General features: G+C 56.6%; 224 protein-coding genes, 4 tRNA genes and 1 other RNA gene (2 of these 229 running past the window's edge). 89 read left to right on the top strand and 140 right to left on the bottom strand.

Annotated elements, in window-relative coordinates; translation table 11 throughout:
• The 7 genes from argE (ACR0B0_RS04745) to ACR0B0_RS04715 form a co-directional block, all read right to left on the bottom strand.
• On the bottom strand, positions 1-266 hold the start of the coding sequence (gene argE, locus ACR0B0_RS04745; RefSeq protein ID WP_480646645.1) for an acetylornithine deacetylase. 883 nt of this gene lie to the left of the window's left edge; 266 of the gene's 1,149 nt are visible here — the first part of the coding sequence; it begins with the start codon at positions 264-266; the stop codon falls past the left edge of the window.
• A gap of 141 nt (positions 267-407) precedes the next feature.
• A complete protein-coding gene (locus tag ACR0B0_RS04740) occupies positions 408-1,346 on the bottom strand; it encodes a LysR family transcriptional regulator (protein WP_480646643.1) in 939 nt (312 codons plus the stop codon).
• A 25-nt stretch (positions 1,347-1,371) separates the two neighbouring features.
• Positions 1,372-2,868 carry an aldehyde dehydrogenase gene (locus ACR0B0_RS04735; protein WP_480646641.1) on the bottom strand — a complete coding sequence of 499 codons (1,497 nt, stop codon included), beginning with the start codon at positions 2,866-2,868 and terminating at the stop codon, positions 1,372-1,374.
• Positions 2,869-2,883: 15 nt separating this feature from the next.
• Positions 2,884-3,558, bottom strand: a complete 675-nt coding sequence (locus tag ACR0B0_RS04730; protein WP_480646639.1) for a DUF1028 domain-containing protein — start codon at positions 3,556-3,558, stop codon at positions 2,884-2,886.
• Between the two features lie 89 nt (positions 3,559-3,647).
• Positions 3,648-4,064 carry a RidA family protein gene (locus ACR0B0_RS04725; RefSeq protein ID WP_170330089.1) on the bottom strand — a complete coding sequence of 139 codons (417 nt, stop codon included), beginning with the start codon at positions 4,062-4,064 and terminating at the stop codon, positions 3,648-3,650.
• A 17-nt stretch (positions 4,065-4,081) separates the two neighbouring features.
• Positions 4,082-5,362: a flavin-containing monooxygenase gene (locus tag ACR0B0_RS04720; RefSeq protein WP_480646637.1), complete on the bottom strand. Its 1,281-nt coding sequence runs from the start codon at positions 5,360-5,362 to the stop codon at positions 4,082-4,084.
• A gap of 287 nt (positions 5,363-5,649) precedes the next feature.
• Entirely contained in the window at positions 5,650-6,435 is a 786-nt protein-coding gene (locus ACR0B0_RS04715) for a helix-turn-helix transcriptional regulator (protein ID WP_480646635.1), read from the bottom strand.
• 195 nt (positions 6,436-6,630) lie between these two features.
• Between ACR0B0_RS04715 and ACR0B0_RS04710 the strand changes: the two genes are divergently transcribed.
• Complete coding sequence (locus ACR0B0_RS04710; RefSeq protein WP_480646633.1) at positions 6,631-7,983, top strand: aminotransferase class III-fold pyridoxal phosphate-dependent enzyme; 1,353 nt, start codon at positions 6,631-6,633, stop codon at positions 7,981-7,983.
• A 59-nt stretch (positions 7,984-8,042) separates the two neighbouring features.
• Entirely contained in the window at positions 8,043-10,112 is a 2,070-nt protein-coding gene (locus ACR0B0_RS04705; protein WP_170348679.1) for an oxidoreductase, read from the top strand.
• A 31-nt stretch (positions 10,113-10,143) separates the two neighbouring features.
• On the opposite strand, the gene ACR0B0_RS04700 is transcribed toward ACR0B0_RS04705, so the two are convergent.
• The 4 genes from ACR0B0_RS04700 to ACR0B0_RS04685 form a co-directional block, all read right to left on the bottom strand.
• A complete protein-coding gene (locus ACR0B0_RS04700) occupies positions 10,144-10,401 on the bottom strand; it encodes a hypothetical protein (protein ID WP_170348678.1) in 258 nt (85 codons plus the stop codon).
• A gap of 159 nt (positions 10,402-10,560) precedes the next feature.
• Positions 10,561-11,640 (bottom strand): tricarballylate utilization 4Fe-4S protein TcuB, encoded by a 1,080-nt coding sequence (gene tcuB / locus ACR0B0_RS04695; protein WP_480646631.1) that lies wholly within the window; start codon positions 11,638-11,640, stop codon positions 10,561-10,563.
• Positions 11,630-13,024, bottom strand: a complete 1,395-nt coding sequence (gene tcuA / locus ACR0B0_RS04690; protein ID WP_480646629.1) for an FAD-dependent tricarballylate dehydrogenase TcuA — start codon at positions 13,022-13,024, stop codon at positions 11,630-11,632. The genes tcuB and tcuA overlap by 11 nt, the downstream gene beginning before the upstream one ends.
• Positions 13,025-13,035: 11 nt before the next feature.
• Positions 13,036-13,716, bottom strand: coding sequence for a GntR family transcriptional regulator (locus tag ACR0B0_RS04685; RefSeq protein ID WP_480646628.1), 681 nt, complete (start codon positions 13,714-13,716; stop codon positions 13,036-13,038).
• A gap of 168 nt (positions 13,717-13,884) precedes the next feature.
• Between ACR0B0_RS04685 and ACR0B0_RS04680 the strand changes: the two genes are divergently transcribed.
• Complete coding sequence (locus ACR0B0_RS04680) at positions 13,885-14,859, top strand: AbrB family transcriptional regulator (protein ID WP_480646626.1); 975 nt, start codon at positions 13,885-13,887, stop codon at positions 14,857-14,859.
• Here the strand turns inward: ACR0B0_RS04680 and ACR0B0_RS04675 are convergent.
• From ACR0B0_RS04675 to ACR0B0_RS04655, 5 genes are all read right to left on the bottom strand, one after another.
• Positions 14,828-15,808 carry a D-2-hydroxyacid dehydrogenase family protein gene (locus ACR0B0_RS04675; RefSeq protein WP_480646624.1) on the bottom strand — a complete coding sequence of 327 codons (981 nt, stop codon included), beginning with the start codon at positions 15,806-15,808 and terminating at the stop codon, positions 14,828-14,830. The two genes, ACR0B0_RS04680 and ACR0B0_RS04675, sit on opposite strands and share 32 nt — an antisense overlap.
• The gene (locus ACR0B0_RS04670) at positions 15,805-16,041 is read right to left on the bottom strand and encodes a hypothetical protein (RefSeq protein WP_480646622.1); all 237 of its coding nucleotides are present in this window, start codon (positions 16,039-16,041) and stop codon (positions 15,805-15,807) included. The genes ACR0B0_RS04675 and ACR0B0_RS04670 overlap by 4 nt, the downstream gene beginning before the upstream one ends.
• A gap of 51 nt (positions 16,042-16,092) precedes the next feature.
• Positions 16,093-17,181 carry a 4-oxalomesaconate tautomerase gene (locus ACR0B0_RS04665; protein ID WP_480646620.1) on the bottom strand — a complete coding sequence of 363 codons (1,089 nt, stop codon included), beginning with the start codon at positions 17,179-17,181 and terminating at the stop codon, positions 16,093-16,095.
• Positions 17,182-17,272: 91 nt separating this feature from the next.
• A complete protein-coding gene (locus ACR0B0_RS04660; protein WP_480646618.1) occupies positions 17,273-19,303 on the bottom strand; it encodes a tripartite tricarboxylate transporter permease in 2,031 nt (676 codons plus the stop codon).
• Between the two features lie 80 nt (positions 19,304-19,383).
• Entirely contained in the window at positions 19,384-20,472 is a 1,089-nt protein-coding gene (locus ACR0B0_RS04655) for a type 2 periplasmic-binding domain-containing protein (protein WP_170409817.1), read from the bottom strand.
• Positions 20,473-20,610: 138 nt separating this feature from the next.
• Here ACR0B0_RS04655 and ACR0B0_RS04650 point away from each other — a divergent pair, with 138 nt between their 5' ends.
• From ACR0B0_RS04650 to ACR0B0_RS04630, 5 genes are all read left to right on the top strand, one after another.
• Positions 20,611-21,279, top strand: a complete 669-nt coding sequence (locus ACR0B0_RS04650; RefSeq protein ID WP_170409815.1) for a response regulator transcription factor — start codon at positions 20,611-20,613, stop codon at positions 21,277-21,279.
• Positions 21,276-22,643: a sensor histidine kinase gene (locus tag ACR0B0_RS04645; RefSeq protein WP_368040130.1), complete on the top strand. Its 1,368-nt coding sequence runs from the start codon at positions 21,276-21,278 to the stop codon at positions 22,641-22,643. The genes ACR0B0_RS04650 and ACR0B0_RS04645 overlap by 4 nt, the downstream gene beginning before the upstream one ends.
• Before the next feature lie 193 nt (positions 22,644-22,836).
• Complete coding sequence (locus ACR0B0_RS04640; RefSeq protein WP_480646615.1) at positions 22,837-23,328, top strand: hypothetical protein; 492 nt, start codon at positions 22,837-22,839, stop codon at positions 23,326-23,328.
• 172 nt (positions 23,329-23,500) lie between these two features.
• Positions 23,501-24,529 carry an alcohol dehydrogenase catalytic domain-containing protein gene (locus ACR0B0_RS04635; RefSeq protein WP_480646613.1) on the top strand — a complete coding sequence of 343 codons (1,029 nt, stop codon included), beginning with the start codon at positions 23,501-23,503 and terminating at the stop codon, positions 24,527-24,529.
• A 285-nt stretch (positions 24,530-24,814) separates the two neighbouring features.
• Entirely contained in the window at positions 24,815-25,483 is a 669-nt protein-coding gene (locus tag ACR0B0_RS04630; protein ID WP_480646611.1) for a YrbL family protein, read from the top strand.
• Positions 25,484-25,601: 118 nt separating this feature from the next.
• On the opposite strand, the gene rpsI is transcribed toward ACR0B0_RS04630, so the two are convergent.
• The gene (gene rpsI, locus ACR0B0_RS04625) at positions 25,602-26,087 is read right to left on the bottom strand and encodes a 30S ribosomal protein S9 (protein ID WP_039535473.1); all 486 of its coding nucleotides are present in this window, start codon (positions 26,085-26,087) and stop codon (positions 25,602-25,604) included.
• Positions 26,088-26,093: 6 nt separating this feature from the next.
• Positions 26,094-26,552, bottom strand: a complete 459-nt coding sequence (gene rplM, locus ACR0B0_RS04620; protein WP_170348665.1) for a 50S ribosomal protein L13 — start codon at positions 26,550-26,552, stop codon at positions 26,094-26,096.
• Between the two features lie 237 nt (positions 26,553-26,789).
• Here rplM and ACR0B0_RS04615 point away from each other — a divergent pair, with 237 nt between their 5' ends.
• Entirely contained in the window at positions 26,790-27,152 is a 363-nt protein-coding gene (locus ACR0B0_RS04615) for a nuclear transport factor 2 family protein (RefSeq protein ID WP_480646609.1), read from the top strand.
• 4 nt (positions 27,153-27,156) lie between these two features.
• On the opposite strand, the gene ACR0B0_RS04610 is transcribed toward ACR0B0_RS04615, so the two are convergent.
• Positions 27,157-28,560 (bottom strand): aminotransferase-like domain-containing protein, encoded by a 1,404-nt coding sequence (locus ACR0B0_RS04610; RefSeq protein ID WP_170394003.1) that lies wholly within the window; start codon positions 28,558-28,560, stop codon positions 27,157-27,159.
• A gap of 98 nt (positions 28,561-28,658) precedes the next feature.
• Here ACR0B0_RS04610 and ACR0B0_RS04605 point away from each other — a divergent pair, with 98 nt between their 5' ends.
• On the top strand, positions 28,659-28,886 hold the full coding sequence (locus tag ACR0B0_RS04605; protein ID WP_170348662.1) for a DUF1127 domain-containing protein: 228 nt from the start codon (positions 28,659-28,661) through the stop codon (positions 28,884-28,886).
• Positions 28,887-28,942: 56 nt separating this feature from the next.
• Here the strand turns inward: ACR0B0_RS04605 and ACR0B0_RS04600 are convergent, their stop codons facing one another.
• Complete coding sequence (locus ACR0B0_RS04600) at positions 28,943-29,386, bottom strand: PaaI family thioesterase (RefSeq protein WP_480646607.1); 444 nt, start codon at positions 29,384-29,386, stop codon at positions 28,943-28,945.
• A 58-nt stretch (positions 29,387-29,444) separates the two neighbouring features.
• Between ACR0B0_RS04600 and ACR0B0_RS04595 the strand changes: the two genes are divergently transcribed.
• The 4 genes from ACR0B0_RS04595 to gluQRS all read left to right on the top strand — a co-directional run bounded on the left by ACR0B0_RS04595 (position 29,445) and on the right by gluQRS (position 33,354).
• Complete coding sequence (locus ACR0B0_RS04595) at positions 29,445-30,230, top strand: enoyl-CoA hydratase (RefSeq protein ID WP_170348660.1); 786 nt, start codon at positions 29,445-29,447, stop codon at positions 30,228-30,230.
• Between the two features lie 253 nt (positions 30,231-30,483).
• On the top strand, positions 30,484-31,824 hold the full coding sequence (trmFO, locus tag ACR0B0_RS04590) for a methylenetetrahydrofolate--tRNA-(uracil(54)-C(5))-methyltransferase (FADH(2)-oxidizing) TrmFO (protein ID WP_170348659.1): 1,341 nt from the start codon (positions 30,484-30,486) through the stop codon (positions 31,822-31,824).
• 37 nt (positions 31,825-31,861) lie between these two features.
• The gene (locus tag ACR0B0_RS04585) at positions 31,862-32,476 is read left to right on the top strand and encodes a class I SAM-dependent DNA methyltransferase (protein ID WP_170409786.1); all 615 of its coding nucleotides are present in this window, start codon (positions 31,862-31,864) and stop codon (positions 32,474-32,476) included.
• The gene (gene gluQRS, locus ACR0B0_RS04580; protein ID WP_480646605.1) at positions 32,473-33,354 is read left to right on the top strand and encodes a tRNA glutamyl-Q(34) synthetase GluQRS; all 882 of its coding nucleotides are present in this window, start codon (positions 32,473-32,475) and stop codon (positions 33,352-33,354) included. Before ACR0B0_RS04585 ends, gluQRS begins: the two co-directional genes overlap by 4 nt.
• Positions 33,355-33,359: 5 nt before the next feature.
• Here the strand turns inward: gluQRS and hisI are convergent, their stop codons facing one another.
• Positions 33,360-33,749 carry a phosphoribosyl-AMP cyclohydrolase gene (gene hisI, locus ACR0B0_RS04575; protein WP_480646603.1) on the bottom strand — a complete coding sequence of 130 codons (390 nt, stop codon included), beginning with the start codon at positions 33,747-33,749 and terminating at the stop codon, positions 33,360-33,362.
• Between the two features lie 48 nt (positions 33,750-33,797).
• Here hisI and ACR0B0_RS04570 point away from each other — a divergent pair, with 48 nt between their 5' ends.
• Both ACR0B0_RS04570 and ACR0B0_RS04565 read left to right on the top strand, forming a co-directional pair.
• Entirely contained in the window at positions 33,798-34,250 is a 453-nt protein-coding gene (locus ACR0B0_RS04570) for an iron-sulfur cluster assembly scaffold protein (RefSeq protein ID WP_480646601.1), read from the top strand.
• Positions 34,251-34,309: 59 nt separating this feature from the next.
• A complete protein-coding gene (locus ACR0B0_RS04565) occupies positions 34,310-34,948 on the top strand; it encodes a MarC family protein (RefSeq protein WP_170348654.1) in 639 nt (212 codons plus the stop codon).
• Positions 34,949-35,133: 185 nt separating this feature from the next.
• Here the strand turns inward: ACR0B0_RS04565 and ACR0B0_RS04560 are convergent, their stop codons facing one another.
• The 5 genes from ACR0B0_RS04560 to sciP all read right to left on the bottom strand — a co-directional run bounded on the left by ACR0B0_RS04560 (position 35,134) and on the right by sciP (position 40,793).
• On the bottom strand, positions 35,134-35,256 hold the full coding sequence (locus ACR0B0_RS04560) for a hypothetical protein (protein ID WP_264187059.1): 123 nt from the start codon (positions 35,254-35,256) through the stop codon (positions 35,134-35,136).
• Between the two features lie 111 nt (positions 35,257-35,367).
• A complete protein-coding gene (gene recG, locus ACR0B0_RS04555; RefSeq protein ID WP_480646599.1) occupies positions 35,368-37,458 on the bottom strand; it encodes an ATP-dependent DNA helicase RecG in 2,091 nt (696 codons plus the stop codon).
• On the bottom strand, positions 37,455-39,581 hold the full coding sequence (ligA, locus tag ACR0B0_RS04550; RefSeq protein WP_170348652.1) for an NAD-dependent DNA ligase LigA: 2,127 nt from the start codon (positions 39,579-39,581) through the stop codon (positions 37,455-37,457). Before ligA ends, recG begins: the two co-directional genes overlap by 4 nt.
• 119 nt (positions 39,582-39,700) lie before the next feature.
• The gene (gene ctrA / locus ACR0B0_RS04545) at positions 39,701-40,417 is read right to left on the bottom strand and encodes a response regulator transcription factor CtrA (protein ID WP_170348651.1); all 717 of its coding nucleotides are present in this window, start codon (positions 40,415-40,417) and stop codon (positions 39,701-39,703) included.
• A gap of 82 nt (positions 40,418-40,499) precedes the next feature.
• Positions 40,500-40,793: a CtrA inhibitor SciP gene (gene sciP / locus ACR0B0_RS04540; RefSeq protein ID WP_170348650.1), complete on the bottom strand. Its 294-nt coding sequence runs from the start codon at positions 40,791-40,793 to the stop codon at positions 40,500-40,502.
• A gap of 129 nt (positions 40,794-40,922) precedes the next feature.
• On the opposite strand from sciP, the gene mnmA reads away from it, so the two are divergent.
• Positions 40,923-42,068 (top strand): tRNA 2-thiouridine(34) synthase MnmA, encoded by a 1,146-nt coding sequence (gene mnmA, locus ACR0B0_RS04535; RefSeq protein ID WP_170348649.1) that lies wholly within the window; start codon positions 40,923-40,925, stop codon positions 42,066-42,068.
• Here mnmA and ACR0B0_RS04530 read toward each other — a convergent pair.
• The 18 genes from ACR0B0_RS04530 to ACR0B0_RS04445 form a co-directional block, all read right to left on the bottom strand.
• Positions 42,065-42,646 (bottom strand): cadmium resistance transporter, encoded by a 582-nt coding sequence (locus ACR0B0_RS04530; protein ID WP_480646596.1) that lies wholly within the window; start codon positions 42,644-42,646, stop codon positions 42,065-42,067. The genes mnmA and ACR0B0_RS04530 overlap by 4 nt on opposite strands.
• Positions 42,646-43,803 (bottom strand): lipid-A-disaccharide synthase, encoded by a 1,158-nt coding sequence (lpxB, locus tag ACR0B0_RS04525; RefSeq protein ID WP_480646594.1) that lies wholly within the window; start codon positions 43,801-43,803, stop codon positions 42,646-42,648. The genes ACR0B0_RS04530 and lpxB overlap by 1 nt, the downstream gene beginning before the upstream one ends.
• Positions 43,803-44,597: an LpxI family protein gene (locus ACR0B0_RS04520; RefSeq protein ID WP_480646592.1), complete on the bottom strand. Its 795-nt coding sequence runs from the start codon at positions 44,595-44,597 to the stop codon at positions 43,803-43,805. Before ACR0B0_RS04520 ends, lpxB begins: the two co-directional genes overlap by 1 nt.
• A gap of 4 nt (positions 44,598-44,601) precedes the next feature.
• The gene (gene lpxA, locus ACR0B0_RS04515; protein ID WP_480646590.1) at positions 44,602-45,387 is read right to left on the bottom strand and encodes an acyl-ACP--UDP-N-acetylglucosamine O-acyltransferase; all 786 of its coding nucleotides are present in this window, start codon (positions 45,385-45,387) and stop codon (positions 44,602-44,604) included.
• The gene (gene fabZ / locus ACR0B0_RS04510) at positions 45,384-45,857 is read right to left on the bottom strand and encodes a 3-hydroxyacyl-ACP dehydratase FabZ (RefSeq protein WP_170358383.1); all 474 of its coding nucleotides are present in this window, start codon (positions 45,855-45,857) and stop codon (positions 45,384-45,386) included. Before fabZ ends, lpxA begins: the two co-directional genes overlap by 4 nt.
• Positions 45,858-45,929: 72 nt before the next feature.
• Entirely contained in the window at positions 45,930-46,496 is a 567-nt protein-coding gene (locus ACR0B0_RS04505; protein WP_170349401.1) for an OmpH/Skp family outer membrane protein, read from the bottom strand.
• Between the two features lie 24 nt (positions 46,497-46,520).
• Positions 46,521-48,881 carry an outer membrane protein assembly factor BamA gene (bamA, locus tag ACR0B0_RS04500; RefSeq protein WP_170348643.1) on the bottom strand — a complete coding sequence of 787 codons (2,361 nt, stop codon included), beginning with the start codon at positions 48,879-48,881 and terminating at the stop codon, positions 46,521-46,523.
• Between the two features lie 127 nt (positions 48,882-49,008).
• Positions 49,009-49,137, bottom strand: a complete 129-nt coding sequence (locus tag ACR0B0_RS04495) for a hypothetical protein (RefSeq protein ID WP_264187062.1) — start codon at positions 49,135-49,137, stop codon at positions 49,009-49,011.
• Positions 49,138-49,227: 90 nt separating this feature from the next.
• Positions 49,228-50,580, bottom strand: coding sequence for an RIP metalloprotease RseP (gene rseP, locus ACR0B0_RS04490; protein WP_170358376.1), 1,353 nt, complete (start codon positions 50,578-50,580; stop codon positions 49,228-49,230).
• Between the two features lie 4 nt (positions 50,581-50,584).
• Positions 50,585-51,757, bottom strand: coding sequence for a 1-deoxy-D-xylulose-5-phosphate reductoisomerase (gene dxr, locus ACR0B0_RS04485; RefSeq protein ID WP_480646587.1), 1,173 nt, complete (start codon positions 51,755-51,757; stop codon positions 50,585-50,587).
• Positions 51,757-52,539 carry a phosphatidate cytidylyltransferase gene (locus ACR0B0_RS04480; RefSeq protein WP_170348640.1) on the bottom strand — a complete coding sequence of 261 codons (783 nt, stop codon included), beginning with the start codon at positions 52,537-52,539 and terminating at the stop codon, positions 51,757-51,759. Before ACR0B0_RS04480 ends, dxr begins: the two co-directional genes overlap by 1 nt.
• Positions 52,536-53,267, bottom strand: a complete 732-nt coding sequence (locus ACR0B0_RS04475; RefSeq protein ID WP_170348639.1) for an isoprenyl transferase — start codon at positions 53,265-53,267, stop codon at positions 52,536-52,538. The genes ACR0B0_RS04480 and ACR0B0_RS04475 overlap by 4 nt, the downstream gene beginning before the upstream one ends.
• Before the next feature lie 8 nt (positions 53,268-53,275).
• Positions 53,276-53,839: a ribosome recycling factor gene (gene frr / locus ACR0B0_RS04470; protein ID WP_170348638.1), complete on the bottom strand. Its 564-nt coding sequence runs from the start codon at positions 53,837-53,839 to the stop codon at positions 53,276-53,278.
• A gap of 186 nt (positions 53,840-54,025) precedes the next feature.
• Positions 54,026-55,021, bottom strand: a complete 996-nt coding sequence (acuI, locus tag ACR0B0_RS04465; protein ID WP_170348637.1) for an acryloyl-CoA reductase — start codon at positions 55,019-55,021, stop codon at positions 54,026-54,028.
• A gap of 99 nt (positions 55,022-55,120) precedes the next feature.
• Positions 55,121-56,224, bottom strand: a complete 1,104-nt coding sequence (locus ACR0B0_RS04460) for a dimethylsulfoniopropionate demethylase (protein ID WP_170348636.1) — start codon at positions 56,222-56,224, stop codon at positions 55,121-55,123.
• On the bottom strand, positions 56,225-56,731 hold the full coding sequence (locus ACR0B0_RS04455) for a DinB family protein (RefSeq protein WP_170348635.1): 507 nt from the start codon (positions 56,729-56,731) through the stop codon (positions 56,225-56,227).
• Positions 56,731-57,435, bottom strand: a complete 705-nt coding sequence (locus tag ACR0B0_RS04450) for a DUF1326 domain-containing protein (protein WP_170348634.1) — start codon at positions 57,433-57,435, stop codon at positions 56,731-56,733. Before ACR0B0_RS04450 ends, ACR0B0_RS04455 begins: the two co-directional genes overlap by 1 nt.
• Positions 57,436-57,439: 4 nt before the next feature.
• Positions 57,440-58,231: a DUF2182 domain-containing protein gene (locus ACR0B0_RS04445; protein ID WP_480646585.1), complete on the bottom strand. Its 792-nt coding sequence runs from the start codon at positions 58,229-58,231 to the stop codon at positions 57,440-57,442.
• An 86-nt stretch (positions 58,232-58,317) separates the two neighbouring features.
• Between ACR0B0_RS04445 and ACR0B0_RS04440 the strand changes: the two genes are divergently transcribed.
• The 7 genes from ACR0B0_RS04440 to ACR0B0_RS04410 all read left to right on the top strand — a co-directional run bounded on the left by ACR0B0_RS04440 (position 58,318) and on the right by ACR0B0_RS04410 (position 63,067).
• Positions 58,318-59,049, top strand: coding sequence for a FadR/GntR family transcriptional regulator (locus tag ACR0B0_RS04440; protein WP_170348632.1), 732 nt, complete (start codon positions 58,318-58,320; stop codon positions 59,047-59,049).
• A gap of 10 nt (positions 59,050-59,059) precedes the next feature.
• Positions 59,060-59,422: a DUF4345 family protein gene (locus ACR0B0_RS04435; RefSeq protein ID WP_170348631.1), complete on the top strand. Its 363-nt coding sequence runs from the start codon at positions 59,060-59,062 to the stop codon at positions 59,420-59,422.
• A gap of 36 nt (positions 59,423-59,458) precedes the next feature.
• Positions 59,459-59,806: a transfer-messenger RNA gene (gene ssrA, locus ACR0B0_RS04430) on the top strand.
• 100 nt (positions 59,807-59,906) lie between these two features.
• Positions 59,907-60,338: an ester cyclase gene (locus ACR0B0_RS04425; RefSeq protein WP_170348630.1), complete on the top strand. Its 432-nt coding sequence runs from the start codon at positions 59,907-59,909 to the stop codon at positions 60,336-60,338.
• A 128-nt stretch (positions 60,339-60,466) separates the two neighbouring features.
• Entirely contained in the window at positions 60,467-61,282 is an 816-nt protein-coding gene (locus ACR0B0_RS04420; RefSeq protein WP_480646583.1) for a chromate resistance protein ChrB domain-containing protein, read from the top strand.
• Positions 61,279-62,532 carry a chromate efflux transporter gene (chrA, locus tag ACR0B0_RS04415; protein WP_480646581.1) on the top strand — a complete coding sequence of 418 codons (1,254 nt, stop codon included), beginning with the start codon at positions 61,279-61,281 and terminating at the stop codon, positions 62,530-62,532. The genes ACR0B0_RS04420 and chrA overlap by 4 nt, the downstream gene beginning before the upstream one ends.
• A 76-nt stretch (positions 62,533-62,608) precedes the next feature.
• Positions 62,609-63,067, top strand: coding sequence for an SspB family protein (locus tag ACR0B0_RS04410; RefSeq protein WP_170348627.1), 459 nt, complete (start codon positions 62,609-62,611; stop codon positions 63,065-63,067).
• Between the two features lie 12 nt (positions 63,068-63,079).
• On the opposite strand, the gene ACR0B0_RS04405 is transcribed toward ACR0B0_RS04410, so the two are convergent.
• Complete coding sequence (locus tag ACR0B0_RS04405) at positions 63,080-63,607, bottom strand: PH domain-containing protein (protein ID WP_226688805.1); 528 nt, start codon at positions 63,605-63,607, stop codon at positions 63,080-63,082.
• Between the two features lie 231 nt (positions 63,608-63,838).
• On the opposite strand from ACR0B0_RS04405, the gene fumC reads away from it, so the two are divergent.
• The 4 genes from fumC to ACR0B0_RS04385 are packed head-to-tail and all read left to right on the top strand — an operon-like array spanning position 63,839 to position 66,289.
• Entirely contained in the window at positions 63,839-65,233 is a 1,395-nt protein-coding gene (gene fumC, locus ACR0B0_RS04400) for a class II fumarate hydratase (protein ID WP_170348625.1), read from the top strand.
• Entirely contained in the window at positions 65,233-65,409 is a 177-nt protein-coding gene (locus ACR0B0_RS04395) for a DUF4169 family protein (RefSeq protein WP_170348624.1), read from the top strand. Before fumC ends, ACR0B0_RS04395 begins: the two co-directional genes overlap by 1 nt.
• Positions 65,406-65,627: a ribbon-helix-helix domain-containing protein gene (locus tag ACR0B0_RS04390; protein ID WP_480646579.1), complete on the top strand. Its 222-nt coding sequence runs from the start codon at positions 65,406-65,408 to the stop codon at positions 65,625-65,627. The genes ACR0B0_RS04395 and ACR0B0_RS04390 overlap by 4 nt, the downstream gene beginning before the upstream one ends.
• A gap of 59 nt (positions 65,628-65,686) precedes the next feature.
• Complete coding sequence (locus tag ACR0B0_RS04385) at positions 65,687-66,289, top strand: DNA-3-methyladenine glycosylase I (RefSeq protein ID WP_170348622.1); 603 nt, start codon at positions 65,687-65,689, stop codon at positions 66,287-66,289.
• 6 nt (positions 66,290-66,295) lie between these two features.
• Here ACR0B0_RS04385 and ACR0B0_RS04380 read toward each other — a convergent pair whose 3' ends face one another.
• The 4 genes from ACR0B0_RS04380 to ACR0B0_RS04365 form a co-directional block, all read right to left on the bottom strand.
• Positions 66,296-67,177: a fructose bisphosphate aldolase gene (locus tag ACR0B0_RS04380; protein WP_170348621.1), complete on the bottom strand. Its 882-nt coding sequence runs from the start codon at positions 67,175-67,177 to the stop codon at positions 66,296-66,298.
• A 73-nt stretch (positions 67,178-67,250) separates the two neighbouring features.
• Positions 67,251-68,600, bottom strand: a complete 1,350-nt coding sequence (locus ACR0B0_RS04375; protein ID WP_480646577.1) for a cytochrome P450 — start codon at positions 68,598-68,600, stop codon at positions 67,251-67,253.
• Entirely contained in the window at positions 68,597-69,811 is a 1,215-nt protein-coding gene (locus ACR0B0_RS04370) for a hypothetical protein (protein WP_480646576.1), read from the bottom strand. Before ACR0B0_RS04370 ends, ACR0B0_RS04375 begins: the two co-directional genes overlap by 4 nt.
• 55 nt (positions 69,812-69,866) lie before the next feature.
• Complete coding sequence (locus ACR0B0_RS04365; protein WP_425080690.1) at positions 69,867-70,619, bottom strand: cytochrome c biogenesis CcdA family protein; 753 nt, start codon at positions 70,617-70,619, stop codon at positions 69,867-69,869.
• Between the two features lie 105 nt (positions 70,620-70,724).
• Here ACR0B0_RS04365 and ACR0B0_RS04360 point away from each other — a divergent pair, with 105 nt between their 5' ends.
• The gene (locus tag ACR0B0_RS04360) at positions 70,725-70,958 is read left to right on the top strand and encodes a sulfurtransferase TusA family protein (RefSeq protein WP_170348617.1); all 234 of its coding nucleotides are present in this window, start codon (positions 70,725-70,727) and stop codon (positions 70,956-70,958) included.
• Between the two features lie 55 nt (positions 70,959-71,013).
• Here ACR0B0_RS04360 and ACR0B0_RS04355 read toward each other — a convergent pair whose 3' ends face one another.
• From ACR0B0_RS04355 to purC, 7 genes are all read right to left on the bottom strand, one after another.
• Positions 71,014-73,866, bottom strand: a complete 2,853-nt coding sequence (locus ACR0B0_RS04355) for an Rne/Rng family ribonuclease (protein WP_480646573.1) — start codon at positions 73,864-73,866, stop codon at positions 71,014-71,016.
• A gap of 512 nt (positions 73,867-74,378) precedes the next feature.
• Positions 74,379-75,713, bottom strand: coding sequence for a sigma-54-dependent transcriptional regulator (locus ACR0B0_RS04350; protein ID WP_170348615.1), 1,335 nt, complete (start codon positions 75,711-75,713; stop codon positions 74,379-74,381).
• A gap of 13 nt (positions 75,714-75,726) precedes the next feature.
• Entirely contained in the window at positions 75,727-77,505 is a 1,779-nt protein-coding gene (locus tag ACR0B0_RS04345; RefSeq protein WP_170348614.1) for a sensor histidine kinase, read from the bottom strand.
• A 36-nt stretch (positions 77,506-77,541) separates the two neighbouring features.
• On the bottom strand, positions 77,542-78,210 hold the full coding sequence (gene purQ / locus ACR0B0_RS04340) for a phosphoribosylformylglycinamidine synthase subunit PurQ (protein ID WP_480646571.1): 669 nt from the start codon (positions 78,208-78,210) through the stop codon (positions 77,542-77,544).
• Positions 78,211-78,233: 23 nt separating this feature from the next.
• Positions 78,234-78,464 (bottom strand): phosphoribosylformylglycinamidine synthase subunit PurS, encoded by a 231-nt coding sequence (gene purS / locus ACR0B0_RS04335; RefSeq protein WP_170348612.1) that lies wholly within the window; start codon positions 78,462-78,464, stop codon positions 78,234-78,236.
• 116 nt (positions 78,465-78,580) lie between these two features.
• Positions 78,581-79,243, bottom strand: a complete 663-nt coding sequence (locus tag ACR0B0_RS04330; protein ID WP_170348611.1) for a MarC family protein — start codon at positions 79,241-79,243, stop codon at positions 78,581-78,583.
• Positions 79,244-79,376: 133 nt separating this feature from the next.
• Complete coding sequence (gene purC, locus ACR0B0_RS04325; RefSeq protein WP_170358332.1) at positions 79,377-80,132, bottom strand: phosphoribosylaminoimidazolesuccinocarboxamide synthase; 756 nt, start codon at positions 80,130-80,132, stop codon at positions 79,377-79,379.
• Between the two features lie 187 nt (positions 80,133-80,319).
• Between purC and ACR0B0_RS04320 the strand changes: the two genes are divergently transcribed.
• Together ACR0B0_RS04320 and bmt are read left to right on the top strand one after the other, a co-directional pair.
• Entirely contained in the window at positions 80,320-80,637 is a 318-nt protein-coding gene (locus ACR0B0_RS04320; protein WP_425080692.1) for a DUF1476 domain-containing protein, read from the top strand.
• Between the two features lie 122 nt (positions 80,638-80,759).
• Positions 80,760-81,776, top strand: coding sequence for a betaine--homocysteine S-methyltransferase (gene bmt, locus ACR0B0_RS04315; protein WP_170348608.1), 1,017 nt, complete (start codon positions 80,760-80,762; stop codon positions 81,774-81,776).
• Positions 81,777-81,781: 5 nt separating this feature from the next.
• On the opposite strand, the gene ACR0B0_RS04310 is transcribed toward bmt, so the two are convergent.
• The 10 genes from ACR0B0_RS04310 to ACR0B0_RS04265 form a co-directional block, all read right to left on the bottom strand.
• Complete coding sequence (locus ACR0B0_RS04310; RefSeq protein ID WP_170348607.1) at positions 81,782-82,558, bottom strand: enoyl-CoA hydratase-related protein; 777 nt, start codon at positions 82,556-82,558, stop codon at positions 81,782-81,784.
• A gap of 72 nt (positions 82,559-82,630) precedes the next feature.
• Positions 82,631-83,086 (bottom strand): cytochrome c-type biogenesis protein, encoded by a 456-nt coding sequence (locus ACR0B0_RS04305; RefSeq protein ID WP_170348606.1) that lies wholly within the window; start codon positions 83,084-83,086, stop codon positions 82,631-82,633.
• Positions 83,083-85,047 (bottom strand): heme lyase CcmF/NrfE family subunit, encoded by a 1,965-nt coding sequence (locus ACR0B0_RS04300; RefSeq protein WP_480646568.1) that lies wholly within the window; start codon positions 85,045-85,047, stop codon positions 83,083-83,085. The genes ACR0B0_RS04305 and ACR0B0_RS04300 overlap by 4 nt, the downstream gene beginning before the upstream one ends.
• 74 nt (positions 85,048-85,121) lie before the next feature.
• Complete coding sequence (locus tag ACR0B0_RS04295) at positions 85,122-85,700, bottom strand: holin family protein (RefSeq protein ID WP_480646566.1); 579 nt, start codon at positions 85,698-85,700, stop codon at positions 85,122-85,124.
• Complete coding sequence (locus tag ACR0B0_RS04290) at positions 85,691-86,302, bottom strand: holin-associated N-acetylmuramidase (RefSeq protein ID WP_480646564.1); 612 nt, start codon at positions 86,300-86,302, stop codon at positions 85,691-85,693. The genes ACR0B0_RS04295 and ACR0B0_RS04290 overlap by 10 nt, the downstream gene beginning before the upstream one ends.
• A 115-nt stretch (positions 86,303-86,417) precedes the next feature.
• Positions 86,418-86,864 carry a cytochrome c maturation protein CcmE gene (gene ccmE / locus ACR0B0_RS04285; RefSeq protein WP_170348602.1) on the bottom strand — a complete coding sequence of 149 codons (447 nt, stop codon included), beginning with the start codon at positions 86,862-86,864 and terminating at the stop codon, positions 86,418-86,420.
• Between the two features lie 7 nt (positions 86,865-86,871).
• Positions 86,872-87,900 (bottom strand): N-acetyl-gamma-glutamyl-phosphate reductase, encoded by a 1,029-nt coding sequence (gene argC, locus ACR0B0_RS04280; RefSeq protein WP_226688491.1) that lies wholly within the window; start codon positions 87,898-87,900, stop codon positions 86,872-86,874.
• A gap of 94 nt (positions 87,901-87,994) precedes the next feature.
• Positions 87,995-88,804, bottom strand: coding sequence for a glutamate racemase (locus tag ACR0B0_RS04275; protein WP_170375186.1), 810 nt, complete (start codon positions 88,802-88,804; stop codon positions 87,995-87,997).
• Between the two features lie 8 nt (positions 88,805-88,812).
• A complete protein-coding gene (locus tag ACR0B0_RS04270) occupies positions 88,813-89,691 on the bottom strand; it encodes a lysophospholipid acyltransferase family protein (RefSeq protein ID WP_480646561.1) in 879 nt (292 codons plus the stop codon).
• Positions 89,692-89,772: 81 nt separating this feature from the next.
• Complete coding sequence (locus tag ACR0B0_RS04265) at positions 89,773-93,192, bottom strand: indolepyruvate ferredoxin oxidoreductase family protein (protein ID WP_480646559.1); 3,420 nt, start codon at positions 93,190-93,192, stop codon at positions 89,773-89,775.
• Positions 93,193-93,361: 169 nt separating this feature from the next.
• On the opposite strand from ACR0B0_RS04265, the gene ACR0B0_RS04260 reads away from it, so the two are divergent.
• The 6 genes from ACR0B0_RS04260 to grxD all read left to right on the top strand — a co-directional run bounded on the left by ACR0B0_RS04260 (position 93,362) and on the right by grxD (position 100,397).
• Positions 93,362-94,270 carry a LysR family transcriptional regulator gene (locus ACR0B0_RS04260; RefSeq protein ID WP_170348597.1) on the top strand — a complete coding sequence of 303 codons (909 nt, stop codon included), beginning with the start codon at positions 93,362-93,364 and terminating at the stop codon, positions 94,268-94,270.
• A gap of 280 nt (positions 94,271-94,550) precedes the next feature.
• Positions 94,551-96,833: a mechanosensitive ion channel family protein gene (locus tag ACR0B0_RS04255; RefSeq protein ID WP_425080700.1), complete on the top strand. Its 2,283-nt coding sequence runs from the start codon at positions 94,551-94,553 to the stop codon at positions 96,831-96,833.
• Between the two features lie 160 nt (positions 96,834-96,993).
• Complete coding sequence (gene purL, locus ACR0B0_RS04250; RefSeq protein WP_170348595.1) at positions 96,994-99,153, top strand: phosphoribosylformylglycinamidine synthase subunit PurL; 2,160 nt, start codon at positions 96,994-96,996, stop codon at positions 99,151-99,153.
• A 135-nt stretch (positions 99,154-99,288) separates the two neighbouring features.
• On the top strand, positions 99,289-99,525 hold the full coding sequence (locus tag ACR0B0_RS04245) for a BolA/IbaG family iron-sulfur metabolism protein (protein ID WP_170348594.1): 237 nt from the start codon (positions 99,289-99,291) through the stop codon (positions 99,523-99,525).
• 232 nt (positions 99,526-99,757) lie between these two features.
• Positions 99,758-100,048, top strand: coding sequence for a hypothetical protein (locus ACR0B0_RS04240; protein WP_170409705.1), 291 nt, complete (start codon positions 99,758-99,760; stop codon positions 100,046-100,048).
• The gene (gene grxD, locus ACR0B0_RS04235; RefSeq protein WP_170409703.1) at positions 100,035-100,397 is read left to right on the top strand and encodes a Grx4 family monothiol glutaredoxin; all 363 of its coding nucleotides are present in this window, start codon (positions 100,035-100,037) and stop codon (positions 100,395-100,397) included. Before ACR0B0_RS04240 ends, grxD begins: the two co-directional genes overlap by 14 nt.
• On the opposite strand, the gene ACR0B0_RS04230 is transcribed toward grxD, so the two are convergent.
• From ACR0B0_RS04230 to ACR0B0_RS04220, 3 genes are read right to left on the bottom strand one after another with little or no spacing between them, the layout of a single operon-like run.
• Complete coding sequence (locus ACR0B0_RS04230) at positions 100,398-100,751, bottom strand: MliC family protein (RefSeq protein ID WP_170409702.1); 354 nt, start codon at positions 100,749-100,751, stop codon at positions 100,398-100,400.
• Entirely contained in the window at positions 100,748-101,143 is a 396-nt protein-coding gene (locus ACR0B0_RS04225; protein ID WP_170409699.1) for a cell division protein ZapA, read from the bottom strand. Before ACR0B0_RS04225 ends, ACR0B0_RS04230 begins: the two co-directional genes overlap by 4 nt.
• Complete coding sequence (locus tag ACR0B0_RS04220; protein WP_425080703.1) at positions 101,143-101,940, bottom strand: hypothetical protein; 798 nt, start codon at positions 101,938-101,940, stop codon at positions 101,143-101,145. Before ACR0B0_RS04220 ends, ACR0B0_RS04225 begins: the two co-directional genes overlap by 1 nt.
• Before the next feature lie 234 nt (positions 101,941-102,174).
• Between ACR0B0_RS04220 and tkt the strand changes: the two genes are divergently transcribed.
• Positions 102,175-104,199, top strand: a complete 2,025-nt coding sequence (gene tkt, locus ACR0B0_RS04215; RefSeq protein ID WP_480646555.1) for a transketolase — start codon at positions 102,175-102,177, stop codon at positions 104,197-104,199.
• A gap of 57 nt (positions 104,200-104,256) precedes the next feature.
• Here the strand turns inward: tkt and ACR0B0_RS04210 are convergent, their stop codons facing one another.
• Positions 104,257-105,219, bottom strand: coding sequence for a DUF808 domain-containing protein (locus ACR0B0_RS04210; protein WP_480646553.1), 963 nt, complete (start codon positions 105,217-105,219; stop codon positions 104,257-104,259).
• Between the two features lie 181 nt (positions 105,220-105,400).
• Here ACR0B0_RS04210 and gap (ACR0B0_RS04205) point away from each other — a divergent pair, with 181 nt between their 5' ends.
• From gap (ACR0B0_RS04205) to gap (ACR0B0_RS04195), 3 genes are all read left to right on the top strand, one after another.
• Entirely contained in the window at positions 105,401-106,402 is a 1,002-nt protein-coding gene (gene gap, locus ACR0B0_RS04205; protein WP_170348586.1) for a type I glyceraldehyde-3-phosphate dehydrogenase, read from the top strand.
• A gap of 71 nt (positions 106,403-106,473) precedes the next feature.
• Complete coding sequence (locus tag ACR0B0_RS04200; RefSeq protein WP_170348585.1) at positions 106,474-106,617, top strand: hypothetical protein; 144 nt, start codon at positions 106,474-106,476, stop codon at positions 106,615-106,617.
• A gap of 82 nt (positions 106,618-106,699) precedes the next feature.
• Entirely contained in the window at positions 106,700-107,704 is a 1,005-nt protein-coding gene (gene gap, locus ACR0B0_RS04195; RefSeq protein WP_170348584.1) for a type I glyceraldehyde-3-phosphate dehydrogenase, read from the top strand.
• Here the strand turns inward: gap (ACR0B0_RS04195) and coaD are convergent.
• From coaD to ACR0B0_RS04180, 3 genes are all read right to left on the bottom strand, one after another.
• Entirely contained in the window at positions 107,696-108,187 is a 492-nt protein-coding gene (gene coaD / locus ACR0B0_RS04190) for a pantetheine-phosphate adenylyltransferase (RefSeq protein WP_170348583.1), read from the bottom strand. The two genes, gap (ACR0B0_RS04195) and coaD, sit on opposite strands and share 9 nt — an antisense overlap.
• Positions 108,188-108,272: 85 nt before the next feature.
• Positions 108,273-108,710: a CBS domain-containing protein gene (locus ACR0B0_RS04185; RefSeq protein WP_170358288.1), complete on the bottom strand. Its 438-nt coding sequence runs from the start codon at positions 108,708-108,710 to the stop codon at positions 108,273-108,275.
• 57 nt (positions 108,711-108,767) lie between these two features.
• Positions 108,768-109,670, bottom strand: a complete 903-nt coding sequence (locus tag ACR0B0_RS04180) for a LysR family transcriptional regulator (protein WP_170348581.1) — start codon at positions 109,668-109,670, stop codon at positions 108,768-108,770.
• Positions 109,671-109,775: 105 nt separating this feature from the next.
• Between ACR0B0_RS04180 and ACR0B0_RS04175 the strand changes: the two genes are divergently transcribed.
• Positions 109,776-111,275, top strand: coding sequence for a CoA-acylating methylmalonate-semialdehyde dehydrogenase (locus ACR0B0_RS04175; RefSeq protein WP_226688500.1), 1,500 nt, complete (start codon positions 109,776-109,778; stop codon positions 111,273-111,275).
• Positions 111,276-111,487: 212 nt separating this feature from the next.
• A complete protein-coding gene (locus ACR0B0_RS04170) occupies positions 111,488-112,072 on the top strand; it encodes a L,D-transpeptidase (RefSeq protein ID WP_170349399.1) in 585 nt (194 codons plus the stop codon).
• Positions 112,073-112,122: 50 nt separating this feature from the next.
• On the opposite strand, the gene ACR0B0_RS04165 is transcribed toward ACR0B0_RS04170, so the two are convergent.
• Positions 112,123-112,599 (bottom strand): fasciclin domain-containing protein, encoded by a 477-nt coding sequence (locus ACR0B0_RS04165; RefSeq protein WP_170348579.1) that lies wholly within the window; start codon positions 112,597-112,599, stop codon positions 112,123-112,125.
• Between the two features lie 60 nt (positions 112,600-112,659).
• Positions 112,660-113,511 carry a class I SAM-dependent methyltransferase gene (locus ACR0B0_RS04160; protein WP_170375158.1) on the bottom strand — a complete coding sequence of 284 codons (852 nt, stop codon included), beginning with the start codon at positions 113,509-113,511 and terminating at the stop codon, positions 112,660-112,662.
• Between the two features lie 133 nt (positions 113,512-113,644).
• Between ACR0B0_RS04160 and ACR0B0_RS04155 the strand changes: the two genes are divergently transcribed.
• From ACR0B0_RS04155 to ACR0B0_RS04135, 5 genes are all read left to right on the top strand, one after another.
• Positions 113,645-114,760 carry a carboxylate-amine ligase gene (locus tag ACR0B0_RS04155; protein ID WP_170409689.1) on the top strand — a complete coding sequence of 372 codons (1,116 nt, stop codon included), beginning with the start codon at positions 113,645-113,647 and terminating at the stop codon, positions 114,758-114,760.
• A 91-nt stretch (positions 114,761-114,851) separates the two neighbouring features.
• Complete coding sequence (locus tag ACR0B0_RS04150; RefSeq protein ID WP_170358277.1) at positions 114,852-115,994, top strand: acyl-CoA dehydrogenase family protein; 1,143 nt, start codon at positions 114,852-114,854, stop codon at positions 115,992-115,994.
• 7 nt (positions 115,995-116,001) lie between these two features.
• Positions 116,002-117,042 carry an enoyl-CoA hydratase/isomerase family protein gene (locus ACR0B0_RS04145; RefSeq protein WP_170348575.1) on the top strand — a complete coding sequence of 347 codons (1,041 nt, stop codon included), beginning with the start codon at positions 116,002-116,004 and terminating at the stop codon, positions 117,040-117,042.
• Positions 117,043-117,045: 3 nt separating this feature from the next.
• The gene (gene mmsB / locus ACR0B0_RS04140) at positions 117,046-117,918 is read left to right on the top strand and encodes a 3-hydroxyisobutyrate dehydrogenase (RefSeq protein ID WP_170348574.1); all 873 of its coding nucleotides are present in this window, start codon (positions 117,046-117,048) and stop codon (positions 117,916-117,918) included.
• A 97-nt stretch (positions 117,919-118,015) separates the two neighbouring features.
• Positions 118,016-118,345: a hypothetical protein gene (locus tag ACR0B0_RS04135; RefSeq protein ID WP_170375148.1), complete on the top strand. Its 330-nt coding sequence runs from the start codon at positions 118,016-118,018 to the stop codon at positions 118,343-118,345.
• An 11-nt stretch (positions 118,346-118,356) separates the two neighbouring features.
• On the opposite strand, the gene uvrA is transcribed toward ACR0B0_RS04135, so the two are convergent.
• The 3 genes from uvrA to ACR0B0_RS04120 all read right to left on the bottom strand — a co-directional run bounded on the left by uvrA (position 118,357) and on the right by ACR0B0_RS04120 (position 121,596).
• Entirely contained in the window at positions 118,357-121,215 is a 2,859-nt protein-coding gene (gene uvrA / locus ACR0B0_RS04130) for an excinuclease ABC subunit UvrA (protein WP_480646550.1), read from the bottom strand.
• A gap of 175 nt (positions 121,216-121,390) precedes the next feature.
• Positions 121,391-121,467 (bottom strand) — tRNA-Asp (locus ACR0B0_RS04125).
• 52 nt (positions 121,468-121,519) lie between these two features.
• Positions 121,520-121,596, bottom strand: a tRNA-Asp gene (locus ACR0B0_RS04120).
• Positions 121,597-122,151: 555 nt separating this feature from the next.
• On the opposite strand from ACR0B0_RS04120, the gene ACR0B0_RS04115 reads away from it, so the two are divergent.
• The 3 genes from ACR0B0_RS04115 (at position 122,152) to ACR0B0_RS04105 (ending at position 125,998) form a co-directional block, all read left to right on the top strand.
• Entirely contained in the window at positions 122,152-124,083 is a 1,932-nt protein-coding gene (locus ACR0B0_RS04115; protein ID WP_170348571.1) for a M10 family metallopeptidase, read from the top strand.
• 125 nt (positions 124,084-124,208) lie between these two features.
• Positions 124,209-124,283: transfer RNA gene (locus ACR0B0_RS04110), tRNA-Val, on the top strand.
• Between the two features lie 128 nt (positions 124,284-124,411).
• Positions 124,412-125,998: an APC family permease gene (locus tag ACR0B0_RS04105; RefSeq protein WP_480646548.1), complete on the top strand. Its 1,587-nt coding sequence runs from the start codon at positions 124,412-124,414 to the stop codon at positions 125,996-125,998.
• A 31-nt stretch (positions 125,999-126,029) separates the two neighbouring features.
• On the opposite strand, the gene lon is transcribed toward ACR0B0_RS04105, so the two are convergent.
• The 4 genes from lon to ACR0B0_RS04085 form a co-directional block, all read right to left on the bottom strand.
• A complete protein-coding gene (gene lon / locus ACR0B0_RS04100) occupies positions 126,030-128,438 on the bottom strand; it encodes an endopeptidase La (RefSeq protein ID WP_170348569.1) in 2,409 nt (802 codons plus the stop codon).
• Between the two features lie 222 nt (positions 128,439-128,660).
• On the bottom strand, positions 128,661-129,074 hold the full coding sequence (locus ACR0B0_RS04095; protein WP_170348568.1) for a DUF6636 domain-containing protein: 414 nt from the start codon (positions 129,072-129,074) through the stop codon (positions 128,661-128,663).
• An 89-nt stretch (positions 129,075-129,163) separates the two neighbouring features.
• Complete coding sequence (gene tgt, locus ACR0B0_RS04090) at positions 129,164-130,294, bottom strand: tRNA guanosine(34) transglycosylase Tgt (protein ID WP_480646546.1); 1,131 nt, start codon at positions 130,292-130,294, stop codon at positions 129,164-129,166.
• A 65-nt stretch (positions 130,295-130,359) separates the two neighbouring features.
• Complete coding sequence (locus ACR0B0_RS04085; RefSeq protein WP_170349397.1) at positions 130,360-131,271, bottom strand: nucleoside hydrolase; 912 nt, start codon at positions 131,269-131,271, stop codon at positions 130,360-130,362.
• Between the two features lie 174 nt (positions 131,272-131,445).
• Here ACR0B0_RS04085 and ACR0B0_RS04080 point away from each other — a divergent pair, with 174 nt between their 5' ends.
• The 3 genes from ACR0B0_RS04080 to ACR0B0_RS04070 all read left to right on the top strand — a co-directional run bounded on the left by ACR0B0_RS04080 (position 131,446) and on the right by ACR0B0_RS04070 (position 133,073).
• The gene (locus ACR0B0_RS04080) at positions 131,446-132,336 is read left to right on the top strand and encodes an SPFH domain-containing protein (protein ID WP_170348566.1); all 891 of its coding nucleotides are present in this window, start codon (positions 131,446-131,448) and stop codon (positions 132,334-132,336) included.
• A complete protein-coding gene (locus tag ACR0B0_RS04075; RefSeq protein ID WP_170348565.1) occupies positions 132,336-132,614 on the top strand; it encodes an NfeD family protein in 279 nt (92 codons plus the stop codon). The genes ACR0B0_RS04080 and ACR0B0_RS04075 overlap by 1 nt, the downstream gene beginning before the upstream one ends.
• 96 nt (positions 132,615-132,710) lie before the next feature.
• Positions 132,711-133,073: an SUF system Fe-S cluster assembly protein gene (locus ACR0B0_RS04070; protein WP_170348564.1), complete on the top strand. Its 363-nt coding sequence runs from the start codon at positions 132,711-132,713 to the stop codon at positions 133,071-133,073.
• Between the two features lie 221 nt (positions 133,074-133,294).
• On the opposite strand, the gene ACR0B0_RS04065 is transcribed toward ACR0B0_RS04070, so the two are convergent.
• The gene (locus tag ACR0B0_RS04065) at positions 133,295-133,630 is read right to left on the bottom strand and encodes a hypothetical protein (RefSeq protein ID WP_480646544.1); all 336 of its coding nucleotides are present in this window, start codon (positions 133,628-133,630) and stop codon (positions 133,295-133,297) included.
• Between the two features lie 179 nt (positions 133,631-133,809).
• Here ACR0B0_RS04065 and ACR0B0_RS04060 point away from each other — a divergent pair, with 179 nt between their 5' ends.
• Together ACR0B0_RS04060 and tpiA are read left to right on the top strand one after the other, a co-directional pair.
• On the top strand, positions 133,810-134,175 hold the full coding sequence (locus ACR0B0_RS04060; RefSeq protein ID WP_170358258.1) for a HesB/IscA family protein: 366 nt from the start codon (positions 133,810-133,812) through the stop codon (positions 134,173-134,175).
• Between the two features lie 140 nt (positions 134,176-134,315).
• Positions 134,316-135,065 (top strand): triose-phosphate isomerase, encoded by a 750-nt coding sequence (tpiA, locus tag ACR0B0_RS04055; protein ID WP_480646542.1) that lies wholly within the window; start codon positions 134,316-134,318, stop codon positions 135,063-135,065.
• Positions 135,066-135,073: 8 nt separating this feature from the next.
• Here the strand turns inward: tpiA and ACR0B0_RS04050 are convergent, their stop codons facing one another.
• From ACR0B0_RS04050 to ACR0B0_RS04025, 6 genes are all read right to left on the bottom strand, one after another.
• Positions 135,074-135,385, bottom strand: a complete 312-nt coding sequence (locus ACR0B0_RS04050; protein WP_170358254.1) for a DMT family transporter — start codon at positions 135,383-135,385, stop codon at positions 135,074-135,076.
• A gap of 161 nt (positions 135,386-135,546) precedes the next feature.
• A complete protein-coding gene (locus ACR0B0_RS04045) occupies positions 135,547-136,923 on the bottom strand; it encodes a TRAP transporter large permease (RefSeq protein ID WP_170348559.1) in 1,377 nt (458 codons plus the stop codon).
• Complete coding sequence (locus ACR0B0_RS04040) at positions 136,923-137,600, bottom strand: TRAP transporter small permease (RefSeq protein ID WP_170348558.1); 678 nt, start codon at positions 137,598-137,600, stop codon at positions 136,923-136,925. Before ACR0B0_RS04040 ends, ACR0B0_RS04045 begins: the two co-directional genes overlap by 1 nt.
• Positions 137,601-137,720: 120 nt before the next feature.
• On the bottom strand, positions 137,721-138,722 hold the full coding sequence (locus ACR0B0_RS04035) for a DctP family TRAP transporter solute-binding subunit (RefSeq protein WP_302476798.1): 1,002 nt from the start codon (positions 138,720-138,722) through the stop codon (positions 137,721-137,723).
• A 372-nt stretch (positions 138,723-139,094) separates the two neighbouring features.
• Positions 139,095-140,324 carry a sigma-54-dependent transcriptional regulator gene (locus tag ACR0B0_RS04030; protein ID WP_480646539.1) on the bottom strand — a complete coding sequence of 410 codons (1,230 nt, stop codon included), beginning with the start codon at positions 140,322-140,324 and terminating at the stop codon, positions 139,095-139,097.
• On the bottom strand, positions 140,321-142,054 hold the full coding sequence (locus tag ACR0B0_RS04025; protein WP_480646537.1) for a sensor histidine kinase: 1,734 nt from the start codon (positions 142,052-142,054) through the stop codon (positions 140,321-140,323). The genes ACR0B0_RS04030 and ACR0B0_RS04025 overlap by 4 nt, the downstream gene beginning before the upstream one ends.
• Positions 142,055-142,101: 47 nt before the next feature.
• On the opposite strand from ACR0B0_RS04025, the gene ACR0B0_RS04020 reads away from it, so the two are divergent.
• Positions 142,102-143,274 (top strand): cytochrome P450, encoded by a 1,173-nt coding sequence (locus ACR0B0_RS04020; RefSeq protein ID WP_480646761.1) that lies wholly within the window; start codon positions 142,102-142,104, stop codon positions 143,272-143,274.
• 6 nt (positions 143,275-143,280) lie between these two features.
• On the opposite strand, the gene ACR0B0_RS04015 is transcribed toward ACR0B0_RS04020, so the two are convergent.
• On the bottom strand, positions 143,281-143,760 hold the full coding sequence (locus ACR0B0_RS04015; RefSeq protein WP_170348555.1) for an Lrp/AsnC family transcriptional regulator: 480 nt from the start codon (positions 143,758-143,760) through the stop codon (positions 143,281-143,283).
• Positions 143,761-143,901: 141 nt separating this feature from the next.
• Here ACR0B0_RS04015 and cobA point away from each other — a divergent pair, with 141 nt between their 5' ends.
• From cobA to infC, 7 genes are all read left to right on the top strand, one after another.
• Positions 143,902-144,678 (top strand): uroporphyrinogen-III C-methyltransferase, encoded by a 777-nt coding sequence (gene cobA / locus ACR0B0_RS04010; protein WP_480646535.1) that lies wholly within the window; start codon positions 143,902-143,904, stop codon positions 144,676-144,678.
• The gene (locus ACR0B0_RS04005) at positions 144,678-144,992 is read left to right on the top strand and encodes a DUF2849 domain-containing protein (protein ID WP_170348553.1); all 315 of its coding nucleotides are present in this window, start codon (positions 144,678-144,680) and stop codon (positions 144,990-144,992) included. Before cobA ends, ACR0B0_RS04005 begins: the two co-directional genes overlap by 1 nt.
• Before the next feature lie 66 nt (positions 144,993-145,058).
• Entirely contained in the window at positions 145,059-146,723 is a 1,665-nt protein-coding gene (locus tag ACR0B0_RS04000) for a nitrite/sulfite reductase (protein ID WP_480646533.1), read from the top strand.
• Positions 146,713-147,474: a phosphoadenylyl-sulfate reductase gene (locus ACR0B0_RS03995; protein ID WP_480646531.1), complete on the top strand. Its 762-nt coding sequence runs from the start codon at positions 146,713-146,715 to the stop codon at positions 147,472-147,474. The genes ACR0B0_RS04000 and ACR0B0_RS03995 overlap by 11 nt, the downstream gene beginning before the upstream one ends.
• Entirely contained in the window at positions 147,471-147,878 is a 408-nt protein-coding gene (locus ACR0B0_RS03990) for a DUF934 domain-containing protein (RefSeq protein WP_170348550.1), read from the top strand. The genes ACR0B0_RS03995 and ACR0B0_RS03990 overlap by 4 nt, the downstream gene beginning before the upstream one ends.
• A 106-nt stretch (positions 147,879-147,984) precedes the next feature.
• Positions 147,985-148,818 (top strand): ferredoxin--NADP reductase, encoded by an 834-nt coding sequence (locus ACR0B0_RS03985; RefSeq protein WP_170349391.1) that lies wholly within the window; start codon positions 147,985-147,987, stop codon positions 148,816-148,818.
• Between the two features lie 116 nt (positions 148,819-148,934).
• Positions 148,935-149,525: a translation initiation factor IF-3 gene (gene infC, locus ACR0B0_RS03980; protein WP_437436676.1), complete on the top strand. Its 591-nt coding sequence runs from the start codon at positions 148,935-148,937 to the stop codon at positions 149,523-149,525.
• Between the two features lie 78 nt (positions 149,526-149,603).
• On the opposite strand, the gene ACR0B0_RS03975 is transcribed toward infC, so the two are convergent.
• A complete protein-coding gene (locus tag ACR0B0_RS03975) occupies positions 149,604-150,920 on the bottom strand; it encodes an aspartate aminotransferase family protein (protein WP_480646529.1) in 1,317 nt (438 codons plus the stop codon).
• Positions 150,917-151,696 (bottom strand): beta-keto acid cleavage family enzyme, encoded by a 780-nt coding sequence (locus ACR0B0_RS03970; protein WP_170409662.1) that lies wholly within the window; start codon positions 151,694-151,696, stop codon positions 150,917-150,919. Before ACR0B0_RS03970 ends, ACR0B0_RS03975 begins: the two co-directional genes overlap by 4 nt.
• Positions 151,697-151,839: 143 nt before the next feature.
• Here ACR0B0_RS03970 and ACR0B0_RS03965 point away from each other — a divergent pair, with 143 nt between their 5' ends.
• Positions 151,840-152,685 carry a MurR/RpiR family transcriptional regulator gene (locus tag ACR0B0_RS03965; protein WP_368040128.1) on the top strand — a complete coding sequence of 282 codons (846 nt, stop codon included), beginning with the start codon at positions 151,840-151,842 and terminating at the stop codon, positions 152,683-152,685.
• A gap of 43 nt (positions 152,686-152,728) precedes the next feature.
• Here ACR0B0_RS03965 and ACR0B0_RS03960 read toward each other — a convergent pair whose 3' ends face one another.
• The 5 genes from ACR0B0_RS03960 to ACR0B0_RS03940 all read right to left on the bottom strand — a co-directional run bounded on the left by ACR0B0_RS03960 (position 152,729) and on the right by ACR0B0_RS03940 (position 158,641).
• A complete protein-coding gene (locus ACR0B0_RS03960) occupies positions 152,729-153,520 on the bottom strand; it encodes an FAD binding domain-containing protein (RefSeq protein WP_170348546.1) in 792 nt (263 codons plus the stop codon).
• A 94-nt stretch (positions 153,521-153,614) separates the two neighbouring features.
• Positions 153,615-155,975 (bottom strand): xanthine dehydrogenase family protein molybdopterin-binding subunit, encoded by a 2,361-nt coding sequence (locus ACR0B0_RS03955; RefSeq protein WP_170348545.1) that lies wholly within the window; start codon positions 155,973-155,975, stop codon positions 153,615-153,617.
• Positions 155,976-156,054: 79 nt separating this feature from the next.
• On the bottom strand, positions 156,055-156,540 hold the full coding sequence (locus ACR0B0_RS03950; RefSeq protein WP_170358232.1) for a (2Fe-2S)-binding protein: 486 nt from the start codon (positions 156,538-156,540) through the stop codon (positions 156,055-156,057).
• Between the two features lie 137 nt (positions 156,541-156,677).
• Positions 156,678-157,676, bottom strand: coding sequence for a molybdopterin-binding protein (locus ACR0B0_RS03945; protein WP_170409656.1), 999 nt, complete (start codon positions 157,674-157,676; stop codon positions 156,678-156,680).
• Entirely contained in the window at positions 157,673-158,641 is a 969-nt protein-coding gene (locus ACR0B0_RS03940) for an XdhC family protein (protein ID WP_480646526.1), read from the bottom strand. Before ACR0B0_RS03940 ends, ACR0B0_RS03945 begins: the two co-directional genes overlap by 4 nt.
• A 234-nt stretch (positions 158,642-158,875) precedes the next feature.
• On the opposite strand from ACR0B0_RS03940, the gene ACR0B0_RS03935 reads away from it, so the two are divergent.
• Positions 158,876-159,376: a hypothetical protein gene (locus ACR0B0_RS03935; RefSeq protein ID WP_480646524.1), complete on the top strand. Its 501-nt coding sequence runs from the start codon at positions 158,876-158,878 to the stop codon at positions 159,374-159,376.
• A gap of 3 nt (positions 159,377-159,379) precedes the next feature.
• On the opposite strand, the gene ACR0B0_RS03930 is transcribed toward ACR0B0_RS03935, so the two are convergent.
• Together ACR0B0_RS03930 and ACR0B0_RS03925 are read right to left on the bottom strand one after the other, a co-directional pair.
• On the bottom strand, positions 159,380-160,636 hold the full coding sequence (locus tag ACR0B0_RS03930; RefSeq protein ID WP_170348540.1) for a vWA domain-containing protein: 1,257 nt from the start codon (positions 160,634-160,636) through the stop codon (positions 159,380-159,382).
• Positions 160,636-161,544, bottom strand: a complete 909-nt coding sequence (locus ACR0B0_RS03925) for an AAA family ATPase (RefSeq protein WP_480646522.1) — start codon at positions 161,542-161,544, stop codon at positions 160,636-160,638. Before ACR0B0_RS03925 ends, ACR0B0_RS03930 begins: the two co-directional genes overlap by 1 nt.
• 134 nt (positions 161,545-161,678) lie before the next feature.
• Between ACR0B0_RS03925 and pyrC the strand changes: the two genes are divergently transcribed.
• A complete protein-coding gene (gene pyrC / locus ACR0B0_RS03920; protein WP_480646520.1) occupies positions 161,679-162,716 on the top strand; it encodes a dihydroorotase in 1,038 nt (345 codons plus the stop codon).
• Here the strand turns inward: pyrC and ACR0B0_RS03915 are convergent.
• On the bottom strand, positions 162,713-164,008 hold the full coding sequence (locus tag ACR0B0_RS03915) for an MmgE/PrpD family protein (protein ID WP_480646518.1): 1,296 nt from the start codon (positions 164,006-164,008) through the stop codon (positions 162,713-162,715). The genes pyrC and ACR0B0_RS03915 overlap by 4 nt on opposite strands.
• Before the next feature lie 37 nt (positions 164,009-164,045).
• Entirely contained in the window at positions 164,046-164,492 is a 447-nt protein-coding gene (locus ACR0B0_RS03910) for a type II toxin-antitoxin system RatA family toxin (protein ID WP_170348536.1), read from the bottom strand.
• 72 nt (positions 164,493-164,564) lie between these two features.
• On the opposite strand from ACR0B0_RS03910, the gene hpt reads away from it, so the two are divergent.
• Positions 164,565-165,107 carry a hypoxanthine phosphoribosyltransferase gene (hpt, locus tag ACR0B0_RS03905; RefSeq protein WP_170348535.1) on the top strand — a complete coding sequence of 181 codons (543 nt, stop codon included), beginning with the start codon at positions 164,565-164,567 and terminating at the stop codon, positions 165,105-165,107.
• On the opposite strand, the gene ACR0B0_RS03900 is transcribed toward hpt, so the two are convergent.
• Both ACR0B0_RS03900 and lipA read right to left on the bottom strand, forming a co-directional pair.
• A complete protein-coding gene (locus tag ACR0B0_RS03900) occupies positions 165,094-166,251 on the bottom strand; it encodes an amidohydrolase (RefSeq protein WP_480646515.1) in 1,158 nt (385 codons plus the stop codon). The two genes, hpt and ACR0B0_RS03900, sit on opposite strands and share 14 nt — an antisense overlap.
• Positions 166,248-167,198, bottom strand: a complete 951-nt coding sequence (gene lipA / locus ACR0B0_RS03895) for a lipoyl synthase (RefSeq protein ID WP_170375090.1) — start codon at positions 167,196-167,198, stop codon at positions 166,248-166,250. Before lipA ends, ACR0B0_RS03900 begins: the two co-directional genes overlap by 4 nt.
• Positions 167,199-167,462: 264 nt before the next feature.
• On the opposite strand from lipA, the gene ACR0B0_RS03890 reads away from it, so the two are divergent.
• Positions 167,463-168,011: a redoxin family protein gene (locus tag ACR0B0_RS03890; protein WP_480646513.1), complete on the top strand. Its 549-nt coding sequence runs from the start codon at positions 167,463-167,465 to the stop codon at positions 168,009-168,011.
• Between the two features lie 50 nt (positions 168,012-168,061).
• On the opposite strand, the gene ACR0B0_RS03885 is transcribed toward ACR0B0_RS03890, so the two are convergent.
• A complete protein-coding gene (locus ACR0B0_RS03885) occupies positions 168,062-168,985 on the bottom strand; it encodes a hydrogen peroxide-inducible genes activator (protein ID WP_170348531.1) in 924 nt (307 codons plus the stop codon).
• A gap of 52 nt (positions 168,986-169,037) precedes the next feature.
• Positions 169,038-170,159: a DUF6456 domain-containing protein gene (locus tag ACR0B0_RS03880; RefSeq protein WP_480646511.1), complete on the bottom strand. Its 1,122-nt coding sequence runs from the start codon at positions 170,157-170,159 to the stop codon at positions 169,038-169,040.
• Positions 170,160-170,400: 241 nt separating this feature from the next.
• Between ACR0B0_RS03880 and ACR0B0_RS03875 the strand changes: the two genes are divergently transcribed.
• Positions 170,401-170,700: a DUF6477 family protein gene (locus tag ACR0B0_RS03875; protein WP_170375086.1), complete on the top strand. Its 300-nt coding sequence runs from the start codon at positions 170,401-170,403 to the stop codon at positions 170,698-170,700.
• On the opposite strand, the gene ACR0B0_RS03870 is transcribed toward ACR0B0_RS03875, so the two are convergent.
• Both ACR0B0_RS03870 and ACR0B0_RS03865 read right to left on the bottom strand, forming a co-directional pair.
• Positions 170,701-172,245 carry a trimethylamine methyltransferase family protein gene (locus tag ACR0B0_RS03870; protein WP_480646508.1) on the bottom strand — a complete coding sequence of 515 codons (1,545 nt, stop codon included), beginning with the start codon at positions 172,243-172,245 and terminating at the stop codon, positions 170,701-170,703.
• Positions 172,246-172,527: 282 nt separating this feature from the next.
• The gene (locus tag ACR0B0_RS03865; RefSeq protein WP_480646506.1) at positions 172,528-172,965 is read right to left on the bottom strand and encodes a GNAT family N-acetyltransferase; all 438 of its coding nucleotides are present in this window, start codon (positions 172,963-172,965) and stop codon (positions 172,528-172,530) included.
• A gap of 81 nt (positions 172,966-173,046) precedes the next feature.
• Between ACR0B0_RS03865 and guaA the strand changes: the two genes are divergently transcribed.
• The 9 genes from guaA (at position 173,047) to ACR0B0_RS03820 (ending at position 182,952) form a co-directional block, all read left to right on the top strand.
• Entirely contained in the window at positions 173,047-174,606 is a 1,560-nt protein-coding gene (gene guaA, locus ACR0B0_RS03860; RefSeq protein ID WP_480646504.1) for a glutamine-hydrolyzing GMP synthase, read from the top strand.
• Positions 174,607-174,701: 95 nt separating this feature from the next.
• Positions 174,702-175,607 (top strand): DMT family transporter, encoded by a 906-nt coding sequence (locus tag ACR0B0_RS03855; protein ID WP_170348525.1) that lies wholly within the window; start codon positions 174,702-174,704, stop codon positions 175,605-175,607.
• Between the two features lie 121 nt (positions 175,608-175,728).
• A complete protein-coding gene (locus ACR0B0_RS03850) occupies positions 175,729-176,862 on the top strand; it encodes an OmpP1/FadL family transporter (protein ID WP_170348524.1) in 1,134 nt (377 codons plus the stop codon).
• A gap of 242 nt (positions 176,863-177,104) precedes the next feature.
• A complete protein-coding gene (locus ACR0B0_RS03845) occupies positions 177,105-177,995 on the top strand; it encodes a hypothetical protein (protein ID WP_480646502.1) in 891 nt (296 codons plus the stop codon).
• A gap of 542 nt (positions 177,996-178,537) precedes the next feature.
• Complete coding sequence (locus ACR0B0_RS03840) at positions 178,538-179,410, top strand: ATPase (protein ID WP_480646500.1); 873 nt, start codon at positions 178,538-178,540, stop codon at positions 179,408-179,410.
• Positions 179,411-179,449: 39 nt separating this feature from the next.
• Entirely contained in the window at positions 179,450-180,388 is a 939-nt protein-coding gene (metA, locus tag ACR0B0_RS03835) for a homoserine O-acetyltransferase MetA (protein ID WP_480646498.1), read from the top strand.
• Positions 180,389-180,395: 7 nt separating this feature from the next.
• On the top strand, positions 180,396-181,343 hold the full coding sequence (locus ACR0B0_RS03830) for an alpha/beta fold hydrolase (RefSeq protein ID WP_480646496.1): 948 nt from the start codon (positions 180,396-180,398) through the stop codon (positions 181,341-181,343).
• Positions 181,344-181,392: 49 nt separating this feature from the next.
• Entirely contained in the window at positions 181,393-182,262 is an 870-nt protein-coding gene (gene ppk2, locus ACR0B0_RS03825) for a polyphosphate kinase 2 (protein ID WP_480646495.1), read from the top strand.
• A gap of 75 nt (positions 182,263-182,337) precedes the next feature.
• Complete coding sequence (locus tag ACR0B0_RS03820; protein WP_480646493.1) at positions 182,338-182,952, top strand: TetR/AcrR family transcriptional regulator; 615 nt, start codon at positions 182,338-182,340, stop codon at positions 182,950-182,952.
• Between the two features lie 3 nt (positions 182,953-182,955).
• Here ACR0B0_RS03820 and ACR0B0_RS03815 read toward each other — a convergent pair whose 3' ends face one another.
• The 11 genes from ACR0B0_RS03815 to ACR0B0_RS03765 form a co-directional block, all read right to left on the bottom strand.
• Positions 182,956-184,014, bottom strand: coding sequence for an adenylate/guanylate cyclase domain-containing protein (locus ACR0B0_RS03815; RefSeq protein ID WP_170348517.1), 1,059 nt, complete (start codon positions 184,012-184,014; stop codon positions 182,956-182,958).
• Positions 184,011-184,379 (bottom strand): group I truncated hemoglobin, encoded by a 369-nt coding sequence (locus tag ACR0B0_RS03810; protein WP_170348516.1) that lies wholly within the window; start codon positions 184,377-184,379, stop codon positions 184,011-184,013. The genes ACR0B0_RS03815 and ACR0B0_RS03810 overlap by 4 nt, the downstream gene beginning before the upstream one ends.
• 128 nt (positions 184,380-184,507) lie before the next feature.
• A complete protein-coding gene (locus ACR0B0_RS03805; RefSeq protein ID WP_480646491.1) occupies positions 184,508-185,350 on the bottom strand; it encodes a glycosyltransferase family 25 protein in 843 nt (280 codons plus the stop codon).
• Positions 185,351-185,484: 134 nt separating this feature from the next.
• Entirely contained in the window at positions 185,485-186,705 is a 1,221-nt protein-coding gene (locus ACR0B0_RS03800) for an aminopeptidase P family protein (RefSeq protein WP_480646489.1), read from the bottom strand.
• Positions 186,706-186,865: 160 nt separating this feature from the next.
• Positions 186,866-188,077, bottom strand: coding sequence for an ABC transporter permease (locus ACR0B0_RS03795; RefSeq protein ID WP_170358184.1), 1,212 nt, complete (start codon positions 188,075-188,077; stop codon positions 186,866-186,868).
• 6 nt (positions 188,078-188,083) lie between these two features.
• The gene (locus ACR0B0_RS03790) at positions 188,084-189,358 is read right to left on the bottom strand and encodes an ABC transporter permease (RefSeq protein WP_170375062.1); all 1,275 of its coding nucleotides are present in this window, start codon (positions 189,356-189,358) and stop codon (positions 188,084-188,086) included.
• 70 nt (positions 189,359-189,428) lie between these two features.
• Positions 189,429-190,526: an ABC transporter substrate-binding protein gene (locus ACR0B0_RS03785; protein ID WP_170393819.1), complete on the bottom strand. Its 1,098-nt coding sequence runs from the start codon at positions 190,524-190,526 to the stop codon at positions 189,429-189,431.
• A 110-nt stretch (positions 190,527-190,636) separates the two neighbouring features.
• The gene (locus tag ACR0B0_RS03780; RefSeq protein WP_170348510.1) at positions 190,637-191,728 is read right to left on the bottom strand and encodes an ABC transporter ATP-binding protein; all 1,092 of its coding nucleotides are present in this window, start codon (positions 191,726-191,728) and stop codon (positions 190,637-190,639) included.
• A 146-nt stretch (positions 191,729-191,874) separates the two neighbouring features.
• Positions 191,875-192,585, bottom strand: a complete 711-nt coding sequence (locus ACR0B0_RS03775; RefSeq protein ID WP_170513693.1) for a maleate cis-trans isomerase family protein — start codon at positions 192,583-192,585, stop codon at positions 191,875-191,877.
• Complete coding sequence (locus tag ACR0B0_RS03770) at positions 192,582-193,727, bottom strand: M24 family metallopeptidase (protein ID WP_480646487.1); 1,146 nt, start codon at positions 193,725-193,727, stop codon at positions 192,582-192,584. Before ACR0B0_RS03770 ends, ACR0B0_RS03775 begins: the two co-directional genes overlap by 4 nt.
• Entirely contained in the window at positions 193,724-194,767 is a 1,044-nt protein-coding gene (locus tag ACR0B0_RS03765; RefSeq protein WP_170349389.1) for a pyridoxal-phosphate dependent enzyme, read from the bottom strand. The genes ACR0B0_RS03770 and ACR0B0_RS03765 overlap by 4 nt, the downstream gene beginning before the upstream one ends.
• Positions 194,768-194,852: 85 nt before the next feature.
• Here ACR0B0_RS03765 and ACR0B0_RS03760 point away from each other — a divergent pair, with 85 nt between their 5' ends.
• Together ACR0B0_RS03760 and argE (ACR0B0_RS03755) are read left to right on the top strand one after the other, a co-directional pair.
• Positions 194,853-196,037 (top strand): M24 family metallopeptidase, encoded by a 1,185-nt coding sequence (locus ACR0B0_RS03760; RefSeq protein WP_170348507.1) that lies wholly within the window; start codon positions 194,853-194,855, stop codon positions 196,035-196,037.
• Positions 195,995-197,191, top strand: a complete 1,197-nt coding sequence (gene argE / locus ACR0B0_RS03755; protein WP_480646485.1) for an acetylornithine deacetylase — start codon at positions 195,995-195,997, stop codon at positions 197,189-197,191. The genes ACR0B0_RS03760 and argE (ACR0B0_RS03755) overlap by 43 nt, the downstream gene beginning before the upstream one ends.
• Here the strand turns inward: argE (ACR0B0_RS03755) and ACR0B0_RS03750 are convergent.
• Genes ACR0B0_RS03750 through ACR0B0_RS03725 form a run of 6 tightly spaced genes read right to left on the bottom strand, consistent with a single transcriptional unit; the run spans position 197,188 to position 202,873 of the window.
• The gene (locus ACR0B0_RS03750) at positions 197,188-198,054 is read right to left on the bottom strand and encodes an urea carboxylase-associated family protein (protein ID WP_480646483.1); all 867 of its coding nucleotides are present in this window, start codon (positions 198,052-198,054) and stop codon (positions 197,188-197,190) included. The two genes, argE (ACR0B0_RS03755) and ACR0B0_RS03750, sit on opposite strands and share 4 nt — an antisense overlap.
• Before the next feature lie 29 nt (positions 198,055-198,083).
• On the bottom strand, positions 198,084-199,562 hold the full coding sequence (locus ACR0B0_RS03745) for an aldehyde dehydrogenase (RefSeq protein ID WP_480646481.1): 1,479 nt from the start codon (positions 199,560-199,562) through the stop codon (positions 198,084-198,086).
• 8 nt (positions 199,563-199,570) lie between these two features.
• Positions 199,571-200,605 carry an LLM class flavin-dependent oxidoreductase gene (locus ACR0B0_RS03740; protein ID WP_480646479.1) on the bottom strand — a complete coding sequence of 345 codons (1,035 nt, stop codon included), beginning with the start codon at positions 200,603-200,605 and terminating at the stop codon, positions 199,571-199,573.
• A gap of 12 nt (positions 200,606-200,617) precedes the next feature.
• The gene (locus ACR0B0_RS03735) at positions 200,618-201,526 is read right to left on the bottom strand and encodes a flavin reductase family protein (RefSeq protein ID WP_480646477.1); all 909 of its coding nucleotides are present in this window, start codon (positions 201,524-201,526) and stop codon (positions 200,618-200,620) included.
• Positions 201,523-202,302, bottom strand: coding sequence for an alpha/beta fold hydrolase (locus ACR0B0_RS03730; protein ID WP_480646475.1), 780 nt, complete (start codon positions 202,300-202,302; stop codon positions 201,523-201,525). Before ACR0B0_RS03730 ends, ACR0B0_RS03735 begins: the two co-directional genes overlap by 4 nt.
• On the bottom strand, positions 202,274-202,873 hold the full coding sequence (locus tag ACR0B0_RS03725; RefSeq protein WP_480646473.1) for an amino acid synthesis family protein: 600 nt from the start codon (positions 202,871-202,873) through the stop codon (positions 202,274-202,276). The genes ACR0B0_RS03730 and ACR0B0_RS03725 overlap by 29 nt, the downstream gene beginning before the upstream one ends.
• 107 nt (positions 202,874-202,980) lie before the next feature.
• On the opposite strand from ACR0B0_RS03725, the gene ACR0B0_RS03720 reads away from it, so the two are divergent.
• The 5 genes from ACR0B0_RS03720 to ACR0B0_RS03700 all read left to right on the top strand — a co-directional run bounded on the left by ACR0B0_RS03720 (position 202,981) and on the right by ACR0B0_RS03700 (position 208,968).
• Positions 202,981-203,838: a LysR family transcriptional regulator gene (locus ACR0B0_RS03720; RefSeq protein ID WP_480646471.1), complete on the top strand. Its 858-nt coding sequence runs from the start codon at positions 202,981-202,983 to the stop codon at positions 203,836-203,838.
• Between the two features lie 84 nt (positions 203,839-203,922).
• The gene (locus ACR0B0_RS03715; protein WP_170348499.1) at positions 203,923-205,173 is read left to right on the top strand and encodes a sarcosine oxidase subunit beta family protein; all 1,251 of its coding nucleotides are present in this window, start codon (positions 203,923-203,925) and stop codon (positions 205,171-205,173) included.
• Positions 205,174-205,185: 12 nt separating this feature from the next.
• On the top strand, positions 205,186-205,473 hold the full coding sequence (locus tag ACR0B0_RS03710; protein WP_170409594.1) for a sarcosine oxidase subunit delta: 288 nt from the start codon (positions 205,186-205,188) through the stop codon (positions 205,471-205,473).
• Positions 205,470-208,415, top strand: coding sequence for a sarcosine oxidase subunit alpha family protein (locus tag ACR0B0_RS03705; RefSeq protein ID WP_480646469.1), 2,946 nt, complete (start codon positions 205,470-205,472; stop codon positions 208,413-208,415). The genes ACR0B0_RS03710 and ACR0B0_RS03705 overlap by 4 nt, the downstream gene beginning before the upstream one ends.
• Complete coding sequence (locus ACR0B0_RS03700) at positions 208,408-208,968, top strand: sarcosine oxidase subunit gamma (protein ID WP_480646467.1); 561 nt, start codon at positions 208,408-208,410, stop codon at positions 208,966-208,968. The genes ACR0B0_RS03705 and ACR0B0_RS03700 overlap by 8 nt, the downstream gene beginning before the upstream one ends.
• Before the next feature lie 8 nt (positions 208,969-208,976).
• Here the strand turns inward: ACR0B0_RS03700 and ACR0B0_RS03695 are convergent, their stop codons facing one another.
• Both ACR0B0_RS03695 and ACR0B0_RS03690 read right to left on the bottom strand, forming a co-directional pair.
• A complete protein-coding gene (locus tag ACR0B0_RS03695) occupies positions 208,977-209,981 on the bottom strand; it encodes a GlxA family transcriptional regulator (protein ID WP_170358153.1) in 1,005 nt (334 codons plus the stop codon).
• Positions 209,982-210,025: 44 nt separating this feature from the next.
• Positions 210,026-210,274 carry a hypothetical protein gene (locus tag ACR0B0_RS03690; protein ID WP_170393794.1) on the bottom strand — a complete coding sequence of 83 codons (249 nt, stop codon included), beginning with the start codon at positions 210,272-210,274 and terminating at the stop codon, positions 210,026-210,028.
• A 166-nt stretch (positions 210,275-210,440) separates the two neighbouring features.
• Between ACR0B0_RS03690 and ACR0B0_RS03685 the strand changes: the two genes are divergently transcribed.
• Complete coding sequence (locus ACR0B0_RS03685) at positions 210,441-211,310, top strand: LysR family transcriptional regulator (protein WP_170409590.1); 870 nt, start codon at positions 210,441-210,443, stop codon at positions 211,308-211,310.
• 1 nt (position 211,311) lies between these two features.
• Here the strand turns inward: ACR0B0_RS03685 and ACR0B0_RS03680 are convergent, their stop codons facing one another.
• The gene (locus ACR0B0_RS03680) at positions 211,312-211,923 is read right to left on the bottom strand and encodes a YrbL family protein (RefSeq protein ID WP_170348493.1); all 612 of its coding nucleotides are present in this window, start codon (positions 211,921-211,923) and stop codon (positions 211,312-211,314) included.
• 66 nt (positions 211,924-211,989) lie between these two features.
• Complete coding sequence (gene gcvA / locus ACR0B0_RS03675; RefSeq protein ID WP_480646464.1) at positions 211,990-212,928, bottom strand: transcriptional regulator GcvA; 939 nt, start codon at positions 212,926-212,928, stop codon at positions 211,990-211,992.
• Between the two features lie 113 nt (positions 212,929-213,041).
• Between gcvA and ACR0B0_RS03670 the strand changes: the two genes are divergently transcribed.
• The gene (locus tag ACR0B0_RS03670) at positions 213,042-213,749 is read left to right on the top strand and encodes an SDR family oxidoreductase (RefSeq protein WP_170548516.1); all 708 of its coding nucleotides are present in this window, start codon (positions 213,042-213,044) and stop codon (positions 213,747-213,749) included.
• A gap of 40 nt (positions 213,750-213,789) precedes the next feature.
• Here ACR0B0_RS03670 and ACR0B0_RS03665 read toward each other — a convergent pair whose 3' ends face one another.
• The 5 genes from ACR0B0_RS03665 to ACR0B0_RS03645 form a co-directional block, all read right to left on the bottom strand.
• On the bottom strand, positions 213,790-214,266 hold the full coding sequence (locus ACR0B0_RS03665; protein WP_170348490.1) for a hypothetical protein: 477 nt from the start codon (positions 214,264-214,266) through the stop codon (positions 213,790-213,792).
• Complete coding sequence (locus ACR0B0_RS03660) at positions 214,263-216,326, bottom strand: glycosyltransferase (protein ID WP_480646461.1); 2,064 nt, start codon at positions 216,324-216,326, stop codon at positions 214,263-214,265. The genes ACR0B0_RS03665 and ACR0B0_RS03660 overlap by 4 nt, the downstream gene beginning before the upstream one ends.
• Positions 216,323-217,405 carry a hypothetical protein gene (locus ACR0B0_RS03655; protein ID WP_480646459.1) on the bottom strand — a complete coding sequence of 361 codons (1,083 nt, stop codon included), beginning with the start codon at positions 217,403-217,405 and terminating at the stop codon, positions 216,323-216,325. Before ACR0B0_RS03655 ends, ACR0B0_RS03660 begins: the two co-directional genes overlap by 4 nt.
• 5 nt (positions 217,406-217,410) lie before the next feature.
• Positions 217,411-217,719 (bottom strand): hypothetical protein, encoded by a 309-nt coding sequence (locus tag ACR0B0_RS03650; protein WP_170348487.1) that lies wholly within the window; start codon positions 217,717-217,719, stop codon positions 217,411-217,413.
• Between the two features lie 77 nt (positions 217,720-217,796).
• Positions 217,797-219,356, bottom strand: a complete 1,560-nt coding sequence (locus ACR0B0_RS03645) for a hypothetical protein (protein ID WP_480646457.1) — start codon at positions 219,354-219,356, stop codon at positions 217,797-217,799.
• A 1,025-nt stretch (positions 219,357-220,381) separates the two neighbouring features.
• On the opposite strand from ACR0B0_RS03645, the gene ACR0B0_RS03640 reads away from it, so the two are divergent.
• Entirely contained in the window at positions 220,382-221,341 is a 960-nt protein-coding gene (locus ACR0B0_RS03640) for a radical SAM protein (RefSeq protein WP_480646455.1), read from the top strand.
• Between the two features lie 50 nt (positions 221,342-221,391).
• Here the strand turns inward: ACR0B0_RS03640 and ACR0B0_RS03635 are convergent.
• The 7 genes from ACR0B0_RS03635 to ACR0B0_RS03605 form a co-directional block, all read right to left on the bottom strand.
• Positions 221,392-221,481: transfer RNA gene (locus tag ACR0B0_RS03635), tRNA-Ser, on the bottom strand.
• Positions 221,482-221,571: 90 nt separating this feature from the next.
• Positions 221,572-224,007: a DUF3772 domain-containing protein gene (locus ACR0B0_RS03630; RefSeq protein ID WP_480646453.1), complete on the bottom strand. Its 2,436-nt coding sequence runs from the start codon at positions 224,005-224,007 to the stop codon at positions 221,572-221,574.
• Positions 224,007-225,041: a cysteine synthase A gene (locus tag ACR0B0_RS03625; protein ID WP_170348483.1), complete on the bottom strand. Its 1,035-nt coding sequence runs from the start codon at positions 225,039-225,041 to the stop codon at positions 224,007-224,009. The genes ACR0B0_RS03630 and ACR0B0_RS03625 overlap by 1 nt, the downstream gene beginning before the upstream one ends.
• Before the next feature lie 69 nt (positions 225,042-225,110).
• The gene (locus tag ACR0B0_RS03620) at positions 225,111-226,226 is read right to left on the bottom strand and encodes an NUDIX domain-containing protein (RefSeq protein WP_170348482.1); all 1,116 of its coding nucleotides are present in this window, start codon (positions 226,224-226,226) and stop codon (positions 225,111-225,113) included.
• A 30-nt stretch (positions 226,227-226,256) separates the two neighbouring features.
• A complete protein-coding gene (locus tag ACR0B0_RS03615; protein ID WP_170348481.1) occupies positions 226,257-226,697 on the bottom strand; it encodes a TrgA family protein in 441 nt (146 codons plus the stop codon).
• A gap of 16 nt (positions 226,698-226,713) precedes the next feature.
• A complete protein-coding gene (locus tag ACR0B0_RS03610; protein WP_480646450.1) occupies positions 226,714-227,922 on the bottom strand; it encodes a class I SAM-dependent methyltransferase in 1,209 nt (402 codons plus the stop codon).
• A 69-nt stretch (positions 227,923-227,991) separates the two neighbouring features.
• Positions 227,992-229,323, bottom strand: the 3' portion of a protein-coding gene (locus ACR0B0_RS03605; RefSeq protein ID WP_480646448.1) for a cryptochrome/photolyase family protein. It continues 90 nt past the right edge of the window; only the last 1,332 of its 1,422 coding nucleotides appear in the window; the start codon falls outside the window, past its right edge; it ends in the stop codon at positions 227,992-227,994.

Here is a 229,323-nt window from a genome sequence, read left to right as displayed (position 1 = left end):
TGCGTCAGGCAAAACGGGTCTTTGGTCCAGCTTTGGCCTTCGACTGGGACAACATCCGTATGCGCAGACAGCAGAACTCCGTCACCGTCGGGGCCTTTTTCTGCATAGAGCCCAGTTTTGTCGCCGCCGGGATCGGTGATGCGATGAACCGCAAAGCCGCGCGCCTCTAGAAACTCTTCGACATAAGCGGCAAGTTCGAGGTTCGAGTTCTTGCTGACAGTATCGAAGCCAACCAGTTTATCGAGAATACCCAGTGTAGACCTCATGCGACTTGAACCTGCTTTTCGGATTGCCGACCGGTTTGATCCCCTCTGCGTTGGGGATTGTAGATTAGCCTATACGACAGGCAGAATACTTAAATCTGGGAATGACGAAGCAGAGGTTAGGAGATTTCTAAGGACCTGCGGTCACTCTTTCTCTGGAATGCACAAACCCGGGAGGGTTCCCGATTTTACGGCGTGCGCACAATGATCGACAAAGGTTTTCAAAGTGTTTGTTTCATTCTCGGCCCGGGCGCGCAGCAGACCAAGGCGCATGGGGCGCACCTCTCCAGCCAAAGGCACAAAAATCAGTTTCTTTCCGTCCGGTGACAAGCTGTTCAAGGGGCGAATATTCGCAATGGAAAAGCCGAATCCGTTGGCAACCAGTGAACGCATCACCGACATATCTGCGGTGCGTTCCGCGATATTGGGCTTAATATTGGCCTCGCGGAAAAACGACAAGAAGTACTCACCGCTGAATGGAAGGTCCAACAGAACCATCGGGCTGTCCTGCAGGTCTGGAATCGTTAATTCGACCTGCTTCGCCAAGTGATGGTCTTCTCCCAAAACCACATAGGGCGGGAGCGCGTGCAGAGGTTGGAATTCAAGATCAGTGGGAATGTCCAGATCGTATGTCAGTGCAATGTCCAGCTCGGCCCGGCGCAATTGGCTGAAGATGTCAGCCTGATTCAATTCACGTTGTTCAATTTGTACATTAGGGTAGCTGTCCTCGAATTCGCGCCGCAAGCCCGGCAAGACGATCTGAGCGAATGTCACAAGACACCCTACGGACAGAATGCCCTGAACCTTACCCGTGATTTCCCCAGCAAGCGTGGCCAGCAGTTCGGCTTCACGCAGAACGAACTCGGTTCGCTCCATGATCTTGTGTCCCGCCTTCGTCAGCGACAGACCGCGCGCATGTTCGCGCACAAACAACGTAACGCCGAATTCGACCTCAAGCTGAGTTATCGCCGCCGAAATCGACGGCGACGACACGTTCAGCTTGTCGCTGGCCGCAGCGATACTGCCCGCCTTCCCGACCGCAACAAAATACTCAAGCTGTCGCAGCGTGTATCTGAAAGGCAATGGTACATCTCCGCTTGGCCGTGGATTAAGCCTTGTACTTGATCCACGTGGTCTTCAAAGCAGTATACTTTTCAAGTGAGTGCAATGACAAATCGCGTCCAAAACCTGACTGTTTCATGCCTCCGAATGGTGTCATGGCTGACAATGCGTCCACCGTGTTGACCGAGACGGTTCCCGCCATCAGCTTGTCAGACACTCGGCAAGCGCGAGACAGGTTGTCAGTCCAGACTGACGCGGCCAACCCATAGATCGAGTCATTTGCCATCGTGACCGCCTGCTCTTCGGTGTCAAACGGGATCACCGACAAGACGGGGCCAAAAATCTCATCCCGAGCCAATGGGTTGTCATGGGTCACGTCGTCAAAGATGGTCGGTTGAACAAAACAACCTTTACCGTCCACGGTGACACGTTCACCCCCTGTCACCAGATTGGCCGTGTTCTTACCTTCGTCCACAAAGCGCATGATGCCTTGTGTTTGCTTCTCATCGACGATCGCTCCCATCTTCGATGCCGGGTCTAGCGGGTCGCCAGGCTGCATTGCTTGCGCGCGGGCAATCAGCTTTTCAACAAACGCATCCTTGATCGAGCGCTCCACATAAAGCCGAGAGTTGGCCGAACACACTTCGCCCTGATTGAAAAAGATGCCAAAGGCCGCCATGTCCGCGGCGGCGTCCAGATCCTCGCAATCGGCGAAGACCAGATTGGGGCTTTTGCCGCCCGTTTCCGGCCAGACCGGTTTCAGGTTCGACTGGCCCGAATATTGCATGAACATTTTACCAATTGCGGTAGAACCAGTGAAGGCCAGGCAGTCGACATCCATATGCAGGCCAAGTGCCCTGCCCGCAGTCACCCCAAAACCGGGAACAACGTTGAAGACGCCATCCGGAACACCGGCTTCAGCCGCCAGCTCTGCCAGGCGAAGTGCTGACAGGGGCGATTGTTCTGCGGGTTTAAGCACAACCGAGTTTCCCGCAGCCAGCGCTGCAGCGGCTTTCCAAGTCGCCATGTCCAGCGGAAAGTTCCAAGGGGTCACGGCACCAACAACGCCCAGCGGCACGCGACTGACCAACGCCAGATCGCCAGGGCCGGTTGGGGCCACTTCATCATAGACCTTGTCGATGGCCTCGGCGTACCACTGAAAGAAATGTGCCGAGCCCGGCGCGTCGATAGTCGCCGCATCGGTTACCAGCTTGCCCATATCAAGGCTGTCCAGCAGCGCCATCTCCTCCAGATTTTCCCGGATCAAGTCAGCCAGATTCAGCATCACCGCCTTACGGTCACCCGGAGCCATACGCGACCAGCGGCCATCCTCAAAGGCAACACGACCTGCGGCAACGGCACGATCGACGTCTTCTTCGTCACATTCGGCGACCGGTGTCAGAACCGCACCTGTGGCCGGGTTTATACTGTCAAAAGTTTTGCCTGACACGGCATCGGTGAATTTACCGTCGATAAAGGCTTGATCCCGGAACGACAGACCGGCGGCGAGGCTTTTCCAATCCGCGTGGGTATTGTCCAACATTTTGTTTCTCCCTGATTATTCGTCGCCGGGGACGCCATAAGACGGTGCCTCGCGCGGGTCGAGCGCACGCTGGACATAGGCGTCAAGTTGCGGCTTATAGATGTCCCAGGCGGTCGCGATGGCCTCAATGGGGCAATCCTCGGTCCAGTCACAGCGAAGATCGGCGACGGGCCAACTGACTTTGTCGACAATCTTAATGCCTGCGGAATGCACCGGGCCAGCCTCGCCCCCTGCAGCCAATCCGGCGCGCATGGCGGCGATCAGACGGTCGCCGATATGACCCGAGGCCGACAGAAAGCCATCGACGATGGCCTGCGGGACCCCGTTATTGGCCAAAAGGTTGCCGCCCGAGGCAACATTTTCAGCCTGTGCTTGCGTCCAGATACCAAGGCTGTTGGGACCGGAATGGATCGCCGTGCGCCCGGCGGTATCCACCGCCAGAACCTGCCGGTATTCGATGAACTTTGCCTTTGCGGTCATGGCCTCGATTGCTTGAGGTGCTGTCTTGCCCTGCTCCATCAGGTCCAGCGTCAACGGACCGAGGCTTGGGTCTGTAACGTTCTGCGATGCAACCGCACCAACACCTGCCCGTGCAAAAGAACAGCGCGCAGCCACGGCGGGTGACGATGACGAAATCGCCAGACCGAACATGCCGGTTTCAGCGCAGCGGGCGACCAGTGAAAAAGTCATTCGGATCTCCTGAAAATAGAAAGTCCGGACCGCGCCTGTTTGGAGGAGCACAAGTGGCGCGGTCCGGCTAAGGTGGTTGATCTGGTGGATCAATCGGGAATAACGGCGGTTCCGTCGATTTCAACCAACCAGTCGGGACGCGCCAGTGCCTGAACGACCAGCCCTGTCGAAACAGGATGAACACCTTTGATGTACTCGCCCATAGTGCGGTAAACAGCCTCACGGTGGCGCACATCGGTGATGTAGACGACCACCTTGACCAGATGCTCCATCGAACCGCCGGCTTCTTCGATCAACTGTTTGATGTTCTGCATCACTTTGTGGGTCTGTTCGACCGGATCATGACTGTCGATATTTACCGCATCATCCAGATTTTGCGGGCACTGACCGCGCAAGTAAACCGTTTTGCCGCCCTGTGTCACAACGGCCTGGCACAGATCGTTGTCCAGGTTTTGCTCAGGATAGGTTTCTTTGGTGTTGAATTTGCGAATGCGTGTATGGGCCATTTCGAAGTCCTGACTACTTATTCCGCCGCGGCGGGGGCGATGATCGCAGCTTCGCCGTCGTATTCGGCATAAGCGCGTTGAATAGCGATCTGATCGGCGATGTATTTCGCGTCGTGCCAGACGCCCCAAATGAAGGTTGAACCGCGTCGCGATTGCCAAGGCAGGCCCAGAAAATAGATGTCGGGCTCGACAGACACGCCTCGCTGATGGATCGGTGCGCCTTTGGCGTCAAAGGCGTCGGCCTTGATCCAACTGAAATCCTGACGGAAGCCTGTCGCCCAGATAATTGTCGTGATGCCTTCCTTAGCAAAATCGACTGAAGTCAGGGGATTGGTTAGGCTATCGGGATCAGCAAACCGCTCTCGTGCCTCTGGCTCTTCGGGCAAATCAATACCAGTACGAGCGATGTAGGCGTCCGCCATGTCCAGCATTTCAAGGTAGTTGGCATCGCCCGCAGCGACGTTGCCTTGGAGATCATCGGCAAAGCTGAGAATACCGTTCTCGAAGCTTTTGGTCATCCCGGTAAGGGTCACCCCTTCATTTCCCAAGCGGCGGAAATCCATCGTGTGGCCGCCATGCGCGCCGCTGACCGAGATCGTGACGTGTTCAGTACCTGGTTTCTGTGCAGCCATATCCCAGAGTCCCAGAACGCCCAGCCACCAAACGTTATCGCGGCTACGATAGCGACGCGGGGGCCGGTCATGCGGACCAACAGACAGGAACACCTTGCGACCGGCGCGATTTAACTCATCCGCAATCTGAGCACCGGACGAGCCGGCGCCCACAACCATCACCGCCCCTTCGGGCAGTTGCTCGGGGTTTTTGTAGTAAAAGGAATGAAGTTGCTCGACGCCGGCCGTTTCCGGCACAATGGGCGGAATAACCGGGTGCTGGAAAGCGCCTGTTGCGGCGACAATGCGCTTGGCATGGATTTCACCGGCGGTCGTCTTAACACGGAACCCACCTTCGCCGGGCAACCGTTCGGCGTTCAGTGCCTCAACACCCTCGCGGATTGGGGCGTTCACCATTTCTGCGTATTCAACCAGGTATTCGGCGACACGGTCCTTTGGCACAAACGCATCCGGGTCATCCCCGTTAAACTGGAGGCTGGGAAAACGGTCATGCCAGCATGGTCCATTCGCAACCAATGCATCCCAACGGCCGGTGCGCCACGCCTCGGCAGTTCGGTTCTTTTCCAGAATGATATGGGGCACATCGTTGTTTCCAAGGTGCTCGCTTAGCGCGATACCCGCCTGCCCGCCGCCAACAACCAGCGTATCCGTTTTCTCAATGGACATGTGTCGGTTCCCTATTACTGCGTCTCGAATTGACCTGAAATGGTCGTTGTACGCGTGCATCTTGCGCTGCCTGGACGGACGAACGACCACAACGGGCCGAAGACCTTGCACTTTCAAAACAGAAGACATCAGAGCGGAGCCATCGCATCGACCAACACCGAACAAGGGTCGCTTTGGCGTTCCGTTTCCTGTGCCACTCCAGCACGTTTTGCACGTTTCCGGGTAAAGGTTTCACAAGTTGGGAACAGACGAAATTACTGTCTAACTTACTCTTAATTAGGCTTTGACTAACCCGCCGGGAATTGCCCTTGTTTCCCAGCCGGTTGTCCGCTTTCCGACAGATACGGCGCGATCAGATAGTATAGTTCACCCTGCGAAGAGATATGACATTTCCGGTAGAGTTGCTTACGCAAAACCTTGACGGTCTGAGGGCTGATACCCAGTGTCAGTCCAATAGAAATCGATGAATGACCCTGCAGGATTAACAACGCCACCTGCGCCTGCCTTGGACTTAATCCGATATCTTGTTCAACAGACAAACGCTGACGCAGTTGCGCGACGATATCTTCCGACTTTTTTTCATTCGAGGGCTTCAGATCAGGCCAATTCCTTCTCACCAGCGCATTGACGATCGGCGCGACATTTTTTGCGATGGCAAAATCCCTGCTGGAAAAACGCGATGCGGTGGTTGCGTCCCTGCCGAGACAAACGGTGATCGAACTCATGGGGTTGAGACCGGCGTAAAAGGCCAGCTCGTCCGTCAACGTCGTGTTTGTGTAATAGGATTTAAAGTACTCGTTCCGTTGAAACTGATCCGGGGCAACATCGGTCAATCTGTAAAGACCGTCCGCCGCGCGGCTTTGATGCAGGCCATAAAACGGATCCAACAGATAAGCGCCTTTGACATAGTGGCTGTCGATCCGTTCAAAAACGCGGCTGTCGCGGGCATGGGTCATTAGTACCATCGGGCTGCTGCGCCAAAAAAATGCGATGATTGCGAAGTTGTCGAAGGAACAGGTTGCATCCAGCCACCTGTAGAGCGCATCGCCGAACCCTTCTGATCCTATTGCCATTATAGCGGCTGATAGAGCGTCTGGTGCTTCAACAGTTGACATTTCGAATACCCCCCTGGGGGTATATACCCCTCAAATCAGCCTAAGTAACCTTTGATATGAATATAGGTGGTATGCTGTCGCCAACACGTTGGTGGTTCCTAACAAGCCTCACCGGATCAGCGGAATTGCATCGCGAAAACAAAGGGGTTGATCATGGCCAAAGATACACTCGAAATTCTTGCACAGGACGAACACCTGATTCAGTCCTTCGCTGATCTAAACGCACTTAAGCAACAAGGCGCGCGCACCGTGATCTCGCGCGCAAAGGGCGCATATGTTTACGACAGCGATGGCAATGAACTGATCGACGGCATCGGCGGGTTGTGGTGTGTCAATATCGGCCACGGCAATGATGAAATGATTGAGGCGATTTCCAATCAGCTGAAAACGCTGGACTATTATTCCACCTTTTACAACTTCACGCACCCGGCAGCAGCAGCACTGGCTGATAAGATTGCGCAACTTGCACCGGGTCATTTGAACGCCGTGTATTTTGGCAATTCCGGTTCCGTCGCCAATGACAGTGCCATTCGGATGCTGCATCACTACAATATCCGCAAAGGGAAGCCGGAAAAGAAACTGGTTCTGTCAAGACACGGGGCCTATCACGGCTCGACCCATCTGGCGATGGCGATGACCACGCCCGGTTATTCCGAAGGCTGGCACGCGGCCAGTGAATTGGTGCATCATCTGCGCTCGCCCCATTACTGGCGCGAAGGCGGTGATATGACCGAGGCCGAGTTCCTCGACGCCCTGATCGACGATCTGACGCAAAGCATTGAGCGTATTGGTGCCGAGAACATCTGTGCCTTCATCGCCGAACCGATCCAGGGCGCGGGTGGTGTCGTGACCGCGCCAGCTGGTTACCACAAGCGCGCGTGGCAGGTCTGTCAAGCTAACGACATCAAATACGTTGCTGATGAGGTCGTTACCGCCTTTGGTCGCCTTGGGCATTTCTTTGCATCAGAAGACGTGTTTGACATGGTGCCCGACGTCATCACCACGGCCAAAGGTCTGACCTCAGGCTATCAGCCGCTGTCTGCTACGATCGTTTCCGACGATATTCATGAGGTCATCTCAGGCCCCGACGGAATGTTCCTGCACGGCATGACCTATTCGGGCCATCCAGCAGCTGCGGCAGCGGGTCTGACCAATATCGCAATTATGGAGCGTGAAGAAATTCCTAAGCGTGTGCAGACAACCGGGAAGCAGTTTGAAAACAACCTGCGCGGCCTGACCGATATCGAAATGGTCGGCGAAGTGCGTGGCAGCCATTTCATGATGGGGGTCGAATTCGTCAAGGATCGCGACACAAAGGAAGGCCATCCGGCAGAGGTGCAAGTTGGTCTGAAAGTCGCACGCGCTTGTCAGAAACGCGGTCTGATTGCTCGTCAGCTCGGCAACGTTCTCATCTTGTCTCCGACGCTGATCATGGACGAGCCGATGATTGACCGTATCGAAGCCATCCTGCGAGACGCCATCACCGAAGTCGCCGCTGGTCTGTAATCCCGCTTTTGGGGCGACACGGCCCCTTCATCATCTTAGCCATCCATAAGGAGCCAGCTATGCGCGATCCACGCTATGACATCCTGTTTGAACCGACGAAAATCGGTCCTCTAACAGCCAAGAACCGGTTCTATCAGGTGCCTCACTGCAACGGTGGTGGATATCGCGACCCATCGGCGGCGGCTGCGATGCGAGGCATCAAGGCTGAGGGTGGCTGGGGCGTGATCTTCACCGAACAGTGCGAAATGCACCATACATCTGAAATCACCCCATTTATCGAGCTGCGCCTTTGGGAAGACAAAGACATCCCCCAGTTGCGCAAGATGTCCGAGCGCATGAAAACCCATGGTGCCCTGGCTGGCATTCAGCTTGCCTATTCAGGCATCAACGGTCCCAACCTTTATACCAAAGAGGTGCCACTGGCCCCTTCTGCCATGCCGATCCGGACCTTTACCAATGATCCGGTGCAGGCACGCGCATTGGACAAGCAGGACATCAAGGATTTGCGCCGGTGGTTCGTGAATGCCGCAAAACGCTCGAAAGAAGCAGGTTTCGACGTGATCTGCCTGTATGGCGCGCATGGGTTTGGTATCTTCCAACACTTCCTCAGCAGGGCAACCAACCAGCGCAGCGACGAATATGGTGGCTCACTGGAAAACCGCGCCCGTTTCAGCCAGGAGGTTATCGCCGATATGCGCGACGCCGTGGGCGATACGATGGCGATCACGCTTCGGGTGTCGTTGGACGAGACCATTGGCGATCTGGGTTTCTCGAATGCCGAGGTGCGTGACTACATCGAAATGAACAAAGACCTGCCCGACCTCTGGGATCTTGCGCAGGGTACTTGGGAGGATTGCTCTGGCCCTTCGCGGTTCAAAGAAGAGGCTGCCCAGGAACAACTGGTGCGTGGCATTCATGAATTGACCGAAAAACCGATCGTTGGGGTCGGACGGTTCACTTCGCCCGATGTTATGGCCAAGATGATCAAGTCTGGCACACTGGATTTCATCGGCTGCGCCCGACCGTCGATCGCTGACCCGTTTCTGCCGAAAAAGATCGAAGAGGGCCGGATCGAGGACATCCGAGAGTGTATCGGGTGTAACATCTGCATCACTGGCGATATGACCATGTCAATCAGCCGCTGCACCCAAAACCCGACCTTCATGGAAGAATGGCGCAAAGGCTGGCACCCGGAGAAGATGAACGACAAGGGGGATAGCTCGAACGTGCTTGTCGTAGGTTCTGGCCCCGCCGGGCTTGAGGCTGCCTGGGCTCTTTGTCGCCGGGGGTATGACGTCGCCGTGGCCGAGGCGCGTGATGTGATCGGCGGTCGCGTGGCCCGCGAACGTCTGCTTCCGGGGCTGTCGGCTTGGGGCCGTGTCGTGGACTATCGCGACTATCAACTTAGCCAACGTCCGAACGTGGAAATCTATCGCGAAAGCGAGTTGGGTGCCGAGAGCATTCTGGAGTTCGGTTTTGAAAATGTCTGCATCGCCACGGGATCCACATGGCGCAAGGACGGGGTCTCGCGTCAGCACGTCGTGCCAATGCCGATTGCCGAAGGCGCCAAGGTTTATACACCGGACGATCTGATGGGTGGCACAATCCCATCGGGCCGCGTGGTGGTGTATGACGATGACCACTATTACATGGGCGGCGTTCTTGCCGAACTTCTAGCCAAGAACGGTGCGCAGGTGACACTGGTTACTCCGTCGGCTTATGTCAGTGACTGGACGAACAACACGCTCGAGCAAATCGCAATCCACCCGCGACTGGTGGATGCAGGTGTCGAGATCGTCCTCAACCAGGGTGTCACCGAAGTCCACCCGGATCACGTGGTCTCGAACTGCGTCTACACTGACCGAACCTGGAAGATTGAGGCGGATGCGGTTGTGGTGGTGGCGTCACGCCTTGAAAACAACGCCGTTTTCAATGACCTGAAAGCCCGCGAGGTCGAATGGGCGGATGCAGGTATCAAGTCGGTCAAGTTGATTGGGGATGCCAACGCACCGGGCCCAATCGCCTGGGCAACCTATGCCGGCCACCGCTATGCGCGTGAGCTTGACGGTAAAGACATTGGTGACGACCTGCCATTCCGCCGCGAAATCACGGAGCTTGCGGTGGACTGAGGTCGTGACCGCGTAACGGGCGGTAAAGTGCTCACTTCGCCGCCCGTAACATTTCAACACCAACTGCCATCTGCGATGCTTCAACGGTTACAACCGTATTCGGTGTGCCCCAATGGTCGCCTTCTCCGGTCGGTGACAAATTACTCGCTGTTTTTCTCAAACTCGTAATAGCCTGTTTGCCTGCTTTATCTTTAAAACTGATAGCCGTATGCAATGGCCGCGAATGACTGCCCTCCCCGCCGTGCTTGACTATTTTTGCCGTCACAAAGCCCTTGTTGTATCGATCCAAGGACTTCCGTTTGATGTCGAAATAGATCTCGCAAACCGTTGTGAGTGTAAGCCCACCCAGGGTTCGATTTCCTGTCTCTTCGCCATGACACCCTTGGCCACGGTACTCTCAGACCAATGATGCGATACGGTTTGTCCCACGCCCGGCTGCGATTGGTTTTTAACTGTTTGACATCAAGCCTCTTTTCCTTTGCGCATCCCTGACAAGAGCTGCAAGCCGGTAAAAACCGTGCGCCATCTTGGTATACGGCATCAAAACAAAGAACGTCAGGACCGATCCAAGATGGACGGCAAGCAGCGCTGGCATCATGGTTGTTGATCCGAGGGCATAAAGACCGAGCCCACTCAACCCCACAAACCCAAGCAACAGGGTAAAAGCGATCTCCCCTCCCCACGCGGAGGGATCACCGAGATTGCGGTCGGATTTTTGTTTCAGGTACACCATGGCGCCGCACCCCACTGTCAGCAAAACGCCGCCAGAAATTCCAAGCAGTTTAGGCAAGGACCAGAGCCCATAGGGCGCATGCATGCTAAAGCCATAGTGCATCACCGTTGCGACCGAAGTTGACGCAAAGCACAACAGGAAGCCATACATTATGGCTTGGTGAATGTGTCGCCGCGCTTGGCTGAAGCGATCTTCGTCCTCAAAATTGCAGCCCTCTGCGTGCCCAGCAGCAAGATCCTGCATCTTACCAGCGCGTTTGAAAGCAGCTGTCACGTCCGCAATTTGAACAGGCTTGCCGCCGACTTCGACCCAATAGCGCCTTAGGCTTAAAGCCATACTAAAGAGCGGCAGCAGGAAGGCAGGCGCAAAGATCGCGACCATCGCATTATGCGACAGGACGGCATAGAAGCCCTCGCCTCCGTTCGATCCAATGGCGCGAATGGCCCAGAACAGCAGGGCAAATCCGATCACAAGCGCCACGGCTATGGCGCCACCATGGGCGTGGAACCGACGCGCCAGAGGTTGCGGCCAAGCGAAGCTTTCCCAGCTGTCCCGCCGCACCTCGGCCAAAGCTTTCGGCAGCTTCAGGTCGAACTCATGCGGAGCTGTATATTGGCAAGCGTAATAGCAACCCCGGCAGTTGTGGCACAGGTTAGCCAGTTGCGTGATGTCCCCATCGGAAAACGCGCGTTCTGCATGCAAGGATGGAAAAACCGAGCAATAGCCTTCGCAATACCGGCAGGCGTTGCAAATTTCGGCCTGACGACGGGCCTCTTGTATCAGTTCAGTTTGCATAAGCGGCGGCCTCACGTCCTGCGATGCGTCCAAAAACGGTTCCTATGGTCATGCCAAAGCCCGCCAAGTAACCTTGTCCAAGGATCGACCCGGCCATGGTTTCTCCGGCGGCCCAAAGGTTTTTGATCTTACCGTCATCAGTCGAACACTGAGCGGTATCGTCGACCTTGAAACCCAGATAGGTGAAGGTCACGCCGGTGCGCAGCGAATAGCCATAGAACGGTGGCTCGGTGATCGGGCGGGCCCAGTTGGTCTTGGCCGGTGTCAGACCAGAGGTTGCAACCCCGTCCAATTCAGTTGGATGAAAGCCCGTTGTGTCACCACAAGCTGCATTGAATTCGCCCACAGTCCCGGTCAATTTTTCGGCTGGCAGGCCCATCATCCCGGCCAATTCTTCCAACGTATCCGCCTTATACGGCGGGAACACTGACGGCATAAACAAATTCAGCGATTTGGCATCGATAATCACATAGCCCACCTGATCCGGTTGGGCTGCTACAAGTCGTCCCCAGATCGCATAGCGCTTTGGCCAGACGTCCTCACCCTCGTCATAAAACCGTTCGGCATCTTTGTTCACAACGATGGAAAACGGCACGCAATCAAGACGAGTGACAATCCCGCCATCGAATTTCGGCGCGCGTCCGTCGATGGCAACGGCGTGACATTGAGTCGAATCTCCAACGCTCTCGACGCCTTGATCCAGAAGGTCTGCCAACACTACACCCCGGTTGTAGGGCGTTCCCCGGATCAAAAAGTTCTTTGCTGGCTCACCCCAGGCACGCGTAAGCCAATCGGTATCGGCCTGAAACCCGCCCGAGGCGACAATCACTGCTTTGGGTGTGATGCGATGCGACTGGCCTTCAAAGGTGTAATCGACCCACTCGATTTGGTCACCGCTCAGTTCCAGATGCGTAACCGCAGCCTCATAAAGCACATCAACGCCCAGACTAGCCGCCGTGCGGTAATAGGCATTCACCAACGACTTGCCACCCCCCATGAAGAATGCGTTGGTCCGTGCCAAAGACAGCGTTCCTGACAATGATGGCTGAAAGCGAACCCCATGTTCCTGCATCCACGTTAGGCACTCTTCTGAAGAACGGATTGCCAGCCGGGCCAGATGCTCATCGGTCTTTCCGCCGGTGACTTTCATCAAATCCGAGAGATATTCGTCTTCGCTGTATTCTTCGATAAGTGGACCAAGAGGAGATCTGTGCATGCAGCGGAAATTACGCGTGTGGCGAGAGTTTCCTCCGCGATACGGTTTTGGCGCCGTTTCAAGGATCAGAACTCGGGCGCCTGCCTCGGCAGCGGTCATCGCGGCACAGAGGGCAGCATTGCCGCCGCCAATCACAGCGATATCGTAAGCTTTACTTTTGGGGACCATGTCCTGACTACCTACTGGCTTTCGTCGATTGTGCGGTCGCGTTCCTGCAACGCACGTATCCGCATCCGTTGCGCGGCCTGAATATGCGCTCGCATTTCCATCTCGGCCGCAGCACCATCACAGGCTTTCAATGCGACCATGATGCGCCGATGTTCGGCCACTGCCGCCTCAGCCCTGTCACCATCCAGCAGTTGCGATGGCCCAAGGATCAACAGCGCCTTTTGAAGCGACAGCATGGATTTCGTCAAAAACCGGTTCTTGGCCGCGTCAAGCAAAGTGGCGTGAAAAACTCTGTTAATCCGTGCCGTATCTGTACCGGTGCCCGCTTCGGCCAGCCGGTCTGTCAGCACGTCCAGCTCATCCAGCTCGACTTCTGACGCCGCGCGAGCTGCCAGCCGGGCTGCGGTACCTTCCAACACCGCGCGCATTTCATAAAGCTCCATGATTTCGGCGTAATCCAGACTTCGAACGGTCGCGCCCTGCCGGGGAACATGGGTAACAAGGCCGTCGGCCTCAAGCTGCCGTATCGCCTCACGCACGGGGGTACGGCTGACGCCTAACCGTTCGGACAACTCGACCTCGCGCAGGCGTTCGCCGGGCAAAAGCGTGCCTTCGCGAATTTCTTCCAGCAAACGCTTATACGCGGAATTTCCTTGCGGACCGGGCTGGAAAGGGTCGTCCTGAATTGTCATTGCGGGCTCTCTTGTCATTGTGTGTCCTTATGTATACAAATGGATACATTGTGAGTCAACAACGCCGGAATTCTTCCCTTGTCCGACCAGTTAAAGACATCTTCTCTGTTGTTAAGACGGGCCGTAACACTCGGCCTTGCAGTATTGGGAACGGGAGTATTCTGGGCATTGAGCTTGCCGTTGCCCTTTCTATTCGGCCCAATGAGCGCTTGTCTGATTGCTGCCTTGGCTCATGCCCCCATGGCGGGTTTCGGTCAGGTCTCAGTCGCGGCTCGCACAATATTGGGTGTGGCGGTTGGGGCGTCTATTACACCGGCCCTGTTTGTTGAATTGCCAAAGATGGCAGCATCGATCGCGCTGATCCCGTTCTTCATCCTTTTGATCGCGCTGGTTGGGGTGCCATTCTTTCGAAAAGTCTGGGGCTTTGACACCACAACCGCTTTCTACGCGGCTATGCCCGGTGGATTGCAGGACATGATCATCTTCGGTTCCGAAGCCGGGGCAAACCCGCGTACCCTATCCCTGATCCATGGCACGCGTGTGCTGATCATCGTGACGCTGGCCCCTTTGTTTTTAACCGTGTTTTACGACGCACAACTCACCAACCCTATCGGAGAGCCCGCCCGCGACCTGCCCTTGCGTGAACTGGCGCTTATGGTTCTGGCGGCCTTTGTCGGCTGGAAAGGCGGCGAACGGATCGGCCTGTTCGGCGCGTCCATACTGGGACCAATGATACTGACTGCGGCGCTGTCTCTGGGGGACTTCATTCATACCCGCCCGCCGCGCGAGGCCATCCTTGCGGCGCAGTTCTTTATCGGCTGCGGGATCGGTGTAAAATTTATTGGCGTCACATGGGGTGAATTGCGCAGGGTTGTTGCAGCGGGCTTTGCCTATGTCGTCGTGCTAGCCATACTTGCGGCCGCCTTTACTGCTGTCGTCACTACACTGGGCTTCGGTCAGCCGGTTGAGGCATTTCTTGCTTTCGCACCCGGCGGACAGGCTGAAATGACGGTTCTAGCCATCGTTTCGGGGGCAGATCTTGGCTTTGTGATCACCCACCACCTGACGCGGATCGTTCTGGTCATCATCGGCGCGCCCATCGCGGCCAATCTTATCTTGCGTTGGTCCAAATCTCGGGATTGATCATGTGAATCGGAGCATTCTCGGCATAGGCGTTAACCTGATCGAAGATGTCGGCAAATTGCAGGTCGAACTCATCTTCGGTGACGAAACCGATATGCGGGGTTGCGATCAGGTTGGGATGCAACAGCAACGGATCATTCGGATCTGTAAGGGGCTCTGTATCAAAGACATCAATTGCGGCCTTACCAGGACGACCCGCGTTTAACGCGTCAAGCAACGCACCGGGAACAATTAGCCCTGCACGGGATGTATTCACAAACAGCGCGTCTGATTTCATCTGCGCGAAATCTGACGCCGTGACTATCCCATGCGTGTCTGGTTTCAGGCGCACATGGATCGAGACGACGTCACTGTTGGCAAAGAACGCGTCGCGGTCGGGCGCGACCTGTACTCCATCTGCTTGTGCCCGTGCCCGTCCTTCGTCCGAAGACCACCAGACGACGTTCATACCGAACGCCTCGGCATAACCAGCGACGGCGCGGGCAATACGGCCATAGCCATAAAGGCCCAGCTGCCGCCCCCTCAGTGTTTTGCCTACTCCGGCTTGCCAATGCCCCGCTTTGGCCGAGGCTATCTGTGCAGGTAAATCGCGCATCCCAGCCATGATCAGCGCCCAGGTGAGTTCGGCAGCGGCATATGAGGGCGTCCCGCCATGCATGTTCGAACACAGCAGTACGCCGTGGTCCGAGCATGCCTGCACATCGACATGGGGGTACACGCTGCGCTGGCTGATAAGTTTCAGGTTGGGCAGTTTTTCAATCAAGGCGCGACTGATTTTGGTGCGTTCGCGAAACAGCACCAGCGCCTGAGCCTGATGCAAGCGCGCGGCCAGTTCGTCGGTGTCTTCGACATGATCGGTCCAGACCTTCACGTCATGTTTGGAAAGCTTCCCAAAACAGGGCAGACCCTGCAGCGTATCAAACCAATCATCCAGAATGTGAACCTTCATCGGCTTTCTATACCCTGCCCTGCTGTCAGCTTTCTTGGTGTCGGCACAAAATGCTGCGCGTCGAGTGCGGCAAGCGCACTTCGAACGCGTTCGCTTTGATCAAGTAAATGGTTGAACTGCTCATCGCATCCGGCGATCGGTGTTGGGTATTCCGACATGTCCCGCCTTAGGGCCGCCTGCGCCAACCTGAGTTCCTGACGCGCAATATCAAGGCATTCAGAATAGTCGTCCATCGTGGCACCCTTAAATTGTATACCAACGTATACCAACTTATGATCCGTTTTTCAACTCCCGTTCCATACAGATTCCGGCACATAGACATGTCCATCCGCCAACTTCCGCGCGGTCCGCACCAGACCTGCTGAGTTGACTTTGAACTCCCGGCCATTTGAAAAGTCCACTAACACGTCGATGTTGCCTGATGCATGTTCCAGCACAACATCAGCCGGGCTTGCCTCGGGTCGATCCAACAAACTGTCGGCGACTGTTCCGGGTGTCAAAGCGCAAGACGCCATACATTGTGCGCCGGTAACGGCCATGGTCGGATGAGTCTTCCACGGCATGAAATACCGAATTGCTAGGGTTCCACCTTTCTTGGCGGGCGCGACAAGGCCGAATTTGGGTGTCACTGATTTTGACACGTCCCCCATGCCCATCAATTTTCCGGCTTCGATCCGAACCGCCTCCATCCGGTCAAAGAAACCGCGGTTGGCATCCAACTCATCAGCGCTTTCATACCCTGTCAGGCCGAAATCTGAGGCCCGAGCGATGGCCATTGGCATGGCGACATCCATACAGGTCAGCTCGATCCCCTGCACTGTATCGCGCAGGTGTCCGGTGGGCAGGAACGCACCGGTGGCTGATCCTACAACTCCCATGAAACTAAGTTGTACCGGCGCTGATTGCCCGGGTACCCCGGCGATTTCTGCATCGCCTTCATAAACCAGCTCTCCCCCCGGTGTCTGCACTTTGGCTACAACACGGGCACCCGTGTTGACTGCGCGAATGCGAACCTCCGTCACATCACCTTGTGGCTGGAACAAACCCATTTCGATCGCAGCCGGAGCGACGCCGGACAGGATGTTGCCGCAGGTGGGTTTGAAATCGACCAACTTCTCTTCAACCGAAACCTGCGCGAAGAAATAGTCGATATCGGCCCAGTCATCGTCGCTGACCGACAGCATTGCAACCTTTGTGGTCACCGCTGTACCGCCACCGATCCCGTCGATGTTGATTGATTGCCCTGCCCCAAGGGCCGCGACCAGAACGTCGGCCAACCTGTCCCGATCTTCAGGCAGATCAGAGCGGCGGAAATAAGGCCCCCGCGAAGTGCCGCCACGCATGAAAATATACGGGATTGCTGTCTGGGTCATAGCGAACCGTCCTTTACAAACCGTGTGAGATTTTTTGTGAATTCAGCCCCGTGCTGCGTGCTGTTCATCAGGTCGGGCATCATTGGACCGCTTACTTCAGTGGCCATGGCAAGCTGACCATGTCTTGCAGTAGACCCGGCGGGAAATCCCGGTTCAGAGCACCTGCCATGAAGCACATGAAGCCAATGCCGCAGGCGGTCAGGATCAGAGTTAACCGCCAATCCGCCCCGGAACGAATGCGAAAGAAGGCGATCAGGAACCCAAGCAAGGCGAGGATGAAACCCACAACCCAAGTGGCCGCGATCAAACTGGCGAACCATGCCAAGGTAGACCAGAGGCCGTGAGGCGCGCTCGCGTCCTCGCCGGCGATCTCTTTGTCTGCAAAGATTGGATCACCCTCGGGCCGCCGTGTCATCTGGATCAGCAATACAACGCAACAGAACAAAGACACGCTGCCGATCACCAGCGGGATGATCTTGTCGGTCATGTTGTAGTCGGGGATCATATTGGCGTTCACCAAAGCGACGATCAGATAGGCCATGATCACCAGCAGGAAGATCAGTGGCGCACGTTTGGTGCCGGCTTGAACATCACCCTCGGCCATGATCATCTTGGCTTGTCGAATACCTAGAATGATCGAAACAACCGTAACCACGATCAGCACGATGACGATTGGGCTGAACACGTACTCCATCCCCTCACCAAAGCTTTTGCGGAACCGGAAAGAGGCGATCTGGAACGCCTGATTGGTGAACTTCTCAACCGGGTTTGACAGGACAAAACCGATCAGGAAAGCCGGGCGCGACCAGTCGAAACGGCGCAGGAAGATGCCAATCAGACCGATGACAAACAAGGCCAGAAGATCTTCGAAATTCTGACCAGACTGAAAGGCCGCAAAGCTGATCAGCATGAACAGGAACGGCGCCAGATAGGTGAAGCGGATGGTTGTCAGTTTGGCGATACCGCCCGAAGCGGCGATACACAGAATGGTTCCAACGACGTTGGCCAACGCCAACAGCCAGACGATGGAATAGGTAATGTTGAGATTGTCCTTGAGCATGCTCGGGCCAACCTCAATGTCGCCAGACCCCAACAATGCAACTGCACCGATGAAAATCGCCATCGATCCCGAACCTGGAATACCAAACAGCAAAGTAGGAACAAGCCCACCACCCTCTTTCGCGTTGTTCGAGCTTTCCGGGCCAATGACCCCGCGCACTTCGCCCTTGCCAAAGTTGCTCTTGTCTTTGGTGGTTTGCACCGAGTGGCCATAGGCGATCCAGTCGACGACCGAACCTCCGAGGCCGGGGATGACACCGACAACCACACCGATGATCGAACACCGGACCGACAGCCAGATATTCGCAGCCCAATCCTTTACACCATCCAGCCATCCAGCCCCCAGCGAGGCCCCCTTGGCGATAGATCGATCCTGTCGCAGCAAAGAGACGATTTCGGGGACGGCAAAAATACCCAAGCCCACGATGACCAGTTTCAGACCGTCTGTCAGATAAGGAATGTCGTAAGTCGCCATCCGCAGCGACCCGCCCGCATCGGCCTCACCGATGGTGCCGACCATCAGGCCCAAACCCGCAGCGGCGACGCCTTTCAGCGGAATGCGCCCCGCCAGAATAGCAACCATCGACAGGCCGAGAATGGTGATCATCAGCATCTCGGGCAGGCCAAAGGCCAGCACGATTGGTCGCGCGATCAGAATGAACATGGTCAGGAAGGTCGCGCCAACGAGCCCGCCAAACAACGAAGACGAAAAGGCCGCTGACAAGGCCCGCGCAGCCTCGCCCTTTTTCGCCATAGGGAACCCGTCCAGCACCGTGGCCTGCGAAGCAGAGCTGCCGGGAATACCCATTAAAACAGATGCGAACGTGTCCGAAGTGGGCACAACAGCGACCATTCCGATCATCAGCGCCAGCCCCAGGATCGGGTCCATGCCGAACATGAATGGCAGCAACAGGGAAAGACCGGCTATGCCACCGAGGCCAGGAAAAACCCCTACGGCCAGCCCCATGACAACACCCAAAATTAGGTATCCCAGAACGATGGGTTGCAGGATCAGACCCCACGCCTCTCCAAGCGCAGGAAGAGCGGTGGCGAAAACCTCCATAGCGGCCGCCTTTCATAAATTGTCTTGTGTATGGAAAAGCGCGCGCCCTTCGTTACAGGCGCGCGCTGCGGCTTATCGGCTTAGTTCAGCTCGACGCCATAGGCCTCTTTCAGCCAATTCAGGACATATTCCTTGGCATTGTCGTCGACATTGGTTGCCGTCTGCAGCGCCGACTTAGAACCGTCACCGACGAAAACCGGGTATTTCCCAACGCGCTTGGAAGAGATATCAGCAAAATCCCCGCGCTCAGTCACAGCCTGAAATGCGGCGGTATAAGCATCGACCACTTCCTGCGGTGTGTCGCCCGGCAGAAAGGCCAGTTTCTGTACCGGGAAACCAGCAACGAAGAAGGCTTTCCATGCGTCCCAGGCCTCGCCGCTGGTTTCACAACCATCAGTGGCCTCGCAAACCTCTTTAAAGGTCGGAATGTCCGGGAAGGTCGGGTCGCGGACGATGTTACCGTCAGCGTCCAGTGCGCCCCACGTCATCATTGGCACGGCCTGACCGGCCTCGACCAGCGGTGCCGAACCGCCCAGATACCCGGACGACGTCTGGTAGTCGATGTTGGCTTCACCGCGCTCAAACATCAGTCGGCCGTCGCCACGACCCTTGATGCCAAATACCGGCTCAACATTCATACCCAACATTTGCCATGCCAAAAGCGGCACGAGGTCCAGCCGGGTCGCGCCCTGCGAACCGTAAATGAAGTTGGTATCTTTCAGTGCATTTGCGGAACCATCAAACTTGGCGCCGTCCTCGGCGTTCAGATAAGCGACACCGCCGGTGCCGGACGCCATCACAGGAATCCAATCATTGTATTCATAGCGGACGCGCGGATCGCTCAGCAGATACGGGAACTGTGTCGAACCCGAGGTGCCGAACAGCAAAGTTCCATCATCGTGCGCCTGTTCCTGGAACCAGTTGGCACCTTTGGTCGAACCTGCGCCGGGCATGAACTTAACAACCACGGTTGGCTGTCCTGGCAGAGCCTCGGACAGAAGTGGTGCAAAGAAATTGGCCCATTTGGCCGAACCGCCCGTTTCCGAAAACGGGATGACCCATTCGATAGTCTTGCCTGAGAAGTCGACCTCGGCTGCGGCGGGTGCCGTGAGACCGGCGGCGGCAATCAGCCCCACGACGGCGCGACGGGTGAATTTGGAAATGGCCATTGGTTCCTCCCTGTTGACCAGACAACCATGCCAGCGACTGTCGCGCCACCATGATCGTAAATGAACTGTGGGGTTGATTCCCCCTCCCATCTGGCAATCATGGAGTGCCAACCTTGCGCGAAACTTGCAGGAGACCCGATGCGGATCGTCATCGTCGAGGATAATGAACCCCTTGCCAACGCAATTGCCTATCGTCTGCGAGACCGAGGACATGCAGCAGATGTACTGACCGACGGCGACGCAGCGAACCTGTATCTTGAACAGGAAAGCGCGGACTTGATCGTTCTGGACATCAACTTACCGGGCCGGTCCGGGCTGGAAATTCTGAAATCGCTGCGCAACCGTGGAGACAGTGCGCCCGTAATTCTGCTGACTGCACGCACTGAGACAAGCGACCGGGTGTCTGGCTTGGACATGGGGGCCGATGATTATCTGGTCAAACCCTTCGAAATGGACGAGTTGGAGGCACGCATCCGGGCGCTTTCACGCCGCAAACAGCTTGATTACGGAGCGCGGGAAAGCATCGGCAGCCTAGAGTTCGACCGCACTGCTCGTCAGGTCAGCGTTAAGGGTGAGGTGATGGATATTCCGCGACGGGAAATAGCGGTGCTGGAATGCCTGTTGGAGCGTCGGGGCAGGATCGTTCCCAAAAGCCAACTAACTGATTACGTCTATGGTGTAGGGGCGGATGTCGAGGTTTCGGCTGTTGAACCTCATGTGTCGCGACTGCGAAAGCGCCTTCAAAACCTAGGTATAAAGATTAAGACAGCCCGCGGTCTGGGGTATCTGCTTGAGGTGCAGAAGTGATTAACCACGGCTCGCTCAGGCTAAGGCTGTTCATTCTTATCCTGACACCTTTGGTGCTGCTTGCAGTGCTGCTTGGGTTTTGGCGTTTTATGGTTGCCCAGAAGACCGCTCAGGAGCTTTTTGACGACAGTCTACTCTCAGCTGGCCTGGCAATTTCGCGTGATGTGGCGATTTCGGGCGGTGATGCTTTGTCGCCCACCACACGCAGTCTGATCCGCGACGCATCGGGCGGTGAGATCTTCTATCATGTGACTGGCCCCGGCGGCATTTACGTGACGGGTTATGCCTACCCTCCGGCATCCGCGAACTCGTCGGTGCAAGAGGTGTACAAGCCACAGTTTTTCGAAGCGATCTACCGCGATGAACCGGTGCGCGTTTTAAAGATGACAGAACGTGTGACCTTGGAAAATCTTGTTGGTGATGCGACGGTCACGGTTTGGCAACGGATGGCGGATCGCAACGCATTTGCCAATGAACTGTCCATTCGCGCCGGAATTGTCATGGGCATCCTGCTGGCCACCTTGGCTGTTGTGGTATGGTTCGGCGTGGCGCGTGGCCTGAGACCATTGCTGGATTTGCAGGACGCAATCGACCTTCGTTCGCCAGATGACTTAAGTGAGATTAAGCGTCCTGTCCCGGACGAAGTGCAAGGTGTTGTAAAGACCTTGAACCGGCTCTTTGGGCAGGTCGAACACAGCATCAACGCCCATCAGGTTTTCATATCCGAAGCAGCTCATCAGTTGCGGAATCCGGCGGCCGCAGTCCAGTCGATGGCCGAGGCGCTTCGGGATGCGAAAACGGATGAAGACCGAGAAAAACGCATCCACGAGCTTGTGTCAGCCGCAAAGAACTCGGCAACGGTGGCCGAACAACTGTTGTCACTTGAAAGGCTCAGGCAACCGACGCACCAGGATCAAATGGATGAGATTGATTTCCGCTTGGTTGTGGAAGAAGCCTGTGCCGAGATGGGTGTTCACATCCTGGCGAAGGGTATCGAGTTTGACGTTACGATGCCCGAGGCGGCGATCATGGTGTCCGGTGATCGGGTGTTTTTAACTGAGGCCCTGAAGAACCTTTTGGACAACGCAGTAAAGCACGGCGGCACCAAGTTGAGCCGAATTTCTGTTGTGCTGCAGCGTGACGAAGGCGCGGTCAGTGTAACCGTAGCGGATGACGGAGCGGGCCTTTCGCCCGATCAAAGCGAAGCGGCCTTCAGTCGGTTTTCGCAACTGGACTATTCCGAAGGCAGCGGGTTGGGGTTGTCAATCGTTTCAGCCGTGGCTCAACGGCATGGGGGATCGGTGTCGATCAACCAAGTCGAAAAAGGAGCAAGCATCACGCTTGAGCTTCCAATCGCCCTTTAAAACGGACGAATCCGTATGCTGAGCCGTGAAACCGCGCATCTAAATGTATAGCGGCGTGTTATTGCCGCTCGCTCTTCGCGGATAGGCATAGCATGGCTCAATCCACGGATTTGAAAAGAATTTCCGGGATTTCCCCTTTGAACTCGGGTAATTTTGACCCATCTCGGCGACACATTTTCCAAAGGAGAGACACATGTCGCGTACTATCATATTGGCCGTGGTCATCATTGCCGCTGGCGCAGGAATTTATTTTTACACGACCCAACCAGACCCCACACCCGCCGAACAATTGCAATCGGCGGCAGAGGACGCTTCTGAGGCTGTTAGCGAAGCGGCAAGCTCTGTGACCGAGCAAGCCAGTGAGGCCGCGTCCTCCATCTCGGAACAGGCCTCAGATGCGGCTGAACAAGCAGGGCATACAGCCACGGATCTGGCTGATCAGGCCAGTGATCAAGTTGCCGCCTTGGCAACTCAGGGCCAGGATCTACTAAATTCATGGATTGAAGACGGCACACTGACCCTTGATAATTTTGACTATGACACGTTGGTCGCCTCGGTTCAGGAAAGCGATCTGGCGCAGAACCTTAAAACACAAGCCATCCAAATTCTGGACGATATCAAAGCATCGCCTGAAACGATCGCGACAAAGATCCAAGAACTCAGCAATCTGCTGTCAGGACAGTGAAACTTGGCGGGCTGCCATTCGGGGCAGCCCGTCCTCTTTTGGCGTAATCATTATTCCAATCACGTCATCTTGCGTGTCGATTGGTCTTCCACATTGCATTTGATTGGTTGCGATCCAGCAGAACGCAACTCAAATTCTTTAATGCTGCGCCGCTCAATCGGAAGGAACGTCCATGACTACCTTGCCCGCGACCATGTTCGCAACCGTTCTGACACAAGACGGATATTCCGGTGAAGCCACTGGCCCTTATATCGACAGCGCCGGGGATTGGTTGGCCGAGGTGGAACTGCCCGTACCCGAGCCCGGTCCCGGACAAGTTCTGATCAAACTACGTGCGGCCTCGGTCAATCCGTCCGACATCCACTTCATCAAAGGTGAATATGGGCAGCCGCGCGTCAAAGGTGCCCCGGCTGGATTCGAAGGGTGTGGAGATGTCGTCGCAACCGGTTCTGGTGCCGAAGCATTGCGCGGTCAGCGGGTTTCCTTTGTCACTGCGGGTTCCGGCGCGTGGGCAGAATACGTACTGGCCCCGGCGATAATGTGCATTTCGCTGCGCCCCGAGATTTCCGACGAGGATGGTGCAGCTCAGATCGTGAATCCTCTTACAGCAATGGCAATGGTCGACATCGCGCGCACAACTGGAGAGGCGTTTGTCGTTTCGGCAGCGACCAGTCAGTTGGGCAAACTGATGTGTGGCCTCGGACGCGATCTCGGCTTGAAACCGATTGCCTTGGTCCGCCGGGCAGAAACCGTGGGCACCCTAATGGAACTTGGCGCATCGGACGTGTTAGTGACCACCGATCCAGATGTTGTTATAAAATTCGCTAACCTTAGCAAGGGTTTGAAACCCCGTGTTTTTCTAGATGCGGTGGCCGACCAACTGTCCGAGCAGATTTTCTGTTCTATGCCCAACCATGCCCGCTGGATCTGCTACGGAAAGCTCAGCCCCGACCTACCGACTTTAACACAGGCTGGTCAGCTCATCTTTATGGGAAAACAGATTGAAGGGTTCTGGTTGACCAATTGGATTACATCCACGCCACCCGCTGATCAGGCGCGGGTTGTGGCGGAAGTTCAGGCCCGTTTCGCTGACGGACGATGGAAAACCGACATTTCAAAACGGCTCACCTTAAAAGATGTGGTGTCAAGCTTGGCGAACGCTCTGACAAAGAGAGACGGAAAGGTAATCATCACTCCTTAGCGAAACGACGCTCTGGTTAAGGGAATCTCCTCGGTTCGTTTTGCGTGTCGTTCTTGCTGTGACAGTGGGCGTGATTGGCCAGAACGGTGCCGTTGATCGGTGTGCTAAAGTTCGTTTGCCAACTTCGGGAACAATCAATTTATCTCTAAAAAACTATTTATTACCAATAAGGTATACAACTTATTTGAGCCAATATGATTTGGGCGGTCGCTTGTACCTTTTAGGTGGAATTTCAGAGGCACTGCCACAGCTTGCACCATCACGAAACTGTTATAATTTTACAGCATGGCCACGACTCGAATCGACAATCTGGTAAGGCTCAAAAACTCTGAGGTGATTGCTCAGGGTAATCGGCAGTTTGTCTACATGCACCCGGGTACGTCAGACGCGCTTCTAAAAATACCGCAGCCTGACACAATGGATGGTCAGGATGGTCTATTAGGGGATACTTGGTTCGATCGAACGTTTCGGCGATCTACTGTATTCAAAGGTTTCCTGCGCGAGTTTCACGAATCCTTTGACCTTATGGTGCGTTACCAGCACAGGGATGAGGCTATTCCTGTTTGCGAGGTCCGGGGTGTTGTGCAAACCGATATCGGCCTTGCCCTCGTCTATGAACGAATTTCCGAACCCGACGGGCAGTTGTCGCCCAGCCTGAAGGAATTGGCCAAAAGCGGACGCATTACGCGAGAACACTTAAATTCTCTGCACAAACACTTCGATATGTTGATCGAAGAACAGATCCTTATCAGCAACAAGAATACCGGCAATATTGTCTATCAAACGTTTTCTGACGGGTCTGGCCGCTGGGTGTGGATAGACAGTTTTGGTAGCAAGCAGATGATCCCCGTTCGCCGCTGGTTTCGGTCTTTGAACCGGCGCAAGATCAATCAGATCAGAGAGAAATTTACGACCGTTGCCGAGAACGCTTTGCTCTCGAAGTCAGAGCGTTAGTCAACAAACCTCTCTTTGGCCAAAGAAACTACTCACTGGGTATCGGTCAAATATTGATTGCCCAAAAGAAAACGGTCGCAATTTCTTGCGACCGTTTGAAATTTGTATATTGCAGCGATTAACGCTTGGAGAACTGGAACGAACGACGCGCTTTGCGCTTACCGTATTTCTTACGTTCCACAACGCGGCTATCGCGGGTCAGGAAGCCAGCGGCTTTCAGTGCGCCACGCAGCGACGGATCGTACAGTTGCAGCGCTTTCGAGATGCCGTGCTTGACCGCACCGGCCTGACCGGTCAGGCCACCGCCTTTGACGGTTGCGACAACGTCGAACTCACCTTCTACACCAGCAACCTGGAACGGCTGGCGCAGGATCAGCTGCAGAACGGGACGAGCAAAGTACTTGTCCTGATCCTTGCCGTTTACGGTGACCTTGCCGGAACCCGGCTTGATCCAAACGCGGGCAACAGCGTCTTTACGCTTACCGGTGGCGTAGGAGCGGCCCAGCTCGTCACGCACGGGTTCACGCACGATGACTTCTTCGGCCACGGTTTCAACGCCTGCGACGGCGCTCAGCTCTTCGAGAGTATTGATCTGATCAGCCATCGGTCATTAGCTCCGGGTGTTTTTCTTGTTCATGGACTTAACGTCCAGAACTTCGGGCGCTTGCGCCTCGTGGGGATGCTCGGCACCGGCGTAAACGCGCAGGTTGGTCATAACCTGACGCGACAGGCGGTTGCCCGGCAGCATACGCTTGACCGCTTGGGTCACGACGCGCTCGGGGTGTGCACCCTCGAGGATCTGCTGCTTGGTGCGCGACTTGATGCCGCCCGGGTGGCCAGTGTGCCAGTAGAAGTTTTCTTCGCGCTTCTTACCGGTCATCTGGATTTTGTCAGCGTTGATCACGATGACGTTGTCGCCCATGTCCATATTCGGGGTGAACGACGCTTTGTGCTTGCCACGCAGGCGCATGGCGACGATCGAGGCAAGACGGCCCAGAACAACGCCCTCGGCGTCGATCAGGATCCATTTCTTGTCGATGTCTGCAGGTGTTGCAGAAAAGGTTTTCATGGCAGGATAGTCCTGTTTGATGTGAAAGACCGCCCCAAATCAGAGCGGCCCGAATTCGATGGAGCGTATTTAGAGGCCCCTGCAGCGCAGGTCAACAACACTAATCTCTTTTAAATATAGTAATATCAATGCATTATAAAATAGGTATTATTTTACCCCACGATTAAGCCCCTTTACCCCTGCCCCGCCTCGCTCGCTATACTGAATAAGCAAGTCGACTCAAGGAGCGTGAATACTATGGAGTGGCAACAAACCATCGCTGACTACGGCGCATCCTGGCAAGAGACGGACCCGGATAAGCGCCTTGTGCTTTTGACAAAGTGCTTTGCTGAAAACGGCCGCTATGTCGACCCGACTGCCGAAGTGAATGGCCGCGTGAACCTGTGCGATCACATTGGCGAAGTTCTACAGAGTTCTGGTGGACGTGTTGAACTGACAAGCGAACCGTCCAACCATCACGATGTTGTCCATTTCACTTGGCACATGGTTAGTCCAGAAGGCAGTATCGTTGTGTCTGGTCACGATTTTGTTCGTTTGGATGCCGGGGGTAAAATATCCGATTTGGCGGGTTTCTTTGGTGATCCGACCCCACTGAATTGAACGATTAAACACTGATCTGTTCCGGCGGATTGTCCAGCAGACGCCGCAACCTGTGCATCGCATCCTCAAACCGCTCCAGGGACACATGCCCGTTCATGGCTATACGAACCGCATTTGGGGCCCGTCCGTCCCGCAGAGCGAACTCATCGGCAGACCGAAGCTGTATCCCCTCTCGTTCAGCCGCACGGCTGAAGGCTGCGGCGCGCCAACCCGAAGGCAAGTTCAGCCACACAAAAGGCACATCCGGTGCCCAGTTCAAATCGAACCCGCCCAAGGCGTTGACCGCAACGCGAACATATTCACCCATTCGAACCCGCACGTCCCTTGCAATCTGCAGCGTACGAGGATCAGACAGCAGCAACCTGGTCAATTCCGCCAACGGCTGCGCCAAACCAAAGTACCCGTATTCCGCCGAACGCCGCAGGTCGACGCTCCGCTCACGCGGGGCAATAGCAAACCCAACACGCAGCGCAGGTGTCAGAGTTTTCGAGATTGAAGATACATGCCACCCCCGTTCCGGTGCCAAAGCACGAAAGCTGGGTTCACGAGCGTCGCCCATGCGATAACAATCATCCTCGATGATCTGAAGGTCAAAGCGCCGGGCCACATCGACAATTTCTTTCCGACGTTCAAGCGGTGTATGCGCGCCGGTCGGATTCTGTACCTCTGGTGAAACGCAGATGGCTTGTGCTGGTGTCTGGCGCAGGACATGTTCCATCGCGGACGGATCGACGCCCCACTTATCCATTTTCACGCCAACCACATCAGCGCGCATCAATTCCCCGGCCCGGCGGAACCCGGCATAGGAAAGGTCTTCGACCAGAACGACCGGTTTTGGCCCCCGCAGGATTGTTTGAAACACAAGGCACAGCCCATTTTGCCCCCCATGCGTCAGCACAATATCGTCATGCGACAATGCACCCAAAGGTAGGTCAGACAGCCACTCCACCACCGCCTGCCGCATGGGTTGATAGGCGTCGCGGGTCGGGTAGTTCAAAAATAGACCCGGATCAGCCTGGGCCACTTTTTGCAGGCACTCCCGGATTAGCGAGACCTGCCCAACATCCGCCAATCGTGGGCTGAACAGGCTGACATTGGCGTTGTACTTGTTGTCTTGCAAATGCAGCTGACGGGCCCAGACATCATCCAGGATTGGCGATTTGGGCGGGGCGACAAATGTACCACGCCCGACCTCGGCGTGTAACAATCCCTCATCCGTCAAAATCGTATAAGCCCGCGCAACTGTGCCCGGCGTGATTTGTAACCGATACGCCAATTCACGCACTGGGGGCAGCTTTGTCCCGACCTCCAGCAACTTGTTATCAATCGCTTTTCTGATTGTATCAGCGACCAGAGTATATTTCGGCCCCTTGGATTTTGGCAGCGATTCCGGCCAAATTGTATCCATTACAATTCTTCCTTTGATTTTGGCACAATCCTGAATGTATCAAGCACATATACCGAACACTTTAACTTTGTGTCAATACAATTTGAAAGGATACCCTGATGACACGCTCGATGCACAACCCCGCCCTCTTGCTGCTGAACGACAGCCCCCGGCTGCCGCTGATCGCCGCGCTGGCCGTGCGGTTTGCGGCGACGGTCACGAAATGGGAACGTCAACGCCGTAGCCGGCTCAATCTGTCCAAGCTGGATGACAGGCTTCTTAAGGATGTCGGTCTGACAAGATATCAGGCTCGTCAGGAATTCACCCGCCCATTCTGGCAGGGTTGAGTTTTCCCCAGTCCCTTGATGGGACCTCTTCCTGGCCGGGCTTCGCCCGGCCTTTTTTATCCGAAGGCCGCCGCGGCCGATCCTTCGGGAGGTAATGAATAGGTCATCGTGGCGCGCGCGACGGGTTTGTCCGACCCTTCTGAAAACATCAGCACATCCCCAACAGCCAGACTGCGGCCCAGCTTTAGCAGTCGACATCGGGCAATAATATCTTTGCCGCCCTCGGGTTTTCTTAGAAAATCCAAGGAGCTGTTCGTGGTAACGGCCAAAGATTGGCGTCCCTTGCGTGCCAGGATCATCGCATAGACACTAACATCCGCCAGCCCGAACATGGATGGCCCTGAAACCGTACCGCCAGGGCGCAGATGGCGATCTTCGACAACCAAACGCATCTCGATCGAGTCCTCATCCAGCTTTTCCACGACGAAATCCCGATGTACCTGTGGGAAGATTTGCCGCAGGTATTCCATCAGGTCTTCCCGGCTCATGACCAATGACATGCTTCCCCTCCTCGACTTGCCGACCTAGAGTTGGCCCAACATCGCTACGGAGGGCAAGATGGCAATTTTGGAACGTAACGACACAGGCGCAGTCGCCACACTGACAATGAACGCGCCCGATCGTCTGAACGCCCTGAGCGACGAAATGCTGGCTGCCCTGCAATCCGAGTTCGACAGCCTGCGCGATGACAGCGCGATTCGGGCGGTTATCCTGCGCGGTGAAGGCAAAGCGTTCTGTGCGGGTCATGATCTGAAACAGATGACAGCCGGACGTCAGGCCGAGGACGGCGGCAAAGCTTATTTCCAGGGCTTGTTCGCCAGATGCACCCAGATGATGCTGTCAATCCGGTCCCTGCCCCAACCGGTCATCGCACAGGTCCACGGTATCGCCACCGCTGCGGGATGCCAGTTGGTCGCCACCTGCGATCTGGCCGTCGCGGCTGAAGGTACGCGGTTTGGCGTGAACGGTGTGAATATCGGTTTGTTCTGCTCGACACCGATGGTTGCCCTCAGCCGGAACATCTCGCGCAAGCGCGCGTTCGAGATGCTGACGACTGGCGACTTTATCTCGGCCGAAACCGCAGCCGAGCTGGGTCTGATCAATCGCGTCGTGCCCGAAATGCTGTTGGAGCACGAAACAGTGTCGCTTGCCGATCAGCTTGCGGCCAAATTGGGTTCGGCTGTGAAAATCGGCAAACAGGCCTTCTACAAGCAGCTGGAAATGCCTCTGGAGCAGGCCTATGACTATACCGGAGACGTAATGGCGCAGAATATGCTGCATCGCGATACCGAAGAAGGCATATCTGCATTTATCGAAAAAAGGCCGCCGAACTGGCACCAATAAAGCGATTATTGTCAACAATTTTTACGATTGTTCGTAATTTTGCACTTCCCAAAAGGGCGACACTGTGGCAATGCTGGGACAGGGCTATGGCTCTAGATACACTTTTTGGGTCGCCGTGGGCGGAAGGTCCCTCCAAGCTGGTTTCTCTCACCGGCGTCGACATTCCCGCAGCGGCGACCCCAAAATTCCCTTAAATTCTTAAACTAAGCGGCCTGTGTTGCGTTGCACGGTTCACTGTCCTATGTGGCAGCGCATGACACAAAAACTGCATATCGTGGGCGGCGGCATGGCCGGGTCCGAGGCCGCCTGGCAGGCGGCGGAAATGGGCGTAGATGTGGTGATCCACGAAATGCGACCCAAAGTAGGCACCTTTGCGCACCAAACTGGCAATCTGGCCGAGATGGTGTGTTCGAACTCATTCCGCTCAGACGATGATGAACAGAACGCCGTTGGCTTGCTGCATTGGGAAATGCGCGCCGCGAACGGCCTGATCATGACAACGGCGGACGCGCACCGGCTGCCCGCGGGTGGTGCGCTTGCTGTAGACCGCGATCCTTTTGCCGAGGCGGTTACCGCCAAACTGCAGGCCCATCCGCGTATCGAGGTTACAGGGGAAGAAGTCACTGCCCTGCCCGATGACGGCCACTGGATCTTTGCCACTGGTCCTTTGACATCGGCAACATTGGGTGACTCCATCCGAACCGAAACGGGTGCAGAGTCCCTGGCATTTTTCGACGCCATTGCCCCGATTGTCTATGCCGACAGCATCGATATGAGCAAAGCCTGGATGCAATCGCGCTATGACAAAGGCGAGACCGAGGAAGAACGCACCGCCTATCTGAACTGCCCAATGGACCGCGATCAGTATGAGGCATTTATCGACGCTCTGCTGGCCGCTGACAAAACTGAGTTTCACGAAGGCGAAACGGCGGGGTATTTCGACGGCTGCCTTCCGATCGAGGTGATGTCAGAGCGTGGTCGCGAAACGCTGCGCCACGGCCCGATGAAGCCGGTCGGCCTTACTAATCCTCATCAGCCTGACGTCAAACCGCATGCGGTGGTGCAACTGCGCCGCGACAATGCCCTTGGCACGCTGTTCAATATCGTCGGCTTTCAAACCAAGATGAAATATGGCGCGCAGACCGAAGTGTTCCGTATGATCCCCGGTCTGGAAAACGCCAGCTTTGCGCGGTTGGGCGGTATTCACCGCAATACGTTTATCAACTCTCCGACGCTTTTGGATGCGCAGATGCGGTTGAAATCGAAACCAAATATCCGTTTTGCGGGGCAGATCACCGGGGTCGAGGGTTATGTCGAAAGCGCGGCGATGGGCCTGTTGGCCGGTCGTCTGGCCGCGGCCGAGATTCTGGGCCGGACCCTGCCCGAGGTTCCGCAGGACAGCGCCATGGGCGCCCTGATCCACCACATCACCGGCGGGGCCGAGGCCAAGACTTTTCAGCCCATGAACGTCAATTTCGGCTTATTCCGACCAGTCGACGGGCTAAAAGGCGGTCGGCGCGGTCGCAAGGACCGCTACAAAGCTTATACGGATCGCGCCAAGGCCGAGTGGACTAACTGGCTGGAGCAGTGTTGACTGGACGCTGTTGGCTCATGCAGCGTAGTATCCGTGTATGAGCGATAAGTACCTCAAAGACGTCTATAATCTGGACACCCCGCAAGAGACGCATGCGCACTATCAAAAATGGGCGTCCTCCTATGATGCCGAGGTTGGCGCGCATGGCTATGCGACCCCCGGGCGGGTGGCCGAGGCGTTATGGTCAAAACTGCCCGAGCCGCAAACACCGATCCTGGATTATGGCTGTGGCACCGGATTGTCCGGTGTAGCCTTGCGTGCGGCGGGTTTCGAAGTGATTGACGGCGTTGATCCAACTCCGAAGATGCTAGAAGGCGCTCTGGCCAAGGGGGTCTATAGAAGTCTTTCAACCTTTGAGATCACCAATCCCGATCCGTTGGATCAAGGAGCCTACAAGGCGATCACCGCAATCGGTGTCATTGGGGTTGGCGCAGCACCGCCCGAGGTTTTCGATATGCTGATGCGCGCGCTTCCCGAAGGCGGCCTGCTTGGCTTTTCCTTTAATGATCATGCGCTTGAGGACGTCTCTTACACTTCACGCTTGAATGATTGGCTTGATATGGGAGCAGCTCGGTTGCTGTTTCGGGAATACGGTCCTCACCTACCAGGAATGGACCTTAAGTCGGACGTGTATATCGTTGAAAAAGCGTGATTTTTAAAACCCGATTTGCGCCGTCTCCCACAGGTCCGCTGCATCTGGGACATGCGTATTCAGCGATGCTCGCCCATGATCTGGCCGGGTCTGAAGACGGTCAATTCCTGTTGCGGATCGAGGATATCGACCAATCTCGATCGCGCCCCCACTGGGAAGAACAAATTTATGATGACCTGCGGTGGCTTGAGCTGTGGTGGCCTGAACCCATCATGCGTCAGTCCGACCGGTTGGCAGTATATGACAGAGCATTGGATGACTTGTGGTCGCGGGGCCTGCTTTATCCCTGCACCTGCAACCGCAAAGATATCGCCGCTGCGGCCAGTGCCCCACAAGAAGGTGCACCGCTGCACGGGCCTGATGGGATCATTTACCCTGGGACGTGCCATGGCAAACGTCGAGACACACAACGTCCCACGGACATTCCTTTGAGATTGGATATGGCCGCTGCAGGCCGCGTGCTTACGGGTTCAGCCCAACCCGGTGCAAAAGTCGGCGCATTTCACGAATCCGGCGCGGGACCAAATGGAGAGACGGGCACCATCCCGTTTTCTTTAGGCGAGCTGACAGACACAATCGGCGACGTTATCCTGTCGCGACGCGATATGGGAACGTCTTATCACTTGTCAGTGGTCTTGGACGACGCCGCACAGGGTATTACCCACGTTGTACGCGGACAGGACCTGTTCGAAGCGACCCGTATTCATGTTGTGCTGCAAGCCTTGCTGGGTTTACCGACACCGCAGTACCTTCATCACCGGTTGATCCGCGACGACGTAGGAAAACGTCTAGCCAAGCGTGACGATGCGCGGGCGATCTCGAAATACCGGGCCGAGGGGGCGTCGCCAGCAGATATCCGGGCGATGGTTGGACTGTGAACCGGTCACTCCATGGGTGACATCAGCTCGACCTCGTCGCCGTCTCGTACCGCGGTATAGAAACAGGTACGGCGATTTGTATGGCACGCAGCACCGGTTTGACGCACTAGAACTAGCAAACAATCGCGGTCGCAATCAAAGCGGAAATCCACCAATTCCTGCACATGGCCCGAGGTTTCGCCCTTGATCCAAAACGATTGACGCGACCGCGACCAATATGTGACGCGCCCGGTTTCCAACGTCTTCTCAACGGCTTGAACATTCATCCAGGCCATCATCAACACTTCGCCCGAGCTTGCATCCTGAGCGATGGCAGGGATCAGCCCGGCCTCATTAAACTTCAGCGAGGACGGATCAAACGTGACGGTGGCAGACATGAGAAAAACCTTTTGCATCCCGGTAGATGCTCACTATGTATGGGGAACAGACAACGAGGGAAAGCCATGTCCGGCGAGAACGACCTGATAAAGCTCTATTCCGGCCGCATTCTGGCGCTGGCTGCGGATATTCCGCATCTGGACAGGCTTGAGAATCCTGATGCTACGGTGAAAAAACGCTCACCCCTGTGCGGGTCGACGGTGACCGTGGATGTGAAGATACAGGACGGCAAGATCTTGGAGTTCGGGCAGGACGTCAAAGCCTGTGCCTTGGGCCAGGCTTCGGCCTCAGTCGTGGGCAGTGCCATCATCGGGGCGACTCGGGCGCAGGTGGAAACTGCACGCGATCAATTGGCCGCCATGTTGAAGAAAGACGGACCCGTACCTGATGCACCATTTGATGGGCTCGAAGTTCTGATCCCTGCGCGGGACTACAAGAACCGCCACGCATCGATACTGCTGGCCCTTGAGGCCACCGCCGAAGCGATGCGGCAGGCTGAACAGGCAAATTGCGCATAACATTGGAATTTTTGCGGGCAATCCGGTTTAATCACCCCGCATGATTTCGGGGGGATTGGATGGAAAAATTGCTTGAACACTTTGTTACACTCTGGGTCGTAATTGACCCGATTGGCACAATCCCTGTTTTCATAGCCGTCACAGCGGGCCTGACTGCAGCGGCCCGTCGCAAAACCGCCCTGCTCGCCGCGCTGGTCAGCGCTGGTGTCCTTCTGTTCTTTTTGATTTTCGGCCAATTGCTGATCGAGGCGCTGGATATCGGGCTGAATTCGTTTCAGGTCGCTGGTGGTATCATCCTGTTCCTTTTCGCGCTGACAATGATCTTTGGCGAAAGCAAACAAGTCGTCGAGCAGCATGAAGCTGAAGAGGAAATGGAGATTTCCGCCAACAAACCCAATCCGGCGATTTTCCCGTTGGCAGTGCCATCCCTGGCGTCACCCGGTGCTATGCTGGCAATTGTCATTCTGACCGACAATAACCGTTACAGCGCCGCGGATCAGGGTATTACGGCGCTGGTCATGCTGTCCGTTATTCTGATTTCGTTTGTTCTGATGCTGCTGGCGGACCCGATAATCCGTGTCATCCGTTCTTCGGGTGCTGCGATTATCAGCCGGGTCATGGGAATGATCTTGGCTTCGGTCGCAGTGAATTCCGTTCTGTCCGCGCTTCTTGAGATCATGAAAACCGGGCAGTTATAAGAAAAAACCGCCGCACCTTCCGGGCGGAAAGGGCGGCGGCAGGTTGTGCGTGTCTCGCGTGGGGTCCGGATAGCCGCACGGGGCCGAGGCAGGCCCCTCAAGGGAATTGGGACAGGCAGGTCACCCTTGACTGAAATGGGGATGACAGCGCGGTATAATCGGCACGAGATCGCAGGCAGAAAGGCTTAGAACGCTCCGGGCAGGTGCAGGGCAACCATTAGCATGACCACCAAAGACACGGCCCCTACAGCATCCTGCAAAATCGTCGATTGCGAGCGGCTCAGGGCAGTCTTGATCTGGGTCAGCATGGTCTCACCTCCGGTCGAGATTTAATCCTTTGTTGACCTTTTGTTCTCATATTTTGTTGAGTCGGTAAAGAACTTTTTGAGAACATTTGTGAACTTAGTGGAACAAAATTTCTAACCTACTGAAATCAAACGGATTGCCTGATCCTGTTTCATAAACCACAGCAGAACACGTGCCGCCTGCCCCCGGTCCGATTTCAAACGGGGATCAGCAGACAGTAACGCACGGGCATCAGTCTGCGCTGTTGCCATCAACCCAGCCTGACGTTCCAGGTCCGCGATCCGAAATTTCGGCAACCCGGATTGCGCTGTCCCGATCAAATCACCTGCGCCACGCATCTGCAGATCAGTTTCTGAAATACGAAACCCGTCTTCGGTTTCGCGCAGCACTTCTAATCGTTTCCGCCCGCTTTCACTGAGCGGAGGCTGATACATCAGCAGGCAGGTTGAATCCGCCTCACCACGCCCAACGCGTCCGCGCAACTGGTGCAGTTGCGCAAGCCCAAAAATCTCAGCTCGCTCTATGACCATGATCGAGGCGTTTGGCACGTTGACCCCAACCTCGATCACGGTTGTGGCGACCAGTACCTTGGTTTGCCCGTCCTGAAAGGCCTTCATGGCAGCATCTTTATCGACCGATGGCATCTGGCCATGCACCAACCCGACCACTCCTTCGCCCAGAATGGCGCGCAATCGCTTGAATCGTTCCTCAGCTGCCGTAAGGTCCGAAACTTCGGATTCGTCGACCAACGGACAGACCCAGTAACACTGACGTCCTTCATCAATCGCTCGACGTAGGTGCGAAACGACATCGTCCATGCGATCTGTGCTGATGATGGCAGTCTTGATGGGTTTTCGTCCCGGCGGTTTTTCGTCCAGCACCGAAACGTCCATATCGCCATATTGCGCCAAGGCCAGACTGCGAGGGATCGGAGTGGCGGTCATCACCAGCACATCCGCGCCCTGCCCTTTTTCCGATAACTCCATTCGTTGCCGAACACCGAACCGGTGCTGTTCATCGACAATCGCAAGCCGGAGCGCCCTAAATTCAACATCGCTTTGAAATACCGCGTGAGTTCCGACCAGGATTTGAATATCGCCATTCTTCAGCGCCGCCAGCTTTGCACGTCGTTCCGCGCCCTTGTCCCGGCCAGTGAGGATTTCCAGCACGACCCCAGCCTCTTCGGCCAACGGGCGCAATCCCTCCAGATGTTGCCGGGCCAGAATTTCGGTAGGCGCCATCATGACGCCCTGGCCTTTGGCCTCGACCGCGATGAGCAAGGCCATAAAGGCCACCAGCGTCTTGCCCGCACCCACGTCGCCCTGCAATAACCGGTTCATACGCGCGTCCGAAGCCATATCGCCAGCGATGTCGTCAATGGCCCGCAACTGCGCTTTGGTAGGTTGATATGGCAGGCCGGCAAGAACCTTGGCCTGCAAAGCACCCGTTCCGGCACTGACCAGACCCCGCGCTTTCCGCTCTCGCTGACGGGCCAAGGCCAACGTCAATTGATGCGCAAACAACTCATCATAGGCCAGACGTTCCCGTGCCGGAGCATGAGCAGCCACATCATCTGCCCCCTGCGGGTTATGCGCAGCTGCAATTGCAGTGGCCCAGGCTGACCACCCTTGCTTAGCCACCAGGGTGGGATCGATCCATTCAGCCAATTCCGGGGCCCGCGCCAACGCGCTGCGGGCAGCCTTATAGGCCGTTTTCTGTGTGATCCCCTGTGTCAGATGATACACCGGTTCAAAATCCGGAATTTCCTGCGCCTCTTCCACAGGCACCATATGATCCGGGTGGACCATCTGCGCCATGCCATCGAACAGTTCGAGCTTGCCCGAAATCACCCGCCGTGAACCTTCCGGCAAAATACGCTTCAGATAGTCACCGCGCGCGTGAAAGAACACCAACTGGAAATCTGCCTGGCTATCCTCGACATGCACCCGGTAAGCGCCGCCCTTATTGCGGGCGGGCCGGTGCGTACCAACAGTCACTTCAACTGTCAGTGTGGTCGGCAGGTCAACACCCTGAATCGTATCGCACCGACGGCGGTCAATGACGGCATATGGCAGGCTGAACAGCACATCGCGCGGCGACTCCGTCCCCGCTTGGGTCAAGACCTGAGCTGTCTTCGGCCCAACCCCATCCAAAGTTTCCAACCCCGCGAACAGCGGAAACAGGCTTTCCGGGCGCCCGCTCATGCAGTTCCGATCAGCTGCAACCAGCCATCCTCATCCAATGTTTCAATACCCAGTTCGGCAGCTTTCTTTGCCTTGGAGCCAGCACCGGGGCCGGCAACCAGAATATCGGTTTTCTTGCTGACCGAACCCGAGACTTTAGCCCCTAATGCCTCGGCGCGGGCCTTGGCCTCAGCGCGAGTCATCTTTTCCAGCGTGCCCGTGAAGACGACTGTTTTGCCTGCGACCGGACTGCCGGCTGTGTCGGGGCGTTTCGCCTCTTGTATGTCCAGCTGGGCGACCAGCGCATCAATGCTGGCGCGCTCGGCCTTTTGCGCGAAGGCTGATATGAGGGCGCGGGCCATAACCTCGCCGACGCCATCCACGCCCAACAAGTCGTCCCATTCGGGGCCTTCGAACCCCGCCGCAGAGGTAATGGCGCGTTCAAAGTCACCCCAGTTTCCATAATGTGTCGCGATCAGGTTCGACGCGGCCTCACCCAAATGGCGGATGCCCAGTGCAAACAGTAGCCGACCAAAGGGAATTTTTCGTTTCTCATCGATGGCCTCCCACAGGTTACCCGCACTTTGCGCCCCCCAGCCTTTGCGATTGGCCAGTTTGTTCAGGTTTGCCGCATCGCGTGTCTGCAGGGTGAAAATATCGACCGGCGTTCTAACTGGCAGATCCGGGTCATCGTAAAACATCTCGATCTGCTTGGCGCCCAAACCTTCGATGTCGAAGGCCTTGCGAGAAACGAAGTGCTTCAGCTTTTCAACCGCCTGTGCCGGACAAATTACACCCCCGGTACAGCGGCGCACTGCGTCGCCCTCTTCGCGGACCGCGTCGCTGTTGCATTGGGGGCAGGTCTTGGGGAACTGAAACGGCTCTGCCCCTTCGGGTCGTTTCGAGATATCGACATCGGCCAGTTTCGGGATCACATCACCAGCGCGGTATACCTGCACCCAATCACCGACCCGAATATCCTTGCCGTCGCGGATAGTACCACCTTTGGCGTCACGACCCGCAATATAATCTTCGTTGTGCAAGGTGGCATTCGACACGACCACACCACCCACCGTGACCGGGTGCAACCGGGCAACCGGGCTGAGCGCCCCAGTGCGGCCAACCTGAATGTCGATCGCTTCAAGTCGGGTCCAGGCCAGTTCTGCAGGAAACTTGTGCGCAATCGCCCAGCGGGGGGTTGTGGAGCGGAAACCCAGACGCCCCTGCAAGGACAGATCGTTCACTTTGTAGACGACGCCGTCGATATCATAACCCAAGGTGGATCGTTGGGCCTCGATCTCGCGGTAATGCGCCAGCATCTGATCCGTCGTTTCACACAGCTGGGTCAGGGAATTGGTGGCGAAACCAAGACCGCGCAACCGGTCAATTGCCTTCATTTGGGTTTCTGCCAACGGTTCGGACAGCTCACCCCAGGCATAGGCAAAGAACCGCAATGGACGGGATCGCGTGACGGACGAATCCAATTGCCGTAAGGAACCCGCAGCCGCGTTTCGTGGATTGGCGAAAGGCTTTTCTCCTGCCTCTTCCTGCCGCGCATTTAGCTTTTCAAAGTCTTCATGAGACATGTAGACCTCGCCCCGAACTTCCAAAATGTCGGGCGCATTTTCCAAGGTTTGGGGAATATCTGAAATAGTCCGGGCATTTGCCGTGACATTTTCACCAACTTCGCCGTCTCCGCGGGTGGCCGCCTGAACCAATTTGCCCTTCTCATACCGCAAGGAAAGCGACAGACCGTCAATTTTAGGTTCAGCCGTGTAAGACAAAGGTTTAGATGCTTCCAACCCGAGGTACTTTCGGATTGAGCGGTCAAAATCCTGCACGTCTTCGTCGTCGAACGCATTGCCCAGCGACATCATGCGAACAGCATGGGTAACTTTCGAAAAACCGTCAGACGGGCGAGCGCCGACTTGATCCGAGGGGCTGTCGGCGCGCTTTAGTTGCGGAAACCGCGTTTCGATTTCAGCATTTCGACGCTTGAGCGCATCATATTCGGCGTCCGAAATCTCGGGGGCGTCTTCGCCGTAATACAGCGTGTTTGCCCGCGCCAACTGTTCGGCCAATTGCGCCAACTCAGCGCGCGCGGCCTGTTCGGTCAGGTCAGATACCGGAATCAATTTGCTCATGGCCTCGCCCTGTCACTTAGTCTTGGACTTCAGTGATAGGGCGAGGTCATGGTCAGGTCCAGACGTGCTGTTCAGTGAGTGAAAGCGGTCGCCCCGGACCACGGGCGACCATGTTCAAATCAGGCCCCAACCGCCATCCGCGTTTCGTCAACACTGTTGCTTTGCGGATCACGCAGGACATAGCCCCTGCCCCAAACTGTCTCGATGTAATTTTCACCACTGGTGGCGTTGCTGAGTTTTTTACGCAGCTTGCAGATGAAAACGTCGATGATTTTCAGCTCGGGCTCGTCCATGCCGCCATAGAGGTGGTTCAGGAACATCTCTTTAGTCAACGTGGTGCCCTTACGTAGGCTCAGCAGCTCAAGCATCTGATATTCCTTACCGGTCAGATGAACAGCTTTGCCTTCCACTTCGACCGTTTTGGCATCGAGGTTAACCGCAACGCGACCGGTCTGGATGATGGATTGCGAATGCCCTTTTGAGCGGCGGATGATGGCATGGATTCGGGCCACCAACTCCTCTCGATGGAAGGGCTTGGTCATATAATCGTCGGCACCGAACCCAAATCCTTTTATTTTGCTTTCCGTGTCGTCTGCGCCTGACAGGATCAGGATCGGTGTTTCCACCCGAGCGATGCGCAGTTGCCGCAGGACTTCATGCCCATTCATGTCCGGCAAATTCAAGTCCAGCAGGATCAGATCGTAGTCATAAAGCTTTGCAAGATCGATACCTTCCTCACCCAAATCCGTTGCATAGACGTTGAGGTTTGCGTGTGTCAGCATCAATTCAATGCTTTTGGACGTAGTCGGATCATCCTCGACAAGAAGTATACGCATTTACTGCTCCAATTCGGGTCAATTTACCAATTCAAATTGAGCCTGCTCAAAAATGGTTAATCTGACGTTACCGTTGAATCATTTATTCCCTTTCACCCTTAGGTTGTCGATATTTTTTTAACGCAGTCACTTTCAAAGCGTCCGTTCCGTGTTCAGCAACAGCGGCAACCCAGGCGTTAAATTCCTCATCACTAAGGCCGTATCGCTTTTTAGCGTCTGACAGTGTGATCAGCCCATAAACCACCCCCCGCACGACGATTGCCTTGCGCGATGCGACCCAGCGTGTCGTATCCCTTGGCGGCAGATCGGCGCGCGATAAAACCGTTCCATCCGGTAGGGTTATGGATCTTGGACCCTCAACTTTGTGCAAAAACATTTTATGACCCTCTTCGTGCTGCGACAAAGCTGACACCACCCTACTTAATGCTGAGTGAAACCGCCCCTTGAGAGTGTGTAGAATTTTCCTATATTCTGCCGGTCTTTCTTAACCCGCACTGGAATCATCATGGCCCTCGCTGCCGAGACCCAACTCAATTCGCTTGGCTTTGCCAAACCGCCCTCGGAAACGCGGGTGGTTGTTGCCATGTCCGGTGGCGTAGACAGCTCTGTCGTGGCGGCCCACCTGGCCGACCAGGGCTATGACGTGGTTGGTGTAACGCTACAGCTTTACGATCATGGTGCAGCGCTGGCCAAGAAAGGTGCTTGCTGTGCGGGGATCGATATCCATGACGCACGCCGTGTGGCCGAGGAACGCGGATTTCCGCACTATGTTCTGGATTACGAGAACATCTTCAAAGACGCGGTGATCGACGAGTTTGCTGACAGCTATCTGGCAGGTGCTACTCCGGTGCCCTGCATCCGCTGCAACGAACGGGTCAAATTCAAGGATTTGCTGGAGACCGCCAAGGATCTTGAGGCCGACTGCATGGCCACCGGTCACTATATCCAGCGTAAAATGGGTCCCAATGGGCCAGAGTTGCATAGCGCCGAGGACGCGAACCGCGATCAGTCCTATTTCCTGTTCTCGACCACACCCGAGCAGTTGGATTTCCTGCGTTTCCCTCTGGGCCACCTGCCCTCGAAGGACGCCACCCGCGAGATGGCAGCGCAATACGGGCTGGCCGTGGCGGACAAGCCGGACAGTCAGGACATCTGCTTCGTGCCCAACGGCAATTATGCCAGCGTCATCGAAAAACTGCGCCCCGGTGCGGCAGAACCCGGTGAGATCGTGCATGCGGACGGTCGCGTTCTGGCGCAGCATAACGGTGTGATCCACTATACCATCGGACAACGCCGCGGTCTGGGCATCGGTGGCCTTAGCGAGCCATTGTATGTCGTAAAACTGGACGTGGATGCGAAACAAGTCGTTGTTGGCCCCAAAGAGATGCTGGCCACCCGAACCATTCCTGTTCGCGAAATCAACTGGCTTGGGGATGAACCCTTCACCTCACGAGATGAATGGCATGTTCTGGTCAAGGTCCGCTCGACCCGCCCCCCGCGCGAGGCGATCGTAAGACCTTTGTCCAATACCACGGCAGAGGTTGAGCTGTTGACGCCCGAAGAAGGTGTCTCACCCGGTCAGGCCTGTGTGTTCTACGCGTCGGAAGGCAGCCGTATCTTTGGCGGCGGCTGGATCTGGCGCGGGTACTAAATCGCGTCCGTCCACGAGTTGCTAAGGATATAGAGCCCGGCGCAAATCATCACATAGGGAACCAACCGTTCCAACCGCCGGGCCAGCGTGCCGCTCATGAACGGCGCTTTGGCCCCTAACAGCGCAACGGTTGCCAGACCAAGTGCCGCCAACACGGCCCCGATAACACCAGCCGTTCTGAACGTGGGGGCCGAGTCGGCCAGCAGAGGCGCAAGGACGGCGAACGTATCCATCGACAGGCTGATGAACAGCAGCGTGACCATGATCACCGACGCCCCGGTATCCAGATTTGCGTGCGTTTCAGTCTCGGTTCCCTGCCTTTGCCGGATCAAGGCTAAGATGCCCAAACTCAGAGGTATCAGACCCAGATACCCGGCCCAGTGCGGTACGACATCCTCAACCCCCAACGCCAGCAAAAGCGCTGCGCTGATCACGACCCCCTGCGCAAGCAGAAAGCCAAAGACCGCGCGTTTGGCCCCCGACACCAGCGATAGCGCCAGCAGCGCCGCCAGATTGTCCAGATTGGTCAGAATCTGAGCCATAAAGGCAGACAGTCCGAACAGCACGAAATCCAGCATTACGGAGTCATCCGATCAAGAACGGCTCGGGCGGCCCTCAAACCGGGGGCCTCACCTCCGCGCCCCAGACGTTCCATCGTGAGGGTCATGGCATCGCGCTGCGCATCGGGGGCAGCCGCGACCTGTTTCAACGCCTCTGCTATCTTTTCAGGCTGGCAATCATCCAGCAAACACTCGGGGACCGCTCGGGTCTCGGACACCAGATTGACTAGCGTTACAGTATCCAGCTTGACCATCCGCTTGGCAATCAGAGTGGTCAGCCAGTTCAGATTATACGCTATCACCATAGGCGTCGATTGCGCGGCCAGTTCCAACGAAACCGTCCCCGAAGCGGCCAGCGACAACTCTGCCGCGGCAAACGCGACCTGCTTTTGTGCTTGTGCCTGATCCGAAGGCATCTCGCGCGGATCGACGACAACAGGGTTTCCGGGCCAGCTTTGCATATGCTCGGTGACGGTATCCACCATATGCGCAACCGCGGGCACCACAATACGTGCGCACGGCCGTTCATTCAGATAAAGGCGCAGCGCCTCACCAAAGATCGGAGCCAGACGCTCAATCTCGCCTCCACGCGAACCAGGAAGCGCCAGTATGATCGGTGCGTCGCCCAGATCGTAGGTCACGCGAAAATCCTGGATATCCTGATCCGAAGCTATCGGTTCGCTGGCCACCGGATGACCAACGAAATCACACTCCATCCCCGCACGTTCCATATAGGGCGGTTCAAATGGTAACAACGCCAGAACTTGGTCGATCACCTTGGCCATCTTGTCCGCGCGCCCGGGGCGCCATGCCCAGACACTGGGGGCGACGTAATGCACCGTTCTGATATCACTCTGCGCTTTTACCTGCTTGGCGACGCGCAGTGAAAAATCCGGGCTGTCGATGGTAATCAATACATCGGGCTGCGTATCCAGAACGGCCTGAGCGGTCTCAGAAATCCGGCGTTTCAGGTGGAAGAACTTGGGCAAAACCTCAACCAGCCCCATCACCGACAGTTCGGCCATTGGAAAGCGGCTGTCCAAACCCTGTGCCTGCATCAGCGGTCCGCCAACGCCATCGAACTGGATATCGGGTACGAGACTGCGCAACCCTTCCATCAAGGCGCCGCCCAAACGGTCGCCCGAAGGTTCACCGGCGACCAGGAAGACTCGCATCAGATCGCCCGCTCACGCACATACAGAAACAGGCCCAGACGGTTGCATTCGTCGATCACACGATCCTGTTGCAACACGATCACGCCACCTTTTTCGATGACAATACCCGCTAGCCCAGCTGCCACCGCACCAGAAACGGTCCCAGGGCCAATGGTCGGCAAGTCAGCACGTCGGTCCTGATCGGGTTTCGGCGCTTTGAACAAAACGCCACCCCCCGCATCCGGTCGTTGGGACAAGGATTGCAGCATCCAATCTGTGCCGTAGATGCTTTCGACCGCAAGCGCCTGCCCTTTGGACACCGCACAAGCCTGACCGATATCCGCAGCTCCCATGGCCCGTAGAATACCCGCTGCCCTGTCTGCATCGGACAGTTCAGCCTCGGATGGCTGCGTTTCGGTAAGGCACCCTAGTTCCGGCAGTAACGCCGGGGCAATTTCGTGAGCGGCACGAACGGTCAGTCCAGAGTTTTCGAATATGCCGATCACGGCGCGCAATGCCCCGTCATCCCCGGACATCATCGCCTGTTGCAGTACTGGAACCAGAGGCATCGTGGCCGCATCAATCCGCGATGAATCGATAGCGGGACGGCGCACCGCGCCAGCCATGCAAATCTCGGTCACGCCGCGCGCTTTCAAATCCGCAAGGAAGCTTCCCAACTGTTCCAATGGAAAGACGATATCCGCAGTCAAAGTGTCCGGTGTGAACCCTTCCATCGCACAAATCAGAGGGCGATCGGAAAGTTGGTCAACCACTTCGCCCGGCAATGCGCCTGTTCCAGCAATCAATGCCAGCATTGACCTATTTCCTCGGCGTCAGGAACGAGCGATCGGATTGCCCGGTCACGAAATCCACGATCCGCTGCACATATTCGCTTTCGTTGTCCACACCTACCCGGTGCGCGCGTTCCATGAACGTGCCATCGCCAGTCGACAATTCGCGGAATGCAGCACGCAGGGCCGAGATATCCTCGCGCGAGACACCGCGCCGTTTCAAGCCAACCAGGTTCAGTCCGTCCAACTCACCCCGAGGCGCCTGAACCAGGCCATATGGGATCACGTCATTGGGCACCATAGTCAGTGCGCCGATGATCGCGCCACGGCCCACGCGCACCCATTGATGCAGGCCGGAAATTCCGCCCACGATCACATCATCCTCGATGACACAGTGACCCGCCGCGCCGGAATGGTTCACCATGATCACACGATCCCCGATCTGAACGTCATGCGCCACGTGCACACCTGCCATCAAAAGACAATCGTCGCCGATCCGGGTCACACCGCCGCCGCCCTCGGTTCCGGTATTCACCGTCACATGTTCACGAATGCGGTTACGCTTGCCGATCTCAAGCCGCGTATCCTCACCCCCGAACTTCAGGTCCTGCGGAATTTCTCCGATCACCGAGAAATTGAAGATCACGGTCTCATCACCGATCTGGGTTTCGCCGGTCACGACAACATGGGACTTCAATTCGACCCGGTCGCCCAGCTTAACCTGACTGCCGACAAAACAGAACGGCCCGATGATGCAGTCTTCACCGATCTGCGCACCGTCTTCGATGATTGCGCTTGGGTGAATGCCGCTCATGTTGTCTTTTCCATGTCCCAGTCGACATAGGCCGAAAATTCGGCTTCGGCTGCGACTTCGCCATCAACCGTCGCCCGGCCGCTGAATTTGAAGATCTTGCCACCCTTCTTACCCCGCACGGTTTCCACGTGCATTTCAAGCACATCGCCAGGGATCACTTTGCGGCGGAATTTGCACTTGTCGATGTTCATGAAATAAATCAGCAATTCGCTGTCGATCACGTCCATACCGACGCCCAGCATCACACCTGCAGTTTGCGCCATCGCTTCAACAATGGTCACGCCGGGCATGATCGGCGTTCCGGGAAAATGGCCCTGAAAATGTGGTTCGTTCATTGTGACATTCTTGATGCCAACGGCCGATTGATAACCCGAGATATCAACCACCTTGTCGACCAGCAGAAACGGATAGCGATGCGGCAAGATCCGTTGGATCAACTGGATGTCGGCGCTTTTGGTTTCCGTGCTCATGGTGTTGTAGTCCCATTCTGGATTTCTGTTTGCGGCGTGGTTAGCAATACCGCGCCCTAAGGGCAAGCAAACCTATTCACTGGCCCCATTTTCAACGGCGCTGCCGTCGCCGATCGCCGCATTGATCCGCGCAATGGCGGCATCGGTAATATCGGTTCGATCCGAACTGAGGAAAACGCTGGATCGTTCAATAATGATGGAAGCGCCGGATTCGCGTAGCAAGTCAATCAAAACCGGCCGTGCAAGTTCCAGAAACATCTGCCGAGCCTCTTCACTACGTCGTGCCAACACGTCCAGTTTTGCGCGCTGCCCCTCCCGATGCGATTGAACCTTTTCGTCAAAGGCATCGGCCAGGGGGCGAAATTCTTCGGCTGTCATGGTCGCACGCTGTTCCGTCAGAACCTTTTCCTCTCGGCTCAGCTCGGCCACGATCCGTTCGTTTTCTTCCCCTAAAAGAACGCCTTCGGCCTCGATCTCTCGAAGGACACGTTGACCAAAGGCAGATTCAGCAAACAAACGCTCGCTGGACAACGTCACCACGCTGCTTTGCGGAACCCCCAATTGTTGGGCCGCTACTGGCTCCGAAAAGACAAGGGTCAGAAATACACACAGGGCCCATAAAGGGCCCTGCAGTTTCATGAACACAGTTTTCAACATTCAGGATCAGAACCGAGCCTGAACCGTCAGGTCGAAGTTCTGCTCTTTGTCAAAGTCTTCCTTTTTCAACGCTTTCGAGAAGTTGAAGCGCAGCGGACCAAACGGCGTTTCCCACAGAACCGACACACCTATTACGTGGCGGATCGAGCCGTCTTCGCCGACGATATTGGCACCGGTCGTATTGACGTCGTTAAGATTGTACAAGTTACCAAAGTCGTAGAACACGCCGCCACGCAGGCCGAATTCTTCGGGCAGACCCAGCGGGAAATCCGACTCCAAACGCGCAACCCAATAGTAATTGCCCCCGATCGCGTCATCCTGTCCGTTGGACAAGTCGCGCGGACCAAGACCCGCAGGCTCGAACCCGCGGAAGATGCTGGGTCCCAAAACAAAGCGGTCGATAGTGCGGCTGAAATCATCACCTCTCCAGTGCAGCGCACCGACTTCCATCGACGCACGCAGAACAACTTCTTCGTTCCAGACACGTGTCTGGGCGACACCACGGGCCGTCGTCTTGAAGTATTCGTTGTCGCCGCCCAGTCCTGCAGCATCAATACCGGCCTCAAAAAGGACGCCTGCATTCGGGTTCAGACCTCCGATCCGGCTGTCATAAACATATGAGAGGCCAAGAGAACTGGTGGTACGCTCACCCTGATCAATTTCCGAAGAAATGACTGCACCGTTAGTTTCGTCACCTTGCTGGGTCATTTCGCTGTTTTGCCAACCATAGCGCAGACGCAGGGATGACAACTCGCCAATCGCATAGCTCAACTGAGGCCGGAAGAATAGCGTCTCAGTGTCATAACTGGCAAAGCTTGAATTGGTCGTCGACAGACCCAATCCCAGATCAAACCGAAGTTTGCGCCCCAGCAGGTAAGGTTCTGAGAAGTTCAATGTGTATTGTTCGGCATCCTGGGCAGTCGACAAATTGACGCCAATTGTTTGCCCGCGTCCCAGGAAGTTAGATTCCTGAAGGCCAATCGCAACCCCGAAACCATCAGAAACCGAGTAGCTACCACCCAGGCTCAGCGAACCCGTCGGCTGTTCCTCTACATCCACATCCACAATCACCTGGCTGGGCGAAGACCCTTCGCGCGGTTCGACATCGGCCGCGGCAAAGAAACCCAAGGCCCGGATACGTTCGGCGGCCTGACGAATCTCACGCGGATTAAAGGGGTCGCCTTCCACTGTATCGAATTGACGACGGATCACGCGGTCAAGCGTGGTTGTGTTGCCTTCAATATCGATCCGCTCGACAAAAATCCTTGGGCCTTTGGTCAGAACAAACTGCACATCCAGCGTCAGGTCACGTGCGTTGCGCGTCACGCGCGGCTCCACACGCAGGAAATCGACGCCCTGCTTGATGCCGAGACGTTCCATCCGCGCAATCGAGTTTTCGATCAGCATCGGAGTGTAAGTCACTCCCGGTCGAATTTTCAGTGCATCCTGATACGGAGCAGGATCCACACCCGGAATTTCGCTGACAGTGCTGATCTGCCCAAATGAGAATTTTTGACCTTCGGTGATGTTCATCACCAAGAAGAAAGCGTCGCGCTCGCGAGTGAATTCCACATTTGCGCTGTTCACGCGGAAATCGACATAACCACGCGACAAGTAGAAATCCCGAATGACCTGTTTGTCGAATTCGATCCGGTCAGCAATGAAAGTATCGCTGCTGACAAACGTCCGCAGGATATTCGCCTGTTTCGATTCCAGAACCCTGCGCAGGCGCCGGTCAGAATAAGCTCGGTTGCCAACAAAACTCACACGCTCGACTTCGATCGTGGTCCCTTCTGCGACCTCGAATACCAGATCGACACGGTTGTCACTGCGGCGAATGATGCGGGGAATGACCGTTGCAGACACCCGTCCCTGAGACGAGTAGATCTCGGCGATCAGGTCGGCGTCGGCCTCCGCGACTTGCGGTGTAAAGACGCGGCGTGGCTCTGATGAGATCGCTTCAAGCAGCACGTCATCTTTTACGCGGCTGTTACCTTCAACGCTGATCTGATTGATTGTCGGATATTCTTCAACTTCGATCACCAGCGTGCTGCCACGCGGCGTCAATTCGACTGTCTCAAAAACACCACTGTCAAGCAAACGCTGATAGGCATCGTTCAATTCGCCCGCTGTGACCGACTGGCCCGGCTCGATTCCTGTACGTTCAATAATGGTGGAGGTTTCGATACGTCGGTTGCCTTCGACATCGAACGAATTAAAGACGAAATTTTGCGCCCACGCGGCCTGCGGAAACGGTACAAAACCTACCAATGTAAGAAGGAATATTAACGTTAGTGACCGCCACAAAATCTTGTTTTTCGGCTTCTGCCCACCGCAGGATGTGCCCGCGCCTCGCCTATCAGTCATATTTTTCACTACCCAATATTTTTGGACTTTAAAGCTGATTAGCGAGAATATTTAGCCTTGTCAAAAGACCAAAACAGAAAGCGGCCCGTCGGCCGCCTTGTGTAGTTTCAATAACAGGTCTTAAGAATCACATAGTGATCAAATAGGCCCAACCGCCCATTGCCACGGCAGTCACACCGAAGAACAGCAATGTATCCCAGTTCAACACGAACAAGCACCCAAAGCTTTTGGCGGATTTACGCAGGGCCTTTGTCATAACTACCTCTGACACGGTTTAATTACCGGCTATTAACCTAAGCTGGAATTGAGGCGGAATTGGGGCGTTTTCTTGTGATCGATGCCACAATCAGCAGAACAGATCGTTCGTAACCGAAAAGACCATAAGTCCAAGGATCAACGATACGCCAACCCCCATAAGCACGCGCAGTACACCGTCGCTGGGTGGTTTGCCTGCAATAGCCTCATACGCATAGAATACCAGATGGCCCCCATCCAATGCCGGAATGGGAAACAGGTTCAGTAAGCCTACTGCGGTCGACAGAACGGCAATAAAGAAAATGAAATTCTGAGCACCCTGACTGGCCATAGCGCCAGAAGTTTCCGCAATGCCGATGGGACCGGAAATGTTGCAGGTGCTGATCGCCCCCGTCACCATATGCCAGACGCCCGACAAAGAGCCGTCAACGATGCGAATGGTCTGCTGCACACCGCCGGAAAGAGATGCCAGAAGGCCCGCGGGTTCCGTCGCTGGTTCCAAAGCCATTCCACCCACAATCCCGATACGCCAATGGGTCACAAAGCCACCTTCCGGCTGCGGCTCATCCGTGCGACGCGGGGCCAAGGCAAATTCAAGCTCGGCCCCGTCGCGCCAAACGTTCAGCAATAGAACCTTGCCGTCCGATCCTTCTACATGTTCTTTGAGCTGCTCAAAGGCAAAGATAGGATCGCCGTTGACGGCCGTGATAACGTCGCCCGACTTTAGATCGATATCCATGGCTGCACTGCGTGGAACGACCTGTTGGATCAGCGCCGGGAACAACCAGGGGCCGGATACATCCAGTGTCTGCCCATCGCGGATCACCGTGTAATCCAACTCCGGTTCAACAGGCAGTGCATCCGTAAAATCAGACCAGGCCCCCTGCTGATCAAAATCAGGAACGGGAAGACCCGCAATTGCGACGATTTCATCCCCGTCCTGCAATTCCTGCACCGAACCAGGCAACGAGCGCAATTCGCCGACTGTAAAAGGGTCGCGCGTAACGCCCTGAGACATAAAAATCAGGCCAAACACCACAATGGACATAGCAAAGTTGAACACCGGCCCTGCGGCAACGGTAGCTGCCCGCGCCCACAACGGCGCGCCGTGCATGGTGCGGCGCAGCTCTTCGGGGGTTTGCTCGGTGATTTCCTGCATCGCGCCTTCGTCCTTGCCGGATGCGGCGTTGGCATCCCCAAGGAATTTTACATACCCGCCGAAAGGCAAGGCTGCGATCTGCCAACGTGTTCCGCGTTTGTCGATACGGCTCCACAATACAGGGCCAAACCCGACCGAGAACACCTCGGCATGGATGCCGGACCAACGCCCGACGATATAATGGCCGTATTCATGTACCGCGACGATGACGGACAGGGCGATCACAAAGGCAACGATGGTATAAAGCAAGTTGCCGAATTGAGGGATCAGAGAGATTACGTCCAAGTTTCTATCCTGCTTTCTGCATCACGGCTTCTTCTGCCCACTTACGTGCCAGATGGTCCGTTTGCAGTACGTTATCAAGGGTTAAAGAGGCATCAAGAAGGCCGTCTGACGTCTCAAATCTGTCCAATACACTTTCAACGATCTGGGCCATCTCTGGAAAACTGACCCGGCGTGCGATGAACAGGTCCAGCGCCCGCTCTTTCGCGGCGTTGAACACCGCACCTGACAGACCGCCGCGCTGCATCACGTTACGGGCGAGGCGCAGCGCTGGATAGCGGGTCTCGTCCGGGTCCTGAAAGCGCAACTGACCAAGTTTCGCCAGGTTCAGACGTTCGACCGGTAGCTTGCGCCGATCCGGCCAGTGCAGCGCATAGCCAATTGCATGGCGCATATCCGGTGCGCCCATATGAGCCATGACCGCGCCGTCATTGAACCCAACCAGCGAATGCACGATGGATTCAGGATGCACCAACACTTCGATCTGATCAGGGGAAACACCAAAGAATTCCCGCGTTTCAATCACTTCGAGCGCTTTATTGAACATCGAAGCGCTATCTATGGTGATCCGCTGACCCATATCCCAGTTCGGATGGCTCGAGGCTTGCTCGACCGTGGCATTGACCAGATCGCTCAACGGCCAATCGCGGAACGCGCCACCGCTGGCGGTGATAATGATCCGTTCAACTGCATCCATATCCTCGCCCACCAGCGCCTGGAACACGGCAGAGTGTTCGCTGTCCACCGGCAAAAGTCGGGCATTGTGTTTTCGCGCCGTTTCCAACACCAACGGTCCGGCACAAACGAGCGTTTCCTTGTTTGCCAGGGCTAGGGTCGCACCTTGTTTCAATGCCTCAAGACCCGGTGGCAATCCGGCCGCACCGACGATGGCCGACATGACCCAATCCGCTGGCCTCGCTGCCGCTTCGGTCAGCGCAGCCTGTCCGGCCGCAGCCTCGACACCGCTGCCGGATAGTGCAGCACGCAGGTCCTCGAGCTGATCCTCATGCGCGGTCACGGCCAAATCAGCCTGCAGTCGGCGTGCATCGTCGGCCAGCTTTTCGATATTTGCACCGCCGGTCAATGCCACCACGTTATAGGCCGACGGATTCCGGTCAATCAGGTCGATTGTGTTCTGTCCGACCGATCCGGTCGCGCCGAAAATGGAAACTCTGCGCATTACATGCCCCCGGGGGAGTAAATCAAACCCGCGATCAGAACGAACAAGGCCGCCCCCATCATCCCGTCAAACCGGTCGAGAAATCCGCCATGTCCCGGGATCAGGTTCGAACTGTCCTTGACCCCAAATTTCCGTTTGGTCGCACTTTCGACGATATCTCCGGCTTGACTGGCCATCGAGGCCAAAACCGAAATCACAACAAACATGAACCCAAATCCGGCATAGATCGCAAAAACAGCCCCCACGATGGCTGCTGCGGCCCAGCCTCCGGCAGTGCCCGACCATGTTTTCTTGGGGCTGACCTTGGGCCAGAACTTAGGGCCCCCAAAGGTTTTGCCAACAAAATACCCGGCGACATCCGTCGCCACGACCACCGAAATCAGCCAAACCATCCAGCCAAAACCCATCGTCTCGCGGATAGAGATGAAGCCCAGACCAGATGCTGCAATCCAGACGGCAAATAGCGCATAAATCGTTTTCGAACGACCGACCTGCCCCGCCCCAACCAAAGCCGGAGCCACCAGAACCGGAAGCTTAAAAAGCGGAGGCACGTGATAGCTGATCAAGACGGCCACTCCGGTCAGAATGCCAAGCTGAACGCGCACGCCGACCTTGTCCGGGTCGATCATCCGCACCAGCTCCCAGGTCATCAAACCGCAGGCAATTGCGATGAATGCTTCGAACCAAAGGCCGCCCAGCCAAACCTCGACCGAACCGATGGCAATTAAAACGGCTGCGGACAGAATCCGGGCGCTTAGGTCAGACCATCGGCCGTCGCTCATACCCGCACTGCCCCAAACCGGCGCTCGCGAGAGCCAAAGTTGCGGCACAGCCGTTCCAGCTCGGCCGCTGTGAAATCCGGCCAGAGCGTGTCGATGAATTCATATTCGGAATAGGCCGATTGCCACAGCAGGAAATTCGATATCCGCGCCTCACCACTGGTCCGGATAACCAGATCGGGATCAGGAAGAACATGCGTGTCCAGATACTTGGGCAGAGTTTCTTCATCAACTTCTTCGGGGCGCAACCGTCCTTCGGCTACGTCCAGCGCAAGACGTTTGGTGGCCCGCGCAACCTCATCCCGACCGCCGTAATTCAGGGCGACCGTCAGGTGTACCAGATCGTTGTTCTTGGTTTCTTCTTCCAGCGCGTCCATCAAGGCAATCAGCTTGGCGTCCAATCGAACGCGATCCCCAATGAACCGAACCCGGATACCATTTTCCTTCAGAGTCCGGGTTTCTTTGATGATGTAGCGCCGAAATAGGCTCATCAGCCCGGCAACCTCAGCCTGCGTGCGTTTCCAATTCTCAGTCGAAAAGGCAAAAACCGTCAGGTATTTGATTCCAAGTTCCGGGCAGGCCTCAACCACCTCTCGCACGCGCCGCGCCCCGGCGTGGTGTCCGAACAGTCTTGGCCGACCACGCGCCTGCGCCCAGCGACCATTTCCGTCCATGATAATAGCGACATGGCGCGGCCCAAGCGCGGGCGAAGTATCAGGGGTGTTGAGCATTCCCTGTCTCAGACCTGCATGATCTCGGCCTGCTTGGTCTCAAGCGCGGCGTCTACAGATTTGATCATCTCATCGGTCAGGTCCTGAACCTCGGATTCCCAGAATTTCTGATCATCCTCGGACATACCGTCCGCTTTGGCTTTTTTGACTTGATCCATCCCGTCGCGGCGCACATTCCGGATCGAGACACGGGCGTGTTCAGCATATTGCCCGGCAACTTTGCCCAATTCGCGGCGGCGTTCTTCGTTCAGTTCCGGGATCGGCAGCATGATGATCGTACCGTTCAGCTGTGGATTGATCCCCAGCCCGCTTTCGCGGATCGCCTTTTCAACCTTGCCCACCAGACCCTTGTCCCAGACGTTGACGGTCACCATGCGCGGTTCGGGTACATTCACCGTCCCAACCTGATTGATCGGAGTCATCGAGCCATAGGCATCCACCATCACCGGCTCAAGCATCGAGGCCGACGCCCGCCCGGTCCGAAGCGAGGCGAATTCGGTTCTGAGGTTGGCCATGGCGCCTTCCATGCGCCGTTTCAGATCATCGGTATCCAGTTCGAAATCGTCAGACATGCTGCTCACTCCCCGTATTCAGGTGCTGTTTGCATGGCTTCTAAGCCATCGCAATTGGGATGTATAGCAATGATGCTGTGGAAATGCGCCATTGACCAGAGGTGTCTTAAGCATTTTTTCGGTTGATTAAATAGCAAACAGACCAGCCGACATCCTAGTCGGCGGGTCTGAAGGAAGCTTTTCCGATCAGGCGTTTACGTCAACGACGACGCGGCCTTTGACCTGACCTTTCAGAATATCGGCTCCCAGTTGCGGCAGATCGTTAAGGGTTGCTGGCTGAACCATTGCCTCAAGCTTATCCATCGGCAGATCGGTGGCGATACGTTGCCACGCCCGGACGCGATTTTCATAAGGCTGCATTACGCTGTCGATGCCCAGCAGATTTACGCCGCGCAGAAGGAATGGAATGACCGTCGCAGGCAAAGCAGCACCACCCGCCAACCCCACAGCCGCGACCGAGGCGCCGTATTTCATCTGCCCCAGGACGCGCGCCAGCATCTCTCCTCCGACCGCATCAACGCAGCCAGCCCAGCTTTCGCTTTCCAGAGGCCGCTTGGTGGTTTCGTTCAGCTCTTCCCGCGGGACGATTGTGCTTGCCCCTAGAGATTTCAAGTAATCCCCCGCCTCGGGTCGACCGGTAACAGCCGCCACTTCGTAGCCAAGATTGGACAGAATGGCCGTGGCCACAGATCCGACCCCACCTGCGGCCCCGGTTACCAAAACCGGCCCGTGATCGGGTGTCATTCCGTGATCCTCAAGCGCCATCACAGCCAGCATCGCAGTAAATCCGGCCGTGCCTACAGCCATTGCCTGGCGCGCATCCAAGCCATCGGGCAAGGGCACCAACCAATCGGCCAGCGCATTGGCTTTCTGGGAATACCCGCCCCAATGCGCCTCACCCACGCGCCAGCCGGTTAAAACTACCTTGTCACCGGGCTTATAGCGGTCATCTGATGACGCTTCGACGGTCCCGGCATAGTCAATGCCCGGTACATGTGGGTAGTTGCGCACCAGCCCGCCACCCTTTGGCGACGTACACAAACCATCCTTGTAATTCACCGTCGAATACTCGACCGCCACGGTCACGTCACCATTTGGCAAATCATCCAGAGACAACTGCTTGACCGAGGGGCTGGCCAAGCCGCTCTCTTCATCCTTTTCCATCACCAATGCGTTGAACATCCGATTTCCTTTCGTTTTCCTAGCGCCAGGCCGTTCTACGCCTGGCTGAATGAGTTCGGGTGCGCCGTGTAGCGACGAGGGCGACGCCCAAACCCTCCCTTAGATCCAGAAACGCTCCTGCACTGTGGCGCGGCGCATGCCGTCTGGTGTTTCAACCTCGACAATCGTTCCTGCTTCCCAGTGGCTTAATCGCAGCATGCCGATTGAGACATTCGTCCCGAAATCCGGGGACCACGCGGCTGAGGTCACCTGCCCCACACGCCTTCCACCTGCGAACACAGACCACGGTCGGTCGCAGGGCGGTACTGCGTCGCCCTCAATCGCAATTGGACGAATCTGCTGTACCGGGCCTTCCTTAGCCACACGCAACAATGCATCCCGACCGATACACCCAATCGCGGTGTGAGTATTACAGAACTTGCCCAAACCACATTCGTGCGGCGTGTTGTCGTCGGTCATGTCATTGCCATAAGACAGCAAACCACCTTCGATCCGCTCGATCAGGTTGGGACAGCCTGCCCGTACCTGTAGGTCCTCACCCGCCGCAAAAAGGGCGTTCCACAATGGCATGCCTATCTCAGTGCCTTCGAGATAGATCTCGAACCCACCCTGTTTCGAATAACCCGACCGAGCCACGGCCAGGTCACGCCCTTCGAATTCGAACATATCGAATTTGAAAAACCGGATATCCCGCACGCGATCCCCGAATACGCGCACCATCAGGTCATCCGCCTTGGGCCCTTGAACCGCCAAGGGCGACACGTCGGGTTCATCCACCAGAACATCCAGCCGATAACCGTTGGCGACCCCTTTGACCCAAAAAAGCAGGTCACTGTCAGCAATGGAAATCCACCAACGATCATCGGACAACTTCACCGCCACAGGATCGTTCAGCATCCCACCGGTTTCATCGACGATGGGCACGTAAAAGCACTGCCCCGGCAGCATCCCCCGAAGATCACGCGGCGTCAGCATTTGCATCAATTTGCCCGCATCCGGGCCGCGCAGCTCAACCTGCCGTTCACAGGAAACATCCCAGACCTGAACGTGGGATTTCAAATGCCTGTAATCTGCCTCGACGCTTTCGAAAACTGTGGGCAATAACATGCGGTTATAGACCGTGTATGCTTTAACTCCCGCAGCCTCGACACCGTCTGAGAAGGGCGTGCGCCGCAACCGGCGGGATAAGGAAATTTGCGGCATTCAAACCTCCTTTGGCATAAACACCAAATCGCTAACAGGAGCGGCTGATCCGGTCTCGGTCAGCATTTGGTGCAATTGCCCGCGATGATGGGTCTGATGGTTGAACATATGTATGACGCATTGCGCGTAAGGCAATGTAAAGTCATCTTTTTTTGCCGCCGAGAGCCACGTGAATTCACCAGTCAGAAGGTCCTCTTCAAGCGATCCAGCCCAATTGGAGATGCGGGCGTCGACTGTTTTGCACAGCGGCAACCACTCGGCCAGATCAGCGCACAAAGACACACTTTCCGGGATGCCGCCACCTGGACCATCGCCCTGATCAAAACGCGAAATCCAAATCCAGTTACCCCACAAAAGATGGTTAGCAGTCCCCATGATCGAGCCAAAAAAAGCGCCGCGATCTTTCGCTAACTCCTCGGGCGTCAGGTCTTGAAGAAAAGCGGACAACTGGCTGTTCTGCCATTGATTATACCGCGCCATTTCCTGTGCATAGGCCCCGGTGATCATTATTTTGGTCCATGCCAGTCAATCGGGCAAATCTCGGCCGATTTACCGCCGAAATCCCAGACGCGGCCGTAATCACGCACCTTGGATTTGGTTCCACGCGCTACGATGATATCCGGTCCCATCCAGTATTTCGAGTTCGAAACCATCACCGGATGCTCGGGGTCTTTACCCGCCAACATCTCAATCTCGCCCTGAATCTTGCGACCGATTACGATACGGCGCTTGTTGCCATCGCGTTCGATCTGGACAGGGGCCCGCTCGGCCCCGATGATCTCGCTGACCAGCATGGTGAACAGACCAGTTGTACCGCCCGCCTGCCCGCTGAAGATTTGCAGCAGACCGTTATAGGCCTTGCCGCTAGCGCGTTCATCGACATAGGCCGCGACTTTCCACTGGCCCTCGCCCATGCGACCGGGAATATCGACCAGTAGACCAACGTTCAAACCCGACAGGTCCTCGCCCTCGTAATGGCCTTCATCGATGATGACCCCCATCCACGCGTGGCAATGCCCTTCGGTCGGAGGATGCGCCCCCAGTGATACAACGCAAGGGCAAAACACATCGCACGAGCAGTTGAGGATCAACTCTCCCTTGATGACCCAATCAGTCGGACTCATCTCACGCCGCTTGGGATTTGGCATACGACTGTCGATACGTTGGCTGATAGGCAACCTGTCGGCTTCAGGTTTTCTGTTCTTAGCCATATACTTATCCTCCGAAAATAAAGGGATAGATCAACAGGAGAATTCCCCCTGCAACTAGAGCAAACCCCATTGGTCGCGTCACTGCGTGACCGATCTGAGGCAATTTTTCCAAAACCATGAACAGAGTCGCCAACCCCATCCAAAGCAAGCTCATGACGCCTCCAACGAAACCCAGCGCCATAAAGCCCCAACAACATCCGACGCAAAAAGCACCCAGCCCCAGGCCCATGCGCAACCCGCCTGTGAAACCGGTTTTCCAATGAACTAGAAAATAGGTCACGGGCGCGTGGCAAACTCCGTGGCAGACCTCTTTCGCGCGGGTGAACTGAAAAGCGCCAACTGCGATCATCAAACCACCGGCCACAAAGCTGGATTTGGCGATGCCCAGCATGTCGACAACGCCACCGAACAGTAAAACCAGCTGAACCCCCGTGATCAGCGCCGCGAACCCGACCCAGACGATGAAATACCCCGCCAGAACGCCCAGCCAACCAGCTCGTGTGCCATTTGCGCTGTGGATCAGGTCATCATAGCTGCGCAAGGTCGGCACAAGGGTCGGCAACATCATTGCGGCCATCATGATGGCCCACATCCAGAACAGCGGGCTAAATTCAGACATCGGCATGTACATATCCATGCGCGGATCCATGGCGGCCATCGCTTGCCCCATTGGGCCGGGGCGCCCGATCCAATCCAAATCCATTCCGCGGCTCATGGTGAACATCATCCACCAGGCCCACAGAATCAGGCTGTAAAACCCAAGCCACAAACCGCTGCGTAGAACTGCGCGACTCATGCGTCCCTCCCGACTCAGTCCTTGCAATTCAAATGTCAGACTTTTAAATGTCAGACAAATAAAATCTTACCAACGGTCCCCGGAATATGAAAATCGACCCACGAAAACCCGCCGATTTGTCTGCGCAAATCGCGCAGGCCATCCGTGATGCCATCATCTCGGGTGAATTGATCGTGGATGAGCGTTTGCCGTCCGAGGCAGAGCTGTCCGATCAGTTTCAGGTCTCACGCCCCACGGTGCGCGAGGCATTGAAACGTCTAGCCGCGCAATCCTTGATCCGAACGCAGCGGGGCGCCAGCGGGGGGGCTTTTGTTAATCGGATCAGCTTTGAGGACGCGTATTCGCAGCAAATCACGACCTCAACACTGTTGTTGTCGATGAATGCGGTCAGCTTTGATACTGCCTGCGAGGCCCGATTTTCGTTGGAACGCGCCTGCGCGCCCTTGTCTGCGCAACGCCGTACTTCGGATCAACTGGCCACCATGCGGGCCGAGATTTTCCGTCAGGCACAGCCTGGGCTTTCGGATGAGGCCTTTTGCGCTTCAGACGTCACATTCCATCGGGCCTTGGTAGATGGTGCCGACAACCCGGTGCTCTCTTACCAGTTGGCCGGCGCTGTCGAGGCCATGCAGCCCTTGATGAACATGATCACCTTCACCGCCCGATCGCGTGAACAAATCATCTCCTTGCACAATCAGATTGCCGATGCGCTGGAAGAAAGGGATGCGGCAAAGGTAGATGCAAAACTAGTTGAGCTAGAAGAATACACCCGTAAGCTGGCCCAGGATGTCGCCCAGCAACATCGTAAACCTGCTTGATGAGGGACAGATGACAACAGCTCTGAACGTAATTGCCGCCCTCTTGACCATAGGTTTTGGCCTCTTCGGTTTTCTGGCGCCCGCGTTCACTGCGGCCTCATTGGATTTGACACCAACCGACAGCAACATGGGTCTTAGCGAGATGCGTGCATCAGTCGGTGGGCTATTTGTCGTAACCGGCGCGGTGGTGCTGTGGCTGAACAATCCCATGGCCTATGCCATGTTGGGCGTTGTTTATGCGGGCGCGGCGCTTGGGAGGTTTGTCTCGGTCATTTTTGACAATCCGCCACTCATCAAAGCCATGACATTCGGAGGAATCGAATTGGCCCTGGCGCTGTGGTTGATCTTGGCGAACATCAACAGGGCTGCGTAAGCATCTGTTTTTAAAGCAATCGTAGATTGGAATTCCTGGTTTGCATCCACGCGCGCGCTCACCTATATAGGATATGTCTTTCGAGACTATGGACATAAACGCGCTCGTAATAAGCGGATCGGACCCGGGGGCGGTACCCGGCGGCTCCACCAACCATCCTTCGTTTGAGGATTTTGGGGCCGAAATAGGATCGACGAACGTCTAAAGGGGTTAGCTTTGTCTCGGCTGTCTGCCACCGTTACCGGCGAAAATAGTACAATTGCAAACGACAATCGTGCTCCGGTTGCAGTTGCTGCGTAAGCAGTAACAAGACCGAAACTTAAGTCCTTGCGCCTAGCCGCGTAAGGCGGGGTTCGCAGGTACCTGGCAACAGAAACCTGCATTTTCTCCCTAATGTCTGCGGTTTATCTCTGATCTTGTTCACGTTCAGAGTTTATTCACCCTTTGGTCTCATGCTGACCCCGACAGAAAAAGGAGAGTCGGGATGTCCCATACAGATGTCGTCAAAGGATGGTATTCCGAGGTTTGGGAAAATGGGAACCTTGATGCGATAGATCAGTACTTTAGCGCTGATACGATGGCCGAAGGGTTGATCCCCGAAATGCAAGTCGGCGCGGATGATTTCCGCGATCTGGTCATGGCATTTCGTCACGTTCTTGGGGACATCAAGGTTGAAATTCCAAAGATCGTCGAAGATGGGGACTGGGTTTCTGCCATTTTGCATGTCAGCACGACGCGGGCCGACAATGGCGCTCCACTAAAGGCCACGGGCAGTGTGTTCGCGCGGGTCAAGGACGGTCGCATGGTCGAGGCTTATAACCAATTCGACTTCATCTCTTTGTTCGAACAACTCGGGCAGTTTCCGCAAGACACTTTGCCTGTCTGCATGACAGGTCAAAGGCTAGATTGGGCGTAACACGGTTCAGGCAATCTTGACCCCTTTGGCGCTTAGCCGTAAGCAAAGATCATGGGGTAAGATTGCGAACGCCCCGTGAGGCGCCAGCCCAAGTTTCGCATGTATCCGCCCAAAACAGGAGACATGCTATGCCTGCGCCCAATTCAATTACACCTAAACAGCTGATGCGCCTAATCGGAACGCCACAGGCTCCGGTTTTGGTCGACATATGTCTCGATGAGGATTTCACAGCTGACCCCTATCTGATCCCCGGCTCATTGCGTCATTCCGCCAAAGATATCGACGGGATCGCCGAAAAGATTGGCGACCGTGCGGCTGTCATCATTTGCCAAAAGGGCAAAAAGCTTAGCCAAGGGGTTGTCTCTTGGCTGCGCAGCAAAGGTTGTGTGGCGGAATACCTGGAAGGTGGTATGTTTGGCTGGCGGGAAATGCCCGACGCGCCGCGGGTTCCAGCCTCGGCCGTACCATGGCACGAGGGAGGTCGATCCGTCTGGGTCACGCGTCACCGGCCCAAAATCGATCGGATCGCATGCCCCTGGCTGATCCGCCGCTTTGTCGACCCGGACGCGCAGTTTCTATTCGTGGCACCGTCCGAGGTGCAAGCCACCGCCGAGGCCTTTGACGCAACGCCGTTCGATATAGAGGATACGTTTTGGTCCCACAGACAGGATCGCTGCACATTTGACACCATGCTGGACGAATTTCAGCTGCGCATGCCGGCGCTTGACCGATTAGCCACGGTCGTTCGGGCCGCCGACACCAATCGCCATGATCTCGCCCCCGAAGCCGCCGGGCTATTGGCAATCTCTGTCGGCTTGTCACGCCAGTACCGCGACGATCACCAAAACCTCGAGGCAGGGCTGCACTTGTATGACGCACTGTACCGCTGGGCGCGGGACGGGTTTGACGAGGGGCACGACTGGCCAACGGATCGCAAATCATGACGCCATCCCTTTCAGACCTTGTCCGGGTGTTTGGCCGCATCGGGTTGCTGTCGTTCGGAGGGCCTGCCGCGCAAATCTCACTGATGCACCAGGAACTGGTCGAGAGACGCCCGTGGCTGGACGAACAGGCTTATCTGCGCGCCTTGTCCCTGTGCATGCTTCTGCCCGGCCCCGAGGCCATGCAACTGGCCACTTATGCCGGTTGGCGTCTGCGTGGTGTGACCGGCGGGTTGATCGCAGGTGCCCTTTTCGTACTACCGGGTGCGTTTGTCATCGCCATTCTCGTGGGGCTTTATGCTGCGTTTGGCGACCTGCCAGTGGTGCAGGCTGGTTTTTTGGGTGTGAAAGCGACTGTGATTGTCATCGTTCTTCAGGCCCTTAGGAGCCTGTCGCGCAAAGCGCTGACCGATACGCAACACCGTGCGATCGCTGGGTTGGGTTTTCTTGCGATTTTCGCGCTGAACCTTCCCTTTCCGCTGATCATTCTGGCGGCAGCTATCTGGGGCTATGTCACGTTTAACGGCGAGGTCACCACCGCAGATGCACCCCCTGCCCCAAATGTCAAAGGAATGCTCGGCACCGCCGCAATTTGGCTGGTTCTGTGGCTGGGGCCACTGTTGGCATTGACCTTGGCGGGACAAAAACTGTTGAGCGATCTGGGCTGGTTTTTTGCTCGCCTTGCCGTTGTCACGTTTGGCGGGGCCTATGCCGTTCTGGCCTATATGACCCAGACCGTGGTTGAAAAATATCAATGGGTCAGCACAGATCAGATGATCGACGCGCTGGGTCTGGCCGAAACGACTCCGGGGCCGTTGATTCTGGTGACACAGTTTGTCGCCATGTTGACCGGTCAAATCAACGGCGGGGCGCCGTTTGCGATTGCGGCTGGAGTGGTTGCCCTTTGGGCCACATTTGTACCGTGTTTTCTGTGGATTTTTTTGGCCGCCCCCTATCTGGACCAATTGGCGACCCGTCCAAGGTTGTCCGCCGCGCTGCATGGGATTACTGCCGCTGTGGTAGGTGTGATTCTTAACCTGTCAGTATGGTTCAGCCTGAACGTTCTGTTTCAGACTATTCCCCAACAGTCATGGGGTCCGGTGACCATCCCCAGGCCCGATCCAGCCAGCCTGGATCCTGCCGCTCTGATCCTGACACTATTGGCTGGGCTATTGATTTTTAAGTTTAAATTTGGGATGGCAACAACTCTGGCCATCATGGCCATGATTGGAACGGGAATTCACTTCCTTTGAACAATCCTCGCATACCCGGTCTTTCGTTTCCGTCGAAATCCCCTATGCTGAGAGTAACCACTTTTGAGGATGACACATGTCGCAAGACATCGATTATGGAAACTTGATGCACACCGCGATGCGCGGGCTCATCAAATCCGTTCTGAACAGCGTTGCCGATAATGGCCTGCCTGGGGCGCATCATTTCTTTATCACCTTCGATACGCGTCAGGATGGCGTGGAACTGGCGGATTGGCTGCGCGAGCGGTACCCCGAAGAAATGACAATTGTCATGCAGCACTGGTTCGAAAATCTAGAGGTCGGCGACGAAGGCTTTGCCATCACGCTGAACTTTGGAGACGCACCGGAACCGCTATACATCCCTTATGCGGCGATCAAAACCTTCGTCGACCCATCCGTCGAATTCGGCTTGCGGTTTGAAAGCCCCGATGATGAGGAAGAAGCCGACCCCATCGTCGAAGAATCAATCGAGGTTGAGGAAGGGGCAGATCAACAAGACGCCGAGGTCGTCTCGCTGGACAGTTTCCGCAAATAATTGCTCAATAGACTATTGTTTTTTAAGAAAAGTCTCGACCGAACGGGACTTTTCCCCATTGCGGAACCGCGAAAACGACAGATCCAGACCGCCCTCAGCCAATGTACGGTCGTATTGCTGCAATTCGTAGTCGCCGGTTTCGCCGATAAACAGGGAAAATACGGTTAGAGTATCACCTTGGATCCGGCCCCAGACAAAGGGTTCGCCCTGCATCGGGTCAAGCGGTACTTCGTGTCCGAACACATTGCGTTTCATCGCAGCCGAAAAAACATCTGCCCGGTCGGACTGTTTGAAATCAATCGAGAATTTCTGTTCCTTGATGCGGCCATCCGCCTTGTAGGTCGTTGTCGTCCAACTGATGTTAAAACCGTTCTTCATCTCGTGAATCGACACGCTCATGTCGCGTGGCGTTTCGGTACCGTCATCATCGACAACACTTGCAGATCCAACATAGTCGCCGACAAAAGGCGAAATATCCGCCGCTTGGACAGGAACGCCAGATAATGCGATCAAAAACAGGAAGCCCAGCGAAAAGACTATATATTTCAAGAAATAAGTCTGAACCAATTTGCCCACCGGAGCCTCCAATTTGGTGATCCTATTATTGTAGCGGACACGTATGCACGCACAATGCGTTTCACAAGAAATTTCACCGTCCCTTCCACCTATACCTCTGGCACCCTTAAGTTTATGGTGCGCGCAACTGGCCGATTGCTCTGCAACTATGTTGCGGGTAAATGGCATACGAACGTATACACTACGGAGTGACAGATGTCTCAGACCCGCACCGAATCCGACAGCTTTGGCCCGTTGGAGGTTCCTTCTGACAAGTATTGGGGTGCCCAAACGCAGCGATCGATCATGAACTTCCCGATCGGTTGGGAAAAGCAACCCGTTGCCATCGTGCGCGCGCTGGGCGTGATCAAAAAAGCCTGTGCGATGGAAAACAAAGCCATAGGTAAGCTGGATGCAAAGATCGCGGATGCCATCATTCAGGCCGCTGGCGAAGTGATCGAAGGCAAGTTTGACGACAATTTTCCTCTGGTCGTCTGGCAGACCGGTTCGGGTACGCAGTCGAACATGAACTCGAACGAGGTGATCGCCAACCGCGCGATCGAAATCCTCGGCGGTGTTATTGGTTCGAAAGAGCCTGTTCACCCCAACGACCACTGCAACATGGGCCAATCGTCGAACGACACCTTCCCCACAGCCATGCATATCGCCACCGCGATGAGCGTGCGCGATGTGCTGTTGCCGGGTCTTGAAAAATTCGCTTCGGCGCTGGAAGCCAAAGCAAAAGAGTTTGCAGGCATCATCAAAATCGGCCGGACCCATACTCAGGACGCGACGCCACTGACGCTGGAACAGGAATTTGGCGGTTATGCGCACCAGATCCGTCAGGGTATCGCCCGTGTCCAAGCGTCGATGCCTGGAATTTATGAACTGGCGCAAGGTGGTACGGCTGTTGGTACTGGCCTGAACACCCATAACGGCTGGGATGAGGCCGTGGCCAAGAACATGGCAGACATCACCGGCCTGCCCTTCATCACCGCACCGAACAAGTTCGAGGCACTGGCCGCCCATGACGCCATGGTGTTCCTGTCGGGCGCTTTGGCGACCATCGCGGGCTCTTGCTACAAAATCGCCAACGACATCCGTCTGCTGGGTTCCGGCCCACGTTCTGGTCTGGGTGAGTTGATCTTGCCGGAAAACGAACCTGGCTCGTCAATCATGCCGGGTAAGGTGAACCCAACACAGGCCGAGGCGCTGACCCAAGTGGCCGCGCATGTCATGGGCAATGACGCAGCGATGAAGTTTGCCGGTTCGCAAGGTCACTTCCAGCTGAACGTCTATAACCCGATGATGTCCTACAACCTGCTGCAATCGATTCAACTGCTGGGCGACGCAACCGACAGCTTTACCGAGCGGATGCTGCTGGGCATCAAGGCTAACGAGCCGCGCATCGACAAGCTGATGAAGGAATCGCTGATGCTGGTGACCGCTCTAGCCCCGACGATTGGCTATGACAACGCCACAAAGGTTGCCAAAACCGCACACAAAAACGGCACCACCCTCAAGGAAGAGGCCATCGCGCTGGGCTTTGTGGATGAAGAGACCTTTGACGCCGTTGTCCGCCCCGAACATATGATCGGCCCGAAAGACTGATGGGTAAGCCGGTCAATCTGAACCGGTACAGAAAAGCAAAGGCTCGGGCCGAGAAAAAGGCCCGCGCCGACCAGAACGCTGTCAAATTCGGGCGCAGCAAGGTCGAAAAGGTCGAGGCCAAGTTCGAACAGGACAAACAGCGCCGCGACATGGACAATCACGAGTTGGATGAATGAGCAGTCGCCCGGTCAAACGCTCACTGACTTTAAAAGGTCATCGTACTTCGGTGTCCCTTGAGGATGAGTTCTGGCAAGCCTTTCGCGACATTTCGAAAGAAAAAGAAATGGCAATAAATGCGTTGGCGGCTGAGATTGACGTCGAACGTGACCCCGATATCGGTCTAGCTTCAGCCATTCGAGTTTATGTTCTGAATTGGTATCGCACCCGCGATTGATGCTTGTCAGCTTGTTTCCTTTGCATGTACCCTGATCCGGAACAAAAGGGGTACAACATATGAGCAAGACTGTAACCGGACCCGATGGACAACCGCGCTGCGCTTGGTGCCAAGCCGCCCCTGAGTTCTTTGAGTATCACGATCAAGAATGGGGCTATCCGGTCGCGGACGATCAGCGATTGTTCGAAAAGCTTTGCCTTGAAAGCTTTCAGTCCGGACTTAGTTGGCGAACAATACTGAACAAGCGCGAGAATTTTCGCAAAGCGTTTAATCAATTCGATTTTAACGCTGTAGCTGCATTTACTAATGCAGACATCGAGCGTCTCTTACAGAACGAAGGCATCATACGTCATCGCGGCAAGATCGAGGCCGTGATCAACAATGCCCGCTGCGCGCAGGACCTTATCGTGGCCGAGGGTTCTCTGGCCGCTTATGTGTGGCGATACGAGGCCGACAACCCGCCTGCGCCGCAAAATGCGTCAACCTCGGCCGAGTCCATTGCAATGTCGAAGGATTTGAAAAAACGCGGTTGGAAGTTTGTTGGTCCAACCACGGTATTTGCTTTCATGCAGGCCATGGGGTTGGTCAACGACCACGCAATCGGCTGTACCATGCGTGAAAAAGCGGCGCAGATGCGCCGCGAATTCATCAAGCCAGAATAGCGCCTCTTAGACCGAGGCGCGGAAGATCTTGTCAATATTGCCGCCCAGAGCCGTATTGAACTCAGCATCTGATTGCTGTTTGGACAGCCCTTCGGTCAACGCGCGCGAAAACGACGCAATCATCTTGCCGTTCTGGTTCAGCAGATCACAGGCTTGCTCGGTTGAATAACCACCAGACAAGGCCACTACGCGGACAACACGAGGGTGGTCGGCCAGTTCGTCGAACAGGTTGGCATTGGTGGGGATGGTCAGTTTCAGCATGATGTCCTGCCCCTCGTCCAGTTGATCGAGGTTCTTCAGGATTTCGGCCTTCAGAATATCCTCGGCCTCGGCCTTGGTGGCGGAATTGATGTTCACTTCGGGCTCGACAATCGGAACCATGCCTGCGGCAACAACCACGCGCGCGACGTCAAATTGCTGGGCAACTACGGCGGCAATTCCTTCGGCGTTGGCTTCATGGATCACCGAGCGTTCCTTGGTGCCGAACACGCCATCCACCTTGGCCAGTGTTTCCGCCAGGCCAGGAATCGGTTTCATCATCTGTACACCGTTGGCCTGATCTTCCAGACCCTTGTCGATCTTCAGGAACGGCACGATACCTTTCTGCGACCACAGGTAATCGGCGACTTTGCGGCCATCGATTTCCTCGCCCAGCGTGCGTTCGAACAGGATCGCGCCGATCACTTTGTCCTTGGTAAAGTCGTCAGCCAGAATAATGCGTGCGCGCATTTTCTGGATTTCACCGAACATTTCCTCGTCCGAGCTATAGTCCGAGGCCTCAACCCCATAAAGAGCCAGCGCCTTAGGCGTCGACCCGCCGCTTTGATCCAGGGCCGCAATGAAACCCGCGCCGTTGGACATCTGCTCGCGCTGTTCTGCTTTGGACATAAGACTTTCCCGTTTAACAATGATTCCGCATTTTGCACTCGCATACAGCAAGGCGGCGGGCGATGGTAGCGTGTTAGCGCTCAACCACGCGCAGCCAGATGCCATCTTTGGACCGTACCGTCAGATGCGCCACTGGCACTGGTGTGCGATCTTCAACCAGTTCGAACCGGAATTTTCGCAACAACATCGACAACAGCAATGGCCCTTCGACCATGGCGAACCCGGCCCCGGTACACACGCGGGGACCGGCGGAAAAAGGGATATATGCGTGGCGTTGGCAGGTTTTCCCGTTTTCGGTAGACCATCGAGTAGGATCGAAATCATCGGGTCGATCCCACAAACGCTCTTGCCGATGCAGGTGCCAGGGGCTGATGACGATCTGCGCGCCCTTGGGAATGTCCCGCCCCCGGAATTGTTCGGGGCACGTCGCCTCGCGCACCATCATCGGTACCGGAGGGTACAGGCGCAGCGCCTCGCGAAATACATCGCGGCTGAGCTTCAAACTGGACACTGCGCTAAAGCTGGGATCATTCAGAATTTCCGCCTCAGCGCTTAGTATTTCCTGCCATTCGGGGTAAAGCGCCATCAAATACAGCGTCCAGGCCAGCGCTGATGCACTGGTTTCATGCCCAGCCAGGAAAAAGATGGCGACCTGATCCACCATCTCTTGCGTGTCGAAACAATGACCGGTTTCCGGATCAGGTGTGGTCATGATCTTGGTTGCCAAGTCGTCCGGCGCCTGACCAGTGGCGATCAGATCGGCACGCTCTGCTATTAGACCCGAAATCAAAGCCCGGATATCCTGCGCGTTTCTGCGCGTATTGCGCGCATGCAACCGGGGCACCCACTTCGGTACCGGAATAAAGGCCGCCAGGTTCAACAAAGGCTGTTGCCGCTGATAGGCTCGGAACTTTTCGAACACCTGCGCGGCTACTTCATGTTCAATCGGAACTGAGAAGAGCGTTCGGAAAATCACGTCCGCCGCGGCGTGGCTGATAACCTCCTCGCATTCAATCACCTGCCCCGCTTGCCCTTTCAACCGCGTGACACAGGCTTGCGCGGCTTCCAGCATGGCTGGGAATGTGTCTTTCAACCGCCCGCCTTCAAAGGCCGGGTCGATGATGCGGCGCTGCCGTTTCCAGGTCTCACCATTGGTCAGAAAGACCGAGTCACCCAATAGCGGGCGCAACCCCTCGCTAATGCGACCAGATTTCGGGAAATCGTCAGGGCGCTGCTTAAGGACGGTTTCTACAAGCTCGGGCTGGTTGATCATGTAGGATCGAAAGAACGGGGTTCGAAACTCGGCCATCCAGGCCCGGTACAGGCGCTGTGGCTGGGCCGATAACAGGTCCTTGCGGAACAGTTTCAGATAGCGCCACAGAGAGACCTTATCCGGGCGGGATGTTGGTTTGGGCGGCTTCACGGAAGAACCGACCTGTATTTCGAAACCGGCTGGTCGATACGCGATTTTGACGGATCACGGCCTTGAAACCTTTGCGCCAATGAAAGCGGCCCTGCGGTAACGCGGAAATAGTCATAATCACCGGGGCGATCAAACGCGCAGAGATACTGAAAATGCAGCCGGAAAAACCGCCAGCGCAGCTCGTGCCAGCGTTCTGGCGACAGAGTCTGTGTAAAGGCCGCGGACAGCACCAGCGGCCAACGTTTTTGATCGGGGGCAACGCCACTGACGCCCACTGGGTCACATAGAGCAAAGGCACACCCATCCCCCGGAGCGGACACGTCAACCCAGGTGAGTTCACTTCGGGTCGACAGAAATTGCAGATCGGTGCGCAAATCCCTGGCGTCCGGCAGGAATGAGACCATAGGCACCACCTGCCCAAGGCTTAGAAAGGACAGGATCGGGCCGTCACTGGGAAGGTTTTGCGAACGGATCAGATCAGCCAGCACCATCACACCCAGATGCGCCCCCGATGAATGGCCAACGACCAGAACCTCATCCACATCCGTCTCAAGTGCGCGTTGAATATGTTTGGTAAATTCGGCCAGACGTGACCGTAACTCGGCTGGGGTGGCGCCATTCAACGCAGCCGAATAGGCATAGTCGTGCATCAGGTAATACGCAAACAAGCGATTATCGATCTTGCGAAACCAGAGCAGCAAAGCATAAGCGGCCGTTATTGCCGGCACCATGGCCACCCACCAAGCAACAGGCCATAGCAACGCCGCAAATATCCACAGCACGCCTAGCGACAGGGCCAATTGCGCAATCAGCATGCCGACAGGATACAACGCTGCAATCACTGGCCCTTTGCGCAAGCACATAAGGCGCCACAATGCCCCTGACCCAATATAAATCCAGGCCGTGCGCACAAGCTGCAAGTAGGCCGCGGGGATCGAATTCGACATGCTGTCGCGCACGATGTCCGACCAGACCAAGACCTCGATATCTGCCTCGACGTCGACGCCATCCTGGTGCGAGCGGACATGCCAGCCGTACGGACCGTCACCTGATTTGGGCGACAGTGAGATCTCGTAGCCTGAGATTTCCGCCTGCACCCGACCTTCTTTTCGGTACAGCTCTCGATATCGCCGAGGGTGAATCGGATCGTAGCCGGGTATGTAGAAAACCCGACGCCGTCTTACCTGAGGCTGATTTGTGTGACTGCTCATGGCCTTACCTTCTGCGGCGCAGGTTAACGCAGCCTTGCCGCCAAGGTAAGTCAGATCATCCGAAATTGGCGAGTACGGGGAAGGTTTCCAGCAGCCACCAGCTGAACTCGGTGAACAGGCCAGTGATCAGCATGATGCCGACGAACAGCAGCAGACCCCCCATGACCTTTTCAATCGTACCCATGTAAGGCTTGATCCGGTTCATTACTGACATCGACCGGTTCAGGAACATCGCGGCCAGTAGGAACGGAATACCCAGACCTGCCGCATAAACACCCAGCAACAACGTACCCCGCGCAACCGAGGACTCGGACGCCGCCAGCGACAGGATCGCACCCAGTTGCGGTCCGATGCACGGAGTCCAGCCGAACGCAAAGGCCAGACCCAGGATATAGGCACCAAAGACCGAGCCGCCGGAATCTCCGGTTTCGATCCGCGCCTCACGATCCAGGAAAGGAATGCGGAAAACATTCAGGAAATGCAGACCAAAGACAATCACCACTGCACCGGAGAGTTTGGCGAAAAGCACCTGGTTCTGCAGCACGAATACCCCAAAGGCCGATGCTGTGAACCCCAATAACAAGAACACCGTGGACAGACCAAGCACAAAGAACAGCGCCGACATCGTCGCCTTACGCCGCGCACGCGCCTCATCCTGCATCTCGTTGATGGTCACACCGCTCATATACGCCAGATAAGGTGGCACGATGGGCAGAACGCAAGGCGACAAGAAGCTGATCAGCCCGCCCAGCATCGCGATGAACATGGCGGGCAGCAGGCCCGCGTCTATGATATCAATTCCGAACATAAATCAGCACATATGGTATCAACCCCGCCACGTCACGGGGCCATTCGGTCACATCCCCGTGCTTAGACGCTGGACACTGCGTCAACTTGGAAATATCTGCACATTATGTCTAGCCCCACTGAAACATTGGATGCGCTGGGTCTTTTGTGCCCTTTGCCCGTCCTGAAAGCCAGAAAACGCCTTAAATCTATGCCCTCGGGGGCAATTTTGCGCGTGTTGGCCGATGATCCTGCCGCCATCATCGATGTTCCGCATTTCTGCACCGAAAGTGGGCACCAGCTGGTGTCACAAGAGGATGCGGACGGACACCAGATCTACCTGATACAAAAATCAGGCTGAGGTGGAAACACGTCTGGTTCAAGAAAAAGGCGGGCTCAAAGCCCGCCTTTCTTTTTTATTGCCCCAAGGACCACCACCCGCGCCGTTTCGGCTTGGGCGGTTCGCTGGGTTGCTCAGGCTCTTCGGCCACAACTTCCAGAACAGGCTCAGGCGTTTCTGCAACCGGCTCTTCCAGCGCTACTTCGACTTCAGCGGTCTGGACAGTCTCGGCAACCTCTTCCACAGCTTCTTCAGCTTCGACAGCAACTTCGGTAATCACTTCTGTCTCGGTTACCTCATCCACTGTCGGCGCATCGGCTTCCGCTGAAACCGGTTCGGTCACCACCTCAGCAGCTTCGGGCTGTTCAACGGCTTGTTCCGGCGCAGGTTCTTCTGCAGCGGTTTCCTCGGCCTGCTTAGCGACTGTTTCCTCAGCTTTATCAGCGGGTGTTTCGTCAGTTGCTTCAACCGTTTCCGCGTCTTTCTTACGACGGCGCGGCGCACGGCGGCGTTTCGGTTTTTCAGCTTTTTCTTCCGCTGCGGCTTCCTCAGATTGAGCCTCAGAAGGTGCTTCTTCCGTAGCTTCGGCTGCCGCCTCACCGTCCTCTGCAGTGGCTTCAGGCGTATCCCCCGAGCCGTTGCTTTTCTTACGACGACGGCGGCGACGTTTGCGCTTGGGCTTAGTCTCTTCTTCGACCTGAACCGCCGTTTCTTCTTCGACGGCTTCGTCCTCGTCCGCATCCACCAGATCCATCAGCGTTGCGTCCACGGATACAACCGGCGCTGTCGCCTCGGGCACGATACGGCTGGCGGTCTTAAACTTCTCCATCGAGAAATCGGGACTGACCAGGTGCACGTCGCCTTCGATGCGAACTGACAAGCCATAACGTGCTTCGATCTGCGCAATATGTTCCCGCTTTTGGTTCATCAGGAAATTAGAGATACTGACCGGGCAGCGCACCAGAACCTCGCGCGAGCGGCGGCGCGTGCCCTCCTCTTCGATCTGACGCAGGATGGTCAGCGCCATGTTGTCATCCGACCGGATCAACCCGGTGCCATGACAGGACGGGCACGGCTGTGTTGTCGCCTCCAGCATGCCAGGGCGCAGACGCTGTCGGCTCATCTCCATCAGGCCAAAGCCGGATATCCGACCCACCTGAATACGCGCGCGGTCTGTCTTGAGCTTGTCTTTCAAACGCTTTTCAACGGCCGAGTTGTTCTTACGCTCGTCCATGTCGATAAAGTCGATGACAATCAGACCAGCAAGATCGCGCAACCGAAGTTGCCGCGCCACTTCTTCAGCGGCCTCAAGATTGGTCTTAAGCGCGGTTTCCTCGATCGAGCCTTCCTTGGTTGCCCGGCCCGAGTTCACGTCGATCGCCACCAACGCTTCGGTCACGCCGATCACGATATACCCGCCGGACTTCAGCTGCACCGTCGGGTTGAACATGCCGGTCAGATAGCTTTCGACCTGATAGCGTGCGAACAGCGGCAGTGCGTCTTCATACCGTTTCACGTTCTTCGCGTGGGACGGCATGATCATTTTCATGAAGTCCTTGGCGATGCGGTAACCGCCTTCACCCTCGACCAGAACCTCATCAATCTCACGATTATAGAGATCGCGGATCGACCGTTTGATCAGGTCGCCCTCTTCATAAATCTTGGCGGGCGCGATGGACTTCAGCGTCAGCTCGCGGATCTGCTCCCACATGCGCTGCAGATACTCATAGTCGCGTTTGATTTCGGACTTGGTGCGCTTGGCCCCCGCAGTCCGAATGATCAGGCCCGCACCAGTCGGCACGTCAATTTCAGCCGCGATTTCCTTTAGTTTCTTACGATCCGGGGCATTGGTGATCTTGCGGCTGATGCCACCGCCACGCGCGGTGTTGGGCATCAGAACGCAATAGCGACCCGCCAGCGACAGGTATGTGGTCAACGCGGCGCCCTTGTTGCCACGCTCTTCCTTGACGACTTGTACCAGCAGAACCTGGCGTACCTTGATCACTTCTTGAATCTTATAGCGACGTGGACGCGGCTTGCGCGGCGGACGGATGTCCTCGCTGTCGTCCTCATCAGCAACTGACTCAATGCTATCATCCTTAGCCGATGCGTCTGAACGAGGTTTTTCTTCGGCCTCGTCTTCGTCTTCGGCGTCGGTTTTGGTGGCTTCCGCAGCAGGCGCGTCGTCTGCGTTGTCGTCTGCAGCGCTTTCGGCTTCAGCCTCCCCTTCAGGAGAGGCATCTTTTGCCTCAACGTCTGCAGTTTCTTCTACAGGCTCCGCAGATACCTCTTCCGTGGCGGCTTCCTCAGCCTCGGCAGCAGGCTCCTCCGCGGTCGCAGGCTCTTCTGTCTCAGCGGCAGGTGCCTCAACTTCATCCGAGGCTTCTGCGTCATCGCTGGGTTCCTCAACCGGCGTCTCAGCAACATGATCCATCGGAGAGGTGCCTTCTGGAACAGACAGATCAGCCCCTTCTTCGCCCTCATCCAGATCAATCGTTTCCATGCCTGTTGGCTCAGACGAAACCTCGATGGATTCGACTGCGTCGTCAGATTTCACATCCGCCGCCTTGGTCCGCGACCGGGACCGGCGCTTTTTAGGCTTGGCTTCTTCCGCCTCGTCCCGCGCCTTCATAGCCTCGGCGTAGGCGCGCTCTTCTTCCATCAGCGCTTCGCGGTCGGCGACCGGAATCTGATAGTAATCCGGGTGGATTTCCGAGAACGCGAGGAACCCATGCCGGTTCCCGCCGTAATCCACAAAGGCCGCCTGAAGGGACGGTTCTACTCGCGTAACTTTTGCTAGATAGATATTGCCAGCAAGCTGACGTTTGTTTTCGGACTCAAAATCGAACTCCTCGACCTTGTTTCCGTCGACCACCACAACGCGGGTTTCCTCCGCGTGGGTGGCATCGATAAGCATTTTCTTAGCCATTTGTCCTTGGTGCACCGCGCCAAACGCGTTGTCCTGGCCCGTCCGGGAGGACAGGCGCTTTTGGGGTGGTGTCTTGTCAGGGCGATATTGGACGGCGCGCGGCAGGGTCTGGCGCTGTGGCCCCCTGCCCGTACTCTCGATCGTTGCGCGCGCGTCATCGCGGTTCTTCTCCGACAGGCGCGGAATGCCGCGTCCTGCCCATTTTTTCCTTTCGCCCGCTCAGGCGGGCTCAGGCGTTCAACTGCCCGGTTAAGGGCATAATCGGTCTGCTTTGCCTCGTGGGGATCATCACCATCCGCGGCAGAGCAGCGAAACTCAAAGCTTGGGGCTTAAGGGCGTAAATAGGCCCGGCCCGTCCCGCCACCATAAAGGCAGTCCTGTGGAAAAGACAATGGGCAAACTGCACGGTTCACTCCGAACACCGGCCAGGATCGCTTCATCTGGCCAAAAATACTTGGGGGAGTGAATTGGCCCAAAGGGCCAAAAGAGGGGGCTGACCCCCTCTCTGGTGTTTACAGGTAATCCGAACGCTGCAGGCTGTATTTGGCCATTTTCTCGTTCAACGTCCGTCGCGGCAGGCATAGCTCTTCCATCACGGACGCAATCGAGCCCTTGTGACGGCGCATCGTGTTGTCGATCAGCATCCGTTCGAACGCCTCGACATATTCCTTCAGCGGCTTGCCCTCAGTCGTCATAACCGGCTGCATTTCTTCGTGATCCGACATCAGCAACGAGGCAATCGTCCCGGAACCCCGGCGAGATTGCAGCACGGCGCGTTCGGCGATGTTGATCAGCTGGCGCACATTGCCTGGCCACGGGGCCTGCAGCAACTGCGCGGCCTCCTGCGCGCTGACCTGCGGTGCGTCACAGCCATATTCTTCAGCAAATTGCTCACTCAAGCGCGTGAACAGCGTCAGGATATCTTCTCCGCGCTGGCGCAAGGGCGGCATGGTAATCCGAAGCGCGGCCAAGCGATAAAACAGGTCCGGACGCAAGACATCTTCACTGGTTTTACCTGCCTCTTGCAGGTTCGAAATTGCAACGATCCTGGTCTCGGCCGGCGTACCCTGATCGTTCATGACGCTCAGCAGTCGGGCCTGCAGCGTGTCACTGAGGGCTTCGACATCTTCCAGCACCAACGTCCCACCGCGCGCCTCTTCAATCGCGGGCAGTTGCGCGTCTTCGGGCATCATCGGACCGAACAGACGTTTCGACAGCGCCTCTTCTTCCAGCGCTGCGCACGAAACCAGAACGAATTTCTTGCCCGCCCGGCTGCCAACAGCATGCAGAGCATGCGCAACCAGGGTTTTACCCGTGCCGGTCTCACCGTCGATCAGAACATGGCCGTCCGCCTGCCCCAAATCCAGGATATCCTCTCGCAAGCGCTCCATCACCGGGCTGGCCCCGATCAGCTTGTTCATGATCTGAGTGCCGCCGGACAGCTCGCGCCGCAAGGCCCGGTTGTCCAATGTCAGACGGCGTGCATTGCTGGCGCGTTTTGCCAGTTCTGACATGCGGTCCGGGTTGAAAGGCTTTTCAAGAAAGTCGAACGCGCCCACGCGCATCGCCTCAACCGCCATCGGAACATCGCCGTGACCGGTGATCATGATGACCGGTAAGGTGCTATCAGCCCCCATCAGCTTTTTCAGCAATTGAATGCCATCCATTCCCGGCATCTTGATGTCCGAGATGACAATGCCCGGATAATCCGGTCCCAGTACCTTCAGCGCGTCCTCGGCGCTCGAGAACGTTTCAGTGTCATATCCCGACAGTGCCAGCCATTGGCTGATCGACTGGCGCATGTCCTGTTCGTCATCCACAATGGCGATCTTCATGGCCTGTGCCATAGTCATTCCTTTGTTATTCAGCGGCCTCCAGGCCGTCGCTTCCTAGTATCGGCAATTGCATCTCAAACACCGCGCCGCCGTGCTGGCCGTTGCGCGCAGTCAACCGTCCCCCATGGTCGTTCACGATACCCGACGAGATGGCAAGCCCCAACCCGACCCCATCGCCGGGCTGCTTGGTGGTGTAGAAGGGCTCGAACAGATTCTCGATATTCTCGATCCCGTGACCATTGTCGCGGACGGTCAGCACCGCCATGTCACCAGCTGCCAGGATGATTTCAACATCCGGCTCTGATACCGATTTGGTAGCGTCCAGCGCATTGCGCAAGAGGTTCACCATCACTTGTTCGATCCGCATCCGGTCCCCCATCACTATAACGGGTTCTTCGGGCAGGATCTGCGTTATTTTAACGTGTCGCTGCCGCAGCTGCGGTTCCATCATTGACAGGCTGGAAGCCAGCGCTTCGCCAAGATTTACTGGTGAAAACGCATCCGCGCCCTTGCGCGCATAGGATTTAAGCTGTCGGGTGATCGCCCCCATCCGTTCGATCAAGCCGTCGATGCGACCAAAGCTGGCCAACGCCTCTTCGGGGCGGTTTCTGCGCAGCAACAGACGCGCGCCAGCCAGATAAGTTTTCATTGCAGCCAGCGGTTGATTCAACTCGTGGCTGACAGCGGCCGACATCTCACCCAAGGCCGCAAGTTTCGAACTCTGCGCCAGCGTTTGCTCGGCAACTTCCAGTGTCTTTTCAACCCGTTCACGTTCAGCAATTTCCCGCTGTAGCCGCATGTTCAATGCGCGAAGCTCTGCCGACTCGCGCTGGAACAAGGCCATCCGCAAGGTCGCCCGGCGGCTCAGCGCGTAAAAGGCCAGCGCCAGCAGAATCGCGAATCCCATGATTTCGAGCGCCAGAACGCTGTTCACCTTTTCCCGGATCGACGCATAGGTGGTGAATGACGTCATTTGCCAACCGCGGAATGGTATACGCGTCTCCATGCGCATCACGGCCTCACCCTGCAGATAGGCATCAGGCGGCAAGGCGGTCCAATCGGTCGTTGCCCGGATTGCGCGCTGGATGGCCCCTTCGGGCGGCTGACGCAGCATCGCCTCGCCTTCTTGCACGCCGCGCCACTGTGGTTCGGTCGACAAGATGATCGTGCCGGTACTATCTGCCACCATTACCGCGTCCGAAATCCCTGCCCAGGCCAGTTCGAACTTGTGCAAATCGACCTCAACCACGATGACGCCAAGGATTTCGGCGTTGGCTTCCATGCGACGCGAATAGACAAAACTATAGCCGCCGGATTCCTTCGGGATTACCGTAAAGATCGTGGCGTTCGAGCGTACCGCATCAATGAAATAAGGCAAACTCCTGTGTGCCTCACCTAAACGGTTGCGATCGGTGGACGCGACCGAACGCCCATCCCCATCCAACAGCATCAGCGAGGCTGCTCCAATTTCTTCCACAAATGAGATCAGGCGCTGGGTCGACAGAGAATAATCGCTGGATTGAAGCGCCGAGATCAGCGTGGGATCCCGCGAAAGCAGCTGCGGCACAATCGCATTTCTGCGTAGTTCGCTCAGCAGGTTGCCGGAGTACAGGGCTAGACGCAGCTCGGCGCGGTTGCGAGTGGACTCAGTAAATCTGTCCGTCAGCAGCCGGTTTGTGATCCAGATCGTCGCAACAGCGACCACCAGAAGGGTAATGACGGCCAATCGCAGGCGCCACCCAAGGGGCGCGCCGCGAAAAGGTTTTGTCAGAATGGACCAGCCAGAGCGAACATCAGAACTCATCCCGGGAAATTACGCGGGCTTGATCGCAACCTCAAGTCACGCAGGTGCGAGGACCCCCGACAATGCGCGGAACAATGCCGTTCCATCAGTGCCGCCGTGACCTTCATCCGCCGCCCGCTCGGGGTGCGGCATCATCCCCAACACCCGGCGGTTTTCCGACAGGATACCAGCAATATCGCCAACCGAGCCGTTTGGATTCTCGGTATAGGTGAACGCGATCCGATCCTGATCCCGCAACGCAGCCAGAGTGGTGTCATCCGCGAAATAATTGCCGTCGTGGTGTGCAATCGGAATACCGATCACGTCACCGGCGTTGTAACCTTGGGTAAAGGCGCTGTCGCTGGTTTCCACCTTCAGACCGACAGTTTTGCAGATGTATTTCAGACCCGCATTGCGCAGCAATGCACCCGGTAGAACGCCGGTTTCTGTCAGAATCTGGAAGCCATTACAGACACCCACGGCATAGCCACCGCGGTTGGTATGTTCGACAACCGCCTTGCAGATCGGCGATTGCGCGGCAATCGCGCCGCAACGCAGGTAGTCACCATAGGAAAACCCGCCGGGAACGCCCACGATGTCGATGCCCTCGGGCAGCGCGGCATCCTTGTGCCAGACCATGTCGACCTGAAACCCCACCTGTTCAAAAGCGACGGCAAGGTCCCGGTCACAATTGGACCCAGGGAATACGATAACAGCAGCGCGCATGGCGGGGCCTCCGGGGTAAAGGGTCAGACCAGTTCGATTTCGTAGCGTTCGATGACCGTGTTGGCCAACAGCTTTTCGCACATCTCGGTGATGTCGGCCTCGGTCGCACCTGCAGCCAGCTCAAGGTCGATCACCTTGCCTTGACGCACGCCTTCGACCTGATCGAAGCCCATAGCGCCCAATGCGTGCCGCACTGCTTCACCCTGCGGGTCAAGGACCCCATTCTTGAGCATCACATGCACCCGTGCTTTCATTCCTGCAACTCCAGCTAAGGGCCATGGTTCCGGGCCCGTTCCGTTGCGCGGGGGATAACGCGACAAACCGCGTTCGACAACCCTTGTCCGCACACAGTTTGCCGCAGGTGTGACGCTCAGCCACTGCCGGTTAATCCGGGGTAATGCGCATCAATGGCGTTAAACGTACCGGTCAGCACCATTTCGACGGCCACGGCCACAAGAATGATTGCCATAACGCGGGTGATCACGTTGATCATGGTTGGCCCAAAAAACCGCGAGATCGGGTCGGCGAACAGCAACCCCAGCCCGACGATGGCGCAGGCGATCAATACGGCTGAGCCTAATGTCACAATCTCGGCCCCATCCGACAGCGTATGAGCAAACACGATGGTCGTGGCAATCGTGCCGGGTCCGATGGTCAACGGTATTGCCAACGGCACGACGGCAATGTTGCTTTTCTTCTTTTCGCCCTCTGCAACCGCCCTTTGATCACCTTTTGGCGGGTCAGACGCGTTCAGCATCGACATGCCGACCCCCAGAATGATCAACCCGCCGGCAATGCGGAAGGACGGGATGTCGATGCCGAAGACCGCCAGAATCTCTTCGCCAACCAATACCGCGATCAAGGCCACGACAACCACTGTTCCGGTTACGACCAGTGCCACGCGCTTGCGTTCGGGACCCGAGTAGCCTTCGGTCATACTCAGAAAGATCGGGATACCGTAAAGCGGATTGAAGATCGCCAGTAACGCCGCGAGGAATTTCAGAAAAACCGCCTGATCGAACAATTCGGCCATTTCGTGACTATCCTTGATTGCACCTGCCCCGACAATGCGAAGGTGCGGACCGTCTGTCAAACCACCAGAGCAAAAGAAAAAAGCGCCGTCTTAGAAACGGCGCTATTGACAGAATTTACATCCGAAAACCGGCCTAGTTGATCAGCGTGGGCTTGGTCACGTTGCTTTTTGGCAGAACGCCCAGACGTCGTGCGACCTCTGAATAGGCATCAGTCAGATTGCCCAGATCGCGGCGGAACACGTCCTTGTCCAATTTCTGTCCGGTTTCGATATCCCATAGGCGGCAGCTGTCCGGGCTGATCTCGTCCGCGATAATCAGACGCTGATAGTCGCCGTCATAAACGCGGCCAATCTCAATCTTGAAATCGACCAGGCGGATACCCACGGCCAGCATCACGCCACTCAGGAAATCATTCACGCGCAGCGCCAGGCTCAGGATATCTTCCATGTCCTGTTGGCTGGCCCAGCCAAAGGCGGCAATGTGTTCCTCGGTTACCAGAGGATCACCTAGCGCATCATCCTTATAGCAATACTCTACAATCGGGCGCGGCAACTGCGTGCCCTCGGCGATGCCCAGACGTTTCGACATCGTCCCAGCGGCATAGTTGCGCACGATCACTTCCAGCGGCACGATCTCGCAGCTGCGCACTAACTGTTCGCGCATGTTCAGGCGGCGAATAAAGTGGGTCGGCACGCCGATCTGGGTCAGGCCGTTCATGAAGAACTCGCTCAGGCGGTTGTTCAGCACGCCCTTGCCGTCGATCACGTCCTTTTTTTCGGCGTTGAACGCGGTGGCATCATCCTTGAAATATTGCACGATGGTGCCCGGCTCTGGGCCTTCATACAGAATCTTAGCTTTACCTTCGTAGATTTTCTTGCGACGCGCCATAAGCGACCCTTCCAGTCTGGTAAGAGGGAATGAGTCCCCTCACGTTGGCGTCCTCATAGTGCAAGCCCCCCTTTCCCGCAAGTTCGCACACAAGAAAGACTTTGATACAACGCAAATCCCTTGCACGCGGCGTTCTGTATGGTCATATCAACATCAACGATATGTTACTCGAAGAGGTCCCCAACCTATGACGACGTTTGACGAACGCGAAAACGCATTTGAAGCCAAGTTTGCGCATGATGAAGAGATGCAGTTCAAGGCACAGGCCCGCTGCAACAAACTGCTTGGCCTATGGGCCGCGGAAAAGCTGGGCAAAACCGGTGACGAAGCGGAAGAATACGCCAAAGCCGTCGTGAAATCCGATTTTGAAGAAGCCGGTCACGAAGATGTTGTGCGCAAGGTTTCCGGCGATCTGGGTACTTTGTCGTCTGACGATGAAATTCGCGCCAAGATGGCCGAGCTTCTGCCCGAAGCCAAGTCGCAGATTCTTAGCGAGACTGACTAAGGGCTTTTGCCCCACCTCATGATCTTCATGAGATTTATGAGTTTGCTTTGGCGTCCCGGTCATGAGACACGGGGCGCCTCTGTTATTATCAGGCCAATTGCGCCTTTTTCCGGATAACCCCAATGACAAATGCATTGACCGAACTTCTCAAGACCAAAGATGCCATTTTGGCAGACGGTGCAACTGGGACCAACCTGTTCAACATGGGTTTGCAATCGGGTGATGCGCCCGAATTGTGGAACGTGGACGCGCCGGGTAAGATCCGCGCGCTGTATCAAAGCTCGGTGGATGCGGGCAGTGATCTTTTCCTGACCAACACTTTCGGGGGCACGTCGGCCCGGCTAAAGCTGCATGATGCGCAAAACCGCGTGGCCGAGTTGAACCGGATCGGTGCCGAGTTGGGACGTGAGGTTGCTGACAAAGCCGGACGCCCGATCGTTGTGGCCGGATCGGTCGGCCCAACCGGCGAGATTCTGGTGCCCGTTGGCAGCCTGACCCATGCCGACGCCGTCGAAATGTTCCATGAACAGGCCGATGCGCTCAAGGCTGGTGGCGCCGATGTTGTGTGGCTGGAAACCATAAGCGCCCCTGAAGAATTCCGCGCCGCCGCTGAGGCGTTCGCCTTGGCCGATATGCCCTGGTGCGGCACCATGAGCTTTGACACCGCTGGGCGAACCATGATGGGTGTTACTTCGTCCGATCTGGCTCAACTGGTCGAAACCCTGCCCAACCCGCCGATTGCGTTTGGCGCCAACTGCGGCACCGGCGCGTCTGATATCCTGCGCACCGTTCTGGGCTTTGCCGCGCAAGGCACCGAGCGGCCCGTGATCTCGAAGGGCAATGCCGGTATTCCGAAATACGTGGATGGCCACATCCACTATGACGGGACGCCCGAGTTGATGGGTGAATACGCCGCCATGGCGCGCGATGCCGGAGCCACAATCATTGGCGGTTGCTGCGGCACCATGCCCGATCACCTGCGCAAGATGCGCGAAGCGTTGGACACAAAACCGCGCGGTTCGCGCCCGACACTGGATCAGATCACCGATGCCCTGGGGCCGTTTTCCTCGGCCTCGGATGGTACCGGCGACGAAGCCAACGCACCCGAGCGGCGCACGCGCCGTCGCCGCCGCGCCTGAACGGTTCAGCGCCCCTCGAATTTCGGGGGGCGTTTTTCCATGAAGGCGACGACACCTTCGGCAAAATCACGGCTGCGCCCGCATTCCCCTTGTAAATGTGCTTCGGCGGCCAATTGCTGTGGCAGCGTTTTCTCATACGTCCCGCGGATGGCCTGTTTGATCGCGCCAAAACCGGCTGTGGGACCATTCGCCAGATAGGCTGCACGTTTGCGCCAATGGGCATCGAATGTGTCGTCGGACACGGCTTCCCAGATCAGACCCCATTCATCAGCCTGCCGTGCGCTGATCTTGTCCGCGAATAAGGCGGCCCCCATCGCTTTGGCGAACCCCATCTGACGCGGCATGAACCACGTACCGCCCGCATCCGGCAACAACCCGATCCGGGCGAACGCCTGCAGGAAGTATGCGCTTTCAGTGGCGATCACCACATCAGCGCACAGCGCAAGGTTTGCCCCTGCCCCGGCTGCCGGTCCGTTCACAGCCGCAATGGTGGGCACCGGGCAATCATAGATCGTTTCCAGCATCGGTTCATATTCATCGCGCAGCGTGCGTTCTAAATCGACCTTGCCGGTGCTGGACGCATCACCCAGATCCTGTCCTGAACAAAAGGCGCTTCCCGCTCCGGTCAGAACGATCGCCCTTGCATGACGCGCCGCATGTTTCATTGCATGAGTGACTTCGGCCCGCATCTGCGCGGTCATCGCGTTCATCTTGTCGGGCCGGTTCAGGGTGACAACAGCCAAATCATCCGTGATGTCCAAAAGGATTGTTTCGTATTCCATGAACCTTCCCCCAATTCCAAACTTTTCGGAACCCTGACCGAAATGGAGGGGAAGGAAAAGATGAACGCGGGGTCAGTCTTCAAGAATCTGGCGCAAACGCTCTTTCTCAGCCTCGCTGAGCGTGTCCTTTTCACCCGTGACCTGAACCCGGGACCGTTTGCGCAGGAAACTCCAGCCCATGAGGGCTGCGATCAACAACATGATCGGGCCCGCAAGCCACAGCATCAGATTCGATCCCGAAGTGGTTGGCTTCAGCAAGACATATTCGCCGTAGCGATCGACAATGAAAGCGATTGCCTCGTCATCCGTGTCCCCGGCCACCAGTCGCTCACGCAACAACAGGCGCAAGTCACGGGCCAGTTCGGCGTTGCTTTCGTCGATGCTCTCGTTGCGGCAAACCAGACAGCGAAGGCCGGTGCTAAGGTCGCGCGCCCGCTGTTCCAGCGCTGGATCGTCCAGCACTTCGTCCGGCTGTACGGCAAACAGGGGCGACGCGATGAGGGACAGGATCAGGACCAGACGTTTCATTCCGCAGGTACTCCGCCCGATGGCGCCTTGCGCGCACCTGCCGCCACACGGAACCGGCGGTCCGACAGGCTGAGCAGCCCGCCCAGAGCCATCAGGATACACCCACCCCAGATCCAGTTGGCCAGCGGCTTGATATAGGTCCGCATGACCCAGCCACCATCCGCTTGCTGATCGCCGATTACCACGTAAAGATCCCCCAGGAACCGATAATCAATCGCAGCTTCGGTCGTGGGCATCCGTGCCACTGAGTAATCGCGCTTTTCAGGATGCAATGTTCCCATAGGCCGTCCATGCTTTTCGACCCGAACGTCAGCAGTGGTCGAGAAATAGTTTGGCCCTTCCACAAGCCGGACGTCTTCCAAAGTCAGAGTAAACTGCCCCACCTCGAACGGCTGACCTGGTTGTGCAACACGAATGTCTTCGACCTCCCACGCGGTCAACCCGGCGATGGCGAACATGGTCACGCCCATACCTGTATGAGCAACGGCCTTGCCCCAATCCGCACCGGGCAAACGAAACAGACGTTTCAGATTGCCTTTGCGGCCCGTACGGCTCCACAAATCAACCGCCGCGCCAAAGGTGATCCACGCGCCCAGGAACAGCCCAACCGGACCCAGCGCACTGCGCTCTGTTTGCATTGCCCAGACCAGCAATGCCAGCGCAACGGCCAGAACAAAGGCATAGCGCAGCGAATAGGCAGTTTTGCCAAGCTTGCCGCGCTTCCACGGCAACATCGCACCCACTGGCAATGCAATCCCTAGCGCCACCATGAAGGGCGTAAATGCCGAATTGAAGAACGGCGCGCCGACCGAGAGTTTGCGGTCAAAGGCCATCTCAGCCACCATCGGCCACATTGTTCCGACGAATACGACGAAACAGCTGACGGCCAGCAGGATATTGTTCAACACCAGCGCGCTTTCACGGCTGACCATGCCAAAAACGCCCTTGGCCTCCATCGCCTGCGCCCGCGCGGCAAACAGGGTCAGCGCGCCGCCGATGAAGATCACGAGGATGATCAGGATGAACACGCCACGCTCGGGGTCATTGGCAAACGCATGGACCGAAGTCAGAAGACCCGAACGCACAATGAAGGTACCAATCAGCGAAAAGCCAAAAGCAATGATTGCCAGCAGGATCGTCCAGCTTTTCAACGACTCGCGTTTTTCCACGACGATGGCCGAATGCAACAGCGCAGCGGCCAGCAGCCATGGCATGAACGAGGCATTTTCGACAGGATCCCAGAACCAGAACCCGCCCCAGCCGAGCTCGTAATAGGCCCACCAGGACCCTAGCGCGATACCGATGGTCAGAAAAACCCAAGCCGCCAGCGTCCATGGGCGTACCCACCGGCCCCACGCGGCGTCTACGCGCCCTTCGATCAGGGCGGCGACGGCAAAGCTGAACGCCATGCTCAGCCCCACATAGCCCAAATACAGAAACGGCGGATGAAAGGCCAAACCGGGGTCTTGCAGCAACGGGTTTAGATCGCGCCCGTCAAAGGGGGCCACGATCAGCCGGTCAAACGGGTTCGAGGTGAATAGGATAAACGCGAAAAACGCGACCCCAATTGCTCCTTGCACCGCCAATACCCGCGCCTTCAAAGTCGGCGGCAAACCGCCCCCAAAAAACGCGGCCATCGCGCCAAACAAGGACACGATAAGAACCCACAACAGCATAGAGCCTTCGTGGTTACCCCATGTTCCGCTGATCTTGTACAACATTGGTTTGGCCGAGTGACTGTTTTCAACCACGATCCTCAGCGAGAAATCGGACGTCACAAAGGCCCAGACCAGCGCACCGAACGAAAAGGCAACCATCGTAAATTGAATGATTGCCGCCGGTTCAGCGAAATTCATCCAGCTAGGCCAGCGTTTCGCTGCGCCTATCAGTGGAACCACCGATTGCACGATGGCAACCAGAAAAGCGAGGATCAGGGCAAAGTGGCCAAGTTCGGTAATCATGGCCCGGGTATATTCCTGTTCCGGGGCAAGCACCAATCACTTTCGCCCCTTTGGGGCGAGCATAGTGTCGCGGTTTAGGCCACGCGATTGCGTCGCCAATCCTCAAGCGCCGAATTTGCGTCCGGACGGCCTGCCTTTTCCGCCAACTCGGCGTCCGTTCCGGGATTTGCTGCGCCGACAGCGTCGCCATGCATTGCCTTCAGGGCTTGCAGGTTTTCTAAAACCTGAGGCGTGCGCTGCATCGTTGCGGTGATCTCTCGCTGCAGGTCTTGCACCTTGGCCTGATGACGCGCGCCGAAATAGAAGGACACAATCACCCCCAGCAACCACCACAGGGGTTCCGGTACCAGGGCAATCCCCTGCATTCGGGCCGCAAACCACAGCGGATCGACCATCGCCGCGACAAACAAACCCAAAGTACCAAGTGCCATAGCCGGTCGCGGCAGACGGTTGAGCCCATCCATGAACCGGTCAAACGCGCCCTTATTAGGGCCCTCAAATTCATCTCCGAACTGAACCATCGCCTGCTGTCGCAAAGCCAGACCACGCTCTGCCCCGTTTTCAGCATTTTCCCTGAATATTTCAGCAGTTTCCCGCACGACATTTCGGCTACCGCCAAACAAAAACGTCAACACGTCCGTGATCAAACCCATCCTGAAACCCTCGCTTGAAATTCCGCGTCACTCAGGTGGTAAATCGGCGAAACAAATTCCTCGGCCCGGCGAATCCAACCGCCCTTGCGGCCCGCCCGAGTGCGGGCATATTTGCGTGACGCAGGTCGATGATCTGCCAGACGGAAATAGTAGTTCCGCCGCGCCACACCGTACGCATCCCTGAGTGCATCCGGATCGGGGTCAGCCGCATCCCGGCAGGCCCACGCGGTTTTGGGACCAATTGCCCCATCAACCACGATTTCGAATCCCATATCGCGCAACAGACGTTGCAGGATTTTGACCGCGTGACTGCCAGCGTTGACATACATGTCAAAAACCGAAGCCCGCAATTCGTGCGGCAAGAGGTCCAACCGCGGTTGTTCAAAATAATGCTGCACGAAAATATCAATGGCCTGAGATTTGCTGAGCATCCGAACATCGGTGCGGTTGATTATCCCGTCACCTGAAAGATCAAGCCCGAGACGCCGCATCGTGTGAATGGTCACCCCGTATTTCGTCGCGCCACCGGGATCGTCCGAATCGTCCACAAAGCCACCTTCTCGCGCCACGATCTCAGTTGCAATCTGTCGCACCGTCTGCATCGCACCCTCCGCCTGCCGTTGACCAAACGCTGAGGCTAACCGGTTAATTTGGCGCAATGAAAAAGGGCGCTGCATGCGCAACGCCCATCAGTTCTTGCTTGTCAGCTAAGGTAAATCAACTTTCACCAGCCTCTTTGTAAACACCCTGTTCTTTCAGGGCATCCACCACCTCTTTCGGCATGTACGTTTCGTCGTGTTTTGCAAGAATTTCTGTGGCTTCGAATACACCGTTCACGTAAGAACCCGTCCCTACCATGCCCTGGTTTTCCGCAAACAGATCCGGCAGAACCCCGGTAAACGCCACCGGCACACTTTCACCGCCATCGGTCACGACGAAACGCACCGTCTCGCCCTGCCCGCGAATGATCGAGCCTTCCTCGACCAGACCGCCGATACGAAACACTTCTGTCGGTTTCGGGGGTTCAGCAATCACCTGGCTGGGAGAGCGGAAAAAGTTAATGCCATCGCGCATCGCAAACCCAATCAACCCCGTCGCCAAGACCAATGCCACGACGGCCAGAAGAATGACTTGTACTCGACGACGTTTCTTGAGCGTTTTCATACCGTCCTCACGGGAATAGCGGGGCCATCATCAGCCCCCGGGTTTCATCTTCACCTAACATCAGGTTGGCGTTCTGCAAGGCTTGGCCGCTGCTACCTTTTGTCAGGTTATCCAATGCGCCGATCACGATGGCGCGGCGTTCGATCCGATCGCCGACAACACCGATATGGCAGAAATTCGAACCGCGCACATGGTGGGTCGAAGGTGTTTCGCCGAACGGCAACATCTGAATAAAGGGTTCATCTTCATAGGCTTTGGCAAGTGTCTCATACACACTTGCCGAGTCCCCTTTGACGTAAGTCGTCGCAAGAATTCCCCGGTTAGCCGGGATCAGGTGCGGCGTGAACTGCACATGCACCGTACGCCCCGCCAGTGCCGAGAATTCCTGATCGAACTCACCCAGATGCCGGTGCGTACCGCCAACGGCATACGCATTGTAGCCTTCGCTGAGTTCCGCATGCAGCAGATTTTCCTTCAGCGACCGGCCTGCGCCCGAAACGGCGCATTTCAGATCCAGCACAATATCATCCAAATCGATAACACCTGCAGAAATCAACGGACGCAGCACATACTGACCCGTCGCTGCATTACACCCGGTTCCCGCGACCAACCGCGCATTGCGGATGTCATCCCGGTAGAACTCGGTCAGGCCATAGACGGCCTCGTCCTGCTGTTGCAGCGCGGTGTGCGGGTTTCCGTACCATTTTTCGTATTCATCCGGGTCACGCAGACGGAAATCCGCGGACAGATCAACGATTTTGAGGTTTTGCGGCAGGTCACGAATGACCTCTTGGCTAGTTTTGTGTGGCAAGGCGCAGAAACACAGGTCGACCGTGGAAAAGTCGATCTCAGAGATTTTGCACAGGTCTGGCAAATCCATGTGACGCAGATGCGGAAAGACCTGTGCCATTGACATGCCGGCCTTCCGCTCGGCGGCCAAGGCAGTGATTTCCATATTCGGATGCTCTGCGATCAGCCGCACCAGTTCGGCGCCGGTATAGCCGGATGCGCCCAAAATTGCGATTTTATGGGTCATGTCAGACCTCTTGTTCCAGTGTGTCACAAATCACGACCGCCGATGTGACGGTCTTCGAATAAAGGAGAGTGTGCAGCAGCGTCCTTGACCTAAGTCAGGCGGCCTCGAACGAAATTTGTCGTCGGAGGAACTGCGTCGCCCGGTCGCTGACAAAATCTGGCTTTCCAGTAGTCAAGAAGCCACCCTTGCCTTCGCCCTGCATGTTGGGGTGACGTTGAAGGTAATCCCCAAGGCTTTCAGCAACCAAGGCGCCCTGACTATAAACCTGAACATCCGGGCCCAAGGCGGCCTGAAAGGTTTCCGCCATCAACGGATAATGCGTGCAACCCAGAATGGCTGCTTGCGGTTCTGGCATTTTCCGTTTCAGCGCATCTACATGGCTGCGTACCAGTGCCTCGGCCAAGATCATGTCGCCGTCTTCGATGGCATCGACCACGCCGCCGCACGCTTGCGCCTCGACGTCTACGCCGATGGCTCGGAACGCCAGCTCTCGCTGGAAGGCTCGGCTAGACACCGTTGCGGGCGTGGCAAACAAGGCAACGTGCTTTACGGCAACCTCACGCGGAGGGCTGTTGTCGCCCCACTGCCGCTCAGTCAATGCCTCGATCAAAGGCACAAAGACTCCCAGGACACGCTTGCCGGCAGGCACACCCTCTTCCTGCATCCGACGCAGCGCGGCGGCGCTGGCGGTGTTACAGGCCAGAATCACCAGATCGCAGCCACGGTCCCACAAGTTGTAAACAGCGTGCCGTGTCAGAGCATAAATATTCTCGGCGTCCCGCACGCCATAGGGCGCATGCGCGCTGTCCGCAAAGTACAGAAAATCCACGTCCGGCAGACGTTTCTGCGCGGCGTCAAGAACGGTTAAACCGCCCAAACCAGAATCAAAAATGCCTACTGCCATTAGCCTCTTTAGGCGCGATGCCGTTCCTCGAATTCATAGCCGTAATCATAAGATTTCAACGGCGTCGGGGACAGCTCATACGTGGCTTTGCGCAAGAAATCCATCATCTTGCGCGTATCCGTGGCCAATGGGTCCAGAACGTCGCGGCCGATGGGCTCTCCGATCACCACTTTGACAGGCGTATCCACGCGTTTTTTGAACTCTTTGATCAGCAGTCCCATGCGTAAAGTATTGTGCAAATGACTGGCAATCTGGAACAAGCGCGACGTGTGACCGTCAAAGAAGACCGGCACTACAGTGGCGTTCGATTTGGCCACCATTCTTGCCGTGAACCCACGCCAGCCTGGATCCATCGGGTGTGAAAAGGGTTTGAGCCCGGTGCTGACCGTACCACCCGGAAATATCCCGATGGCTCCGCCCTCGTCCAAATATTTCAACGCCGCTTTGCGCGTCTCAAGGTTCTGTCTCATCGCCTCTTTGGTTTCGTCAAACGCAATCGGCAGGACGATCTTGTTCAGATCCTCGGCTTTGCGAAACACGTGATTGGCCAAAATTCGGAAATCGCCACGTGTCTGAGACAGGATGTGGCCCATCATCAACCCGTCCAGAATACCGTAAGGATGATTGGCAATCAGAATTAGAGGCCCGGTCGTCGGAATATTCGTCAACGAACCGTCAACAATATCCAACGACAGACCATAGCGATCCACCATGACCGACCAAAAGTCGCGCCCTTTGGCGACCTCTTTCTCATACCCGTCTGCGCGCTTGATCAATCGCAAACGCCCAGTGGTGTTCTCCATCAGCTTGATCACCATCCGCCCCCCTTTGGTTGCGGCGGAATAGGCATAGGATATGTCACGAGCGATATGGCGGCGCGAGGGCATACGACTCTCCGAGAGTTTGCGGCCTGCAAGATAAGTATAAGCGGCAATTTTGCCTAGGTTTCGTGACAATCCCGTTACGGTTTATTCGGCGGCAGCGCGCAGCTCTGGCCCTCCGTTCCGTATGGTGGCCAGTAATTCCTCGCGCCGCTTGGCCGCCTTGGCCTCGTTGGCCTGCAACACCGGCCCGAACCCGCGAATGTCCAGCGGCAATTGCGCCAGCGCAATCACTGCGTCGCGGGTCTGAGGTGTAACAAGAGGTTTTATCTCATTGAGATCATTTTCATATTGCTTGATCAACGCGCGTTCCATCCGCCGTTCTGCACTGTAACCAAAAATATCCAGAGGTGTTCCCCGCAGTGACTTCAACCGCGTGAGCAGTTTCATCGGCTTCAAAATCCACTCACCGAAGGAACGTTTGCGCGGACGTCCGTCAGCACCAGTTCCGCCAAGGATGGGCGGGGCCAGGTGAAAGGTCATTTTGAAATCCCCGTCAAACTCGGCCACAGCTTTTTCGCGGCTGCCCAACATCAACCGGGCAACCTCGTATTCATCCTTGTATGACAACAACTTATGATAGCCTTTTGCCACGGCTTCGCGGATTGCTTCATCATCAAACATGTCCACCATTTTGCGATATCGTTTGGCCAACCGACCGCTTTGATACGCTGTCAGGTGCTGCGCGCGATAGTCGATCTTTTGCTCCAAAGATCTTGGCATATCTGACACGTTAGGCTTTAAAATACCTGCAACCTCCTGCGAGTGCAGAACCGCCCAACGCCCAATGTCAAAAGCACGCTTGTTGCGCTCGACCGCAGTTCCATTCAGTTCGATGGCCTGAATTACGGCATCATGGCTGATGGGCAGCAAGCCCTTCTGCCAGGCCGCACCAAATACCATCATGTTGGAATAGATCGAGTCGCCCATCACCGCGCGCGCCAGATCGGTTGCGTCAAACAGTGAGACGTCATCCTTCAACCGCGCCTGCAAGGCCAGTTCAAGCCGGTCACCCGGAATACGGAAATCGGTATCGCGGGTGAAATCTCCGGTCACCGTCTCATGGTTGTTGATCACAGCCCCGGTTTGACCCGCGCGCGTCAGACCCAACGTCTTGGCCCCGGCAGAGACAACCAGATCGCCACCGATCAGTGCATGTGCCTCACCTGTGGCAACACGAATAGCGCTGATATCCTCGGGCCGGTTTGCCAAGCGACAATGGATATGAACGGCACCACCTTTTTGAGCAAGGCCTGCCATCTCCATCATTCCGGCGCCTTTACCGTCGATCTGTGCCGCCTGTGCCAAGATCGCACCCAGCGTCACCACACCTGTGCCGCCAACACCAGTGATCACCACGTTATGTGTCCCTTTGATTTCAGGCAGCACTGGTTCAGGTAGATCCGGTAGATCGATATCGGTGGTTGCTTCCTTGCGGATTTTTGCACCTTCCAAGGTTACGAACGACGGGCAAAACCCGTTGAGGCAAGAGAAATCCTTGTTGCAGCTTGATTGATCAATAGCCCGTTTGCGACCCAACTCCGTCTCTTCCGGCACAATCGAGACGCAGTTCGATTGCACGCCGCAATCGCCGCATCCCTCGCAAATGTCAGTATTGATGAATACGCGCTTATCGGGGTCAGGAAACTCACCTCGTTTGCGCCGACGCCGTTTTTCGGCCGCGCAGGTTTGGATGTAGACGATGACCGAAACACCCTCGGTCTCGCGGAACCGTTCTTGTACCCGCATCAAATCCGCGCGCTCAAAGGTTTCCACACCAGCAGGCATCGCCTTGAAATTCACATCTTCCTTTTCATCATAGACTACGGCCACGTTCTGCACGCCCATAGCCTTGACCTCGGCTACGATCCGTTCCGCCGACAGTCCGCCCTCGTTTTCCTGACCGCCGGTCATGGCGACAGCGTCGTTGAACAGGATTTTGAAAGTGATGTTGGTGCCCGCAGCCAACGCCGCCCGGATCGCCTGCACGCCGGAATGGTTATACGTCCCATCACCAAGGTTCTGGAACACGTGCTTGGTGGTCGAAAATGGCGCTTCGCCAATCCAGTTTGCGCCCTCACCCCCCATCTGCGTGAACCCGGTGGTCTCGCGGTCCATCCATTGCACCATATAATGACAGCCAATACCCGCATAGGCGCGACTGCCGTCGGGCAACCGGGTAGAACTGTTATGCGGACAGCCCGAACAGAAATACGGCAGACGAGTCGCGATTTCTTCGGCGTTATCGGCTCGGCGGGCTTCGGACAGTTTGGCCAGACCGGCACGGACGCCTTCTGTGTCGTGGCCCTCTTCAATCAGAATCTCGCCCAGTTTTTCGGCGATCATGTTGGGGTCAAGCGCGCCGCGGGTTGGAAACAGTTCCTCGCGATGCAAGGTGCCAGCCCCGCCCTTATACCAGCCGTACACACGGCGGCCGCGACGGTCGTCAAAGATGGCTTCTTTGACCTGAACCTCGATCAATTTTCGCTTTTCTTCAACGATAACAATCAGGTCCAGTCCTTCAGCCCAGTCGTGAAATCCAGTCATATCCAATGGGAAAGTCTGGCCGATCTTGTAGGTTGTGATCCCCAACCGTTCAGCCTCATCCGCGTCGATGTTCAGCAACGACATGGCATGGGACAGATCCAGCCAGTTCTTGCCGGCCGCGACAAACCCGATCTTGGCGCCGGGTTTGCCCCACACACGCTTGTCCATCTTGTTGGCGTGCGAGAACATCTCGGCCGCGAAACGTTTGTGGTCGATGATCCGCCCTTCTTGCAGGTGCGGCGTGTCGCCCAAACGTATGTTCAATCCGCCCTCGGGCATGTCGAACTCGGGCACGACAAGCTTCATCCGGTCAGCACTGCCATCAACGACCGACGTGACCTCAATCGTGTCCTTCATCGTCTTCAGGCCAACCCAAAGCCCCGAAAACCGGCTGAGCGCGAAACCGTAAACGCCATAGTCTAAAATCTCTTGCACACCCGCAGGGCTGACAATTGGCATGTACATATCAACCAAAGACCATTCCGACTGATGCAGAACGGTCGAGCTTTCGCCAGTATGGTCATCACCCATCGCCACCAGCACGCCGCCATGTTTGGCCGTACCCGCCATATTGGCGTGGCGCATCACGTCACCGGACCGGTCTACACCCGGCCCCTTGCCGTACCAGAGACCGAAAACACCATCGAACCGCCCATCCCCGCGCAGCCCAGCCTGCTGACTGCCCCAAAGCGCTGTGGCGGCTAGGTCCTCGTTCAAACCGTACTGGAACGTGATGTCGCTTTCAGTCAGCTGTTTCTGTGCCCGCGTCATCTGTAGGTCCACCGCGCCCAGCGGTGAGCCGCGGTACCCGGTCACCAATCCAGCTGTATTCAGTCCTGCCTGCGTATCCCGGGACTTTTGCATCAGCATCAGGCGAACCAGCGCCTGCGTGCCGTTCAAAAGAATTGGATTCTTATCCAGATCGTAACGATCATTTAGCGATATTTGCGGCTGACTCATCAAACGCCTCCCCACGTCAGATCAGTGTGCTATATATTTCTACATTTTAGGTCATAAATTCTGACCTGCATAGGGTTTATCCCCTGAAACCTAAGGATTTCACCGTTTGAATGTAGAAGTTGCTACCTATTTCATATAGGCAGTTCGAAAGATAACGAAAGTTGCGGCGATGGATTGGGACAAGCTTAGAATATTTCACGCAGTTGCGGATGCAGGCAGCCTGACTCATGCGGGTGACAAGCTAAACTTGTCGCAATCGGCCGTCAGCCGACAGATCAGAGCGTTGGAAGAGTCGCTTGATTCGACGCTGTTCCACCGCCACGCGCGCGGGTTGATCCTGACAGAACAGGGCGAGTTGTTGTTTGACGCAACCTCGGCCATGACAAAACGTCTGGACGCTGCTGCTGCGCGCATTCGCGACAGCGAAGAAGAAGTGTTTGGCGTTCTGCGCGTCACTACTACGTACGGCTTTGGCACGCTTTGGCTGGCACCGCGCCTGCCGAAACTGTACGACCAGTTCCCCGATCTCAATATCGACCTGATGCTGGAAGAGCGCGTGCTAGACCTGCCCATGCGCGAGGCTGATGTCGCCATCCGCATGAAAGAGCCCAGCCAGGCCGATCTGGTCCGCAAACGCCTGATGACCGTGCAGATGCAGCTGTATGCGACGCAGGAATACATCGATACCCATGGCGGTATGCTGAAATCTTTGGACGAAATCAAAAATCACCGGCTGATCTGTCAGACACCTTCAGCACCGCAAGTTGGTGCGGGAGCTGCGATGGTGCGCCATCTGATGACGTACAATCCAGGATCCCTGCTGACCGTGAACAATTATTTTGGTGTGCTTCAGGGTGTGCTGCATAACTTGGGTATTGGCGTCCTGCCGGACTACGTTACCCAAGGGCTTCCCAATGTCGCGCCGATCCTGTCGGATATCGAAAGTGCGGATGTTCCCGTATACCTCGCCTATCCCGAGGAACTGCGCCATTCCAAGCGCGTCGCGGCCTTCCGTGACTTTGTTCAGGATGAGATCATAACGCAGCGCAAACAATTGAAGCAGATGGGAAAACTCTAGCTATGCACCACTGGCATAGCGGGGTTGATCAGCAATCATTCTGAAATCTCTTGATCGTTCACAAAGTGATCCCTAAATGAACTCTCGAAGGCGGTGATGCTGAAACGCTCATCATCTTCATACCTCCCTGTTGGACTACGGCCGAGCTTAGTGCTCGGCCTTTTTTTTGGCCATTCGGCAACGCGCGCTGTGTTCGGCTGGCAAAACATCTGGGAAACTCGGGCACTTAGACCTATGATCACGAAAAATTCACGAAGACTTGTGTTCGAGGACAGATTCGATGTTTCAGCCCCTTCGCCTTTTGTTGGCGATACTTTCCGTCATTTGCCTTTCAGGGCCGGTTCTTGCGCAGGATAGCGGATCGACCGGTTCCTCAACCACTATCAGCATTCCCGATGATCTGACGCCTGAACAGGTGGACGATCTGGTCGCGCGTATGTCTGACGATCAGGTCCGCGCTATTTTGCTTGAGCGTTTGGACGCGGTCGCTGAACAAAAGGCTGCCGAAGCAGAGGATCGCGAAGATCCCATCAAGGAAATCGGCGCAATTTGGGCGGCAATGGTGACGTCCTGGACGCAGGTCGTGGTCACGGTGCCGAATATATTCAGCGCTCAGGCCCATGCGGCCGAGAACTTTATAAGCACATTCGGATCAAGCGGCGCTCTTACGCTGATGGGTTTGATTCTGAGCGTTTTGATTGCAGGCTACATTGCGGAAAAGCTTTTCTACCTGCTCACCAACAGATGGCACAGTCAAGCAAGTGCGACCGAGGAAAGTGACCTTTGGGGTGCGGTAAGCTTCCTGTTTCGCCGCTTTTGCCGCGAGATTGCTGGGCTAGTTGTTTTTTATGTCGTGATCCGCGCCTTGGGACGCGGATTGTTGACGCCTGAACAACTGACCTACGCCGCACCTTTCGTCCTTTACCTGATCTGGGTTCCACGCCTTGGCGCGGCTGCCTCGCGGTTCATACTGGCCCCGAACCAACCCCAATATCGGCTGGTCAACATTGACGACCACTGGGCAAAATACCTGCACCGTAATCTGATCGGGCTGTTGATCCTGATCGGGTTGACGTTGTTCATTATCCATTTCAACGAATTGAACGGCATCACCGGGCGTGAAACCCGGATCGGGTTCTGGCTGAACGGTGCAATCCACATCTATATCGGAGTGATTGCCTGGAAAGCCCGTGAAGGCCTGTCCCAGATGATGCTGGGGACAGACCCGGACCACACCAAGTTCGACGAGGAAGTCGCTCATTATTACCCATATTTCGCCATCGGCGTATCTGCGGTGATCTGGCTACTTGTCGAGTTCCTGGCTGCTCAGCGCGACCCGATGTTGCGCGCCTTGTTGCTGCAGGGTGCACATTTCACCACCATGTTCTGGCTGCTGATTGCACCCGCTCTGGACACGCTGATACGTGGTTTGGTGCGCCATCTGCAGCCGCCGATGCAGGGCGAAGGCCCCGTGGCCGAAAAGGCGTATAAATCGACCAAGCGCAGCTATATCCGCATCGGACGGGTCTTGGCTGGCATTCTGGTCATCTTGATGATCGCCAACGCCTGGGACCTTGATCTTCGGGAAATCGCAGGCGGCGGCGATGAATCCGGCAGCAAGGTTATCCAGTTCTTTATTATTATTGCCGTTGGCTACATCCTCAACGAGCTTGTGTCGCTTTGGGTCAATCGCCGTCTGGCCAAAGAACAAGCAGCCGATCAAAGCCCGGATGAAGAGGCTGGCGAAGGAGGTGGCTCGGGTGGGTCACGATTGGCCACCGTTCTGCCCCTGCTGCGTGTGACCGCTCAGGTCGCTATCGCGGTCATCTTTGTGCTGCTGGCGCTTGGGGCGTTGGGGATCAACATCACCCCCCTGCTGGCCGGTGCTGGTGTTCTGGGTCTGGCCATTGGATTTGGCGCACAAAAGCTGGTGGCCGATATCGTGGGCGGTATCTTCTTCCTGGTCGATGACGCCTTCCGCGTTGGAGAATACGTAGATGTCGGTGGCACCACCGGGACGGTCGAAAAAATCTCGATCCGTTCAATGCAACTGCGCCACCACCGCGGGCCGGTTCACACTATTCCCTACGGTGAGATTCAAAAGCTGACCAACTACAGCCGCGACTGGGTCATCATGAAGCTGAAATTCACCGTGCCCTTCGACACCGACCCCAACAAGGTCAAGAAGATCTTTAAGAAGATCGGTGCCGAGATGATGGAGGACGAAACCCACAAGGACGGCTTCCTGCAGCCCTTTAAGTCGCAAGGCGTGTTCGACTTTGATGATGTCGGCATGATCATCCGCGGTAAGTTCATGGCCAAGCCGGGTAAGCAGTTCACCCTGCGCAAGGAAATCTTCAACCGTGTGAAGGCCGCGTTCAAGGAAAACGGCATCGACTTTGCCCGCCGCGAGGTGCGCGTTGCGATCCCCGGTCTGGATGACGCGGACAATCTGAGTGAAGAACAAAAGGCCGCCATAGGCGCAGCCGCAGGTGAGGCCGCCAACCAGCAAGCGGAACAGCAGGCTCAGAAACCGAGTTCAGAACACGGCGCGCCAAAATAGCAACCTGACACTATGAACAATACAAAGGCCGCCCTCGAGGCGGCCTTTTTTCATCGGATTGGCACAGGAAACCCTCTGACCCCGGTCTTAACCCTTTCCACCGACGCGCCCTTGCCCTAAAAGGCGCGCAATCTCGGCCACCTTGAGAACAGGACAGACGATGCAAGAGCCCGCCATCACACCGGATCTGATTGCCGCCCACGGATTGAAGCCCGACGAATACGACATGATCCTTGAGATCATCGGCCGCGAGCCGACCTTCACCGAGCTGGGCATCTTTTCCGCCATGTGGAATGAGCATTGCTCGTACAAGTCCTCGAAGAAGTGGCTGCGCACCCTGCCCACTTCGGGTCCGCAGGTGATCTGCGGTCCGGGTGAGAACGCCGGTGTCGTTGATATTGGCGATGGGCAAGCGGTTGTTTTCAAGATGGAAAGCCACAACCACCCATCTTACATCGAACCCTATCAGGGCGCGGCGACCGGGGTTGGTGGTATCTTGCGCGATGTCTTTACAATGGGTGCGCGTCCCATTGCGTCAATGAACGCACTGTCCTTTGGCGAGCCCGGCCACCACAAGACCCGCCAGCTGGTCAATGGCGTTGTCGAAGGCATCGGCGGCTATGGCAACTGCTTCGGAGTACCCTGCGTCGGCGGCGAAGTTCGATTCCATCCCGCCTATAACGGCAACTGCCTTGTGAACGCTTTTGCCGCAGGGCTGGCCGACAGCGACAAGATTTTCTACTCGGCGGCGTCCGGCGTCGGCATGCCCGTCGTCTATCTGGGTGCCAAGACCGGCCGTGACGGCGTTGGCGGCGCAACCATGGCCTCGGCCGAGTTTGACGACACGATCGAAGAAAAACGCCCCACCGTTCAGGTTGGCGACCCCTTCACCGAAAAGCGCCTGATGGAGGCGACGCTGGAACTGATGCAGACCGGTGCCGTGATCTCAATCCAGGACATGGGTGCGGCGGGTCTGACCTGTTCCGCCGTTGAAATGGGCGACAAAGGTGGTCTGGGCGTGCGCCTCGATCTGGAGAACGTCCCTCAGCGCGAAGAGGATATGACAGCGTACGAGATGATGCTGTCTGAGTCTCAGGAACGCATGCTGATGGTCCTGAAGCCTGAGCTTGAGGCAGAAGCCCGCGCCGTGTTCGAGAAATGGGATCTGGATTTTGCCATTGTCGGCGAGACCATCGCCGAAGATCGCTTCCTGATTGTCCATAACGGCGAGGTTAAAGCCGATCTTGTGCTGTCGAAGCTGTCTTCCACCGCACCGGAATACGACCGCCCGTGGGAGCTTACGCCCGAAGCCGAAGAACTGGCCGAGGTCCCGCAGATCGACCCGATCGACGGCCTGCGCGCCCTCCTCGCTTCGCCGAACTATGCGGGCAAGCAATGGGTGTACGAACAATACGACACCATGGTCATGGCCGACACCGCGCGCACGCCGGGTCTGGGTGCGGGCATGGTTCGCGTGCATGGCACAGACAAGGCATTGGCCTTCACCAGCGATGTCACCCCCCGCTATGTGCGCGCCAACCCGGTTGAGGGTGGCAAGCAGGCCGTCGCCGAAGCGTACCGCAACCTGACTGCCGTTGGGGCAAAACCACTGGCCACCACCGACAACCTGAATTTCGGAAACCCCGAAAAGCCCGAGATCATGGGCCAGTTTGTTGGCGCAATTCAGGGTATCGGCGCTGCGGTCGCCGCGCTGGACATGCCCATCGTGTCGGGCAACGTGTCGCTGTATAATGAGACCGACGGTCAAGCGATCCTGCCTACCCCGACCATTGGCGCGGTTGGCCTGTTGGACCACACCGACGAAATCATCGGTAACGAGGTCCGCGAAGGCCACGTCGCGCTGGTCATCGGCGAAACAAATGGGCATCTGGGTCAGTCGGCCCTTCTGGCCGAAGTGTTCAACCGCGAAGACGGCGACGCGCCGCATGTCGATCTCGACGCCGAAAAGCGCAATGGTGAGTTTATCCGCGCCAATCGCGAGATGATCAAAGCCTGCACCGATCTGGGTGATGGTGGTCTGGCCTTGGCGGCTTTCGAACTGGCCGAAGCCGCAGGCGTTGGCGTTCACCTCGACGAAGCCTCGACCGAGTTTTTGTTTGGCGAAGATCAGGCCCGATATCTGGTTGCCTGCAACTTTGACCAGGCCGAGGCGTTGATGATCGCAGCAGGTCAGGCCGGTGTTCCACTGGTCTCGGTAGGTCGCTTTACTGGTGACGCCGTCAAGGTCGGCAATTCCGAGGCCCCTCTGGCCGAGTTGACCGACACATTCCGCGACAGCTTTGCCGCCGCTGTGGCCTAATCATAGCTTGGAACTTATTCGCAAAACCTGTGCCCACACCGGCGCAGGTTTTGTCGTTTCAAGCCAACCATCACACCCTTGCACGCCCCGCCCCGGCGCTCTACATCTTGGGAAAGACCTTCAGGAGTTACCTACATGCCGATGAGCACCCACGAAATCGAACACTTGCTGCGCGAAGCCTTTCCGGATGCGGAAATTCAGGTCGGCGGGCATGACGGCGTGCATATGTCCGCCATGGTCGTGGACGAAAGCTTTCGCGGGAAAAACCGGGTGCAGCAACAACGCGCGGTCTATGCTGCGTTGAAAGGCAAAATGGACGGCCCGGATGGAGAATTACACGCGTTGGCGCTGACGACGAAAGTGCCTGAATGACGATCACGTTCTGGATTTACACGATTTGCGGTTTACTGGCATGTGCCGGTTTCGTGTTGATTCTGAAATCAACTTTCGGCAAATCCCGATACAAACAGAAACGCGGCGCAACACCCAGCCAGAACGCAAGCTTAGTTGCGTCTACAACAGACACGGGTAAAGGCGGTGGCGTTAGTGCAATGCCGATACCTCGAGATCCTCAGCAATATACTAAAGCAATGTCCCCGAAAAAATGAACGGTTGGCTATTCTGGATAGGTGTACTCGCAGCATTGATAGTTGCCGCCGCGCTGATCGAAGCCTATGTGAAGCGCAATCGGAAACGTAAGCTCGCTGATATGCGTCCGGACCCGGACAAAATCAGCAAGGTTGGCGGCATAGAAAGATACGGGCTGGACCCGCTGTCTCTGGCACAGGCCGAACATCGGCGGCTAGAGGAAGAAGGATGGGGGCCGGACCCCGCGCAAAATGAAACGACTGCCCGGACTTCGGGTGAAGAGGACAAGCAAGATGACCGACGTTAAGACCCAGATCGACGAAACCGTCAAAGCCAACGACGTGGTGCTGTATATGAAAGGCACCAAAGAGATGCCGCAGTGCGGGTTTTCGTCCCGTGTGGCCGGTGTACTGAACTACATGGGTGTGGATTTCACTGACGTGAACGTTCTGGCCGATGAAGACGTGCGTCAGGGCATCAAGGATTATTCCGACTGGCCGACCGTGCCTCAGCTGTACGTCAAAGGCGAGTTCGTTGGTGGCTGCGATATCATCACCGAGATGACCCTTTCTGGCGAGTTGGACACGCTGTTTGACGACAACGGTGTCGGCTACAACAAAGAAGCAGCCGACAAGATCCGCGAAGCAAACGCTTGATCAGCGGCTGACGCAATTATCCAGAATGACCTGCTCACTGGCGGCATCCGATCCTGTCGCCAGAAAGCTCACCGTTGCGTCCCATCCTTTTGAGCGCAGGATGTACGTCCCTGTCCCTCCGCTGGATTCATAGCGTATGCCGGAACCGCTTTGGACCTGACGCAGAGTGACCAATTGGTTGTCTACCATCATTGCTGCTGCACTCGACCCGTCCGGCGCGTTGAAATAGGCCACTTCCAATGGCACGCCGTTCTGGCATGTGAATGTCACTGGCAGAATGTCGATCTCAGCCCAAGCCAAGCCACCGGGCAAAGCAAATGCCACGGCGAAGGCGACCGTCTTTACAGAGTTCATCCCGCTGACTTCTCCTCGATCACGGATGCCAAGGCTTCGGCCCGCGCGGCTATTTCCGCCAGCGTGTCCGTCACTGACGGAGGTACCACGGCCACCTCGATACGCTCAGGCTCGGGCTGTGGCATGTTTCTGAGGGTTCGAAGCTCGGTCTCAACCTCGGCCAGCTTTGCCTCGAGCACCTTGATCTTGTCATCGGTTCCGGCGGCCTTGTCGGCCAGCATCAGCCCGGCCATCAGCAGCATCCGTGATTCTGGCATGCGCCCGATCTGATCGGACAAAACTTGCGCCTCGTCATCCAGCAATTTTGCAGCCGAATGCAGGAACGCTTCTTCCCCCTCCTGGCACGAGACATCAAAGCCGCGGCCACCGATTTGAATAGTCAATTCGGGCATTATTCAACCTCTCCTTCTGCCAGTTTCGCCTTCGACAGCAACGGCTCTAACCGCGCCAGAACTGCGTGCGCTTCGGCAGCGTCGGTTGCTTGTGCGGCGCGCGTCGCCTCAAGTTCGGCCACTGTTGCGCGGTTAAGCAGATCAGCATCCGGTACGCCGTCTTCGGCGGCGGCGCGCAGTTCATCCACCGATTGCCGCAACTGTTCATTCGCCTTGCGCATGCGTTGCAGATCGTCATCCAGACGGGACATCGCCGCCCCGTGACTGGATCGCTCAGCGCGCAACATATCCAGCTCGGCGCTCAACTCGGCGACGCGTTCGCTGTCCGCCAGTTCAGATCGCAGGCGCGCGTTTTCGGCTTCGACACCCCGTGTCGCAGCCGCGGCGGCCTTGAGCTGTGCATTTTCGGCCTTTAGCGCCTCAACCTCATCCTGATTTTCCAGCGCGGCCTTAGCCGCGGCCAACTCGGCGCGGGCGGCCTCAACCGAGGCCAGTTTTGCCTGCGCCTCTGCCAATTGCTCGCGCAATGCCCCGTTTTCCGGGCTTTCAACGGGCGTGGTCCGCAGCCGTTCCATGTCCGAACGCATGGCGTCGACTTCTAGTTCGTGGCGCTCTTTCAGCGATTTCAGACGTTCTTCCAACTGCGCATTGGCGACACGTTCATCATCCAATGCCGTCCGCAGAGCGTCATCTGCACCACCGCTGACCGGAGACGTATCCCGCAGCGTATCGACGCCGGTCCCTATCCGATCCATTGCAGCAACAATACGGCGATGTAATTCTTCGATCTGGCTCATGCCCCTGCCACCTCTTAACCAAGGTTCCTTGTATCGCGGATAGTCCGAATCAATATCATCCACGTCTTGCCCTAGTCTAACCTAACGAGGCGGAAAATACCCACTGTTTGCTTTCAACAACTTGGGCAGCTTTCTTGAACCACTACCTCATCAGAAATCCCGGTTCTACTTGCACTTTGGAGGCTGGATGGTATTGAGCGCCACATCTGCCTGTAATCCAAAGGAACAACGCCCGTGGACCTGACTGCGCTGCGCAATGCAAACCCCGAACACTGGGACAAAGCTGCGGCCATCCGCACCCTGACCCTTGACGCCGTCGCCGCCGCCAATTCCGGCCATTCCGGTATGCCGATGGGCATGGCCGACGTTGCGACCGTGCTGTTCGAAAAGCACCTGAAATTCGACGCCTCGGCCCCGAATTGGCCTGACCGCGACCGGTTTATCCTGTCGGCGGGACACGGTTCGATGCTGATCTATTCGCTGCTGTATTTGACCGGCCACGGCGACGTGACCCTTGAGGAAATCAAGAACTTCCGCCAGTTGGGTGCAAAGACAGCCGGTCACCCGGAGAACTTCCTGGTTGATGGCATCGAAACCACGACCGGCCCGCTGGGCCAAGGCATCTCGAACGCTGTGGGCTTTGCCATGGCCGAAGAAATCCAGCGCGCGCATTACGGCAAGAAGGTTGTGGATCACTATACCTATGTGATCGCCGGCGACGGCTGCCTGATGGAAGGCGTCAGCCAAGAGGCAATCACCTTGGCCGGTCGTCATGAGCTGAGCAAGCTGATCGTCTTCTGGGACAACAACAACATCACAATCGACGGCACCGTCGATATGGCTGATCGCACCGATCAGGTGCGCCGTTTCGCAGCCTCGGGCTGGCACGTGATCGAGATTGACGGACATGATCCGCAAGCCATCGACACAGCCATCGTACAGGCGAAGAAGTCGAATAAACCGACCATGATTGCCTGCGAAAGCCACATCGCTTTGGGTCACGCAGCTCAGGATACCTCGAAAGGTCACGGTGCGCTGACCGATCAGGACCAACTGAAGGCTGCGAAAGAAGGCTATGGCTGGCCGCATGACGCGTTCCATGTACCCGCCGAAGTGAAATCCGCATGGGAGGCCATCGGTTCCCGCGGCGTCGCCGAGCGTACGGCTTGGGAAGAACGTTTCGCGCAGTTGTCCGAACGCAAGCAAGCCGAATTCAACCGCGCCTATGCGTTTGAAGCGCCCAAAAAACTGGCCGGTGCGATCCGCGCGTTCAAAAAGCAGATCTCGGAAGATCAGCCGAAACTGGCAACTCGGGCGTCGTCCGAAAAGGTTCTGAATGTCGTGAACCCGATCATGACCGAAACCGTGGGCGGTTCGGCTGACCTGACCGGGTCGAACAACACCAAATCAGCTGATATGGGTGTCTTCCTGCCGGAAAATCGTAAGGGTCGTTACATCCATTACGGAATCCGCGAACACGGTATGGCTGCAGCAATGAACGGTATGGCCCTGCACGGCGGCATTCGCCCTTATGGCGGCACGTTCATGGCATTCACCGACTATGCCCGCCCGTCCATGCGCCTGGCGGCGCTTATGAAAGTTCCCAGCGTCTTTGTAATGACCCACGACTCAATCGGTCTGGGCGAAGACGGCCCGACCCACCAGCCGGTCGAGCATCTGGCAATCTCGCGCGCGACCCCGAACACCTATGTGTTCCGCCCCGCAGATTCTGTGGAAACCGCCGAAGCGTGGGAACTAGCACTGACGTTCAAGGACAGCCCCTCCGTTCTGTCGCTGACCCGTCAGGGCGTTCCGACCGTACGCACGGAACACAAAGCCAAGAACCTGACCGCGCAAGGTGCATATGTGCTGGCTGATGCCGAAGGCAAACGTCAGGCCATCCTGATCGCAACGGGTTCCGAGGTTTCTTTGGCTATGGAAGCCAAAGCGATGCTTGAGGCTGAAGGCATTGGTACTCGCGTCGTGTCCATGCCCTGTATGGAGTTGTTCGCACAGCAGGACGAAGCCTATCGCAAGCGCATTCTACCCGGTGGTCCGGTCCGCGTCGGTATCGAAGCCGCCGTTCGCGCCGGTGGCTGGGATCGCTGGCTATTGGGTGAGCGTGGCCGCGAAGCCAAGGCCGGCTTCATCGGTATGTCCAGCTTCGGCGCGTCCGCTCCAGCGAATGAGCTGTACAAGCATTTTGGCATCACTGCCGAGGCGACCGTTGCTAAGGTCAAGAAATTGCTGGGACTGTAATCCAGCACACGAAGCATAAGGCAAAGGGCGGCATCAACCGCCCTTTTTATTTTTATTTCAATGTGTTGCGGCCTTCTTTGATAGCAATGGCCCGATCACCTTGGTGGCTACAGGGATCAGAACAAAGCCCCACGCCAGACCAAACACACCATCCATTGCTGCTTTGGAAATCCATTCGACAGCCCCTACCCAGCCGTCTGACACGGAATGCCCAATCGCATATGCCCAGTCGTGGATGTGATGGCCCAGCCAGCCGAAGCCCAGAACTTCCATCCCATGAATGATGATCGATCCGCCGACCCACAGCATCGCCGCGGTCCCAACAATAGACAGGGTCTTCATCACACCGGGCATTGCCTTGACCAATCCACGCCCCAGCCCGCGCCCGACAGGTGTCGGGGCATTGTTTGCCAGAAACAATCCGACATCATCCATCTTCACGATCAACGCGACCGAGCCATAGACGGCCACCGTCACCCCGATGCCCACAACCGCCAGAGTCGCCGCCTGCATCCACAGATTCGGCGCCTCGATCGCGGCCAGTGCGATGGTCATGATTTCGGCGGACAGGATGAAATCCGTTTTGATCGCACCTTTGACTTTCTGCTCCTCTAGATGACCAGGGTCGCGCACGTTCATGTCTTCATCAATGGCATGGCTGCCATGTGGAAACAGAACATGAAATATCTTTTCAGCCCCCTCGAAGCATAAGTAAGACCCACCGATCATAAGCAGCGGCGTAATAAGCCAGGGCGCAAAATTGGCCAGCAAAAGGGCCACAGGCAGCAACAGCACGATCTTGTTGAATACCGATCCACGCGCAATCCGCCAGATGATTGGCAACTCGCGCGCAGGCGCAAAACCCTGAACGTATTTCGGAGTGACGGCTGCATCGTCAATAATCACCCCTGCCGTCTTGGCCCCGGCCTTTCCCGCCGCCGCCACCACGTCGTCCACCGACGCCGCAGCAACCTTGGCGATCCCCGCCACGTCATCCAAAAGAGCCAAAAGACCGCTCATCGCGCTACCTTTCCTGTCACCTGCCGCCTCAGGAACCTACCCAATCTTACAGCCAGTGCAAGCGTTAGCGCAATCGTACGAAGTTTGCGCTAACACATTAAAAATATGCCGCTTTTGCTCTTTTGAGATTCACCAATCGCGGCTATATGGCCTGCAAGGCAAGCGCATTTGGAGACGTCACATGACCATAAAGGTCGGCATCAATGGTTTTGGCCGCATCGGCCGCTGCACCCTGTCGCATATCGCTGCGTCAGGCCGGAACGATATCGAAGTCATCAAGGTCAACGCGACCGGGCCGCTGGAAACTTCGGCTCATCTGCTGAAATACGACAGCGTTCATGGACGGTTTCCGCGCGACATCGCCATCAATGGCAACACCATGGATCTGGGCCGCGGCCCGATGGAGATGTTCTCGACCTACGACATGAACGAGCTGGATTGGGAAGGCTGCGACGTCGTTCTGGAATGCACCGGCAAATTCAATGACGGCACCAAGGCGAAAACGCACCTCGAGCGTGGCGCCGGCAAGGTTCTGTTGTCCGCACCGGGCAAGAACGTCGACAAAACTATCGTGTTTGGTGTGAACCACAACACGCTGACCGCCAACGACAACATGGTCTCGAATGGGTCTTGCACCACGAACTGCCTTGCTCCGCTTGCCAAGGTTCTGGACGAAGGTGTCGGCATCGAAAACGGCATCATGACCACGATCCACGCCTATACTGGCGACCAGCCGACCCTGGATCGCCGTCACAGCGATCTGTATCGCGCCCGTGCCGCTGCCATGTCGATGATCCCGACATCGACCGGAGCTGCGAAAGCACTGGGTGAGGTTCTGCCGAACCTGAAAGGCCGTCTGGACGGTTCCGCCATCCGCGTACCTACCCCGAACGTGTCGGCGGTGGACCTGACTTTCCGCTCATCGCGCGAAGTGACTGTCGAAGAGGTCAATGAAATCGTTCGCGAAGCCGCGCTTGGCCCGATGCAGCGCGTTCTGGGTTATGAACCCGCGCCGCTGGTTTCGACCGATTTCAACCACACCGAAGAAAGCTCGATCTTTGCGCCGGAACAAACCCGCGTTGTAGACGGTCGCCTTGTCCGGGTTCTGGCCTGGTACGACAACGAATGGGGCTTCTCGGTTCGCATGGCCGATGTCGCCGTTGCCATGGGTCGGCTTAACTAAGACCGGTTTGAAATCTTGAACATTTTTGCCCGCTCAGGTTATCTGGGCGGGCATTTTCGTTCGGGGCCGCTATGACCAACCAAATCGCTATCTGGCTTGGCCTCTTGATCCTTGGAGGGTTGATTCTGGACTACGCCATCTTTGGACCCGAACATTTAGTTTTCCTCGGGAAAAAGCTTTACGCCTTTCTGGATTGGCTGGCTTTCTGGCGCTGACAGAGGTTTTGCTTGACTTTTCCGCTCATCTGGCTTTGTTAGCGCTAACTTTACTAAAGTCGAAATTCGGACGGAGCGGAACATGACACTCAAGCTGGCAATCAACGGATTTGGTCGGATCGGACGCGGAGTTCTGCGTGCAGTGATGGAATCGGGACGCACAGATGTAGAAATTGTTACCATCAACGATTTGGCCAAACCCGAGATGAACGCGCATCTGTTCGAGTTCGACAGCGTACATGGCCGTTATTCCAACAAGGTGACATTGACCGACGAAGGCCTGGACGTTGGCGCAGGCCCCATTCGTCTGTCCAGCGAGCGCGACCCCGAAGCGCTGGATTGGTCCGATATCGACGTAGTTCTGGAATGCACAGGCGTTTTCCGCACCCGCGAAGCGGCTGAACGTCACCTGAAAAACGGTGCCAAGAAAGTCCTGATCTCTGCACCTGCGCGGGGCGAAGGTGCCGTCAAAACAATCGTCTATGGTGTGAATGAGCATGAGCTGACAGCAGGGGATACCGTTGTTTCGAATGCTTCATGTACCACCAACTGCTTGTCGCCAGTTGCCGCCGCGCTGGATGCCGGGCTTGGCATCGTCCATGGCAACATGACCACGGTCCATGCGTATACCGCCAGCCAGCCAGTTCACGATGCCGCGGGTAAAGACCCCTATCTGTCGCGCGCTGCGGCTTTGTCGATGATCCCGACCACCACGGGTGCCGCAGCGGCTGTCGGTCTTGTCCTGCCGCAATTGGCAGGCAAGCTGACCGGTCAGGCCATCCGTGTTCCGACGCCCAACGTGTCTGTTGTCGATCTGGTGGCCGAAGTATCGCGCCCTACCAGCGAAGAAGAGGTCAACGCGCTGTTCGTCGAAGCCGCCGCCAAAATACCGGGCGTTCTGGCCGCCGAAAGCCGCCCATTGGTGTCGATGGATTTCAACCACGATTCCCATAGCTCGACCGTGTCATTGGCCGAGACCAAAGTCACCGACGGCACATTGGTGCGCGTTCTGGCCTGGTATGACAATGAGTGGGGCTTTTCGAACCGGATGCTGGACACAGCCGCCGCGATGGGCGCGTTAGCCTAACCTTTCGCGCAATGCAGTATGAACGCGGGGCGTCACGAATTTCGACACGTCCCCGTTCAGGCGCGCGATTTCCTTAACCAGTTTCGATGCGATAGCCTGATGCCGTGCTTCGGCCATTAGAAAGACGGTTTCGATTGAATCGTCCAAAGCACGGTTCATTCCGACCATCTGGAATTCATACTCGAAATCCGCCACGGCCCGCAGCCCGCGAACAATGATTTGTGCACCCACATCGCGGGCGCAATCGATCAGAAGGTTTTCGAACGGATGAGCGACAATTTCGGTTCCGGTTTGTTCAGACAACAGCGCACATTCCGCCTCGATCATGGCCACGCGCTCTTCCAGAGAAAACAACGGTCCCTTATCGCGGTTGATCGCTACTCCGATCACCAGCTTGTCGACCAAAGCCGAGGCGCGCCGGATAATGTCAATATGGCCCAGAGTTATCGGGTCAAAGGTTCCGGGGTATAGACCAACCCGCATCACGCTCTCCTGCGTTCTGGAAATTCTGCGTCAGCAAACATAACTTTGCTGTCGGCGCAAGAGGTTGCTATCGCAACCAGCCCCGTCAGTGACCCATAATCATACCTTGAAGGGCATCCTTTTCCATCGCCAGCTCGGCCAATTGCGCCTTGACCACATCGCCCAGGGTCACAATGCCTATCAGCTTACCTTCTTCGACCACGGGCATGTGGCGAAAGCGGCCTTCGGTCATGCGGGCCATGATATCTTGTACCGTGGCCTGTCGTGTGGTGGTGATCAGATCCTTTGTCATGTAAGAGCTGACCGGCTGCGTCAAACATCCGCTGCCACTGGCAGCCAATTCACGAACGATATCGCGTTCAGACAGAATGCCGGCTGCCGTCTGACCACCATCTTCGGAAACGATGACGGTACCAATGCGCTTTTCCGCAAGGATTTTCGCAGCCTCCGACACAGTCATCGAAGGCTCGACCGTCACGACGCTGTCTGTCGCCTTGGATTTTAGAATGCCCTGAACGAGCATGAAAGCACCTCCGGAATAATGAATTTATCCAAAGCGTTGCGCGATTGTGTCGACCTGTCAAGCGTTGGCATCGGCTTCAAGCCGCGCAACTTCGTCACGGATGCCTTGCGTTAAAGCCTCGGCAAAGCGGTTTAACCGTTCGTTGCGCTGATCGCCCTGATGCCGGACAAGATAGAAGCTTCGCGTCAAACCCACTTGATCCGTCAAGATTTTCCGCAGGTTTGGATGGAACGGCAAAGTAAAGTCATGGGCAACACAAACACCGGTACCCAACGAAACCTGCCGCAATTGAACCGAGACCGAATTCGATGCAAGTGCGACACGGTCAACGCCAATATCGTTGAGATAGTCCAGCTCTCGGTCAAAGATCATATCCGGGATGTAACCAATCAGGCGGTGCCCCTTAAGATCGTTGACTGAACCAATAGGCGCATGGCGATCCAGATAATCCTGCGTGGCCACCATATGCAGCTTATAATCGCTGATCTTCTTGACCAGCAACCTTCCTGCTGTGGGCGCGCTGACAGTTACGGCCATGTCGGCCTCGCGCCGGGATAGGTTTATGATCCTTGGCAGCGCCAGGATTTGGATGTCCAGATCAGGGTTGGCATCACTGATTTTCGCACAAACCTGAGGCAACAGGTAATTGGCGCTGCCATCGGGCGCACCAATCCGTATCTGCCCACTGAGGGATTTGGTTGACCCAGTGACCACACCGGCCGCCGCGCGCATCGCCTCTTCGGCCTGCAAACCGTGGTCCAACAGGCGTTCACCTGCGGCGGTCAGGATGTATCCCTGTTGCGACTTCGTAAACAACAGCGCATCCAATGTTGTCTCAAGCCGCGCAATGCGCCGCCCTACAGTTGCAGGATCAATCTTGAGGATACGGCCCGCCGATGACAGGCTTTCCTCGCGCGCGACGGCCAGGAAAACCCGCATATCATCCCAGTTCGGATTCATATTTTCCCTTTTGCATTTTTGCAAAGCAATTTTGAAACATTGCCTCTGTTCACCAAATTTTTGCAAGTCTATTTTGCCGGCAGGTCTACCCGGAAGGAATTTGTCATGCAGAACCTGACCCACTATATCAACGGCGAGAATGTAGAAGGTACATCTGGCCGTTTCGCCGACGTGTTCAACCCCGCCACCGGCGAGGTTCAGGCCCATTGCCCGATGGCCAGTGTTGCCGAAACCGAAGCTGCGATTGCCGATGCCGCTGCTGCTCAGCCTAAATGGGGAGCAACGAACCCCCAGAAACGTGCTCGCGTGATGATGGCAATGGTTGGCTTGATGAACCGCGACATGGACAAACTGGCCGAAGCGCTGAGCCGCGAGCACGGCAAAACCATCCCCGATGCCAAGGGTGACCTTCAGCGCGGTCTGGAAGTTATCGAATACTGCATCGGCGCACCGCAGATGCTGAAGGGTGAGTTTACCGACAGCGCAGGTCCCGGCATTGACATGTATTCGATGCGCCAGCCTCTAGGTGTTGTCGCCTCGATCATGCCGTTCAACTTCCCGGCGATGATGCCTCTGTGGCATGTCGGCCCGGCTTTGGCCTGCGGCAACGCGGTGGTACTGAAACCGTCCGAGCGCGATCCTTCCGTGCCGCTCATGCTGGCAGAACTGTTCGTCGAAGCTGGCCTTCCCAAGGGCGTATTCCAAGTCGTGAACGGCGATAAGGAAGCGGTCGACACTCTGCTTGACAGCGAAATCATTCAAGGCGTCAGCTTTGTCGGTTCAACACCGATCGCGCAATATATCTATTCCCGCGCAACCGCAAACGGGAAGCGTGCACAATGCTTTGGCGGTGCGAAGAATCATATGATCATCATGCCGGATGCCGATCTGGATCAAGCCGCCGACGCGCTGGTCGGAGCTGGTTTCGGAGCAGCTGGCGAACGCTGCATGGCAATTTCGGTTGCTGTACCCGTAGGCGAAGAGACCGCCGACGCGTTGATCGAGAAACTGATCCCGCGTGTCGAGAAACTGAAGGTTGGCCCCTACACCGCCGGGGACGATGTTGATATGGGACCGGTTGTAACCGGTGCTGCCAAAGAGCGTATTCTTGGCCTTATTAACTCGGGTGTTGAACAAGGTGCAAAGCTGGTCGTCGACAACCGCGATTTCAGCTTGCAGGGATATGAAGACGGCTTCTTTGTTGGCCCGCACCTCTTCGACCATGTCACACCCGACATGGACATATACACCCAAGAAATCTTTGGCCCAGTTCTGTCCACCGTTCGCGCAGGTTCGTATGAAGAAGCGCTGAAGTTGGCGATGGACCATGAATATGGCAATGGTACCGCGATCTACACCCGCGATGGCGATACCGCGCGTGACTTTGCGAGCCGTGTCAACATCGGCATGGTCGGCGTCAACGTTCCGATCCCGGTTCCGCTGGCCTATCACACCTTTGGTGGTTGGAAAAAGTCCATGTTTGGTGACCTGAACCAGCACGGCCCAGACAGCTTCAAATTCTACACCCGCACCAAAACCGTGACCTCGCGCTGGCCGTCGGGCATCAAAGAAGGTGGCGAGTTCAACTTCAAAGCGATGGACTGATCTGCATCCGCAAAACTGCCTACCACCAATACCGGCCCCCAACGGGCCGGTATTTTTTGGCGAAGTATTGCCACAGTGGATAAGAAAATCCCGGCTTCACGATAAATTCACAGCTCTGCCACTGGAAAAGCAACTAAAGCGACAATAGTTTGTTGCCAATTTCCTAGTTTTGAGCAGTACGAATACCGGAGGCCCCTTTGTCAAATCCGTACATGACCCGCCGCTCTGCCCTGTTGGGCGCAGCTTCTCTTTTGGCGACGCCCGCCTTGGTGCGCGCTCAAAGCTCTGATGCCTTCCCGGTGGATGAAGAGGCCATCAGCACGCAATTGCCAGTACGCCGCAATGTATCATCGTTCTCACAGCAGAACTGGCAGGATCACTTCGATGAGCTGGGCGTCGGCTGCCTGCTGGCCGATATCACCAGCCGAGCAGTGCATTACTGGGGACCGGACGGAACGTATAAGCTGTACCCCAGCTCAGTTCCGATGAGCGAAGAGCTTACCAAGCGCGGCTATACCGAGGTCAAGCGCAAGACTGAAAACCCAAGCTGGACTCCAACCGCGTCTATGCGTGAACGTGATCCGTCCCTGCCCGTACGCATGGAAGGTGGCGATCCCGGCAACCCGTTGGGGACTCGCGCCATGTATCTGGGCTGGCCCGCTTATCTGGTGCATGGCACCCATGACACGCGCAAGATTGGCCGCCAAAGCTCGTCAGGGTGTATCGGCCTTTACAACCAGCACGTTGAGGAACTGTACCCTCTGGTCCAGGTTGGAACTCAGGTCAGACTGGTTTGACAAAAAAGCCCCGGCCACCAGGACCGGGGCTTTCTACTTAGCGGGGGTCGTTATTCCGGCAGGATCACTGCATCAATTACATGGATCACGCCATTGCTGGCTTCAATGTCGGCCTGCACAACTTTGGCATCATTGACCTTGACGCCTTTTTTGGCGTTCACGCTCAGCTGGTCGCCCTGTACCGTGCGAACCTTAGCGCGTTTGCCGGCAATATCACCTGACATCACCTTGGCCGGGACCACGTGATAGGTCAAAATCTCGACCAGTTGATCCTTATTTTCCGGCAACAGCAGCGTTTCAACCGTGCCTTCAGGCAACGCGGCAAAAGCTTCGTCTGTGGGTGCAAAAACGGTGAACGGTCCATCACCTTTTAACGTGTCAACCAGACCTGCGGCCTGCACAGCGGCGACCAGAGTGTTGAACGATCCGGCCGAAACGGCGGTGTCCACGATGTCGGCAGCTTGTGCCTTGACGGGCAGTGCAAGTGCAAGTGCGGCGGCGGCGCCCATGAATGTGCGGCGAAACATGGCTGTTATCTCCTCTCCAGCTTGTTATGGAAAGGGGTACGGAGGTTCAGCCAGCCCGGATCACTTTTCTTTGACTTGAATCCAGATACTCTGCGCGCGCCCGTCTTTGAGAAACGGCAATGCTTCAACCGCATCAGGACGATCCTGTTGCAGGAAGTACCCCGGCCAAAGCAATGAATACGCGCCAGATTGCAACAAAGCATGCAGGATGTACTGCTCTCCCCAGCCGGGGCAATCATAGAAGAACCGCTTGGGGTACTCGAAGGGCAAAAAAACATCATGTACGTGAATCACCACACCCGGCTTTAGAGCGGGAATGATGCGGCAGAACAGATGTGCCACGTCGTTGCTCATCCGTACGACGTGGCTGGAGTCGATGAACAGAACGTCACCTGCTTCAAGCTGATCGAACAGCGCCGGATCGACCTCTTCCAGCCGCTTCTGTTCAAAGTGATCGACGACATGCGCGATATCCGCCCGTGGATACGGATCAATCGCAGTGATCTGCGTATCCAAACCGCCGTCGATGATGGCCTGCCGGGTGACGCGGGTTGAATTGCCGCAGCCGACCTCAATCACGCGTTTGGGCGCGAACCGCCGGATCATCAGGTACAACGCGTCAGCATCCGGGCTGTCGTAATATCCATTGCCCAGGCGATAGCCGGTTTGATTGCGCGCAGGGTCTTTCAACGCCTCCAGTGCGGCAGCGTGCTGACCATATTCGGCAACCAGCTCGGTGATATCAAATCCCTCCATCCCCGGCGACAAGGCATAGGCCGGGCGGGTCAACCCGCCTGCCCTTTCAAACGCCTCAAGCCGCGCACGCTCGTCCAGTTCCGTGACCTTATCGACGAGCTTCACCCCCAACTCATCAAGGGCTGCATTGATCTGTGGGAATTTTCTGGGTTTCACGGACGGCTCCAATTTGCGGTTCGCGTGTTCCATACCCGTGCGGGCCGGGCTTGTGCAAGATGAGCCACCCCAAACGCTTGGCAAAACAGAAATTTCCGTATTCACTGGTCGGATTAGTAGTACGAGGGTCGCCATGCAGCAGGAATTCACGCTGGGCATAGAAGAAGAGTATTTGCTGGTTGATCGCGACAGCCTGCAACTTGCGCAAGCGCCCACCGCCCTGATGGAGGCTTGCCAAGCGGATTTCGAAGGACAGGTCAGCCCCGAATTCCTGCAATGCCAGATCGAAGTCGGCACCCGGCCACATTCAACAGTCAAGTCAGCCCGAGAAGACTTGAAACGCCTGCGCTCATGCGTTGCGGGCCGGGCTGCAGAATACAACCTCGCGCCAATTGCCGTGTCCTGCCACCCGTTTGCCGACTGGAAGAAACAGCACCACACCCGCAAAGATCGCTATGACGCGCTGCAACATGCCCTTGGTGGCGTGGCCCGGCGCATGTTGATCTGCGGGATGCACGTTCACGTTGGTGTCGAAGACCCTGCCCTGCGGGCCGACCTGATGCCTCAGCTGTCCTACTTCCTGCCGCATCTGTTGGCCTTGTCGACGTCGTCGCCCTATTGGAACGGAGAGGACACTGGCCTGTCATCTTATCGCCTGACCGTTTTTGACAACCTGCCGCGCACGGGTTTGCCGCCGGTTTTGGCCAGCTGGTCGGATTATGAACGCACTACCGGTATTCTGGTCGAACTTGGCGTGATCGAGGACACGACAAAAATCTGGTGGGATCTGCGCCCGTCACACCGCTTTCCCACGCTGGAAACACGGATCATGGATGTGCAGCCACGTATGGAACACACACTGTCGCTGGCAGCCTTAGTCCAGGCCCTGACCCGAATGCTGTGCCGCCTGAAGGACCGGAACTTGCGTTGGCGGCACTATGACCAGTTCCTAATCAGTGAAAACCGTTGGCGCGCGCAGCGCTATGGCGTGGGCGAAGGTCTGATTGACTTTGGCGACCGTTCAATAAAACCCATGCCCGAATTGATGGGCGAACTGATGGGAATGCTGGCTGAAGACGCCGAGGCACTGGGCACCATGACCGAGCTGGCGCGTCTGCAGCAAATCGCACAGACCGGCACGTCGGCCACCCGACAGCGCCGCGTCCATGCCGAAGCTGCAGCACGCGGCGATGATCCCGGCAAAGCCGTCGTGCAGCACCTGATCGAAGAATTTCATCACGATCTTTAATGCCCCTGCCGATTGCTGGCCGTGCAAAATTTCTGTAAGAATTCAGAAATAAACAGTCGTTCAATTCATTTGGCAGCGTGGGAGGCAAGCCTTGGATTTCGCACTGACAGAAGAGCAAACCGCAATCTTCGACATGGCGTATGATTTCGGGCAGGACAAGATCGCCCCGAACGCACGCCAGTGGGAGGCTGACGGAACCATCCCCAAAGACCTTTGGCCGCAAATCGGCGAGTTGGGGTTCGGCGGGCTTTATGTCTCGGAAGACGGCGGCGGGTCCGGCCTTACCCGTCTGGACGCGACATTGGTGTTCGAAGCGCTGTCAATGGCTTGCCCTTCCGTCGCGGCCTTTCTGTCGATCCACAACATGTGCGCCAAAATGTTGGACAGTTTCGGAAGCGACGATCTGAAATCCCGCATCATGCCGGATGTGCTAAGCCTCAATACCATCCTCAGCTATTGCCTGACGGAACCCGGATCAGGCTCGGACGCGGCTGCGCTCAAAACCCGCGCCGACCGCACGAATGAGGGTTATACGCTGAACGGCACCAAGGCGTTCATCTCGGGCGGCGGTTATTCTGACGCCTATGTCTGCATGGTGCGCACCGGTCAGGATGGGCCAAAGGGCATTTCAACGGTTTATGTCGAGGACGGCACGCCGGGCCTCAGCTTTGGCGCGCTGGAACAAAAGATGGGTTGGAAAAGCCAGCCGACAGCGCAGGTGCAATTCGATGACTGCCACATCCCGGCCGGAAATCTGGTGGGCACCGAAGGGGATGGGTTTAAATATGCGATGAAAGGTCTGGATGGCGGGCGGCTCAATATCGCCTCTTGTTCCCTGGGGGCTGCCCAGTCCGGGCTCAACATGACCTTGCAATACATGTCTGAACGCAAGGCATTCGGCCAATCGATCGACCAGTTTCAGGCGCTACAATTCCGGCTGGCGGATATGGAGATCGAACTGCAAGCCGCACGTACCTTCCTGCGGCAGGCCGCCTGGAAGTTGGATCAGGGAACGCCCGATGCCACCAAGTTTTGCGCCATGGCCAAGAAATTTGTGACCGAGACTGGATCGAAAGTTGTCGACCAATGCCTGCAATTGCACGGTGGCTATGGTTATCTGGCCGATTATGGCATCGAAAAACTGGTGCGTGATCTGCGCGTTCACCAGATTCTGGAAGGCACCAATGAAATCATGCGGGTCATCGTCGCTCGTCAAATGCTTGCCGAACACTGAGGAACTCATGCCAGACATCGACATCCGCATCACTGGTCGCGCCGGGCGCATCACCCTGACCCGACCAAAGGCCCTGAACGCGATGACCTATGATATGTGCATGGCCATCGACACGGCCCTGCGCAACTGGCGCGAAGATGATGCCGTGGATCTGGTCGTCATGGACGCCGAAGGCGACAAGGCCTTTTGTGCGGGCGGCGATATCGCCGACCTTTACGCGTCAGGCAGCAAGGGGGATTTCGATTTTGGACGTACCTTCTGGCGCGATGAATACCGGCTGAATGCGCTGATCTTCGAATACCCCAAACCGGTCATCAGCTTTCTTCAGGGTTTCACCATGGGCGGTGGCGTGGGCATTGGATGCCATGGCAGCCACCGGATCGTTGGGGAAAGCTCGAAGATTGCTCTGCCGGAATGTTCGATTGGGCTTTTGCCGGATGTGGGCAGCACATTGATGCTGGCGCTGGCCCCCGGTCGTCTAGGCGAATACCTAGGCACAACCGGTCATCGCATGGGCCCCGGAGACGCCGTCTTTGCCGGTTTTGCCGACCACTTCATCCCGATATCGGATTGGTCAGCCTTAATCGAGATGCTCGAGGCTTCGGGTGATGCCGAACTGATTGCAAAACATTCCACGCCGCCGCCCGAAAGCACGTTGGAACAACAGCACTCCGTTATCGAAGCCCTATTCGCCGGGGAAAGCCTGGGCGATGTCCTAAACGCATTGACCCATTCCAACGACGCAATGGCTGCGGACGCGCTGACGCTGATGGGCCGCAATTCGCCGCTGTCGATGGCTTGTACGATCGAAGCGTTGCATCGCCTACGGGGGCCCAGCCTGACGCTGCGCAAGGCGTTGGAACTGGAATACCGCTATACGTTCCGCGCGATGGAGCATGGCGACTTTCTGGAAGGAATTCGCGCCCAGATCATCGACAAGGACCGTAATCCACAATGGCGGTTTGCCGACCAATCCGTACCAGCGGTGGCGGTGTCGAAAATGCTGCAGCCACTGGGCAAAGACATGCTGACATTTGAGGAGGTTTGAGAGATGAAAATCGGGTTTATCGGTCTGGGCAACATGGGCAATCCAATGGCCGCCAATCTGGCAAAAGCCGGGCATGAGGTGACTGGTTTTGACATGGCCGAGGTCAGCGTCTCTGGTGTTGCCATGACCGGTTCGGGTGCCGAAGCTGCCGCAAACGCCGATATCGTCATCACCATGCTGCCAAACGGAAAAATCTTGCGCGCTGTCGGAGATGAGATCATCCCTGCAATGCAATCCGGGTCTGTGTGGATCGATTGTTCAACCGTCGATGTCGACAGCGCCCGCGCCGTCGCGGATCAGGCAAAACAGGCTGGAATTCTGGCGGTAGATGCCCCTGTTTCGGGTGGTATCGGCGGCGCAGCGGCCGGCACTTTGACTTTCATGGCAGGTGGCAGCGATGCCGCATTTGCGAAAGCCGCGCCACTGTTCGATATCATGGGTCAAAAAGCCGTTCATTGCGGTGAATCCGGCGCCGGTCAGGCTGCCAAGATCTGCAATAACATGATCCTCGGTGTCACCATGATTGCCACGTGCGAAGCTTTTGCCCTGGCAGATAAACTGGGCCTGGACAGGCAAAAGATGTTTGATGTGGTCAGCACATCCTCGGGCTATAGCTGGACCATGAACGCCTATTGTCCCGCGCCCGGCGTGGGACCGGAAAGCCCAGCAGACAACAATTACCAACCCGGTTTCGCCGCTGAATTGATGCTGAAAGACCTGCGTCTAAGCCAACAAGCCGCCGAAAGCTCGGATGCCGATACGCCGATGGGTCAGGCCGCAACCGCGCTTTATGAACAGTTCGTTGAGTCTGAGGGCGGATTGGGCATGGACTTCTCTGCCATGCTGCCGCGGTTCGAAAAGCGCGGTCGTAGTTAGGCGCGCTGCGTGGGCGGCTTCTTGCCCACGGGGTTGACCATACAGGAAACAACGGCCATTTGTCCTTAACTACGGCATGTTTGCAGAGGGAAGTTAGATGTCGCGAGTCTTAACTATTTCCACGTCAATACTCGCGCTCGCGCTCAGCGCTGGGCTTGCCGACGCCGGGAACGGCAAGGGGAAAGCCGGGCATTGCCCTCCTGGACTGGCCAAGAAAGCCGTTCCGTGTGTGCCGCCGGGTCAGGTTAAGAACCTCTATCGCACGGGCGACTACATCAACCGCGACTATCGCTGGATCAACGACCCGTATCGCTATGGGCTGAACCGTGGCAGCTACATCCGCGCAGGTGACTATGTCTATCGAGTCGATCCTGATACACGAAAAGTGCTGAACCTTATCGGTGCGGTGGCTGACATCCTTAACTGAGGATCAGCCCCCTATTCCGCAGCAACACGCGCGCCCTCAAGCATCTGCTTCAGATACCGCCCCGTATGGCTGCGTTCCACTGCAGCCACATCCTCGGGCGTGCCGGTCGCGACGATCTCACCACCACCATCGCCACCTTCGGGGCCGATATCAATGATGTGGTCGGCGGTTTTCACAACGTCCAGGTTGTGTTCGATCACCACAACCGTATTGCCCTGATCGACCAGTTCATGCAGCACTTCCAACAGCTTACGGACGTCTTCGAAATGAAGACCGGTGGTTGGCTCGTCCAGGATATACAAAGTCCGCCCGGTTGAACGCTTGGACAACTCCTTTGACAGCTTCACCCGCTGCGCCTCACCACCAGACAGCGTAGTCGCCTGCTGACCGACCTTGATATAGCCAAGCCCGACCCGTGCCAGCGCATCCATCTTGTCGCGGATCGAGGGCACGGCCTTAAAGAACTCCTGCGCATCTTCCACTGTCATATCAAGAACATCGGCGATGGACTTACCCTTGAACTTGATCTCAAGCGTTTCGCGGTTGTAGCGCGCGCCCTTGCAGGTTTCGCAGGTGACGTAAACATCGGGCAGAAAGTGCATCTCGATCTTAATGACGCCGTCACCCTGACAGGCTTCGCACCGGCCACCCTTGACGTTAAAGCTGAACCGACCGGGCTTGTAGCCGCGCGCCTTGGCCTCCGGCAGACCGGCGAACCAGTCGCGGATCGGGGTGAAGGCCCCGGTGTAAGTTGCTGGATTCGAACGTGGAGTTCGCCCGATCGGACGTTGGTCAATATCGATGACCTTGTCCAGATGTTCCAACCCTTTGATCGTCTCACACGGCGCCGGGGTCTGTCGCGCACCGTTCAAACGCATCGAGGCCGTCTTGAACAGCGTTTCAATCGTCAGGGTCGACTTACCGCCCCCCGATACACCGGTCACACAGACGAATTTTCCCAGCGGGAAATCGGCGGTGACGGTCTTGAGGTTGTTCCCGGTCGCTTTGACGACTGAAACCTTCTTCTTGTTCCCCTTACGCCGTTTCGACGGCACCGGGATTTCGCGGGTACCCGCCAGATACTGACCGGTCATCGAGGCCGCGTCAGCCGCGATCTGGTCGGGCGTGCCCTCGCTGACTACTTGCCCGCCATGTACACCGGCGCCGGGGCCGATATCGAAGACATAATCCGCCTCACGGATGGCTTCTTCATCATGTTCGACGACAATCACGGTATTCCCCTGATCGCGCAGGTTCTTGAGCGTTCCCAGCAGACGGTCATTGTCCCGTTGGTGCAGACCAATCGAAGGCTCATCCAGCACATACAGAACCCCGGTCAGACCCGAGCCGATCTGGCTGGCCAGACGAATACGTTGGCTTTCACCCCCGGACAGGGTGCCACTTGAACGGGACAGCGTAAGGTATTCCAAACCCACGTTATTCAGGAAACCCAACCGCTCGCGAATCTCTTTCAGAATCGCCCGCGCAATTTCGTTCTTCTGAACGCTCAGGTGGTTCGGAGCATCCTCGACCCAGGCCAGAGCCTCTTTGATCGACATCTGAACAACCTGTCCCACATGCAGACCTGCGATCTTGACGGCCAAAGCCTCGGGGCGCAGGCGATACCCTTCGCAGGACCCACAGGGGCGGTTGTTCTGGTAGCGTTCGAACTCTTCCCGAATCCAGGCGCTGTCGGTCTCGCGATAACGGCGCTCCATATTGGGAATCACGCCCTCGAAACTGCGAGTGACCTGATACACCCGACCGCCTTCGTCATAACGGAACTGGATCTCCTCATCGCCAGACCCGCGCAAAAACACCTGTTGGACCTTTGGCGGCAGGTCTTTCCAAGGTGTATTCTTGTCGAATTCGAAATGCCGCGCGATGGCTTCGATGGTTTGCAGGAAATAGGGCGACTTTCCTTTGCGCCACGGGGCCAAGGCACCATCATAGAGTTTCAGCGTCTGATCCGGCACCACAAGACGTTCGTCAAAAAACAGTTCGACCCCCAGGCCGTCACAGTCCGGGCAGGCACCAAAAGGCGCATTGAATGAGAACAGGCGCGGTTCAATCTCGGGGATTGTGAAGCCGCTGACCGGGCAGGCAAAATTTTCACTGAATGTAATGCGTTCTGGATCACCTTCGCGCGGGGCGGTTTCCAGAACCGCGATCCCATCGGCCAAATCTAAAGCGGTGCGCAAACTGTCGGCCAGTCGAGTCTCCATCCCTTCGCGCACGACCAGGCGGTCGACCACAACGTCAATGTCGTGGCGGAATTTCTTGTCCAGCGTGGGCGGTTCGTCCAATTCGTAGAACTCGCCATCCACCTTGACGCGCTGAAATCCCTGTTTGCGCAGTTCGAGGAATTCCTTTTTGTATTCCCCCTTGCGGTCCCGCACGATGGGGGCCAGCAGATAGCCGCGCGTGCCCTCCTCCATCGTCATGATGCGGTCGACCATGTCCTGCACCTGCTGTGCTTCGATGGGCTGCCCAGTAGCCGGACTATAGGGTGTCCCTGCGCGCGCAAATAACAGACGCATATAGTCGTAAATCTCGGTCACCGTCCCAACGGTCGAACGCGGATTTTTCGACGTGGTTTTCTGTTCAATCGAAATCGCCGGGGACAGGCCGCTGATATGGTCTACATCCGGCTTTTCCATCATATCCAGGAACTGACGCGCATAAGCCGACAGGCTTTCGACATAGCGACGCTGACCTTCGGCATAAATCGTATCAAACGCCAAAGACGACTTGCCAGAACCCGACAACCCGGTGATCACCACCAGCTGATCGCGCGGGATATCCACGTCAATGCCCTTGAGGTTATGCTCGCGCGCACCGCGCACCTCGATATTTTTCAGCTCAGCCATTTTGGCCCCCAACACACAAGTGTCCTAGAAATAGGCGAGCGGCTCCGAGTCTCCAATAGAAAAGTTAGAACAAAGTGTGAACAATCGGATTATTGCCGACATCTCCTGACAGTATGACCCCGATCCGATGCGTGCCCCGGAAGGGGTTGATTGAATATTCGGTATTTCAGGAAAATGGCGCGGTTGACGGGGCTCGAACCCGCGACCCCCGGCGTGACAGGCCGGTACTCTAACCAACTGAGCTACAACCGCGCATTTAGGGTCTATGTGCGATCCATTAACCCGGATCAAAGGCTGGCAGCGATGGCGCGGTTGACGGGGCTCGAACCCGCGACCCCCGGCGTGACAGGCCGGTACTCTAACCAACTGAGCTACAACCGCCCGCTGCCCGTTCGTTGCTGAACGTTGGGGTGTATTATGGCCACGCCCCGGCATCGTCAAGCGGGGTTTTGAAGTTTTTTTAAAGAAGGCAGAAATTGTTTCCGGGCTTCGCGACACACCTTCTTCGGAACCAGACCTTTCCGAAGCTACCGCAAGACCCCAAACACACTTTATCTAAAATGATTCTTAAACATGGAAATGTCGAAATATCCAAGGATTTTTCCTTCAATCGATTCCATCGAAGTACACTCATAAGTTGTATGTTTTCTAAAAAACCCGAACATAATCCTCGATATATCTGTATCTAGCAAAACGACCTTTTGGGCGGCTTGAAACCCCCGCCATTATTCAGCCACATTGCGTGTGCAAGAGGCGACACTGCCCCCACAAAATCAAAAATACGTGTCGGCAAACTTGCGCAGGCAAGTCTCGAAGTGAAGTATCCCAGCGGATAACAAAATCTCGGGTTACGAGATCGGAAGGAAGCTTAACGCAATCAAAAGTCATGATTTGTGATGACCTATCGGTTGCGTTGTTAATGATGGAAATAGCGGAATGTCAGTTGCAAATCAGAATTACCCGGGCGCCAGCCCAACCGGTCATGAATATGTTGACGGATTGATTTGGGGGACCTCTTGGAACCTTGGCACAAATAACGGAGGACCGGCTGGCACGATTACCTATTCATTCGGGGACTCGTCGGTTCAGGGCTTCGTAGATTTTCTCCCCCATGAAAAACAGGCGTTCCGCCAAGCCCTGGCCGTGATCGAACAATACATCCCGATTGATTTTGTCGAGGTCAATTTCCTATCGCCTCAGGGGACGCCTTATTACGAAAACATCTCGTGGGGTCTAGTTACAACCCAATCCCTTGATGGCGGCCTCGGCGCACACCAAGTGCCCGGAAGCGATCCCATTCTGCAAGGGTTTGGTATCAACACCCTGTTTGGCTGGTTCGCATACGATACTCCTCTGTTCAGCCAATCCGCGCTGGCAAAGGGCGGCGAAGGATTTGCAACCATTGTGCATGAGATCATGCATGGCCTCGGCCTTGCACATCCGCATGACAATGGTGGACAATCAACCGTCTTCGATGGTGTGACACAGGCGTTCGATGACTATGGAACCGATGGTCAGAACCAAGCCGTCTACACGATCATGTCCTATAATTCTGGCTACCCGCAGGTTGTGCCACTGCCTTCGTTCAACTACGGCGGCGTAGCCTCGCCCATGGCACTGGACATCGCCGCTCTTCAAGCGATTTATGGAACCACGTCAAACAATACGGGCAACAACGTCTATTCTTTGAAAGGGTCCAATGCTCCCGGCACCTATTGGGAAGCGATCTGGGATACGGGTGGAACTGATACAATTTCAGCCAGTGGCCTTTGGAAAAGCGTGAGGATCAGCCTGAAGGCAGCTGATCTGGAAGGCCACGATGCTGGGGGAACGCCGTCGCACGCGGCCGGGGTCAGCGGTGGCTTCACGATCGCCAATGGTGTTGTCATTGAAAACGCTGCTGGTGGCCACGCCGGAGACTTCCTTTATGGCAACGACGTTGCAAACCTCATGGTCGGTAATGGTGGCAATGACCTGATTGCAGGCGGAAATGGCAACGACACCATTAAAGGCGGCCAAGGAAACGATTTCTTGATCGGTGGTCAAGGCAACGACACCCTGACCGGCGGCAACGGTTTGGACAATTTCATCATCAAAGACAGCGATGGCAACGACACCATCACAGGTGGCCTTGGGATTGATACCCTCTCGTTCAACGGCTCATCTGCTGCGACCGTGGATCTGTCGGTTACGACCGCTCAGGATACCGGATACGGCATGGATACGATCACCTTGGTCGAAAACGCCGTAGGAACTGCGCAGGACGATCAGCTTACTGGCGATGATCTGGCAAACACCTTTATTGGTAACGATGGAAACGACACGCTTGACGGCCAGAAAGGCGCGGATCTGCTTCAGGGTGGCGTTGGCAAAGATACGATTTCCGGTGGCAATGGTTGGGATACACTGCGTGGTGGCAACGGCTCTGATATCATTGACGGTGGTCTAGGCAATGATGCGATCTTCGGTGGCAAAGGGATCGACACGATCATCGGCGGCGCCGGCGTGGATACGATGACCGGCGGTATCGGAACGGATACGTTTGTTTTTAATGATATCACCGACAGCGGTACCAAAGGGTCTCTGGCCGACAAGATCACGGATTTCACCCAAGGCGAAGACAAGATCGATCTGAGCGGTATCGACGCCAGCACGGTTCTTGTTGGCGATGACGCTTTCGTCTTCAACGGCACGACCCCAATCGGATCGTCCGACGAAGGTGAGATCTATTTCGTCAAGCAGGACAACGCTGGCACGGCATTCGACCAGACCCTGGTTTACGTTGACACAGACAATGACAGTGATCCTGAGATGGTCATCAAGCTATCTGGTCTACACGACCTGACAGCGAACGACTTCATCCTGTAAGGCTGTATGCGAAATCAACAGGCAGCAGGTTTATGCTGCCTGTTTTTTTGTGTCCGCAGCATAGAAATTTTACCCTTTGGGTACCCTTGCAAGCCTGCGGAACACTCTGTATTAGGCGCGCTTATGGGTGATTAGCTCAGTGGTAGAGCGCTTCGTTCACATCGAAGATGTCAGGAGTTCAAATCTCTTATCACCCACCATTCCCCCCTTTGGTAGGCACCACCCAAATTTCCGTGTCTTGACGGATGCTTGCCAGATTTCTCCTGGGCTGCGTATCCTGTTTTGAACGGCCGCATAATTTTGTGGCGCCTTGGGATGGAGTAGGAACGTGGCCAGATTAAAGCGGGATATCGGCCTCGTTGGGCTAACCTTCATCTCGGTTGGTGGAATCATTGGGTCCGGGTGGCTATTCGGTCCGTTGCTGGCGGTGCAACATGCAGGGCCTGCTGCCATCTTTTCATGGATCATTGGCGCCGCGGCCATGTTCATTCTGGCGATCACCTTCGCCGAAATCTCGGCCATGCTGCCGATTCCGGGCGGCATCGCTCGGGTGCCGCAGTTTTCGCACGGCAATATCGTCTCGATGGCGATGGGTTGGACCGCCTGGATCGGCTATAACACCACCGCCCCGATCGAGGTCGAGGCGATGCTGAAATACCTGGCCCCCTACGCCCCGTGGCTCCACACGGCCGAGACCGGCGACCTTACCGGCGCGGGCATCACCGTAGCCTTGTTCTTTATGCTGCTGTTCGTCGCGGTCAACGCGTTAGGCGTCAAGTTCTTCACTCAGGTGAATGCAACGCTGACCTGGGCGAAGATCGCGATTCCAATCGTATTGGCCGCCTTATTGATCGCCAATCGGTTCGACACTCAAAACTTCACCCAACCGGATGGTTTCGCCCCCTATGGGCTGCAAGGCATCATGGCTGCTGTCTCGACCGGAGGCGTTATCTTCTCCTTCATCGGCTTTCGTCATGTGGTTGATATGGCCGGTGAGGTTCGAAACCCCAAATTCGCCATCCCTGCCGCACTGATTCTGTCCATCGTGCTTTGCGCGTTGATCTATGTGGGCTTGCAAATCGCCTTTATCGGTGCGCTCGACTCGAAAATGCTGAGCAACGGTTGGGCCAGCCTGAGTTTCGGCGGTCAGGGCCCGTTGGACGGCGTCATCATATCGGTCGGGTTTGTCTGGTTCCTGAGCGTACTGAACATCGGATCGGTCATCGGTCCGTTCGGCAATGGCCTTGTCTCAACCGGATCAAATGCGCGGATCGCTATGGCTTTAGCAAAAAACGGATTTTTACCGTCGCGCCTGATGATGTTGTCGTCGTTCGGAGTGCCCCTTTGGGCACTGGCACTAAACTTCTTGATCGGCACCTTGTTTCTTTTGACGGTTCCCTTCACCACCGTCATCGCCTTGAATGGCGCCGCCATCGTGCTGTCTTTTGCGGTCGGTCCTATAGCCGTCGTGTGCCTGCGCCATCTGATGCCGGATCGCCCCAGATCCATCCGCATCCCCGCCGTGAAACTGGTTGCGGTCTCGGCCTTCGCCATCGCAACCCTTGTGGTTTATTGGAGTGGTTGGGACACGGTCTGGCGTCTGGGTGTCGCCCTTGCCATCGGAATGGCCCTGCTGCTGGTACGGTTCCGCAACAGGTTGGATGAGATGGACGTGACCGAAGCGCTATGGCTGCTCCCTTATCTGGTGGGTGTCGGCCTGATCTCATATCTCGGACAGTTCGGGGATGGCGCGCTGAAGCAAATCCCGTTTGGGTGGGATATTGCGCTGTGCGTGTTGTTTTCTGCTGTGATCTTTGGGTTGGCAGTACGTTCTGCCCTGCCCCAGGAAAAGTTCCAGGAATACATCGACGAAGAAGAGATTCTGGACCCGAAAAAACCCATCATCGGGTTGTAAAAAGGCGGGGTCTCCCCCGCCTTTGATTTGCTCAATGCGCTGTTGCCGATGGGCTGGCACCTTCGGCCGCCTTGGCTGCTGCTGCGGCGGCCTCTTCTGCGGCTTCATCCCATTCGACAGGCTCAGGCTCGCGGATCAGCGCGTGTTTCAGAACTTCCGAGACATGTGTAACCGGGATGATTTCCAACCCTTCTTTCACGTTGTCCGGAATTTCCGCCAAATCCTTTTCGTTTTCTTCCGGGATCAGAACGGTCTTGATACCACCACGCAGAGCCGCCAGCAGCTTTTCTTTCAAACCACCAATCGGCATCGCGTTACCGCGCAGTGAAACCTCACCCGTCATCGCGATATCCTTGCGCACCGGAATACCGGTCAGCACAGACACGATCGAGGTCACCATCGCCAGACCGGCGCTTGGGCCATCCTTGGGCGTGGCACCATCCGGCACGTGGACGTGAATATCCAACGTGTCGAATTTCGGCGGCTTCACCCCAATCTGAGGCGAGATTGACCGCACATAGGACGAGGCCGCGTCGATGGATTCTTTCATCACATCGCCCAGCTTACCGGTGGTCTTCATCCGACCCTTACCCGGCAGTTTCAGCGCCTCGATATGCAGCAGGTCGCCACCTACGGATGTCCACGCCAGACCGGTGACCACACCGACCTGATCATCCTGTTCGGCCAGACCATAACGGAATTTCGGCACGCCCAGGAATTCATCCAGATTGTCAGGCGTAACAATGACTTCTTCCGCCTCATTCTTGATGATCTTGGTAAGCGATTTCCGCGCCACCTTGGCGATCTCACGCTCAAGGTTCCGCACGCCCGCTTCGCGAGTGTAAGTGCGGATCATCTTTTGCAGCGCCTCATCCGTCAGTTCAAACTCCTTGGCTTTCAGACCATGGTTTTTCACTTGTTTGCTGATCAGGTGCTGCTTGGCGATCTCGCTCTTTTCTTCTTCGGTGTAACCGGCCAGCGGGATGATCTCCATCCGGTCCAGCAGAGGCCCTGGCATGTTGTAACTGTTCGACGTGGTCAGGAACATCACATTGGACAGGTCATATTCGACCTCAAGGTAATGGTCCATGAACGTGCTGTTTTGCTCAGGATCCAACACCTCAAGCATGGCCGAGGCCGGATCGCCACGGAAGTCCTGACCCATTTTGTCGATCTCGTCGAGCAGGATGAGCGGGTTCGTAGTTTTTGCCTTTTTCAGCGCCTGGATGATCTTGCCGGGCATCGAGCCGATATAGGTCCGACGGTGGCCGCGAATCTCGGATTCGTCGCGCACGCCACCCAGCGAGATGCGAATGAACTCGCGCCCCGTTGCCCGTGCAACCGATTTACCCAAGCTGGTCTTACCAACACCCGGAGGACCGACAAGGCACAGGATCGGGCCCTTCAGCTTTTTCGAACGCTGTTGAACTGCCAGATATTCGACGATCCGTTCCTTGACCTTTTCCAGGCCATAGTGATCGGCATCCAGAATGTCCTGCGCCCGGCCCAAATCCTTTTTGACGCGGGATTTGGTGCCCCACGGCAGTGACAGAATCCAGTCCAGATAGTTGCGAACAACGGTGGCCTCAGCCGACATTGGGCTCATGTTGCGCAGCTTTTTCAGCTCGCCTTCAGCCTTTTCACGCGCCTCTTGCGACAGCTTGGTCTCGTTGATCTTGGCTTCCAGCTCAGCGACTTCATTACTGCCGTCCTCGCCGTCGCCAAGCTCCTTCTGAATGGCCTTCATCTGTTCATTCAGATAATACTCGCGCTGCGTCTTCTCCATCTGGGATTTGACGCGCGTCTTGATCTTTTTCTCGACCTGCAGAACCGACATTTCGCCCTGCATCAGACCATAGACCTTCTCAAGCCGCTCGCTAACGCTGAGGGTTTCCAGCAGTTCCTGCTTTTGCTCGACCTCGATACCCAGATGACCTGACACAAGGTCGGCCAGCTTGGCAGGTTCGGCGGTTTCACCAACGGCGGTCAAGGCTTCTTCGGGGATGTTTTTGCGCACTTTTGAGTAGCGCTCGAACTCATCCGCAACGGTGCGCAGAAGCGCCTCGGTCGTGGTGACATCGCCCGGAATTTCGGTCAAATATTCGGCACGAGCCTCGAAAAACTCTTCATTTTCAAGGAACTCGGTGATCTGCACGCGTGCTTGACCTTCGACCAGCACCTTTACGGTACCATCGGGCAGCTTCAGCAACTGCAAAACATTGGCCAGAACACCCGAGCGGTAAATTCCGTCTTCTGCCGGGTCATCATCACCCGGATCAATCTGGCTAGACAGCAAAATCTGTTTGTCGTCCTGCATCACCTCTTCCAGTGCGCGGACGGATTTTTCCCGACCCACGAACAGCGGTACGATCATGTGCGGGAACACCACAATATCGCGCAGCGGAAGTACGGGGTATGAGGAATTAAGGGGCTCTTGCATGCTCAATCCTTATCGTTGGCAAGATGGCTCCGGTCCCTGTTCAGGCAACGCTCGGCCATCTCCTGTCTTGGACGTTAAAGGTGGGGCCTCATCGCCCTTTTTCAACCTTACCGCCATGTATCGCGATTCAGAATGGCCCGAGGTTTAGCGGACTGCAAGGCGTCCAACGAACATATCCACGGAATTTAACAAAACATGCCAACAAGGTTTAGAATGCGTGCGTTAGAACACCCTTTGAACTGCACGAGACAGAAAAAACCCGTGCCCGTCCTCATTTTTGCACTCCAAACCCGTCTTCGAGGAATGGCAAACAAATCCACCGAATTTACCAGTCACACCATATTCGGCCCGATCAAATCCGTCGCGATGACGGTTGAGAGGACGGCACAGCATTTCGACCGGCCCGGTATTTGCCATGAAGAAATCATGCCCCCAATCGGATTGGCAATTAGACGGGCGCGGCATGGCTGGATCACCCCGGCGCTCGATGATGGTGCAGTAGATATCTGCGGCGTTCAGCTCTTGCCCGACCGAGCATTGGATGTTTTCCGACGGAGTTTCAAAAGTCCAGACGTCGGCATAAGCCGACGTCACAATCGCAGATAGAACAAGTAAGAATCCAAATAGGCGAGGCATCGTAACCCCCAACGAAAAACAGAAAATTTCTTGGTTAATCAGTCTGTAGATTACCAAAAAATCAACGTTCTGTCATCAAGGGTTCAGCGCTACAGCGGTTCGATATCGCCTTGCGCGCTCTGTGCGTGAAACTCTGCCTGCCATGCCTCGAATGTTCCGGCTGCAATGGCATCTCGCATGCCCTGCATGATTTCCTGAAAATAATGCAGGTTGTGCCAGGTCAACAGCATGCCCGAGATCATCTCCTTAGACCGGAACACGTGATGAAGGTAGGCCCGCGAATAGTTCGAACAGGCCGGGCAAGAGCATGCCTCATCCAGTGGTCGCGGATCATCGGCGTGACGGGCGTTCTTAATGTTCACAACGCCATAGCGAGTGAACACCTGGCCAGTGCGCCCCGAACGTGAAGGCAAGACGCAGTCCATCATGTCGATGCCACGCGCAACTGCGCCGACGATGTCGTCCGGCTTGCCGACCCCCATCAGATAACGCGGTTTATCGGTGGGCAAGAAGTCAGGCGCATAGTCGAGGCAATCGAACATCGCTTCCTGCCCCTCACCCACAGCCAGACCACCGACTGCGTAACCTTCGAAACCGATGGCTTTCAGGGCCTCAGCGCTTTCTTCGCGCAAGTCCTGTTCCAAACCGCCTTGCATAATGCCGAACAACGCGTGACCAGGGCGATCCCCGAAGGCTTCGCGTGAGCGTTCGGCCCAACGCATCGACAGGCGCATCGACTCGGCGATGCGGTTGCGGTCGGCAGGCAAGGCGGGGCATTCGTCGAAACACATGACAATGTCAGACCCCAGCAAGCGCTGAATCTCCATCGACCGTTCCGGCGTCAGCTCGTGTTTGGATCCATCGACATGGGATTTGAACGTCACGCCCTTTTCGGTCAGCTTGCGCAGACCGGCCAGTGACATGACCTGAAACCCACCCGAGTCCGTCAGAATGGGTCGGTCCCAGTTCATGAATTTGTGCAACCCACCCAACCGGTCGATACGTTCCGCCGTGGGACGCAGCATCAGGTGATAGGTGTTGCCCAGCAGAATATCCGCCCCGGTCGCCCGCACACTTTCCGGCATCATCGCCTTGACCGTCGCTGCGGTGCCCACTGGCATAAAGGCCGGCGTGCGCACTTCACCCCGCGGCGTGTTAATCACACCGGTTCTGGCCTTGCCATCGGTGGCTTTCAGGTCAAATGAAAAACGCTCGGTCATGGGGGGTGCCTCGGGGTCTCTGAACCGGGCAGCATTTGCCCGATCTGTCGGTCCAATGCAACCCGTCAGGGAAGCGAGGCGACGCGGTCTGTGAACAGATTCACCACCCCTGCCCCATCTACATCCCGACACACACGAACCGGAGGTCGCGAAGGATCGGGACGAGTCGCGCCAACTTCAGCCCCCTCGGTCGCCACGCGCAACCCTGTTTCGACCATATCGAACATTGGTTCATGGGTGCAGGCAATCACAGCCGTCGAGTCGTGTAACCCACATCCCTCTAGCCCGCCAACCTCTTTGTAGAACTTCAAATAGAACCGAGAGATATCGCGCAGGAACCCTCCCATATTCGGTGATCGGCCCGCCAACGCCTCGAAATCCGCGGTTTCATAAAGGGTTTTCAACGTCACATCCAAACCCACCAATACGGTCTGTGGTGGTGCGGCGAATACCTTATCTGCAGCCTGGGCGTCGTGATAGATGTTGGCTTCGGCGAATTGAGTGACGTTCCCGGGGCAGTAAACCGCGCCCCCCATGATCACCAACCGTTTGATATTTGTCGCAAACTGCGGATCCAAACGCATAGCAGCGGCGACATTCGTCAGTGGACCAACTGCGCAAACGACTAACTCGTCCTTATGCTCACGCGCCATATCGACCAAAAACTCAGCTGCTGTCAGCGTATGATTGGCCCCAATCTCTGGAATCTCGGTCACATCGCCAAAACCTTCAGGCCCATGCACATGATCCGAGGGGTCATGACTACTTTGTCCCACTGCAAAGGCCGCACCTTCGGCCACTGGTACTTCCAACCCCAGTTTATCCAGCAAAAACCGCGCATTGCGGCTGGATTGGTGAATGTGTGTGTTACCGAAAACCGTCGTCAGACCGATCAGGTCAATCTCGGGCGCGGCGGCGGCATAAGCGATGGCCATGGCATCGTCGATGCCGGGGTCTGTATCAATGATCAGTTTCATAGCGCCCGATACCGCAAACAAGACGGGATGCAAAGCGGTCACATTCCTGAATTTCCACCCCGCATCCGCAGCTTCAAAGATTTGCATCTGCGACTGTTCACCCCATACCAGAGTTGAAATCGGGCGACTCAATCCCCACATGTATACCATAGTACACAATAAAAGAGGACAGATATGATCGAAGACCAGATTATTGGCTTGCTGACGTCCAATATCATTTACGTGCTGGCGGCGGTGCTGATCGTCGTTGTCATTTTCAAGGGCATTAAAATCGTCCCTCAATCGGAAAAATACGTGGTCGAACGGTTTGGCCGCCTGCATTCGGTGCTTGGCCCCGGCATCAATTTTATCGTTCCTTTTCTGGATGTTGCACGTCACAAGATATCTATCTTGGAACGCCAGCTGCCCAACGCGACCCAAGATGCGATTACCAAAGACAATGTTCTTGTGCAGATCGACACCTCGGTGTTTTATCGCATTCTCGAACCGGAAAAGACGGTGTATCGTATCCGTGATGTAGACGGTGCGATTGCGACAACTGTGGCCGGTATCGTACGGGCGGAAATCGGTAAAATGGACTTGGATGAGGTCCAATCGAACCGCGCACAACTGATCGAACGCATTCAGGAAAGCGTCGAAACCGCCGTGGACGACTGGGGTATCGAAGTGACCCGGGCCGAGATTCTGGACGTGAATTTGGATCAGGCCACCCGCGACGCGATGCTGCAGCAGCTGAACGCGGAACGCGCCCGCCGTGCGCAGGTAACCGAGGCCGAAGGTCAAAAGCGCTCGGTCGAGCTGCAGGCAGATGCCGAACTGTATGCCGCCGAGCAAACCGCCAAGGCGCGCCGCATTCAGGCCGAGGCTGAAGCTTATGCAACCGGCGTGGTCGCCAAGGCCATTCAGGATAACGGCATCGAAGCCGCGCAGTATCAGGTTGCCCTGAAACAGGTCGAGGCTCTGAACGCCCTGGGCAACGGCACCGGTTCGCAAACGATCGTTGTGCCCGCCAATGCGCTGGAGGCCTTTGGCGACGCCTTCAAGATGCTTAAAGGAGGAAAATAATGGCTGATCCCTTCTGGCTGACCTGGTGGCTATGGCTGGCCGGAGCGCTGGCCTTGGGTATCCTTGAGATCGTACTGCCCGGCTTTATCTTTCTGGGCTTTGCGATCGGGGCCGCTGTTACAGGGGTGTTGCTGGTTATCCCCGGTCTCACACCGTCTCTGCCAATCCTTCTGTTGATCTTTGCGGCACTGTCGCTGATCGCCTGGTTGGTGTTGCGCCGGGTGTATTCCCTGCCCCATGGTCAGGTGAAAACCTTCCGGCACGACATTAACGATTAAAAGTTTCTGGCGCCCCTCAGGGGGCGTCATTGCGCCTCTGGACGCTGCCGTTGGCTTTCCCTATATAATTGCTCAGGTAACAGACCCGAGGCACAAATGACTCATCCGAGTGAACACCTAGAAGGCACCCCACTGATTGCACCTTCGAGCGTTGAACACCCCCTATATGACAACGTGGTAGAAGCATGCCGCTCGGTCTTTGATCCTGAAATTCCAGTGAATATCTACGACCTTGGTCTGATCTACACGATTGACATCACTCAAGAAAACGCGGTGAAAATCATCATGACGCTAACCGCACCCGGCTGCCCGGTTGCCGGTGAAATGCCTGGTTGGATCGTCGAAGCGGTAGAGCCCGTCGCGGGCATCAAAGAGGTTGACGTCGAGCTAACATGGGAACCCCCCTGGGGCATGGAAATGATGTCCGACGAAGCGCGACTTGAGCTTGGCTTTATGTAAGCCGGGCAAATATCCCCCTGACATAAAAGCTTTATATTTCTGTCATCACCGCGTTGAAAAACCGTTACCAAAACCTGGTGATAGTTTCCACGTGTCCATGCTTGCACCCCACCAAGCGCTGGCCGGGCCTGTGCTTGCCCCCCCGTTAAAGACCCGGCTTAACGACCAGAACACTAGACCGCTCTTGCCCGAGAGCGGTCTTTTTCATGGCAAAGCACAACTTATTGCACGCCACATTTGGATTTAATTTCCGCCGCTCGTTCATCCAAGGCTTCTACATAATCGCCTGACAACATGGACAATCTCTTGTTTTCGGTTCCTGTTATTAGACCCAAAAGCGCCCCAGCGGGCAGAATTGATACCACACTTTCCACTTGCTGATCCTGCGCATGCTTTTTTTCGGCTGCAATAGCGCGCAAGTCGCCTTCGGCAGTTGCACAATTAACGGGATGCCTTTTTAACTTTGCCTCAGCCAAGGCCGCGCTTGAAAGTAACGGAGACATGGCAACAACTGACGCCAATGTAATGCTTTTGCAGGTAAATTTAATCTTGGTCATTTTGCTTCACCCTATATCTAACTGCCTGAAATTGCCCATGCTCAGCTAAGGTCAGCTTGTTTCAAAACGCAAGAACAATCCCCAAAGTCGCGAATTGTTAGGTAAGAATGGCTGCTATGCCTTGAGCCATTGCCTGGTCGGCACTAAATTGAAGGCTACGCGCGACAACGGAGATCACAATGTTCGGCATTCCCGGCAAACAGGCCGTGACCATGACGCCTAAGGCGGCAGAGCAGATTGCCCGCCTGATGGATACTGGCGGCCATGCGGGCCTGCGCATCGGCATCAAAAAAGGTGGCTGCGCTGGCATGGAATACACGATGGACTATGTCGATCAGCCAGAAACGAACGACGAAGTCGTAGAACAGGATGGCGCGCGGATCATGATTGCACCGATGGCGCAGATGTTCCTGTTTGGAACCGAGATCGACTATGAGGTCTCGCTGCTGGAATCCGGGTTCAAGTTCCGCAATCCAAATGTCGTTGACGCTTGTGGGTGTGGCGAATCGATTAAGTTCGACGAAAAACTGTCTTCTCAATCTTAAGTCCCCCGAAGTTAACGACCCCCTACCTTCGACTGCGGTGGAAGTTGCCGTTTTGATGGCTGCGCTGGAACCGCAATTGTCAGCCCGAGCTGGCGATGCTATCCGGTTCCAGAATTTACGAATTTCAAGGAGATCGGGATATGCGGCGCAAGCTGGCGGCTGGGAATTGGAAGATGAACGGAACCACAGCAGCGCTGAGCGAGTTGGACGCTCTGGCCCGCGCCTTTCCTTCGCCGACGATCGACATTCTGATCTGCCCGCCTGCAACGTTGCTGCACCGTGCCGTCGAAACTGTACGCGAGACCGGTGTCGCCACTGGAGGACAGGACTGTCACGCTGCGCCCTCGGGCGCGCACACGGGTGATATCAGCGCGGATATGCTAGTCGATGCCGGAGCCAATGCCGTCATTCTGGGCCATTCCGAACGTCGCGAAGATCACGGTGAACAGAACGAAACCGTCCGCGCCAAGGCCCGCGCAGCCATGGATGCCGGGTTGAAGGCGATCATTTGCGTCGGCGAAAGTCTGGAACAGCGTGAGGCCGCCAATACGCTGGATATCATCGGCGGCCAATTGTCGGGTTCGATCCCGGATCAGTCGACCGGTGAGAACCTGATCGTCGCTTATGAGCCGATCTGGGCCATCGGCACAGGTAAGGTGCCTACGCTGGAAGAAATCGGAGAGGTTCACGACTTTATCCGCAACCGTCTGGAGCGGCGCTTCGGCGAAGGAGTCGGGCGGTCCGTGCGCCTGTTGTATGGGGGTTCGGTCAAGCCCAACAATGCCGCCGATATCTTTGCCGTGTCGAATGTGGACGGCGCGCTTGTCGGTGGCGCCAGCCTGAAGGCGCAGGACTTCTCGGGCATTATTGATGCGCTGCAAAAGGCCTGAGCGGTAGCTCAGGCCAGTTTCATTGTCACCAGACCTGTCACGATCAGAACCGCCGCGATGATACGCGCGGCATTTACTGTTTCGCCCAACAGCATGATTCCGACAAGAAACGCCCCTACTGCGCCGATGCCGGTCCAGATGACGTAGGCCGTGCCCAAGGGCAGTGTACGCATCGCCATGGCCAGCAAACCGAACGAGCCAACCATGGACACCCCCATGATGGCGGTCGGCCAAAGCCGCGTGAAACCCGCGGATTGCTTCATGGCGACGGCCCACACGATTTCAAGCAGGCCAGCGAACAACAGATAAATCCAGGACATAGGGACACCTCGAAACTCTTCGGGTCGTCCCGTATGATCACCCTAATGGGGAGGTCGTCCTCTGCCACCGATGTGGGAAGGTTGGCCACAACTTCAAGTGGCTGGCAAAGAAAAAGGCCGGGCAGATTGCGCTGCCCGGCCTGAACGAAGGGTTCTCTTCGCTAGTTCGTTATGATTTCCGGCCCCATGAAGGTATTGGGCAGGAAGGTCGATATCCACGGGATATACGTCACCATGATCAGGAAGACGAACAGGACGGCCAGGAACGGCAGCGCCGCCTTCACCACACCCATCATCGGCATGCCCGCCACGCCGGATGTCACGAACAGGTTCAAACCGACTGGGGGCGTGATCATCCCGATCTCCATGTTCACCACCATGATGATGCCCAGATGGATCGGGTCGATGCCCAGCTCAATCGCAATCGGAAAGACCAGTGGTGCAACGATGACCAGTAGACCCGAAGGCTCCATGAACTGACCGCCAATCAGTAGGATCACGTTAACCACGATCAGGAACGTCACCGGCCCCAGACCAGCCGAGAGCATGGCGCTGGCGATGTGCTGTGGCACCTGTTCGTCTGTCAGCACATGCTTCAGGATCAGCGCGTTGGCAATGACGAACAGCAGCGTGACGGTCAGCTTACCGGCCTCGAACAAGGTGTGTTTGGTGTCAGGGTGGAAGAAGGCCGTGATCAGTGCATAGGGTTTCTTGATCAGCGACAGGTTCGCCTGACCCTCTTCCGTGCTAAGTGGCCCCATATCCTTGTAGACAAAGCTAGCAATCAGGAACGCGTAGACGGCCGCCACAGCCGCAGCTTCGGTTGGGGTAAAGATACCGCCATAGATCCCGCCAAGGATGATGACGATCAGGAACAGCCCCCAACCGGCTTCGCGTGCCGAGGTAAAGACCTCGCCCCACCCTTTCCATTCACCTTTCGGCAGGTTCTTGACCTTAGCCATGACATAGATGGTGATCATCAGCATCAGACCGGCCATCAGGCCCGGAATAACACCGGCAAGGAACATACGCCCAACCGAGACTTCAACGGCCGCGGCATACACAACCATCACGATTGACGGTGGGATCAGAATGCCCAGCGTACCCGCGTTACAGATCACACCGGCGGCAAATTCCTTGGAATAACCCACTTGGCGCATCCCTGCGATCACAATCGAGCCGATGGCCACAACAGTCGCCGGAGACGATCCGGACAGCGCCGCGAACAACATACAGGCAAACACGCCCGCGATTGCAAGACCGCCCGGCAAATGGCCCACACAGGCAATCGAAAACCGGATGATCCGCCGCGCTACACCGCCCGTCGTCATGAATGATGACGCGAGGATAAAGAACGGGATCGCCAGCAGTGTGAAATGCCCCTCAAACGCTTCGAACAACGTGCCAGCCACCGAAGCCAGCGAACTGTCGGAATACATAAGAAGGAACAGGGTCGAGCTTAGGCCCAGAGCCACCGCTATCGGAACCCCGATCAGCAGCAGGCCGATGACCATCGAGAAAAGGAATACAACGTCCATCAGTCATGCTCTCCTTGCTGAGCGCGCACTTCTTCGATCTCGTCCTCAACCTCATGGCTGGCGACAATGCGATCGGCCTCGCCCCGCCAAATCTGAATGGCGGCCTGCGTAAAGCGGATCACCAGCAGCAGCATCGACAACGGTAGGATGAAATACGGGACGACTTTAGGCAGTTTCTCGTAGGCCTCGTCGTAGTTGATCATCGCTTCCAGGAATCGCAGCGGCGCGACCATGGGGATATCGTCGACCTCGTAGAAACTCTGACTACGGGCGTCGAAATTGAAACCTGTCGGGAACCAACGGCCCGACGTGGGCGGCAGATCAGCGAATACAGCCCAATAGTCATACGCGCCTTTGAGCATCAGCAGCGAAAACACCAGACAGCACCCCACTGCAACTAACGCCAGAACGCGACGTGGCGCCGGGGCCAGCATATTCAGGATGGCATCCACACCAAGATGCGCGTGCTTTTTCACCGCATATGACGCCCCCAGCAGCACCAGCCAGCCAAAGGTGAACACCGTCAGCTCAAGCGCCCACAGAATGTTGGAATTGAACACGAACCGCGCGATCACATTGGCAAAGGTCACGGCCGTCATCAGGCCCAGCAACAACGCGATCAGGGTTTCTTCGATATGGTCGACCAGCCCGCCTTGGCCGGATTTCGCACCAGACATCTCTTTAGTCCCCGCAAATTTTTTGTGATGAGAGTAATAGCGGGCGGGCCTGTTATGTCGGCCCGCCCGGCCTGCGCGTCAGCAACTCCCCAGCCCCCTGACGCGCGGCCTCAACCAGGATCAGAACCCGGCGTTGATTGCCTGAGCAGCGTCGATCTTGTCCTGACCCACGTCGTCGGCGAACTTGTCCCAAACCGGTTTCATTGCATCGACCCAGGCCTGACGCTGTTCGGGGTTCAGATCACGAATGATTCCACCCGCGTCGGTGATCGAGGCTTTGGCCGCTTCGTTCACAGAAAAGGCTTCTTTGTTCCGGGTCTCGGTAACCTCTGCCAGAATGGTCAGAAACTGTTCACGCACTTCTGGATCAAGGCTGTCCAGCCAATCCACCGAGGTTACGACCAGATAGTCGATAATGCCGTGGTTGGTCTCGGTGATGCCGTCCTGTACCTCAAAGAACTTCTTGCCATAGATGTTCGACCAGGTGTTTTCCTGCCCGTCCACAACGCCCTGTTGCAGCGCGCCGTACACTTCCGAGAAAGCCATTTTCTGCGGGCTGCCGCCGATGGCCTCCATCTGTGCAACCAGCACGTCCGAGGACTGCACGCGGAACTTCAGGCCATCCGCATCCGACGGATCAACCAGCGGTTTGTTGGCCGACATCTGCTTCATGCCATTGTGCCAGAACGCCAGACCTTGCAGGCCACGGCGCTGCATGCTGTCTTTCATTGCCTGACCTTCCGCCGAGGCCTGGAATGCATCGACAGCGTCGATGTTCTTGAACATGAACGGCAGGTCAAACAGGCGAAACTGCTTAGTGAACTTCTCGAATTTCGACAGCGACGGTGCAGCCAATTGCACGTCGCCCTGCAGCATCGCCTCAAGCACTTTGTCGTCGTTATAAAGTGTTGAGTTCGGATAGACCTCAACGCACATCACGCCGTTCATCTCATCATTCACGCGCTGTTCCAGCAGCGATGCCGCGATGCCTTTGGGGTGCTTATCAGTGTTCGTCACATGCGCAAACTTCACAACGATTTCACCATCGTCGCAAGCCGCCATGCCAGTCGTGGCAATTGCGGACAGTGCAATCGCCGTTGCAGCGGTTGTCAGAAATTTCATCAGCCTTTTCCTCCCGGACTTCCTAGATACTCCAATTGGCGCTTGATCAGCGCCGGATGCCGGGAAGTGAACTGAATCAGCAGGTACGGCTCAACGATTTGTTACAATGCGCCACATTCGAATTTTTTCCCTTTTAAATTAGTCTGTTAAATGGTGAACTTTCAATTAACCTATTACGCAACATGACCCGCTGTGTGAAAATCCGCACACGCTTGACGATCGTTGTGCGGATTCTCGCACTTCTCTCGAATCACTTCGAAAGAATCAGGTCTCTCTTGGCTTGATCCAACAGCAGCCCGCACCAGCGGGCTGCACTGCCCAACGCCTTTAACCGCATGATAATGCGGTCAAAGGGGGCGGGAGAACCTGCGACTACCTGCGGTAATCCTCTGGGCGAATCTGATATCTGGCCAGTTTGTCATAGAAGGTTTTGCGCGGCAGCTTCAGCGCCTTTGCCGCCTCTGATGCCTTGCCGTTGTGCCGCCCCAGCGCTGCAATCAGCAATGACCTCTCAACCCGCGCCATCTGTTCGCTCAGCCCCAAGTCGACGGCTTGTGAAACCTCTTCGGGCATCCCCAGAACAAATCGCATCGCCGCAGACATCAAGGATCGCGCGTTCCCAGGCCATTCTCTGACCATGAGCGTGGCGAGGTGATCCGATGTTATCTCGGGTTCCGCAATGCCCGACTGTTCGGCGGCCTGAGCCACATAGTGGCGAAAGATCACCGGTATATCCTCAGGCCGTTCCGCCAAAGACGGAATGCGCACGCGCATCACATCCAAGCGATAGAACAGGTCCGCATGAAACCGCCCCTCAGCAGACAGTGCGGCCAAATCAGCCGTTGTGCCCGCCAAAATACGCGCACCCACGCCCTGCTCGACCAACTCCAGCGCGGCATACTGAGTGGCCTCTGGCATAGCTGAAATCTCATCCAAAAACAGTGATCCCCCCGCGGCATCTTCGCAGACCTGGATCAGCGCCTCAGGCGTCAAACCCGATGACGGCTGTTTCACGAACGAGCCATGAACCTGCGGCGACATCAGATGAACGACCTCGGCCACTTTCGAAATCCCGCTGCCTGCGGGCCCGGTAACCAAAACTTCGGCCCCGGTGGGGGCGACGGTCCGAACACGCTCTCTCAACGCTTCGGCCTGTGCGGATAGACCGAACAGCAACCGCGCGGCCGGATCTCCGCGCATCAGTTCGTTCTTCAAGGCTCGCCGTTCCAAAACCAGAGCGCGAGCAGCAAAAGCCTTATTCAATACCTCAAGCAGGTCCGCAGCCGCACAGGGTTTTTCCAGAAAATCGAAAGCGCCCTGTCCCATGGCCCGCACTGCCATGGGAATATCCCCTTCGCCTGTCAAAAGAACAACCGGCAGTTCCGGGTCGACTTCATTCGCGTAGTTCAAAAGGTGAAACCCGTCCCGCCCCGGCATGCGGATATCCGACACGATCACACCCGGAAAATCATCACGAATGTGGTCCTTGGCCGCCACAAACGACCCCGCCGTGACCGGATGGTATTCTGCTAATTCCAGCGTCTGCGCCAATGCCTCGCGAACGGCGGCGTCATCATCGACCAATAGAACCTTGCGCGTCATGCCACTTTATCTTCCCGGTAATATTCAAGCTCGACCGTAAACATCGCACCTGTTCCGGCGTTGGACCCCCGAATGTTACCGCCAAAACTCTGTACCAGACCATACGAGATCGAAAGGCCAAGACCCATCCCTTCGGACGAACCAACAGCCTTTGTCGAGTAGAACGGCTCGAACAGTTTTTCCGTGTTTTCAATGCCGGGCCCGATATCTCGCACAGTAACAGACAGCTTCTTTCCGTTGTTGATTGCAATTCGAATAAGCCGATCATCCTGCTGGCTCATCGCGTCTGCGGCGTTGTTGATCAGGTTTACAAAGACCTGAACCAGCCGCACTTCCCCGCCCCACGCATATACCGGTGTTTCTGGGGCATGCCATTCCATCGTGACGCTCTCGGCACGCAGGCGCGCTTCGGTCAGCTCCACAGCCGTGTCAATCACCTGCACCAGATCGACCTTGCCCATTGGCTCACTTTCATTGCGGGCAAAAGCGCGCAGGTTTTTGATGATCCGCGCCATCCGGGCGGCCATATCAGAAATGCGTGTCAGGTTTTCGCCAGCCTTTTCTGCGCGGCCTCGCGACAGGAACGCAGCCCCATTGTCAGCAAATTGCCGGATTGCCATCAGAGGCTGATTCAATTCATGACTGATGCCCGCCGACATCTGACCCAGGGCGCTCAGTTTGCCGGCCTGAATAAGCTCTTCCTGCGCGTGTTTCAACGCGGCCTCAGCCTCTTGCCGCTCGTGAACCTCGCGGCGCAAAGCAGTGTTGACCGCCGTCAGAGCATGGGTGCGCTCGGCGACGCGAATCTCAAGTTCCGAATTGGCCTCGGCCAGGGTACGCCTGCGCTCGGTCGCCAGAAAAAGCAGGGCGCCAAAGGCCAGGCAGATCGCCGCAACTGTAGCCGCCTGCAAACCGGCCAGACGCCGTGCGGGGGCCACATCCATGACCACTTCGCCCGTCATACCGATCACCGGCAAATCCCGACTGAGATGTAAGGCGCGCTGCGGCAAGTATGGCCCCCACCCTAGCTGCCATAACTCGAACGAACCAAGGCGGGTTTCGGAAAACACAACCCTTTCACCGCTCGGAGGGATCAATCCCAATTGCCCCTCTGTGCGTTGCCAAAACAACAATTCAGATCGGTTGGAAATGAACACCAAGCCGGTGCGATCAACAAAGTATACGGCTTCGGTGCTACCGCGCCAGGTCTGCTCGATACCCTCGACATCGGCGATGACGATCAAAGCGCCTAAGACCTTACCATTCGGTGCAAAGTCCGGCGCAGCGTAGGTGAAAATCCGGCTTCCCATCTTGGGCAGGACGCCGTGGGAACTGCCCAATGCGCCTTGCATCGCACGTTCGAACGCAGGTTGACCCGAAACATTGCCGCCTACAACGTCATGCGCTGCCGCCAATACGCGCCCCGAAGCATCAGCATACAAAACATCGACAGCCGCAGTTTTGTCAGCAACCTCCAGCAACAAGGCACGGGCAACAGCCAAATCCACAGGATTGTTCAGGTTGCGCAATTCAGGGTGCCCTGACATTAGAACGGCCAGCTCCTGATACACCTGCAACTGAGTACTGAGCCGATCTGCAGCCAATTCGAGATCCGCTTCGGCCTTTTCACTCAGCTGCGACAGCGCCTGCCGATACCCATAAGACCAAACCCCGGCGGACAACAGCCCGACGACACACAGAAAACCCAAGATCAACCAAACCCTTTGCATGACTTAGGGTCTTGCATTCGACGGACCACATGGCAAGTCTGCCGAGCATGAAGACGGTGTTCCAATCCCCGGTCGAACCGGATTTTGTTCAAAACCCCTATCAGTTCTATGACGCCGTTCGTGCGCATGGGGACCTTGTATATTGGGAGGATTACCAGAAGGTCGCAGCAGTTTCGCACCGGGCTGTACAGGCCTTCCTGAAAGATCGCCGCTTTGGTCGGGAGGTTCCCACCGAACTGCAACGCCCTGGGCCCGACCACTTGGCGCCCTGGTTGATGACCGAGGCGCATTCCCTGCTTGAGGCTGAACCACCCCGCCACACGCGGCTGCGCGCGCTGGTCATGCGCGCCTTTACGTCGCGTGGGATTGTCGCGTTGGAACCTTCCATCCAAGACCTCAGCCACAGCTTGATCGACCAATTCCCCGGCACGCCTTTCAACCTGCTGGACGCGTTTTGCACGCAGGTTCCCGTGATCACCATCTGCCGTCTTCTGGGTGTACCCGAAGAAATGTCGCCGGATCTGTTACGATGGTCGCATGCCATGGTGGCAATGTATCAGGCCAGCCGGACACGCCAGACCGAGGACAAAGCCGCAGACGCCGCGCGTGATTTTACACTTTTCCTCACTGACTATATCGAACAGCGCCGGACCGATCCCCAGGACGATCTGATCACCCGCTTGATCGCGGCCGAGGAAGAGGGTGAAAAGCTTTCGCACGATGAACTGGTCGCCACCTGCATATTGCTGCTGAATGCGGGGCATGAGGCGACGGTTCATTCATTGGGCAACGGTGTGAAAACGGTTCTGCAACTAGGATTTGATCCCCGAACTTGTGATCCGGACAGGTTGGTCGAGGAAATCCTGCGTTACGATCCGCCCCTGCATATGTTCACCCGCTATGCGTATGAAGATGTTGAGGTTTTCGGCCACGACTTCAAACGTGGAGAAGAGGTTGCCCTGCTACTGGGTGCCGCAAACCGCGACCCTTTGATCTGGAGCGATCCGGGGCGCTTTGACCCCTCGCGCCCGATTGTCACCAATACCAGTTTCGGTGGCGGTTTGCATTTCTGCGTCGGTGCCCCGCTGGCCCGGTTAGAGATGCGAATTGCGTTACAAGCGTTGTTCGACCGATGCCCAGAGCTGCGCTTGGTCGACGAACCGGGTTATTCGAATACCTATCATTTCCACGGGCTGACCCGGTTGATGGTTCAGCTCTAAGCGGCTTTAGCTTTCGATCAGCGCATTCAGCGGCAGCATTGTGGTGGATTTGATCTCTTCCATCGACAGCAAGGCGGTCACGTTATGCACGCGCACCTCGGAAATTAGGGTCTGATAGAAGACGTCATAGGCCCGCGCGTTTTTGACCCGCACCTTCAGGATATAATCAATGTCACCGGCCAGTCGGTGTGCCTCTTGCACTTCGGGCCGGTCACGCAGGGCCTTGAGGAACTTGCGCTGCCATTCTGCCTCATGTTCAGAGGTTCGGATCAGAACGAAGAATGTGGCCTCAAACCCCAGCGCTTCGGCGTCCAGCAAAACGGTCTGCTGACCGATGACTCCGGCCCCTTTCAGCTTGCGGATTCGATTCCAGACGGGGGTCTTGGAGCTGCCGACACGGGCGGCTATTTCATCCAGCGATTGGCTGGCATCGCGCTGTAGCTCGGCCAAAATTTTCCGATCCGTGTCATCTATCCGCACCGACATTCCAATTTTCCCTTTGTTTCGAAACCAGCGTCCCAATTGGCGATGCCAGAAGAACATTTGTCCTTATTTGGTCGCCCATATGGCGCAATACCGGGAATATTTCCTATATTGCAGATCAAGTCAAACCAAGCGGAACAGAACATGCAGTTTACGCATTCATATGATGGCACAGGGCACGTCGACTTTGTCGGCGCAGGTCCGGGCGATCCGGAATTGCTGACGCTCAAGGCGCTGAAAGCCTTCGCGCGCGCTGACGTCGTACTGCATGACCGCCTGATCAGCGCCGAGGTTCTGGAACTGGCTGGAAAGACCGCTGTTCTGGTCGATGTAGGCAAGGCCGGGTTTGGTCCGTCATGGAAGCAGGAAGACATTGATGCCCTGCTTGTGGATTACGCTCTGAAAGGTCAGCGCGTGGTACGGTTGAAGTCTGGCGATCCGACCGTTTTCGGGCGCCTGGATGAAGAGATCGAAGCGGTTCAGGCCGCAGGCATCACCTGGCAAATCGTGCCTGGCATCACTGCTGCGTCGGCAGCCGTCGCCGGGATTGGTCAAAGCCTGACCCGCCGTGGCCGCAACTCGTCCGTGCGCATCCTGACCGGCCATGACATGAAAGGATTTGCCGATCACGACTGGGCCGCGCTGGCACGTGCTGGTTCCGTTGCGGCGATCTATATGGGTAAGAAATCCGCCCGCTTCATTCAGGGCCGCCTGATCATGCACGGTGCCGACCGGGACACGCCGGTGACGCTGGTCGAAAATGCCTCGCGCCCCGATCAACGCATTCTGGCCACCAATCTGGACCAACTGCCCAATGACCTGGCCGCCGCTGAAATGGACGGCCCCGCCCTGACCTTTTATGGCCTCGCCCCGCGCCAAGCGGCCCAGGCCCTGACCGAATTCAAGAAGGAGCACGCCTGATGGCCCGCGCTTTTACCCCCAAAGTAGTGACCGCCAACGATCTGTTGGAAGGTGACGTTATTTACCTGACCGAAGACGACCGCTGGTCGCGTGATCTGCGCGAAGCGGAACTGATCACAGACGAAGCACATGCGCAGGTTCGCTTGCTGGATGCCCAACGCCAGGCCAACAAGATTGTCGGTGCTTATCTGGCGGATGCCGTCGCTGGCGCAACCGGCCCCGAACCCACCCATTTCCGCGAGGATTTCCGCCGTACCGGCCCGTCAAACTATGCCCACGGCAAGCAGGAAACAGCAACGCAGCCCCGGGCCTAACCTCTGGCCTACTCTCTCCCCTTCAAGGCCCCTCGGTATCGGGGCTGCAACTAAGGACAGCTAGACATGTATCGCTACTCCGAATTTGACCACGATTTTCTGGCAGAGCGTAACGCACAGTTCCGCGCCCAGGTCGAGCGCCGCATTGACGGTTCGCTGACCGAAGATGAATTCAAGCCCTTGCGCCTGATGAACGGCCTGTATCTGCAGTTGCACGCCTATATGCTGCGCGTCGCGATCCCTTACGGCACGCTGTCCAGTGCGCAAATGCGCCAGCTGGCTCTGCTGGCCGAGAAATGGGACAAGGGCTATGGCCATTTCACCACCCGCCAGAACATTCAGTACAACTGGCCGAAACTGAACGACGTTCCGGATATGCTGGACGCGCTGGCCGAGGTTGGCATGCATGCCATCCAGACCTCGGGCAACACCATCCGCAACGTGACAGCCGACCATTTTGCCGGCGCCGCGGCTGATGAGGTCGCCGATCCACGCCCCTATGCCGAACTTCTGCGCCAGTGGTCCACCGACCACCCGGAATTCCAATTCATGCCGCGTAAGTTCAAGATTGCCATCACCGGCTCGGAAGAGGACCGCGCCGTGATCAAGGCGCATGACATTGGCCTGCAACTGGTCGAGCGCGACGGTATTCTGGGTGCCCGCGTCATCGTGGGCGGTGGTTTGGGCCGCACGCCGATGATTGGCAAGGAACTATCCGAATTCGTCGCCTTTGACGACCTATTGGCGTATCTCGAAGCCACCGTTTCCGTCTGGAACCAGATCGGCCGCCGTGACAACAAGTACAAGGCGCGCATCAAGATCACCGTACATGAGCACGGCATTGACGCAATTCGCGCGAAGGTTAACGAGCGCTTCCTGCAGGTTCGCTCGCAGTTCAAAGGGGCCGATATGGCCCTGCTGGAGGAAATCAAGGGCCACTTCGCCCCGCCTGCCTTCCGCGAAGGTTCGGTTGCGTCGTTTGAAAGCGCCTATACCAACGATCCGGTTTTCCGCTCGTGGGTCGACACCAACATCGCGCCGCACAAGAACGCGGATCATGCGATTGTTACGATCTCAATCAAAAAACACGGCGCGACACCGGGTGACGCGACTGCCGAGCAGATGCGCGTGATGGCTGATCTGGCCGAAGAGTTTGCCTATGACGAGCTGCGCATCAGCCATGAGCAGAACGTGATCCTGCCGCACGTCCACAAGTCGGACCTGCCCGCGATCCACGCGAAGCTGAAAGAGTACGAGCTGGCGACCGCCAACATCGGCCTGATCAGCGACATCATCGCCTGCCCTGGCATGGACTACTGCGCCCTGGCGACAGCGCGCTCAATCCCTGTTGCCCAGGAAATCGCGACACGCTTTGATGACCTCAAGCTTGAGCATGATATCGGCCACCTGAAGATCAAGATCTCGGGCTGCATCAACGCCTGTGGTCACCACCACGTTGGTCATATCGGTATTCTGGGTCTAGACCGTGCAGGCGTCGAAAACTACCAGATCACTCTGGGTGGTGACGGCACCGAGAACGCGGCCATCGGCGATCGCACGGGTCCCGGCTTTGCCTATGACGAAATCGTGCCTGCCGTGGAACGCATCGTTGACACGTATCTTGAGCAACGCGAAAGCGCAGAGGAAGAATTCCTGCAAACCTATCGCCGGGTAGGCATGGCACCATTCAAGGCTGCCCTCTACCCCGAGGCGCAGGCCAATGCCGCTTGACCTAATCCAGACGGAACTGGGTAAAGATCGTGCTGAACTGACCGAACAGGTCGAAGCACTGAACGCCCAGTTCCGCCATCACAGCGCTCATGATGTGATGCACGGCGCGATTGAAGAGATCGACGAGCTTGCTCTGGTCTCAAGCTTTGGGGCTGAATCGGTTGTGCTGCTGCATATGGCGGCTGTGGTGAACAAGGCCACACCGGTTTTGTTTGTGAATACGCAAATGCTGTTTACCGAAACGCTGGAATACCAGCAGGAGGTGAGCGAGCGTTTGGGCCTGTCGAATGTCCGCATCATTCGGGCCGAGGACGAAGACCTTGAGCGTGACGACCCATACGGTGCTTTGCGGCTGAACGACATGGATGCGTGCTGCAACCTGCGCAAGACCTTCCCGCTGCAAAAGGCACTGGCGGGATTCGACGGCTGGATTACCGGGCGCAAACGGTTCCAGTCCGGCTCGCGGTCCGCCCTGGATTTCTTTGAGGTCGAGGACGGAACCGGTCGGATCAAGGTCAACCCGCTGGCCCATTGGGCGCCCGAAGATGTGCGCGCCTATATGGAAGAGAACAACCTGCCCCGGCATCCGCTGGTGGCCAAAGGATACCCTTCGATCGGTTGTGCGCCCTGCACCTCGCCGGTCAAAGAGGGCGAAGATCCCCGCGCCGGACGTTGGCGCGATCAGAACAAGGAAGAATGCGGCATCCATTTTGTCGATGGTAAGATGGTGCGCGCAGGAGAGAAAACATGAACGTAATCGTAACGGATACGGGGTTCGCCCCCGATGACTGGACCGATGGCTTTGTCACACTGGAAGATGCGGCCAATGACGTGGTCGCACTTGACGTGGCCTCGGATACGGACCCGGATGAGTTGTTTGACCGCCTAGGCAACGCCAAAATGGTGCGTGTGGATTTTCCATCCTCGGCCGATGGTCGCGGCTTCACCATTGCTCGCGTCCTGCGCCTGAAGGGCTACACCGGGCGCTTGCGTGCCAAGGGCCATGTGCTGGCCGACCAATATGCGATGGCCCGCCGCAGTGGCTTTGACGAGGTCGAGATTGATCACGCGCTTGCCAACCGCCAGACGGAAGATCAGTGGCTGGCCCGCGCTAACTGGAAAGATCACCACTATCAGGACCGCCTGCGCGGCTGAGATCGCAATCGCCAGCTTGTGACTAAAGGGGGCAAACTGTCCCCTTTTCCTGCCTTGAAACAACGTTTAAACGGAGATGCCGGTCACGCTGACCGACAGTGAAACCATGACAGAGATGAAGCCCGTGACCGAAGCAACCGCCGTGAAGGCCCCCGTTCTGCCGGACGCCCAGACCGTAACCGACGTCAAACACTGGACCGACAGCCTGTTCTCGTTCAAGGTGTCGCGCCCTGCCTCGCTGCGGTTCCGCTCGGGTGAGTTCGTTATGATCGGCCTGTTGGGCGACAACGGCAAGCCGCTGTTGCGCGCATATTCCATCGCCTCGCCATCTTGGGACGAAGAGTTGGAGTTCTACTCGATCAAGGTGCAGGACGGCCCGCTGACTTCGAAACTGCAGCACATCAAACCGGGTGACCAGATCATCCTGCGGCCCAAACCCGTTGGCACGCTGGTCCATGACGCCCTGCTGCCTGGCAAACGCCTGTGGTTCTTCGCCACTGGCACCGGCTTTGCGCCCTTCGCCTCGTTGCTGCGCGAGCCGCAGACCTATGAGGATTATGACGAGGTCATCATCACTCATACCTGCCGCGAAGTGGCGGAACTGGAATATGGCCGTCAACTGATTGACAGCATCCGTCAGGACGAGATGCTGGCCGAATTGATGGGTGAAGGCTTTGCCGACAAGATTCGCTATTACCCCACCACGACCCGCGAAGAGAGCCCCAAGATGGGCCGCATCACCAACCTGCTGAAGGACGGGACCGTGTTTTCCGATCTGGGCATCGAAGGCGGCATCAACCCTGACACCGACCGTGCCATGGTCTGCGGTTCGCTGGCCTTCAACTTGGACATCAAGGCGATCCTGGAAGAGTTCGGCCTGCGCGAAGGCGCCAATTCCGAACCCAAGGAATTCGTGATCGAAAAGGCCTTTGTGGGCTGATCTTCTGTCGCGGGCCGCTGGAATTACTGTGGCTCGCGCATAAACCCGCTGCAAACCTGTGAATTTCAGCCATTTCCGCGCGGATGGCGCTTGAAACGGGCCGCGCAGCAGTCTAAATTTCGGGCTCGAAATTCTGCAATCATCAAAGGAATGAACCAATAGCTCGCAGACCTCACAACGCGCCGCCGCAGCGAGACACCGGCCCGCGCGTCAATGATAAGATCCGTGCCCCCGAAATTCGCCTGATTGGCGCCGAAGGTGAAAACGTCGGGGTGGTTCATCCCGCCAAAGCAATGCAAATGGCCGCCGATGTCGGACTTGATTTGGTTGAAATCTCGCCCAATGCGAACCCGCCTGTCTGCAAGATCATGGATTTCGGCAAGTTCAAGTACGAACAGCAGAAACGCGAAAGCGAAGCACGCAAAAAGCAAAAAATCATCGAGGTGAAAGAGGTCAAATTCCGACCCAACACCGACACGCATGATTATGATGTGAAAATGCGCAACGTGTTCAAGTTTCTTGAAAACGGCGACAAGGTCAAAGTCACCCTGCGTTTCCGTGGTCGTGAGATGGCGCACCAGAACCTGGGCCGTGAGTTGTTGGAACGCGTGGCCGAAGACGTCAAGGATCTGGGCAAGATCGAAAACATGCCCAAAATGGAAGGCCGTCAGATGATCATGATGATCGGGCCTCTGCCACAGAAATAAAGTTCTCACAGAATGAATGATTAATGCCCCCTTTTCATAAGGGGGCTTTTTTCATTTCAAGCGCGCTGTCCCATACCGCTAGATCACGGACGCAATAGCCTTGCTCAGCTTGCTGACCATCTCATCAATCTGCGCGTCTTCGATGATGAAGGGCGGTGCCAACAGGATGTGATCCCCCAGCTGCCCATCGCGTGTGCCAGACATGGGATAGCAGATCAGGCCTTCGACCAGCGCGGCCTTTTTGATCTTGCCAGCCACCCCAAGCGCGGGGTCAAGCGGTGCCTTGGTGTCACGATCCGCCACCAGTTCAATGCCCCGGAACAATCCCCGACCCCGGATATCTCCGACATTCGGATGCTGGCCCAAAGCAGCCTCAAGTTTGGATTGGACCCTTTGACCCATGACCGCCACCCGAGCAGGCAGATCGCGTTGTGTCATTTCGCGGACAACTGCCAGGGCTGCCGCTGTCGCGACCGGATGGCCGATATAGGTGTGGCCGTGCTGAAAAAAACCAGACCCATTGCGGATCGCATCAAAAATCTGTGTGGTACACATCATCGCGCCGATGGGTTGGTATCCAGCGCCCAACCCTTTGGCGATGCATAGAATATCCGGGGCAACCCCATCGTGATCACAGGCAAACAGATGCCCGGTCCGACCCATGCCGCACATCACCTCATCCAAGATCAATAACACACCATACTGGTCACAGATTTCGCGGATGCGTTTGAAATACCCTTCAACCGCTGGCACCGCCCCCAAGGTTGCGCCAACAACCGGCTCGGCCATGAACGCCATCACGGTATCAGGGCCCAGCCGCAGGATCTCGGCTTCAAGCTCATTGGCCACGCGCTGACCGTAGTCAAAGCTGCTCTCGCCGTCGGGTTTCTCGGCGTATTCATAGCAGGGCGCGATATGAGTCATCTCGATCAGCATCGGTGCGAACTGCGCCCGCCGCCACGCGTTGCCTCCGGCTGACAAAGCCCCCAGAGTGTTCCCGTGATAGCTCTGCCGCCTGGCAATTACATGTCGCCGCTCAGGCTGGCCAATTTCCAAATAGTACTGCCGCGCCAGCTTGATCGCAGCCTCGGTCGCCTCGGATCCACCCGACACGAAATACACCCGGTCCAAGTCACCCGGAGCATGCTCGACCAGCAAATCCGCCAACGTTTCGGCCGGTTCCGAGGTCATGAACCCGGTATGCGCAAAGGCGATCTGCTCGACCTGTTCCTGCACTGCCCCGATGACGGATGGGTTGGAATGCCCCAGACACGACACCGCAGCATCACCACAATCCAGATAGCGGCGGCCCTGCGCATCAATCAGGTAACACCCGTCCCCACCAGCCGCGATCGGCAGCTCTGATTTTGTATGGCGTGGAAATACGTGACTCATTTGACTGCCCTTTCCAGCTTGTCAACAAGCGCCGACACCGACGCGGCATTGTCTTGCCACAGGGTCCCGCTCTCATCCGTCAGGCTGTTTTCAAACCCGACGCGAACGTCCCCGCCCTGCCCAGCAGCGTATGCCAGACAGGCATGTTCATGCGCGCCAAAGGCACACACCATCCATGGCGACGACCCTTTGGGAAATCTGTCCAGGTCCTGCGGGGTAGATTGCTGGCCGGCCGTATAGCGCCCCAGAACAAAAATACACTCCGCCTGATTTTCACGCACAATTCCGGCCTTTTGCCATTGCGCCAGCAAGTCGGCATCGTCAGCATCGTACAGAATATGCTGCACCCGCGTCCCCTGCGCGGCACACAGGCCGTAAACCCGATCAGCCAATTCAGGCGAGCGCGCAATCTCCCGTATGGAAATCGACGCCCAATCCGGGCACACCTGCTCCAGACACGCAAACTGGGCGACCACATCGAACACGCCCGCGGCCTCGGTCGTGATTTGCAGATCCAGCCCGGGTACACTCTGACGCAGCGCGGCCATCGTTTCCCGGTATTGACCAGCGTCCAGAGAATGCTGCCCCTCCGCATCCCTGATATGCAGATGCAATCCGTTCGCGCCCGCTGCAAAACAGGCGCGTGCGGTCTGGATGATCTGATCAGTGGATACCGGCAATTCCGGGTGATCCGACACCCCACGCCGCGCGCCATTTGGGGCGACAAGAACATAGGGCCGACCAACAGTTTGGATTTTTGATTGCGAGTCCGACATGCACATTCCTCGGCTAATACTTGCCCTATCTAATCTGCCAAAAATTGTTTTTTACTTGCTAATTGCATAACATTTGTTTTTTTACAGCTATGAACAGCACACCAACCCAGATTATCGACCATCTGCGTCAAGAGATTGAACAGATGCCAGCTGCCCTGCAAGCTGCTGCCAAATACATCATCGACTACCCCGGAGACTTCGGTCTTGATCCGATTCGTACCACAGCCACCCGGATCGGCGTCAGCTCGAATGTTCTGGTTCGATTGGCGCAACGCATGGGTTTCGATGGTTTCGAGGCCTTCCGCACCCCATTCCGCGATGCTCTGGTCACCGACAGGGAAAGCGATTTGGGACAAGATTGGTTGAGCGCCCTGCAGTCCGAGGATACCTTTGGCTCCTACCAAGCCAAACTGGCACAGAACGAACAGAACGTCGTCACACGGTCGCTGCGCCTCATGAAACCCGATAAAGTGCGCGAGGCCATCCAGTACATGACCAGGTCTCGCCGGTGTTTCGTGACGGCCACGCGTGCCAGCTATGCGCTGGCATATTATTTTTCCTATACAGGACGCATGGCGCATCCGGGCATTCAACTGGTGCCGCGCCATGTGGGATCCGCAACTGACGACCTATTGGATGCGGACCAACAGGATTGCCTGATCGCCATCACTGTTCATCCCTACTCGGCAGATACAATCCAATCGATGCGAATTGCGAAGCAACAGGGGCTGCGCCTGATCCTAATCTCGGACAGCGACGTGATTGCACCAGGTGTCGAGCCTGATGTTGCCTTCACCGTCAGCACCCGCGCCTTGCACCCGTTTTCCTGTTTCACAGGCGCAATGGCCGTTCTGGAATGCCTGCTGGGTCACCTGTTTGACGTCGGAGGTGACGCGGCCCACCGACGGCTGGAAGCCTATCAAAAAGCCCGCGAAGACACCGGCGCGTATTGGCAGCCCTCAAAACCTCCAAGACTACGCCGTACGTAAAAAGCCCCGACTTGCGGCCGGGGCTTCAAGGGTTTTCTACCATTCACATACAGGCTTCGACAGCCCGTTTTGTCATGACACCAACAAGATGCGCGCGGTATTCTTTGCTACCATGCAGATCACCGATCATGTTTGCCGGATTGATACGTAGATCCATCAGAGCATCGGCCCTGAACTCTTTGTTCAAAGCTTCCTCCGCTTCGGACCAACGGAAGACACCGTCTTCACTGGCGCCGGTCACAGCAACGCGCACCCCATCCGCAAAACGTGCAAGGTAGACACCTACCAGTGCAAACCGCGACGCAGGCTGCAGGAACTTCTGGTAGCTCGCCGCCTGTGGCACCGGGAACCGGACTGTGGTGATGATCTCACCTTCATCCAGTGCGGTCGAGAACATCCCTTCAAAGAAATCATCCGCCGCAATCTGGCGCGTATTGGTGATAATTGTCGCGCCCGACCCCAAAACGCCCGCCGGATAGCAAGCTGCTGGATCGTTATTGGCAACCGAACCGCCAATGGTGCCGCGATTGCGCACCGCGGGGTCACCAATCTGACCAGCCAACGCCGCCAGTGCAGGATAGCTGCCCGCCGCCTCTGCCGCGACGGTTGCATGTGTTGTCGCTCCCCCAATCGACACCGAGCCGTCGTCGTCAACACATACACCCTTCATCTCGGCAATCCCGCTCAGCGAGACCAAAGCGGAAGGTGCCGCCAGCCGTTGTTTCAGCGTCGGAATCAGTGTTTGCCCGCCTCCTAGGGCTTGGGCATCCTCAACCGCCAGAGCAGCAACCGCATCCGCAATGGTCGAGGGTTTCTCAAACTCGAAATTGTACATTTCGTCTTCCTTTCCGAAAGGCGCGGAACCGCCCTTCATCTGGCTGTAATTATTTCGGAGAGCGCGAGGGGCAGCCCCTCGCACCCCAAACCACTCAGCTGTTCATCGCCGCCCAAACGCGCGATGGGCTCATTGGCATGTCGATGTGATCCACCGCCTTTCCACCCGAGTTCAGCGCATCCAGCACCGCGTTCACCACTGCGGGTGGTGAACCGATCGCGCCAGCCTCACCACAGCCTTTGACACCCAGCGGGTTGTGCGTGCAGGGCGTTTGGCTGGAGTGGTCGACCGCATAGAACGGAACATCATCGGCACGCGGCATGGCGTAATCCATGTAGGAGGCGCTCAGCAGCTGGCCGTTCTCGTCATATGCGCAGTTCTCTAACAGCGCTTGGCCAATGCCCTGACCGATACCACCGTGCACCTGGCCATCCACAATCATCGGGTTGACGATGTTGCCGAAATCGTCCGCGGCAGTGAACTTTTCGATGCTGACCTGTCCAGTTTCCGGGTCGACCTCAACTTCACAGGCATAGGCCCCTGCGGGGAAAGTAAAGTTGGCCGGATCATAGAACGCGGTTTCCTCCAGTCCCGGTTCGACCTCCAACGGGTAATTGTGCGGAACATAAGCCGTGAGGGTCACATCTCCCCAAGCAACCGATTTATCGGTTCCTGCGACACTAAACTGACCGTCCTTGAGTTCGATATCAGCCTCGGACGCCTCAAGCAAATGTGCAGCTATCCGTTTGGCTTTATCGATTACTTTCTCGGTTGCTTTGACCATGGCAGAGCCGCAGACCGCCAGCGATCGGGATCCATAGGTTCCCATGCCAAACGGAATCTTGGAGGTATCGCCATGCACGATCTCAACCATCGACTCGTCAATGCCGATCATGTCAGCCACAACCTGCGGAAAGGCGGTTTCATGCCCTTGCCCATGGCTGTGCGCTCCTACCATTACGCTGATCGAGCCGGTGGCGTTCACCCGCACCGTCGCCGCATCATAAAGACCCGCACGAGCGCCAAGCATGCCAACGATGTTCGAAGGCGCGATACCGCAGGCTTCAATATAGCAGTTGATGCCCAAACCTCGCAGCTTGCCCTTCGCCTCACTTTCTGCTCGTCGCGCAGCAAACCCTGCCAGATCAGCTGCGGATTCAAGCTTGTCCATCGTCCCGTTATAGTCCCCGGTGTCATAGGTCAGCGCCACCGGCGTGTCATAAGGGAACTGGGTGACAAAGTTCTGACGGCGCAGGGCAATCGGATCGACGCCCAACTCGCGCGCGGCCTTGTCCACGACACGCTCCAGTTGGAATGTCGCCTCGGGCCGCCCTGCTCCTCGGTACGCATCCACCGGCACCGTATTGGTGAACATCGCCTTCACGTTCACCTGAATAACCGGCGTCTTGTAATTGCCCGCCATCAGCGTGCCGTGCAGCCATGTTGGAACCGAGCTTGAGAACGTCGACAGATAAGCGCCCAGATTGGCAAAGGTGTTGGTGCGCAGACCGACAAAGTTGTTATCTGCATCAAGCGCCAGCTCGATGGTGCTGACGTGATCGCGGCCATGGGCGTCCGACATAAAAGCCTCGGACCGGCTGGACGACCATTTGACCGCACGGTTGCAGGCCTTGGCGGCGAAGGTGCAGAACGCCTCTTCGGCATAATGGAAAATCTTGGTGCCAAAGCCGCCGCCGACATCCGGGGCCACAACGCGCACCTTATGTTCGGGCAAGCCCAGAACAAATGCACACATCAGCAATCGGATCACATGCGGGTTTTGTGACGTTGTGTACAGCGTGTATTCATCCGTGCCGCGCTTATATTCGGCTACGGCCACGCGCGGCTCCATCGGGTTCGCCACCAGACGGTTGTTCACAAGATCCAACGTGGTCACATGCGCCGCATTGGCGAAAACCTCGTTTACCTTGGCATCATCTGCCTCACCCAACTGCCAGTCATAGCAGATGTTGTTCTTCAGATCGTCATGAACCAGCGTCGCGCCATCCTGCGCGGCGGCTTTCATATCCATGACGGCAGGCAATTCCTCGATGTCGACGTCAATCGCCTCGGCGGCATCACGTGCCTGTTCAAGACTGTCAGCGACAACCGCCGCAATCGGGTCGCCCACATGGCGTACCTTGCCTTGCGCCAGAATGGGGTGCGGCGGCTCTTGCATAGGCGCGCCATGCTTGTCGGTGACTTCCCAGCCGCAGGGCATTCCCCCCACACCTTCGAAATCTTTACCGGTGAATACCTTGACCACGCCGGGCATACCCTCGGCGGCCGAGGTGTCGACGCTTTTGATCCGTCCATGCGCGATGTCGGAACGCAAAAAATGTACATAGGCCTGGCCGGCCACGTTAATATCGTCGGTATAATTGCCGTCTCCGGTCAGAAAGCGCACGTCTTCGCGGCGCTTGGAACTGGCTCCGATGCCACTGTCTTTGGGCATTGCTTGTTCTCCTCCCATTAACGGATGCTTATGCACCCTTTGTCATCCCACGGGCGTCTCGCTTACGCCCGCAGCGGCATCATTCGGCAGCGATGCTGCTGACGTCCTGGCCTGACGCGGCCATGATCGCCTTAACGATGTTGTGGTATCCGGTGCAGCGGCACAGGTTGCCTTCCAGATACTTGCGGATTTCAGCTTCGGTCGGGCGCGGATTGTCTTTCAGCAACGCAGCCGTACTCATCACCATGCCTGGCGTACAGAAACCGCATTGCAACCCGTGATGATCCTGAAAGGCCTGTTGGATAGTGTTGAGCGAACCATCGTCGTTGGCCTGCCCTTCAATCGTGCCGACATCTGCGCCGTCAGCTTCTAGCGCCAGCATGTTGCAGGATTTGACCGCCTCGCCATTCACATGGACCACACACGCGCCGCATTGTGCAGTGTCGCATCCTACATGCGTTCCGGTCAGTGACAGATGATCGCGCAGAAAACTGGACAGCAATGTCCGGCCCTCGACATCACCGCTCACGGATTTTCCGTTCACGGTCATTGAGACCTGTGTCATTCGCTCCTCCCAAAATGAAACTCCCTGGCCCGAGTTAAACACGGGAATTTTTGTTTGAGAACAAAAATATTTAGCGATTTGTCCAGGCGGTCATTTGGGTAGCCTTCATAAGTATTACGTTGACTCAGAAAGGCAAATTATCGCCGCGATGCCCGCGGTTGCGGCCGCGTCGGAATCTCTTTAAGCAACCCACCCACGCCCATTGCGGCAATGTCTGTTCCGGTCGTGTTGATCCCGCAGGCGACACGGGACAGCACCCAATCGGCCCCGTTCAACGCTGGTGACCGCGCGCATCCCGGCAACCCGATCACCGGTCGCGATCCAAGCGAGCCAAGAAATAGCAGATTGCCCGGATCGACCGGCATGCCGAACCGATCCACTTGCCCACCTGCAGCCCGCACCGCCTGAGGGGCGACATCAGCCACATCCGAGGTGGCCGACCCGGTCAGGATCATCGCTACCTGGCCTTGTATCTCAGAGACAGCTTGCGCAATCGCATCCGTCTGGTGCGGGACGATGCGGACATCGGTCATCTCCATCCCCAGTGCCTCGACCCGGCCCCGGATTGCGGCAATGCCTTTTTCATTCGAAGGCCCGCCGGGAATGTCGGTCACCACCAGCCCGGCTTTTTTGTAAACTGGTGTGGCAAGGCGGATGGCACCCTTTGCCACGTGTGAGGCTTCAAGAACATCCGCGCTTGGAACGGCATAGGATATGACTTTGATCGTCGCGACCATACCTCCGGCGCCCATCTGCTGATGTTGCGGCACGGTGGCAACTGTGATCATTGGGTTGACCTGATTGAACGCCTCAAGCGCTTCGACTTTTAGAACCACAACACCCGGCCCGTCCGCTATCAGATTCACGCGCCCGGTGAACGGTTGGGTCACCCTGAGCGCGGCAGCTTTCGGATCGGGCGCCAGGGCATCGGCCAGCATCCCAGCGGCCTTGTCCTCATGACAATCTCCGGGCTCCAGCCGGGCGACCGTGACGGCCTCATACCCAGCGGCGGCCAGTTGTTCCTGATGCTCGGGCGTCAGAACGATCCCTTTGCGCAGCTTGGCGTCCTGGACCTGCACGGAATGCGCAAGGATGGCTCCGGCAGCTTGATCGACGGGAACGGAGCCGAACTTCACGCTTTGCCTCGCAGCACGGCTGTCATTTGCGCCAAAATGGCCACGGCGATTTCCGAAGGCCCCGCAGCCCCGATATCCAACCCGATGGGGCCATGAATGCGGGCGATCTGTGCGTCGTTAAAGCCGGCCTCTTTCATCCGTGCCACCCGCTTGGCATGAGTTCGGGTAGATCCCAGGGCGCCGATATAGAACACGCCCGCCTGCAAAGCTGATTCCAAGGCTGGATCGTCCAGCTTTGGGTCATGGGTCAACAGCACCACCGCCGTGCGCGCATCCAAGCCCAGTTTGGCCACCGCCTCATCCGGCCAATCGGTCAATATCTTCTCACCCGGAAATCGTGCGTCCGAGGCAAAGGCGTCGCGAGGATCGATGATAGCCGGGTCATACCCGGCGATCCGCGCCATCGGCACTAACGCCTGCGCGATATGTACTGCGCCAACAATGATAAGCCGCAGCGGGGGATTATGGACCGCGACGAATGTTTGGCCATCTTCCTCAAACCCCGAACGGTCCATACGCAACCGGTCTGCATAAGCGTTGCGGCGCAGGGCTCGATGACCGGTTTCGATGTTCACTTCGTATGCCACGGGGTCACGCCCGGCACGCGCATTAACCAGCTCACGCAGCATAGGTTCGGGCAGCACGCTGCCCACCGGCTCGACCAGAACCCGGATAGTACCACCACAGGCCAGACCCACGGCAAAGGCGTCCTCGTCGCTGACGCCGAATTCCAACAGGCGCGCTTCGCCTTCGTCGATCGCCTCCAGCGCCTCGACCACAACTGCGCCTTCGACACAACCGCCCGAGACCGAGCCTTCGATCCGTCCATCCGCACCTATGACCAGTTGCGCGCCAACACGGCGCGGGGCACTGCCCCAGGTTTCCACCACTGTGGCCAGGGCTGTGGGCTGCCCTTCACTGAACCAGCGCAAGGCCGTTTCCGGGCTATTGTCGAATCTGTCCATTAACACTCTCCGCCAGCGTTCTGACCCAACATAGGCAGGTTTCGCCATATGAAAAGGAAACCCGGTCATCAACTCTGTGCGTGAGTTCGAAGTTCGGAACCTTCGGCGCAATTTAGCCCGGATACCGGCCATAACCGCAAGGGATTGATTGTCACGGAGCCTGATTCTAGCTTACACGCGCGACTAGTGCATTCTAGTATGCGCATATTTTATTTTCGCAAGGGAGACAGAGACTTGAAACGCATTTTTACACTCGGAACAGCAATCGCCCTGTTGGCTTCAACCGCCGCAAGCGCGGACACATTCCTGCGTTATGGCGAAGTTGAAGGGTGGAAGGTCTTCATCGACCAAGAAAAGAAATCCTGCCTGATCGAGGCCGTAGATAGCGCTGAAAACGTGGTGCAGATGGGGCTGACCGAAGATCGTGGCGTAGGCTATGTGGGCGTATTCACCAAAGCCAAGACCGACATCAAGCGTGGCGAAAAAGAAGCCGTGGCGATTCTGCTGGGCGACAACGTTTATGTCGGCGAAGCCACCGGCATGAAGGGTAACATTACCAAGGGCTATTCTGGCGGCTATGTTCTGTCAGATGATCCCCAATTCGCTGAGGATATCGCAAAACAAAAGGTCATGATCGTGTTCCCGGAAAAGGAATTCGCCTTCACCGTTGATTTGACCGGCACCTACAAGGCCATGGAAATGGCGCGTAAGTGCAACGAAGAACAGCTGGGCTAAGGGTCAGCCGGAAAGCGCGGTCATCAGCCGCGCTTTCTCACCCATATCATCAGGCTTTGAGATTGCGGCGGCTAGGTCTTCCAGTGACGCAATTGAATGACCGGCGCGGAAACTGTCCACATGCGGCAGCATGGCCACCACGCCCTGCGCCTTGGGCATGAACCCATCCCAACGCAACAGAGGATTAAGCCAGATCAGGCGGCGAGACGACAGATGAAGCCGTTCCACCTCTCGACCCAAGGCGTCGGGGTCACCGCGATCCAGCCCGTCTGAGATCAGCAAAACCACCGCCCCCTGCCCCATAACCCTGCGCGACCAATCGCGGTTGAACGCGTGCAGGCATTCTCCGATCCGGGTTCCGCCCTCCCAGTCTTGCGCTTCGGCACCAGCCGCAGCAAGTGCTGCATCCACATCGCGTTGTTGCAAATGACGGGTGATGTTGGTCAGGCGTGTGCCAAAGGTAAAGGCATGCACCTTGGCCCATCCCGCCCCCTTGGTGTTCGAAACAGAGTGCAGGAAGTGCAAGATAAGCCGGCTGTATTGGCTCATCGATCCCGAAATATCACACAGCACCACAAGGTTGGGCCAACGCGGCTTGGGCTTTAGGCGGGCGATATCGCGCAGTTCTCCGCCTTGACGCATGGCCGCTCGTAAGGTCCGCGCACGGTCAATCCGGTGCCCCAGATGGCTGGCTTGCCCACGGCGAGATTCGATCGGCTTTACGGGCAAAGCCAATCGCGCCAGCATGCGTTTGGCCTGCGCGATCTCGGCAGTACTCATCTGTTCGAAATCCAGGCTGCGCAACAATTCCTCGGTCGACGCGGTTTTTGAGGCGTCGATCTCCAGCTCTGTTTCGCCCTCGCCCTCATCAACGTCTGGCGGGTCACGTTCGACTCCGTCCAACAACGCCTCAGCCGCACGCTTTTCGGCGGCGTCGGCCTTGCGTTCCTCTTGCACGCCACGGATCGCGGGCAACATCAAGGACATCATATGTTCAAGATACCGCGGGTCGCGCCAATACAGACGAAAGACCTGCGCGAACACCATGCGATGTTCGGGGCGGTTCACGAAACAAGCGTGCAAAGTCCAGTAGAAATCCTGTTTCTCTGTAAATCCTGCTGCCTGAACGGCACGTATGGCATCAACCACCCGACCTGTCCCGATGGGCAAACCGGCCTTGCGTAAGGCTCGCGCAAAATGAGTGATGTTTTGCGCCAGCTTTGGATCGTCGGGGATATCAAGCGGCAGTTGTTCGGCCATCAGGCCAATTCCAAATCAGCTTTCGCCTGATCCAAAATCCGCTTAGCCTCGGACCCCTGCAGCTTTTGAATGTCGTCTTGGTATTTCAGGATCGCGCCCAGCGTGTCGCCGATCACTTCGGGGCTTAGGTTGATCACGTCCAGCGCCAGCAAGCATTTGGCCCAGTCTACCGTCTCGGCCACGCCGGGTTTCTTGAACAAATCCTCGGTGCGCAGACGTTGGACAAAAGCAACGACCTCACGGCTGAGCGCCTCGGCCGCTTCGGGGGCTCTGGTGTGAAGGATTTCGATCTCACGGTCGAAATCGGGATAGTCGACCCAGTGATATAAGCAACGCCGTTTCAGCGCGTCATGCACTTCGCGCGTGCGGTTTGAGGTCACGATCACGATCGGTGGCTCGGGCGCTTTGACAGTACCCAGTTCGGGAATGGTGACCTGAAAATCGCTGAGCGCTTCAAGCAAAAAGGCCTCAAAGGGTTCGTCGGTTCGGTCCAGTTCGTCAATCAGCAGGACCGGCGCACCATTTTCGTCCGGGCGCATGGCCTGCAGCAATGGGCGCTCGACAAGGTACTCATCCGAGAACAACTCAGACTGCAAGGTCCCGCGATCTGCCCCGCCCGCCGCCTCGGCCGTGCGGATCGCCACCATCTGTGCCGGGAAATTCCATTCGTACACAGCCGAGGACGCATCCAACCCCTCGTAACACTGCAACCGGATCAGGCGTCGGTTCAGTCCGGCGGCCATTGCCTTGGCGATTTCGGTTTTTCCGACCCCGGCCTCACCTTCCAGAAACAACGGCCGGCCCAATTTTAGCGACAGAAACACAACCGTAGCCAAGGCCCGCCCGCAGACATAGCCCTGCGCGCCCAGCATTTTTTGAACGGCGTCGATGGAATCCGGCTGTGTCATGTCAATCTTCTCCTTCGCCTCAACTGGTCATGGCTGTGTTCAAGCGTCAAAGCCATAGTCTTTCCAGACATACGGTGATCTGAGTCGTTGACAAGGTCTTTTCCGGCGGCGGGCTCTGTGCTAGCCGGTGCGCCATGACCGATAGCATCACGATCCGCCGCCCCGACGACTGGCATCTGCACTTGCGCGACGGCGCTATGCTGCAGGCCGTCTTGCCCGAAACCGCGCGACATTTTGCCCGTGCCATCATCATGCCGAACTTGGTGCCGCCGGTCGTGCGCGGCGATCAGGCCGCCGCTTATCGCGACCGTATCCTGGCTGCCCTGCCCGATGGCATGAGCTTTGAGCCGCTGATGACGCTTTATTTGACCGAAGAAACCGATGCCGAGGACGTGGCCGCCGCGCATGCCAGCGGGTTGGTCAAAGCGGTCAAACTGTATCCGGCGGGCGCCACGACCAACTCAGCCTCGGGCGTGCAGGATTTCGACAATGTCCGCTCGGTGTTGGAAAAGATGGCCGAGATCGGACTGCCCTTGTGCGTCCATGGCGAGGTCACCGACCCCGAGGTCGACATCTTCGACCGTGAGGCCGTGTTCATCGACCGTATTCTGGATCCGATCCGCAAGGCGACACCCGGACTGCGCGTGGTGATGGAACACATCACGACCAAAGACGGTGTGGATTATGTGAAATCGAACGACGCTGATCTGGGCGCGACCATCACGGCACACCACCTGATCATCAACCGCAACCACATTCTCGTCGGTGGGATCAAACCGCACTACTACTGCTTGCCTGTCGCCAAGCGAGAGGAACACCGACTGGCGCTGCTGGCCGCTGCGACCTCGGGCGATGCGCGGTATTTCCTGGGCACCGACAGCGCGCCGCATACGGATGCCAACAAGGAAATGGCCTGCGGTTGTGCCGGCTGTTTCACCGCGACAAACACAATGTCGCTGGTGGCCGAGATGTTCGAATCCAAAGGTGCGCTGGACAAGCTGGAAGGCTTCGTCTCGCTCAACGGGCCTGCGTTCTACCGCCTACCGGTGAACGAAGACACCATTACCCTGACCAAAGGCGCCCCCGTGGAATACCCGGACAAAATCGAGACCGAGGACGGCCCCGTGACGGTGTTTGAGCCGGGCTTCGCTTTGCACTGGCGCGTGGTTTAACCCGCCAGCATCCGTGCCAAATCGCGGGCGCGACCGCCGGTGCGCAGCATCGACCAGATCGCGTCCGCCTCTTCGCCACCGATCAGCTTGCCTGCCTTACCGCGCACGCGGTCTTCGCGATCAGACAGGGTCATCGGTGCCATCAGATCATGCGTTGCCTCAAGCTGCGCACCGTCACGGCGCAGCAGGGTCAGATGCGCCTGCGTTTCCGTCAGGGTCTCATCCGCCTCAACCGCGATCCTGTCGCGTAAGGATATCAGTCGCGGGTCAGCACAGACCTTTTCCGAATAGCTGCCCGGCAAGGCCGTATCATGGCCAAGCGCCTGCATGGCGATCACGGTGCGATATGAAAACTTCGCCCCCAGCCCGGTCGTCGGAGACATCTGGTTACAAACGCTCATCCAGCGCGGGTGGGTCTTGATCTTGATCTCGGTCACTTCGGGTTCGGCGATATCCAGATCACGCGCGGCCTCAAGCGCGGCGTGTAGGCCGTGGCAACAGGCATGGAACTTATGGCTGACTGTTTCGAACAGCCATTCATCGCCCAACCCATCTAAAGCGGTTTGCGCATCCGCCTGGCCGCTATGGGTCGTACCAAACCCATACTGACCTTCCAAAGCGTTCATGTTCGGCGTGAAGCCTTTAGCGATCAGCAACGCTGCCTCGACCCCGGCCGAGGCCGCAAGCCCTGCATTATAGGGCTTTCCCATTGTTCCGAATTGCGTCTTGAGGCCAGCCGCGCGGGTGGCCGTCAACCCAAGCGTTTTTTGCATCTGATCCGCGTTGAAGCCAAGGATGCGCCCTGCCGCAACGGCCGCACCGAACGCGCCTGCCGTAGCGGTTTGGTGAAACCCCGCCTGATAGTGATCCCTTCCAAGCCACAGCCCTACACGGATCGAAACCTCCATCCCCACCAGCGCGGCTTCGAGGAAATCGACTAGGATGCGGTCATCCCATTCACTCAGCGCCAGCGCGGCGGGCAGAATCGCAACAGAAGGGTGACCGATATGGGCAAAGTGCGTGTCATCGTAATCCAACGCATGCGACACGGTGCCATTGACCAATGCCGCCCCACGCAACGGCGCCGCCTCACCGCCAAAAAGATGCGCCTGCGCGGCGCCCTCTTCGCCTAACACAAGGTCACGCACCGTTTTAGAGACACGCTCATAAACCCCGGCCCGACCTACAGCAATCCAGTCTAATACAGACAAAGACGTGACGACTCGCGTTTGCATTGTCGTCTCGACGGGTCCGGCAGCAAACCCTGCAAGTGATGTGGAAAAATCGCTCATGGGCGCAGTCTAGCGTGCGCCGTATGCGGGTAAAGACCTAGCCGTACAAATCCGCAGCACGGGTTTCGAACGCCTGCACGATCCGGTGCATGGCCTCGTTGAACACAACACCGATGATACCTTGCAGGATGGCGTTCTTGAATTCAAAATCCACATGGAAGGACACGTTGCAGCCCCCCTGAGGCGCGTCTGCGAACTGCCAATCGGATTTCATGTATTTGAACGGGCCGTCCAGATATTCCGTGTCGATCTTCATCTGATCAGGAAACAGCGTCACCCGGCTGCCAAACCTTTCACGGAAAACTTTGAACGAGATGATCAGGTCCGCCTCCATCACCTGCGCCTCACCCGCGGCATAGGTCCGGCGAATACGGGCCGCGGCACACCAGGGTAGAAATTCGGGATACTTCGCCACGTCCGCGATCAGGTCGTACATCTGCTGCGCCGTATACGGCAGGTGGCGGGTTTCCGAATGAGTAGGCATGGCGTCCAGTATTAACAGGTGACAATGGCGCGTGATTTCGTATGTTGCGCGCCAAAGATCAAGGGGGCAGCGATGAGCGACCGTGCATATGTGATAGATGAGATGATCTCGGCGAAGGCCATCGCCGCCCGGATCGAGGAGTTGTGTCGCGAAATCAGCACTGAATACAAAGACACCGACAAGCTGGTCGTGGTCGGCCTGTTGCGCGGCAGTTTCGTCTTTATCGCCGACCTAGTGCGCGAGCTGGACCTGCCGATCGAGGTGGATTTCCTTGAAGCGTCATCCTATGGCGATTCAATGGAAAGTAGTCGAGAAGTTCGCATTCTTAAGGACTTGCGTGGCGCTATCGAAGGGCGCGACGTTCTGGTCGTCGAGGATATCGTCGATACAGGTCACACGCTGAACCACGTCACCCATTTGCTGCAAAGCCGTAAACCCGCGCGACTGAGATCTATCGCTCTGCTAGACAAACCCAGCCGGCGCGAGGTAGATTTCCGATCCGACTGGATCGGGTTCGAGATTCCGGATGAATTTGTTGTGGGTTATGGAATCGACTACGCGCAGCGCAATCGTAACCTGCCGTTCATCGGCAAGGTTCGCTTTACCGAGGATTGATCGGGCCCAGTACCTGTTGAATGGCGGCTACGAAAATCCCGGTACCGACCGGGATCAGCGCATCCGGGAAATCGTAGTCTGGGTTGTGCAGTTGCGGGTGGCCCACTCCTGAGCCCAGCCAGAACATAGCAGCTTTGGCGTCTTTGCCGAACTGCCCAAAATCTTCCGAGAACTTCTGCGGGTAAGCCGTCACTTCACAAGGTACATCCGTTTCAGAGCAAGATCGGCTTAGGATATCGACGGCGTCAGACGCGTTCACGCAGGCTTCGAAGACGTCTTCATAGGTGATCTCGTATCTAAGCCCTTGATCCAACGCCGCTTGCGCAACCAGCGCCTCGGCCTCTACGATCAGGCTTTGCATCCGCGCATCAGCGACGGTGCGCAATGTCACCCACAGCTCGGCCCGGCCCGGCGCCACGCCAAAGGTCGGTTCACCAAGATTGACATGCGTCACGGTCGTCAGCGCGAAATCGGCGTCCAGCGAACCGCCATTTCCCAGCCGTGCCATTTGCGGCATCAACGCGGCCAGTGCCCCCGCCGGTGAGACTCCATCCTGCGGCGCCGCCGCATGCGAGGTCTTGCCCGTCAGAACAACCTTCATCCCGCGAGACGCGCAGTTCGCTGGTCCTTCGCACAGCTGCACATCACCCAATGGTAACCCTGGCAGATTGTGCAGGGAAAACACATAATCCGGCGCTACCTCGGGAAACTTGGGATCGGTGCGATAGGCAATGGCCCCCTGCCCGGTTTCCTCAGCGGGTTGGAAAATCAAAACCACCCGACCCATTTGAGGACGAATCTGGTTCAGATGGTCTGCGACACCCAGAACCATCACCATATGCCCGTCATGCCCACACAGATGTCCCTTGCCTAGAATGCGCGAGGCATAGGCTGCGCTGGACAGCTCTTGAATAGGCAAACCATCAAGCTCGCATCGAATGGCAACTGTCGGCCCGGCCTGCCCGCTGTCGAACACACCCGCCACGCCGTGCCCACCGATTCCCGTCAAAACCTGATCTGCGCCACGGGCACGCAATTCGTCCGCGATCCGAGCGGCCGTCAACTCTTCTTGGCCCGAAAGTTCCGGGGATTGGTGCAGTTCGTGACGCAGGCGGGTAAGCTGCGCGAGTGTGTCAGGTGTCACCCTTGCTCCAGCTTCTTCTGGCGTGCATCGCGCAGGCGGGCAAAATCGTCGCCCGCGTGGTAGGACGACCGGGTCAGAGGCGTTGCCGACACCATCAGGAAGCCCTTGCCAAAGGCTGCTTTCTCATAAGATGCGAACTCTTCCGGCGTGACAAAGCGGTCGACGCCATGGTGTTTCGGCGTGGGCTGCAGATATTGGCCGATGGTCAGGAAATCGATGTCAGCGGCGCGCATGTCATCCATGACTTGCCGGACCTGCTGTTCGTCTTCGCCCAGACCAACCATGATGCCCGATTTGGTGAAAATCGAAGGGTCCATTTCTTTGACCCGCTGCAACAGGCGCAGCGAATGGAAATAGCGCGCACCGGGGCGTACTTCGGGATACAGACCCGGGACGGTTTCAAGGTTGTGGTTGAACACGTCCGGCTTGGCTTCGACGACAACTTCCAGAACCGAGGGGTCACACTTCAGAAAATCTGGCGTCAAAATCTCGATCGTTGTCTTAGGCGAACGGTGCCGTACGGCGCGAATAGTCTGCGCGAAATGCTCCGCCCCGCCGTCGGTCAGGTCATCGCGGTCCACAGACGTTATGACCACGTGGTTCAGCCCCAGTTTCTGCACGGCGTGTGCCACGCGTCCGGGCTCAAACGCGTCCAGATCATCTGGGCGGCCGGTGGCAATGTTGCAGAATGTACAGCCGCGGGTACAGATCTCGCCCATGATCATCATGGTGGCGTGGCCCTGGCTCCAGCATTCGCCCACGTTCGGACACCCGGCCTCTTCGCAGACAGTAACCAGATTGTTCTCGCGCATGATTTTGTGAGTTTCGGCATAGCCCTTACCACCGGGTGCCTTTACGCGAATCCACTTCGGCTTTTTCGGTTGCGCATTGTCCTGACGATGCGCCTTTTCGGGATGACGTTGTTCGGGGATCTTCAGATCACGCACGGTTTGCTTTCCTGACTTTGGGTCATTTTGCTTCGACATAATATAAACAGCAGCGGTTAGCTACGCCACCCATGCATAGCTGCCATAACAGCGCACTATGCAATTGCAGAAGAGCACCCAGCAAATCCCGACAAAGTTTCATTGAAAACAGCACGCTTTGAGGGCTTCACAAGAATTCGCGTTCGCAGCAACAATCACGTTGAAGCCAATTTAGAACTGTTTTAAATCTTCGGCAGTTTACAGATGAATCACAGGAAATTGAGCATGAAATCCGGTACTAAACTGCCTGACGTAACCTTTCACACCCGCGTCCGTGACGAGGCTGTCGAAGGCCCCAACCCGTTCCGTTGGGAAGACAAGACCACTGCAGATTACTTTGCCGGTAAACGGGTGATCCTGTTCTCGTTGCCCGGCGCATTCACCCCTACCTGTTCGACCTACCAACTGCCCGGTTTTGAAAACGGTTATGCCGAATTCAAGGAAAAAGGCATCGACGACATCTTTTGCATGTCAGTGAATGACAGCTTTGTCATGAACAAATGGGCACAGGACCAAGGTCTGGAAAACGTCAAGGTCATTCCAGACGGATCTGGAGAGTTCACTCGCAAGATGGGCATGCTGGTCGACAAGGACAATCTGGGTTTTGGCATGCGCTCGTGGCGCTATGCCGCCATCGTCAATGACGGTGTGGTTGAGGCATGGTTCGAAGAGCCCGGCCTGATGGATAACTGCCCTGAAGACCCCTATGGCGTGTCGTCCCCGGACAACCTTAAAAAACACCTGAACGAAGCCAAAGAACCCGCACTGGCCTAAGCTTCGCGCTAAATCAAAGCAAAGGCCCGCCCATGGCGGGTCTTTTCATTTCAGGCGCGTGTTGCGGTGACGATGCCTTCTCCGACTTGGCGGATGACCTGAGCCAGACCGTCGAACCAATCCTCGCCCACAGTCGATGCACGCCGGACCAGACCAACCGTCCGCGCCGGTTGCGGCGTGCCAAAGCGCAGCAGTTTCAATCCGGGAACAGCGTCAGATTCCGCGCGCGCGGCCAGTTCGGGCATGAGAGTCAGACCAAACCCCTCAGCCACCAATCGTGACAACGTCGCAAGCGATGACGCACCCATATTGATCAGGCCGCTGCTTCGATCCCGACCGCAGACCTCAAGCGCCTGATCGGTCAGACAGTGACCGTCATCAAGCAACATCAGTTGCGCGGTCTGCAGGTCCAGCGGCCGTAATGCTTCGGGATTGGGGACCATGCCCTTCAAGCGCGCTGAACTGCCAGCCAACAGGAAGCGATCCTGAAACAGAGGCAGCTCAAACAACTCACTCCCACCGGCGGGCAAAGCCATGACGCCGGCGTCGATTTCCCCGGCGCGCAGCATAGTCAGCAAACGCTCTGTTCTGGCTTCGCGCACCTGCACGCGCAACGACACATCGGACGATCGCAACCCAGCCAGCACACCCGGCAGTAAATACGGCGCGATCGTTGGGATGATCCCGATCGCCAACGACCTGTGCCCCCCAGAGCGATCCTTGGCAAACTGATCTAACCTGTCCGCCGCTCCAAGAACCTGACGCGCATGATCCAGCACGTCGCGCCCTAGCGGGGTCAGCAGAATATCACGCGCCTGACGTTCGAAAAGCGGACCGCCCAAACTGTCCTCTAACGCCTTGATCTGCACGGACAAGGCGGGCTGAGACACGTGGCACACCTGGGCGGCCCGACCGAAATTGCGCTGTTCTGCGACTGCACTGAAGTATTTCAGCTGTCTAAGGGTAAAATTCATAACCTTTGATTATCACCCATCCACCCAAGTGCAACCAAAACATATCGCACCGTTATCCGATCATGCGATTGCGCTCGGACTGCCCTTCATAATGCCGCTTGAGCCGCTGCAACGCGATCCGCAACACGATCTTGCCCGAGCGCGCCGACCAGCCCATCCGCTTTTCCGCAAGCTCTAGCCCTTCGAGGTAGCAACAGCAGCGCAAAGCAACATCGCTGAGACCCGGACCCAGATCTGACAAAGCATGTTCAACCCGATCCCGTGCGTCCGACGCCCCGTGCCCAGCATGGGCTTCACTGTTGAAACCACCGCGCCCCCCTGCAGTCAGAAAATGGTCCCAATTCTGTGCGACCTGAGGACCAATCTGCGCCAGTTCGAAATCCTCACGCAGGCGTTCGCCCGCCGCCACAAGTGTTTCATCAAGAAAAGGCTTTCCGTCCCGATCTCGCCGACGTGCCAATGCGATCAGGGGGCTTTCCGCTGCACTATAACGAATCCGCCGAGGCCGGTCGGGTTTTGCAGTCACGCTCTGACAGGGCGCCATTTGCGCTTGGAACGGCGCTTGTGCATCTGCCATTCCAAATTCACTACGCTCACGCGCTTTGTTCTCGGCCTCGGCAATAAGGCGGCTCAGTGCCGAGCGGCCCGACGAAGAAATCCGATACCGCGAAATCCGTCCGGGATTGTCGCAGGAAATCCAGTCTTTCAGCGCCAGCGCCTGCGCAATCTTGCAATCCACAACCGCTGTTCGTGTGGCGCCGCTGTCTCCGGTGTCGCGGACCACCACGGCCTTGTCCATTTCCTCAGCCACCGCAAGCACTGACCCCGTTTCACACAAACGGCGCAAAATTCGCAGTGCCTCGCGGTAAAATTCTTCGTCCTTGGCGGCGGCGGTTTCCTCTTCGGTCACAGCCAAGGCCCCGAATTGGATCGGGCCCGTGCCATCGGCTGAATCCGAGAAATGCGTTTCCGCCAGAGATTGCAGCGCGGCATCCACCAAGGGATCGTCCCGTCGCATTTCGATGCGCCTGATTTGTCTGAGTATGGTCGAAGCATGGCACCCTGCGGATCGCGCAATATCGCGGATCGACTGTCCGGTCTCTGTGTGGACAAGGTATCGTTGTGCCCCCTCAGGTACCCAGGCCGGGATGGTGAATGCCATGTTGTTTTCCATAGTTACTTGCCCTCGTCGACACAACAATCTGTTTTCAATCGCCCCCGATGAATTTGTTAACCAATTCTAACTAGAGTTGCTTTCGTTACTCGTTCGTTAACCCGCAGCGACAAGGACCAGATTTGATTCAAAAACATAAACACTCATGAAGTTAGAGTTCGGCGCGAACCCAATCAAGGCAACACCCGCTTGGGTTGTGTCACACATTCAGGGACATTCACTCACACAAGGGAACCCCGGAATGCAGGACCTGATGACCATGATTACCACGCTCCGCCGCCCTCGCCTGTTAGCACGGGCCGCGAAACACGGGGCGCAGGACTATGACCGGGATCGGCACCTGCAGCGCATCCTTGGCTATGGATCACTGCCCGGCACGGGCGCGGCTCTGATGCGGCTGATGGAAATGGAGCGAGAGGTTAACGCGCAGCGCGTAGAAGAGGACGCAGCCTATTCGCTGGTCCGTCATTTGGACCTGCTGATCGCGTTGTTGGGCGAGGCGCAGCTGTTTCAGGCCAGCCGCGCCGCGCAATATCAGTGATCAGGTAAAGGCATCCGGCATGGATGCTTTTTTCTTGTCAACGTACTCGTTCAGAGCAGCATTGATTGCCGGGTCGAGTTGCGGTTGCTGGTAGTTGGCCAGCAGATGCTCGACTCGGGCAGAGGCCAGTTGACGCGTGTCACGCCCGCCTTCATCTTCCCAGGTTTCGAACGGTTTGTAGTCCAGCATTTCCGACTTCCAGAACGCGTCCTTGAAGTTCGCCTGCGTATGCGCACAACCCAGATAGTGGCCGCCCGGACCAACCTCGCGGATCGCATCCATCGCCTGCGCGTTCTCGTCGTAAGCCACGCCTTTGGCCAAGCCGTGCAGCACGCCAAGTTGATCCGCATCCATGACGAACTTCTCGAAATCCGCAACCAGACCGCCTTCAAGCCAACCGCAGGAATGCAGCATGAAGTTCACGCCTGACATCAGGCCCATGTTTAGCGAGTTTGCTGTTTCGTAAGCAGCCTGCGCGTCGGGCAGTTTCGAGCCACAGAACGACCCGGCCGAGCGGAACGGCAGGTTTAGGCGACGCGCCAGCTGACCCGCACCATAGGTGACCATCGACGCCTCAGGCGTACCAAAGGTCGGCGCGCCCGAGTTCATATCAATCGACGACACGAAGGCCCCAAAGATCGCCGGGGCACCCGGACGGATGATCTGGCTATACGCGACACCGGCCAGAACTTCGGCCAGAACCTGCGTCAGCGTCCCTGCCACCGAAACCGGTGCCATCGCGCCACCCACGATAAAGGGAGAGATAATGCAGGCCTGATTGTTAGCCGCGTAAACTTCAAGCGACCCCATCATCACGTCGTCGAAGGTCATCGGCGAGTTGATGTTGGTCAGCGAGGTCATCACTGTGTTTTCCTGCACGAACTCTTTTCCGAACAGGATCTCGCACATCTCTACCGAATCCTGCGCCCGGCTGGGGTCGGTGACCGAGCCCATGAATGGCTTGTCCGACAGGGTCATGTGCGCCATCAGCATGTCCAGGTGACGCTTGTTCACCGGCACGTCGGTCGGTTCGCACACAGTCCCGCCCGAGTGGTGCAACCACTTGGACATGTAGGCCAGTTTCACGAACTTGTTGAAATCGTCCATGGTCGCATAGCGACGGCCACCTTGCGCGTCGCGCACGAATGGAGGGCCGTAGACCGGCGCCAGCACCAGATTGCGCCCCCCGATGACAACCGATTTTTCGGGGTTGCGCGCGTGTTGTGTGAACTCGCTGGGGGCAGTTTTGATCAGCTCGCGCGCCAGACCGCGCGGGATGCGAACACGTTCACCATCGACATCCGCTCCGGCATCTTTCCAGCGCTGCAGCGCGCCCGGATTGTCGACGAAGTTAACGCCGACCTCAGCCAGAATGGTTTCCGCATTGGTTTCAATGATCTCCAACGCTTCTGCGTTGAGGACCTCGAAATTCGGAATATTCCGTTCGATATATTTTGCAGTTTCGATTCGAACTGCGGTGCGCTCGGCCCTGCGGGCGGCACCACCACCGCCTCTGGCTCTGCGTCGGGTGTTTGCCTCTGCCATGAGATAATCCCGTTAGTCATGTTCACGTTGCAAATCGTGTTACCGGAACCGCAGATCACACCAGACGTGGATTACGGCGCTATAGGGGTAAAAGCGACATGATCGCCTATTCGATGTCGTTTGAACCCCTAATTCCTGACGCTAATGATAGAAGCATGGAACCGATATCGCAAAATCCGTCTAACCGCTAGCTGAGCGAAAACTCCTTTACGCGACAGAATTTGGGTACGTCGCATTTCGCAAGATGGTTGTGAGAAATCTAAATTGACGGGCTGACAAACCTCAAAGGTTTTTACGCATCGCAACCGAATTCCCGGCCACTTCAGTTTCGATCCAGCCGAGATGTGCGTAAATCGCCCTCGTATCTTGCATCAGACGATGGGTGCGCAATTCCATATGGGTGCAGCCAGCCTCGCGCGCTTCGGCTTCGGCGCGTGACAGCAGTTTTCCAGCGACACCTTGCCCTTGGGCCGACGGTGACACGGCCAGATTGATAACCTTCATCACAGCACCCTGTTGCGCAAACACAATCACACCAGCCAACCCATCATCACTGCGGGCCAGGACCACGCGACGTTCCGCAATATCTTGCGCCAAACCACTCGTCACATCAGGCAGATCATCAATAGAACTGCGCGCTTTGGCATAAGCCGCCCTGATGCAGTCTGTGACCGCCTCGACGTCATCCTGCGTTGCATCCGTGAAACGAATGACGGCCATTGATCCCATCTCCTTCCGCATCTGACTGAAATCGCCTTCATAACGCTTGCACATAACCGCCGCGCGACCTAAGAGCCAGTCATGAGCCAGACATCCCATGACCGCCTTCTGATCATCGACTTCGGCAGCCAGGTGACGCAGCTGATCGCACGCCGCCTGCGCGAGTTGAATGTCTATTGTGAAATCCACCCCTATCAAAACGTCACGATGGACTTTGTACGCGAAATGGCGCCCAAGGCCGTGATCTTTTCCGGTGGGCCGGACAGCGTGACGCGCGAGGGGTCCCCCCGCGCCCCGCAAGAGATTTTTGACTATGGCGTGCCGATCCTTGGCATCTGCTATGGACAGCAAGTCATGATGCATCAGCTTGGCGGCAAGGTCGAAAGCGGCCACGGCACTGCCGAGTTCGGTCGCGCCTTTGTCACTCCGAAAAGCCAACTGGATATTCTGAACGGCTGGTTCGCGGATGGCGACGAACAAGTCTGGATGAGCCACGGAGACCACGTCAGCGACATCGCCCCCGGGTTCGAGGTCTTCGGCACCTCACCCAACGCGCCCTATGCGATCACGGCTGATACCAACCGTCACTTCTATGCGGTTCAGTTCCACCCCGAAGTGCACCACACGCCCAAAGGCGCGAAACTGTACGAAAACTTCGTAAAGCTGGCTGGCTTCAACGGCGATTGGACCATGGGTGCCTATCGCGAACAGATGATCGAAAAGATTCGCGAGCAAGTCGGCGACAAAAAGGTCATCTGCGGCCTGTCCGGCGGCGTCGACAGCTCGGTCGCGGCGATCCTGATCCATGAAGCGATTGGTGATCAGCTGACTTGCGTGTTTGTCGATCACGGCCTGTTGCGCAAGAACGAGGCCGAAGAAGTCGTCGGTATGTTCCGCGACAACTACAACATTCAGCTGATACACGCAGATGAAAGCGACCTGTTTTTGGGAGAGCTGGACGGCCAATCCGACCCGGAAACCAAACGCAAGATCATCGGAAAGCTGTTCATCGACGTGTTCCAGAAACACGCTGATACGATCGAAGGGGCCGAATTCCTGGCCCAGGGCACGCTCTATCCCGACGTGATCGAATCGGTTTCGTTCTCGGGCGGCCCCTCGGTCACGATCAAATCGCACCACAATGTCGGAGGCCTGCCTGAAAAGATGGGCCTGAAACTGGTCGAACCCCTGCGAGAGCTGTTCAAAGACGAGGTTCGCGCACTGGGCCGCGAACTTGGCTTGCCGCAGAGCTTCATCGGGCGCCACCCCTTCCCCGGGCCGGGTCTGGCGATTCGCTGCCCAGGCGAGATCACCCGTGAAAAACTGGAAATCCTGCGCGAGGCCGACGCCATCTATATCGACCAGATTCGCAAACACGGTCTGTATGATGATATCTGGCAGGCTTTTGTTGCCATCCTTCCGGTACGCACCGTCGGTGTGATGGGTGACGGACGCACATATGATTATGCATGTGCGCTGCGGGCTGTAACCTCGGTCGATGGCATGACCGCCGACTACTATCCGTTCAGCCACGAATTCCTCGGTGAGACCGCCACGCGGATCATCAACGAGGTCAAGGGCATCAACCGATGCACATATGACATCACCTCGAAACCTCCGGGAACGATTGAGTGGGAATGACAAAAAGCCGGGCTTTGACCCGGCTTTTTTGTTTAAGTCCTGCAAGAAACCCATAGGTTTTAAATTAGAATTTCGCGATTCCCGCAGGCAGGTAAATGGACAGCAGCAGACCGCAGATCGGCAAAGCCGCGCTTTGGATGACGGGGGCAATTGCCTCTTTCTCATCGATGGCGGTTGCCGGCCGCGAATTGAGCGTGGCCCACGATACATTCGAAATCATGTTTTACCGCAGCCTCGTCGGCATCCTCGTTGTAGCGGTGATTCTGACACTGTCGCGCAAATGGGATCAGGTCTCGACATACAGACTGGGGCTGCACGGCGTCCGAAACCTGACGCATTTTATTGGTCAGAATTTGTGGTTCTACGCGGTAACCGTCATTCCTCTGGCACAGGTTTTTGCGCTTGAGTTCACGCAACCCATCTGGGTGATCCTGCTGTCTCCGCTGCTGCTGAAGGAACGGCTAACACCTGTACGCGCGCTGTCTGCCTTGATTGGTTTTGCCGGTGTCCTGCTTATTACCCGCCCCGGTGCCGTGCCTCTGAGCGCTGGTATTTTGGCTGCTGCCATGTCTGCGGTATTCTTCGCATTTACAACGATTTCCACCAAAACCCTGACCCGTTTTGCCAGCATTGGATGCATCATGTTCTGGCTGACCGTCATGCAGGCTGTCCTGGGATTGATGGCCGCAGGGATCGATGGGCAGATCGCTCTGCCAACCGCGAACACGATCCCCTTCCTGGTATTGATTGGGTTGGCAGGACTACTGGCGCATTATTGCATCACCAACGCTCTGGCTATTGCGCCTGCGACTGTGGTTGTACCGTTCGATTTTGTCCGCCTGCCCACAATTGCCGTGATCGGAATGATTCTGTACCACGAGCCGCTGGATCACTGGACGCTGCTAGGGGCCGTCGTGATCTTTTCGGGCATCTTTTTGAACGTGCACGCCGAAAATCGTAACAGTTTGGCAACAGTTTCCCGACACACTCACCCTGAATAACGCACCGTCACTAGTTGACGGTAATATAACCCTCAAGAAAGTATCGAGCACCACAAGACAGATCGGCCTTCACCACTCGATAGTCCGGTCTGAATAACAGGACACCTTTTGGGAGGACAGAATGAAAAAAGCGCTTCTACAGGCGTGCGCGGTGTGCGTTGGGACAACAGGAGCTTACGCCGGCGGTCTGGATCGTAGCGGACAGGGTGTCAATATCCTGTTCGAAGAGGGATCAGTTGTACAATTCCGTCTCGGCTATACTGATCCAAGCGTAAGCGGCACTCAAAATGGCGTGGATTCCGGCAATGTTGCCGAGTCATTCTTCACACCGCATTTAGCCTATAAACATGCTTTTACAGACAGGCTGGATTTCGCACTGGTCTATGATGAGCCGTTCGGCGCGGATATCGAGTATCCGTCAAACTACCCGTTGTCGATTAACCCGACAACGCCGTTTGGTGGGCGCACGGATGTTCTGCGCGCCAAAGCGGATGTGGACGCAATTACTGCGCTTGTTCGGTATAAATTCGACGGTGGCTTCAGCGCTATCGGAGGTCTGCGCGCGCAACGTTTGAAAGCCAACGTGGCAGTACCCGCCGCTGCGGGGTACGAAGTCGACACAGATTCTGACATCGCATTTGGGTATGTCGTCGGCGTTGCGTGGGAAAAGCCAGAAATTGCCGCACGTGTGGCTCTGACTTACAACTCAAAAATCACACACGATTTTTCCCAGACAGAGTCATTCAACTTCGTGCCGCCTGTATTCCCGCCTAGTGCGGTACTGGTCACAGCGGAAACCGAGTCTGAGATTGAATCACCTCAATCCATCAATCTGGATTTCCAAACCGGTGTAGCCCCCAAAACATTGCTGTTTGGTTCAATTCGATGGGTGGACTGGCCGCAAACTGTTTTTGCGCCGCCCAACTATGTCAACATTGTCGGGGATAACCTCGTCGACTACGAAGATGATACGTTCACGTATACGCTGGGGCTCGGCTATCAGTTCTCGGAAGAGTTTTCGGGTGCGGTAACTGCTGGATATGAAACATCCACTGGTTCCGAAGTCACAAATTTGGGCCCGACAGATGGGTTCTGGAGCCTTGGGCTCGGTGGAACCTACTCTCTCGAACGCGCTCAGATTTCCGGTGGTGTCCGGTATACAGACATTGGAGACGCCACTACCACCACCGGGGGAGAATTCAGCGGCAACAGCGCTTGGAGCGTCGGCTTCCAAATCACCTACTCGCTGGGCTGATCCGCAACAGAGTGAAACGTTGGACCCCGCCCTTCCGGCGGGGTTTTTCTTTGCGGGCTATCCAAAATATGAATTCCAGAAACCTCATTGCGTTAAAGCCACAGTTTCCGTGAATTCGTCGGTATCACAATCTCACATTAGTTTTCTCTCTGTCGGTCCCTGGCCGGATCAACTAGGGGACCGGCACAACAAAAAAAGAGGACACTACATTGTTGAATCCAGGCAAAATTTCAATATTAGCAATGATTTCACTGACCCCGGCTATTGCAGGCGCACAGGAATTTAACGGTGCTGCCACCTTGGGCTATGGACAATCTTCCATTTCCAACGGCGGTGGCGATTTCGGCACCTTCACCGGCGATTTCACCGGTACTTTGAGCTTCGACAACGGTCTGCACTGGGGCTTTGACGCCAAGTATTACAAGGCCGATCCCGACAATGTTTCCGGGGATGTTTCCCTGTGGGATCTGGGCACGACATTGAACTACCAATTTGACAACGGCGGCGTTCTTGGTGGCTATCTCGACTATGCCGATTTCGATTCTGGTCTGGGGCTCAACCTTTCCAGCGATGTGACTTCGTACGGTATTTCGGGCGGGTATGTCGTTGAAAATGCCGGGTTCGAAGCCTGGATCGGCGAATCGGAAACCTCCCCAAGCCTGCCAAACGGCACGGATTGGACCGATTTCGGCGCACGATTCCGCTATCAAGTGTCGGATAGTGCCGTATTCGGCGGTCACTATGTTCGCAGCGACGTGTCAGGTGGTGGCGTAAACCTTGACCTATATAGTGTTGGCCTTGGCGGTTACTATCGGTTCAACAGCGGTTGGGGGACTTATGCAGGTCTCGTGCATCAGTCGTTTAGCGATCTTGATTTGGACTACACAACGCTTGGCATCGGCGTGGATTATAACCTGCTTGAGATCAGCGAGATCCCAGGCCAAGTGTCTCTGGAGTTGGCCAGAACGGATATCGATGTCGGCGGTGCAAGCGGCGATATCGACACCCTTCGCTTTGGTCTGACCTTCCCTCTTGGCGGTCGCACTTCCTCCACTCCGCTCAACAGCGTAGCGCGTGCGGCGATGGCCCCGCGTCACAACGCTCTGACAACGCTGGAAGACACCACTTTCTGAGGGTTTAGTACAACCTGCAAATCTCTGGAAAACCCTGCCTGTGCGGCAGGGTTTTTCTTTGCGCGGTTTCCAACTCGGTAGAATCTTGGAAAATAAAAACGGGCAAGGCCGTACTAATACACCTTTCCCCAACGAATTGGGCGAACTTTTTTGCTTGGCGTGTTCTGGGCTATGCTGATGCGTTGGCTGGTTACCCCAATCCAGCGTTTAACTTTTTTGCGCCGTCCGCGCCTTTGTATGGCTTTTTTGTTTTGGGTCTGTTGGACGAAGCGGCTCCGTTTTCCCTGCGGGCCGGGGGCGATTTCATATCTAGACCGTACTGACCTGGGCTCTAAAGTCAGTGACGACGGTTTTTGGCGTCACCACAGGGGCATTGTTTTTTAAACGATGAGCACCTGATCTGATCTCTCGCCATAAAGGTGGGGCTTAGATACTAGACGGTGCAGCCGCCATCAGGCCGTTGATCCAAATCCGTTCGGGTACACACGATTGACGCCACCCGCTGCCCGTTTTAGCAAGGTCGGAAAAAAGGACGGCGGACAATGATCTACAGCTCGGCAAAAGATTGGCGCAACGCGGCGCGAAAAAAGGTGCTGTTCTTTGGCATGTCGGGCCTGGGCAAAACCTATGTGTCGAACGTGCTGCGCGACTCGGGCGATTGGTTCCACTATTCGATCGATTACCGCATCGGTACCCGGTACATGGGTGAATACATCGCCGACAATGCCAAAGCCGAGGCGATGAAAGTCCCCTTTCTGCGCGAACTGCTGTTGTCGGATTCGATCTTTATCGGCTCGAATATCTCGTTCGAGAACCTGACGCCTGTCGCCGCCTATTTGGGTAAGCCCGGAAATCCGGCGCTAGGTGGTTTGGAACTGCCCGAATACAAACGCAGGCAGGAACAATTCCGGCAGGCGGAGATTCACGCGCTTCTGGATACCGAGTATTTCATCGACCGGGCACAACGTCTGTACGAATACCCGCATTTTATCTGCGACACCGGCGGGTCGATCTGCGAATGGGTAGACCCGGAAAATTCTACAGATCACGTGTTGTCCGAACTGTCTCGCCAAACCTTGATGATTTGGATTCAAGGGGATGAAGATCACACGGCAGAGCTGATCAGCCGCTTTGATAAAGCGCCCAAACCGATGTCTTATCAGCCCGAATTTCTGGTCCGTGTTTGGGAAGACTATCTGACCCAGTATAACTGCCGATCCGAGGATGTAGACCCCGACGCGTTCATCCGCTGGACTTACGCGCAGGCGCTGGCGCATCGGCAACCCCGCTATCAGGCGATGGCGGACAATTGGGGTGTAACAGTCACCGCTGATGACATGCACAAGGTCCGTGATGCCTCTGATTTCGATGAGTTGATCGAACGCACCCTTGAGACCCGCGCAAACCGGGCTTAATTACCGCCTCTACACTGTAACTCCAAAGGCTTGTACCTGATGCCGATCAAGATCCCCTCTGACCTGCCCGCATTTGAAGTTCTCACCCAAGAGGGCGTATCGGTCATGGCCGAGGATCAGGCAATGCGTCAAGACATTCGCCCCCTGCGGATCGGGTTACTGAATCTGATGCCCAAGAAGATTCAGACTGAAAATCAGTTTGCCCGCCTGATCGGGGCGACTCCGTTGCAGATCGATTTGTCGCTGATCCGGATGACGGAACACCGCACCAAGAACACCGCGGCCGAGCATATGGCCGAATTCTATCGCCCTTTTCAGGAGGTGAAGGACGAGAAATTTGACGGGCTGATCATCACCGGTGCCCCGATTGAGCATTTGGAATTCGACAACGTCACCTATTGGGACGAAATGCGCGAAGTGTTCGAATGGACGCAGACCAATGTGCATTCTACCTTTGGTGTGTGCTGGGGTGGAATGGCGATGATCAATCACTTCCATGGCGTCAAGAAACATATGTTGGACGCTAAGGCGTTTGGTTGTTTCCGGCATGCGAACCTTAATCCGGCCTCGCCGTTCCTGCGCGGGTTCTCGGATGATTGCGTGATTCCGGTCAGCCGCTGGACGGAAATGAAACAGAATGAGATTGATGCCGCTAACGGTTTGGTAACCCTGCTGGGTAGCGACGATGTCGGTCCCTGTCTGGTCGAAGATCGGAACCATCGTGCCATCTATATCTTCAACCATTTCGAATATGACAGCGATACGTTGAAACAAGAATACGACCGCGATATTGCCAACGGCACGCCGATCAACGTGCCCTTGAATTACTATCCGGACGACGATCCAAGCCAGACACCACAGAACAGATGGCGCAGCCATGCGCATTTGCTCTATGGCAACTGGATCAGCGAGATTTATGGGACAACGCCTTATGATATCAATCGGATCGGTGTCGATCAGACCGATCTGAGGGCCTGATCCGGTGATGCGCGTCGGCCTCATAGCTTTGACTTTGCTGGTCTTGCTGTGGGCCCTCGCACTCTGGCGCGCCGGTCGGAATGAAGCCCGTGCCGAAGCCGCCTTTCCCCCCGAAGGTCAAATCGTCGAAGTCAATGGCATCCCAGTGCATGCAGTGGTGATGGGAGAAGGCCCGGATGTTGTGCTGATCCATGGGTCCAGCGGCAACACGCGCGACATGACCTTTGCCTTGGCTCCTATCCTGGCGGAAAACTACCGTGTGATTGTGTTTGACCGACCGGGTTTGGGGTATAGCGCCAGCTTCAATCAGGACGGTGAAACCATTGAGGAACAAGCAGAAATCTTGCAAAAGGCCGCGGCTCAACTGGGTGCGGAAAAACCTATCGTTGCAGGGCAAAGCTATGGCGGATCCGTCTCACTTGCTTGGGCTGTTACGCGGCCAGACAATATCTCGGGGCTGGTCCTGATCGCAGCTGCCGCCATCCCGTGGGAGACACCTCTGGACGGATTCAACACATTGGCGGCGACACCCACCGGCAATGTCACCGCCCTGCCCCTGATCACTGCCTTTGTGCCCGAATGGTACGTTGAAAAAGCTTTGGACAAGGTGTTCGCACCGCAGACCGCACCCGAAGGATATGCCGACCATTTCGGCCCCGGACTAACCATGCGCCGGGCTTCGATGCATGCAAATGCCAAGCAGCGCGCCAATTTGCTGGAAGAAGTCCGCGCCCTACAACCGCGATACGGCGAGATCGACGTGCCGACCGAGATCGTCCATGGTACCGCCGATGATACCGTTGGGTTGGGCTGGCATTCACATCGACTGATCGAACAAATCCCCGGCGCGGAACTGATTGAACTGCCTGGAATTGGGCACATGCCACAGGTCGTTGCTGCACCCGAAGTTGCTGCCGCCATCGACCGTGCCGCGCAACGTGCGGGTTTGCGTTAGGCCCGCCGCTAATCCATAGTAGGATATGGATTTTATGGCGAGGTAACACATGGCCCGTTCCGAAAAAGGCTCCATCGAAAAGTACTTTAAGAATGACGCCCCGAAAGAGGTGCGTTCGGCCATCGAAAAGTCCGAAAAAGGCGACATCCTGAACCCCTCCTACCCTTACGACGAACGAATGAAGCGTAAGGAATACGAAAAACAGATGGAAAAGCTGCAGATTGAGTTGGTCAAGATGCAGTCCTGGCTCAAGGAAACTGACCATCGCATTTTGCTTATTTTCGAAGGTCGGGATGCGGCAGGTAAAGGGGGCACGATCAAGCGGTTCCGCGAGAACCTGAACCCACGCGGCGCACGCAATGTTGCGCTAAGCAAACCCTCGGACACTGAGCGCAGTCAGTGGTATTTTCAACGATATATCGCACATCTGCCTGCCGCTGGTGAGATCGTGTTCTTTGACCGCAGCTGGTATAACCGCGGTGTTGTTGAAAACGTCTTTGGCTTTTGCACAGCAGAAGAACGTGAACGGTTTTTCCGACAGGTCCTGCCGTTGGAAACCGGTTTGGTGAATGACGGGATCAAACTATTTAAATTCTGGCTAAATGTCGGACGAGCAGAACAGCTCAACCGTTTTTTGGCGCGTGAAACTGACCCACTGAAGCAGTGGAAACTCAGCCCGATTGATATCGCAGGTCTTAACAAATGGGATGAATACAGCCAGTCGATCGAAGAAACCCTGACGCGCAGCCACACGGAACACTGCCCCTGGACCATCGTGCGATCAGACGACAAGAAACGCGCGCGGCTGGCGGCCATTCGTACGGTTCTGCACGCGCTGGACTATGACGAAAAGGACGAAGATGCCATCGGCGCGAATGACCCCGATATCTGTGGTGGGCCAGAGATTTGGGATGCGTGACAGGTGGTGGACGAATGCCTTTTCGCGAATTATGTCATGAATTCTATAACTTAAAAAAGGACACCTGAAGCAGGAATGACAAAACGCGGGTATCACCACGGGAACCTGAAACAGGCTTTGATCGAGGCTGCTCTGTCTCTGATCGAAGAAAAAGGTCCGACCGGCTTTACCCTGTCCGAAGCGGCGAAAACCGCCGGCGTCACCCCCGCTGCGGTTTACCGGCATTTCCACGGGCGCGAAGACCTGATCGCCGAAGCCGCCCTGCAAGGGTTCGAGATGTTCTCGGATCTGATGCAATACGCCTATGACAAGGGCCAGCCCTCAGCGCTCGCCGCGTTCGAGGCGACAGGCCGTGCCTATCTGGCATTTGCCCGCAAACATCCTGGCCACTACATCGCGATGTTCGAAAGCGGGATTTCGATCAATCGAACGCCTGAACTATCCTTGGCCGCAAACCGTGCCAAAGCAGTACTGGAGAAAGCGGCGGCTGATCTGTCGCAACACATTCCACCGGAAAAGCGCCCGCCCGCATCCATGTTCAGCGCCCATATCTGGGCCATGAGCCACGGCGTTGTTGAACTTTACGCCCGCAACACTGGCGCCAGTTCCCCATTTTCACCCGAAGACTTGCTGGAATCCGGCATCGGCATTTATTTGCGGGGTTTGGGGTTGGTGCCGCAGGACGACTGACAATCAGAACCTGCTCAGCGGCTGTGGTGCGCTGAGGCCAGAGGTGACGTTAATCAACTCCATTTCCCCCATGCCTTTGATATCCACGCGCCCGATATCCGCGACCTGGAACTCATCAATCAAGGCAAATTTCATCTCTTCTGGGGCGACGATATGCATTGGGTTTGCAAAGACTTGCAGGCGCGAAGCAATGTTCACAGCCGGACCGAACACGTCATAGACGTATTTCTGTATCCCAACGACAGAGCCCACCGCAGCCCCCATGCCAAGGCCAATCCGGGCCTGCCATTTATGCGGATGGCTTTCATTGCGCCGCTCCAGATACCGTAGGAAGCGAACGGCGCAATGTGCCACGGCCGTGGCATGATCCGGTGTCGCGTCAGGCATACCAGACACCGCCAGATAGGCGTCACCGATGGTCTTGATCCGCTCGCATCCGAATTGTTCGACTATACGGTCGAACGCGGTGAAAATGTCGTTCAACTCGCTTAACGTGACGGTTGGATCGGTCTTGGCGGCGAAATCGGTAAAGCCCACGAAATCCAGCATCACCACCGACACCTGATCATATAGCTGCGGCGTGACGACACCGAAGGTCTTGAACTCTTCGTACACCGCCCGCGGCATAAGGTTCAGCAGCAACCGCTCGACACGCTCTTTCTCACGCTCCAATTCGCGCGTGTTGCGTTCGACCATTGTCGAGTAGCTATCGATCATGCTTTCCAGCTCGCGTATGCGGGTAATGTTCTGGCATTCCACAACCAAAACCTGTTCAGACAAGCCATTCGCCAGCGATACAGCCGTTGCAAAAATCAGCGTTCTGCGTTTCGGCTTGATCTGCAATTCAACGGTGTATCGAAGCCCCGATTGCTTGACGTCCTCCAATTCACGCTGATCCAAAGATGGGAGCAAATCCAGCAGCGTCTGTCCTTCGGTCGGAACCCCAAACCATTCGGCAAACGGCCCATTGTGAAACACAAAACTCAGGTCTGAGGCACGCACAACAGCCACGCCAACTCCGATCGCCCGCAGCAACTGTTCGTTTATCGCTGAAATACTCATGCGGCGTCACGGGTTACAATAATTGCGCGTTTGGATTCAATGGCGTTCAAGGCGATCTTGATGTGACCGTCTTCCATACCGTGCATAGAAAGGGCCTCGGCAAATAGTTCGGCCATCTCATCAAAATCCGCATGAGAGATATTCAGGTGTCGATGAACCGCCTCAATCCTGTCATCGCTAAAGGAAGCAGGACCACCAACCAGAGAAGACACGAACTTGGTCTGGTGATCGATCAGGCGCGGCATGTCGATGTCTTCGAAATGACCACCGATCTGATCGGAGTCCAATGCCATTTCATAGAACGTCATAACGATCCGACTGATCGTTTTGAATCCGCCGTATCTTTCATAGATTGTCTGACTCACACCGCACACCCAAGCTTCAACCACAAAAACACTGAAAGCTTATATCAAACTGACAGTTTTGTTAACGCTTATGCGAGGGTTACCAGATCAATGGTCACGAACGCCCTTTGGGCGGCCTATGTAACTAGTTAGACGTTCAGGTCTTCGGCGCAGGGAATAAAGCCCGCAAACCCACCCTGTGCCAACAACCTGTCCTGCCCGCCTGCGCGCCAATACAGTTTGCGCCGCGCGGCTTGCAGCTCGCGGCGTAAACGGAACCCCAATGGCCCCTTGTCCAACCCGCTGTTGGTTTTCTGATCCTGCGACCGCTCGCTAACCTTGACGGGTTCGGCAGTCTGTTCCTGCTGCTTGGACCACATCATCTGCACCCCCACCGCCGGAAAACACTGACACATGCGCCAGTCGGGACGTGGGAGCGAGATAAAGTCGTCCAGATGGTCCGAATACTCCTCAGACCAGGACAGCAGTTTGCGACAAGCCGCTTGCGTCAGAATGTAGGCAGCAGAACTGGGCGCCATTTCCAACATTGGGCGAACTGGAACGTCTGCAATCGACTCAAGCGGCCCGAACCGCATGGAACGTGGCGAATAATCCAGCTTGATCAGATCAAAACCCGCATCATCCGCCAGCAAAGCCGCGATGACGGCCCCGGCCTGAGCCGACATTTCAACGTCATCCTCAAAAATCGCAACCTTGCTCAGGTTCTGATCCACAGCAACCCGCCAAACGGCGCGGTGGCTTTCAAAGCAGGCGATTTCGCTTTGTGTAAGCCCCCATCGGGTACCGGTGCCGGGAACGTAGCAATTGTCATCCAGTGCGCCGGGTTGCTGACCGTCCACTGCGCTGAACCGCTGTGCGCCACGCAATCCTGTGTCGGCGAACTGACCTTCCATGAACTCGGCTCGCTCGGGCACCCGATCCAGGTTAATAAAATAGGCAGCAACTCCCGATGGCAGTTCGTAATGTCCCACGGCGCATCCTTTCAAACACTGTCGTCAGATACACACCGCTGAGCCGGACAATCAACCCCACCAGGGCATGACCACGCTGACCCTTGCCGTCAACGTGAGGCAGGAAAGGCAGATCGCCCTTCCTGCCGATCCGATCAGGTGCTGATCGTGTTATGTTCGGGGCCATAGGGGAAGCCGGTGATGTTTTCGGCACCAGAATCCTCGACCACAAGGATGTCATGCTCGCGATACCCGCCTGCGCCTTTCTGGCCTTCGGGGATCCACAGCATCGGTTCAATGGATACGACCATACCGGGCTCCAGCACAGTGTCGATGTCTTCGCGCAGCTCAAGCCCAGCCTCGCGACCGTAATAGTGGCTGAGAATGCCGAAGGAATGACCATAGCCGAACGAGCGGTATTGCAGCAAACCTTCGTCAGCGAAGAACCGGTTGATCTCTTCACAGATTCCAGAGCAGGTCGCGCCGGGTTTGATCAGGCTCAGGCCCAACTCATGCGCAGCGACATTCGCCTTCCAGATGCGCAGGCTTTCGGCGTCGGGTTCACCCAGAAACAAGGTGCGTTCCAGCGCAGTGTAATAGCCCGAGATCATCGGGAACGTGTTCAGCGACAGGATATCGCCCTTTTGCAGCGCCCGTTTTGTGACCGGGTTATGCGCCCCATCGGTATTCAGACCGGACTGGAACCAAACCCACGTGTCGCGATATTCTGCATCTGGATAGGCGCGCGCAATCTCAGCCTCCATCGCGTCGCGACCGGCCATGGCGATCTCAATCTCGGTCGCGCCTTCGCGGATCGCGGCGTGGATGGCCGCGCCACCGACATCAGCCGTACGCGCACCACCTTTGATCAGATCAATTTCTTCCGCGGATTTCACCATGCGCGCAGCCATCGTATCCGGTGCGATATCCACCAGTTCCGGCCCGCCCAACATGTCCAACGCCGTATCGCGCATTGCCAGTGTCATGTGATCGCCCTCGATGCCGATCCGTCCCGCAGGCCCAATCAGGCTGGCCACCGCACGCCAATAGTTGTTCCGTTGCCAATCGGTATAGATCACATTCTCTTCGACCGAGCGCCTCCAAGGCTGGCCAGCGTCAATATTCGCCGAAACCGTGGTGCAGCTTTCTTGGGTGACAACGCAGCCATACGGGCGTCCAAACGCGCAATACAAAAAGCCCGAGTAGTAGGCGATGTTGTGCATCGACGTCAGCAGCACCGCCGGGATATCACGTGCCGCCATCGTCGCACGCAGGCTGGCCAGACGTCGGTCATATTCTGCCTTGCTAAACGGGAGCGGCGCCTTGTCACCATTGTGGCTGGTGAAGAACTCGGGGCGATTGTTCAGGTCTTTCATCATCTCTCTCCTCAATGCCGGACAGGCAAAGCCCGGCCACAAGTCCCGGCGTTCAGGACAAGCGGCCTCGGGAACCGAGAGCCATGCACCCCGCGTCGCGTCACGACGCCATCGTGACCGAGGTGCATGGTGAAATCGCTAAATCAGCTTTCGAGTCGCGTCAAGCCGGGCTGAGACCTCGCAAGCGTTCAGACCGGCGCCGCAGCAGTTCGACCGTGGTCAGCAGCGCAATCGAGATCACAACAAGAATGGTCGCAACCGCCAGAATGGTCGGGCTGATCTGCTCGCGCAGGCCAGTGAACATCTGCCAGGGCAACGTTTTCTGACTGGCCGAACCGACGAACAGAACCACAACAACCTCATCAAACGACGTGATAAAGGCGAACAAGCCACCCGAGATTACGCCCGGCAAGATCAGCGGCATCTGGATTTTGAAGAAGGTCCGTACTGGCCCTGCCCCCATATTCGCCGCGGCCCGAGTCAGGGATCGGTCAAACCCGACCAACGTCGCCGTCACCGTAATGATAACGAACGGAATACCCAGAACCGCATGAGCCAGAACAACTTTGATGTATCCGACAAAGTTCTTGTCCATGCCCAATGTTCCCTCCATGAAACGACCGATGTCGCTGTAGAAAAAGAACATACCCGTGGCCGAAATGATCAGCGGCACAATCATGGGCGAGATCAGGATACCCATGATCGCCCGACGACCGGGCACGTGCGACTGGCTGAGACCAATGGCAGCAAGCGTCCCCAGTGAAACCGAAATGATGGTCGCGATTGGCGCGATAATCAGCGAGTTTTTGAAGCTGCGCTGCCATTCATTGTTGGTGAAGAAATCACGGTAATGCTTCAGCGAGTAGCCTTCGGGGTCCAAACGCAGCATCTCAGGCGTGAAGGTAAAGAAGTCCTGCGCGTTGAACGATAGCGGCAAAACCACAAGGATGGGCGTGATCAGGAACACGAAGATCGCGCCGCAGATAACCCGAAACAGGTAATGTCCAAACACCTGCTGGCCCGTCAAATAGGGCAGCAGCCTTTGCCGATAGCGCCCCTCGTACAGCCAGAAGATGAAGAAGGCAAAGAACCAACCGGCCAACAAGCCGACGATCAACCCCGTAAATCCGGCGAACAGAAAACCGATCACCCCCATCCCAAGAATGGTGATCCAGCGTGCGACACGTTCATTGTCCAGAACCGTGATATAGACCCAGGCCAGCGCCGCCATCAGCGCGGCACCTATCAGGATGCCCAGCAGGGCACTGCCCTGCCCGGCCCCGACGAACATGCCGAGGAAACCTCCGGCGGCGGCGACTGTGGGCAGAACCATCGACAACGGCTTGCGGGATATTGGTGTAAGTGCTGCCATGATATTTTATCCCAATTTCACGTTATCGATGCCCACGATCTTGTCGTAGCACCAGTACAGAAGCATGACGACCGCCAGCAGGATCGTCCCCAACGCCGCAGCCAGTCCCCAGTTCAGCGAGGACGAGATGTGATACGCAATCCGGTTCGAGATGAAGACACCCTTGGTGCCACCCACGATCTCGGGCGTGATGTAGTAGCCAATGGCCAGAATGAACACGAGGATCGAACCGGCCCCAATTCCCGGAATTGATTGTGGGAAGTAAATCCGCCAGAAAGTAGTCCAGTTGGTGGCCCCCATCGACTTGGCCGCACGGGTATAAGACGGCGGGATCGTCTGCATCACCGAATACATCGGCAGGATCATGAACGGCAGCAGGATATGCGTCATCGCGACGATCGTGCCGATCTGGTTGTTGATGATCACAAGTCGCGCATCATCTGCGACCAACCCAAGCCAAACCAGAGTTTCGTTAATGACACCTTGTTGTTGCAGCATCACTTTCCAAGCCGAAGTTCGCACCAGAAGCGATGTCCAGAAGGGCAACAGCACCAGGATCATTAGCATGTTCGAAACACGCATCGGCAAATTCGCCAACAGGTAGGAAACCGGATAGGCCAGCAGGATACAGGACCCAGTAATGATCAGGGACATGAACAGCGTACGGCCAAACAGCTTTACAAGTATCTGCTTGTCTTCCGGCTGCGCAGCAACGCCGTCGGGCGTCAGCCTTAAATCGACGGCGGCAAGAAAATAACCGGGGGTCACGTTTCGGGAATGGGTCTTGATCACACGCCAGTTTTCGACGTCCCCCCATCCTTTGTCCGCGTCAATAAGCTTTTCTTTGAACGGCGCATCCGCTTCAGGGTCCCATTTCCGGATTTTTCGACCGGATTTACGGAACAGGGACGAGATGCCCGGTTCTTCATAGTTCAACCGTGATCCCAACCGGGTGTGTTTCTTTTCAGCAACCGCAACGATCATATCATTGACAAAGGCGTCATAGACGGCCTCGTCCGGCAGTTCGCCGCTTTTTTCATCCCAATTTTCCAACGCCACGACCGTCAGAGGCAGCGTTTTTTCCACGATACCGTTTTCCACCGAACGGAACAGCATCGACGCAATCGGAATTATGAACGAGAACAGAACGAACAGAAGAAGGGGCGCAATCAATAACAGAGCGCGCAGCTTTTGCCGTCTTAATGAACGTGCCAGAGATTGCTTGAGCGGCGTTCCGTCCGCGGCCAGCATCGGTCCTGCGTTTTGGCTTGCGTCAGTCATCAGTGCCCCTTGGTTTTATGGGTCAAGGGGCAGCGTGCCGCCCCCTGACTGTTTTTTTGAACTTGAAAGGTTACTGCGACAGCCAGGCCTGGAAACGTGCGTCCAGATCATCGCGGTAGTCAGCCCACCATTCGTAGTTGTTCACAAAGGTGTTCTTCGCGTTACGCGGATCGGTCGGCATGTGCGGTGCCATGTCGATACCCAGATCGGCATGCTTATCGACCAGAGGCGCCGAGGACTTACGTGCCGGACCATACGAGATGTATTTTGCCTGATCCGCCAGACGCTGTGTATCGGACGAGAACCGGATGTAATCCAAGGCCCGTGCCTCACGCTCAGGACTCAGACCAGCCGGGATCGCCCAGCCGTCCAGATCAAACATCTGCCAGTCCCAAGCCATGCCAACAGGCTGATTCTGCTCGACAATCATCGAGAACAGACGGCCATTATAGGTGGACCCCATAAAGATCTCGCCATCAGCCAAAAGCTGAACCGGCTCGGCGGCGGCCGACCACCAGATCGTCTGATCCTTGATCGTGTCCAGCTTGGCCAACGCACGTTCAACACCCTCTTCAGTTTCAAGCGTGTCGTATACGTCTTCGTACGCTACGCCATCACAAAGCAGGGCCCATTCCATATTGGCGATCGGGCGTTTGTTAAGTGCGCGTTTGCCTGGATACTTCTCAAGGTCGAATACGTCACATGCTCCGGTCGGAGCATCTACACCTTCAGGCACCATATCGGTGCGATAGCCGAAGGTTGTCGAGTAAACGATCGTCGGGATGTAGCAAGGCGAGACAAGCTGATCACCAAAGTCCTCAGACGCAGGTGTCCCATCGGGCGCAGGGGCCAGATGCACGTCTGGGTCGATTTCAATGATCAGACCTTCGTCGCAGGCACGAATATTGTCAGCGGCTTCAAGATCGACAACGTCCCACGTGACGTTGCCCGCTTCGTTCATAGCGCGCAGCTTGGCAACACCTTCGGGCGAGCTGTCATCATTCAGAATGGTGACACCAGTCTTTTCCGAATAGGGCTCGTGATACGCTTTCAACTGCGATTTGGAATACGCGCCGCCCCACGAGACGATTGTCATCTCTTCGGCCATAGCGCCACCAGCAATTGCGGCAACCGCACTCGCCAATAGTGTGGTTTTGGTAACTTTCATTGTTAACTCCCTGTTATTCCCGTTAATTTTAGCTTTCCAGATCAGGTCACGGGGTGCCTGATCATCTGATATCCCGCGCGTCCGGGCAGAGCGCGCGGGTATTTCCCTGCTCAGGCGTCAAGCGCCCTGCAATCATGGGCCAGCCAGCCGATTTCAACCTCTTGGCCCGGCTGCAGTTTTACCGCATCCGGCGCGTTTCGGGTTTTGATGATGAAATCGTCGTTCCCCGCAACAGACAGGCGGAAACGGAACACGTCACCCATATAGATGAATTCTTTGACCGTTGCCTTCAACGTATGCGCATCGGCGTGCAGACGATCTTTGTTGAACTCGACCCGTTCGGGGCGGATGGAAACCTTGGTCCGATCTCCCGGGTTGTGGACGTTTACCGGTTTGGCGTCAATCTCAGACCCATCGTCCAAAGCCACCACGCATGAATCGCCGTCGATGGATTTAACAACGCCTTCCAACGTATTGTTTTCGCCAATAAACTGCGCAACGAAGCTATTTTCGGGTTCTTCGTACAGAAGATCGGGTGGGGCCAATTGCTGAATGCGCCCATCGTCGAACACTGCGACACGGTCCGACATCGTCAACGCTTCGGTCTGGTCGTGTGTCACATAGACCGTGGTGATCCCAAGCTCATGCGCCAGTCGGGTGATTTCAAACTGCATATGTTCACGCAGCTGTTTGTCCAGCGCTCCCAGCGGTTCGTCCATCAGCACCAGTTCGGGTTCGAAGACCAGCGCCCGCGCCAAGGCGATACGCTGTTGCTGACCACCCGAAAGCTGCGCCGGACGGCGGCTGCCAAAGGCCCCCATCTGAACCATATCCAGCGCGCGCTTGACCTTTTCCTCGCGCTGATCCTTGCCCATTTTCCGCACTTCCAAAGGAAAGGACAGGTTTTCGGCCACGGTCATGTGCGGAAACAGGGCATAGTTCTGGAACACCATCCCGATTCCACGTTTATGCGGGGGAATATTGTTGATCGGTTTCCCGTCCAACATGATCTCGCCATGTGTGGCGGTTTCAAACCCTGCCAACATCATCAGGCAAGTTGTCTTGCCAGACCCTGACGGGCCCAACATTGTCAGAAACTCACCTTTTGGTAACGAGAGGTTTAAATCTTTTACAACGAGTATTTCACCATCATAAGACTTCTGGACACGTTGAAACTCGACGAACGCAGCGTCATTGGACATATACCGACTTGGCTCCCTGTGCGGTCTGTTGGTTGCCCGGTTTATCCGGATCTCAAAGACCATTGGGGACATTTAAGGACATGCAGGGCGCGCCGCGCAACCAAAAATATATTTGAAGCTCTACAATTTTGGATACGGTCACCCCTTCAATGATGCGAATTCAGTTCCCGCATGTGCCACGCAAGGCTTTGATTGCTGGACAAAACCGGCTTTCCTAGCCGCTCCTGAATCTCACGGATCGCATCAAAAGTTCTTAGATTTGTGCAGCTTAGAAAAATAGCTTCAACCGAAGAATCAGCACCAAGCTTGAGCGCTGCATCAACCACAGAGCGCCGCGAAATGCGCACAACTTTCGATTCTTCAGCCTCTCCGAACGAGCCGAAAACATCCATTGAAACCCCGTTTTCGGCGAATGCCCGACGTAATGGTTCGTTCACATCTTGTATATATGGCGACAGCAGCGCGAATTTTGAGACTCCCAAATGCGCCGCGCAGGCCGATGCGGCACGCAAAGGGTTGGTGACCACAGCAGTATTGCAGGTCTCTTGCACCATACGCTCGACCTGTTCGGATCCGATGACGGAACTGGCGGATGTGCATCCATATCCAACCACCTTGTAGGGGCGAATTTTCGGCAGCAAATCCGCCGCTGCGGGCAAAGCCTTTTCCATTTGCGCCAAGGTATCAGTCGTAACCTCTGTCCCACTTGGAATACGCGAGACATAGATCGGATAGGTTCGATCGGCGAAATAGGCATTGAACTCTGGCTCAATGGTCTCATCCGTTTGCAAAACGATCAGGCCCATTGGTGAGGCAGCTGGATCATCCGCATCCAACGTATAGGGAAGATAGCTCATATCTGGGGCAACTCCGGGCCGACTCTTGGGCTGATAAAGCGCGGTGCGCCTTGCGTGATGACGATATTTTCTTCGTGGACCAGTATTTTATCGCCCACGGCGATGCCTGGCTCTAATGTCAGGACCATCCCGGGTTCCAATACCGTGTGATCCGATGGGATCAGAGAAGGCCATTCCGTCAACGACATGCCAAGGCCATGTCCCAACCTCCCTGCACCGGTGTCTTCGCTGTTTCGGGACAAGATCGCGTTCATTGCGTGGAACAGATCAGCTGCAGTTGCGCCTGGGCGTGCCGCTTCAAACCCCGCATCTGATGCTTCGATCAACGTGGCATAAGCGTCGCGCACCTGCGCCGACGCCTGCCCGACCGACCAATTTCGGTCGTAATCGCAAAAATACCCGTCCCACACCAAACCCGTGTCCAGCATTAAAACATCCCCCGGCACCAATGCGGTTGGACGGGCTGGAGAAATCACATCGGCATACCCGCCCTGCTCGGCCCCGCCAGCCAGATACGGCACCCAATCCGCGCCTTCCTCAAGGCACAGCATCTGAAAACGGCGGAACACCTCGTCCAAAGCAACATCTTCAGCGGCGATCTCGGGCACGCGTTGAAAGGCCCTGCCCCCGATTGCGCAGGCGGTTTCGATCTTGGCGATCTCTGCCTCGGATTTCACCATCCGCAACGCACGGAGAATACCTCCGTCGCTGCCCAGACGACGGGAACCCAACCTTTCCTGCAACCTGTTAAGATCGGCCATAGGCATGCGAACATGGGTTTCGTGACCGTCCGGCAGACCGATTACCGCATCTGCAGGGCAGATTTCGCACAAAGCGTCGGCCAGCAGGCTAACACCATCGTCGGTCAAGTCCGGTGCACTCCAGGTGCGAATGTCTTCGATCCAGGTTGTCGCCATCAATGCCGACCCGATCGAGGGGATGACAGCGATCGGTTTGCCAGTTGCGGGCACGATCAGGTACCACGGGCGTGTCGGGCTTTCCCAAAATCGGGTCAGGTATCCTGTAAAATAGCGAACCTCGGGTTCTGTGGTCAGCAACAGCGCCGACAGCCCCACTTGCGCCATCCGATGTTGCGCACGCTCGGTCCGCGACTGGAATTCGGACGCTTCAAAGCCCCTCATTCGGCAATCTCTGAAATAATGCACAGAACACGAGCATTTGGCTCGATGCCCAGACCCGCCCGCGCATCTGCATTCATCACGGCGGCAACCCCCGCCCCGCCCGAAGCCGTTGTAGCGATGCCAGCATCGGCCATTGCGGGAAGATGTTCAGTCACCTGCTCATCGGTTAGGGTCAGGAAACTGTCGGCATCCCTGGCCAATCCGTTCAAGGCAATCAGAGACGGTTCCTTGCAATCGAGACGCCCCATGACGCTGTCCGGACCATCGGCGAACACGCAGGCGCCAGCCTCAATACTGGCTTGCAAGGCCGGAGCTGCATCGGGTTCGACAACGATGATCTGAGGTTCTTGCCCCCAAGCCGTCCTCATATAGGCTGCGGCCGCTCCGGCCAAACCACCAACACCGGCCTGCAACATGATATGGGTCGGCACTTGCGGGCATTGGCGCACAGCTTCGGCGGCCATCTGCAGGTACCCCTCCATCAGAGTATGCGGCAGTTCGTAATACCCCTCCCACGAACTGTCCGACAGCAATATCCATCCGTTATCCCGCGCTGCTTTACTTGCAGCCTCCATGCTGGCGGCATAGTCCACGCCCTCGCGCACAACATCAGCACCCTGAGCGCGCAGGCGTTCGGCAAAACTTTCGGGTACGGTGTCTGCGATATAGACGACAGAATTAGCCCCGAAACGGCTCGCACCGGACGCGACGCTTAGGCCGTGATTGCCTGCGCTGGCGGTGACATAGGTCCGACCCGCCAGTGTCGAGGCGTCCGGGTTTTCCGCGATATCCGCCGCATGGCGCGCGATGACATAGGCCGCACCCAAGGCTTTGAACGACCCCAGATCCATCCGACCACGTTCATCCTTTGCCCACAGGTGTGCGACATCGGCCAACCCCTTCACTTCGGTCAGAGGCGTTTCTTTGTCCGACAGGCAGCGTGCGATCAATTCTGACGCGCGCGCGACATTGGTCGAAGGGTACGGCGCGGCCTCGATCAGTTTCTGGCCGCCGCGATGAGGGTTGGATGTGATTTTCAATTGAGCGTCTTTCCTGAGTTGCCCATTGACGTGATCGGATTCGTCAAGTTCTGTCAACAAAACTCGGTCACCACAGGAGCGTCCCATGGCCCATGCCAATCCGGCATTCAGCCCATCTGAGTATGATCGTCGGCTGGCAAAGACGCGTGCTGCCATGGCAGCAGCTGGTCTGGATGCGCTGTTCATTGAAGACCCGTCTAATATGACATGGCTGACGGGATATGAGGGTTGGTCATTCTACGTGCATCAGGGCGTATTGGTTCTGCATGACCGTGATCCGATTTGGTGGGGCCGCAATCAGGACGCCAACGGTGCCCGGCGCACGGTCTGGATGAAAGACGATCGGATTCGCGGGTACGCGGATCACTATGTGCAATCGACCGCCCGCCACCCGATGCAGGACCTTGCGGCTTTGATCCAGGACTGTGGACTGGCAGCGGGTCGGATCGGTGTCGAATTGGACAACTACTATTATTCGGCCAAGGCGCATCTGACCTTGATGGCCGAACTGCCGCAGGCCGAACTGGTCGACGCGAATGGGTTGGTGAACTGGCAACGCGCGGTGAAATCAGACGAGGAAATCACCCTGATGCGCAAGGCCGCGCGCATCTCGGAACATGTCACCGACGGCGTGATTGACCGGATTGAACCCGGATTGCGCAAGAACGAACTGGTCGCGCAGATTTATCACGATGCAATCTCGGGTGTGGGCGAAGACTGGGGGGATTACGCTGCCATCGTGCCCTTGCTGCCTTCGGGCAAGGATGCTGCCGCACCGCATCTGACATGGGATGGTGCGCCCTTCAAATCCGGCGAGTGCACGTTCTTTGAACTCTCTGGCTGTTACCGCCGCTACCACACGCCTTTCTGCCGGTCAGTTTTTCTGGGTCAACCGCCCGATTTTCTGTTGCGAGCCGAGGCGGCGCTGGTCGAGGGGCTTGAGGCTGGGCTGGACGCCGCCCGCGCGGGCAATCAGGCACGTGACATCGCGTTGGCCCTGGCCGCCCCGCTGGAGCGCGCCGGGATCGAACGCGGTGCGCGATGCGGCTATCCGGTTGGCCTCAGCTATCCGCCGGATTGGGGCGAGCGCACAATCTCTTTGCGCCCCGAGGATGAGACCGTTCTGGAACCCGGCATGACCTTCCACTTCATGCCCGGTCTTTGGATGGACGACTGGGGGCTTGAGATCACAGAGTCGATCCTGATCACCGAAACCGGAGCCGCGGAATGCTTTTGCAACCGGCCCCGAAAACTGTTCGTAAAGCCATGACCCTGCTAAGAACCACGGAAATCCTTGCCGATCTGATCGCCTTTGAAACGGTATCCGCTGACAGCAACCTTGAGATCATCCGCTATCTGACCGACCGCCTTGAGGCTTTGGGCGCGCGCTGTATCGAAACGCGGGATGCAACGGGCAAAAAGGCCAATGTCTTTGCCACGCTCGGGCCGGAAATGGCGGGTGGCATTTTGCTGTCAGGCCATACGGATGTGGTTCCGGTGGCCGATCAGGACTGGACAACGAACCCGTTTGAGATGACCGAAAGGGACGGCAAACTCTACGGTCGCGGCACCTGTGACATGAAAGGGTTTATCGCCGCCGCATTGGCCTTTGCCGAGACCTTGGACGTAAGCAAACTGACCCAACCGCTGCATTTCGCCTTTACCTATGACGAAGAAACCGGCTGTCTGGGCGCGCAGAACCTTGTCAGTGACCTATCCGAACGCGGCATCGTACCGGACATCGCCATCATCGGCGAACCAACCGAGATGCGCGTGATCGAAGGGCACAAGGGCTGCTTCGAATACACCACCAGTTTCGTTGGGCTTGAAGGGCATAGTTCGGCCCCTGATGACGGCGTCAATGCGGCTGAATACGCGGCGCGCTATATCGGCAAACTACTGGAGCTGCGTCATATCTTGAAATCGCGCGCGCCAAAGGGCAGCCCGTTTGAACCGCCCTGGACCACGGTCAATGTCGGGCGCATCTCGGGCGGTGTTGCCCATAATGTCATCGCCAGCAAAGCCGAGGTCGCGTGGGAAATGCGCCCCGTTCAATCCAGCGACGCCGAACTGGTCAGAAGCACCCTATCAGATTACGTCAAGCACAGCTTGTTGCCCGAAATGCAGGCCGTCCACCCCGACGCGAGCATCACGCAAGAAGCCGTGGCCGAGGTCGAAGGGCTTGAACCCATGGACGAAAACGCCGCGCGCGAATTGGTGGCCGAACTGACCGGCGCCAATGGCACTGGCGTCGTCGCCTTCGCCACCGAGGCCGGCCTGTTCCAACAACTGGGCGTACATGCCATTGTCTGCGGGCCGGGCTCGATCACCCAAGCGCACAAAGCGGACGAGTATGTCGAGATCGAGCAGCTTGAACTGTGCTGCCGAATGCTGAACCGCCTGGGCCGCCGCCTGATCGCTTAACCAGCTCCGTGTGTGCGGTTATAGGCCGAGCGCGCGGGTTGCACATGCGCGGCGCGCGCATCCTCGCCCGGATCATAGACCTCCATCACCAGCGGATAGCAGGCGGCAGCGTCCGAGGAATGCTCCGACGAACAATCCCCTCCGGGACAGGCCGAAAGACCGACGATCAAATCGATCTCGGCGTAGAACTCAAGATAGTCGCCGGGGCGCACCGGGCTTGCCTTCATGAAATACTGCCCGGTGTCTCGGGTGAACCCGGTACACATGAACACGTTCAGGACGTCATGCACCAGCATCTCGGCCTCGTGCAGCGGCAGGTTGCAATGGCTGGCCAGCGCACGGGTCAGGTTGGAATGGCAGCAATAATGGTAATCGTCGCCGGACAACAACCGCCCCGTATAGGGATCGCAGCGCGTGCCGATTACGTCATGGACCGATCCGCCGAACGCGTCGAACCCGTACCAATCCAGCGTATCATCGACGACAGTCGCCATAGGGCGCATGTTGGGAAAGCTCGACCACATGCGATCCCCGGTCGACAGATGGGTGCCGTGCAAAGCGCGGGTTTTGCCGGAATAGAACCGCTCGGACAGGTCGTGCTTGTTCCACATGTTCAGGTCGCCGACCTGCGGCCCATCGACCGACAACACCCGAACAAACGCGCCTGCCGGTACGTCGATACAGGCCGCATCACGTGGCGCTGCGATGGCCTCGGCGGTCTTGCTGGCGCCCTGCCGCAGTTTGGCCAACCCGGTCAGGTCCGGTTGCGTCAACGTCTCGGGCGGGTAGCAAATGACCGGTTGGATGGCCTTGCGGTCATCTGCATCCGTTGGTGCCGCGAAGTTCGGGTTTACCAGTTTCATCAACGCTCTCCCCGTGCTTTTGCACAGGCTTAGCGCATAATGAACGGGTTCGCCATCGGCTCTTGCGCGGTGTTGATCCAGGTTGTTTTGGTTCTGGTGTAATCCAATATTGCCTCAACCCCGGCCTCGCGCCCATAGCCTGATTGGTTGAACCCGCCAAAGGGCGCAATCGGTGAGATCGCACGATACGTATTCACCCAGCAAATCCCTGCTCTGATCCGTTTCGACACCCGATGCGCCCGCGCGAGATTCTGCGTGAACACGCCTGACCCCAGCCCATAAGGTGTGCTGTTCGCAAGCGCGATCGCTTCATCCTCGGTATCAAACGGCAACAGAGACATCACTGGCCCGAACATTTCGACCTTTAGCGTTTCTGTATCAGCCGAGGCGCACTGAACCAGTGTTGGCTTCATATAGTTCCCCGGTCGATCCGCGATCTCGCCCCCAAAGCGGACCGTCGCGCCCTGCCCGCGCGCTTTGGCCAGCGTTTCCTCGATCCGTCGCACCTGTGTTGCAGTGCAGAGCGGCCCCACATGCGTTTCCGCCTGCAGTGGGTCGCCCAGCCGGATGCCGCTGGCCTTTTGCTCAATCCGTTCGATCAGCGGTTCCAGAATGGATCGATGCACCAAACCTCGTGTTCCTGCTACGCAACTCTGCCCCGAGGCGCCAAAGTTCCCGGCGATCAGACCATTGGCCGCGCCATCCAGATCGGCATCTTCAAACACCAGAATAGGGGATTTGCCCCCCAGTTCCAACGAGGTGACAGCAAAGTTCTCGGCCGAGTTGCGCACCACATGCCGCGCAGTCTCTGGCCCACCCGTAAAGGCAATACGGTCAATATCCGGGTGGCGGGTCAGCGGAATGGCGCAGTTTTCAGCGTCACCTGTGATGACCGAGACGACGCCGGGTGGAAACCCGGCCTGTTCAATCAACCGCGCAAACTCCAGCATTGGCGCAGGCGCGATTTCTGAAGCCTTCAAAACGACCGAGCACCCCGCCGCCAGTGCCGGACCCAATTTGGTCGCCGTCAGGAACATCTGCGCGTTCCATGGCACGATCGCAGCAACAACTCCGATAGGTTCGCGGGTCGTAAAAACGTGCATGTCGGGCTTGTCAATAGGCAGAACCGTTCCTTCGACCTTATCCGCTAGACCCGCGAAATAGCGGTAGTAGTCCGCTACATAACCCGTTTGTGCCGAAGTTTCCGCCAGCAGCTTGCCGCTATCGGTCGTCTCCAGTTCACCCAACTTAGTCGCATGTTCGGCCACCAGATCGGCCAGCCGGTACAACAGCTTGCCTCGCGCAGTCTGCGTCATATCCCGCCACGCCGGATCGTTCAAAACGCGTTTGGCAGCCGCAACTGCGCGATCGACATCCGCGGCCGAGGCACAAGCGAACGTGGCCCATCCCTGCCCCGTCGCTGGGTTTTCTGATGTCATGACCTGTGCGTTTGACCCTTCGGACCATTTGCCATCAATGAACAGTTGAAAATGCGGAAGATTTCCCATGGTGGTCCTCACTGAAAAGCTGGCATAACGTCGTCGATGAACCGCGCTAGAGAGGCGCGTTTACGTTCGTTAGTCATGCCGCTGTCGACCCAGAACGAAAATTCATCATATCCCAGATCCTCGTACCGTTTGATCCGGTCAATCACCTGGTGCGTGGTTCCTACGGTCAGATCGCGGCCTAGCTTTTCGGTGGTATACATCGGGTTGGCGTCCATTTCGGCCTGCGTGATCGGTTCGATCAAGCCCTGCTGGATTGGTCGTTTATTCAGGAACCACGCACCGAAATAGTTGTAGTAGCGCCGCAGATCCTCGATCCCCTGCGCCACGTCATCGTCATCCTTGCCGACATAAGTGTGATGCAGCAACATAATCTTGGGGCGCGGTCCGGCATAGCTATCGCAGGCATCGTTGAACCGACCCATCAGCGTTTCAATTTCCTCCATGCCCTGCCACAGCGGCGTGACCTGAATGTTAAATCCGTTATGGACGCCGAACTCGTGGCTGTTCGGGTCTCGAGCGGCGATCCATATAGGCGGGCCACCATCCTGCAACGGTTTCGGGGCCGATGTCGTGGCCGGGAAGGTATAGAACTCGCCTTCATGCGCGCAGTCCCCTCGCCAAATTTGCGGCAATAGTGGCGTAGACTCTCGCATCCTTTGGCCGGCTTCCCAAGCGTCCATCTCGGGCATCAGACGCTCGTATTCAAAGGAATAGGCCCCGCGTGCAATGCCCAATTCGATCCGGCCCTTGGTGATCTGATCTGCCGCTGCGGCCTCACCGGCCAGCTTGATCGGATGCCAAAATGGCGCGACCACCGTACCCGTGCCAAGTCGCACATTCTTCGTATGATGCGCCAGATCGACCAGAGACAGGAACGGATTCGGCGCAATGGTGAATTCCATGCCATGATGCTCGCCCGTCCAAACCGCGCGCATGCCGCCCTCATCGGCCATTTTCACCAGACTAACGAACTCGTCATACAGAACGTCATGCGGCTGATCCGGCGTCAGGCGTTCCATATGGGCAAACAGCGAAAACTCCATCAATCGGCTCCTTTAGCGAAAACTGTGAATGTCGCCGCGTTCGGCGTCGCCCAGATACAAGGCGAAATCCCCGGTCTGAACCTCGCGTGCAAAGCGGGTCATCATGTGGTGAATGCCTTGGGTGGCGAAGGTCAGGTTGGGCAGGTTCGCAACCGGTACCCACTGGGCATTCGCAGATGAGCAGGGCTGATCTGCTGACGCCAGGAAAAACGTATATTGCAGCTTGGTCTCGGCGTCATTGAACGACGAATAGACCTGTTCGATCCGCGCATGGATACCGCGTTCCGACAACCCCTGCGCCAGCCTGTTCCGTTGACCACCAGTCTCAGCACCCGAGACTTGAACCGGGCGAAACGCAGCGCCATGGCGTTCCAAAAGCACTTGGTCGCCAGCAGTAATAATCGCACCGCAAACCGTTGGGACTTTGGCGTCCATTTCGGCCTCAAGACCCAGGCTGAAATACGATCCGCCCACATAGCCTAATCCGTCGCCTGCAACGTGTGAGAATTCAAGCACACGGCCCATCAGGATGGTATGATCGCCTGCCGGAATGGCCTGATGGGTTTCGCAACAGAATTGCGCCACCGCTCCGTCGATCAGCGGCAAGTCATGCTCGCCGTTATGATGGGGAACTTTCGCGAACCGGTCGCCTTTATACCCTGCAAAAGTGTTCGAAACCTCTTGCTGACCTTCAGCCAGAATGTTGACGGCGAAATGACGGCAATCGGTGAACACTTCATAGCTGGACAGGAACTTGCCTGGGCACACCAGCAGCAGCGGCGGGTCTAGAGACACCGAGGAAAACGAGTTTGCCGTGAACCCAACCGGCACGCCATTTTCATCGCGGGTGGTCACCACTGTCACGCCGGTCATGAAGCTGCCAAAGGCATCGCGCAGGGCGCGTGGGTCCAAAGTAGTCATGTCAGGCACTCCTGAACAAAGGGCAAGAGCGTGGCGTTGATCTGCGCCGCATGGGTCATCGGCATCATGTGTGCTGCACCGGGGATGATCTCTGCCCGCCCCTTTGGTGCAAGGCTGGCCATCTGTAGCGACATAACGGGGGTCGAGTTCGGCTCATCCGCGCCGGTCACAAACATGGCCGGACATGTAACCGCTGCCAGCTGCGCTTCGGTCGGGCCGTCGCTTTCGGCAAAGACCGTATAGGCCGCCTTATAGGCGCGTGGATCGACCTCTTGCAGCCATCGCGCGCAGGCGTCGCGTTCCGCTGACGCACTCTCTGCAAACCACCGGCGCAGAGTGACCGAGGCGTCGTTCGGCTGCTGCGCATCAAGCGCATGAGCCCGCGACAAGACCGCTTGTCGGGCCGCGTCTGACCTTTTGTAGATGGCGTTCAGGGCCGCAACCCCTTTGACATTTCGATTGTTCGAGGCCGCTATTTGCGTCGCAATCAGCGCACCCATCGAATGCCCGATCAGCACCGCAGGCTCGTTCAACAACGCGGCAATCGGCGCGGCGTAGCTATTTAGTCCACTTGGCGCGGTAAATGCCGTTTCCCCGTGACCCAGCATGTCCGGGCAAACCACGCGATACCCAGCAGAAACCAAAGGCTCGATCTGCCCGCCCCACGCTTCGGCCCGCAGACCAACACCGTGCAACAGCACGACCAGAGGACCCTCGCCCACGTCAATCGCGGCCAGATCATCGAACTTAGACCGAGGCCGGGTTGTCCACGTCATGACCCAAATCCTTCAAGTCCTGATAACGATCTCCAATCCGATGGTGCGGACGCCCCGTCGTCGCGCCGCCTAGCACAATCACAACCTCATCAGCGCGCGGTGCGTCGGAAATGGCGAATTGCAGCGTCAGATAATGCGACCGGCGACCGGCATCGTTCTTGTCCATCAGCGGCACCATGATCGGTGCGTTGGCTGGCCCTCGGGTATTGGTGAAAGACAGGTAGGATTTCGCCCCAACCGCCTGCCGGAAATGATTACCGAAATGCAGCGTGTGGATCAGGCCCGAGGCATGCTCGACCTCTCCGTCCAGCCCGACAACAGCGGCCTTACCATAGGCTTCGATTGCATCGCCGCTGCCAGCCAACGCAGTCATTCGTCCGGTCAGTTCCTCACCTAAAACAGGGGCAAAGCTCAGAATCTCAGGCCTCAGATCCTCGACATAGCGTCCGGCCCATGGGTTGGTGACCACAGCCGCCACCGCGAACATCCGCCATGGGCGGTCTGCCTTGCGAAACCCTTCAACCAGAACCTCTTCGTCGTAGGTCACGATTTTTCGAATATTTGGCTGCACAAACGCCCCCTGTGATTGATTGGCAAACTATCCTCGGCCAAGGGCTGCTTTGACAAACGAAAGAACTTTGGTCTTAGGTATTAGTGACTCTAATATGTAGGTTACAAATGCCCAAAACCCTGCCCCCGCTCACGTGGTTCAGATCGTTCGAAGCCGCCGCCCGACGGCTCAGTTCCACCGCAGCCGCTGACGAGATCGGCCTGACGCAATCCGCTGTCAGCCAACAGATCAGATCGCTGGAAACACGGTTGGGTGTGGTATTGTTTCACCGCCACGCGCGCGGCCTGTCGTTGACCGACGAGGGCCGCAAGCTGCTGCCACAGGTCGAAGCCGCGCTGGAGATGCTGCATTCGGCGGCGTCACCGTATCTGGCCGAAGAACGCGCGCGTCACCTTACCGTTGCGGCGTCGGTCAGCGTGCTGGAATGGGTGATATCCCCCGCGTTGCCTCAATTCCGGTCACGAAACCCGGACACATCCGTACGCTTTGTCAGCACGATCTGGCCGGATGAATACTCGGCCTCTCGCGCGGATATCGAAATTCGATTCGGGTCTGCGAAACAGGTGGGTCGGGACGCAACCGAACTGTTGCCCAATGACCTGATCGCCGTTAAATCACCCCAGTTGGACGGCGACCTACCGGACCTGCCGTTGATCGAGGCGGTCGGCACATCCGGCAATTGGTCGTCCTGGTCCGAGGCAACTGGGTACAAAATCCCAAGCCCCACCTTCTACGTGGATTCTTACGGTCTCGCTCTAAAACTCGCCACCACTGGAAACGGGGTGGCTTTGGTCAATGCTTTGGTCGCGGAACACGCATTGCGCACCGGTCGGGTCATACGTGCCACCGAAGCCTCGGCCCCCGCAACCGAAGGGTATTTTCTGGCGGCCCAACGCCGCTCGCCCGAGGTAGACGCATTTCTGGAATGGTTTTCCGGCGCACTGCCTGAGGTAAGTCGCATTTAACGTCTGATTCAAACAAGTGGATGTCGCATCTGAGGATATCCACAGGCCGTATTTTAGTGAATTCTGGCGAAAAAGGTCCGATTCATGCGATATTCTGGCTTCCGAGTCATCAAAGAGGCGCTCACCGGCCACAAAGGGTGGAAACCGGTCTGGCGTGAGCCCGAACCCAAGGCGCATTACGACATCATCGTCATCGGCGGTGGTGGTCATGGGCTGGCAACAGCGCACTACCTGTCCAAGGTCTATGGTCAGCGCAATGTGGCGGTGGTCGAAAAAGGTTGGATCGGCGGCGGCAATGTGGGGCGGAACACGACGATTGTGCGCTCGAACTATATGCTGGACGGGAATGAACCGTTCTACGAGTTCTCAATGAAGCTGTGGGAAGGGCTTGAACAAGACCTGAACTACAACGCCATGATGAGCCAGCGTGGGATCATCAATCTGTTCCACACCGACGGTCAGCGAGACGCCTATACAAGGCGCGGCAACGCGATGATCCTAAATGGCGCGGATGCCGAGTTGCTAGATGCGGATCAGGTCCGCAAAGAGCATCCCTATCTAAATTTTGACGATGCCCGCTTTCCGATCAAGGGCGGCTTAGTTCAGCGCCGCGCGGGTACTGCCCGTCATGACGCGGTGGCATGGGGGTTTGCGCGATCGGCTGACCTGCACGGCGTCGACATCATCCAGAATTGCGAGGTCACAGGCCTACGGATTGAGAATGGCAAATGCCTGGGCGTTGAAACGACTAAGGGCTTCATCGGCGCGAACAAAGTGGGCTGTGCGGTTGCGGGCAGTTCCGGCCGCGTGATGGGAATGGCCGGAATGCGATTGCCCATCGAGAGCCACGTTTTGCAGGCGTTTGTGTCCGAGGGTCTGAAACCAGTTCTGCCCAGTGTCATCACCTTTGGCGCGGGCCATTTCTATGTCAGCCAATCCGATAAGGGAGGGCTGGTCTTTGGCGGTGATATCGACGGCTATAACACCTATGCCCAACGCGGCAACTTGCCCGTGGTCGAGGATGTTTGCGAAGGCGGCGTGGCCTTGATGCCAATGATCGGCCGCGCCCGTCTGTTGCGGATGTGGGGCGGTGTGATGGACATGTCGATGGATGGCTCGCCCATCATCGACCGTACGCCGGTCGAGGGGCTCTATTTCAACGGCGGTTGGTGTTACGGCGGGTTCAAGGCAACCCCAGCCTCGGGTCATTGCTTTGCGCATCTGTTGGCGAAGGACGAGCCGCACCCGGTAGCCACCGCCTACCGCCTCGACCGGTTCCAGACGGGCCGGATGATCGACGAAAAAGGCGTGGGCAACCAGCCCAATCTGCACTGAGGGGACTGTACAATGATTATCAACCATCCCCTTTTGGGTCCGCGCGATGCCTCGGAGTTCACATATCTGGGTGATGCCTCACTGATCGATCGCCCGGACTGGCAGTCTGAAAACGCAGCTGAGGCGTTCTATGAATACGGCTATGTCCGCGACAACCCGGCCGGTGAGCATCAGGAACTGTGGTATCACGAGGCCGGAGACCGATCCTGGCTGGTCGTAACGCGCAACACGCTGACGCATGAGATTTCAAAGGTGGAACTGGCCCGTGACGTGGCCCGCACACGGGGGCGATCCAAATGACGCAGACAAACCGGCTGAATGGCGGCCAGATCGACCGCAACACCTCTTTGTCCTTCAAATTTGACGGGCGCAGCTATACGGCGCATCCCGGCGATACTCTGGCCTCGGCCTTGCTGGCCAATGACGTGCGGCTGATCGGGCGGTCGTTCAAATACCACCGCCCTCGCGGGCTGCTGACCGCCGGGTCCGAAGAACCCAACGGCATGGTCGAACTGCGCACCGGTGCCCGCAAGGAACCCAACACCCGCGCCACAACAATTGAAATGTTCGACGGGCTTGAGGCGAAGTCGCAGAACCGCTGGCCCAGCCTGAAATTCGACGCGCTGGCCGTGAACGATATGTTCTCGAACTTCCTGTCGGCAGGGTTTTACTACAAGACCTTCATGTGGCCTGCCGCGTTCTGGGAAAAGCTCTACGAACCGATGATCCGCCGCGCCGCCGGTTTGGGATCGCTGTCGCAAGAGGCTGACCCGGATGAATATGACAAAGGGTTCCGTCACTGCGATCTGCTGATCATCGGCGCTGGACCCTCTGGCCTGATGGCTGCCCTGACCGCAGGACGTGCCGGGGCAGACGTTATTCTGGCGGATGAGGATTTCACCCTTGGTGGACGTCTAAACAGCGAGACCTATGCGCTGGGTGACCACAGCGCCCCGGACTGGGCGGCTCAAGCGGTTGCAGAGCTATCGTCTTTGCCCAACGTCAGGCTTATGCCGCGCACCACAGTCATCGGCGCGTTTGACCATGGCGTCTATGGTGCAGTGGAACGGACTGGGGATCATTTAGCCACCCTACCAGTGGGCAAACCCCGTCAGATTCTATGGCGTATTTACACTCAAAAAGCACTGCTTTGTGCCGGAGCCACGGAGCGCCCCATCGCGTTCGAAAACAACGACCGGCCCGGCATCATGATGGCCAGCGCGTTGCGAACCTATGCCAACCGGTTCGCTGCCACCGCGTCGCAACGTGTGGCGATCTTTACCAACAATGATGACGGCCATCGCACCGCAGCCGATCTGCATGCCAAAGGCGTCACAATCACTGCCGTCGTGGATGTGCGCGAGGACGCACCTACCTGCTATGATTATGAGGTCCTGAAAGGCGCACAAGTCATTGATACCAAAGGCCGCCACGGGCTGACCTTTGTCGAGGTCGCCTTGGCTGACGGCTCAACCCGTACTCTGGAAAGCGGGGCGCTGGGCGTGTCCGGCAGCTGGAACCCGAACGTGCATATGACATGTCACCAGCGCGGACGCCCGGTCTGGGATGAAGCTTTGGCCGCCTTTGTACCCGGAGAAAACCTGCCCGTCGGCCTGTCGGTTGCTGGTGCCGCAAACGGGGTGATGTCGACACATGGCGCCCTGCAATCCGGAGCGGAAGGCGCGGCCAACGCGCTGGAAATGACAGGTGTCCTGCCCGACTTGCCCGAAGCTGAGGATGCTCCTGTCTCGCAAACGCCATTCTGGCACGTGCAAGGATGCAAGCGCGCCTGGGTGGATCAGCAGAACGACGTAACCGTTAAGGACGTCAAGCTCAGCTATCAGGAAGGGTTCCGATCAGTCGAGCACCTGAAACGCTATACCACGCTGGGCATGGCAACGGATCAGGGCAAGACCTCGAACATCACCGGCCTTGCGATCATGGCCGAGGTGGCCGGCAAGTCGATCCCCGAGGTCGGAACCACCATATTCCGCCCGCCTTACACGCCCGTGCCGATTGGCACTTTCGCGGGCCGGATGAAGGGGCAGGAATTTCACCCGACCCGCCTGACTCCCTCGCACTATTGGGCCAAAGAACGCGGCGCCGTGTTTGTCGAGGTTGGCAACTGGCTGCGTGCGCAGTGGTTCCCCCTGCCCGGTGAAACCCATTGGCGGCAGTCCGTGGATCGTGAGGTACGCCAAACCCGCGCCTCGGTCGGGGTGTGCGATTGTACGACACTGGGCAAGATCGACGTTCAGGGCACAGATGCGGCCGAGTTTCTGAACCGCATCTACGCCAATGGCTTCGCAAAGCTGGCCGTAGGAAAAACCCGGTACGGACTGATGTTGCGCGAAGACGGAATGGTCATGGATGACGGCACCGCCGCGCGGATGGCCGAGGATCACTTCGTCGTCACCACAACCACGGCTAACGCCGTAAGTGTCTACCGCCACATGGAATTTGCCCGCCAGTGCCTGTATCCGGACATGGATGTGCAGTTGATTTCAACCACCGAAGCCTGGGCACAGTACGCCGTGGCCGGCCCCAATTCGCGCAAACTGCTGCAAAAGATCGTGGACCCAGAGTTTGATCTCTCGAACGACGCCTTCCCGTTCATGGCCTGTGGCAACGTCACCGTCTGCGGTGGGCTACGGGCGCGGTTGTTCCGAATCTCGTTCTCAGGCGAGCTGGCCTACGAAATCGCGGCGCCCTCACGTTATGGCGACGCGCTGATGCGGCGGCTGATGGCCGAGGGTGAGGAATTTGACGTGGTGCCATACGGCACCGAAGCGCTGGGCGTGATGCGGGTCGAAAAAGGCCATGCCGCAGGAAGTGAACTCAACGGCACCACCACGGCACTGAACCTTGGCTTGGGCAAAATGGTGTCAAAGAAGAAAGACAGCATCGGTTCGGTCCTGTCCGAACGCGAAGCTCTGGTCGAGCCGGATGTCCTGCGACTTGTCGGGATCAAACCTCTGCAACCCGAAGATAAGGTCACAGCAGGCGGGCATCTGATGAACAGCGAAGGCCCGGTCGATGCGGCGCATGATCAGGGGTATGTCACTTCGGCTGTCTACTCGCCGATCCTCAACAGCAATATCGGTCTGGGCCTCGTGAAAAACGGGGCCGAGCGGTTGGGCGAGAAAATGCGTCTGGTCTCCCCCCTGACTGATCTGACCGTCGAGGTGGAACTTGTCTCGGCCCATTTCGTCGACCCTGAAGGAGAGCGTCTACGTGCATGATCTTGTTGCTACAACCGCCCTGGGCGGGACTGACCCACACGTGGACACCGTCGGAGGTGTCACATGTACCGAAGTGCCCGGCGTGGCGCTGGCTTCGGTCGCGGCCCGGATGGGGCAGGAAGACAATACTGCCACTTCTCTGGCCAAGTTGATCGATGCCCCCATCCCCGATATTGGTCGCTGGGCCGGTACAACGATCAGCGCGTTCTGGGCCGGCCCCGATCAATGGATGATTGAGGCCCCCTTTGACACCCACGAAGCGCTTGCCGAACAGGTCAAAACCGCCACGGGAGATGCCGCCTCGGTCACCGAGCAAACGGACGGCTGGACGCGGTTCGACCTGAACGGAGATCATATTCCTGCGGTTCTGGAACTCCTGTGCCAGCTTGATCTGCGCAAGCTTGACCCAGGCAGCGCGGCGCGCTGTTCGATCCATCATATCGGTTGTTTTGTTCTGTGCCGAACACCCGAGAGCTTCAGTTTCTACGGTCCACGATCCTCGGCCGGTTCACTGCATCATGCCCTATTGACGGCGATGCGCTCGGCACTTTGATCCATCGGTCAGACCGACGGGAGCGGCGCGTTATCTTCAACGCGAAAACGGTTGATTCTGCGGCGATCTTCGCTGGGGCTTAGCCCGAAGGCCGCCCGATAATGCGTCACCAGAGGCGCGACAGAACCGTACCCGACGGCTGAGGCGATCTGGGGGATCGGGTCTTTGGTATAAACCACCATCTGCCGCGCAGCCTTCATACGCATGGCACGGTAATAGTGGCTGGGACTTTGACTGGTTGCCTGTTTGAAAGCCCGTTCGATCTGTCGGGGCGTCACCCCCATCCGCTGCGCCACCTCTGCCACGGAAATTGGCTCGCTCATATGCGCAGCGAACAACGCAACACTGCGGGAAACCAGAGGCGGCAGGTTATCGCCCGTGTCGGGCGCAGTTGCTCTGGGCACCTGCTGTTGCACACCGGCGCCGCGCATCATCGGGTGCTGGAACCAACAGGCGACTTCATGTGCGACGTCCCCACCCAGCCTATCCTGAATAAGATGCAATGCCAGATCAAACCCTGCCGCCGCGCCCGAAACGGTTGTTCGACTGGCATCTCTGACGATCACTTCACTGCGGGCATCCATGTCAGGGAATTCCGCTTCGAACGCGGCCTCATAACACCAATGAACCGACACCGGATGACCCTGCATGACACCCGACCGAACCAACGGAAAAACACCTGCGCTGATCCCGCCCAGAACCGTCCCGTGGCGACCTAGACTGCGCAGGGCACCGTTGCCAAAACTCGGGTTGTCGAAGACCGAAGTCGGACTGCTGAGAAGGAAAATAATGTCAATGTCCTTGCAGGCTGCCAGAGATCGCTCGGCTTCGAATCCGACACCTGCACTGGATTGGACCTTTTGGCCATTCTCGGAAATCAGCGACCAGAGGAACGCTTCTTGCCCCGCGATTTCATTGGCCGCCCGCAGCGGCTCGATCACCGAGGTCAGGCATGCCATGGGAAAGCCATCAAACAGCAAAAAGCCGATCTCGATTCTGTTTTCAGTCCGCATGGACCTGTCCTAGCAGGAAATCCGCCGCTGCCCTAAGCGAAGTTTCAAGCCCAGCGGATCAACCCGATGATGGCTGATGTTGCGTAAAACCCCTGTAGCAACAGAAATGTCCAGCGACGGTCGATCACAGCCCAGGCTGCGAACAGACCCGACGACAATAGCAGAAGCGTAAAACCCAACAGCTCCGCCCCGATATTCGAGGCGATCAGCAAGGCATAGGCCATCGCCAACACAGACCCGGTGATTTCAAACACCGTAGTCAGACTGCGACGCGAGGTTTCGAGTTTTTCCATGCTTCACCCCTGTCCTGTCATGCGGTTTATCGGAGCGGGTTCAGTGAAAAAAAATGTCATTTTGGGCCTTTGATGTTTTGTCTTTTCCTGTGACTAGACCAAGGTTATCATGTGACTCAAATGAATGATTGTCATTCTGTGATCTTATTTTGTCATACAGCGGAAAATGAACGAACGCCTAGAAATTGACGCCCTACGCGCCTTGCTGGCCATTGCTGCACATGGTGGCGTGACCCGCGCGGCGGAACATCTGGCGTTGTCTCAATCTGCGGTCAGCCACAAAATTCGTCGGCTAGAGCAGGCGTTGGATTGTAACTTGCTGGCCCGCCGCGCCGGTGGCCCCTTGTTTACCGAGGCCGGTCAACGGCTGTGCGACTATGCACGCCGGATCACCGATTTGCATGACGAAGCGTTGTCATCTTTAGGCAAGAAACCTCTGACCGGAACCATCCGCCTGGGCATGACCGAGGACACCGCCACAAGCGACATCGCCCGAATTGTGGGTCGTTTCACGCGGTTGTACCCCGACATTCGTGTCCGCACCCGCACCAGTCAAAGCCTAAACGTGCAGACCTGGTTGAAAGCCGGAGAGCTGGATGTGGCGGTGATGCAGATCTTTCGTCAGGACATTCTGCCTGACGATTTGATCCTGTTTGAAGACACGCTGCACTGGGTCAAATCGCCGGAATTTCACTTGGATTTATCCTCACCCGTGCCATTTCTCTCCTTCGATAGCCAATGTTTTTACAAACAATGGGGCATGGGACGAAAGCTGCACCAGTTCGATAACGTTCTGGAGTGCCCGAGTGCGGCAGGCATCCAATCGGCGGTGCGGTCGGGTTTGGGTGTCGCATTGTTGAACGGTATGCACATCACTTCGGACATGGAAATCATCGACAAGCTATTCCCTGTCCCGCCCCGTATCGCCTTTGTCGCGCGCACGCATCTAAAGCGCCGAAAACCGGCTGCAATAGCTCTCATTCAGGAAATCCGCAAAGAGGTTGAGACCACGATGCCTGTGACCGGCGCAGGCTAAGTTAACTCGCCCCGAGGTTGAACGCTTTGGACATACGTTCCCGGCGACGTTCGATCGACTTGTGAAACGCCAACTTGCTGAACAAAACAAGCGGGAACATCACCCGTTCACCTAGCCCGTCGATGATGACCAGCTTTCCGCCGCGTTCCTGCGCGCGGACGATGTTTTCAAACCCCATGTCACCGACAATGATCTGCCCTTTTTTGAGATCGTCCATCAGTTCCATGAACTCATCATGCAGCCGTTGGCGCGCCTCCCTGTCCGACGCAACCGCACGCTTTTCGGATTGCAGGGTCGGCGCAAGCCCACCATCTGAACCGGTCAGTTTTTCAACAACCAATGCCGGGCCTTGCGACGTCGGCGCATACCCCATGAACCGCGCGAGGCGTTCGATTTCCGGGCAGCCGCGATTCAACGCGGCCAGATATTCGTTCGCTTCTCGATTCCACTGCCGCAGATTACCATAGCGCCAGGCCGCATATCGCGGAATCGTATGATGTCGAATAGGTTCATCCACCCGAACTTTCAACAACGCGCCTTCAATTTCAGGGTGTTGGAAAATCTTGTAGTTGCGGCTTTCGCGTAGCGGGGTGTGGCCGCTTAGGTCAATCATGTCTGTCAGGTCCCAATCATGAGAAACGTGCGCCGCAGGGGCACTTAGTGCTAAAATCAGTGCCCTTCATAGGGCGTTCTGATTTCCGTGACAATTCACCTTTGTTTCAGCCTGAACTGGCGATGACGCTTCCTGAACCTGTTTGATCAACCAGTTCCGAACCGCCTCGGCGACCTTTACCTGTCTGGGCGTGCGTTGGGTGACGACGTGGTACCCCTCTTGCACCGGGGTTGCAAAAGAAACGGGTTGGCACAAGCGCCCGGCCTCAAGGTCCCCAGCGACAAATTCCCGATTGGCCAGCGCGATGCCCTGCCCGGCGATTGCTGCATCGATGGCCAGCGAAGTCTGGCTGAACGCCATGGTCTTTAGCCAGGATACAGGCACCTCTCCCAAAGCGGTCTCCAGAAACAGGGGCCACTGGCCATGGGTGTCTTCGAGCAGAACATGGTTGATCAGGTCTGCAGGCGACTGAATGGGGCTATGCCCTGACGCGAGATCAGGATGGCAGACAGCGATCAACTCTGCAGAAAACAAAGGCACGGAGACCAATCCCGGACCAAACGGTGGCTTACCCTGCCGGATCGCGATATCGACCCCGTCCGTCTGGAAATTCGCCAGCGTGTTCGACGCATCCAGACGTAGCCGGATATCGGGATGATCCTGTGCGAGATACCCCAATCTCGGCACCAGCCACCGTGTAGCAAAAGAAGGGGTTGAACTGATCGTGGCAACAACGTCTTGCGGTGACAAGTTTGCGGTTGCCTCGGCCATCAAGTCAAAAGCGCGACGGAGCGGTGCAAGATAGGCCCGGCCCTCATCAGTCAGGGACAGCCCTCTGGCCTGCCTGTGGAACAGCTTGATTTGCAATACTTCCTCAAGCGCCCGCACCTGTTGGGCCACAGCGCCTTGCGTGACGCCCAACTCATCAGCGGCCCGGCTGAAGTTCAGATGGCGCCCTGATGCTTCAAACGCCTTTAATGCGTTCAAGGGGGGTAAATTACGCATGGTTAGGGATTCAACCCGATAGATTTTCTACAAGGTTAAGGCAGAATTACTGATTGGTCAAACGTCATCGCTGACGCCATTTTTCATCCTAAGTAGACACAATGAGGTGCAACATGACGGACAACAAAGTCGCGATCATTATGGGCGGCGGCAGCGGCATGGGCGCGGAAAGCGCCCGTCGTTTGGAAGCTGATGGGTTCAACGTCGCCATCCTGTCATCATCGGGTAAAGGCGAAGCTTTGGCGACTGAATTGGGCGGCATCGGCTTGACCGGCACCAACAGGTCCAGCGCAGACATGCAAAGGTTGGTGGACATGACCATGGACCGCTGGGGTCGCGTTGATGTGTTGGTGAATTCAGCTGGTCACGGCCCCCGCGCCCCGGTTCTTGAGATCAGTGATGACGACTGGCACGAAGGGCTTGAGGTCTATTTCCTCAACGCGGTAAGGGCCGCGCGGATCATCACCCCGATCATGATCGACCAAAAGTCCGGAGCAATCATCAACATCTCGACCTTCGCGGCGTTCGAACCCGACCCGGTGTTTCCAACGTCTGGTGTGATGCGGGCGGGTCTGGCAGCCTACACCAAATTGTTCGCGGACAAACATGCGACTGAAAATGTGCGCATGAACAACGTGCTGCCGGGCTTCATTGACAGCCTGCCGGAAAACCCGGACTGGAAGGCCCGCATCCCGATGGAACGATATGGCAAGGCCTATGACGAAATCGCAGCAACCGTAGCTTTTCTAGCGTCGGACGGTGGAGCATATATCACCGGCCAGAACATCCGAGTAGACGGTGGGCTGACACGGTCGGTGTAACACCGGCGACCGCCCTGCCCCGGCTCATAACGCTGTACGGTCATTTGCTGTTATCCGCCGGGCTCTGGGACTGAGCCTTTTGCCCGGCCCAAAGCCCGATATCGTCGCCGTCGATAATGATCGCCAGATCCCAGAATTTTCGGATCTCTTCTTCAGCGAACTGCGCAGCCATCGGTTCATCCGGTACGCGCTCAACGCGGAAGCCGAACTGCTCAAATCCGCTGTAATCTATGCGGCTTAGAATGACCGGATACACCTCGCGCTCCAACGCGGCTGCGGCAAGAAACCTTGCCACATTGTATACTGATTTCATGGGGCTCACGATCCGAACACCGATATGCGTTGGCCCGCCCTCATCCCGCTCCCAAAGCGCAACGGAAGGGATCAGGCCCATTTCAGGAAATACAACATTCCCGTGCGGCTTGGGTTCTTGATCGCCAGAGATCAGATCATCCAATTGAACAGGTCGTTTAGGCGTTGTTCTGCTTAGGATATCGTACCATGAAATATCTGTCATTTTCTGCACTTGGCCTCTGCAATGATTTCGGCCGCTTTCGCCGCCCCCGGTTCTGGCAATTCAATTTTATTCAACGCGGTCCGATAGACCTCCAGATCACCTTGATCCAGGCAGTCTGAAACCGTTCGCTCGAGTTTCATGAACTCTTTCTCGGTGATGATCGCGCACAGATCGCGGTCAGCCAACGCCTGGGCGCGTCGTTCCTGATTGTCCAGATACGGTGCTGATTGGGGGATCAGGATTGCCGGAATCTTGTTGTACAGGATCTCGAGAACAGAATTGTATCCCGCCGCCGAAATGACCAAATCCGCGGCCAGGCAAAGGGTTGTGGCCTCAAAGGTCTGAACAACGTGAGTATTTGACCAACCGAAGGTGGCCGGCTGAACCTTGCTGCCCGGCCAGGTTACGACAAGATGCAAACAGTCTGACCGGTCCTCAAGCATCCCGGAAATTGCCTGAAGTTGCGCCGACCGGTCCGACGCCACGCCGCCGCCTAACATGCTGACAACCAGATGATCAAACTCACGCCCGAACCGTTCAGCCAGCCGACCCCTAAGTCCTTGGCGTTCATCACCCGACTGGACCACACGGCGAAAGATCGGGCCAACGTTGCGAACGTGATCGCCGTAACTGTAGGTGTCGTTTAGCTCTTCAAAGGCTTCGGATGGCACTATGACCTTGTCGAATACGGCCTCACGCTGGAGCATTCTTGGCCTGGACCGCCCATCAGGCCACAACCCACGCCGTATCCAAACCGCCGACAAGTTGCGCTCAAGGATCGTTCGGTAGACGGAATCAAAGACATAGCCGCCGTCAAACACCAACCTGTCATTTTCCTGCAGAGCTGCGCCAAGTCGGCGGTAAGTCAGGATATCGTTGCCATTAAAGTTGGCTGATACTTCAGTCCGCTGAACCAGAGGGATACTGTCCATGCCTTCGCGGCGCACAAGTGGAACGCAGCTGGGAAAGGCCGCAAAAATCGGGGCTATATCATCCGGCAATTCTTTGGCAATGATAGCGCATCGCTGAGCGTGTCCCAATCCAACCCCGTTGGTTGGAAAAAACACTGTTCGCTGTGCCGTTCGAATAGGTTCGCGTTTTTGGGGCTTTAGGTCTGCTGCCTTTTCCAACCGGGAAATGTCCACCGAATGCAGCCACTGGGATTTTGTCGCCTGTTCAGCCACCCCGGCAAGGTTCTCAAGTATCTTCCCTGTGAGGTACCCGTCCAGCGCAAGCGGCGTTTTGGGCCCGATCAAAGCCGGGGCGCCGGAGGACACAATGGCCTCATCATCCGTGCAATCTATCGCGACCCCACCAGTGGCGATCAACTCGACTGCAAGTGCGGCCATGCGAACCCCGGCGACACCATGACCAAACATCACCAGGACATCTGTCGTTTTTGCCAAAATACGGGCGGAAAGATCGGTATACAAAATAGTCGGCAGATCATGAAAGGGCGACTCATTGATCACCTTGTTCTGCGCCCCGTTGACGATAAGTTGCAGAGTATAGTCACTGCGATTGCTCATCCGGGCCAAGCAAGAGAGCGTCTCGGGCGCGTCAAGTTCCATGGACCCCAAGACCACGGCGACATTTGGCTTTTCGACCGCCGAACGAGCCGTTGGCCGAATGTCTGCGACCAAGGGACAGGCCGCCGAAGGTAACATCGAGCGCGGCTGGAAGTCCGTAAGGTCCAACACCGTGGCTTCACGCCCAAGGGCATATGCCAGACGCGCCTTTGCACCGATATAACTTTGCTGCGTTTCGAAACGGCCCGTGGCAACCACTGGTACGTTTGCCGCCAGTTGCCTTTGCCGCAGGGACGCAAGAAGAAGATCATCAATCTCCTCGGCGCCAAGCACAAATACCCTTTCGACCTCATGCTCGCCCGGATCGACCAAAAACTTGGCAGCATCGTAAACCCGGCCGCGACCTGCGTCTTTCGGCAAGTATTCGGCATCGATACACACGTTAAAACCGCGTGCGGTCAGCTGATCGGCAAAGATCAATTGCGCATCAAAGGTCCGCAGCGAGTGCGTGCCAGCCTCGATGAAAATCATTTCATAACCCCGCTGTCTGCAGTCAGGACATTTGACAACATTGCCCTGAAACTCTCTGCCGAGTAACGCTCCAGCACCTTTTGCGACCTTGAGACCTGTTCATGATATCGCTGCGGGTCAGCGACCAAATCAGATATGACCCGGTCCACGTCGCCCGGATGACACGTAAGGACACCATCGCCGAAATTTGCCCCGGTTTCCGGATTGGTAAGAACCACTTTGCCAGCGGCCAGCGCTTCGGTCACGACGCGGCCAAAGCTTTCTTGCCAGGTCGGCGCCGTAAAATAGACGTAGAAATCGATCATTCCAAAAAACTCGTCCACACTAATGGCGTCAAAAGGCAGCAAGGTCCAATGGGCCCGAAGAACACCCGCGTTCAGCATGGCATCAGCACCCAGAATGACATTGCTTTGAGAATGCTCGGGAAAGCACATGTCGAGGTCGGAAAGCGATGGGAACTTTTCAAACCCCGGTCGTGAATGCCTGCCCCGACGGTCCTGTGGCTTTTCGCACGGAGGACTTACATCCGTATGGCAGATGTTGAACCAGTCGGTGTCCCGAACCCTCCACTGCCTTGCCACGCGCGAGCTGTCCAACCAATCGTTCACGGTCTTGCGATTATGGGGTGAAATCGGAGCCAGGGTTCGCCTCAGCACAAAAGATGACGCCTCAATCTGGTTCAGGCAGCCGGAAACGTCGAACCCTTCCTCGCCGCCCGGACGCAAGAAATTTTCATGCGTCACAACGATCAGATCACGGGCAAAAATTTTGGTGCTCAGTACCTCGTTGAACTTTAGAAACGATGGATTGTGCAGGATCACGTAATCCGCACTAATACGCGGCGCATCCCAAATCAGCGGGATATGCAATTCGTCCAACACCTGCCGCAGTGCCGGCGCAACAGATTGATTTTCGCCAAAAGTTCGCGAAGTTATCGCGTGCACCTCTAGCGTTCCAAAGTCCACAGCCACCCGCAGTTCGGCCGCAACCGCTGCTGACGTTCCACCGGAAAACCGCGGTTCAATGATGTAGGCGATCTTTGGACGCACTGAGCAATTGATGGCCTCGAGCGCCGACATAAGCTTTAATGCGCCAGCTCGTTGTCGGTCGCAGCAGCCGCGGTACCGGCTGTCGGTCCGGCGGTATAGCCAAAGTTCAAAGTGCCCGTGGACGCGGCCTCGTAAAAGCTGCGCAATTCGACCGACAGTTCATCGGTTCCGGTCAGCAATCCGGGATTTCTTTCCAGATACGAGCGTAGCGCCTGGGTGTCATTGGCCGACAAGAGTTGATCGATGGCAAGGAGATGCTCAAGCGTGATCTCAGCGCGCGCATCCTGCGCCGTCGTCAGAAATAGTAGCGCGGTTACTATGCCAATAAGTCTGCTTTCAGTCATTTTACAAAAACCCGTCGATACTTTTTAACTTTTCACAATTCAACTTAGTCCTTCGCACTTACCCTATAATAGCGCCATTAGTTTGTCGTTGTCCTGAGTTTTTTCAGAACCTGACTTTTAAGGCGGTTAACCGGGCTACTTTGGGTCGTGGTCCGGCGGCTTTTCTTGGCCACCCGTTTGACCGGAGCTTGGCCAAGACCTTCGCCGGCCAAATACAATTCGATCACCCCGGTGGGTGTTTTTGATTTCGATCCCGTGAAATCGCGCAACAAGGCGCCTGCGTCCTTAGCAAGGGCGGCAGCTTTGGCCGCATCCTGTCTGTGATAAAACCGCACATTGGATTGGGATACTTTGTAACCAACGCGCGCCGTTCCGCTAAGTTCATGCCCCGTCGTTGTTAATTCAGCAACAAATGAGTCCACAGCATCATTGGGAATCTTGTTTGGCGCGTAGAGCCTGAATGACGCGCCGCCTCCACTTGCACTCGGATTCGATGGCTTGGCGTCTTCGCTCGGTAGGGCCGCAATATCCTCGGCAGGCAATGCCGCGGGTGTGACCGAATCCAGCGGGTTTGGTGTCTGTTTCAAAGTAAGCGCCTGTGGGATTGGAGGGCTAAGCGCTACGTCTTCCAGCTGGATAGAAGGATCAGATGAAACGACTTTCAAAGGACGCTCAGCAAGATTACCCGCCAAAGGACGATCTGGCTGAGGTTCCAGGATCCGAATTGACAGCAACTGGTGATCTTCTTCGGCCTCCAAAGCCACCGGAGATTGCAACGACACAAGCTGTGAAGACACGCTGGGCGCGCGCTGCGGGGGAATGATCTGGTCGATCGAAATCGTCAAAGGATCAATTTCTGTGGAAATCTCATCCACCAGGGCAATCCGCGTGGCGAAAAGCTCTGGTTCAAGTTCATAAGGCAGAAAACTCGGGTTTGCCTCTTGTTTTCGTAGGTCACCAGCTCCACCCACCGGCAACAGCGGTGGTTCAAGCGCCGCAACAAATGACAAAACGCTAGGCGGCACGCTTGAGGTGCTGGGCTCAACAACCTCGGTGCTAGAAGAAACAGTAGTCGAACGCCGCGAGGGCGGAATCGGGTCAATCGAAATCGCCACTGGATCAAAGCCTGCCGAAATTTCGTCCAGCAAAGCGATCGACGTAGTAAAAAACTCTGGTTCGAACTCATAAGGCAGGAAACTGGGATTAGCCTCTCGTCTCGGCAAATAGCCAGCGCCGCCTACCGGTAGTAACGGTGGTTCAAGCGTCGGAACATACGACAGAACGCTAGGGGCCAGACTTGGAGTGCCGGGCTCAACGATCTCGGCCGTTTCCGCCAACTCGGACTGAAGGGGCGCTGATGAGGCAAGACTGCTCAAATCCTGCGTCTCTTCCAATTCTGCGCCGGATGACGACGGCAATGATGACGCGTCGAACAAATCGGCGGAAATGACAGTTTCGCCCCCTGCTCCACTCGGCACATCAGGTTGCGATGGTCCGGTTTGGCCAAAATCGTCTGCCGCTGCACCATCAGTAGACCCAATAGCCGCGCTTTCAATCGGGTTCGATACACCCAATCCGAACAAAGTCAGAAATATCGAAGACGAAGCAACCACACCGATGGTGCATCCAAGGGCCACCAAGCTCCACCTGATCCTGCGCCGCGTCCGTTGGTGATCTTTCAGCTGTTGCAGGAGCTTTTTGGACAGGCGATGATCAACTTCCTCGGAAGACAGTATTAAACTTAACTCTGCCCTCGTCAGCGCGCTTAAGGACGCGTCTTCGCTGACCAGAGCGTCATCAGACGGGCCCGGCCTCCCTGCGTCCTTTTCTTCCAGAACGCTCTTGGCTGTTGCTTGGTCTGGTTTAGCAGCTGCACGATCAGTCTGTTCACGATTGGTCGGCTTGTCTTTCTGTCTGGGTGTCCGTGTAGAGGTTGCTTTGTCTCCGCCTTGCAGATCTCCCTGACGAGCCTCAGGACTACTGGGGTCTGCTTTTTTCGACTCGGCTGCACGACGGGCAAGCACTTCATTTCTTTTGTGTCTTGCTTCCTCGACCTGAGCGGACCATGGCTTTTGCTTGCTTTGGGCACGCTCATTTGTGGTTGATTGGTTGGTCCTACGGCGAACCGGTTTGGGTTGTTGACCCTCTTTGTTTTGCTGCGCAGGCGCCGAAAGGTTTTTTTCTCGTTCTACCCGCGCTTTTTCAAGCACCTTCTGCCACTCGGGGGATTGCACAAAATCATAAATATCCGCCGTTTGATTGGCAGTTTTCTTGGCAACTTTAGGTCGAGTTCTTGGGCCGTTAGCCTTTGTCATAAATTCCCCCGACTGGCCGCCGAAACAGGCCCTAATTTATTGTAAATTCGACAAACCGATTACGCCTTAGCGCCGAAAATTCTAAAAGATTATGTTCAAACTATAAAAAGATGGCCACTCGAAAACAAGTCGACCGAACCCGCAATCGCCCTGTCACATAGGCAATTGGCCTTGTGAAATGGGTTCTCAGGTATCCGAAACCGTCCACCAAAGCGCCATTGATGCCTAGTGTTCCAAAAAATTTTGTTCCAATTCCTATTTCAAGATAGGCTGTGGAAAATTGGTGGGGGCCACAGGACCACTCTGGTCGCACTGTCGGAGGAACTTAGCTAAACGCTTGGATTTTAATGGAAGATATCCAGAACCATCCGGACCTATTTACTCTGATTGACCACCCCGATCCTGCGTGTGGCAACATGGTCGTGGTGGACTGGACGCTCGGGAATTCGTGCAGCTATGCGTGCAGTTATTGCCCAAAGGCTTTGCACGACGGTTCGCTTGAGTGGCAGAAAACCGGTGACGTTCTGAATCTGTACCGTCAATTAAATCGACACTATGTGGATGAATTAGGCAAGATTGTCTGGCTGCAGTTTACAGGCGGCGAACCCACAATGCATCCTCGCATCATTGATCTGCTAGGTCATGCGTCCGATATAGGGTTCAAGGTCAGCCTGATCAGCAATGCGTCGCGCACACTTCGGTTTTGGGAGATGATCAACAGCCGCCTGAACAGCGTTATCCTGACCTATCATGCCGAATTTGCAGAGCTGAGCCATTTTATCCAAGTGGCGGGTACGATGACTGACCGTATCACCGTTCATATCAACGTGACGATGCATCCAGATCGTTTTGATCAGACGCTTGAAGATGCGCGGGAATTACGCGCGGCGCTGCCCACCGCTTCGATTTCCTTGAAACCGTTGCGGAAAGATTTCGGAGTGCAGCTGTACGACTACACCGACGACCAGTTGCAGGTTCTCGCGGTGGGTTTGCCCTCGGACAGGGCCCCGGTTGGTGAAGAACCTCGATCAGTGATGCGCGCAACCACGCGGTCGGGCCACTCTGAGATACTCCGCCCCAATGACTTCCTTCTTAGGGATATGAACCGCTGGCGTGGATATAAATGCAACGTAGGGCTTGAATCCCTTCGGGTCCGGGGGAATGGCGAAATCTTCCGGGGCGTTTGCGGCGTTGGGGGCAGAATAGGGACTCTCGGCGACGCGCTTGACCTGCCTCGCGATCAAATTCGATGTACAAAAGACGCATGCTCTTGTCTGGCCGACATCCTGATCCGTAAGGAGATGTAACTTCCCCGCAATTAATAGGTCAAAGTTCAAATGCGGAAATCAGGTAAGGATGGCGGAGAGACAGGGATTCGAACCCTGGAGACGGTTTCCCGCCTACACACTTTCCAGGCGTGCGCCTTCGACCACTCGGCCACCTCTCCGTGCGCGCGATATTTGGACCATCGCCGAGGGATTTGCAAGGGGCGATTAAAGCGAAAATTCAACCTTCCGCAGTTCCGCCACAGACCCCGTTACAGCTCATCCCCATCACCGTCTGCCAGATCGGCCTCGGTCATGTTCGCAGGCTTGGAAGACAGGGGTTCGGTAGGTGTTTTTTCCGTTGCAGGTTCGGTTTCTTGCGCAGGCCCCTGCCCTCGCAGCGTCTCAGGATTGCGCAGCCAGACATCGCGCTGCGCGAAGGGGATTTCAATACCTTCTTCGACAAACCGGCGGTTGATTTCGTGGTTCATATCCGATTTCACCGAAAGCACCCAGTTCACGTCGCGCAAGATGGCGCGAATTTCAAAATCCAGCGAATCCGCACCAAAGCCCTGAAACACCACGCTGGGCGCTGGATGCGCCAGAACCATCGGATGGGAATTGGCAATCTCACCTAAAATCTTCTCGACCACGCGGGTATCCGTGCCGTAGGCCACGCCCACCGGCACGATAACGCGCCCGATCGTGTTGCCCCGCGTGTAGTTCGTCACCACCCCGCTGATCAGGTCCGAGTTGGGAACGATCACATCGGTACGATCAAAAGTCTCAATCCGCGTAGACCGCACCGAGATATCGCGCACATAACCCATCATCCCATTCACATCGATCCAGTCCCCCTTGGAGATTGGACGCTCGACCAGCAGGATGATCCCCGACACAAAATTCGACACGATGGTCTGTAGTCCAAAGCCGATCCCAACCGACAGCGCGCCGGCGACAATGGCCAGCGAAGACAGATCAAACCCCGCCAACATGATGGCCACCAGCGCGGCCAGGAATATCCCCACATAGCCGGTGCCCGCGGCAATCGCGTTCTGACCGCCCGGATCAATACTGGTCTTGGGCAGCAGCGAATTGCGCAGCCCGCTTTGCAACAGCCGGGTCAAGCCATAGCCGATGACAAACACGATTAGGAAGGTAAAGAAGTTGCGGGGCGAAATCGTAACGCCGCCAATGTCAAAACCAAGCAGCAAACGCGACCAGACTTCAAGCAAGTCAGTCTGTCGTGCGCCCCAATACAGCGCCAGAACCGGCAAGGTCAGAATGGCGATTATAAACCCGGCCAACACCGAAAACAGTGAGTCCCGCGCCGACTCACCTTGCCCGCTGAGCCAGCCGTAAACCGAGGTGATAAAGCGATGAAAGATCGTCAAAGCCGCAAACAGAACCAGCGTTTTCACCGCCGGGAAAACGATCCCCTCGGCTGCGTTGGTATATCCAATAGCCGCCAAAATCGGGCTCGCGATCCCCAGCAAAAAAATCGCCTTGCGCAGAAAGTCCATCAGCTGGGTCAGCCCGGCACTTCGCGGCGTTTCACCAGATTGCCCATCTTCGGCTTCCGGTTTTGAGGTCTGAATCCGGCGGATACGCAGAAGAACCAGCGCGGTTCCCACTACCACAGGAAAGCTGATAACGGCCCGGGTCGCGTCCGAAATGTTTTCGATCTGATCAAACAGCAGCCCGAATTCGTACACGATCAGGAAGATCGCCAGAATATCCAAGTATACCCGCAACTGCGTGACACTTTTGCGGGACAAGCGGTTAAAGTTCTGTGCCGCCTGCGAGATGTGAACCTGACGTCCGATCCAGTCGTAATAAAATATAATCGCGGCCCAATAAGGAACATTCTGGATTAATAGCGTTCCGCGCAATCCCGGCAGGCCAGTCATGATGATCGCCTGAACCAGCAACCAGACACCCAGCCATGGCAGCAGAATCCGCAGCAGTGAAACCAGAAACGACCACACGCCGCTGCCCCGGCCGCCCAACTGCCGCAGATATTCACCGGCAGCCTCGGACCAGTAACGTCCGTAGTACAGTAAAATCCCAGCCGCGACAGTCAGGAAGAAAATGCCCAGCCCGCGCTCTTTCAGGTGTTTTTGAACGATGTTGGTTTTCAGGTTCAGCGCAGATTCATTGATCAGGCCTCGCACGGCCTCGACAATATCGACCCAGGCTGGGCCCCAATAGACAGGGTTAAGTGGCGATACACCGCGTTCTAAAAGCTCTTTTGTCTGCCGCTCGCGCAACAGGCTGTCTATCTCGCTGATCAGGCCGTTGGCGCGGCTGAACGCTTCTTCCGAGATGATTTGCGGCACCTGCAGGCTGGTCAGTTGGTTTTCCAGATGCTCGCGAAGCTTGGCAATCTCTTCGGGTTCGGTCGCATCCCCTTCGGGGGCTGGCCCCAACGCCTTGATCTGCGCGTCCAGCGTCTGGATACGGTCGGTATTGGCGCCACGTGCCTTGTTGAAATCCTCACGATAGTTGTGGATTTCAGCCCGCAGGTTTTCCAATGCCGCGTTTGACGTGCGATCGGATTCGATATCCTTCTCGGCGCGATCCGCCGTCTCAAGCCAGTTCTGGTAATATTCGCTTTGCCGATCAGTCAACTGGGCGGCAACGGGGCTGCCCAGCATGGCAAAACAAACCAGAAGAAACGCAAGAAACAGGCGAACCTGCCGCAGCATCATACGTCCTCGAATACGCCAGGAATGCTGCGTGGGGCTTCGGTCATCCAATCTGGCACCGGCAGTTCCTTTTCACGCAGGAATTCGGGATTGAACAGTTTGGACTGATAGCGCGTGCCAAAGTCGCACAGGATCGTCACAATGGTGTGGCCCGGCCCCAGATCCTTGGCCAGACGCACCGCGCCCGCCATGTTGATCGCGGTCGACCCGCCCATAACCAGACCCTCCTCGCGCAGCAGATCAAAGATGTATGGCAGCGCCTCGTTATCGGTCATCTGGTACGAGAAGTCTGGCTTGAACCCTTCAAGGTTCTTGGTAATGCGCACTTGACCGATACCTTCGGCGATCGAGCTGCCCTCCATAGCGATCTCACCAGTGGTGTAGTACGAATACAGTCCTGCCCCCATCGGATCGACCAGAGCGATCTTGACGCCCTTGGGCTGCAACGCGTCGGCCACGCCGGCCAGCGTACCACCCGAGCCTACTGCACTGACAAAGCCATCGACTTTGCCGCCCGTCTGCTCCCAAATTTCGGGGCCGGTGGTTTCCACATGGGCCTGACGGTTGGCAACGTTGTCGAACTGGTTGGCCCAGATGGCGCCATTGGGTTCAGTCTGCGCCAGTTCCTCGGCCAGACGACGCGAATAATGCACAAAGTTGTTGGGGTTGCGGTAAGGGGCGGCCGGAACCTGAACCAGTTGCGCGCCCGCCAGACGCAGCATGTCTTTCTTTTCCTCGGATTGGGTTTCCGGGATCACGATCACCGTTTTGAACCCCATCGACGCGCCCACCAATGCAAGGCCAATACCGGTGTTACCGGCCGTGCCTTCGACAATGGTTCCGCCGGGCTTCAGCTCACCTCGCGCAATTGCGTCCTTGATGATGTAGAGCGCTGCGCGATCCTTGACCGATTGCCCCGGGTTCATGAACTCGGCCTTCCCGAGAATCTCGCAACCGGTCTCTTCACTGATGCGCTTCAACCGGATCAGAGGTGTTTTCCCGACTGCGTCGGCAAGGTCTCGTGCAATGCGCATGGCGCCCTCATTTCATTACGTATCAATGAAGATTTACAGATGCCGTGCGACAACCACAAGCGGCGATAGTTAACCGCGCAAACGATCGCGATGCCGGGCCAGCCAATTTGCCATCATCAACAGGGGCAAATCCTTGAATTCGTTGTTGTCGACCTTTTTAAGGAACGCGTCATATGGCAGGATTTGTGTACGAATATCCTCACCTTCTGTAGCAACGCCACCATTGTCGATGGTCCGGGTCAAATCAGCCAACCCAACATAAAGGTAGACATACTCGGTCGATGACCCGCTCGAGGAGTAGGCACCGCCTGCATATTCCAAGGCGTTCAGCGACACCTGCGCCTCTTCCTGCACTTCGCGGTGGGCGGCCTGATCAGGCGTTTCACCGGGGTCGATCATGCCTGCTACCGGCTCCCACATCCACGGTTCGGGATCGTCGATCAGAAAAACCGGCGCGCGGAATTGTTCAACCAAAAGAACAGTGTCGCGCACCGGGTCATAAGGCAGAACAACGACGGCGGCCCCCTGCATCAATCCGCTCCGGTGCAGCACGGGACCCATCGTTCCGTCATGCTGGCGGTGCTGCACATCCAATTCTTCCACACCGAAATAATTGACATAGGCCCGCCGATGGCTTTGCACGATCACATCTTTTGCGACGTCACGCGGATCGCCCGTCTGGCGTTTTCGCGCAGCCAGCTTAGCCCAAGCCCGGGTGCGGATCGGCGCAAAGTTACGAGCGATCGTGGTTGCGTCGACCTTACCGTAATAGGCCAGCTCTTCTTGTGCAGCCAGCAAGGTCACTTCGGACCATTCATCAACCCAGGCCTGCAACGACCACGGCTTGTCTGGTGTCCACAATTCGGGTTCGGGAAAGAACACACTAGCCTCGGCGCGTGAGCCGTCAGCAACGTCCACACCGTGCGGGCTGAGGTCATAGTCGAACCCACCTTCGTAAAAAGCCAATCGTTTCAGGTCTTCGGCGCTGAAACCCTGAACCAGCAACCCCATGGCCTGACTGCCCTTTTCTGGAACAATCATCGGGAAGGCCTGGCCTGCCACGCCATAAACCGCATGGTCCGGCAAACTGGCCTGAGATATTTTTATTTGTGACAGCGGGTGGCCAAGCACACATTCAAGCAGCGGCAAATGCCTGAGCGTGCCGTAAAAAAACAAATCGGACACTAGAGTAAAGCTCGTCTAAATTCTGGTGAGTTATCGCCAGCGACGGCCGGCTTCTTCGGTTGCAAGCCCTGCGATAAGAGCTCCGATAGCCAAAGTCCACAGAATTTCCGGAACGATGAGCAGTTTGCCGTACTCAACACCAATCTGGAAAATGGCCGTGAGCGCCTCAAACGGGCCGTCATAGCGATGACGCATGGCCAGTCGGAACATCTCGTAGCAGCCCTGAACAAAAAGGGCCCAGAATACCAATGATACAACCCCAGCGATGCCATTATTGACCGCGGCGGTCCAGCCGCGACCAACGCGCTTTCCCATCACCTTCCAACCACAGGCCACTGCAATAATCATGTTGACATAGGTGAACCAGCCATAGTCCTTGCCCTCTTCGCCGTTGCTGATAATCATGCTCGACACGATAAAGGCCACTGCCAATAGGCATAGTGAAGCAACAAGTCGCGGCGCAGTGGGCATTCGGAATTTCCCTTTGTTAACTGGGTTTTGCTATAGTGATCTGTGTCACATCGCAGTTGCCAGTGTCAAAGGCCGCGCCACACGCGGTTAAATAATAGTTCCACATGCGCCGGAAACGCTCGTCAAAGCCCATTTCGGAAATTTCGTCCCATTTGTCGTTGAACGTCTCGTACCAACGACGCAATGTCAGGTCATAACTTTTACCGAATTCCCGCGATTTCACGACGTTCAATCCTGCCTCTGCCACCTGCTGTTTCAGGATCGTCGGCGCGGGAAGCATTCCGCCGGGAAAGATATATTTCTGAATAAAATCAACGCCGTTCTTGTAAATGTCCCACCGGTGATCAGCGACGGTTATGATTTGAAGGGTCGCGTGCGCACCGGGTTTTAGCCGATCACGCACAGTCTCAAAGTAAACCGGCCAATATTTCTGTCCGACGGCTTCGAACATCTCAATCGAGGCGATGCCGTCATACTGGCCACGCTCGTCGCGATAATCTTGCAATTTGAACTCAACAAGGTCAGAAAGTCCTGCTTTTTCAATTCTTTGTCGGGCAAAGTTTAACTGTTCCTGGCTGATCGTCAAACCTGTGACCCGAAGGCCACGCTCTTTTGCGGCATATTGAGCGAAACCGCCCCATCCGCAACCGATCTCAAGGATGTGGTCACCGGGTTTGGCACCCATTTCATCGACTAGGCTGGCATATTTCGCAGTCTGCGCTTTTTCCAGGCTTTCCTGCCCTGTTTCGAACAGCGCGCTGGAATAGGTCATCGTTTCATCCAGCCACAGCCTGTAGAAATCGTTCCCCAAATCGTAATGGTACGAGATGTTTTTCTTGGCCTGTCGACGGTTGTTGTTGTGCAACCAAAATCGAAGGCGTTCATAGGCTTGCACCAGGAACCTTCCGGTGAAATCGTCATACACCGTCTCGGTCCCTAAATGCACCAGATCCATGAACGATCGCAGATCGGGCGTGCTCCACCCACCCTCTAGGTAAGAATCCGAAAAACCCAGCTCACCCTCTCGGATCAAACGCGCAAATACGTCGGGATCGTGAATGTCCACGCGCGCCACTGGCCCCGGCTTGGCACCTTCGGATCGGAACACGCGCCCATCGGGCAAAGCGATATCCATTCGCCCCGAACCCATCCGGTTCAACATTTTGAACACTTGAGCAAAGTACCTGGGCAGGTCTTTTTGCCCTTCAGTTGTCGTCAGGATCATCCGCTCTCCCCTGTGCGGCCGCAGTTAAAAGCTAGGCCGAGTTTGTGTTTCTGGCAAGTTTTCAGTTCCTTACCCGGTTTTTCGGCCTTCATAAGCCGCCAAGGCCCGTGCTCGGCCAGTGGCCAGATCAACCATTGGTGAAGGGTAATTTTCCGCCGGATCAAGCGCCCACGAATGCGGTACCGCCCGGAAATAAGCCAACGCCGTAGCCGAAGGCTTGGCCTGCCCTTCGGCGATCCAGTGCTTTAGATAGATATCATCAGGATCAAATTTTTCCTGCTGTGTCAGCGGGTTAAATATCCGAAAAAACGGTGATGCATCCGGACCCGAGCCTGCAACCCACTGCCAACCCATAGCATTCGCCGCCGGGTCCCAGTCTATCAGGCAGTCGGCAAACCAGTTCATTCCGATTTTCCAGTGCGTCATCAGATGCTTGGTCAAGTAGCTTGCGACGATCATGCGCGCCCGGTTGTGCATACGACCGGTCACATACATTTGACGCAACCCCGCATCGACAACAGGAATACCGGTGCGGGCCTGTCGCCAAGCAACAACTGAGGGATGATCGGCGTCCGTGTTCCACGGAAACGTATCCCATTCCGGTTTCCAGTTCCCGCTGAGCAAACGCGGTGTGTGATACATCAAGTGGTACGCAAACTCACGCCAAACCAATTGGCGCAAATAGGCGTCTGTCCCTTGCGTACCGTTCATCGCGGCCCGCTGAACCGCATGCCAGACACTGCGGGGGCCGATTTCGCCAAGCGATAGGTATTCGGACAGATCCGAGGTGCCCTCCAAATCCAAACAGTCCCGATCCTGCGAATAGTCTTGGATTCGGTCCAGAAACTCGTGCAAAGCCTCAAAGGCGGCATTCTCACCGGGGCGCACAAAAGGTGCGACCACGGCTGCGCCCCGGTTCATTGCCGCACCCAGGTTCCAACCGGTCAGGTTTTCCGAAGTCGGCCAATTCAAGGGTGCTTTGATCGACGACACGTCTTCAGGCGTGGCAACTTCTCGGCCTTGAACGGATCGCCACATCGGTGTGAACACACGAAACGGCTGGCCTGTTTTGGTTGCTACGGTCCAGGGCTCAAACAGTAAGTGACCCGCAAAGGATTTGGCCTCTACCCCCTGCTCTGCCAAAGCAGACTTAATGCGTGTGTCACGGTCGATAGCATCAGGATCATACGCTCGCGTCCAATAGACGCCGCTGGCTCCGGTTTCTGCGATAAGGTTCTGCAAAACAGTCAGCGCGTCCCCGCGCCGCAGGATTAATCGGCTGCCAATGTGCGACAGAGATTGCGCGAAGGCCTCAAGCCCCAGCCCAAGCCGCCATTTCGGCGCGGCACCGAGCGCTTGAGCCAAATCATCCAGAATGAAAACCGGCAGAATAGGACGACC

The sequence above is a fragment of the Ruegeria sp. BA12 genome (assembly GCF_056539625.1).
This window is presented reverse-complemented; position numbering and strand designations above follow the sequence as displayed.

Bases quoted from the DNA above. Each gene is read 5' to 3' on its own strand.
- ACR0B0_RS04735 (WP_480646641.1), bottom strand. From the start codon at position 2,868: ATGTTGGACAATACCCACGCGGATTGGAAAAGCCTCGCCGCCGGTCTG.
- ACR0B0_RS04730 (WP_480646639.1), bottom strand. From the start codon at position 3,558: ATGACTTTTTCACTGGTCGCCCGCTGCGCTGAAACCGGCATGTTCGGT.
- ACR0B0_RS04725 (WP_170330089.1), bottom strand. From the start codon at position 4,064: ATGGCCCATACACGCATTCGCAAATTCAACACCAAAGAAACCTATCCT.
- ACR0B0_RS04720 (WP_480646637.1), bottom strand. From the start codon at position 5,362: ATGTCCATTGAGAAAACGGATACGCTGGTTGTTGGCGGCGGGCAGGCG.
- ACR0B0_RS04715 (WP_480646635.1), bottom strand. From the start codon at position 6,435: ATGGCAATAGGATCAGAAGGGTTCGGCGATGCGCTCTACAGGTGGCTG.
- ACR0B0_RS04710 (WP_480646633.1), top strand. From the start codon at position 6,631: ATGGCCAAAGATACACTCGAAATTCTTGCACAGGACGAACACCTGATT.
- ACR0B0_RS04705 (WP_170348679.1), top strand. From the start codon at position 8,043: ATGCGCGATCCACGCTATGACATCCTGTTTGAACCGACGAAAATCGGT.
- tcuB (WP_480646631.1), bottom strand. From the start codon at position 11,640: ATGCAAACTGAACTGATACAAGAGGCCCGTCGTCAGGCCGAAATTTGC.
- tcuA (WP_480646629.1), bottom strand. From the start codon at position 13,024: ATGGTCCCCAAAAGTAAAGCTTACGATATCGCTGTGATTGGCGGCGGC.
- ACR0B0_RS04685 (WP_480646628.1), bottom strand. From the start codon at position 13,716: ATGACAATTCAGGACGACCCTTTCCAGCCCGGTCCGCAAGGAAATTCC.
- ACR0B0_RS04675 (WP_480646624.1), bottom strand. From the start codon at position 15,808: ATGAAGGTTCACATTCTGGATGATTGGTTTGATACGCTGCAGGGTCTG.
- ACR0B0_RS04670 (WP_480646622.1), bottom strand. From the start codon at position 16,041: ATGGACGACTATTCTGAATGCCTTGATATTGCGCGTCAGGAACTCAGG.
- ACR0B0_RS04665 (WP_480646620.1), bottom strand. From the start codon at position 17,181: ATGACCCAGACAGCAATCCCGTATATTTTCATGCGTGGCGGCACTTCG.
- ACR0B0_RS04660 (WP_480646618.1), bottom strand. From the start codon at position 19,303: ATGGAGGTTTTCGCCACCGCTCTTCCTGCGCTTGGAGAGGCGTGGGGT.
- ACR0B0_RS04655 (WP_170409817.1), bottom strand. From the start codon at position 20,472: ATGGCCATTTCCAAATTCACCCGTCGCGCCGTCGTGGGGCTGATTGCC.
- ACR0B0_RS04650 (WP_170409815.1), top strand. From the start codon at position 20,611: ATGCGGATCGTCATCGTCGAGGATAATGAACCCCTTGCCAACGCAATT.
- ACR0B0_RS04640 (WP_480646615.1), top strand. From the start codon at position 22,837: ATGTCGCGTACTATCATATTGGCCGTGGTCATCATTGCCGCTGGCGCA.
- ACR0B0_RS04635 (WP_480646613.1), top strand. From the start codon at position 23,501: ATGACTACCTTGCCCGCGACCATGTTCGCAACCGTTCTGACACAAGAC.
- ACR0B0_RS04630 (WP_480646611.1), top strand. From the start codon at position 24,815: ATGGCCACGACTCGAATCGACAATCTGGTAAGGCTCAAAAACTCTGAG.
- rpsI (WP_039535473.1), bottom strand. From the start codon at position 26,087: ATGGCTGATCAGATCAATACTCTCGAAGAGCTGAGCGCCGTCGCAGGC.
- rplM (WP_170348665.1), bottom strand. From the start codon at position 26,552: ATGAAAACCTTTTCTGCAACACCTGCAGACATCGACAAGAAATGGATC.
- ACR0B0_RS04615 (WP_480646609.1), top strand. From the start codon at position 26,790: ATGGAGTGGCAACAAACCATCGCTGACTACGGCGCATCCTGGCAAGAG.
- ACR0B0_RS04610 (WP_170394003.1), bottom strand. From the start codon at position 28,560: ATGGATACAATTTGGCCGGAATCGCTGCCAAAATCCAAGGGGCCGAAA.
- ACR0B0_RS04605 (WP_170348662.1), top strand. From the start codon at position 28,659: ATGACACGCTCGATGCACAACCCCGCCCTCTTGCTGCTGAACGACAGC.
- ACR0B0_RS04600 (WP_480646607.1), bottom strand. From the start codon at position 29,386: ATGTCATTGGTCATGAGCCGGGAAGACCTGATGGAATACCTGCGGCAA.
- ACR0B0_RS04595 (WP_170348660.1), top strand. From the start codon at position 29,445: ATGGCAATTTTGGAACGTAACGACACAGGCGCAGTCGCCACACTGACA.
- trmFO (WP_170348659.1), top strand. From the start codon at position 30,484: ATGACACAAAAACTGCATATCGTGGGCGGCGGCATGGCCGGGTCCGAG.
- ACR0B0_RS04585 (WP_170409786.1), top strand. From the start codon at position 31,862: ATGAGCGATAAGTACCTCAAAGACGTCTATAATCTGGACACCCCGCAA.
- hisI (WP_480646603.1), bottom strand. From the start codon at position 33,749: ATGCAAAAGGTTTTTCTCATGTCTGCCACCGTCACGTTTGATCCGTCC.
- ACR0B0_RS04570 (WP_480646601.1), top strand. From the start codon at position 33,798: ATGTCCGGCGAGAACGACCTGATAAAGCTCTATTCCGGCCGCATTCTG.
- ACR0B0_RS04565 (WP_170348654.1), top strand. From the start codon at position 34,310: ATGGAAAAATTGCTTGAACACTTTGTTACACTCTGGGTCGTAATTGAC.
- ACR0B0_RS04560 (WP_264187059.1), bottom strand. From the start codon at position 35,256: ATGCTGACCCAGATCAAGACTGCCCTGAGCCGCTCGCAATCGACGATT.
- recG (WP_480646599.1), bottom strand. From the start codon at position 37,458: ATGAGCGGGCGCCCGGAAAGCCTGTTTCCGCTGTTCGCGGGGTTGGAA.
- ligA (WP_170348652.1), bottom strand. From the start codon at position 39,581: ATGAGCAAATTGATTCCGGTATCTGACCTGACCGAACAGGCCGCGCGC.
- ctrA (WP_170348651.1), bottom strand. From the start codon at position 40,417: ATGCGTATACTTCTTGTCGAGGATGATCCGACTACGTCCAAAAGCATT.
- sciP (WP_170348650.1), bottom strand. From the start codon at position 40,793: ATGTTTTTGCACAAAGTTGAGGGTCCAAGATCCATAACCCTACCGGAT.
- mnmA (WP_170348649.1), top strand. From the start codon at position 40,923: ATGGCCCTCGCTGCCGAGACCCAACTCAATTCGCTTGGCTTTGCCAAA.
- ACR0B0_RS04530 (WP_480646596.1), bottom strand. From the start codon at position 42,646: ATGCTGGATTTCGTGCTGTTCGGACTGTCTGCCTTTATGGCTCAGATT.
- lpxB (WP_480646594.1), bottom strand. From the start codon at position 43,803: ATGCGAGTCTTCCTGGTCGCCGGTGAACCTTCGGGCGACCGTTTGGGC.
- ACR0B0_RS04520 (WP_480646592.1), bottom strand. From the start codon at position 44,597: ATGCTGGCATTGATTGCTGGAACAGGCGCATTGCCGGGCGAAGTGGTT.
- lpxA (WP_480646590.1), bottom strand. From the start codon at position 45,387: ATGAGCGGCATTCACCCAAGCGCAATCATCGAAGACGGTGCGCAGATC.
- fabZ (WP_170358383.1), bottom strand. From the start codon at position 45,857: ATGAGCACGGAAACCAAAAGCGCCGACATCCAGTTGATCCAACGGATC.
- ACR0B0_RS04505 (WP_170349401.1), bottom strand. From the start codon at position 46,496: ATGAAACTGCAGGGCCCTTTATGGGCCCTGTGTGTATTTCTGACCCTT.
- bamA (WP_170348643.1), bottom strand. From the start codon at position 48,881: ATGACTGATAGGCGAGGCGCGGGCACATCCTGCGGTGGGCAGAAGCCG.
- ACR0B0_RS04495 (WP_264187062.1), bottom strand. From the start codon at position 49,137: ATGACAAAGGCCCTGCGTAAATCCGCCAAAAGCTTTGGGTGCTTGTTC.
- dxr (WP_480646587.1), bottom strand. From the start codon at position 51,757: ATGCGCAGAGTTTCCATTTTCGGCGCGACCGGATCGGTCGGACAGAAC.
- ACR0B0_RS04480 (WP_170348640.1), bottom strand. From the start codon at position 52,539: ATGAGCGACGGCCGATGGTCTGACCTAAGCGCCCGGATTCTGTCCGCA.
- ACR0B0_RS04475 (WP_170348639.1), bottom strand. From the start codon at position 53,267: ATGCTCAACACCCCTGATACTTCGCCCGCGCTTGGGCCGCGCCATGTC.
- frr (WP_170348638.1), bottom strand. From the start codon at position 53,839: ATGTCTGACGATTTCGAACTGGATACCGATGATCTGAAACGGCGCATG.
- acuI (WP_170348637.1), bottom strand. From the start codon at position 55,021: ATGTTCAACGCATTGGTGATGGAAAAGGATGAAGAGAGCGGCTTGGCC.
- ACR0B0_RS04460 (WP_170348636.1), bottom strand. From the start codon at position 56,224: ATGCCGCAAATTTCCTTATCCCGCCGGTTGCGGCGCACGCCCTTCTCA.
- ACR0B0_RS04455 (WP_170348635.1), bottom strand. From the start codon at position 56,731: ATGATCACCGGGGCCTATGCACAGGAAATGGCGCGGTATAATCAATGG.
- ACR0B0_RS04450 (WP_170348634.1), bottom strand. From the start codon at position 57,435: ATGGCTAAGAACAGAAAACCTGAAGCCGACAGGTTGCCTATCAGCCAA.
- ACR0B0_RS04445 (WP_480646585.1), bottom strand. From the start codon at position 58,231: ATGAGTCGCGCAGTTCTACGCAGCGGTTTGTGGCTTGGGTTTTACAGC.
- ACR0B0_RS04440 (WP_170348632.1), top strand. From the start codon at position 58,318: ATGAAAATCGACCCACGAAAACCCGCCGATTTGTCTGCGCAAATCGCG.
- ACR0B0_RS04435 (WP_170348631.1), top strand. From the start codon at position 59,060: ATGACAACAGCTCTGAACGTAATTGCCGCCCTCTTGACCATAGGTTTT.
- ACR0B0_RS04425 (WP_170348630.1), top strand. From the start codon at position 59,907: ATGTCCCATACAGATGTCGTCAAAGGATGGTATTCCGAGGTTTGGGAA.
- ACR0B0_RS04420 (WP_480646583.1), top strand. From the start codon at position 60,467: ATGCCTGCGCCCAATTCAATTACACCTAAACAGCTGATGCGCCTAATC.
- chrA (WP_480646581.1), top strand. From the start codon at position 61,279: ATGACGCCATCCCTTTCAGACCTTGTCCGGGTGTTTGGCCGCATCGGG.
- ACR0B0_RS04410 (WP_170348627.1), top strand. From the start codon at position 62,609: ATGTCGCAAGACATCGATTATGGAAACTTGATGCACACCGCGATGCGC.
- fumC (WP_170348625.1), top strand. From the start codon at position 63,839: ATGTCTCAGACCCGCACCGAATCCGACAGCTTTGGCCCGTTGGAGGTT.
- ACR0B0_RS04395 (WP_170348624.1), top strand. From the start codon at position 65,233: ATGGGTAAGCCGGTCAATCTGAACCGGTACAGAAAAGCAAAGGCTCGG.
- ACR0B0_RS04390 (WP_480646579.1), top strand. From the start codon at position 65,406: ATGAGCAGTCGCCCGGTCAAACGCTCACTGACTTTAAAAGGTCATCGT.
- ACR0B0_RS04385 (WP_170348622.1), top strand. From the start codon at position 65,687: ATGAGCAAGACTGTAACCGGACCCGATGGACAACCGCGCTGCGCTTGG.
- ACR0B0_RS04380 (WP_170348621.1), bottom strand. From the start codon at position 67,177: ATGTCCAAAGCAGAACAGCGCGAGCAGATGTCCAACGGCGCGGGTTTC.
- ACR0B0_RS04370 (WP_480646576.1), bottom strand. From the start codon at position 69,811: ATGAGCAGTCACACAAATCAGCCTCAGGTAAGACGGCGTCGGGTTTTC.
- ACR0B0_RS04365 (WP_425080690.1), bottom strand. From the start codon at position 70,619: ATGTTCGGAATTGATATCATAGACGCGGGCCTGCTGCCCGCCATGTTC.
- ACR0B0_RS04360 (WP_170348617.1), top strand. From the start codon at position 70,725: ATGTCTAGCCCCACTGAAACATTGGATGCGCTGGGTCTTTTGTGCCCT.
- ACR0B0_RS04355 (WP_480646573.1), bottom strand. From the start codon at position 73,866: ATGGCTAAGAAAATGCTTATCGATGCCACCCACGCGGAGGAAACCCGC.
- ACR0B0_RS04350 (WP_170348615.1), bottom strand. From the start codon at position 75,713: ATGGCACAGGCCATGAAGATCGCCATTGTGGATGACGAACAGGACATG.
- ACR0B0_RS04345 (WP_170348614.1), bottom strand. From the start codon at position 77,505: ATGAGTTCTGATGTTCGCTCTGGCTGGTCCATTCTGACAAAACCTTTT.
- purQ (WP_480646571.1), bottom strand. From the start codon at position 78,210: ATGCGCGCTGCTGTTATCGTATTCCCTGGGTCCAATTGTGACCGGGAC.
- purS (WP_170348612.1), bottom strand. From the start codon at position 78,464: ATGAAAGCACGGGTGCATGTGATGCTCAAGAATGGGGTCCTTGACCCG.
- ACR0B0_RS04330 (WP_170348611.1), bottom strand. From the start codon at position 79,243: ATGGCCGAATTGTTCGATCAGGCGGTTTTTCTGAAATTCCTCGCGGCG.
- purC (WP_170358332.1), bottom strand. From the start codon at position 80,132: ATGGCGCGTCGCAAGAAAATCTACGAAGGTAAAGCTAAGATTCTGTAT.
- ACR0B0_RS04320 (WP_425080692.1), top strand. From the start codon at position 80,320: ATGACGACGTTTGACGAACGCGAAAACGCATTTGAAGCCAAGTTTGCG.
- bmt (WP_170348608.1), top strand. From the start codon at position 80,760: ATGACAAATGCATTGACCGAACTTCTCAAGACCAAAGATGCCATTTTG.
- ACR0B0_RS04310 (WP_170348607.1), bottom strand. From the start codon at position 82,558: ATGGAATACGAAACAATCCTTTTGGACATCACGGATGATTTGGCTGTT.
- ACR0B0_RS04305 (WP_170348606.1), bottom strand. From the start codon at position 83,086: ATGAAACGTCTGGTCCTGATCCTGTCCCTCATCGCGTCGCCCCTGTTT.
- ACR0B0_RS04300 (WP_480646568.1), bottom strand. From the start codon at position 85,047: ATGATTACCGAACTTGGCCACTTTGCCCTGATCCTCGCTTTTCTGGTT.
- ACR0B0_RS04295 (WP_480646566.1), bottom strand. From the start codon at position 85,700: ATGGGTTTGATCACGGACGTGTTGACGTTTTTGTTTGGCGGTAGCCGA.
- ACR0B0_RS04290 (WP_480646564.1), bottom strand. From the start codon at position 86,302: ATGCAGACGGTGCGACAGATTGCAACTGAGATCGTGGCGCGAGAAGGT.
- ccmE (WP_170348602.1), bottom strand. From the start codon at position 86,864: ATGAAAACGCTCAAGAAACGTCGTCGAGTACAAGTCATTCTTCTGGCC.
- argC (WP_226688491.1), bottom strand. From the start codon at position 87,900: ATGACCCATAAAATCGCAATTTTGGGCGCATCCGGCTATACCGGCGCC.
- ACR0B0_RS04275 (WP_170375186.1), bottom strand. From the start codon at position 88,804: ATGGCAGTAGGCATTTTTGATTCTGGTTTGGGCGGTTTAACCGTTCTT.
- ACR0B0_RS04270 (WP_480646561.1), bottom strand. From the start codon at position 89,691: ATGCCCTCGCGCCGCCATATCGCTCGTGACATATCCTATGCCTATTCC.
- ACR0B0_RS04265 (WP_480646559.1), bottom strand. From the start codon at position 93,192: ATGAGTCAGCCGCAAATATCGCTAAATGATCGTTACGATCTGGATAAG.
- ACR0B0_RS04260 (WP_170348597.1), top strand. From the start codon at position 93,362: ATGGATTGGGACAAGCTTAGAATATTTCACGCAGTTGCGGATGCAGGC.
- ACR0B0_RS04255 (WP_425080700.1), top strand. From the start codon at position 94,551: ATGTTTCAGCCCCTTCGCCTTTTGTTGGCGATACTTTCCGTCATTTGC.
- purL (WP_170348595.1), top strand. From the start codon at position 96,994: ATGCAAGAGCCCGCCATCACACCGGATCTGATTGCCGCCCACGGATTG.
- ACR0B0_RS04245 (WP_170348594.1), top strand. From the start codon at position 99,289: ATGCCGATGAGCACCCACGAAATCGAACACTTGCTGCGCGAAGCCTTT.
- ACR0B0_RS04240 (WP_170409705.1), top strand. From the start codon at position 99,758: ATGAACGGTTGGCTATTCTGGATAGGTGTACTCGCAGCATTGATAGTT.
- grxD (WP_170409703.1), top strand. From the start codon at position 100,035: ATGACCGACGTTAAGACCCAGATCGACGAAACCGTCAAAGCCAACGAC.
- ACR0B0_RS04230 (WP_170409702.1), bottom strand. From the start codon at position 100,751: ATGAACTCTGTAAAGACGGTCGCCTTCGCCGTGGCATTTGCTTTGCCC.
- ACR0B0_RS04225 (WP_170409699.1), bottom strand. From the start codon at position 101,143: ATGCCCGAATTGACTATTCAAATCGGTGGCCGCGGCTTTGATGTCTCG.
- ACR0B0_RS04220 (WP_425080703.1), bottom strand. From the start codon at position 101,940: ATGAGCCAGATCGAAGAATTACATCGCCGTATTGTTGCTGCAATGGAT.
- ACR0B0_RS04210 (WP_480646553.1), bottom strand. From the start codon at position 105,219: ATGAGCGGTCTTTTGGCTCTTTTGGATGACGTGGCGGGGATCGCCAAG.
- gap (WP_170348586.1), top strand. From the start codon at position 105,401: ATGACCATAAAGGTCGGCATCAATGGTTTTGGCCGCATCGGCCGCTGC.
- ACR0B0_RS04200 (WP_170348585.1), top strand. From the start codon at position 106,474: ATGACCAACCAAATCGCTATCTGGCTTGGCCTCTTGATCCTTGGAGGG.
- gap (WP_170348584.1), top strand. From the start codon at position 106,700: ATGACACTCAAGCTGGCAATCAACGGATTTGGTCGGATCGGACGCGGA.
- coaD (WP_170348583.1), bottom strand. From the start codon at position 108,187: ATGCGGGTTGGTCTATACCCCGGAACCTTTGACCCGATAACTCTGGGC.
- ACR0B0_RS04185 (WP_170358288.1), bottom strand. From the start codon at position 108,710: ATGCTCGTTCAGGGCATTCTAAAATCCAAGGCGACAGACAGCGTCGTG.
- ACR0B0_RS04180 (WP_170348581.1), bottom strand. From the start codon at position 109,670: ATGAATCCGAACTGGGATGATATGCGGGTTTTCCTGGCCGTCGCGCGC.
- ACR0B0_RS04175 (WP_226688500.1), top strand. From the start codon at position 109,776: ATGCAGAACCTGACCCACTATATCAACGGCGAGAATGTAGAAGGTACA.
- ACR0B0_RS04170 (WP_170349399.1), top strand. From the start codon at position 111,488: ATGACCCGCCGCTCTGCCCTGTTGGGCGCAGCTTCTCTTTTGGCGACG.
- ACR0B0_RS04165 (WP_170348579.1), bottom strand. From the start codon at position 112,599: ATGTTTCGCCGCACATTCATGGGCGCCGCCGCCGCACTTGCACTTGCA.
- ACR0B0_RS04155 (WP_170409689.1), top strand. From the start codon at position 113,645: ATGCAGCAGGAATTCACGCTGGGCATAGAAGAAGAGTATTTGCTGGTT.
- ACR0B0_RS04145 (WP_170348575.1), top strand. From the start codon at position 116,002: ATGCCAGACATCGACATCCGCATCACTGGTCGCGCCGGGCGCATCACC.
- mmsB (WP_170348574.1), top strand. From the start codon at position 117,046: ATGAAAATCGGGTTTATCGGTCTGGGCAACATGGGCAATCCAATGGCC.
- ACR0B0_RS04135 (WP_170375148.1), top strand. From the start codon at position 118,016: ATGTCGCGAGTCTTAACTATTTCCACGTCAATACTCGCGCTCGCGCTC.
- uvrA (WP_480646550.1), bottom strand. From the start codon at position 121,215: ATGGCTGAGCTGAAAAATATCGAGGTGCGCGGTGCGCGCGAGCATAAC.
- ACR0B0_RS04115 (WP_170348571.1), top strand. From the start codon at position 122,152: ATGTCAGTTGCAAATCAGAATTACCCGGGCGCCAGCCCAACCGGTCAT.
- lon (WP_170348569.1), bottom strand. From the start codon at position 128,438: ATGCAAGAGCCCCTTAATTCCTCATACCCCGTACTTCCGCTGCGCGAT.
- ACR0B0_RS04095 (WP_170348568.1), bottom strand. From the start codon at position 129,074: ATGCCTCGCCTATTTGGATTCTTACTTGTTCTATCTGCGATTGTGACG.
- tgt (WP_480646546.1), bottom strand. From the start codon at position 130,294: ATGACCGAGCGTTTTTCATTTGACCTGAAAGCCACCGATGGCAAGGCC.
- ACR0B0_RS04085 (WP_170349397.1), bottom strand. From the start codon at position 131,271: ATGAAACTGATCATTGATACAGACCCCGGCATCGACGATGCCATGGCC.
- ACR0B0_RS04080 (WP_170348566.1), top strand. From the start codon at position 131,446: ATGATCGAAGACCAGATTATTGGCTTGCTGACGTCCAATATCATTTAC.
- ACR0B0_RS04075 (WP_170348565.1), top strand. From the start codon at position 132,336: ATGGCTGATCCCTTCTGGCTGACCTGGTGGCTATGGCTGGCCGGAGCG.
- ACR0B0_RS04070 (WP_170348564.1), top strand. From the start codon at position 132,711: ATGACTCATCCGAGTGAACACCTAGAAGGCACCCCACTGATTGCACCT.
- ACR0B0_RS04065 (WP_480646544.1), bottom strand. From the start codon at position 133,630: ATGACCAAGATTAAATTTACCTGCAAAAGCATTACATTGGCGTCAGTT.
- ACR0B0_RS04060 (WP_170358258.1), top strand. From the start codon at position 133,810: ATGTTCGGCATTCCCGGCAAACAGGCCGTGACCATGACGCCTAAGGCG.
- tpiA (WP_480646542.1), top strand. From the start codon at position 134,316: ATGCGGCGCAAGCTGGCGGCTGGGAATTGGAAGATGAACGGAACCACA.
- ACR0B0_RS04050 (WP_170358254.1), bottom strand. From the start codon at position 135,385: ATGTCCTGGATTTATCTGTTGTTCGCTGGCCTGCTTGAAATCGTGTGG.
- ACR0B0_RS04045 (WP_170348559.1), bottom strand. From the start codon at position 136,923: ATGGACGTTGTATTCCTTTTCTCGATGGTCATCGGCCTGCTGCTGATC.
- ACR0B0_RS04040 (WP_170348558.1), bottom strand. From the start codon at position 137,600: ATGTCTGGTGCGAAATCCGGCCAAGGCGGGCTGGTCGACCATATCGAA.
- ACR0B0_RS04035 (WP_302476798.1), bottom strand. From the start codon at position 138,722: ATGAAATTTCTGACAACCGCTGCAACGGCGATTGCACTGTCCGCAATT.
- ACR0B0_RS04030 (WP_480646539.1), bottom strand. From the start codon at position 140,324: ATGACGCGCAAGGTTCTATTGGTCGATGATGACGCCGCCGTTCGCGAG.
- ACR0B0_RS04025 (WP_480646537.1), bottom strand. From the start codon at position 142,054: ATGCAAAGGGTTTGGTTGATCTTGGGTTTTCTGTGTGTCGTCGGGCTG.
- ACR0B0_RS04020 (WP_480646761.1), top strand. From the start codon at position 142,102: ATGAAGACGGTGTTCCAATCCCCGGTCGAACCGGATTTTGTTCAAAAC.
- ACR0B0_RS04015 (WP_170348555.1), bottom strand. From the start codon at position 143,760: ATGTCGGTGCGGATAGATGACACGGATCGGAAAATTTTGGCCGAGCTA.
- cobA (WP_480646535.1), top strand. From the start codon at position 143,902: ATGCAGTTTACGCATTCATATGATGGCACAGGGCACGTCGACTTTGTC.
- ACR0B0_RS04005 (WP_170348553.1), top strand. From the start codon at position 144,678: ATGGCCCGCGCTTTTACCCCCAAAGTAGTGACCGCCAACGATCTGTTG.
- ACR0B0_RS04000 (WP_480646533.1), top strand. From the start codon at position 145,059: ATGTATCGCTACTCCGAATTTGACCACGATTTTCTGGCAGAGCGTAAC.
- ACR0B0_RS03995 (WP_480646531.1), top strand. From the start codon at position 146,713: ATGCCGCTTGACCTAATCCAGACGGAACTGGGTAAAGATCGTGCTGAA.
- ACR0B0_RS03990 (WP_170348550.1), top strand. From the start codon at position 147,471: ATGAACGTAATCGTAACGGATACGGGGTTCGCCCCCGATGACTGGACC.
- ACR0B0_RS03985 (WP_170349391.1), top strand. From the start codon at position 147,985: ATGACAGAGATGAAGCCCGTGACCGAAGCAACCGCCGTGAAGGCCCCC.
- ACR0B0_RS03975 (WP_480646529.1), bottom strand. From the start codon at position 150,920: ATGAGTCACGTATTTCCACGCCATACAAAATCAGAGCTGCCGATCGCG.
- ACR0B0_RS03970 (WP_170409662.1), bottom strand. From the start codon at position 151,696: ATGTCGGACTCGCAATCAAAAATCCAAACTGTTGGTCGGCCCTATGTT.
- ACR0B0_RS03965 (WP_368040128.1), top strand. From the start codon at position 151,840: ATGCCAGCTGCCCTGCAAGCTGCTGCCAAATACATCATCGACTACCCC.
- ACR0B0_RS03960 (WP_170348546.1), bottom strand. From the start codon at position 153,520: ATGTACAATTTCGAGTTTGAGAAACCCTCGACCATTGCGGATGCGGTT.
- ACR0B0_RS03955 (WP_170348545.1), bottom strand. From the start codon at position 155,975: ATGCCCAAAGACAGTGGCATCGGAGCCAGTTCCAAGCGCCGCGAAGAC.
- ACR0B0_RS03950 (WP_170358232.1), bottom strand. From the start codon at position 156,540: ATGACACAGGTCTCAATGACCGTGAACGGAAAATCCGTGAGCGGTGAT.
- ACR0B0_RS03940 (WP_480646526.1), bottom strand. From the start codon at position 158,641: ATGGACAGATTCGACAATAGCCCGGAAACGGCCTTGCGCTGGTTCAGT.
- ACR0B0_RS03930 (WP_170348540.1), bottom strand. From the start codon at position 160,636: ATGGCCGAACAACTGCCGCTTGATATCCCCGACGATCCAAAGCTGGCG.
- ACR0B0_RS03925 (WP_480646522.1), bottom strand. From the start codon at position 161,544: ATGACACAGCCGGATTCCATCGACGCCGTTCAAAAAATGCTGGGCGCG.
- pyrC (WP_480646520.1), top strand. From the start codon at position 161,679: ATGACCGATAGCATCACGATCCGCCGCCCCGACGACTGGCATCTGCAC.
- ACR0B0_RS03915 (WP_480646518.1), bottom strand. From the start codon at position 164,008: ATGAGCGATTTTTCCACATCACTTGCAGGGTTTGCTGCCGGACCCGTC.
- ACR0B0_RS03910 (WP_170348536.1), bottom strand. From the start codon at position 164,492: ATGCCTACTCATTCGGAAACCCGCCACCTGCCGTATACGGCGCAGCAG.
- hpt (WP_170348535.1), top strand. From the start codon at position 164,565: ATGAGCGACCGTGCATATGTGATAGATGAGATGATCTCGGCGAAGGCC.
- ACR0B0_RS03890 (WP_480646513.1), top strand. From the start codon at position 167,463: ATGAAATCCGGTACTAAACTGCCTGACGTAACCTTTCACACCCGCGTC.
- ACR0B0_RS03885 (WP_170348531.1), bottom strand. From the start codon at position 168,985: ATGAATTTTACCCTTAGACAGCTGAAATACTTCAGTGCAGTCGCAGAA.
- ACR0B0_RS03880 (WP_480646511.1), bottom strand. From the start codon at position 170,159: ATGGAAAACAACATGGCATTCACCATCCCGGCCTGGGTACCTGAGGGG.
- ACR0B0_RS03875 (WP_170375086.1), top strand. From the start codon at position 170,401: ATGCAGGACCTGATGACCATGATTACCACGCTCCGCCGCCCTCGCCTG.
- ACR0B0_RS03870 (WP_480646508.1), bottom strand. From the start codon at position 172,245: ATGGCAGAGGCAAACACCCGACGCAGAGCCAGAGGCGGTGGTGGTGCC.
- ACR0B0_RS03865 (WP_480646506.1), bottom strand. From the start codon at position 172,965: ATGGCCGTCATTCGTTTCACGGATGCAACGCAGGATGACGTCGAGGCG.
- guaA (WP_480646504.1), top strand. From the start codon at position 173,047: ATGAGCCAGACATCCCATGACCGCCTTCTGATCATCGACTTCGGCAGC.
- ACR0B0_RS03855 (WP_170348525.1), top strand. From the start codon at position 174,702: ATGGACAGCAGCAGACCGCAGATCGGCAAAGCCGCGCTTTGGATGACG.
- ACR0B0_RS03850 (WP_170348524.1), top strand. From the start codon at position 175,729: ATGAAAAAAGCGCTTCTACAGGCGTGCGCGGTGTGCGTTGGGACAACA.
- ACR0B0_RS03845 (WP_480646502.1), top strand. From the start codon at position 177,105: ATGATTTCACTGACCCCGGCTATTGCAGGCGCACAGGAATTTAACGGT.
- ACR0B0_RS03840 (WP_480646500.1), top strand. From the start codon at position 178,538: ATGATCTACAGCTCGGCAAAAGATTGGCGCAACGCGGCGCGAAAAAAG.
- metA (WP_480646498.1), top strand. From the start codon at position 179,450: ATGCCGATCAAGATCCCCTCTGACCTGCCCGCATTTGAAGTTCTCACC.
- ACR0B0_RS03830 (WP_480646496.1), top strand. From the start codon at position 180,396: ATGCGCGTCGGCCTCATAGCTTTGACTTTGCTGGTCTTGCTGTGGGCC.
- ppk2 (WP_480646495.1), top strand. From the start codon at position 181,393: ATGGCCCGTTCCGAAAAAGGCTCCATCGAAAAGTACTTTAAGAATGAC.
- ACR0B0_RS03820 (WP_480646493.1), top strand. From the start codon at position 182,338: ATGACAAAACGCGGGTATCACCACGGGAACCTGAAACAGGCTTTGATC.
- ACR0B0_RS03815 (WP_170348517.1), bottom strand. From the start codon at position 184,014: ATGAGTATTTCAGCGATAAACGAACAGTTGCTGCGGGCGATCGGAGTT.
- ACR0B0_RS03800 (WP_480646489.1), bottom strand. From the start codon at position 186,705: ATGAAAGACCTGAACAATCGCCCCGAGTTCTTCACCAGCCACAATGGT.
- ACR0B0_RS03795 (WP_170358184.1), bottom strand. From the start codon at position 188,077: ATGGCAGCACTTACACCAATATCCCGCAAGCCGTTGTCGATGGTTCTG.
- ACR0B0_RS03790 (WP_170375062.1), bottom strand. From the start codon at position 189,358: ATGACTGACGCAAGCCAAAACGCAGGACCGATGCTGGCCGCGGACGGA.
- ACR0B0_RS03785 (WP_170393819.1), bottom strand. From the start codon at position 190,526: ATGAAAGTTACCAAAACCACACTATTGGCGAGTGCGGTTGCCGCAATT.
- ACR0B0_RS03780 (WP_170348510.1), bottom strand. From the start codon at position 191,728: ATGTCCAATGACGCTGCGTTCGTCGAGTTTCAACGTGTCCAGAAGTCT.
- ACR0B0_RS03775 (WP_170513693.1), bottom strand. From the start codon at position 192,585: ATGAGCTATCTTCCCTATACGTTGGATGCGGATGATCCAGCTGCCTCA.
- ACR0B0_RS03770 (WP_480646487.1), bottom strand. From the start codon at position 193,727: ATGAGGGGCTTTGAAGCGTCCGAATTCCAGTCGCGGACCGAGCGTGCG.
- ACR0B0_RS03760 (WP_170348507.1), top strand. From the start codon at position 194,853: ATGGCCCATGCCAATCCGGCATTCAGCCCATCTGAGTATGATCGTCGG.
- argE (WP_480646485.1), top strand. From the start codon at position 195,995: ATGCTTTTGCAACCGGCCCCGAAAACTGTTCGTAAAGCCATGACCCTG.
- ACR0B0_RS03750 (WP_480646483.1), bottom strand. From the start codon at position 198,054: ATGAAACTGGTAAACCCGAACTTCGCGGCACCAACGGATGCAGATGAC.
- ACR0B0_RS03745 (WP_480646481.1), bottom strand. From the start codon at position 199,562: ATGGGAAATCTTCCGCATTTTCAACTGTTCATTGATGGCAAATGGTCC.
- ACR0B0_RS03740 (WP_480646479.1), bottom strand. From the start codon at position 200,605: ATGGAGTTTTCGCTGTTTGCCCATATGGAACGCCTGACGCCGGATCAG.
- ACR0B0_RS03735 (WP_480646477.1), bottom strand. From the start codon at position 201,526: ATGACTACTTTGGACCCACGCGCCCTGCGCGATGCCTTTGGCAGCTTC.
- ACR0B0_RS03730 (WP_480646475.1), bottom strand. From the start codon at position 202,302: ATGACGTGGACAACCCGGCCTCGGTCTAAGTTCGATGATCTGGCCGCG.
- ACR0B0_RS03720 (WP_480646471.1), top strand. From the start codon at position 202,981: ATGCCCAAAACCCTGCCCCCGCTCACGTGGTTCAGATCGTTCGAAGCC.
- ACR0B0_RS03715 (WP_170348499.1), top strand. From the start codon at position 203,923: ATGCGATATTCTGGCTTCCGAGTCATCAAAGAGGCGCTCACCGGCCAC.
- ACR0B0_RS03710 (WP_170409594.1), top strand. From the start codon at position 205,186: ATGATTATCAACCATCCCCTTTTGGGTCCGCGCGATGCCTCGGAGTTC.
- ACR0B0_RS03705 (WP_480646469.1), top strand. From the start codon at position 205,470: ATGACGCAGACAAACCGGCTGAATGGCGGCCAGATCGACCGCAACACC.
- ACR0B0_RS03695 (WP_170358153.1), bottom strand. From the start codon at position 209,981: ATGCGGACTGAAAACAGAATCGAGATCGGCTTTTTGCTGTTTGATGGC.
- ACR0B0_RS03690 (WP_170393794.1), bottom strand. From the start codon at position 210,274: ATGGAAAAACTCGAAACCTCGCGTCGCAGTCTGACTACGGTGTTTGAA.
- ACR0B0_RS03685 (WP_170409590.1), top strand. From the start codon at position 210,441: ATGAACGAACGCCTAGAAATTGACGCCCTACGCGCCTTGCTGGCCATT.
- ACR0B0_RS03680 (WP_170348493.1), bottom strand. From the start codon at position 211,923: ATGATTGACCTAAGCGGCCACACCCCGCTACGCGAAAGCCGCAACTAC.
- gcvA (WP_480646464.1), bottom strand. From the start codon at position 212,928: ATGCGTAATTTACCCCCCTTGAACGCATTAAAGGCGTTTGAAGCATCA.
- ACR0B0_RS03670 (WP_170548516.1), top strand. From the start codon at position 213,042: ATGACGGACAACAAAGTCGCGATCATTATGGGCGGCGGCAGCGGCATG.
- ACR0B0_RS03665 (WP_170348490.1), bottom strand. From the start codon at position 214,266: ATGACAGATATTTCATGGTACGATATCCTAAGCAGAACAACGCCTAAA.
- ACR0B0_RS03660 (WP_480646461.1), bottom strand. From the start codon at position 216,326: ATGATTTTCATCGAGGCTGGCACGCACTCGCTGCGGACCTTTGATGCG.
- ACR0B0_RS03655 (WP_480646459.1), bottom strand. From the start codon at position 217,405: ATGTCGGCGCTCGAGGCCATCAATTGCTCAGTGCGTCCAAAGATCGCC.
- ACR0B0_RS03650 (WP_170348487.1), bottom strand. From the start codon at position 217,719: ATGACTGAAAGCAGACTTATTGGCATAGTAACCGCGCTACTATTTCTG.
- ACR0B0_RS03640 (WP_480646455.1), top strand. From the start codon at position 220,382: ATGGAAGATATCCAGAACCATCCGGACCTATTTACTCTGATTGACCAC.
- ACR0B0_RS03630 (WP_480646453.1), bottom strand. From the start codon at position 224,007: ATGCTGCGGCAGGTTCGCCTGTTTCTTGCGTTTCTTCTGGTTTGTTTT.
- ACR0B0_RS03625 (WP_170348483.1), bottom strand. From the start codon at position 225,041: ATGCGCATTGCACGAGACCTTGCCGACGCAGTCGGGAAAACACCTCTG.
- ACR0B0_RS03615 (WP_170348481.1), bottom strand. From the start codon at position 226,697: ATGCCCACTGCGCCGCGACTTGTTGCTTCACTATGCCTATTGGCAGTG.
- ACR0B0_RS03610 (WP_480646450.1), bottom strand. From the start codon at position 227,922: ATGATCCTGACGACAACTGAAGGGCAAAAAGACCTGCCCAGGTACTTT.